Origin of the sequence: Janthinobacterium svalbardense (genome assembly GCF_002327145.1) — a bacterium.
Classification (GTDB): Bacteria; Pseudomonadota; Gammaproteobacteria; order Burkholderiales; family Burkholderiaceae_D; genus Janthinobacterium; species Janthinobacterium tructae.
The window spans coordinates 2,517,513-2,742,586 of record NZ_CP023422.1; the positions used below are offsets into that span (position 1 = coordinate 2,517,513).

The 225,074-nt window shown below is 63.2% G+C and carries 209 protein-coding genes, 5 tRNA genes and 2 pseudogenes (2 of these 216 cut by a window edge); 116 read left to right on the forward strand and 100 right to left on the reverse strand.

The genetic code is table 11. The features are described from left to right. Positions 1-1,545: the 5' portion of a TonB-dependent receptor domain-containing protein gene (locus tag CNX70_RS11300; protein ID WP_096234756.1), read on the reverse strand. 600 nt of this gene lie to the left of the window's left edge; only the first 1,545 of its 2,145 coding nucleotides appear in the window; its start codon is at positions 1,543-1,545; its stop codon lies off the left edge, out of view. Between the two features lie 200 nt (positions 1,546-1,745). On the opposite strand from CNX70_RS11300, the gene CNX70_RS11305 reads away from it, so the two are divergent. From CNX70_RS11305 to CNX70_RS11340, 8 genes are all read left to right on the forward strand, one after another. Next, complete coding sequence (locus tag CNX70_RS11305; protein ID WP_096234757.1) at positions 1,746-3,029, forward strand: winged helix-turn-helix domain-containing protein; 1,284 nt, start codon at positions 1,746-1,748, stop codon at positions 3,027-3,029. Next, positions 3,026-4,018, forward strand: a complete 993-nt coding sequence (locus CNX70_RS11310; protein WP_096234758.1) for a DUF2804 domain-containing protein — start codon at positions 3,026-3,028, stop codon at positions 4,016-4,018. Before CNX70_RS11305 ends, CNX70_RS11310 begins: the two co-directional genes overlap by 4 nt. 116 nt (positions 4,019-4,134) lie before the next feature. Next, positions 4,135-6,801, forward strand: coding sequence for a bifunctional acetate--CoA ligase family protein/GNAT family N-acetyltransferase (locus CNX70_RS11315; RefSeq protein ID WP_167389644.1), 2,667 nt, complete (start codon positions 4,135-4,137; stop codon positions 6,799-6,801). 116 nt (positions 6,802-6,917) lie between these two features. Then, positions 6,918-7,592 carry a hemerythrin domain-containing protein gene (locus tag CNX70_RS11320; RefSeq protein ID WP_157750986.1) on the forward strand — a complete coding sequence of 225 codons (675 nt, stop codon included), beginning with the start codon at positions 6,918-6,920 and terminating at the stop codon, positions 7,590-7,592. Positions 7,593-7,770: 178 nt separating this feature from the next. Beyond that, a complete protein-coding gene (locus tag CNX70_RS11325; RefSeq protein WP_096238399.1) occupies positions 7,771-10,362 on the forward strand; it encodes a DUF349 domain-containing protein in 2,592 nt (863 codons plus the stop codon). Continuing rightward, positions 10,359-10,832, forward strand: coding sequence for a molybdopterin synthase catalytic subunit MoaE (moaE, locus tag CNX70_RS11330; protein WP_096234760.1), 474 nt, complete (start codon positions 10,359-10,361; stop codon positions 10,830-10,832). Before CNX70_RS11325 ends, moaE begins: the two co-directional genes overlap by 4 nt. A gap of 121 nt (positions 10,833-10,953) precedes the next feature. After that, positions 10,954-13,560 carry an ATP-dependent chaperone ClpB gene (clpB, locus tag CNX70_RS11335; RefSeq protein WP_096234761.1) on the forward strand — a complete coding sequence of 869 codons (2,607 nt, stop codon included), beginning with the start codon at positions 10,954-10,956 and terminating at the stop codon, positions 13,558-13,560. A gap of 169 nt (positions 13,561-13,729) precedes the next feature. After that, positions 13,730-14,845 (forward strand): polyamine ABC transporter substrate-binding protein, encoded by a 1,116-nt coding sequence (locus CNX70_RS11340; RefSeq protein WP_096234762.1) that lies wholly within the window; start codon positions 13,730-13,732, stop codon positions 14,843-14,845. A 70-nt stretch (positions 14,846-14,915) separates the two neighbouring features. Here CNX70_RS11340 and CNX70_RS29115 read toward each other — a convergent pair whose 3' ends face one another. The 3 genes from CNX70_RS29115 to ppk1 all read right to left on the reverse strand — a co-directional run bounded on the left by CNX70_RS29115 (position 14,916) and on the right by ppk1 (position 17,794). Further along, positions 14,916-15,044, reverse strand: coding sequence for a hypothetical protein (locus CNX70_RS29115; protein ID WP_257224845.1), 129 nt, complete (start codon positions 15,042-15,044; stop codon positions 14,916-14,918). A gap of 172 nt (positions 15,045-15,216) precedes the next feature. Then, complete coding sequence (gene sixA, locus CNX70_RS11345) at positions 15,217-15,675, reverse strand: phosphohistidine phosphatase SixA (RefSeq protein ID WP_096234763.1); 459 nt, start codon at positions 15,673-15,675, stop codon at positions 15,217-15,219. Positions 15,676-15,700: 25 nt separating this feature from the next. Then, positions 15,701-17,794 (reverse strand): polyphosphate kinase 1, encoded by a 2,094-nt coding sequence (gene ppk1, locus CNX70_RS11350; protein WP_096234764.1) that lies wholly within the window; start codon positions 17,792-17,794, stop codon positions 15,701-15,703. A 297-nt stretch (positions 17,795-18,091) separates the two neighbouring features. Between ppk1 and pstS the strand changes: the two genes are divergently transcribed. The 16 genes from pstS to CNX70_RS11430 all read left to right on the forward strand — a co-directional run bounded on the left by pstS (position 18,092) and on the right by CNX70_RS11430 (position 33,501). Then, complete coding sequence (gene pstS / locus CNX70_RS11355; protein WP_425269235.1) at positions 18,092-19,126, forward strand: phosphate ABC transporter substrate-binding protein PstS; 1,035 nt, start codon at positions 18,092-18,094, stop codon at positions 19,124-19,126. Between the two features lie 207 nt (positions 19,127-19,333). After that, positions 19,334-20,305 (forward strand): phosphate ABC transporter permease subunit PstC, encoded by a 972-nt coding sequence (gene pstC, locus CNX70_RS11360; protein WP_225240714.1) that lies wholly within the window; start codon positions 19,334-19,336, stop codon positions 20,303-20,305. Beyond that, positions 20,302-21,198, forward strand: coding sequence for a phosphate ABC transporter permease PstA (gene pstA, locus CNX70_RS11365; RefSeq protein ID WP_096234765.1), 897 nt, complete (start codon positions 20,302-20,304; stop codon positions 21,196-21,198). Before pstC ends, pstA begins: the two co-directional genes overlap by 4 nt. Positions 21,199-21,236: 38 nt before the next feature. Then, positions 21,237-22,019 carry a phosphate ABC transporter ATP-binding protein PstB gene (gene pstB, locus CNX70_RS11370; RefSeq protein WP_373629715.1) on the forward strand — a complete coding sequence of 261 codons (783 nt, stop codon included), beginning with the start codon at positions 21,237-21,239 and terminating at the stop codon, positions 22,017-22,019. Positions 22,020-22,067: 48 nt separating this feature from the next. Then, positions 22,068-22,778 (forward strand): phosphate signaling complex protein PhoU, encoded by a 711-nt coding sequence (phoU, locus tag CNX70_RS11375; RefSeq protein WP_071078202.1) that lies wholly within the window; start codon positions 22,068-22,070, stop codon positions 22,776-22,778. Positions 22,779-22,783: 5 nt separating this feature from the next. Beyond that, positions 22,784-23,473, forward strand: coding sequence for a response regulator (locus tag CNX70_RS11380; protein ID WP_034755074.1), 690 nt, complete (start codon positions 22,784-22,786; stop codon positions 23,471-23,473). An 11-nt stretch (positions 23,474-23,484) separates the two neighbouring features. Further along, positions 23,485-24,801, forward strand: coding sequence for a phosphate regulon sensor histidine kinase PhoR (gene phoR / locus CNX70_RS11385; RefSeq protein WP_071078201.1), 1,317 nt, complete (start codon positions 23,485-23,487; stop codon positions 24,799-24,801). Positions 24,802-24,876: 75 nt separating this feature from the next. After that, on the forward strand, positions 24,877-26,073 hold the full coding sequence (senA, locus tag CNX70_RS11390) for a selenoneine synthase SenA (protein ID WP_244199117.1): 1,197 nt from the start codon (positions 24,877-24,879) through the stop codon (positions 26,071-26,073). A gap of 33 nt (positions 26,074-26,106) precedes the next feature. Then, positions 26,107-28,053, forward strand: a complete 1,947-nt coding sequence (locus tag CNX70_RS11395; RefSeq protein WP_096234766.1) for a UvrD-helicase domain-containing protein — start codon at positions 26,107-26,109, stop codon at positions 28,051-28,053. A gap of 228 nt (positions 28,054-28,281) precedes the next feature. After that, the gene (locus CNX70_RS11400; RefSeq protein WP_096234767.1) at positions 28,282-29,196 is read left to right on the forward strand and encodes an NAD-dependent epimerase/dehydratase family protein; all 915 of its coding nucleotides are present in this window, start codon (positions 28,282-28,284) and stop codon (positions 29,194-29,196) included. A gap of 383 nt (positions 29,197-29,579) precedes the next feature. Beyond that, on the forward strand, positions 29,580-29,963 hold the full coding sequence (locus tag CNX70_RS11405; protein ID WP_243420173.1) for a LiaF transmembrane domain-containing protein: 384 nt from the start codon (positions 29,580-29,582) through the stop codon (positions 29,961-29,963). After that, entirely contained in the window at positions 29,953-30,768 is an 816-nt protein-coding gene (locus CNX70_RS11410) for a LiaI-LiaF-like domain-containing protein (RefSeq protein WP_096234769.1), read from the forward strand. The genes CNX70_RS11405 and CNX70_RS11410 overlap by 11 nt, the downstream gene beginning before the upstream one ends. Positions 30,769-30,774: 6 nt before the next feature. After that, entirely contained in the window at positions 30,775-31,851 is a 1,077-nt protein-coding gene (locus tag CNX70_RS11415) for a sensor histidine kinase (RefSeq protein WP_096234770.1), read from the forward strand. A gap of 11 nt (positions 31,852-31,862) precedes the next feature. Next, on the forward strand, positions 31,863-32,591 hold the full coding sequence (locus CNX70_RS11420; protein ID WP_096234771.1) for a LytR/AlgR family response regulator transcription factor: 729 nt from the start codon (positions 31,863-31,865) through the stop codon (positions 32,589-32,591). Between the two features lie 58 nt (positions 32,592-32,649). After that, positions 32,650-33,051 (forward strand): type II toxin-antitoxin system RelE/ParE family toxin, encoded by a 402-nt coding sequence (locus CNX70_RS11425; RefSeq protein ID WP_096234772.1) that lies wholly within the window; start codon positions 32,650-32,652, stop codon positions 33,049-33,051. Positions 33,052-33,072: 21 nt separating this feature from the next. Further along, positions 33,073-33,501 (forward strand): XRE family transcriptional regulator, encoded by a 429-nt coding sequence (locus CNX70_RS11430; protein WP_096234773.1) that lies wholly within the window; start codon positions 33,073-33,075, stop codon positions 33,499-33,501. Positions 33,502-33,517: 16 nt separating this feature from the next. Here the strand turns inward: CNX70_RS11430 and CNX70_RS11435 are convergent, their stop codons facing one another. The 3 genes from CNX70_RS11435 to CNX70_RS11445 form a co-directional block, all read right to left on the reverse strand. Then, a complete protein-coding gene (locus tag CNX70_RS11435) occupies positions 33,518-35,782 on the reverse strand; it encodes an ATP-dependent DNA helicase (RefSeq protein WP_096234774.1) in 2,265 nt (754 codons plus the stop codon). Then, on the reverse strand, positions 35,779-37,431 hold the full coding sequence (locus CNX70_RS11440; RefSeq protein WP_096234775.1) for a VRR-NUC domain-containing protein: 1,653 nt from the start codon (positions 37,429-37,431) through the stop codon (positions 35,779-35,781). The genes CNX70_RS11435 and CNX70_RS11440 overlap by 4 nt, the downstream gene beginning before the upstream one ends. A 95-nt stretch (positions 37,432-37,526) precedes the next feature. Then, on the reverse strand, positions 37,527-38,231 hold the full coding sequence (locus CNX70_RS11445) for an SMI1/KNR4 family protein (protein ID WP_096234776.1): 705 nt from the start codon (positions 38,229-38,231) through the stop codon (positions 37,527-37,529). A 147-nt stretch (positions 38,232-38,378) separates the two neighbouring features. Here CNX70_RS11445 and CNX70_RS11450 point away from each other — a divergent pair, with 147 nt between their 5' ends. Continuing rightward, on the forward strand, positions 38,379-39,608 hold the full coding sequence (locus tag CNX70_RS11450) for an MFS transporter (RefSeq protein WP_096234777.1): 1,230 nt from the start codon (positions 38,379-38,381) through the stop codon (positions 39,606-39,608). 155 nt (positions 39,609-39,763) lie between these two features. Here CNX70_RS11450 and phaP read toward each other — a convergent pair whose 3' ends face one another. The 4 genes from phaP to CNX70_RS11470 form a co-directional block, all read right to left on the reverse strand. After that, positions 39,764-40,363, reverse strand: coding sequence for a TIGR01841 family phasin (gene phaP / locus CNX70_RS11455; RefSeq protein WP_096234778.1), 600 nt, complete (start codon positions 40,361-40,363; stop codon positions 39,764-39,766). 107 nt (positions 40,364-40,470) lie between these two features. Next, complete coding sequence (locus tag CNX70_RS11460; RefSeq protein ID WP_071078190.1) at positions 40,471-40,665, reverse strand: hypothetical protein; 195 nt, start codon at positions 40,663-40,665, stop codon at positions 40,471-40,473. A gap of 47 nt (positions 40,666-40,712) precedes the next feature. Beyond that, positions 40,713-42,965 carry an ATP-binding protein gene (locus tag CNX70_RS11465; RefSeq protein ID WP_096234779.1) on the reverse strand — a complete coding sequence of 751 codons (2,253 nt, stop codon included), beginning with the start codon at positions 42,963-42,965 and terminating at the stop codon, positions 40,713-40,715. Between the two features lie 103 nt (positions 42,966-43,068). Next, positions 43,069-43,494 (reverse strand): winged helix-turn-helix transcriptional regulator, encoded by a 426-nt coding sequence (locus CNX70_RS11470; RefSeq protein WP_096234780.1) that lies wholly within the window; start codon positions 43,492-43,494, stop codon positions 43,069-43,071. Positions 43,495-43,610: 116 nt separating this feature from the next. Here CNX70_RS11470 and CNX70_RS11475 point away from each other — a divergent pair, with 116 nt between their 5' ends. Then, complete coding sequence (locus tag CNX70_RS11475) at positions 43,611-44,462, forward strand: NAD(P)H-binding protein (RefSeq protein WP_096234781.1); 852 nt, start codon at positions 43,611-43,613, stop codon at positions 44,460-44,462. A 101-nt stretch (positions 44,463-44,563) separates the two neighbouring features. Here the strand turns inward: CNX70_RS11475 and CNX70_RS11480 are convergent. The 4 genes from CNX70_RS11480 to CNX70_RS11495 all read right to left on the reverse strand — a co-directional run bounded on the left by CNX70_RS11480 (position 44,564) and on the right by CNX70_RS11495 (position 45,347). Further along, positions 44,564-44,648 (reverse strand) — tRNA-Leu (locus tag CNX70_RS11480). Between the two features lie 73 nt (positions 44,649-44,721). Then, a tRNA-Leu gene (locus CNX70_RS11485) sits at positions 44,722-44,806 on the reverse strand. Positions 44,807-44,875: 69 nt separating this feature from the next. Beyond that, positions 44,876-44,960 (reverse strand) — tRNA-Leu (locus CNX70_RS11490). A gap of 302 nt (positions 44,961-45,262) precedes the next feature. Then, a tRNA-Leu gene (locus tag CNX70_RS11495) sits at positions 45,263-45,347 on the reverse strand. A 386-nt stretch (positions 45,348-45,733) separates the two neighbouring features. Between CNX70_RS11495 and rnr the strand changes: the two genes are divergently transcribed. The 6 genes from rnr (at position 45,734) to udk (ending at position 51,878) form a co-directional block, all read left to right on the forward strand. Further along, positions 45,734-48,316 carry a ribonuclease R gene (gene rnr, locus CNX70_RS11500; protein WP_096234782.1) on the forward strand — a complete coding sequence of 861 codons (2,583 nt, stop codon included), beginning with the start codon at positions 45,734-45,736 and terminating at the stop codon, positions 48,314-48,316. Beyond that, the gene (gene rlmB, locus CNX70_RS11505; RefSeq protein ID WP_071078185.1) at positions 48,313-49,056 is read left to right on the forward strand and encodes a 23S rRNA (guanosine(2251)-2'-O)-methyltransferase RlmB; all 744 of its coding nucleotides are present in this window, start codon (positions 48,313-48,315) and stop codon (positions 49,054-49,056) included. The genes rnr and rlmB overlap by 4 nt, the downstream gene beginning before the upstream one ends. 132 nt (positions 49,057-49,188) lie before the next feature. After that, on the forward strand, positions 49,189-49,938 hold the full coding sequence (gene cysE / locus CNX70_RS11510) for a serine O-acetyltransferase (protein WP_096234783.1): 750 nt from the start codon (positions 49,189-49,191) through the stop codon (positions 49,936-49,938). A 10-nt stretch (positions 49,939-49,948) separates the two neighbouring features. Then, on the forward strand, positions 49,949-50,659 hold the full coding sequence (locus CNX70_RS11515) for a YceH family protein (RefSeq protein WP_096234784.1): 711 nt from the start codon (positions 49,949-49,951) through the stop codon (positions 50,657-50,659). Between the two features lie 14 nt (positions 50,660-50,673). Further along, positions 50,674-51,177 carry a DUF2199 domain-containing protein gene (locus CNX70_RS11520; protein WP_096234785.1) on the forward strand — a complete coding sequence of 168 codons (504 nt, stop codon included), beginning with the start codon at positions 50,674-50,676 and terminating at the stop codon, positions 51,175-51,177. 59 nt (positions 51,178-51,236) lie between these two features. Further along, complete coding sequence (gene udk, locus CNX70_RS11525) at positions 51,237-51,878, forward strand: uridine kinase (RefSeq protein WP_071078180.1); 642 nt, start codon at positions 51,237-51,239, stop codon at positions 51,876-51,878. A 58-nt stretch (positions 51,879-51,936) separates the two neighbouring features. On the opposite strand, the gene CNX70_RS11530 is transcribed toward udk, so the two are convergent. The 3 genes from CNX70_RS11530 to CNX70_RS11540 are packed head-to-tail and all read right to left on the reverse strand — an operon-like array spanning position 51,937 to position 54,181. Next, a complete protein-coding gene (locus tag CNX70_RS11530; RefSeq protein WP_096234786.1) occupies positions 51,937-52,935 on the reverse strand; it encodes a hypothetical protein in 999 nt (332 codons plus the stop codon). Beyond that, the gene (locus tag CNX70_RS11535) at positions 52,932-53,804 is read right to left on the reverse strand and encodes an ABC transporter ATP-binding protein (protein ID WP_096234787.1); all 873 of its coding nucleotides are present in this window, start codon (positions 53,802-53,804) and stop codon (positions 52,932-52,934) included. Before CNX70_RS11535 ends, CNX70_RS11530 begins: the two co-directional genes overlap by 4 nt. Next, the gene (locus CNX70_RS11540) at positions 53,801-54,181 is read right to left on the reverse strand and encodes a GntR family transcriptional regulator (protein WP_096234788.1); all 381 of its coding nucleotides are present in this window, start codon (positions 54,179-54,181) and stop codon (positions 53,801-53,803) included. Before CNX70_RS11540 ends, CNX70_RS11535 begins: the two co-directional genes overlap by 4 nt. A 226-nt stretch (positions 54,182-54,407) precedes the next feature. On the opposite strand from CNX70_RS11540, the gene CNX70_RS11545 reads away from it, so the two are divergent. Then, a complete protein-coding gene (locus CNX70_RS11545) occupies positions 54,408-56,660 on the forward strand; it encodes an NHL repeat-containing protein (RefSeq protein ID WP_157750987.1) in 2,253 nt (750 codons plus the stop codon). On the opposite strand, the gene CNX70_RS11550 is transcribed toward CNX70_RS11545, so the two are convergent. The 4 genes from CNX70_RS11550 to CNX70_RS11565 form a co-directional block, all read right to left on the reverse strand. Continuing rightward, entirely contained in the window at positions 56,657-57,403 is a 747-nt protein-coding gene (locus CNX70_RS11550; protein WP_096234790.1) for a DUF72 domain-containing protein, read from the reverse strand. The genes CNX70_RS11545 and CNX70_RS11550 overlap by 4 nt on opposite strands. Before the next feature lie 69 nt (positions 57,404-57,472). After that, positions 57,473-58,219 carry a UDP-2,3-diacylglucosamine diphosphatase gene (locus CNX70_RS11555; protein ID WP_096234791.1) on the reverse strand — a complete coding sequence of 249 codons (747 nt, stop codon included), beginning with the start codon at positions 58,217-58,219 and terminating at the stop codon, positions 57,473-57,475. An 86-nt stretch (positions 58,220-58,305) separates the two neighbouring features. Beyond that, positions 58,306-58,797: a peptidylprolyl isomerase gene (locus CNX70_RS11560; protein WP_070346992.1), complete on the reverse strand. Its 492-nt coding sequence runs from the start codon at positions 58,795-58,797 to the stop codon at positions 58,306-58,308. Between the two features lie 71 nt (positions 58,798-58,868). Further along, on the reverse strand, positions 58,869-59,507 hold the full coding sequence (locus CNX70_RS11565; protein ID WP_096234792.1) for a peptidylprolyl isomerase: 639 nt from the start codon (positions 59,505-59,507) through the stop codon (positions 58,869-58,871). Between the two features lie 278 nt (positions 59,508-59,785). On the opposite strand from CNX70_RS11565, the gene cysS reads away from it, so the two are divergent. The 6 genes from cysS to CNX70_RS11595 all read left to right on the forward strand — a co-directional run bounded on the left by cysS (position 59,786) and on the right by CNX70_RS11595 (position 66,149). Beyond that, positions 59,786-61,183: a cysteine--tRNA ligase gene (gene cysS, locus CNX70_RS11570; RefSeq protein ID WP_096234793.1), complete on the forward strand. Its 1,398-nt coding sequence runs from the start codon at positions 59,786-59,788 to the stop codon at positions 61,181-61,183. After that, a complete protein-coding gene (locus CNX70_RS11575; RefSeq protein ID WP_423245179.1) occupies positions 61,180-61,902 on the forward strand; it encodes a DNA-3-methyladenine glycosylase family protein in 723 nt (240 codons plus the stop codon). Before cysS ends, CNX70_RS11575 begins: the two co-directional genes overlap by 4 nt. A gap of 54 nt (positions 61,903-61,956) precedes the next feature. Further along, complete coding sequence (locus CNX70_RS11580) at positions 61,957-62,931, forward strand: acetyl-CoA carboxylase carboxyltransferase subunit alpha (protein ID WP_096234794.1); 975 nt, start codon at positions 61,957-61,959, stop codon at positions 62,929-62,931. Positions 62,932-63,083: 152 nt separating this feature from the next. Continuing rightward, on the forward strand, positions 63,084-64,502 hold the full coding sequence (gene tilS / locus CNX70_RS11585; RefSeq protein ID WP_096234795.1) for a tRNA lysidine(34) synthetase TilS: 1,419 nt from the start codon (positions 63,084-63,086) through the stop codon (positions 64,500-64,502). A 196-nt stretch (positions 64,503-64,698) separates the two neighbouring features. After that, a complete protein-coding gene (locus CNX70_RS11590; protein ID WP_096234796.1) occupies positions 64,699-65,946 on the forward strand; it encodes an aspartate kinase in 1,248 nt (415 codons plus the stop codon). Between the two features lie 110 nt (positions 65,947-66,056). After that, a tRNA-Ser gene (locus CNX70_RS11595) sits at positions 66,057-66,149 on the forward strand. Between the two features lie 251 nt (positions 66,150-66,400). Here CNX70_RS11595 and CNX70_RS11600 read toward each other — a convergent pair. Both CNX70_RS11600 and CNX70_RS11605 read right to left on the reverse strand, forming a co-directional pair. Beyond that, positions 66,401-67,528 carry a hypothetical protein gene (locus CNX70_RS11600; protein ID WP_096234797.1) on the reverse strand — a complete coding sequence of 376 codons (1,128 nt, stop codon included), beginning with the start codon at positions 67,526-67,528 and terminating at the stop codon, positions 66,401-66,403. Further along, a complete protein-coding gene (locus CNX70_RS11605) occupies positions 67,525-68,187 on the reverse strand; it encodes a PoNe immunity protein domain-containing protein (RefSeq protein ID WP_167389645.1) in 663 nt (220 codons plus the stop codon). The genes CNX70_RS11600 and CNX70_RS11605 overlap by 4 nt, the downstream gene beginning before the upstream one ends. A gap of 18 nt (positions 68,188-68,205) precedes the next feature. Here CNX70_RS11605 and CNX70_RS28530 point away from each other — a divergent pair, with 18 nt between their 5' ends. The 8 genes from CNX70_RS28530 (at position 68,206) to CNX70_RS11640 (ending at position 73,950) form a co-directional block, all read left to right on the forward strand. After that, entirely contained in the window at positions 68,206-68,538 is a 333-nt protein-coding gene (locus tag CNX70_RS28530) for a hypothetical protein (protein ID WP_167389646.1), read from the forward strand. Between the two features lie 258 nt (positions 68,539-68,796). Further along, on the forward strand, positions 68,797-69,408 hold the full coding sequence (locus CNX70_RS11610; protein WP_096234799.1) for a hypothetical protein: 612 nt from the start codon (positions 68,797-68,799) through the stop codon (positions 69,406-69,408). A 273-nt stretch (positions 69,409-69,681) separates the two neighbouring features. Continuing rightward, on the forward strand, positions 69,682-70,221 hold the full coding sequence (locus CNX70_RS11615; RefSeq protein WP_244199177.1) for a DUF2325 domain-containing protein: 540 nt from the start codon (positions 69,682-69,684) through the stop codon (positions 70,219-70,221). Positions 70,222-70,291: 70 nt separating this feature from the next. Then, entirely contained in the window at positions 70,292-71,122 is an 831-nt protein-coding gene (locus tag CNX70_RS11620; RefSeq protein WP_096234800.1) for a TlpA disulfide reductase family protein, read from the forward strand. Between the two features lie 37 nt (positions 71,123-71,159). Further along, positions 71,160-71,435, forward strand: a complete 276-nt coding sequence (locus tag CNX70_RS11625; protein ID WP_096234801.1) for a metal/formaldehyde-sensitive transcriptional repressor — start codon at positions 71,160-71,162, stop codon at positions 71,433-71,435. 18 nt (positions 71,436-71,453) lie between these two features. Then, positions 71,454-72,422, forward strand: coding sequence for a CDF family Co(II)/Ni(II) efflux transporter DmeF (dmeF, locus tag CNX70_RS11630; protein WP_096234802.1), 969 nt, complete (start codon positions 71,454-71,456; stop codon positions 72,420-72,422). Positions 72,423-72,512: 90 nt separating this feature from the next. Next, a complete protein-coding gene (locus tag CNX70_RS11635) occupies positions 72,513-72,854 on the forward strand; it encodes a zinc ribbon domain-containing protein YjdM (protein WP_096234803.1) in 342 nt (113 codons plus the stop codon). Between the two features lie 64 nt (positions 72,855-72,918). After that, the gene (locus CNX70_RS11640) at positions 72,919-73,950 is read left to right on the forward strand and encodes an RNA methyltransferase (protein WP_096234804.1); all 1,032 of its coding nucleotides are present in this window, start codon (positions 72,919-72,921) and stop codon (positions 73,948-73,950) included. Here CNX70_RS11640 and CNX70_RS11645 read toward each other — a convergent pair. Together CNX70_RS11645 and CNX70_RS11650 are read right to left on the reverse strand one after the other, a co-directional pair. Continuing rightward, positions 73,947-74,351 (reverse strand): hypothetical protein, encoded by a 405-nt coding sequence (locus CNX70_RS11645; protein WP_096234805.1) that lies wholly within the window; start codon positions 74,349-74,351, stop codon positions 73,947-73,949. The two genes, CNX70_RS11640 and CNX70_RS11645, sit on opposite strands and share 4 nt — an antisense overlap. A 73-nt stretch (positions 74,352-74,424) precedes the next feature. Continuing rightward, positions 74,425-74,652 (reverse strand): hypothetical protein, encoded by a 228-nt coding sequence (locus tag CNX70_RS11650; RefSeq protein ID WP_070218305.1) that lies wholly within the window; start codon positions 74,650-74,652, stop codon positions 74,425-74,427. Positions 74,653-74,779: 127 nt separating this feature from the next. Between CNX70_RS11650 and CNX70_RS11655 the strand changes: the two genes are divergently transcribed. Further along, positions 74,780-75,457, forward strand: a complete 678-nt coding sequence (locus CNX70_RS11655; protein WP_096234806.1) for a phosphoribosylanthranilate isomerase — start codon at positions 74,780-74,782, stop codon at positions 75,455-75,457. On the opposite strand, the gene CNX70_RS11660 is transcribed toward CNX70_RS11655, so the two are convergent. The 7 genes from CNX70_RS11660 to CNX70_RS11690 form a co-directional block, all read right to left on the reverse strand. Beyond that, entirely contained in the window at positions 75,454-76,362 is a 909-nt protein-coding gene (locus CNX70_RS11660) for a LysR family transcriptional regulator (RefSeq protein WP_096234807.1), read from the reverse strand. The genes CNX70_RS11655 and CNX70_RS11660 overlap by 4 nt on opposite strands. Before the next feature lie 257 nt (positions 76,363-76,619). Then, positions 76,620-77,162 (reverse strand): 4'-phosphopantetheinyl transferase family protein, encoded by a 543-nt coding sequence (locus CNX70_RS11665; protein WP_157750988.1) that lies wholly within the window; start codon positions 77,160-77,162, stop codon positions 76,620-76,622. A 21-nt stretch (positions 77,163-77,183) separates the two neighbouring features. After that, positions 77,184-81,239: a Pls/PosA family non-ribosomal peptide synthetase gene (locus CNX70_RS11670; protein WP_096234809.1), complete on the reverse strand. Its 4,056-nt coding sequence runs from the start codon at positions 81,237-81,239 to the stop codon at positions 77,184-77,186. 148 nt (positions 81,240-81,387) lie between these two features. Then, complete coding sequence (locus CNX70_RS11675; protein ID WP_244199118.1) at positions 81,388-82,092, reverse strand: anaerobic ribonucleoside-triphosphate reductase activating protein; 705 nt, start codon at positions 82,090-82,092, stop codon at positions 81,388-81,390. Next, positions 82,085-82,282, reverse strand: a complete 198-nt coding sequence (gene nrdD / locus CNX70_RS29120; protein WP_096234810.1) for an anaerobic ribonucleoside-triphosphate reductase — start codon at positions 82,280-82,282, stop codon at positions 82,085-82,087. The genes CNX70_RS11675 and nrdD overlap by 8 nt, the downstream gene beginning before the upstream one ends. After that, a complete protein-coding gene (locus tag CNX70_RS11685) occupies positions 82,279-84,027 on the reverse strand; it encodes a ribonucleoside triphosphate reductase (protein ID WP_096234811.1) in 1,749 nt (582 codons plus the stop codon). The genes nrdD and CNX70_RS11685 overlap by 4 nt, the downstream gene beginning before the upstream one ends. A gap of 118 nt (positions 84,028-84,145) precedes the next feature. Then, positions 84,146-84,562, reverse strand: a complete 417-nt coding sequence (locus CNX70_RS11690) for a hypothetical protein (RefSeq protein ID WP_096234812.1) — start codon at positions 84,560-84,562, stop codon at positions 84,146-84,148. A 161-nt stretch (positions 84,563-84,723) separates the two neighbouring features. On the opposite strand from CNX70_RS11690, the gene ubiU reads away from it, so the two are divergent. The 3 genes from ubiU to ubiT all read left to right on the forward strand — a co-directional run bounded on the left by ubiU (position 84,724) and on the right by ubiT (position 87,332). Beyond that, positions 84,724-85,761 carry a ubiquinone anaerobic biosynthesis protein UbiU gene (gene ubiU, locus CNX70_RS11695; RefSeq protein ID WP_425269236.1) on the forward strand — a complete coding sequence of 346 codons (1,038 nt, stop codon included), beginning with the start codon at positions 84,724-84,726 and terminating at the stop codon, positions 85,759-85,761. A 126-nt stretch (positions 85,762-85,887) separates the two neighbouring features. Continuing rightward, the gene (ubiV, locus tag CNX70_RS11700; protein ID WP_096234813.1) at positions 85,888-86,784 is read left to right on the forward strand and encodes a ubiquinone anaerobic biosynthesis protein UbiV; all 897 of its coding nucleotides are present in this window, start codon (positions 85,888-85,890) and stop codon (positions 86,782-86,784) included. A 20-nt stretch (positions 86,785-86,804) separates the two neighbouring features. After that, complete coding sequence (gene ubiT / locus CNX70_RS11705) at positions 86,805-87,332, forward strand: ubiquinone anaerobic biosynthesis accessory factor UbiT (protein ID WP_096234814.1); 528 nt, start codon at positions 86,805-86,807, stop codon at positions 87,330-87,332. A gap of 38 nt (positions 87,333-87,370) precedes the next feature. Here ubiT and CNX70_RS11710 read toward each other — a convergent pair whose 3' ends face one another. Next, positions 87,371-87,634, reverse strand: a complete 264-nt coding sequence (locus tag CNX70_RS11710) for a heavy-metal-associated domain-containing protein (protein ID WP_071078113.1) — start codon at positions 87,632-87,634, stop codon at positions 87,371-87,373. Between the two features lie 496 nt (positions 87,635-88,130). Between CNX70_RS11710 and aspT (CNX70_RS11715) the strand changes: the two genes are divergently transcribed. The 14 genes from aspT (CNX70_RS11715) (at position 88,131) to CNX70_RS11780 (ending at position 106,062) form a co-directional block, all read left to right on the forward strand. Beyond that, positions 88,131-89,813 (forward strand): aspartate-alanine antiporter, encoded by a 1,683-nt coding sequence (gene aspT / locus CNX70_RS11715; protein WP_096234815.1) that lies wholly within the window; start codon positions 88,131-88,133, stop codon positions 89,811-89,813. A gap of 54 nt (positions 89,814-89,867) precedes the next feature. Continuing rightward, positions 89,868-91,556, forward strand: coding sequence for an aspartate-alanine antiporter (gene aspT, locus CNX70_RS11720; protein ID WP_096234816.1), 1,689 nt, complete (start codon positions 89,868-89,870; stop codon positions 91,554-91,556). 69 nt (positions 91,557-91,625) lie between these two features. Continuing rightward, complete coding sequence (locus tag CNX70_RS11725; protein WP_096234817.1) at positions 91,626-93,230, forward strand: bifunctional aspartate transaminase/aspartate 4-decarboxylase; 1,605 nt, start codon at positions 91,626-91,628, stop codon at positions 93,228-93,230. Between the two features lie 177 nt (positions 93,231-93,407). Continuing rightward, a complete protein-coding gene (locus tag CNX70_RS11730; protein ID WP_244199119.1) occupies positions 93,408-94,817 on the forward strand; it encodes a TolC family protein in 1,410 nt (469 codons plus the stop codon). 2 nt (positions 94,818-94,819) lie between these two features. Continuing rightward, positions 94,820-95,794 carry an HlyD family secretion protein gene (locus tag CNX70_RS11735; protein WP_096234819.1) on the forward strand — a complete coding sequence of 325 codons (975 nt, stop codon included), beginning with the start codon at positions 94,820-94,822 and terminating at the stop codon, positions 95,792-95,794. Positions 95,795-95,800: 6 nt separating this feature from the next. Beyond that, a complete protein-coding gene (locus CNX70_RS11740) occupies positions 95,801-96,982 on the forward strand; it encodes an ABC transporter permease (protein ID WP_096234820.1) in 1,182 nt (393 codons plus the stop codon). Then, the gene (locus CNX70_RS11745) at positions 96,979-98,130 is read left to right on the forward strand and encodes an ABC transporter permease (protein WP_096238405.1); all 1,152 of its coding nucleotides are present in this window, start codon (positions 96,979-96,981) and stop codon (positions 98,128-98,130) included. The genes CNX70_RS11740 and CNX70_RS11745 overlap by 4 nt, the downstream gene beginning before the upstream one ends. 120 nt (positions 98,131-98,250) lie before the next feature. Then, positions 98,251-99,831 carry an AAA family ATPase gene (locus CNX70_RS11750; RefSeq protein ID WP_096234821.1) on the forward strand — a complete coding sequence of 527 codons (1,581 nt, stop codon included), beginning with the start codon at positions 98,251-98,253 and terminating at the stop codon, positions 99,829-99,831. Then, positions 99,828-100,301: a hypothetical protein gene (locus tag CNX70_RS11755; RefSeq protein ID WP_096234822.1), complete on the forward strand. Its 474-nt coding sequence runs from the start codon at positions 99,828-99,830 to the stop codon at positions 100,299-100,301. Before CNX70_RS11750 ends, CNX70_RS11755 begins: the two co-directional genes overlap by 4 nt. 9 nt (positions 100,302-100,310) lie before the next feature. After that, the gene (locus tag CNX70_RS11760) at positions 100,311-101,282 is read left to right on the forward strand and encodes a hypothetical protein (RefSeq protein ID WP_096234823.1); all 972 of its coding nucleotides are present in this window, start codon (positions 100,311-100,313) and stop codon (positions 101,280-101,282) included. Continuing rightward, complete coding sequence (locus tag CNX70_RS11765) at positions 101,279-103,054, forward strand: vWA domain-containing protein (protein WP_096234824.1); 1,776 nt, start codon at positions 101,279-101,281, stop codon at positions 103,052-103,054. The genes CNX70_RS11760 and CNX70_RS11765 overlap by 4 nt, the downstream gene beginning before the upstream one ends. Before the next feature lies 1 nt (position 103,055). Beyond that, on the forward strand, positions 103,056-103,649 hold the full coding sequence (locus CNX70_RS11770) for a hypothetical protein (protein WP_096234825.1): 594 nt from the start codon (positions 103,056-103,058) through the stop codon (positions 103,647-103,649). Next, positions 103,646-105,025 (forward strand): phenylacetate--CoA ligase family protein, encoded by a 1,380-nt coding sequence (locus CNX70_RS11775; protein WP_096234826.1) that lies wholly within the window; start codon positions 103,646-103,648, stop codon positions 105,023-105,025. The genes CNX70_RS11770 and CNX70_RS11775 overlap by 4 nt, the downstream gene beginning before the upstream one ends. Continuing rightward, positions 105,022-106,062 carry an AAA family ATPase gene (locus CNX70_RS11780; protein WP_096234827.1) on the forward strand — a complete coding sequence of 347 codons (1,041 nt, stop codon included), beginning with the start codon at positions 105,022-105,024 and terminating at the stop codon, positions 106,060-106,062. The genes CNX70_RS11775 and CNX70_RS11780 overlap by 4 nt, the downstream gene beginning before the upstream one ends. A 78-nt stretch (positions 106,063-106,140) precedes the next feature. Here the strand turns inward: CNX70_RS11780 and CNX70_RS11785 are convergent, their stop codons facing one another. Next, positions 106,141-106,698 carry a TetR/AcrR family transcriptional regulator gene (locus tag CNX70_RS11785; RefSeq protein WP_096234828.1) on the reverse strand — a complete coding sequence of 186 codons (558 nt, stop codon included), beginning with the start codon at positions 106,696-106,698 and terminating at the stop codon, positions 106,141-106,143. Between the two features lie 164 nt (positions 106,699-106,862). On the opposite strand from CNX70_RS11785, the gene CNX70_RS11790 reads away from it, so the two are divergent. After that, positions 106,863-107,666 (forward strand): SDR family NAD(P)-dependent oxidoreductase, encoded by an 804-nt coding sequence (locus CNX70_RS11790; RefSeq protein ID WP_096234829.1) that lies wholly within the window; start codon positions 106,863-106,865, stop codon positions 107,664-107,666. 30 nt (positions 107,667-107,696) lie between these two features. Here CNX70_RS11790 and CNX70_RS11795 read toward each other — a convergent pair whose 3' ends face one another. The 15 genes from CNX70_RS11795 to CNX70_RS11865 all read right to left on the reverse strand — a co-directional run bounded on the left by CNX70_RS11795 (position 107,697) and on the right by CNX70_RS11865 (position 128,843). Next, positions 107,697-108,701: an AraC family transcriptional regulator gene (locus CNX70_RS11795; RefSeq protein WP_208624525.1), complete on the reverse strand. Its 1,005-nt coding sequence runs from the start codon at positions 108,699-108,701 to the stop codon at positions 107,697-107,699. A gap of 293 nt (positions 108,702-108,994) precedes the next feature. Beyond that, positions 108,995-109,702, reverse strand: a complete 708-nt coding sequence (locus CNX70_RS11800; protein ID WP_096234831.1) for an MIP/aquaporin family protein — start codon at positions 109,700-109,702, stop codon at positions 108,995-108,997. 42 nt (positions 109,703-109,744) lie between these two features. Further along, positions 109,745-111,244 carry a glycerol kinase GlpK gene (gene glpK / locus CNX70_RS11805; protein WP_096238406.1) on the reverse strand — a complete coding sequence of 500 codons (1,500 nt, stop codon included), beginning with the start codon at positions 111,242-111,244 and terminating at the stop codon, positions 109,745-109,747. Positions 111,245-111,391: 147 nt separating this feature from the next. After that, the gene (glpD, locus tag CNX70_RS11810; protein WP_244199120.1) at positions 111,392-112,945 is read right to left on the reverse strand and encodes a glycerol-3-phosphate dehydrogenase; all 1,554 of its coding nucleotides are present in this window, start codon (positions 112,943-112,945) and stop codon (positions 111,392-111,394) included. 591 nt (positions 112,946-113,536) lie between these two features. Then, on the reverse strand, positions 113,537-114,823 hold the full coding sequence (locus CNX70_RS11815) for an O-acetylhomoserine aminocarboxypropyltransferase/cysteine synthase family protein (RefSeq protein ID WP_096234833.1): 1,287 nt from the start codon (positions 114,821-114,823) through the stop codon (positions 113,537-113,539). Between the two features lie 94 nt (positions 114,824-114,917). Further along, positions 114,918-115,829, reverse strand: a complete 912-nt coding sequence (locus CNX70_RS11820) for a carbohydrate kinase family protein (protein WP_096234834.1) — start codon at positions 115,827-115,829, stop codon at positions 114,918-114,920. Next, on the reverse strand, positions 115,826-117,508 hold the full coding sequence (locus CNX70_RS11825; protein ID WP_244199121.1) for an alpha-amylase family glycosyl hydrolase: 1,683 nt from the start codon (positions 117,506-117,508) through the stop codon (positions 115,826-115,828). Before CNX70_RS11825 ends, CNX70_RS11820 begins: the two co-directional genes overlap by 4 nt. Then, positions 117,466-118,356, reverse strand: a complete 891-nt coding sequence (malG, locus tag CNX70_RS11830; RefSeq protein ID WP_096234836.1) for a maltose ABC transporter permease MalG — start codon at positions 118,354-118,356, stop codon at positions 117,466-117,468. Before malG ends, CNX70_RS11825 begins: the two co-directional genes overlap by 43 nt. Before the next feature lie 9 nt (positions 118,357-118,365). Then, the gene (gene malF, locus CNX70_RS11835; RefSeq protein WP_096234837.1) at positions 118,366-119,877 is read right to left on the reverse strand and encodes a maltose ABC transporter permease MalF; all 1,512 of its coding nucleotides are present in this window, start codon (positions 119,875-119,877) and stop codon (positions 118,366-118,368) included. A gap of 181 nt (positions 119,878-120,058) precedes the next feature. Further along, positions 120,059-121,279, reverse strand: coding sequence for a maltose/maltodextrin ABC transporter substrate-binding protein MalE (malE, locus tag CNX70_RS11840; RefSeq protein ID WP_208624526.1), 1,221 nt, complete (start codon positions 121,277-121,279; stop codon positions 120,059-120,061). A gap of 109 nt (positions 121,280-121,388) precedes the next feature. Next, the gene (locus tag CNX70_RS11845) at positions 121,389-122,474 is read right to left on the reverse strand and encodes an ABC transporter ATP-binding protein (RefSeq protein ID WP_096234838.1); all 1,086 of its coding nucleotides are present in this window, start codon (positions 122,472-122,474) and stop codon (positions 121,389-121,391) included. Positions 122,475-122,562: 88 nt separating this feature from the next. Then, entirely contained in the window at positions 122,563-124,200 is a 1,638-nt protein-coding gene (locus CNX70_RS11850; protein WP_096234839.1) for an alpha-amylase family glycosyl hydrolase, read from the reverse strand. A 322-nt stretch (positions 124,201-124,522) separates the two neighbouring features. Further along, positions 124,523-125,536 (reverse strand): substrate-binding domain-containing protein, encoded by a 1,014-nt coding sequence (locus CNX70_RS11855; protein ID WP_096234840.1) that lies wholly within the window; start codon positions 125,534-125,536, stop codon positions 124,523-124,525. A 291-nt stretch (positions 125,537-125,827) separates the two neighbouring features. Next, positions 125,828-127,045 carry a maltoporin gene (locus CNX70_RS11860; RefSeq protein ID WP_096234841.1) on the reverse strand — a complete coding sequence of 406 codons (1,218 nt, stop codon included), beginning with the start codon at positions 127,043-127,045 and terminating at the stop codon, positions 125,828-125,830. A gap of 232 nt (positions 127,046-127,277) precedes the next feature. After that, positions 127,278-128,843, reverse strand: a complete 1,566-nt coding sequence (locus CNX70_RS11865; RefSeq protein WP_096234842.1) for an MFS transporter — start codon at positions 128,841-128,843, stop codon at positions 127,278-127,280. Positions 128,844-128,949: 106 nt separating this feature from the next. Between CNX70_RS11865 and CNX70_RS11870 the strand changes: the two genes are divergently transcribed. The 3 genes from CNX70_RS11870 to CNX70_RS11880 all read left to right on the forward strand — a co-directional run bounded on the left by CNX70_RS11870 (position 128,950) and on the right by CNX70_RS11880 (position 133,025). After that, on the forward strand, positions 128,950-129,864 hold the full coding sequence (locus tag CNX70_RS11870; protein ID WP_096234843.1) for a LysR family transcriptional regulator: 915 nt from the start codon (positions 128,950-128,952) through the stop codon (positions 129,862-129,864). A gap of 310 nt (positions 129,865-130,174) precedes the next feature. Beyond that, entirely contained in the window at positions 130,175-131,290 is a 1,116-nt protein-coding gene (locus tag CNX70_RS11875; protein WP_096234844.1) for a patatin-like phospholipase family protein, read from the forward strand. Positions 131,291-131,378: 88 nt separating this feature from the next. Further along, positions 131,379-133,025, forward strand: coding sequence for a methyl-accepting chemotaxis protein (locus tag CNX70_RS11880; protein ID WP_096234845.1), 1,647 nt, complete (start codon positions 131,379-131,381; stop codon positions 133,023-133,025). Positions 133,026-133,276: 251 nt separating this feature from the next. Here the strand turns inward: CNX70_RS11880 and CNX70_RS28160 are convergent, their stop codons facing one another. The 5 genes from CNX70_RS28160 to CNX70_RS11910 all read right to left on the reverse strand — a co-directional run bounded on the left by CNX70_RS28160 (position 133,277) and on the right by CNX70_RS11910 (position 137,855). Then, complete coding sequence (locus CNX70_RS28160) at positions 133,277-133,513, reverse strand: hypothetical protein (protein WP_157750989.1); 237 nt, start codon at positions 133,511-133,513, stop codon at positions 133,277-133,279. A 160-nt stretch (positions 133,514-133,673) separates the two neighbouring features. Beyond that, positions 133,674-134,012: a hypothetical protein gene (locus CNX70_RS11890; protein ID WP_096234847.1), complete on the reverse strand. Its 339-nt coding sequence runs from the start codon at positions 134,010-134,012 to the stop codon at positions 133,674-133,676. Positions 134,013-134,578: 566 nt separating this feature from the next. Next, on the reverse strand, positions 134,579-135,535 hold the full coding sequence (locus CNX70_RS11900) for a sensor domain-containing diguanylate cyclase (protein ID WP_096238408.1): 957 nt from the start codon (positions 135,533-135,535) through the stop codon (positions 134,579-134,581). Positions 135,536-136,050: 515 nt separating this feature from the next. Continuing rightward, positions 136,051-136,467: a hypothetical protein gene (locus CNX70_RS11905; protein WP_096234849.1), complete on the reverse strand. Its 417-nt coding sequence runs from the start codon at positions 136,465-136,467 to the stop codon at positions 136,051-136,053. A gap of 135 nt (positions 136,468-136,602) precedes the next feature. After that, a protein-coding gene (locus tag CNX70_RS11910) for an IS3 family transposase (protein WP_244198854.1) occupies positions 136,603-137,855 on the reverse strand; the annotation gives its coding sequence in 2 pieces (ribosomal slippage) (positions 136,603-137,576 and positions 137,576-137,855; 1,254 coding nt in all). A gap of 313 nt (positions 137,856-138,168) precedes the next feature. On the opposite strand from CNX70_RS11910, the gene CNX70_RS11915 reads away from it, so the two are divergent. The 7 genes from CNX70_RS11915 (at position 138,169) to CNX70_RS11945 (ending at position 143,414) form a co-directional block, all read left to right on the forward strand. Then, positions 138,169-138,690 carry an SRPBCC family protein gene (locus tag CNX70_RS11915; protein ID WP_096234850.1) on the forward strand — a complete coding sequence of 174 codons (522 nt, stop codon included), beginning with the start codon at positions 138,169-138,171 and terminating at the stop codon, positions 138,688-138,690. 153 nt (positions 138,691-138,843) lie between these two features. After that, positions 138,844-139,737 carry a creatininase family protein gene (locus CNX70_RS11920; RefSeq protein WP_096234851.1) on the forward strand — a complete coding sequence of 298 codons (894 nt, stop codon included), beginning with the start codon at positions 138,844-138,846 and terminating at the stop codon, positions 139,735-139,737. 57 nt (positions 139,738-139,794) lie between these two features. After that, positions 139,795-141,066, forward strand: coding sequence for a YncE family protein (locus CNX70_RS11925; protein ID WP_096234852.1), 1,272 nt, complete (start codon positions 139,795-139,797; stop codon positions 141,064-141,066). A 13-nt stretch (positions 141,067-141,079) separates the two neighbouring features. Then, on the forward strand, positions 141,080-141,685 hold the full coding sequence (locus CNX70_RS11930; RefSeq protein WP_096234853.1) for a pyridoxamine 5'-phosphate oxidase family protein: 606 nt from the start codon (positions 141,080-141,082) through the stop codon (positions 141,683-141,685). A gap of 83 nt (positions 141,686-141,768) precedes the next feature. Then, entirely contained in the window at positions 141,769-142,140 is a 372-nt protein-coding gene (locus CNX70_RS11935; RefSeq protein WP_208624527.1) for a VOC family protein, read from the forward strand. A 27-nt stretch (positions 142,141-142,167) separates the two neighbouring features. Continuing rightward, positions 142,168-142,503 carry a hypothetical protein gene (locus CNX70_RS11940; RefSeq protein WP_096234854.1) on the forward strand — a complete coding sequence of 112 codons (336 nt, stop codon included), beginning with the start codon at positions 142,168-142,170 and terminating at the stop codon, positions 142,501-142,503. A 272-nt stretch (positions 142,504-142,775) separates the two neighbouring features. After that, entirely contained in the window at positions 142,776-143,414 is a 639-nt protein-coding gene (locus tag CNX70_RS11945; protein WP_096234855.1) for a phasin family protein, read from the forward strand. 116 nt (positions 143,415-143,530) lie between these two features. Here the strand turns inward: CNX70_RS11945 and CNX70_RS11950 are convergent, their stop codons facing one another. Together CNX70_RS11950 and CNX70_RS11955 are read right to left on the reverse strand one after the other, a co-directional pair. Then, positions 143,531-144,490, reverse strand: a complete 960-nt coding sequence (locus CNX70_RS11950) for an alpha/beta hydrolase (RefSeq protein WP_096234856.1) — start codon at positions 144,488-144,490, stop codon at positions 143,531-143,533. An 85-nt stretch (positions 144,491-144,575) separates the two neighbouring features. Next, positions 144,576-145,481, reverse strand: a complete 906-nt coding sequence (locus CNX70_RS11955) for a LysR family transcriptional regulator ArgP (RefSeq protein WP_096234857.1) — start codon at positions 145,479-145,481, stop codon at positions 144,576-144,578. Between the two features lie 204 nt (positions 145,482-145,685). On the opposite strand from CNX70_RS11955, the gene CNX70_RS11960 reads away from it, so the two are divergent. After that, positions 145,686-146,291, forward strand: coding sequence for a LysE/ArgO family amino acid transporter (locus CNX70_RS11960; protein WP_096234858.1), 606 nt, complete (start codon positions 145,686-145,688; stop codon positions 146,289-146,291). Here CNX70_RS11960 and CNX70_RS11965 read toward each other — a convergent pair whose 3' ends face one another. Then, positions 146,292-147,722: a coniferyl aldehyde dehydrogenase gene (locus tag CNX70_RS11965; RefSeq protein WP_096234859.1), complete on the reverse strand. Its 1,431-nt coding sequence runs from the start codon at positions 147,720-147,722 to the stop codon at positions 146,292-146,294. 130 nt (positions 147,723-147,852) lie between these two features. On the opposite strand from CNX70_RS11965, the gene trxC reads away from it, so the two are divergent. The 5 genes from trxC (at position 147,853) to CNX70_RS11990 (ending at position 150,641) form a co-directional block, all read left to right on the forward strand. Next, positions 147,853-148,305, forward strand: a complete 453-nt coding sequence (gene trxC / locus CNX70_RS11970; RefSeq protein WP_096234860.1) for a thioredoxin TrxC — start codon at positions 147,853-147,855, stop codon at positions 148,303-148,305. A gap of 70 nt (positions 148,306-148,375) precedes the next feature. Further along, entirely contained in the window at positions 148,376-148,885 is a 510-nt protein-coding gene (locus tag CNX70_RS11975) for a MarR family winged helix-turn-helix transcriptional regulator (RefSeq protein WP_208624560.1), read from the forward strand. Beyond that, entirely contained in the window at positions 148,882-149,628 is a 747-nt protein-coding gene (locus CNX70_RS11980; protein WP_096234862.1) for a HEAT repeat domain-containing protein, read from the forward strand. Before CNX70_RS11975 ends, CNX70_RS11980 begins: the two co-directional genes overlap by 4 nt. 24 nt (positions 149,629-149,652) lie before the next feature. Beyond that, positions 149,653-149,988, forward strand: coding sequence for a DUF6616 family protein (locus tag CNX70_RS11985; protein WP_096234863.1), 336 nt, complete (start codon positions 149,653-149,655; stop codon positions 149,986-149,988). Between the two features lie 62 nt (positions 149,989-150,050). Next, on the forward strand, positions 150,051-150,641 hold the full coding sequence (locus tag CNX70_RS11990; protein WP_208624528.1) for a DUF1287 domain-containing protein: 591 nt from the start codon (positions 150,051-150,053) through the stop codon (positions 150,639-150,641). Here CNX70_RS11990 and pdxR (CNX70_RS11995) read toward each other — a convergent pair. Continuing rightward, positions 150,610-152,082, reverse strand: coding sequence for a MocR-like pyridoxine biosynthesis transcription factor PdxR (pdxR, locus tag CNX70_RS11995; RefSeq protein ID WP_096234864.1), 1,473 nt, complete (start codon positions 152,080-152,082; stop codon positions 150,610-150,612). The genes CNX70_RS11990 and pdxR (CNX70_RS11995) overlap by 32 nt on opposite strands. Positions 152,083-152,186: 104 nt before the next feature. Between pdxR (CNX70_RS11995) and CNX70_RS12000 the strand changes: the two genes are divergently transcribed. Both CNX70_RS12000 and CNX70_RS12005 read left to right on the forward strand, forming a co-directional pair. Next, entirely contained in the window at positions 152,187-152,627 is a 441-nt protein-coding gene (locus tag CNX70_RS12000) for a carboxymuconolactone decarboxylase family protein (RefSeq protein ID WP_096238411.1), read from the forward strand. Positions 152,628-152,707: 80 nt separating this feature from the next. Then, positions 152,708-153,004 carry a hypothetical protein gene (locus CNX70_RS12005; protein ID WP_096234865.1) on the forward strand — a complete coding sequence of 99 codons (297 nt, stop codon included), beginning with the start codon at positions 152,708-152,710 and terminating at the stop codon, positions 153,002-153,004. Between the two features lie 80 nt (positions 153,005-153,084). Here CNX70_RS12005 and CNX70_RS12010 read toward each other — a convergent pair whose 3' ends face one another. Continuing rightward, positions 153,085-154,266, reverse strand: a complete 1,182-nt coding sequence (locus CNX70_RS12010) for a multidrug effflux MFS transporter (protein WP_096234866.1) — start codon at positions 154,264-154,266, stop codon at positions 153,085-153,087. Positions 154,267-154,455: 189 nt separating this feature from the next. Between CNX70_RS12010 and epsC the strand changes: the two genes are divergently transcribed. Further along, positions 154,456-155,406: a serine O-acetyltransferase EpsC gene (epsC, locus tag CNX70_RS12015; RefSeq protein WP_096234867.1), complete on the forward strand. Its 951-nt coding sequence runs from the start codon at positions 154,456-154,458 to the stop codon at positions 155,404-155,406. Positions 155,407-155,488: 82 nt separating this feature from the next. On the opposite strand, the gene CNX70_RS12020 is transcribed toward epsC, so the two are convergent. The 5 genes from CNX70_RS12020 to CNX70_RS12040 form a co-directional block, all read right to left on the reverse strand. Then, positions 155,489-155,968, reverse strand: coding sequence for an META domain-containing protein (locus tag CNX70_RS12020; RefSeq protein WP_096234868.1), 480 nt, complete (start codon positions 155,966-155,968; stop codon positions 155,489-155,491). A 73-nt stretch (positions 155,969-156,041) separates the two neighbouring features. Further along, complete coding sequence (bla, locus tag CNX70_RS12025; protein WP_096234869.1) at positions 156,042-156,941, reverse strand: subclass B3 metallo-beta-lactamase; 900 nt, start codon at positions 156,939-156,941, stop codon at positions 156,042-156,044. Between the two features lie 100 nt (positions 156,942-157,041). After that, the gene (locus tag CNX70_RS12030; RefSeq protein WP_096234870.1) at positions 157,042-158,433 is read right to left on the reverse strand and encodes an LLM class flavin-dependent oxidoreductase; all 1,392 of its coding nucleotides are present in this window, start codon (positions 158,431-158,433) and stop codon (positions 157,042-157,044) included. A 3-nt stretch (positions 158,434-158,436) separates the two neighbouring features. After that, the gene (locus tag CNX70_RS12035; RefSeq protein ID WP_096234871.1) at positions 158,437-159,276 is read right to left on the reverse strand and encodes a MetQ/NlpA family ABC transporter substrate-binding protein; all 840 of its coding nucleotides are present in this window, start codon (positions 159,274-159,276) and stop codon (positions 158,437-158,439) included. A gap of 21 nt (positions 159,277-159,297) precedes the next feature. Beyond that, positions 159,298-160,512: an acyl-CoA dehydrogenase family protein gene (locus CNX70_RS12040; protein ID WP_096234872.1), complete on the reverse strand. Its 1,215-nt coding sequence runs from the start codon at positions 160,510-160,512 to the stop codon at positions 159,298-159,300. Between the two features lie 254 nt (positions 160,513-160,766). Between CNX70_RS12040 and ssuE the strand changes: the two genes are divergently transcribed. Genes ssuE through CNX70_RS12065 form a run of 5 tightly spaced genes read left to right on the forward strand, consistent with a single transcriptional unit; the run spans position 160,767 to position 165,265 of the window. Continuing rightward, on the forward strand, positions 160,767-161,387 hold the full coding sequence (gene ssuE / locus CNX70_RS12045) for an NADPH-dependent FMN reductase (protein WP_096234873.1): 621 nt from the start codon (positions 160,767-160,769) through the stop codon (positions 161,385-161,387). A gap of 24 nt (positions 161,388-161,411) precedes the next feature. Continuing rightward, positions 161,412-162,422 (forward strand): sulfonate ABC transporter substrate-binding protein, encoded by a 1,011-nt coding sequence (locus CNX70_RS12050; RefSeq protein WP_167389647.1) that lies wholly within the window; start codon positions 161,412-161,414, stop codon positions 162,420-162,422. Between the two features lie 12 nt (positions 162,423-162,434). Beyond that, positions 162,435-163,595, forward strand: coding sequence for an FMNH2-dependent alkanesulfonate monooxygenase (ssuD, locus tag CNX70_RS12055; RefSeq protein ID WP_096234874.1), 1,161 nt, complete (start codon positions 162,435-162,437; stop codon positions 163,593-163,595). A 1-nt stretch (position 163,596) separates the two neighbouring features. After that, the gene (gene ssuC / locus CNX70_RS12060; RefSeq protein ID WP_096234875.1) at positions 163,597-164,397 is read left to right on the forward strand and encodes an aliphatic sulfonate ABC transporter permease SsuC; all 801 of its coding nucleotides are present in this window, start codon (positions 163,597-163,599) and stop codon (positions 164,395-164,397) included. 25 nt (positions 164,398-164,422) lie between these two features. Further along, a complete protein-coding gene (locus tag CNX70_RS12065; RefSeq protein ID WP_096238413.1) occupies positions 164,423-165,265 on the forward strand; it encodes an ATP-binding cassette domain-containing protein in 843 nt (280 codons plus the stop codon). Here CNX70_RS12065 and CNX70_RS12070 read toward each other — a convergent pair. After that, complete coding sequence (locus CNX70_RS12070; protein WP_096234876.1) at positions 165,210-165,947, reverse strand: HAD-IA family hydrolase; 738 nt, start codon at positions 165,945-165,947, stop codon at positions 165,210-165,212. The genes CNX70_RS12065 and CNX70_RS12070 overlap by 56 nt on opposite strands. A gap of 55 nt (positions 165,948-166,002) precedes the next feature. Then, complete coding sequence (locus tag CNX70_RS12075) at positions 166,003-166,458, reverse strand: META domain-containing protein (protein ID WP_096234877.1); 456 nt, start codon at positions 166,456-166,458, stop codon at positions 166,003-166,005. A gap of 150 nt (positions 166,459-166,608) precedes the next feature. On the opposite strand from CNX70_RS12075, the gene CNX70_RS12080 reads away from it, so the two are divergent. The 4 genes from CNX70_RS12080 (at position 166,609) to CNX70_RS12095 (ending at position 170,969) form a co-directional block, all read left to right on the forward strand. Continuing rightward, on the forward strand, positions 166,609-167,553 hold the full coding sequence (locus tag CNX70_RS12080; protein ID WP_096234878.1) for a hypothetical protein: 945 nt from the start codon (positions 166,609-166,611) through the stop codon (positions 167,551-167,553). Next, positions 167,550-169,025 carry a MocR-like pyridoxine biosynthesis transcription factor PdxR gene (gene pdxR, locus CNX70_RS12085; protein WP_096234879.1) on the forward strand — a complete coding sequence of 492 codons (1,476 nt, stop codon included), beginning with the start codon at positions 167,550-167,552 and terminating at the stop codon, positions 169,023-169,025. Before CNX70_RS12080 ends, pdxR (CNX70_RS12085) begins: the two co-directional genes overlap by 4 nt. A 97-nt stretch (positions 169,026-169,122) precedes the next feature. Next, positions 169,123-170,328, forward strand: coding sequence for a benzoate/H(+) symporter BenE family transporter (locus CNX70_RS12090; protein WP_208624529.1), 1,206 nt, complete (start codon positions 169,123-169,125; stop codon positions 170,326-170,328). A 98-nt stretch (positions 170,329-170,426) separates the two neighbouring features. Then, positions 170,427-170,969 (forward strand): gamma carbonic anhydrase family protein, encoded by a 543-nt coding sequence (locus CNX70_RS12095; protein WP_096234881.1) that lies wholly within the window; start codon positions 170,427-170,429, stop codon positions 170,967-170,969. Here the strand turns inward: CNX70_RS12095 and CNX70_RS12100 are convergent. The 7 genes from CNX70_RS12100 to CNX70_RS12130 form a co-directional block, all read right to left on the reverse strand. Then, positions 170,942-171,883, reverse strand: a complete 942-nt coding sequence (locus CNX70_RS12100; protein ID WP_096234882.1) for an acyl-CoA desaturase — start codon at positions 171,881-171,883, stop codon at positions 170,942-170,944. The two genes, CNX70_RS12095 and CNX70_RS12100, sit on opposite strands and share 28 nt — an antisense overlap. Further along, a complete protein-coding gene (locus CNX70_RS12105) occupies positions 171,883-172,200 on the reverse strand; it encodes a DUF3144 domain-containing protein (protein WP_096234883.1) in 318 nt (105 codons plus the stop codon). Before CNX70_RS12105 ends, CNX70_RS12100 begins: the two co-directional genes overlap by 1 nt. 70 nt (positions 172,201-172,270) lie before the next feature. Next, positions 172,271-172,741 (reverse strand): gluconokinase, encoded by a 471-nt coding sequence (locus tag CNX70_RS12110; RefSeq protein WP_096238414.1) that lies wholly within the window; start codon positions 172,739-172,741, stop codon positions 172,271-172,273. A gap of 32 nt (positions 172,742-172,773) precedes the next feature. Further along, the gene (gene yfiB, locus CNX70_RS12115) at positions 172,774-173,277 is read right to left on the reverse strand and encodes an outer membrane lipoprotein YfiB (RefSeq protein WP_096234884.1); all 504 of its coding nucleotides are present in this window, start codon (positions 173,275-173,277) and stop codon (positions 172,774-172,776) included. A 16-nt stretch (positions 173,278-173,293) separates the two neighbouring features. Beyond that, complete coding sequence (dgcN, locus tag CNX70_RS12120) at positions 173,294-174,577, reverse strand: diguanylate cyclase DgcN/YfiN (protein WP_096234885.1); 1,284 nt, start codon at positions 174,575-174,577, stop codon at positions 173,294-173,296. After that, entirely contained in the window at positions 174,574-175,164 is a 591-nt protein-coding gene (gene yfiR / locus CNX70_RS12125; protein WP_244199123.1) for a regulatory sequestration protein YfiR, read from the reverse strand. Before yfiR ends, dgcN begins: the two co-directional genes overlap by 4 nt. Before the next feature lie 195 nt (positions 175,165-175,359). Beyond that, the gene (locus CNX70_RS12130; RefSeq protein ID WP_096238416.1) at positions 175,360-177,012 is read right to left on the reverse strand and encodes a Na+/H+ antiporter; all 1,653 of its coding nucleotides are present in this window, start codon (positions 177,010-177,012) and stop codon (positions 175,360-175,362) included. A 201-nt stretch (positions 177,013-177,213) separates the two neighbouring features. On the opposite strand from CNX70_RS12130, the gene CNX70_RS12135 reads away from it, so the two are divergent. The 4 genes from CNX70_RS12135 (at position 177,214) to CNX70_RS12150 (ending at position 182,115) form a co-directional block, all read left to right on the forward strand. Then, a complete protein-coding gene (locus CNX70_RS12135; RefSeq protein WP_096234886.1) occupies positions 177,214-178,512 on the forward strand; it encodes a cytochrome c in 1,299 nt (432 codons plus the stop codon). 29 nt (positions 178,513-178,541) lie between these two features. Next, positions 178,542-179,009, forward strand: coding sequence for a (2Fe-2S)-binding protein (locus CNX70_RS12140; RefSeq protein ID WP_096234887.1), 468 nt, complete (start codon positions 178,542-178,544; stop codon positions 179,007-179,009). Then, entirely contained in the window at positions 179,002-181,320 is a 2,319-nt protein-coding gene (locus tag CNX70_RS12145; protein ID WP_096234888.1) for a xanthine dehydrogenase family protein molybdopterin-binding subunit, read from the forward strand. Before CNX70_RS12140 ends, CNX70_RS12145 begins: the two co-directional genes overlap by 8 nt. A 129-nt stretch (positions 181,321-181,449) precedes the next feature. After that, the gene (locus tag CNX70_RS12150) at positions 181,450-182,115 is read left to right on the forward strand and encodes a dienelactone hydrolase family protein (protein ID WP_096234889.1); all 666 of its coding nucleotides are present in this window, start codon (positions 181,450-181,452) and stop codon (positions 182,113-182,115) included. Between the two features lie 9 nt (positions 182,116-182,124). On the opposite strand, the pseudogene CNX70_RS12155 reads toward CNX70_RS12150, so the two are convergent. The 7 genes and pseudogenes from CNX70_RS12155 to CNX70_RS28165 form a co-directional block, all read right to left on the reverse strand. Next, a pseudogene (locus CNX70_RS12155) lies at positions 182,125-182,397 on the reverse strand (alpha/beta hydrolase-fold protein); the annotation flags it as partial. A 457-nt stretch (positions 182,398-182,854) separates the two neighbouring features. Then, complete coding sequence (locus CNX70_RS12165) at positions 182,855-183,478, reverse strand: hypothetical protein (RefSeq protein WP_096234891.1); 624 nt, start codon at positions 183,476-183,478, stop codon at positions 182,855-182,857. Between the two features lie 266 nt (positions 183,479-183,744). Continuing rightward, a complete protein-coding gene (gene fghA / locus CNX70_RS12170; protein WP_096234892.1) occupies positions 183,745-184,617 on the reverse strand; it encodes an S-formylglutathione hydrolase in 873 nt (290 codons plus the stop codon). A gap of 56 nt (positions 184,618-184,673) precedes the next feature. Continuing rightward, the gene (locus CNX70_RS12175) at positions 184,674-185,537 is read right to left on the reverse strand and encodes an NAD-dependent protein deacetylase (RefSeq protein ID WP_096234893.1); all 864 of its coding nucleotides are present in this window, start codon (positions 185,535-185,537) and stop codon (positions 184,674-184,676) included. A 47-nt stretch (positions 185,538-185,584) separates the two neighbouring features. After that, positions 185,585-186,256, reverse strand: coding sequence for a signal peptidase I (gene lepB, locus CNX70_RS12180; protein WP_096234894.1), 672 nt, complete (start codon positions 186,254-186,256; stop codon positions 185,585-185,587). 160 nt (positions 186,257-186,416) lie between these two features. Continuing rightward, entirely contained in the window at positions 186,417-187,991 is a 1,575-nt protein-coding gene (locus CNX70_RS12185) for an oleate hydratase (RefSeq protein ID WP_096234895.1), read from the reverse strand. A 161-nt stretch (positions 187,992-188,152) separates the two neighbouring features. Further along, positions 188,153-188,302 carry a hypothetical protein gene (locus CNX70_RS28165; protein ID WP_157750990.1) on the reverse strand — a complete coding sequence of 50 codons (150 nt, stop codon included), beginning with the start codon at positions 188,300-188,302 and terminating at the stop codon, positions 188,153-188,155. On the opposite strand from CNX70_RS28165, the gene CNX70_RS12190 reads away from it, so the two are divergent. After that, positions 188,301-188,693, forward strand: a complete 393-nt coding sequence (locus tag CNX70_RS12190; RefSeq protein ID WP_096234896.1) for a VOC family protein — start codon at positions 188,301-188,303, stop codon at positions 188,691-188,693. The genes CNX70_RS28165 and CNX70_RS12190 overlap by 2 nt on opposite strands. 1 nt (position 188,694) lies before the next feature. On the opposite strand, the gene CNX70_RS12195 is transcribed toward CNX70_RS12190, so the two are convergent. After that, positions 188,695-189,279 carry a DinB family protein gene (locus CNX70_RS12195; protein WP_096234897.1) on the reverse strand — a complete coding sequence of 195 codons (585 nt, stop codon included), beginning with the start codon at positions 189,277-189,279 and terminating at the stop codon, positions 188,695-188,697. 164 nt (positions 189,280-189,443) lie between these two features. Here CNX70_RS12195 and CNX70_RS12200 point away from each other — a divergent pair, with 164 nt between their 5' ends. Next, complete coding sequence (locus tag CNX70_RS12200; RefSeq protein WP_096234898.1) at positions 189,444-190,430, forward strand: HDOD domain-containing protein; 987 nt, start codon at positions 189,444-189,446, stop codon at positions 190,428-190,430. A 26-nt stretch (positions 190,431-190,456) separates the two neighbouring features. Here CNX70_RS12200 and CNX70_RS12205 read toward each other — a convergent pair whose 3' ends face one another. The 8 genes from CNX70_RS12205 to CNX70_RS12240 form a co-directional block, all read right to left on the reverse strand. After that, positions 190,457-191,158, reverse strand: coding sequence for an ABC transporter ATP-binding protein (locus tag CNX70_RS12205; protein ID WP_096234899.1), 702 nt, complete (start codon positions 191,156-191,158; stop codon positions 190,457-190,459). A 4-nt stretch (positions 191,159-191,162) separates the two neighbouring features. Next, positions 191,163-191,876 (reverse strand): ABC transporter ATP-binding protein, encoded by a 714-nt coding sequence (locus tag CNX70_RS12210; RefSeq protein ID WP_096234900.1) that lies wholly within the window; start codon positions 191,874-191,876, stop codon positions 191,163-191,165. Next, entirely contained in the window at positions 191,869-192,840 is a 972-nt protein-coding gene (locus CNX70_RS12215) for a branched-chain amino acid ABC transporter permease (protein WP_096234901.1), read from the reverse strand. Before CNX70_RS12215 ends, CNX70_RS12210 begins: the two co-directional genes overlap by 8 nt. Continuing rightward, positions 192,837-193,709, reverse strand: a complete 873-nt coding sequence (locus tag CNX70_RS12220; RefSeq protein ID WP_071077978.1) for a branched-chain amino acid ABC transporter permease — start codon at positions 193,707-193,709, stop codon at positions 192,837-192,839. Before CNX70_RS12220 ends, CNX70_RS12215 begins: the two co-directional genes overlap by 4 nt. A gap of 104 nt (positions 193,710-193,813) precedes the next feature. Continuing rightward, positions 193,814-194,980, reverse strand: coding sequence for an ABC transporter substrate-binding protein (locus tag CNX70_RS12225; RefSeq protein ID WP_096234902.1), 1,167 nt, complete (start codon positions 194,978-194,980; stop codon positions 193,814-193,816). 60 nt (positions 194,981-195,040) lie between these two features. After that, positions 195,041-196,579 (reverse strand): class I adenylate-forming enzyme family protein, encoded by a 1,539-nt coding sequence (locus tag CNX70_RS12230; protein ID WP_096234903.1) that lies wholly within the window; start codon positions 196,577-196,579, stop codon positions 195,041-195,043. A gap of 11 nt (positions 196,580-196,590) precedes the next feature. Beyond that, on the reverse strand, positions 196,591-197,745 hold the full coding sequence (locus CNX70_RS12235) for an acyl-CoA dehydrogenase family protein (protein ID WP_096234904.1): 1,155 nt from the start codon (positions 197,743-197,745) through the stop codon (positions 196,591-196,593). Positions 197,746-197,796: 51 nt separating this feature from the next. Continuing rightward, a complete protein-coding gene (locus CNX70_RS12240) occupies positions 197,797-198,621 on the reverse strand; it encodes an IclR family transcriptional regulator (protein ID WP_096238417.1) in 825 nt (274 codons plus the stop codon). Positions 198,622-198,902: 281 nt separating this feature from the next. On the opposite strand from CNX70_RS12240, the gene CNX70_RS12245 reads away from it, so the two are divergent. Both CNX70_RS12245 and CNX70_RS12250 read left to right on the forward strand, forming a co-directional pair. Further along, on the forward strand, positions 198,903-200,903 hold the full coding sequence (locus tag CNX70_RS12245; RefSeq protein WP_208624530.1) for a TonB-dependent receptor plug domain-containing protein: 2,001 nt from the start codon (positions 198,903-198,905) through the stop codon (positions 200,901-200,903). A gap of 27 nt (positions 200,904-200,930) precedes the next feature. Further along, positions 200,931-201,467 carry a molybdopterin-dependent oxidoreductase gene (locus tag CNX70_RS12250; RefSeq protein ID WP_157750991.1) on the forward strand — a complete coding sequence of 179 codons (537 nt, stop codon included), beginning with the start codon at positions 200,931-200,933 and terminating at the stop codon, positions 201,465-201,467. Between the two features lie 49 nt (positions 201,468-201,516). Here CNX70_RS12250 and CNX70_RS29260 read toward each other — a convergent pair. The 3 genes and pseudogenes from CNX70_RS29260 to CNX70_RS12265 form a co-directional block, all read right to left on the reverse strand. Further along, a pseudogene (locus CNX70_RS29260) lies at positions 201,517-202,523 on the reverse strand (alpha/beta hydrolase). Then, positions 202,442-203,296 (reverse strand): alpha/beta fold hydrolase, encoded by an 855-nt coding sequence (locus CNX70_RS12260; protein ID WP_096234906.1) that lies wholly within the window; start codon positions 203,294-203,296, stop codon positions 202,442-202,444. The pseudogene CNX70_RS29260 and the gene CNX70_RS12260 overlap by 82 nt, the downstream one beginning before the upstream one ends. A 13-nt stretch (positions 203,297-203,309) precedes the next feature. Next, entirely contained in the window at positions 203,310-204,371 is a 1,062-nt protein-coding gene (locus CNX70_RS12265) for a sugar phosphate isomerase/epimerase family protein (RefSeq protein WP_096234907.1), read from the reverse strand. Positions 204,372-204,511: 140 nt separating this feature from the next. Between CNX70_RS12265 and CNX70_RS12270 the strand changes: the two genes are divergently transcribed. Next, positions 204,512-205,108 carry a TetR/AcrR family transcriptional regulator gene (locus CNX70_RS12270; RefSeq protein ID WP_096238419.1) on the forward strand — a complete coding sequence of 199 codons (597 nt, stop codon included), beginning with the start codon at positions 204,512-204,514 and terminating at the stop codon, positions 205,106-205,108. 14 nt (positions 205,109-205,122) lie between these two features. Here the strand turns inward: CNX70_RS12270 and CNX70_RS12275 are convergent, their stop codons facing one another. Next, positions 205,123-205,494: a flagellar basal body protein gene (locus tag CNX70_RS12275; RefSeq protein WP_096234908.1), complete on the reverse strand. Its 372-nt coding sequence runs from the start codon at positions 205,492-205,494 to the stop codon at positions 205,123-205,125. Between the two features lie 217 nt (positions 205,495-205,711). Here CNX70_RS12275 and CNX70_RS12280 point away from each other — a divergent pair, with 217 nt between their 5' ends. The 4 genes from CNX70_RS12280 to CNX70_RS12295 all read left to right on the forward strand — a co-directional run bounded on the left by CNX70_RS12280 (position 205,712) and on the right by CNX70_RS12295 (position 210,102). Next, positions 205,712-206,839, forward strand: a complete 1,128-nt coding sequence (locus tag CNX70_RS12280; RefSeq protein WP_244199125.1) for a dienelactone hydrolase family protein — start codon at positions 205,712-205,714, stop codon at positions 206,837-206,839. 113 nt (positions 206,840-206,952) lie between these two features. After that, a complete protein-coding gene (locus tag CNX70_RS12285; RefSeq protein WP_096234909.1) occupies positions 206,953-208,437 on the forward strand; it encodes an NYN domain-containing protein in 1,485 nt (494 codons plus the stop codon). An 85-nt stretch (positions 208,438-208,522) separates the two neighbouring features. Beyond that, positions 208,523-209,140 carry a PAQR family membrane homeostasis protein TrhA gene (gene trhA, locus CNX70_RS12290; protein WP_096234910.1) on the forward strand — a complete coding sequence of 206 codons (618 nt, stop codon included), beginning with the start codon at positions 208,523-208,525 and terminating at the stop codon, positions 209,138-209,140. 80 nt (positions 209,141-209,220) lie between these two features. Next, positions 209,221-210,102: a LysR family transcriptional regulator gene (locus CNX70_RS12295; protein WP_096234911.1), complete on the forward strand. Its 882-nt coding sequence runs from the start codon at positions 209,221-209,223 to the stop codon at positions 210,100-210,102. Between the two features lie 16 nt (positions 210,103-210,118). Here CNX70_RS12295 and CNX70_RS12300 read toward each other — a convergent pair whose 3' ends face one another. Together CNX70_RS12300 and CNX70_RS12305 are read right to left on the reverse strand one after the other, a co-directional pair. Beyond that, positions 210,119-213,004 (reverse strand): bifunctional diguanylate cyclase/phosphodiesterase, encoded by a 2,886-nt coding sequence (locus tag CNX70_RS12300; RefSeq protein WP_096234912.1) that lies wholly within the window; start codon positions 213,002-213,004, stop codon positions 210,119-210,121. 154 nt (positions 213,005-213,158) lie between these two features. Further along, positions 213,159-213,929: a spermine/spermidine synthase domain-containing protein gene (locus tag CNX70_RS12305; RefSeq protein ID WP_096234913.1), complete on the reverse strand. Its 771-nt coding sequence runs from the start codon at positions 213,927-213,929 to the stop codon at positions 213,159-213,161. Positions 213,930-214,088: 159 nt separating this feature from the next. Between CNX70_RS12305 and CNX70_RS12310 the strand changes: the two genes are divergently transcribed. Together CNX70_RS12310 and CNX70_RS12315 are read left to right on the forward strand one after the other, a co-directional pair. Further along, complete coding sequence (locus CNX70_RS12310) at positions 214,089-214,364, forward strand: hypothetical protein (RefSeq protein WP_096238421.1); 276 nt, start codon at positions 214,089-214,091, stop codon at positions 214,362-214,364. A 37-nt stretch (positions 214,365-214,401) separates the two neighbouring features. Further along, on the forward strand, positions 214,402-215,553 hold the full coding sequence (locus CNX70_RS12315; RefSeq protein ID WP_096234914.1) for a GGDEF domain-containing protein: 1,152 nt from the start codon (positions 214,402-214,404) through the stop codon (positions 215,551-215,553). 6 nt (positions 215,554-215,559) lie between these two features. On the opposite strand, the gene CNX70_RS12320 is transcribed toward CNX70_RS12315, so the two are convergent. After that, complete coding sequence (locus tag CNX70_RS12320; RefSeq protein WP_096234915.1) at positions 215,560-215,889, reverse strand: hypothetical protein; 330 nt, start codon at positions 215,887-215,889, stop codon at positions 215,560-215,562. A gap of 238 nt (positions 215,890-216,127) precedes the next feature. Between CNX70_RS12320 and CNX70_RS12325 the strand changes: the two genes are divergently transcribed. The 5 genes from CNX70_RS12325 (at position 216,128) to CNX70_RS12345 (ending at position 221,424) form a co-directional block, all read left to right on the forward strand. Further along, positions 216,128-217,210 (forward strand): calcium:cation antiporter, encoded by a 1,083-nt coding sequence (locus CNX70_RS12325; RefSeq protein ID WP_096234916.1) that lies wholly within the window; start codon positions 216,128-216,130, stop codon positions 217,208-217,210. A gap of 164 nt (positions 217,211-217,374) precedes the next feature. After that, positions 217,375-218,832 carry a Ppx/GppA phosphatase family protein gene (locus tag CNX70_RS12330; RefSeq protein ID WP_096234917.1) on the forward strand — a complete coding sequence of 486 codons (1,458 nt, stop codon included), beginning with the start codon at positions 217,375-217,377 and terminating at the stop codon, positions 218,830-218,832. A gap of 93 nt (positions 218,833-218,925) precedes the next feature. After that, a complete protein-coding gene (locus tag CNX70_RS12335) occupies positions 218,926-219,612 on the forward strand; it encodes a hypothetical protein (protein WP_096234918.1) in 687 nt (228 codons plus the stop codon). A 69-nt stretch (positions 219,613-219,681) separates the two neighbouring features. Beyond that, a complete protein-coding gene (fdhD, locus tag CNX70_RS12340) occupies positions 219,682-220,509 on the forward strand; it encodes a formate dehydrogenase accessory sulfurtransferase FdhD (protein ID WP_096234919.1) in 828 nt (275 codons plus the stop codon). 153 nt (positions 220,510-220,662) lie between these two features. Continuing rightward, positions 220,663-221,424 carry a GNAT family N-acetyltransferase gene (locus tag CNX70_RS12345; protein ID WP_071077956.1) on the forward strand — a complete coding sequence of 254 codons (762 nt, stop codon included), beginning with the start codon at positions 220,663-220,665 and terminating at the stop codon, positions 221,422-221,424. Here CNX70_RS12345 and CNX70_RS12350 read toward each other — a convergent pair. The 3 genes from CNX70_RS12350 to CNX70_RS12360 form a co-directional block, all read right to left on the reverse strand. Continuing rightward, positions 221,357-221,956 (reverse strand): hypothetical protein, encoded by a 600-nt coding sequence (locus CNX70_RS12350; protein ID WP_096234920.1) that lies wholly within the window; start codon positions 221,954-221,956, stop codon positions 221,357-221,359. The genes CNX70_RS12345 and CNX70_RS12350 overlap by 68 nt on opposite strands. A 287-nt stretch (positions 221,957-222,243) precedes the next feature. Then, positions 222,244-222,531 carry a hypothetical protein gene (locus tag CNX70_RS12355; RefSeq protein WP_034786045.1) on the reverse strand — a complete coding sequence of 96 codons (288 nt, stop codon included), beginning with the start codon at positions 222,529-222,531 and terminating at the stop codon, positions 222,244-222,246. Between the two features lie 179 nt (positions 222,532-222,710). After that, on the reverse strand, positions 222,711-223,403 hold the full coding sequence (locus CNX70_RS12360; RefSeq protein WP_096234921.1) for an ABC transporter ATP-binding protein: 693 nt from the start codon (positions 223,401-223,403) through the stop codon (positions 222,711-222,713). A gap of 322 nt (positions 223,404-223,725) precedes the next feature. On the opposite strand from CNX70_RS12360, the gene egtD reads away from it, so the two are divergent. Next, a complete protein-coding gene (gene egtD / locus CNX70_RS12365) occupies positions 223,726-224,718 on the forward strand; it encodes an L-histidine N(alpha)-methyltransferase (protein ID WP_096234922.1) in 993 nt (330 codons plus the stop codon). Between the two features lie 9 nt (positions 224,719-224,727). Further along, positions 224,728-225,074 carry the 5' end (the start) of an ergothioneine biosynthesis protein EgtB gene (egtB, locus tag CNX70_RS12370; RefSeq protein ID WP_096234923.1) on the forward strand. It continues 901 nt past the right edge of the window, so the window shows 347 of its 1,248 coding nt (coding positions 1-347); its start codon is at positions 224,728-224,730; its stop codon lies beyond the right edge, outside the window.

The window sequence follows — 225,074 nt, forward strand, 5'->3', positions numbered from 1 at the left end:
GATCTTGTCCTTGAATGCATTGTTGAACAGGGAGCCGCTGGCGGTCCAGCCGGCCAGGTTGTCGAAATACGCGCCGATTTCCGTTGTCGTGCTCGTTTCCGGCTTCAGGTCCGGGCTGCCGACGAGCGGTATCGTGCCCTGGCCGCCGAAACCGTTGATGCCCGGCGACAGTTGTTCCACGCGCGGCGTCTTGTAACCCTTGCTGACGCCGCCCTTGACGGTCCAGCTCGGTGTCGCGTTCCACACGGCATACGCGCGGGGGCTGGTCTGGCCGCCAAAGATGCTGTGATCGTCATAACGGGCGCCGAAGGTCAGCGCGAGATGCTCGAGCACCTGCCATTCGTCTTCCACGAACAGGGCTTTTTGCGTGAATTCGAATGTCTTTGGCGCCACGCCATCCGTCATTTCCGCTTTCCACCATTGCGCGCCGACGGTCGCCATGTGTTTGCCCAAAGGCATGACCAATTTGGTGTCGACCACCTGGCTTTCCACTTCCAGCGTGCGCGCGCTGCCTGCCACGGCGCCCGGCGTGCCCGGCGGAATCGTGCGGCCCAGGGTTTCCGTTTTGTTCACCATGTAGCTGCTGTCGAGCGTGCCGAAGCCGAAGCGGCCCGTGTGCGACAGGGTCCACTGGTCGCGCTTGTATTTCTGTTCCGGGCCGTAGCCGCCCTGCACCGATTGGGTGCCCAGCTGGCCGTTCGAATTGTCGTAGGTCTGGCGGCCCGCGTCGGCGTCGAGGATGACGGTGTGGTAGCGGTTCGGCGTGTAGGCCAGGCGCGCGCCAACGTTTTCAATGTCCGCACGCACGGGGTTGGCGCCCATGTTCGGCGCGGTTCCCGGACCGCCCGCGCCGTTGTAGCGGATGTCGGCCGCATCGCGGCGCTGCTTGCTGCCGCGCAGGGACAGGCCCAGCAGGTCGGTGGCGATGGGGCCGCTCAGGTAGAAGCGGCCGTTTTTCACGTCGCCAAAGTCCGATTCCTGCTGCAAGGTGTAGTCGGCCGAGACGGAGCCCATCCATTGCTTGCCCACCTTGCGCGTGATGATGTTGATCACGCCGCCCATGGCGTCCGAGCCGTACAGGGTCGACATGGGGCCGCGGATGATCTCGATGCGCTCGATGGCGGCCAGCGGCGGCATGAAGCTCGTCTGCGTGCCGCCGAAGCCGTTCGGCGTGACGTTGCCGGCCGCATTCTGGCGCCGTCCGTCGATCAGCACCAGCGTGTAGTCGCTGGGCATGCCGCGGATGCTGATGTTCATGCCGCCCGTCTTGTCGCCCGCCGCGCCCACGTCGATGCCTTCCACGCTTTCCAGCGCCTGCGTCAGGTTGCCGAAGCGCTCCTTCGACAGTTCTTCACGCGTCAGCACGGTAATAGAAGCCGGCGCCTGCTTGATATCCTGCTCGAAACCGGAGGCGGAGACCACCACCTCGGGCATGCTGGCAGGCGTGCCCGTCTGGGCGTAGGCCGGCAGGCAGGACAGGGCGGCCATGGCCAGGGCCAGGGTGGTGGGACGCGGCAGGTGCGCGCGGCGGGTGCGGTTGGACATGCAAACTCCTGGAGGATGGATTAATGATTGGTCTGGTTTGTTTGGGTAATGCGAATCATGAAAGTAATAAGAATCATTAACAATTACGGACGTGGCTTCCCAAAAAATATGTCGTTCCGGATCATGGGCAGAAGTTCTTAAGAGATTCTTAATAGCGATAAAACGTGCAAGTGGCACGCGGAATGCGGTATCTTTCAGCTATGCACAGCCCAGACAAACACCAAGCTCCCGACCTCCCTCCTTTATCGCTGGCTGCCGCGCGCGCCTTGCACCTGGCCGCGCAGGGTTTGCTGCAAGCACGCCGCAAGAAGGCCGTGAAGGCCGACGTGCTGGCCGCCGTGCGGCAGATGGGCGTGCTGCAGATCGACACCATCCACGTGGTGGCGCGCAGCCCGTATCTGGTGCTGTGGAGCCGGCTGGGCGACTATCCGCAACCGTGGCTGGAGCAATTGCTGGCCGAGGGCGCGCTGTTCGAATACTGGGCGCATGAAGCGTGCTTCGTGCCCATCGAAGACTATGGCTTGTACCGCCACCGCATGCTGGACCCGGCCGCCATGGGCTGGAAATATTCTGTTAAGTGGATGGCCGAGCAGGGCGACGCCGTGGCGTCGGTGCTCGAACATATCCGCGCCAACGGCGCCGCGCGCTCGGCGGACTTCGAACGCACGGACGGCAAGGCGGGCGGCTGGTGGAGCTGGAAGCCTGAAAAGCGCTCGCTGGAAGTACTGTTTACGTCGGGCGTGCTGATGATCGCCAAACGCCATCAGTTCCAGCGCTATTACGACCTCGCCGAGCGCGTGCTGCCCGGCTGGCACGATGGCTTGCTGCCGCCTGAAGAGCAGGTGCGCCGGCGCCTGCTGCTGGCCAGCGTGAAGGCGCTGGGCCTGGCGCGGGCCAGCTGGATCAGCGACTACTTCCGCACGAAGCAAGCGCGTGCCAGCCTGGCGCACGATCTGCAGGCGCTGGTGGACGAGGGCGCGCTGCTGCGCTGCGCGGTGGCCGGCTGGATGGACTCCGTCTACGTGCATGCGGATCACGCGGAACTGGCGCGCAATGCCGCCGCCGGCAAGCTGGCTCCCACCCTGACGACGATTTTATCGCCGTTCGATCCCGTCGTGTGGGACCGGCGCCGTGCGCTGGAACTGTTCGACTTCGACTACCGGCTCGAATGCTACACGCCGGCCGAGAAGCGCCGCTATGGCTATTTTACGTTACCGATTTTGCGGCGCGGCGCGCTGGTGGGGCGCCTGGACGCCAAGGCGCACCGCGCGCAGGGGCGCTTCGAGATCAAGTTGCTGGTGCTGGAAGACGGCGTGCGCCTCAGCGCCCGCCTGGTGCAGGACGTGGCCGGCGCCGTGCAGCGCCTGGCGCTCTGGCATGCCTGCCCGGATATCGATATCGTCCAGGCGCAGCCGGCAGCCTTCGGCGCGCTGCTGGCCGAGGCGCTGCACGACGGCGGCGCTGCCACAAGGCAGGCCGCATGATGCTGCCGCCGGCTCCTGCCCACCTGCTCGACGCTGACGGCGTGCCATGTTTTGGCCGCTACACGGGGCAATTGAATGCCTTCGACTGGGCCGCGCTGGCGCCGCCGTACGCGCGCGGCGCCCTCTGGCGCCTGTTTCACCACAAGCGCTGGCATTACGTGGCCCTGTCCACGCCCACCCTGTTCTGCGGCGTGGCCATCGTCGACCTGGGCTGGACCAGCACGGCTTTCGCGTATGCCTTCGACCGTCACAAGGGCAAGATCGTGGCCAGCTTTTCGCAGGATGGCATCCCCGGCCTGTGCGCATCGGTGGCGCCGCACGCGGGGGGCAGCAGCCGTTTCCGCTTCCTCTCGCACCTGATCTCCATCGAGGCGCAGCCGCAGCAGCGCTACCGTTTGCAGCTCGATTGCGGCCATTTCGGCATCGATGCGGAATTCGGCCCGCCCGTGGCGCCGACCCTGCTGGCGATCGGCCCGGTGGCCGAAGGCGGCAGCGTGCATGCGACGCAAAAGTCGGGCGGCCTGCCCTTGTGGGGCAGCGTGCGCTGCGGCGCCATGGGCTACAGCTTGGACGACGGCGTGGCCAGTTTCGACTATTCGAACGGCTTGCTGGCGCGCGAGACGGAATGGCGCTGGGCCTCGGCGCATAGCCTGGACCTGGGTTTCAATCTGCAGGCCGGTTATTTCGGTGCGCATGAAAACGCGCTGTGGCTCGATGGCCAGCTGTATGCGCTGGGCCGCGCGCATTTCGACTTCAATCCCGACAATCCGCTGGCGCCATGGCACGTGTGGACGGAGGACGATCTGCTGGACCTGCATTTCAAGCCGGAAGGGGCGCGGCGCGAAGACAAAAACCTGTGGCTCGCCGCCAGCCGCTACATCCAGCCCATCGGCACTTTCAGCGGCTGGGTACGCACCAGCGCGCAATCTCCCAAGCGCATCGTGGCGCAGCTGGCGGGCGTGACGGAAAGCCACCGCTCGCGCTGGTAGGCGCGCGCGGTTTTTTTGCGAAACGCGCCACAAGGTCAAGTTTTTTTGACAGCGCATCCTATACACTGGCGCAGCCACTCCGGCAATCCCGCTCCGGCAATCCATGAGGCCAGAACATGAGTATCCGTAATCTCGACAAGTTGTTCAAGCCGGCCTCGGTGGCCCTGATCGGCGCCACGGCGCGCGACCACAAGCTGGGCGCCATCGCCCTGGCCAACCTGCTGGGGGGCGGCTATCAAGGAGACATTTGGCCCGTCAATCCCAAGTACGACGAGCTGATGGGCCTGAAATGCTACCGCAAGCTGGCGCACTTGCCCAAGGCGCCGGACCTGGCCATCATCTGCACGCCGCCCGCCACCATCACGGCGCTGATCCGCGACCTGGGCGCGCTGGGCACGCGCGCCGCCATCGTCATGACGTCCGGCCTCGACCCCGTGCGCGAGCAGTCGCTGCGCCTGGCCATGCTGAAAGCGGCCAAGCCGCATCTGCTGCGCATCCTCGGCCCCAACAGCATGGGGCTGCTGGTGCCGAAACTGGGCTTGAACGCCAGCTTCGCCCATCTGGGCGCGACGAGCGGCAAGATCGCCTTCGTGTCGCAATCGGGCGCGCTGGTGTCGGGCGTGCTCGATTGGGCCAACGCGCACGGCGTGGGTTTTTCCAAGTTCATTTCGCTCGGTGGCAGCTATGACATCGATTTCGGCGACCTGCTCGATTACCTGGCCGGCGACATCGACACGGCCGCCATCCTGCTGTACATGGAAGACATCCAGGCGGCGCGCAAATTCATGTCGGCGGCGCGCGCCGCCGCGCGCAGCAAGCCCGTCATCGTCCTGAAGGCGGGACGCGAGGCCGAAGGCGCCGCCGTGGCGGCCTGGCACACGGGCGCGCTGGCAGGCTCCGACGCCGTGTATGACGCGGCCATCCGCCGCGCCGGCATGCTGCGCGTGTATTCGGCCGAGGAACTGTTCGACGCGGTGGAAACGCTCACGCATATCCGTTCGCAGCGCGGTGAGCGCCTGGCGATTTTGTGCAACGGCGGCGGCCTGGGCGTGATGGCTACCGATGCGCTGGTGGGCAGCGGCGGCAAGTTGGCCGAGCTGTCGCCCGATACCGTGATCGCGCTGGAAAAGGCGCTGCCACGCGGCTGGTCGCACGACAACCCCGTCGGCTTGCCCGGCGACGCGCCCGTGCAGCGCTATGTCGACGCCATCAAGCCGCTGCTCGACGAGCCGCAGGCGGACGCCTTGCTGCTGCTGCACGCGCCCACGGCCATGGTCTCGTCGATCGACATCGCCGAAGCCGTCACGCCGCTGATCAAGGCCACCTCGCGCACAGTGCTGTCGTGCCTGCTTGGCGGCACCACCGTGGCGCCCGCGCGCCAGGTCTTCAACCGCGCCGGCATTCCCACCTACGATACGCCGGAAAAGGCCGTGCATGGCTTCATGCAGATCGTGCAGTACCGGCGCAACCAGGAAACCCTGATGCAGGTGCCGGCGCAGCTGCCCATGTCGGCCACGCCGCGCCGCGCGCGCGTGCGCGAAATCGTCGCCGCCGCGCTGGCGGCCGGCCAGACGGTGTTGGGCGAGTGCCGCTCGAAGGAAATCCTGGCCGCCTACGGCATTCCCGTGGCGATTACGCGCATGGCGGCCGACGTGGAAGAGGCGCTGGCCGTGGCGGTGGACATCGGCTACCCGGTGGCGCTGAAAATCCATTCGCCCGACATCGCTCACAAATCCGACGTGGGCGGCGTGGCGCTCGACCTCGACACGCCCGACATCCTGCGCGCGGCCGCTGCCGCCATGCTCAAGCGCGTGCGCCGCATGCGCCCCGACGCGCTGATCGACGGCTTTACGGTGCAGCAGATGGCGCGCCGGCCGCAATCGCATGAACTGATCGTCGGTGTCACCACGGACGCCGCCTTCGGCCCCGTCATCCTGGTGGGGCAGGGCGGCATCGCCGTGGAAGTGACGGCCGACCATTCCATCGGCTTGCCGCCGCTGAACATGGTGCTGGCGCGCGACATGCTGGCGCGCACGCGCGTGTCGAAACTGCTGGCGGGCTACCGCAACCAGCCGCCGGCCGACATCGACGCCATCTGCTACACCCTGATCCAGGTGGCCGAGCTGGTGGCCGATATCGGCGAGCTGGCCGAACTCGACATCAACCCGCTGGTGGCCGACGCGGACGGCGTGATCGCCCTCGACGCGCGCATCCGTTTGCAACCGGGCCAGAAGAGCGACCGTCTCGCCATCCGCCCGTACCCGCAGGAGCTGGAGGAGCAGGTGACGTGGATGGGGCAATCCATTTTGCTGCGCCCCATCCGCCCCGAGGACGCGCCGCAGCACATGGACCTGTTCAATGCACTGGACCCGGACGACGTGCGCCTGCGCTTCTTTACTTCCATGCGCGAGCTGCCCGTGTCGCAACTGGCGCGCCTGACGCAGATCGATTATGACCGCGCCATGGCCTTCATCGCCACGCACACGGGCCCGGACGGCAAGCCGGAAACCCTGGGCGTGGTGCGCGCCGTGGCCGACCCGGACAATATCCACGCCGATTTCGCCATCGCCGTGCGCTCGGCCCTGAAAGCCAAGGGCCTGGGCCATATCCTGTTTGAAAAGCTGGTCGACTACTTCCGCAGCCGTGGCACGGAAGCGCTGGTGGGCGAGGCGATGGCACGCAACAAGGGCATGCAGCGGCTGGTGAAAAGTTTTGGCGGCGAAGTCACGCCATCGGAAGAGCCGGGCGTGGTCAACCTGCATATCGGCTTGCGCGCGCCGTAAAAGAAAGCGCGGCTGGCCCGCCGCGGGTTTGTGCAGGATCAAATCCACCGCTGTCGGTAGTCTTTACACTTTCACTTCCAGGATCAGACATCCAGCGCATTTTCGGGAGTGAGTGCATGCTTACTGCAACATATATATTGGTTTCCCTGTCGGTGGAACAGGCAAGTATCCGCATGAGTTTGTTGGCATTTCAAAAATACATGCAGGTGCAGTTGCGCCAGCAGAGCTGGCTGAGCCTGGCGCAACTGCAGTACACGGGCGACTGGCTGAACCGGCTCTACCAGGGAGGCTACTGGCGCAAGGTGGAGATGTATCTGATCCCCGCCATCCGCCAGGCCACGCCGCAGGCGGATGGCTTGCTTGACGGTTTGCTCAATGAGCTCAATGGCTTGAACCATGCGGCGCTGGAAAGCATCAATGTGGTGCAGCAGCGCGCGGGCGCCGCCATCGACCATTCCGCATTGCAGGCCGAGCAGCTGCGCGCGGCCATCGACACCTTTTGCGCGGCCTTGCTGCAGCGCCTGGAAAAAGAAGAGCGCGAACTGTTCGCGCTGGCGCGCAAGGTCATCGTGGGCGAAGCGTGGTTTGCCATCGCCTATCAGTTCCTCGCCCACGATGCGCGCGCGCAGGAAGCGCGCCGTGGCAAGGCGCAAGTGCTGCCCTTTGTGTTGCCCGTGCCTTTGTCAGCGCCGGGCACGCCTGCTGGCGCCGCTGAAACCGCGGGAAGCGACGGCACCTCGGCGGACGATGCCTTGCCTGCCATCCCGCAGCCCCTGCGCGCGCAGGCTTGAGCGGGTAGCGAGCGCCCACCCCGTCCGCCCGTTTGCACCGGCTGCGCGTCCCTGATTTTGCGCTGGCGCCAGCCAGGAAGAAATCATGTGTTAGTCATTTGGTAACTTGTACAGACCTGTCCGATGCAATACCCCGGGCTTTGTTATGATGGTGGTTTTGATCCACGCGAAACCCGTCATGTTCGAATTTCTTTTCAAGCGTTCTGCCAGCAAGCCTTCCGCACCAGACCCTGTCGTGGCAGAACAGGCCGCCGCCTCGGCGCAGAGCGCATCGCGCCGCGCCGAACAGGTTGCGCGTGCCCACGCCGTGGCGGGCGACGAAGCCGCCGCCTTTGAATTCATTGTGTCCAGCGAATTTGCCGATGCCCGTCTGATCGCGGCCGAACACGTCCATGCCTTGCCGCTGTTGGAAAAAGTTCATCTGGCCATGCGCAACACGGACCGCCGCGTCGCCAAGCTGATGCAGGGCCGCATCGACCTGATCCGCCACCAGGCGGCGGAAACCCAGCGCGCCCAGGCCAGCATCGATACGGCCCAGCGCCTGCTGAACGATGACAAGCTCAGTCCCAACCAGGTCGCCGAGCTGGACCGCCAATGGCAAGTCATCAAGGCCACGCCCGAACTGGCGAGCGCCTTTAGCGCTGCGCGTGCCGCGCTGGCCGCCCGCCTGGAAGCGCAAGTGGTGTTGCAGCGCGCCGTGATCGACGCCGTCGCCGCCGCGCGCGCGCTGGCCAGCAGTGGCCAGTGCGCCGGGGAACTGGCGCAGGCGCTGGCCCGCCTGGATGCGGAACATGCGCAGCATGCACAATCGCCCGAGCGCGCCTCCTTGCCGAAACACCTGGAAAGCGATTTCGTCCAGGCGCGCGAGCAGGCGCAGTCCGCCTTGCAAGCGCTGCAGCAGCACCAGGCCGTGTTCGACGCGCGCCAGGCCGCGCTGACCGAATGGCAGGCGCAGGACGCCGCCAGCCTCGACGTGGATACCCTGAAACGCGCGTGGCAAGCCTTGCCGCGCCTGCCTGAATCCAGTTTGTCCGACAGCCTGCAGCAGCAATTTGCGGCCCTGCTGGCCAGCGCGCCGGCACCTGTGCAGACGGCGGAAACAGAGGCCGCACCGGCCCATACTGCACCTGCACCTGTACCTGCGCCGCGCAAGCCGCGCCAGGAGCTCGCGCCCGTCTCGAAAGAAGCGACGGAGCAGTTTTTCAAGGTGCTCGACGCCATGGAAGCGGCCTTGCAGGACGGGCTGTTGCATGTGGCTTCCGAGCATGACAAGACTTTGCGCGATAGCAAGCATGGCCGTTTGACGCCGGCGCAAGCGGACCGCCTGGCCCACGTGCGTGGGGAATTCAAACGCCTGGCCGACTGGGCGCGCTGGGGCGGCAACGTGTCGCGCGAGGAGCTGGTCAAGGCGGGCGAGGAATTGCCGGCACAGGAACTGCCGATGGCCGAGCTGGCCAAGAAAGTGGGCAGCCTGCGCGAGCGCTGGAAGTCGCTTGATACCTTGTCCGGCCCGGCACCGAAATCCCTGTGGGAACGTTTCGACGCCGCCTGCAGCCTGGCGTACGCGCCGGCGGCCCAGCATTTCAAGCAACTGGCCGAAGAGCGCCACGGCAATGCGGCCAAGGCCCAGGAACTGATCGCGGAAACGGCGGCCCTGGCGGCCGAAGAAAGTACCGACTGGAAACACGTCGCCTCCGCCTCGCAGCGTTTGCGCCAGGCGTGGACGCGCCTGGGCACCATCGACCGCAAGGAAAAGAAACGCCTGGATACGGAGTTCGGCGCCGCGCTGGACGCCCTGTCGAAGCCGCTGGACACGCAGCGCCAGATCGAGACGGCGCGGCGCGAACAATTGATCGTCGAAGTGGGCTTGCTCAAACCATCCGAGCGCAACACGGTCGACATGCTGAAAGCCTTGCAGGACAAATGGCAGGAACTGGCGAAAGCCCTGCCGCTGGAGCGCCGCGCGGAACAGGCGCTGTGGCAGCGCTTCCGCGCCGCCTGCGATGATATCTTCTCCAGGCGCAAGGAAACGGCCCACGCGGCCGACCACGAGCGCCGCGAACACCTGCATGCGCGCGAAGCGCTGTGCGCCAGCCTGGAAACGGCCGTCGTGCCCGAGGGCGACGACAAGGCCCGCAGCGCCTTCATCCAGCACTTGCTGCGCGATACGCGTGCCGGCTGGAACGCCACCGGTCCCGTGCCGCGCGCCAGCGAAGCGAAGATCGAGCAGCGCTACCAGGCCGCTGTGGCTGGCGTGCAAGCGCAAGCGGATGCCATCGCCGAGCGCGCCGGTGCGGCCCAGGCCAACGCCCTGCGCGACAAGCTGCGCCTGGTGCAATCGCTGGAAACCGCACTGGCTGATGGCGACGCCGGCGCCGACGCGCAAGCGTGGAGCGAGCGCTGGAGCGCCTTGCCAGCGCTGGACACGCAATATGAACGCAGCCTGCAGCAGCGCTTTGCCGCCGCCCAGGCGGCACTGGGCGAGGGCAACGCCGCCTACGTGCAGCAATTGCAGGCCAACCAGGAGCGCTTGCGCGATGAAGTATTGCGCCTGGAAATCGTCGCCGGCGTCGACAGCGGTGCCGAATTTGCCCGCGACCGCCTGAAAATGCAGGTGGAGGTGTTGCAATCGTCGCTCAAATCGGGCCAGAAGCCGCTCACGCAAGCGTTGCAGCTGATGCAACTGTGCGCGATTGCCGCCGCCACCGATGCGCGTACGGCCAGCCGTATCGAAACCCTGCTGCGCCGTATCGGAGGCCATGCCAAATGAGTACTTCCGTCCGTGTCCAGCAAGCCGATTTTGACCTCAGTCAAGAAATCGCACAATTGCGTGCAGGCAACCCCAAGGTGGGCGCCGTCGTCGGCTTTGTCGGCACGGTGCGCGACATGAACGAAGGGCTGGACGTGGCCGCGATGGAACTCGAGCACTATCCGGGCATGACGGAAAAGTCCATCGAAGCGATCGTCGAGCAGGCGCGGGGCCGCTGGCCCCTGTCCGGCGCACTGGTGATCCACCGCGTAGGACCCCTGCTGCCGCAGGAGCAGATCGTGCTGGTGGCCGTCTCGTCCGCCCACCGTGGCGAGGCTTTCGCCGCCTGCGAATTCATCATCGATTACCTGAAGACGCAAGCGCCGTTCTGGAAGAAGGAAGACACGCCGGAAGGCGCGCGCTGGGTCGATGCGCGCGACAGCGACGAGACGGCGCTGGACAAATGGACGGCCAAAGCCAGCGCTATGTGAGGCGTTTCTGCCGCGCACACCAGCATTTGCAAGAATGCATCAGTTTTCTGTTTTGTGTATGCTTGAAAAGTACTGCCTCACCCCAATTTGGTTAACAACTAATTAACCGGGAGCGCTTTTCATGCGACAAGACAAACTCACTACCAAATTACAGGAAGCCCTGGCCGATGCGCAAAGCTTGGCCGTGGGTAACGATAACCCCTATATCGAACCAGTCCACCTGCTGACGGCCCTGTTGAACCAGGACGACGGCGGCGCCCGTTCGCTGTTGCAGCGGGCCGGCGTCAACGTGGGCGGCCTGTCCAAGGCCCTGGGCGCCTCGATCGAACGCTTGCCGAAGGTGTCGGGCACGGGTGGCGACGTGCAGGTCAGCCGTGAATTCGTGGCCTTGCTGAACCTGGCCGACAAGGAATCGCAAAAGGCGGGCGACCAGTTCGTGTCCAGCGAAATGGTCTTGCTGGCCATGACGGAGGACAAGTCCGACTGCGGCAAGCTGGCGCGCGAAAACGGCCTGACCCGCAAGGCCCTGGAAGCGGCCATCGACGCCGTGCGCGGCGGTAACAAGGTCGACTCGCAAGAGGCCGAAGGCCAGCGCGAAGCCTTGAAAAAATACACCTTGGACCTGACGGAGCGGGCACGCAAGGGCAAGCTCGACCCTGTCATCGGCCGCGACGACGAAATCCGCCGCACCATCCAGATCCTGCAGCGCCGCAGCAAGAACAATCCCGTGCTGATCGGCGAGCCGGGCGTGGGCAAGACGGCCATCGTCGAAGGCCTGGCGCAGCGCATCGTCAACGGCGAAGTGCCCGAGTCCCTGAAAGGCAAGCGCGTGCTGGCGCTGGACATGGCCGCCCTGGTTGCCGGTGCCAAGTTCCGCGGCGAATTCGAAGAGCGCCTGAAGTCCGTGCTGAAGGAACTGGCCATGGACGAGGGGCAAACCATCGTCTTCATCGACGAGATGCACACCATGGTGGGCGCGGGCAAGGCCGACGGCGCGATGGACGCCGGCAATATGCTGAAACCGGCGCTGGCGCGCGGCGAACTCCATTGCGTGGGCGCCACCACGCTCGACGAGTACCGCAAGTACATCGAGAAGGATGCCGCGCTGGAACGCCGCTTCCAGAAAGTGCTGGTCGACGAGCCGACCGTGGAGGCGACGATCGCCATCCTGCGCGGCTTGCAGGATAAATACGCGCTGCACCACAAGGTGGAAATCACGGACGCGGCCATCATCGCTGCCGCCGAGCTGTCGCACCGCTACATCACTGACCGTTTCCTGCCCGACAAGGCGATCGACCTGATCGATGAAGCGGCGGCGAAGATCAAGATCGAGATCGATTCCAAGCCGGAAGTGATGGACAAGCTGGAACGCCGCTTGATCCAGCTGAAGATCGAGCGCGAAGCCGTCAAGAAGGAAAAAGACGAGGCGTCGTTGCGCCGCCTGGCCCTGATCGACGAGGAAATCGTCAAGCTGCAGCGCGAGTACAACGACTTCGAGGAAATCCTGAAGGCGGAAAAAGCCGTGGTGCAAGGCAGCACGCACATCAAGGAAGAGATCGAGCAAGTCAAGCTGCAGATGGAGCAGGCCACGCGCGAAAGCAACTGGCAGAAAGTGTCGGAGCTGCAGTATGGCAAGCTGCCGCAGCTGGAAGCCCAGCTCAAGCAGGCTGACAGCGGCATCCCGAAACGCGATCCCGACCAGCCGAAATTGCTGCGCACGGAAGTGGGCGCCGAGGAAATCGCCGAAGTGGTGTCGCGCGCGACGGGCATCCCCGTGTCGCGCATGATGCAGGGCGAGCGCGACAAGCTGCTGCATATCGAAGAAAAGCTGCATGAGCGCGTCGTGGGCCAGGATGAAGCGATCACGGCCGTGGCTGACGCCATCCGCCGCTCGCGCGCCGGCCTCTCCGACCCGAACCGTCCATATGGTTCCTTCATGTTCCTGGGACCGACGGGCGTGGGTAAAACCGAGCTGAGCAAGGCGCTGGCGACCTTCCTGTTCGATACGGAAGAATCGATGATCCGCATCGACATGAGCGAGTTCATGGAGAAGCATTCCGTGGCCCGTCTGATCGGCGCGCCACCCGGCTATGTCGGTTACGACGAGGGCGGTTACCTGACGGAAGCCGTGCGCCGCAAGCCGTACAGCGTGATTTTGCTCGACGAAGTGGAAAAGGCGCATGCCGACGTCTTCAACGTGCTGCTGCAAGTGCTCGACGACGGACGCATGACGGATGGCCAGGGCCGCACGGTGGACTTCAAGAATACCGTCATCATCATGACCTCGAACCTGGGTTCGCATAAAATCCAGGCCATGGAAAGCGATGATCCCGGTGTCGTGAAGCTGGCCGTGATGGCCGAGGTGCGCTCGCACTTCCGTCCCGAATTCGTCAACCGCATCGACGAAATCGTCGTGTTCCACGGCCTCGACGAGAAAAACATCGGCGCGATCGCGAAGATCCAGCTGAAGATTCTCGAAGAACGCCTGGCGCGCATGGACATGCAGCTGAGCTTGACGGACGCGGCACTGCAGCAAATCGCCGAAGCGGGCTACGACCCGGTGTATGGCGCCCGTCCGCTGAAGCGGGCGATCCAGCAGCAGATCGAAAATCCGCTGTCGAAGCTGATCCTCGAAGGCCGCTTTGGCCCGAAAGACGAGATCCGCATCGACGCCCAGAACGGCAACCTGGTGTTTTCGGGTGCGCAAGTGGGGCTGGACAAGGTGTAATTTTTACCCCAACGGCGAAAGGCTGGGGTCGGACCCTGAGGGTCCGACCCCGGTGTTTGCGGTGGGGGTTGATTTGGCAGTAATAAGCAAGGGCGCGATCGGGCTAGACCTGATCGCGCCCTTCTTGCTATCATCGTCACTATTTTCTGATTCTTCTGGAGGCGGTACGATGGCACACACATGGCAAGCAGGGCGGCGCATTGGAGTGGGACTGACCTTGGCGGCGGCCGTGCTGGCATTGCCTGCCCACGCTCAGGAAGAGAAGGTCCTGAACATCTATAACTGGTCGGACTATATCGGTGACGATACGATCAAGAATTTTGAAAAGGAAACGGGCATCAAGGTACGCTACGACGTTTTCGACAATAACGAAATCCTCAATGCGAAACTGGTGGCGGGCAAGTCTGGCTACGATATCGTCGTGCCGACGGCCCAGTGGGCGCGCCTGCAGATCGATGCGGGCCTGCTGCGCAAGCTCGACAAGAGCAAGCTGACTAACCTGGGCAACCTGGACCAGAACTTGCAGGCCAAGCTGTCGAAGATCGACCCGAACAACGATTACCTGGTCGACTGGCTGTGGGGTTACACGACGGTGGGCATCAACGTCAACAAGGTCAAGGCCGCGCTGGGCGGCATGCCCATGCCCGACAACGCCTGGGACCTGATCTTTGACCCGAAATACGCGGCCAAGCTGAAATCGTGCGGCGTCTCCTTCCTTGACTCGCCGTCCGAAGTGCTGCCGGCTGCCCTGCAATACCTGGGCAAGCCTGCGTACTCGAAAACGGCTGGCGACTATCAGGAAGCGGGCAAGGTGCTGCAAGCGATCCGCCCCTACGTAACCCTGTTCAGTTCGTCAGGCTACATCAACGACATGGCCAACGGTTCCGTCTGCGTCGCGCTGGGCTGGTCGGGCGACATCAATATCGCGCGCCAGCGCGCCATCGATGCGAAAAACGGCAATGTGATCCAAGTGCTGGTGCCGAAGACGGCCGCCCTGATGTTCGATACCATGGCCATCCCCGCCGACGCGCCGCATCCGAACAATGCGCACCTGTTCATCAACTACATTTTGCGTCCGCAAGTGCATGCCAGCCTGAGCAACAAGGTGTTTTACGCGAATCCGAATCCGGCCAGCATCAAATATGTACGCAAGGATATCGGTGAGAACAAGGCCATCTTCCTGTCGGATGCCGACAAGCAGCGCATGGCGGCGCCAGAAGCGACCACGGCCGATATTCGCCGCTTGATGACGCGCATCTATACGAAGTTCAAGACGGGAGTGTAAAAACAAGGATGGCGCGAGGGACGGGCCGGTAGGCCGTCACTGGCGCCATGCGATAGTGCCGAGGTGAGCACTACTCGTGGTAGCGGTCCATCAGCTTGTGGTGACTGCCGCGCATTTCTTCGATCAGTTCAAAGGCGACGAAGCCGATGATGGCGGCGAAGATGGCGATGAAGAGAAAAACGAGGAAGGTGATTAACATGGTCTTTCAGCCGCCGTTGGACGGCCGTCCGCTGGGTTGCTCAAGGTGCCGGAGCAGGGCTCTTGCACGTAGTTGATGCAATTAAACTCTAGCAGATCGGCAGCGCTTTACAAGGCTGCCGAGTTGCAATTCCTGCCAGTATTTGTCCCACCGCACTTTTTGTGCATTTACCTTATTTCACCACCAGATCATGCGCCATCACGGCCTTCAAATAGGCGCTGATGGGGTCGCCCGGCTCGCGCTGCGAAAACCACCACGCGCTGGCTTTGCGCATCTCCCATTCCTGCTCCTCGCCCGTCAGCAGCAGGGCGGCCGCCTGGCCCAGGGTGGGCTGGTGGCCGACGATGAGCACGCTTTCCTTGCCGGCTGGCCAGTTGGCCGCCTTGAGGATGTCTTCCGCCTCGGCGCCCGGTGCCAGTTCCGGCATCAGCTTGAACTTGCGTCCCAGCGCTTCCGCCGTTTGCAAGGTGCGCAAGGCGGGGCTGACGAGGATGCGGCAATTTTCCGGTAGTTGCGAGGCCAGCCATTCGCCCATGCGGCGCGCCTGTTTCTGACCTTTGATGGTCAGGGCGCGTTCGAGGTCGGGCAGGCCCGGCTCGGCTTCTGCGTGTCGCCACAAGATGAGATCCATGCTGTGCTCCTGTGTGTAGAGTTGCCTATTCGCCGACCTCCGCGCCCGGCGTACCCAGTGTGTGCATCAAATACTGCTGGGCGCTGAATGGCGTTTGCTTGCCGCGCGGCTTGCGGCGCGCGTAGTGGCCCGTCGGCTCCAGTTCCCATGCATTCGTATTATCCTTCAAATACGGATTGAGGCCCTCGGCGATCACGCGCCGCTTCAGCGCACGGTCCAGCACGGGGAAGGCTACTTCCACGCGGCGGAACAGGTTGCGGCTCATCCAGTCGGCACTGGCCAGGTAAACATCGTGCGCCAGGTCGTTGCGGAAGTAGTAAATGCGGCTGTGTTCAAGGAACCGGCCGATCACGGAGCGCACCTTGATGTTTTCCGACAGGCCAGGCACGCCCGGCTTCAGGGTGCAGGCGCCGCGCACGATCAGGTCGATCTTCACGCCATCGGTCGAGGCCGCATACAGGGCGCGGATCACGGATTCATCGACCAGCGCATTGACTTTGACGATGATGCGCCCGCGCCGGCCGGAGCGGGCGATCTTCGCCTCGTTGCGGATGGCCTTGATGATCTCGCTTTGCAAGCCGAACGGCGCCAGCCACAAATGGTTCAGGTTGTGCGGCTTGGTCAGGCTGGTCAGGTGGATGAACACTTCGTTCACTTCCACGGCCAGGTCCTGGTTGGCCGTCAGTAAACCAAAATCCGTGTACAGCTTGGTGGTGGTAGGGTGGTAATTGCCGGTGCCCAAGTGGGCGTAGAAGCGCAGCGCGCCGTCCTCGCGGCGGATGACGAGCGCCACCTTGGCGTGGGTTTTCAGGCCCACCACGCCGTACACGACTTGCGCGCCCGCCTGTTCCAGCTTGTCGGCCCAGTTGATATTGGCTTCTTCGTCGAAACGCGCCATCAATTCCACGATGACGGTCACTTCCTTGCCCATCTTCGCTGCCGTGATCAACGATTCCATCAGGTCCGAATTCATGCCCGTGCGGTAGATCGTCTGCTTGATGGCGACGACGGACGGATCGTAGGCGGCGCTGCGGATGAAGTCGATTACCGTCTGGAACGACTGATAGGGATGGTGCAGCAGGATGTCATGCTTGTTCAGCGCGGCGAAGATGTCGTTGCCGATGGCTTTATGCGCGAGGCCGGGGAAGAAGGGCGGAAAGCGCAACTCGGGCTGCTTGACGTGGTCGATCATTTCCGACAGGCGCACCAGATTGACGGGGCCGTTGACCCGGTACAAACGGCTTTGGTCCAGACTGAACTGGTCGAGCAGGAATTGCGACAATTCTGGCGGACAATTGCGTGCCACTTCCAGGCGCACGGAGGTGCCGAACTGGCGCCCGACCAGTTCGCCCTTCAGGGCCTGGCGCAGGTTCTTGACTTCGTCTTCATCGACCCACAGGTCGCTGTCGCGCGTGACGCGAAATTGTGAATAGGCAATCACCTCGCGCCCGGCGAACAGGTCCGAAATGTGCGCATGGATGACGGAGGACAATAAACAGAAGGACACGCCGTCGCCAGAAATGTCGTCCGGCAGCTTGATGACACGTGGCAAGACGCGGGGTGCCTTGACGATGGCGATCGCCGTGCCGCGTCCGAACGCATCCTTGCCGCTCAGCGAAACGATGAAATTGAGACTTTTATTCACCACTTGCGGGAACGGGTGGGCCGGGTCCAGGCCGATCGGTGTCAGCAGGGGGCGCACTTCGCGGTCGAAATATTGCTTCACCCACGCGCGCTGCGCCTCGTTGCGGTCGCTGTCGCGCAGCAAATGCACGCCCGCTTCGCGCAGGGCCGGCAAGACGTCGTTATTTAATATCTCGTACTGGCGTTCCACCAGCGCATGGCATTCCTTGCCGATGCGCTCCAGATTGGCCGCCAGGGCAGGGTGGCCCGCCAGCGTACCACCGATGCTGCCGGCCGCCAGCAGGCTGGCCACGCGCACTTCGAAGAACTCATCCATGTTGCTGCTGACGATGCACAGGTAGCGCAGGCGCTCGAGCAGCGGAATGTTCGGGTCTTCCGCCTGGGCCATCACGCGCCGGTTGAAAGTCAGTTGCGACAGTTCGCGGTCAAGCAGGATGCCCGATTTGGTCACTTCCATGTGCAGTTCAGGTTTCATATTCTTTTGTCTTTGCAGATAGTTAATTCTAGCCGTATTTCATCCGTATTTCATCACGCATGACGCGTTGTGAGTGTAATCATGAAATATGACACAAGCGTGACATACACTGTCATAAAGCGCCGCCCGTCCTGTCATTTTTCATGACGAAAAGGGCACTCCTCGGGGCGTAGCCAATTATTTCAGGATTTTTTACCCATGTCATAAAGCTGTCATATTCGCTTGCTAGACTGCGCAGCATTCAACCGGGACTTTGAGCCCTAACAACCCTGAGGACTTGATATGCAAATGAAGCAAATGTTCAAATTTATCGTCGTGGGTGCTTCGGCAGCGATGGCATTTTCTTCCGCTTCCGTCATGGCGGCAGATATGACAGGTGCTGGTGCAACCTTCCCGTACCCGATCTACGCCAAATGGGCTGAAACCTACAAAGCCAACACCGGCAACGGCCTGAACTACCAGTCCGTCGGTTCCGGCGCTGGCATCAAGCAAATCAAGGCCAAGACTGTTGAATTCGGCGCCTCGGACATGCCTTTGAAGGCAGAAGAGCTGGAAGAAGCTGGCCTGATGCAGTTCCCAGCCATCATGGGCGGCGTGGTCACCATCGTCAACCTGGACGGCGTAACCCCAGGCCAGTTGAAAATGACGGGTAAAGTCGTTGGCGACATCTACCTGGGCAAGATCACCAAGTGGAGCGCGCCTGAAATCGCCGCGCTGAACAGTGGCGTCAAGCTGCCGGATACGGAAATCACCGTGGTGCACCGCGCCGACGGTTCGGGTACGTCCTTCCTGTTCACCGACTTCCTGTCGAAAACCAACCCGGAATTCAAATCGAAAATCGGCGCCGGCTCGGCTGTGAAATGGGCCGTGGGCGTGGGTGGCAAGGGTAACGAAGGCGTCGCCGCCAACGTGCAGCGTATCAAGGGTTCGATCGGCTACGTCGAATGGGCTTACGCCAAGAAAAACAAGATGTCGCACACCCAGTTGCAAAACAAGGACGGCAACTTCCTGCAGCCTGACGACGAAAACTTCAAGGCAGCAGCCGCTTCGGCACCTTGGACGCAAACCCCAGGCTTCGGCGTGGTCCTGACCGACCAGGCTGGCAAGAACAGCTGGCCTATCACGGGCGTGTCGTTCATCCTGATGCACAAAGTCCAGGCTGACGCAGCCAAGGCTAAAGAAGTCCTGAAATTCTTCGACTGGGCCTACAAGAACGGCGGCGCCGCTGCCGTTGAACTGGATTACGTGCCGATGCCAGCATCGGTCGTGAAACTGGTGCAGGAATCGTGGAAAGCCAATTTGAAAGATGCATCGGGCAAAGCGATCTATTAATTCGATAGCTTGACCAGATAAGTACCCATCCTTGTCCCCGCCAGCAGCACGGCGGGGCAGGGAGTTAGCCAGGACCGCCCGCAAGCCCTTGCAGGCGGTCCTGGCTAAAAGAGCACGATAAAAATAGCAGTACCTGCAGTACCACCCACATGGCACATTATGAGCGCACAATCTACCTCTTCCACGATCCCCATGCCAGGCGGCACCATGACCGATTCCATCAGTCACGCGCAAATGCTTTCCACCATGCGCAAGCAGCGCTTCCAGGATTTCATGTTCCACAAGGTGACGATGCTGTTCGCCCTGTCGGTGCTGATCGTCCTGGTCGGCATTATCATCTCGCTGATCATGGAATCGATACCGGCCTTCAAGACCTTCGGCCTGCATTTCATCGTGTCGGCAGAATGGGACCCCGTCAATGACCAGTACGGCGCCCTGATCCCCATCATCGGCACCCTGGTAACCTCGGTGATTGCCCTGCTGATCGCCTTTCCCGTCAGCTTCGGCATCGCCCTGTTCCTCACGGAAATCTGCCCGGCCTGGCTGCGCCGCCCGCTGGGCACGGCTGTCGAGCTGCTGGCCGGCGTGCCATCGATCATCTACGGCATCTGGGGCCTGTTCGTGTTTGCGCCCCTGTTTGCCGACCACGTCCAGCCCATCCTGAAAGCCACGCTGGGCAACGTGCCCGTCATCGGCCAGCTGTTCAGCGGACCCATGATGGGTATCGGCTTGCTGACGGCCGGCCTGGTGCTGGCCATCATGATCATCCCTTTCATCGCTTCCGTGATGCGCGACGTGTTTGAAATCGTGCCTGCCGTGCTGAAAGAATCCGCATACGGCCTGGGCTGCACGCGCTGGGAAGTGGTGCGCAAGATCGTCTTGCCTTACACCAAGACCGGCGTCGTCGGTGGCGTCATGCTGGGCCTGGGCCGCGCGCTGGGCGAAACCATGGCCGTCACCTTCGTCATCGGCAATGCGAACAAGCTGTCCTGGTCGCTGTTTGCTGCCGGTAACAGCATCACCTCGCTGCTGGCGAATGAATTCGGCGAAGCGCAGTCCGAGCTGCACGTCGCTTCGCTGTTCTCGCTGGCGCTGATCCTGTTTGTCATCACCTTTATCGTCTTATCCGCCGCCAAGCTGATGCTGGCAGGCATGTCCCGCAAGGAAGGCACGAAATGAGCCAGCTCAGCCAAGTTAGCACCCACGACGTTCCGGCCAAGCCGGCCATGAACCCTGTCTACCGCAAGCGTTTGCTGATGCACCGCATCGGCATCGCCCTGTCGGTGGCGGCCATGGCCCTGGGCCTGGCCGTGCTGGTGTGGATTTTGTTCACGCTGGTGATCAAGGGTTTCGGCGCGCTGTCCATCGACATGTTCACGCAAACCACGCCGGCCCCCGGCAGCGAAGGCGGCGGCTTGATCAATGCCATCGTCGGCAGTGCCCTGATGGTGGGCCTGGCGACTGTCGTCAGCACCCCGATCGGTATCCTGGCCGGCATCTACCTGGCCGAATACGGCGAAGAAAACAAGTTTGCGCAAGTGACGCGCTTTGTGACGGACATCATGCTGTCGGCCCCATCGATCGTCATCGGCCTGTTCGTGTATGCGCTGTACGTGGCGCACGTGAAACACTTCTCCGGTTACGCGGGCGCCATCGCGCTGTCGCTGATCGCCGTGCCGGTGGTGGTGCGCACGACGGACAATATGCTGCGTTTGGTGCCGAACAGCCTGCTGGAAGCCGCGTTTGCCCTCGGCGCGCCGCGCTGGAAAGTCGCCACCCTGGTGCGCTTGCGCGCCGTCAAGGCCGGTGTCATCACCGGTGTGCTGCTGGCCCTGGCCCGCATCGCCGGCGAAACGGCACCGCTGCTGTTCACGGCCCTGAATAACCAGTTCCAAAGCTTCAACATGAATGCGCCGATGGCCAACTTGCCGTCCGTCATCGCCTCGTTCGCGATGAGCCCGTACGACAATTGGCGCTCGCTGGCCTGGGGCGGCGCACTGCTGATCACCTTCAGCGTGCTGGCCTTGAATATCCTGTCGCGCACCGTGTTCAGCCAAAAAGTCCCTAATTAAACAGATACCGAGCGAAGCGAACCCATATGAATACGCAAATGAATCCAGCACAAGACCTGGCACCAAAGAAAAAAACCATCGAGATTTCGGGCCTGAACTTTTTTTACGGCAAAACGCAAAGCTTGCATAACGTCAACCTGGACATCCACGAAAAGAAAGTCACGGCTTTCATCGGCCCGTCCGGTTGCGGCAAGTCGACCCTGCTGCGCACCCTGAACCGCATGTACGACCTGTATCCGGGCCAGCGCGCGGAAGGTTCCATCCTGTACCGCGGCCGCAACGTGCTCGACGCCGACCAGGACGTCAACATGCTGCGTGCCAAGGTCGGCATGGTGTTCCAGAAGCCGACACCGTTCCCCATGTCCGTGTACGACAACATCGCCTTCGGCGTGCGCCTGTATGAAGACCTGTCGAAGGGCGAGATGGATGAGCGCGTCGAGTGGGCCCTGAAAAAGGCCGCGCTGTGGGGCGAAGTCAAGGATAAGCTGAACAAGAGCGGCCTGTCGCTGTCGGGCGGCCAGCAGCAGCGTTTGTGCATCGCGCGCGGCGTGGCCGTGAAGCCGGACGTCTTGCTGCTCGATGAGCCGACCTCGGCGCTGGACCCGATCTCGACGTCGAAGGTGGAAGAGCTGATCAGCGAACTGAAACAGGATTACACGATCGCCATCGTGACGCACAATATGCAGCAGGCGGCGCGCTGCTCCGACTACACTGCCTATATGTACCTGGGCGAGCTGGTGGAATTCGGCGAAACGGACCAGATTTTCATGAATCCGGCCCGCAAGGAAACGCAGGATTACATCACGGGCCGCTTCGGCTGATCCACCCAGAATAACGACATACAAGACAACTGAATACGGAGAGACAGCATGTTAGGCGAACATTCATCCAAGCAATACGACAACGAACTCGAAGCGATCCGCTCGAAAGTGCTCCTGATGGGCGGCATCGTTGAAACCCAGTTCCTCGACGCGATGACGTGCTTTCGCATCGGCAACCCGGAACGCGCCGACCGCGTGATGCGCGAAGACGACGTCGTCAACCAGCTGGAAGTGTCGCTGGACGACGCGTGCAGCCATTTGATCGTGCGCCGCCAGCCGGCCGCCAACGATTTGCGCACCATCATGGCCACCATCAAGGTGATTACCGACCTCGAACGCGTAGGCGACGAGGCGACCAAAATCGCCCGCGTGGCGAAGAATCTGCACAAGCGGGGCAACGGCGTCGTCAACCACTACGAGATGGTGCGCGGCATTGCCAACACGGCCACCGACATGCTGCACGATGCGCTGGACGCGTTTGCCCGCAACGATGGCAAGCAGGCCTTACAATTAATTGCACAAGATGCCATCATCGACCATGAGTTTCGGTCTATCATGCGCAACTTGATCACCTTTATGATGGAAGACCCGCGCACGATTTCGGCGGCGCTCGATACCCTGTGGGTGGCCAAGGCCATCGAACGGATCGGCGACCATGCGAAAAACATCGCCGAATACGTGATTTACGTGGTTGAAGGCAAGGACATCCGCCACACCAAGGTGGCTGCTCCCGCCATTTCCGAGGAGCTCCCTGAGTAAGCTTTATGGCATCTGATAAAACCACGGTATTGATTGTTGAAGATGAGCCGGCCATCGTTGAACTGGTGACCTATTCGCTGCGCGAATCCGGCTGGAATTGCTGTTCTGTACAAAACGTTGCCGATGCCTGGGAATTCATCCAGCACCGCACGCCGCACCTGATCCTGCTGGACTGGATGCTGCCGGACCAGACGGGCTTGCGCCTGCTGTCGCGCATCCGCGCCGACCGCAATTTCGCCGCCATCCCCGTCATCATGCTCACCGCCAAGAGCATGGAAGAAGACAAGCTGGCCGGCCTGAACAGCGGGGCCGACGATTACGTCACCAAGCCGTTCTCGCCGCGCGAGCTGCTGGCGCGCGCCAAAGCGCTGTTGCGACGCAAGAGTCCGGAACACGCGCAGGCGCCCATGCGCGCCGGCAACGTGGCGCTGGACCCCGTCAGCTGCACCGTGATGATGGATGAACAGAAGATCGATATCGGCCATGCCGAATACAAGCTGCTGAAATTCCTGCTGGCCCATCCGGAGCGCGTGTTTTCGCGCAGCCAGCTGCTCGACAAGGTGTGGGGCGATCATGTGGTGATCGAGGAACGCACGGTCGATGTCCACGTATTGCGCTTGCGCAAAGCCTTGAAAGAGGCGGAAAGCCTGATCAAGACGGTGCGCAGCGTCGGCTACATGTTGTCTGAAAAGTAAAGCTGGCCTCTATGAATCCGAAATTACTGTTCTGGGTACCGGCCGCCTTGCGCATGGTGCTGGCGCTGCTGGGCGTGGCCGTCGTCTGGTATCTGTTTGGCGCCACGTATGCGCTGGGCATCGCCTTCGTGCTGATGGCCATGATGGTGTTCGTGCAGCTATCGTATCTGTTCCAGCTGAGTAACTGGCTGGACAATCCGCAAAGCGCCAAGCTGCCCGACGGCTGGGGCGCCTGGACCAGCATCTTCGCGCGCCTGTACCGCATGCGCCGTGACGACGAGAAAAACCAGGCCGAGCTGACGGAATGGCTGGCGCGCTTCCGCCAGGCCATGCACCTGCTGCCGGACGGCGTCGTCATCATGGACGATGTGCTGTTCCTCGAATGGTGCAACCCGGCCGCCGAGAAGCACCTGGGCCTGACGCACGAACGCGACAAGGGCATGCGCGTCACCAACCTGATCCGCAGCCCCGAGTTCATGGATTACATCATCCTGGGCCGCTACGACCAGCCGCTGACGATCACTTTCCGCAACCGCAAGCTGATCGTGCAAATCATTCCGTTTGAAAACCGCCGCCAGATCCTCGTCACGCACGATGTGACGGAGACGGAACGCATCGAAATGATGCGCCGCGACTTCATCGCCAACGCCTCGCACGAACTGCGCACGCCGCTGACGGTCATCGTCGGCTTCCTGGAAATCGCTTCCGCCGAGCTGGACCTCGATGCCGCCACGCGCGCCGCCCACCTCAAGCTGATGACGGAGCAGGGCCACCGCATGCAGCATCTGATCGAGGACATGCTGACGCTGTCGCGCCTGGAATCGGTCGATTATCCGCTGCGCCCCGAACCCGTGGATATCAAAAAGCTCATGCAGCAGGTCTTGCGCGACGCCAAAGGCTTGTCGGCCGGCAAGCACGAGATCAAGATGGAATGCAACGGTCCCGACGTGCTGGGCAGCTACGACGAGCTGTACAGCGCGTTTGGCAACCTGGCCTCGAACGCCGTGCGCTACACGCCAGCCGGCGGCAGCATCACCCTGCGCTGGCAGGATGGTCCGGCCGGACCGCAATTTATCGCGCAAGACACGGGCATCGGCATCAGCCAGGAACACATTTCGCGCCTGACCGAGCGTTTCTACCGCGTCGACAAGAGCCGCTCGCGCGAAACCCAGGGCACGGGCCTGGGCCTGGCCATCGTCAAGCACGTGCTGCTGCGCCACGGCGGCACGTTGGCCATCCAGTCCGTGGCCGACAAGGGCAGCAGTTTCATCGTCAGCATGCCGAAGTCCGTCGTCACGCCGCTGCAGGGCGAGTTGCTGGTCAAGTAGGCAGGGGCAGGGGAGTTCCCTCCTTGTTTCTGCGGCGACTGGTGCAATGTTGGCATAAGTCGTTACAATCGTGCCATGACTTTAATTCACACTTCTTTTCGCCACGCCGGCGCGCAGCAACTGGCCCAATCGCTGCAGGCTGCGCGCCAGAATACGCTTTCCCTGTTCGACTGTTATGTCAGTGCCGGGCTGGACGTGGTGGCGGGCCTGCCCCGCCATCCGCGCCTCAATCCACCGTTATGGCAGCTCGCGCATATCGCCTGGTTCGCCGAGTGGTTCATCCTGCGCGAAGCCGCTTCCAGCCATCCGGCCGACGCCATCTACAATTCCCTGCTGACGCGCGGCGACGATATGTTCGACGCCAATATGCTGGAGCAGCGTGCGCGCTGGAAGCTGGAACTGCCCAGTCCGGGCGCCGTGAAAACGTATTGCCGCGAAGTGCTCGACCGGGTGCTCGATAAACTCTCGCGCGAACCCAACGTCGACAGCGCCTTGGCGCCGTACCGGCTGGCGCTGGCGCAGGAAGACTTGTGCGGCGAGGAAATGCTGGCCGGCTTGCAATGGCTGGGCCTGGAAGCCCCCGAATCCCTGGCTGCCAGCCCGGCTTTGCCACCAGGTGCGGGCGAGATCGCCTTTCCAGGCGGCTCCATCGTACTGGGCTCGCCGCGCGGGGCCGGTTTTGCCTTCGACAATGAATCGCCGCCCCATGCCTGCTATGTGGCGCCGTTTTCCATCGATGCTTGCGCCGTATCCAACGCCCAGTTTGCCGATTTTGTCGCCGATGGCGGTTACCAGAACCGCCAGTTCTGGAGCGCGGCCGGCAGCGCCTGGCTGATGCGGCAGGAGCGCTCGTCGCCCATGTACTGGCTGCGCGAAGCGACGCAGTGGCGCACCATGCGTTTCGGCCAGCGCACCACCTTGCCGCCGAATGAAGCCGTGCGCCACATCAATCTGTATGAAGCGCAAGCGTACTGCGCCTGGGCGGAGCGCCGCCTGGCGACGGAGGCGGAATGGGAGTATGCTGCGCTGTCCGGCCACCCGCGCTTTCACTGGGGCCAGGTATGGGAGTGGACGGCGACGCCGTTCGAGCCGTATCCGGGCTTTGCGCCCGATGCCTGGCGCGAGTATTCGGCGCCGTATTTCATGCAGCACCAGGTGCTGCGCGGCGCCGCCTTCGCCACGCCGCCGCGCCTGCATTCGGCCCGCATGCGCGCCTTCCACGCGCCCGAACGGGGCGACATCTTTGCCGGCCTGCGCACCTGCGCCTGGTAGCGCGCCGAGAACAGACATCATTTCAGGATACCCTTGAGTACAGATAACGCCCCGCAGTTCATTCCAAAACGCATCACGCCCACGCCGGAGCAGGTCGCCATCCAGACGGCGCAAAAGAAAGTGGTCTTGATCGACGCCAATGCCGGCGCGGCCAAGACGACGACCCTGGCCCTGCGCCTGGCCGAGGCCTTGCACCGGGGCCGCGCGCCCGAACGCATGCTGGCCCTCGTCTTCACGGAAGCGGCGCGCGTGGCCCTGCGCCAGCGCCTGCTGGAAGTGGGCGTGCCGCTCGGTGTCGTCAAGCGCCTCGTCATCGACACCTTCGACGCCTTTGCCGCCAAGGTGCTGCTGCAGCTGGAAAACATGCAAGTGGCATTCATGCGCAGCGATGAAGAGCTGCGCCCCGTGGCGTGGGAAGCACTGGAAGTCGTGTCCGAGAAGTATGCTCACCGCTATCCGCTGGAAATCAATACGACCAACGGGGCGATCGCCGAATTCTTGAAGTTGCAGTTGCGCACCAAGGCGCGCCTGGATTTTCAAAATCCTGACTTCGAGAGCAATTCCCTCGATGACAACCTGGAGCTGCTGGGCATGTCGCGCACGCATTATCTGTGGCTGCGCGAATACGAAGCCTTGCGCGGCGCCGACACGGGCGATATCCAGTTCCGCGCGCCGTTCGACGCCACCTACGACCTGGTGCGCATGCTCGATGGCGACGAACCCCTGCGCCAGCAATTGCCGGCCTTTCAGATCATCGTGGCCGATGAATTGCACGATTTGAACGAAGCGTCGTTCCGCCTGCTGACCATGCTGATACGCCGTGGCAACGCGTTTTTCTGCGGCGCCGGCGACAAGGATCAAGTCATCTATACCTGGTCGGGCGCCGATCACCGTTTCTTGCGCCAGCGCTTCGAACAGGAATTTCCCGCCTTGCAGCGCCTGCCGCTGACGGCCTCCTACCGCTACGGTCCGCAACTGGCGCAGGCCGTGGGCGTGCTGAAAAACAAGGTCAGCGTCTCGGCCCTGTCGCGCGCCACCCACATCGACGTGCTCGAGTATGACCATGCGCAGCCGCAGGCTTGCAGCGCGCAGCTGATCGCCGCGCTCGAACATGCGCATGCGGGCACCACGGCCATCTTGCTGCGCGACCGCGACCAGGCCATCCGCGTGGAAACGGCGCTGTTCCAGAGCGGCATCGCGTATGGGCTGGTGGACATGAACAGCTATCTGCTGAGCCTGGAAGTGCTGATGCTGCGCGGCATGGTCGCCATCGCCCGCAAGGATTTACATGCAATCAAGAGCGGCCCGCGCCGTGGCGAGATCCTCGAAGCGCTGGTGGCCTTCGCGGAAATACCTTTTACGCGCACGGAGTTGCAGCAAGCCAAGGCCGACGTGGCCAATTACCCGGACTTGCTGGAAGGTTTCTTGACCAACCAGCTGGCCAAGTCGCACAACCAGGACAAGGCGGCGCTGACCCTGGCCGCCGTCGATTACCTGCGCGCCTTGCCAGCGGACGCTTTGGCGGGCGACGCCCTGCAGCACATTTTTGGCCTGATGCAGCTGGAACAGACGGCGCGCCGCATTTATGTCGACCCGGCCCAGGCGCGGGTCGTGGCCCGTTCCTTGCACGGTTTCATTGCCGTGTGCCGCGAAGCGGGCGTGGCGCTGGGTGGCTTTGCTGGCTGGCTGGGCGAGATGGAAGAGGCCGTGACGGTATCGACCGGCAAGGCCAAACTGGTGATCGCCTGCATCGACCAGATCAAGGGCCTCGAATACAACCATGTCATCCTGCCTTACCTGGCCGTCGATGAATTCCCACGCAGCAAGACCGACCCGCTGGAAGAGGAAAACCGTTTCTATGTGGCCGCCACGCGCGCGCGCGACAGGCTCACCTTGCTGACGCCGCAAGACCCCGCCTGGCGAAGCCGCTACATCGCCGCCCTGCAGCTGAAAAACAAGATTGTTGCGCCAAGAGCATAAATCTTTTGCCGTGCGGCCGCTTTTTGTGAAAGACGAAAGCGGGCATACTTTGTTCATGTGATCGCTTTTGATCTGAATTAACAAAGCTAACCAAGGAGGAACGACGCCTAACAAAACCGTAGCGAGCGGCGATGATTTGTGGCTAAGAAGCGCAACCGTGCTACAGCACGGTGAGCATCGCAGGCCGCAAAGCGCGACGCGCAGTAGGTTTTGTTTGGCGTCCACGGTATGAAAGTATTTCTGACAGGCGCAGCAGGTTTCATCGGCAGTTCCATCGCGGCGGGCCTCGTGCGCGCCGGCCATCAGGTCACGGGCCTTGTGCGCAAGCCGGAACAGGTGGCCGAGCTGGCTACCATCGGCGTACAAGGCATCGTCGGCACGCTCAATGATCGCGAACTGCTCATCGAGCAGGCGAAGGCGGCCGATGCCGTCATCAATGCGGCCAGCAGCGACCACCGGGCCGCCGTCGAAGCCATCATTGAAGCGCTGGCTGGCAGCAACAAGCCTTTCCTCCACACCAGCGGCTCGTCCATCGTGGGCGATGCCTCGGGCGGCGAGGGCACGCAGCAGATTTACTTTGAAGACAAGCTGCCGGCGCCCACGGCCGACAAGGCGGCACGGGTCGCCATCGATGAGCTGGTGCTGGCCAGTGCAAACAAGGGCATACGCGCCAGCGTGCTGTGCAATACCCTGATCTACGGCCATGGCGCCTTGCCGCGCGATAGCGTCCAGCTGCCCCGTTTGCTGAAGCAGGCGCGCAAGAGCGGTATCGTGCGCCACGTGGGGCCGGGCCGCAACATCTGGTCGAACGTGCATATCGACGACGTCGTCAGCCTGTATTTGCTGGCGTTGGAAAAGTCTCCGGCCGGCACGTTTTACTTTGTCGAGTCGGGCGAAGCGGCTTTCCGCGACATGACGGCCGCCATCGCCAAGGCACTGGACCTGGGTCCCGCGCAGGATTGGTCGCTGCCCGAGGCGATCGCCGAATGGGGCTATGAGATGGCATCGTACGGCCTCGGTTCCAACAGCCGCGTGCGCGGCGAGCGGGCGCGCACCCTGCTGGGCTGGCAGCCGCAGGGGCCATCCGTGCTGGAGTGGATCCAGCACGACATGCTCCAGCCAGCGCACGCCATCGCCGTTTGATGCAGCTCAGCAAAGCGACATCTGTGTGCGCTAGCGAACGGTGCAATGTCGCGATCAGGAGTATGATGGCTTTGCTTGGTTGAGACGCACTGCCGTGAAGTTGGCGGCATGTTCGATCTTCCAGCAGGTCAGCCGGTCGCCTCAAGGATCGGCACCAGATTTCTGTTCGCGTTTGCGCCTTGCGCCACGCGGCTGTGCACTGCAACTCCAGGTCGTGGTGTGTACTGCGAACCCCTTCAAGGCCGGCCCTAGCCGGTCTTTTTTTGCCTGTCGTTCCGGCCCCTGCGCCATTCACCGCCACCTGTCCGCCATTCGCCGAAACGCAGTTCTCGCGCGGCCGAAATCCGCGTATCTTTACGATCAACCAACTTCAAGGGGCGACCGTGAAACCTGAACCAGCTTATTGCCGCCGTACCCAGCTGCTGTGGGGCGTGCTGCTGATCGCCATCGGCGCCGTCATCCTGCTGGACCGGCTCGATGTGATCTATCTCCACGATTACTATGCTCTATGGCATTATTGGCCGCTGATACTGGTGGTCTTCGGCCTCAATAAGCTGCTCACGCCCGTGTCCGCCAAGCAGGTACTGAGCGGCCTGTGGCTGATCTTTTTTGCTGCCTGGTGGTATGTGTCGTACGAAGAACTGTGGAATTTGAATTTCTACAATAGCTGGCCAGCCTTGCTGATCGCCTGGGGCGTGGGCCTGGTGCTGGAACCGCTGCTGAACAAACATTTTATTGCCTACCGGGAGTCCGAGCATGAAAAATAAACCGCCGCTGCACTCGCCATCGCAGATCGTGCTGGGCGTCATCGTCATCGGCCTGGGGCTGTTGTTCCTGCTCGATAACCTCGGTTTTATCAATGTGCGCTACACCTTTCGCTTCTGGCCCACGGCGCTGATCGTGTTTGGCCTGCTGAAACTGTCGCAAAGCCGCAGTGCGAACGGCTATTTGTTGGGCGGCATGCTGGTGCTGCTGGGCGTGGTCTGGACCCTCAAGCACATGGGCATCTTTTACATGAACTGGGACTTGCTGTGGCCCTTGCTGATCATCGGCCTGGGCGTGGCCGTGGTGTCGAAGTCCTTGCCCGGCGCACAGCAGCGGCAGCGCCGCCGGCGCTTTGCCGCGCAGCAAGACAGCACGGCAGCGCCTGACTCTTTCGGCCAGGCCAGGAATGGCGCCGTGTCGCTGGACAAGGATGCCGCCGATACCAGTGCAGCGCCAGGCGCCAGCGGCCAGGCGGACGACGACAGCATCATCGAAGTGACGGCCATCCTGGGTGGCTATGTGCGGCGCGTGTCGTCGCAGCGCTTCAGGGGCGGCGATATCAATGTCATCATGGCCGGCTGCGAAATTGACTTGCGCCAGGCATCGATCGAAGGCGAAGCCGTGCTTAACGTGTTCGCCTTGTGTGGCGGCGTCACCATCAAGATTCCGCCCGACTGGAGCGTGGTGTTGCAGGGCACGCCCATCCTCGGCGGCTTCGAAGAAAAGACCATCGTGCCGCCGAACCAGAACAAGCGTCTGTACGTGACGGGCTACGCCATCATGGGCGGCCTGGAAATCCGCAACTAGGCGCGCATGTCCGGGCCCTTGTCGAAGCGGCGCGGTGCCGTGGTGGTGTTCCTGGTGTGCATCGCGCTGGGCCTGGCGCTGGCGTTCATCCTGGCCAGGGTGGCCCATGCGCCCTGGCTTAACGCCGTGCTGCTGGTGGTGCCCGCCACGCTCGTGTATGCGATCGGTTCGGGTTTTTCTGCGTTTTACCTGTGCCGCGCCTATCCCTTGCACGCGCGCCATCCACTCGCCATTGCCGGCGTGATGGGCGTGGCAGCTCTGTTTGCGGGCTTGCTGTGGGCCACCTTGCTGCAATTTCTGAACAGCGTCAGCCTGTTGCTGGAGCTGCGCTGGCTGGGCGTGGACCTGACGCAGTCGCTGCTGGCCCTGTTCTTCGGCCTGGGCGCGCTGCTGTATTGCCTGGCCGCCGCCGTGCACTATCTGTTGCTGGAATTCGTGCGCGCCAGGATGGCCGAACAGCGGGGCCTGGAAGCGCAGCTGATGGCGCAGGAAGCGCAACTGCGCATGCTGCGCACGCAGATCGATCCGCATTTCCTGTTCAACAGCCTGAACTCCATCAGCGCCCTGACGTCCATCGATGCGGCGGGCGCGCGCCAGATGACGGTGCAGCTGGCCAGTTTCTTCCGCCAGAGCCTGAGCCTGGAAGCGCACAAGCACATCACCGTGACGCAGGAACTGGTGCTGATCCGCCACTTTCTCGCCATCGAGCAAGTGCGTTTCGGTGAGCGCCTGCAAGTGGCGGAAAGCGTCGACACCGGCGCGCTGGCGTGCCTGCTGCCGCCCATGCTGATACAGCCGCTGGTGGAAAATGCTGTCAAGCATGGTATCTGCGGCTTGACGGAGGGCGGCTTGATCGCCATCGAGGTGCGGCGCGCGGGCAGCCTGTTGCAGATTGCCGTGCGCAATCCGGTGGATGCGGATCAAGGGCCAGGGCGCGGCAATGGCGTGGGTCTGGAGAACGTGCGCCAGCGCCTGGCCGGCGCGTATGGCCACGAGGCCAGCGTGCACTGGGGCCGGCGCGATGGCCATTTTGAAGTGATGATTTCCATGCCGGCGCAGACCGGCGACACGGAGGAAGCATGATGCAGGCAAGAATGCGGGTCGCCATCGTCGATGACGAATTGCTGGCACGCAGCGTGTTGCGCGAATACCTGGCGCGCCATGACGATATCGACATCGTGGCCGAGTGCGCCAACGGTTTTGACGCCGTCAAGGCCATCGCGGAACTGGAGCCGGAACTGGTGTTTCTCGACATCCAGATGCCGCGCCTGGACGGCTTTGAAGTGGCCGAGCTGATCGGCGCGAAGACAAAGCTGATCTTTGTCACGGCCTACGACCAGTATGCGCTGAAGGCGTTCGAATGCCATGCCCTGGACTACCTGTTGAAACCGTTCAGCGAACAGCGCTTCGAGCAGGCGCTGGCCCATGCGCGCGCCCACCGCAGCACGCCCGAGGCTGTGCAAACGCTGGCGCGCGAGGCGGCCATGCGCGCCGCGCCTTTGGCCCGCGTGCTGATACGCGACGGCGCCAAGGTCCACGTGATCGCCAGCGCTCGCATCGACTATATCGAGGCGCAGGACGATTACGTCAGCATCCGTTCCGAGGGCAAGTCTTACCTGAAAAGCCAGACCTTGGCGGAACTGGAAGCCCAGCTCGATCCCGCCAAGTTTCTGCGCGTGCACAGGTCGTATCTGCTCAATATCGACGGCATCCGCCGCATCGAGGCGGCCACCAAAGACAGCCACGTGGCCATCTTGCGCGATGATACGCGGATACCCGTGAGCAAGGCGGGCTACCAGAAGCTGAGATTATTGGTGGGTTAGCATTTTCTGTGGCATAGATGCATAATCATCTATGCATGATATCATCCGGAGGTGATAATTGAATGCGCCGAGGACATGGCCGGTTACGTTTCAAGATGACTTCGATGCGGAATTCGATGCTCTGCCGATAGATGTCCAGGATGAATTGCTGGCGAGTGCCGATGCGCTGTCGAAGCTGGGCCCGGCTGCTGGGCGTCCTCATGTTGGGACTTTGAAAAATCCTAAACACCCGAACATGAAAGAGCTGCGTTTCAAGGCCAATAACGGGGCAGAGGTGTGGCGCGCGGTCTTTGCTTTCGATACCCGGCGAGAGGCGGTGATTCTGGTTGCGGCAGCCAAGCAGGGTGTCGACGAGGACAAGTTTTACAGGGATTTGTTGTTCAAGGCAAATGCACGTTACGAGCAACACCTCAAAAACCTGACCACGGCGAAAGCAAGGCAGGGCAAAGGCATGGGATGATTTTAGGAACAGGAGTTTGCGATGGGAAGAAATCTGAACGACGTGATCCACAGTTTGCCAGCCAAGCGGCAGGCAAAAATTGCGGTTCTGTCACAGGAAAAAATGCAGGAAATGATAGCGCACGCTGCCACGCTGACGGATTTCCGCAAAGCAGTGGGCAAGACCCAGGCGGAGGTCGCCAAGGAACTCGGGATTCAACAGCATGCTGTTTCCCAGCTGGAAAAGCGTACTGATACCTATGTCTCGACCTTGCGCCGTTTCCTGCAATCGCTGGATATGACATTGGAATTGTCAGTCGTTGCGCAAAACGGCGTTCGTATCGAGCTTCAGAATTTTCTGCGTAGCCAAGAAGTTGATGCCGATGTCCATGACAGTGCGCTTGCTGCCCCTGCAACGCCCCCAGGAAAGCGGAAAACCGGCGTGTCGCGCAAGCGGGCTGGCAACACCTGAAGAGATTACCTGCGTGCTATCCGCCAGCCAGCTGCACATCCCACCAGGTGGGCAAGAGCTGGCGGATTTCCGGGCGCGAAAAACGGTCGTCGATCAGGTACACGACGCCCTTGTCCGACTGGGTGCGGATGACCCTGCCGGCCGCCTGCACCACTTTTTGCATGCCCGGATACAGATAGGTGTAGTCGTAGCCTGCGCCGAAGAGGTCGCCCATGCGCTGGCGGATCTGCTCGTTGACGGGGTTGATCTGCGGCAAACCCAGGGTGGCAATGAAGGCGCCGATCAGGCGCGCGCCGGGCAAGTCGATGCCTTCGCCAAACGCGCCGCCCAGCACGGCAAAGCCGATGCCGCGCGTCTCCAGGCCGAAGCGGCCCAAAAATTGCGCGCGGGCAGCGTCATCCATGCGGCGCGGCTGCTGCCAGATGGGCACGTCGGGATAGTGCTGGGCGAACAGGGTGGCCGTCTTTTCCATATAGTCGAAGCTGCTGAAGAAGGCCAGGTAGTTGCCCGGCGTTTCTGCGTACTGGCGCGCCATCAGCTGGGCGATGGGCAGCAAGGACGCGGCGCGGTGCTGGTAGCGCGTGGAAATGCTGTCGGCCACGCGCACGGACAATTGCTGCGCCTGGAACGGCGATTCCACGTCGACCCAGGCCGTGTCGGCCGGCATGCCCAGGGTGTCGCTGTAGTAATTCCACGGACTCAGGGTGGCGGAAAACAGGGCCGTGCAGTGGCTGGCCGCGAAGCGTTCCTTCAGGAACGGGGCAGGGACGATGTTGCGGATGCAGACGGTGGTACCCGTGTCAGTCTTGCTGACATCGAACAGCGAATGCGCGCCAAAGCTCTCTGCCAGGCGGTTGATCAGCAGCACATCGAAATAAAAGCGCTGCAAGTCTTCATCCAGCGCTGCCGCATGCTCGGCCAGGTAGTCGCCGATGGCCGTGGCCACGCCTTGCAGGGCGCCAAAGAATTTATCGGGCAAGGCGGGATGCACGTGATAGTCGCCATCCTGTTCCTTCAGCAAGGCCGTCCACTGGCGCGCGAGGCGGTCCAGCGGCTTTTTCAGGACTTCGGGCGCGAACTTGCGCAGCATCTTCAGGTCGATTTGCGCCAGTTCGGCCGAATACATGCTGCGCGCGCGCGACACCATATTGTGCGCTTCGTCGACCAGCACGTTGACTTTCCAGTCGTGGGCCAGGGTCATGCCGTACAGCATGGCGCTGAGGTCGAAGTAATAATTGTAGTCGCCGATGACGACATCGCTCCAGCGCGCCAATTCCATGCCCAGATAGTAGGGGCAGATACCCTGCTGCAAGGCGATGGCGCGCACGGCTTCCTTGTCCAGAATTAAACCGCTGGCCAGTGCCACTTCGCGCGCCAGCGGCAAGCGGTCATAAAAACCCTTGGCCAGCGGACACGATTCGCCGTGACAGGCTTTGTCCGGATGTTCGCAGGCGCTGCTCTTGGCGCTCAGTTCCAGCACGCGCAGGGGCAGCAGCGGCGCGCTATCCTTGAGGATGGCGCAGGCGTCGAGCGCCATTTGCCGGCCCGGCACCTTGGCGGCCAGGAAAAACAGTTTATCGAGGCCATGCGCGGCCGTCGCTTTCAACATGGGAAACAGGCTGCCCACCGTCTTGCCGATGCCCGTGGGCGCCTGCGCCAGCAAGCCGCAGCCACGGCTGCTGGCCTTGTACATGGCTTCTGCCAGCTGGCGCTGGCCCGGACGAAAGTCCGCATGGGGAAAGGCCATGCTGGTGAGCTGCGCGTCGCGGCTGGCGCGGTGCGCCATTTCCTGCTCGGCCCAATCGAGGAACAGCGCGCAATGCTGCTCGAAGAACAGACGCAGCGCCTCGGCCGTGCATTCCTCGTGCATGACGGTTTCTTTCTGGCTGACGATGTCGAAATACACGAGCGCCACGCGCAGCATGGGCAAGTTCACCTGCCGGCACAGCAAATGGCCATAGATGCGCGCCTGCGCCCAGTGCAGCTGGCGGTGGTTGGCAGGCATGGCGCCGAGCTCGCCGCGGTAGGTCTTGATTTCTTCCAGCTGGCGCCGCGCCGGGTCGTAGCCATCGGCGCGCCCCCGTACATGCAGGGGACCGAAGTCGCCGGAAAGACTGATTTCGCGCTGGTAATCGTCGTCGCGCCGGCTCGTGACGGTGGTGTGGCCGGCCATGCCTTCCTGCGCCGTGGGCGAGGGGGTGAAGCGCAAGTCCAGGTCGCCCACCTTGGCCGTGAATTCGCACAGGGCGCGCACGGCGATCGTGTACCTGCTGGCGTTCATGTGGCCACCTGCCATTGCAGGTAGCACACGCTGACGGGCATGGCGTGCTCGGCGCAATACGCGATCCAGCGCAGCTGGTTGTCTTGCAGGCGGTCGCCCGGACCCTTGACTTCGATCATGCGATAGCGCTGCTCGGCCGGCCAGAACTGGATCAGGTCGGGAAAGCCGCTGCGATTGCTTTTGATGTCGAGCAAGATGCGCTCGAACGCCTTCTTCAGATGCTTGGCCGGGATGCAGGCCAGCGCCAGGTCCAGCAAGCCATCCTTGAGCACGTCCCAGCTGACGAAGGGCGAGACGATGCCGTGCTTGGCGGCAAGCGTGGCGCGTATCGTCGCTGGATAGGTGCCGTCGTCCAGCTGCGCCAGGCAGGCGGCGAAGTCCAGGCTGCGGCGCTGGTAAAAATCGGCGCTGTGCAAGTCGGCCGGGCCACGGTGGAACGGGTGGAAAAAGGCGCCCGGCATGGCCTTGAAGATGGCGGGCCAGCACAGCAGTCCGAACAGCGAGTTGATCAGGGTGTTTTCCACGTAATACACGGGTGCGTCGTCCTGCATCAGGTGCTGCTGCACCACCCCTTCCACGTAGCACGCTTGTTCAGGATACGGCAGCAGCAGGTCGATGCGCTCCACGCTGGCCGCCGCGTTGGCCGCCTGTTTCGCATGGCCCAGCTTGCGCCGCAAACGGGGTGCCATGCGCAGCAGCAATTGCTGTTCCGCTTCGCTTTCCGGCGCGGCCAGCGCGATCATCAGGCGTTCGTAGGCCGCTTGCGGCTGCTCATCTTTTTCCAGCACGCGGATGGCGCGGCCGCGCGCGCCCGGATAGCGGCAATCGGCGTAGGCGCGATAGGCGGCGGGCCAGTCCTGGCATTTCTCCAGGTGCTGGGCGATCTGGAAGCGCAGCTTGTCGCGCCGGCTGGCCAGCCAGGTATTGTCCTCGGGCAAGGGGAGCGCGGCCAGCTCCTGCAGCACCTGGTCTGCCGGCGCGCTGTCGTTGTAGCGTTCGCGGCACTGGTGCAGCACTTCGTAGTGCTCGATATCCTGGCGCGTGCGAAAGCCGCGCGATTGCGGCGAGAATTCCACCTTTTCGTATTGGTACACGCCGAGGTCGGACAGCACGAATTCCGACCAGTCTTGGTGATAGTTGCCAAAGTAAATCAGGCGCAGGCGGTCGCACAGCGCTTGCAGGCCGATGCGGTACAGCACGTCGCCGGAGGCCGGATGCCACGCGGAAAACGCTTTATTCTCCGCATGCTGCTCGCGCAAGGCTTCCAGTTGCTCGGCCTTGCGCGCCGCCTTCAGGGGCGCGGCGAGGCCGAAGGCCTGGGCGATTTCCCCTTTCAGCAGTTGCTCGAACAGCTCATCGAGCGAGATGGCTGGATCGGCCTCGACCCAGCCCGTGTCCAGCAAGGGCAGAGCGGCAGCGCGCGTGTCGCCGATTTCCGGGTAATTGAGCTTACTGGCGCGAAACAGGCAGCCCTTGCGCATGACCAGGCGCACGAACAGCGCGCGCGACGGCTGCGGGAGGGCGCCGAATACGCCGATGAACTGCATTTCTTCAGCGCTCAGCAGGTCGGCGTAACGCGCGCCTATCCAGTTCAGCACGTCCTGGAAATTGTCCAGATAGTACAGGGGATTTTCCAGGACTCTCAGCATGGGGATGGTAATAGGGCAAGTGGCAAGGCGATGGCTTTTTACTGTGTTTATATACAGTTTAAACCTTCCGCCGCCGCTTGCCCAGCGAATTATGTTCAGCCAGCCGTGCTGTAGGCAAAACAGCTGTCGAACTTTTCGTAAGGAATGAATTCCTCGCGCAGACTGGCCAGTTCTATATCGGTCAGCAAGCCCCGGTGCGCCTCTTTTCTTCCTTTTGGCAGCACGACCTCGTAATCAATGATGTCCCTGGCCAGCAGTGCGGACAGGACCTGCGCCTGTTCCGGCTTCAGGTAGCGCGCATGCGTGCCCAGGGTTTTTGCCAGTTGCTCCCTGAATGCCTCATCGCTGACCTCGTTGTGCATATCCTGGTCGGCCATGCTGTTCAACAACATGTGAAACAGGAAGTCTTGCAGGTTTTTCGCCAGGTATTGGGCTTCATTCTGGTCATGCCACAGCAGCACGATGGGCAGCTCACCATCGTGCTGGCCTGACGCGAAAAAGCAGTAGTGGTCGCCCGCGCCCGTTTGCGCGAAGGGGATGAAGCGGAAGGCGGGGTCGATCTGCCGGTAATCGTCCGCGTCGCGCAAGGTGTCGGCTGCTTCGGCAACGGCCTCGATACTGAGCAATTCGAAATCATCGGCATGCAGCAGCAGGGTGGGTTTATCCTTTAATGTGGGATAGACCAGCTTGTACCAGTCGGGGCCATATTCGCCCACGGCCAGCATGCCGTCGCGCTCCAACTGGCGGTACAGCGAAGGGTAAGTAAAGCCGTGTTGCTGTTCCATTTCTGACAGTGTCATGTTTGTCCTGTTCAACGTGATTCATGCAGCAATGATAGCCGAGGCGACGGCGTGCACGGCAGTCATGCGGGATGTAATTAATAGACATTTAGTTTACTAATGTGGCATGGGCACGTAGTCTTGCCAGACACTATCCATCGAGCCTGCATGAAAAACATCATCCTGATTTCCGCCGCCTGTCTGCTGGCGCTGCTGTCGACCATCGGCGCCTCGCTGCCATACCCCATCCTGCCACCGCTGTTCGCGGCCGAGGCGCCGAATGCCTTCAATAACTTTCTCGGCTTGCCGTCCAAATTGCTGTTCGGCCTGGCGCTGACCATCAACCCGCTGGGCTTGCTGATCGGCTCGGCCTTGCTGGGCCCCTTGTCCGACCGCTATGGCCGCCGCCCCTTGCTGATGCGCACGGCCGTGGGCGCCGCCATCGGCCACGCGATTACGGCCTGGGCGCTGGTGATCCAGTCCTACCCGCTGTTTATTGTCGCCCGTTTCATCACGGGTTTGCTGGAGGGAAACGGTGCGGTGGCGCGTGCCATGCTGGCCGACCAGTTGACGGGGCCGTTACGCCTGCGCGCCATGTCGTGGCTGAACGGCGCCTTTTACCTGGGCTGGCTGGTGGGCCCGATCCTGGCGGGCGCGACCCTGCATTGGGGCGTGACGGTACCGTTCTGGATCGCCGCCGCCGCCCTGATGCTCGTCGCCGTGCTGGTGGCGGCCGGCTTGCCGCGCGAAACGCCGTCGCTATTGACGACGTCGTGGTGGCAAGTGGCGCGCGACCGTCATTCGCTGAACCTGCTGCGCCATGACGAGCTGCGCACCCTGTTCATCGTGCAACTGGCGTTCACCTGCGGCGTGGCCAGTTTTTATGAGTTCTATCCGCTGTGGCTGGTCGAGACGGCCGCTTACCATGCGCAGGAGATTGCCTGGGTGAATGTGGGCCTGTGCGGCACGATGACCATCACCTCCTTGCTGGCGGGCGGGCCCAGCCGCCACGCGCCGCTGCTGCGCGCCAGCTGGTATGCGTGCGGCGTGGCGCTGGCCGTAGGGATCCTGGCGCTGGGCAACATCTGGGTGGGCATCGCCGCCATCGTGCTGTTCGGCATACCGAATGCGCTGTACAACACGGTGATCCAGGGCTGGTGCGCCGAGCGCTTCAGCGCGCACGGGCAGGGCGCCGTGATGGGTTTACTGGCCACCACCTTTTGTATCGCCAACATCGTCGTCGCCCTGAGCGGCTCCGTGCTGACCCTGATCGACACGCGGCTGATCCTCGTCGCGGGCGCCGTGTCCGCCGCCTGGGCCGCGTGGCGCATGGTAGCCTGGCGCCGGCAGCTGGACGGCGCCGTGGGCGCCAAGGCATGCGAGGATTTATTCGGCTAGGCGCCGGACATCTTTCAGCGGGTATTGGAGGGGGAAGAATATCTGCTGGAGGGCGGGGCGGTGCGTGTACCGGATCAAGCCGGTGAGGTGAACCCTGCAAAAAGCCGGGGTCGTACCCTGCAGGGTACGACCCCGGTATCTGCTCCTGGGTTTTGTTACTTTTTAGCCGCCTTCGGCTTGGCCGCTGGCGCCGCCTTTTCAGCCGCAGCTTGTACGCCCGCCGTGGCCTGAGCCACTTGCGCGCTGGCCTTGGCAATTTGATCTTCCACGGTTTTCACGGCTTGCTTGGTGGCCTTGGTGACTTGTTCGTAGCCGAGGAAGGCATTGTCGATGGCGGCCTTGACGATGGCCACGGCGTTTTCCGAGCCTGGCGGCACGTTTTTCGTGACGTCATAGATCAGGGCGCTCAAGTTGCTTTTCGCTTCGGCCACGTGGGCTTCGGCGGCCGTGGTGAATTCCGTGTGGATTTCCTTGATGATGTCGTCGAGTTGCTGTTTATACGCTTTCGCGCCGGCCACGCCCGGTTGCAGCTGGGCAGCGGCGGCGGCCATGGCAGCCTTCGGATCCTTGGCCTGGCTGATTTCCTTGCCTGCGGCAAGGCCATCCTCGATGCCGGACTTGGCGGTGGCCATGTTCAGCGCCAGCACCTGTTCCACGCCTTGCACGGCCTTGGAGGTGAGGGTGTTGAAGGTCATCAGCTGGAATTCAAACAGGGCCTTGGTGGCCGATGCGAATTGTTCGGGATTCGTAAACATGTGGTCTCCTCGGTTTGAATAGATACGTTCTTATCGTTCCATACTCTTTCGACGCCGCAATGCCATCGCTTGATCTCAAGCCGGTGCCCCGTGTGGTCATGCCCCCATTATTTAACAAGCGCCGGTTTTTCGCAACGGCTATCTTTGTAGGGGCCAGAGGCCAGTTCCCAGCCAAATCCCAAGGTCGATTGGGCGCACGACAGGGTGCCGTCGACCTTGCTGCGCCACTGGTACCAGGGCGCCGGTCCGGCCATTGCGCAGGCGCAAGCGGCCAGCAGGGCCGTGGCGATCAGGTATTTCATGGGTGCTCCGAAAGAAAAGCCTGCGGGCATTGTAGCGTGCCTGCCATTCAGGGGGCGGGCGATTGCGGCGCGGCGGCGGGCAGTTGCAGGGTGAAGGTGGTGCCGCTGTCGGCGCCGGTGCTGCTGATGGCGTCGATATGGCCGCCCAGCACACCCGTGACGATGTTGTGCGCCACATGCAGGCCCAGGCCCGAACCACCGGAACCGAGCTTGGTCGTGAAGAAGGGGTCGTAGACATGTGCCAGGTCGTCGGCGGCGATACCCACGCCCGTGTCGCTGATGGACAGGGTGATCGTCTGCCCGTCGTCGCTGCCGCGTGCGGTGATGGCGATATTGCCGCCGCTGCGGCCCTCGAACGCATGCCGCAGGCAGTTTTCCAGCAGGTTGCTCAGCACCTGGCCCAGCGGACCGGGATAGCTGTCCATGGCCAGGCCGTCCGGCACGTCTTGCGTCAGGCTCAGGCCGGCGGCCTTGAGGGGCGTGTACATGGGCAGCATCAGTTCGGCGACGAACTGGCGCAGCAGGAAGTGGCGGCGCTGCGAGCTGGCGCGGTCGACGGCGATCTGCTTGAAGCTCGAGACCAGGTCGGCAGCGCGCTGCAGGTTGCGCAGCATGATGGCGTCGGCCTCGCTGGCCTGGGTCAGGTAGGCGCCCAGTTCGGAGCGGCGCAAGCCATCGAGGAAGCTGGCCTGGATTTCGCGCGTGCGCTCGGCCATGGTGGTGGCCACCACCAGGCCGTTGCCGATCGGCGTATTGAGTTCATGCGCGATGCCGGCCACCAGCGCACCGAGCGCGGCCAGCTTGTCGCGGCGTACCAGTTCTGCTTGCGTGATGGACAGGTTTTCCAGTGCCGCGGCCAATTCCAGGTTGGTTTGCTCCGATTGTTCCTTGGCCTGCGTCAGGGCCGCCGTGCGTACGGCCACCAGCTCTTCCAGGTGGGCGCGGTGGCGCTGCAGCTCGCGTTCATGGCGCATGCGGCTGATGGCGATGCCGGCCAGGTCGCTTGCCGTGTCGATCAGGTCCAGGTCGCGCGCATCGGGCTGGCGCACTTCGCGGTAATACATGGCGAAAGAGCCGAGCACGCTGCCATCCTGGCCGAAGATGGGGCGCGACCAGCAGGCGCGCAAGCCGAACGGTGCGGCCAGCTCGCGGTAGGGCGCCCACAGCGGATCGCGCATGATGTCGCTGACCACCACCGGTTCGCGCAGGAACATGGCCGTGCCGCAAGATCCCACGCCGGGGCCGATGGCCACGCCTTCGAGCAGGGCCATGTATTCGGGCGGCAGGCTGGGGCCGGCCGCGCTGTGCATGTGGATGCCGTCGTCGTCGAGCAGCATGATGGAGCACAGCACGCCGCGCGACTGGCCTTCGATCAGCAGCAGCAACTGGTTCAGGGTGGGGATCAGGGGCGCGCCCTTGGCGACCATTTCCAGCAAGGCGCTCTGGCCCGCGCGCATCGCTTCGGCGAGGTTGCGTTCGGTCAAGTCGATGATGCGCGCATGCACCAGCTGGCGGCCCGGCACGGACAGGCGCATCAGCCGGATTTCGCAGGCGATCGGGTGGCTGTCGCGGTGGCAGCAGCTGGCTCGGAAGACGACGATCTTGCCTTGCAAGGTATCGCGGATCTTTTCTTCCAGCAGTTGCGGCGAGGCGTGGCCATCCTCCTGATGCTTGGGGAACAGCGGTTCCATACCGCCTTGCAGCAGCTCGGCCAGCGGCATGCCGAACAATTCTTCGGCCAGGTGGTTGGCGTCGATCAGCAGGCGGTTGTCGATGTCGAACAGCAGCACGGCGTCGGGCGAGCCGGCCAGGATGGAGTGGTAATTGACTTCCAGCGTTTGCGGATGCAGGGGCCGCAGCGGCGTGGCAAGGGCGGCCGAAGGGCGGGCGGCGGACGCCTCGGCCTTGTGCAGCGCCAGTTCCATGAGGATTTTTTCCGCCACGTCGCGCGCATTGAAGGGCATCTTGATGTAGTCGGAAGCACCGGCGCCCACGCTGCGGCCCTGTTCTTCGGCGCTGGGGGTGGCCGACATCAGCAGCAGGGGCACGCCATGGCGTCCGCCCGCATTGCGCAGGCGCATGCAGGTGGCGCCGATATTCGTGCCGGCCAAGGCCGCGTCGAGCAGGATCAGGTCCGTGCCGCCGGCCGCCAGTTCCACGCCTTCGTCGATATCGCCCGCCAGTCCCGTGCCCAGGTTATGCCGGTCCAGCACATACAGCAGTTCGCGCACATCGTTCGGCGAATTGCTCACCAGTAGCACCTTGGCCCGGTCGGCGATGGAAGAAATCAACTGATTCATGGTGTCGCGTCCTTACGCGTAGTGTGAGGCTAGTATTACATCAAGGCAAGGAGGAGTAAACGATAATTCTTGATGGCCAAAAGCAATGCGTTTGTGCGCCCTGTTACGCTGCGTTTTGTGCGTACGGCAGCGCGAGTTCGGCGCGCGCCTGTTCGATGCGCGGGAAATTATCTTCGATCCAGTCGACCAGCACGGCCAGGCGTTCGGCCGCTTCGCGTCCCAGCGGCGTGAGGCTGTATTCCACCTTGGGCGGTATCACCAGATAGGCCTGGCGCAGCACGAAGCCGTCGCCTGCCAGCGCTTCCAGGGTTTGCGCCAGCATTTTTTCGCTGACCCCGCCCACTTCGCGGCGCAGTTCGCTGAAGCGCCGCGTGCCGCTCAGCAGCAATACCAGTACCAGCACGGCCCAGCGGCTGGTCAGGTGGCTGAGCACGGCGCGCGACGGGCAGGTGGCCGCCAGCAGTTGCGCTCCCTGGTTTTGCCGGGAGAGGGCGGCGCGCAGGCTGGCGCCGGGGGTGTCTGTGGACATGATAGTTGGCCTTAACATTGTCGTTTTAATTCATACTTACCAAAAGGTACGTACTTACAATAAGTAAGTAATGCTCCTATTATAGGGTTTTACCACCCACGTACCAAGGAGAAATCATGATTGTCATCACCGGCGCCACAGGCAAGCTGGGCCAGCACGTCATCGCCAGCCTGCTCACATCCGTCCCCGCAGCCAGCATCATCGCCGCCGTGCGCAATCCGGCCAAGGCCGCCAACCTGGTGGCACTAGGCGTGCAAGTGCGCCAGGCTGACTACAACGATGGCGCCAGCCTCGATGCGGCGTTCAAAGGTGCAACGAAGATTTTGCTGATCTCGTCGAGCGAAGTGGGCCAGCGCGCGCAGCAGCACCAGAACGTCATCGATGCGGCCAAGCGGGCCAGCGTGGCCCTGCTGGCCTACACCAGCGTGTTGCGCGCCGATACATCGCCGCTGGGCCTGGCTGCCGAGCACGTGATCACGGAAGCGGCCATCCGCGCGTCCGGCCTGCCGTACACTTTTCTGCGCAACGGCTGGTACCTGGAAAACCATACGGAACACCTGGCGCCCGTGCTCGAGCATGGTGTGCTGCTGGGCGCGGCGCAAAACGGGCGTTTTTCGTCCGCCGCGCGCGCTGATTACGCTGCCGCCGCTGCCGCCGTGCTGACGGCCGACAAACCGCAAGCCATCTATGAACTCGCTGGCGACCAGGGCTTTACCCTGGCCGAGTATGCGGCCGAAGTGGCGCGCCAGTCGGGCAAGGCGATTGTGTATAACGATTTGCCGCAGGCGGTCTTCCAGGCGGCGCTGGTGAGCGTGGGCGTGCCGGAAGGCTTTGCCGGCCTGCTGGCCGATTCCGATGCGGGCGCGGCCAGGGGTGGCCTGGAAGACAATGGCAAGCAATTGAGCGCGCTGATTGGCCGTCCGACGACGCGCCTGGATGATGCCGTGCAGGCGGCGCTGGCCAAATAAAGGGGGCGAGGGTGCCGCAGGTCGGGAAGACTGCGCGGCATTCCGGAATGAAAAAAGCCGCAAACTCGTGAAAGTTTGCGGCTTTTTTGCGAATTAGGTAATGGTGCCCACGAAGGGACTCGAACCCCTACACCCGAAGGCACATGGACCTGAACCATGCGCGTCTACCAATTCCGCCACGTGGGCACTGATGCTGCTACTACTATTACTATATCTCACTACTGTACTGCGGACTACAACGAAAACAGCTCGTTGCTGGTGGTGCCCACGAAGGGACTCGAACCCCTACACCCGAAGGCACATGGACCTGAACCATGCGCGTCTACCAATTCCGCCACGTGGGCATTGTGCTGCTTGTTACTACTAACTTGCTACTGTACTGCGGATCACAACAATCAACAACTTGTTGCTGGTGGTGCCCACGAAGGGACTCGAACCCCTACACCCGAAGGCACATGGACCTGAACCATGCGCGTCTACCAATTCCGCCACGTGGGCATTGTTACTGCTTGCTGCTTGTCGCTGCGTGTTCTGCAGCGAGGACAAAATCATAAGGGCTGGCGCGCATTCGGTCAATCAACATTTTGCACTTTTCTTCAAGAAACATGTTTTTTCGCCTGAAAACGGCTGCTCCCTATGGAAAAAGGCTGAATCTGCCTATTTTTTCAGCGTTTTCTTGCAGGTTTCTGTCTGCGGCCATGTCTGGCGACTTGCTTGCCGGGAGGGGAGGGCTTTTCGCTGCGGAAATGAAAAAGGCCGCAAACTCGTGAAAGTTTGCGGCCTTTTTGCGAATTAGGTAATGGTGCCCACGAAGGGACTCGAACCCCTACACCCGAAGGCACATGGACCTGAACCATGCGCGTCTACCAATTCCGCCACGTGGGCACTGATGCTGCTGTATTACTTGTTGCAAAATAACTTTACAGCAATTCTGCTATTATAGCGACTTGAAGAGTTTTGCGCCAGATGAGCTTTCGCTCCATACTGCACATCAACCCTGTACCGCTTTCCTGCAAGGCATTCCTGTGAAGGTTTGTCGCTGCAAGAGACAAGGATTATAGAGCAATATTTGCCGAAGTCAAATGCATTGCGCAGCTTTTCTCCTTTTTTTCACCGGAGGTCGTCTTGTACTGTTTCCGACACGCTGTCCGTTAGGCAAACCAAGGCGTCCTCCGGTACACTACCGCACATCACCGTGTCAATATTGACGGTGATGTCATCGGTCTTTGTCTTCCGTTTGATCACTGTCAATAACAACTATAGAAATACTTTTGAGCCAAAATACCCACACCATCCCCAGCCGGGAGGACATTCTCGGCATATTCCGCAGCGTCAACGCGCCTCTCGACCCGCAGTCTCTGGGGAAAACGCTGCAAGTGCATGCCGATTCCATGGATGTCCTGGTCCGTCGCCTGAAGGCGATGGAGCGCGACGGCCAGCTCAAGTCTGACGCCAGCGGTGTTTTCAGCCTGGCCGACCAGAGCGCGCTTGTCGCCGGTCGCGTCACCAGCCACCGCGATGGCTTCGGCTTCGTCATTCCCGACGACGCCAGCGCCGACCTGTTCCTGCCTGAGAAAGAAATGCAGAAAGTACTGCATGGCGACAAGGTCATGGCCCGCATCGTCGGCACGGACCGCCGCGGCCGCCCGGAAGGCACGATCGTCGAAGTCACTTACCGCGCCAATAGCCACGTCATCGGCCGTCTGATCCAGGAAAACGGCACCTGGGTCGTGGCGCCGGAAGACCAGCGCATCGGCCAGGACATTTTAGTCACCGGTTCGGTGGGCAAGGCGAAAGCTGGCCAGATCGTCAGCGTCGAGCTGACCGAGCAACCGATGCGCTTCAAGCAGCCGGTCGGCAAGATCGTCGAAGTGCTGGGCGCCCTGGATGACCCCGGCATGGAAATCGAGATCGCCGTACGTAAATTCAACGTGCCGCACATCTTCTCCGCCGCCGCCCTGAAACAGGCGGAAAAACTGCCGTTCGAAGTGCGCGACGCCGACCTGAAAGAGCGTGTCGACCTGCGCGACGTGCCATTGGTGACCATCGATGGCGAGGACGCGCGCGATTTCGACGATGCCGTATATTGCGAACCCGTCAAAATCGGCCGCGCCAACTGCTTCCGCCTGATCGTGGCGATTGCCGACGTCAGCCATTACGTGAAGCCGAACGACGCGCTCGATATCGACGCGCTGGAGCGCAGCACGTCCGTCTACTTCCCGCGCCGCGTGATCCCGATGCTGCCGGAAAAACTCTCGAATGGCCTGTGTTCGCTGAACCCGGCCGTCGACCGTCTGACCCTCGTCTGCGACGCCGTCGTCAGCGACAAGGGCGAGTTGAAGGCGTACCAGTTCTACCCGGCCGTGATCCATTCGGCCGCGCGCCTTACGTATGACGAAGTCGCTGCCGTGCTGGGCAACACCAAGGGACCCGAAGCGGCACGCCGCGCGGACATCCTGCCGCACCTGCAGAATCTGGAAGCCGTCTACCGCGCCTTGCTGAAAGCACGCACGGAGCGGGGCGCCATCGATTTCGAGACGACGGAAACGTATATCGTCTGCAATAGCGCGGGCAAGATCGAAAAGATCATTCCCCGCACGCGCAACGAAGCGCACAAGATCATCGAAGAGTGCATGCTGGCGGCCAACGTCTGCGCGGCCGATTTGTTGCTGCGCAATAAGCATCCGGGCACTTACCGCATCCACGCCAGTCCGACCAAGGAAAAGCTCACGCAAGTGCGCACCTTCCTCAAGCAGGTGGGCCTGAACCTGACGGGCGGCGACACGCCATCGGCATCCGATTACCAGACCTTGATGCAGCAGATCAAACTGCGTCCCGACGCGGCCCTGCTGCAAACGATGCTGCTGCGCTCGATGCAGCAAGCCGTCTACAGCCCGGACAATATCGGTCACTTCGGCCTGGCGTACCAGGCATATGCCCACTTCACCAGCCCGATCCGCCGCTATCCCGACCTGCTGACGCACCGCGCCATCAAGGCTATTTTGCAAGGCAAGAAATACGAGCCGAAGCTGTCCGATAAAGTCGTGTTGAACACCAACGTGTCGAACGCCACGCGCAAGCAGCAAGCCAAGGACAAGGCCGACGGCAAGCCGAAGAAGACGGACCTGACGATTTGGGACGCGCTGGGCGTGCATTGCTCGGCCAACGAGCGCCGCGCCGACGAAGCGTCGCGCGACGTGGAAGCCTGGCTGAAGTGCTACTTCATGCAGGACAAATTGGGCGAGGAATTCACCGGCACCATCACCGGCGTGACTACCTTCGGCGTGTTCGTGCAACTCGACACCCTGTTTGTCGAAGGCCTGGTGCATGTCACCGAGCTGGGCACCGACTACTTCCAGTACGACGATGCGCGCCATGAATTGCGCGGCGAACGTACGGGCAAGCGCTACCAGCTGACCGACCGTCTGACGGTGCAAGTGGCAAGAGTCGACCTGGAAACACGCAAGATCGACCTGCGCCTGGTGACCGATGCGGAACTGGCGGGCGAAGAAGCGCCGGCCAAGCCGAACGGCGGCGGCAAGCGCAAGGGCGAAAAGAAATCCATGCTCAAGCCCGGTCCAGCGACCGAGCAGCGCCATGAGATCAAAGCCAGCGTCAACAACGGTGGCAAACCCGGCAATGGTTCCGGCGGCCGTTCCAACGGCGCCAAGGCGCAAGCCAAGCCTGCAGCCAAGGCCGTCCAGAAGGAAGCCCCAAGGTGGCAGCCCCCAAGGCCGCCGTGCCCAAGCGCAGCAAGAAACCTGCTGCGGCCCCTGCCGCAGCGGCACCACGTGCAGCAAAAACTGTATCAAAAACAAGCAAAAGCAAGCGTTAAAAGAAGCGATAACACATGAAGAATAAAATGATTTTCGGCTTCCACGCCGTCACCTCGCGCCTGCGTCACGAAGCGTCGTCCGTGGAAGAAATTTTCGTCGATGCCAGCCGCGTCGATGGCCGCATGAAAGACATGATCGCCGCCGCCAAGGCTGCCAACGTGCGCGTCATGCCCGTCGATTCGTCGCGTCTCGATAAAATCGTCGGCACGCGCCGCCACCAGGGCGTGATCGCCTTTGCCTCGCAGCTGTCGCTGGCGCGCAATCTCGATGAGCTGCTGGACGCCATCGATGGCCCGCCACTGCTGTTGATCCTCGACGGCATCACCGACCCGCACAACTTGGGCGCCTGTCTGCGCGTAGCCGACGGCGTCGGCGCACATGCCGTCATCGTGCCGAAGGACCGCGCTGTGGGCCTCAATACCACGGCCGCCAAGGTCGCCAGCGGCGCCGCCGAAACCGTCCCGTACATTACCGTGACGAATCTGGCGCGCACCATGCGTGAATTGAAAGAGCGTGGCATCTGGCTGATCGGCACCACCGACGATGGCGAAAAAGGCTTGTACGAAGCCGATTTCACGGGCCCGACGGCCCTGGTCATGGGTTCCGAAGGCGAAGGCATGCGCCGTTTGACGCGCGACACCTGCGACATCCTCGTCAGCATCCCGATGTTCGGCTCCGTCGAGAGTCTGAACGTGTCGGTCGCCTCCGGCGTGTGTCTCTACGAAGCCCGCCGCCAGCGCATCGCGCTGGAAGCATAAAAACGTCCTGACCGTTTTGTAGCGCTTCCAAAAATCAGCCGCCGCCCTTGAGGCGGCGGTTGTTTATCTGCCTCTCCGGCAGCACGCCGCCGAATACGCTACCATTTGCGTTCCAACTCATTCATTTTTATTATGTTCCACCACCTGCGCGAAGATATCAACAGCATCATTGAACGTGACCCCGCCGCCCGCAATGGATGGGAGGTGCTGACCTGTTATCCTGGCTTGCACGCCATCGTCATGCACGGTTGGGCGCACTGGTGCTGGACGCGGCACATGAAGTGGGTGGGGCGCTTCATTTCCTATATCGCGCGCATCATCACGGGCATCGAGATCCATCCGGGCGCCGTCATCGGCCGGCGCGTCTTCATCGACCATGGCTTTGGCGTGGTGATCGGCGAGACGGCCGTCGTCGGCGACGACTGCACCATCTACCAGGGCGTGACCTTGGGCGGCACCTCGCTGCACAGCGGCGCCAAGCGCCATCCGACCCTGGAGCGCGGCGTCATCGTCGGCGCCGGCGCCCAGGTGCTGGGCAGTTTTACCGTGGGCGAGTACGCCAAGGTGGGCTCGAACGCGGTGCTGCTCAAACCCGTGCCGTCCGGCGCCACGGCCGTGGGCAACCCCGCGCACATCGTGCAGAAGGATGTCAGCGCCTTGCGCGAGGGCAGCACGGCGCACCTGTTCGCCGCGTATGGCGTGACGCCGAACGGCGACGATCCGCTGTCGAAAGCCCTGCAGGGCTTGATCACGCATGCCGTGGCGCAGGAACAGCGCATCGAAACCATCCTCGTCACCCTGAAGGCGGCGGGCATCTGCTGCCAGGCTGTGCCTGAGTGTGATAAATTTGATTCTGAGCAAATGAACAAGCTGGTTGATTAAGGATACAGGCATGACTACAGACGTAAACATAGCTGAAAACGCAGCAGAAAAGGGCAGTGACAATCCGAATCTGCTCGACCCCTTCGAGATCCGCGTGCTGGCCGTGCTGGCCGAAAAGGAAGCGCTGACGCCGGACAGCTATCCGCTCTCGCTCAACGCGCTGACGAACGGCTGCAACCAGCTCTCGAGCCGCGACCCCGTCATGGCCCTGTCCGAGGAAACCGTGTACGACGTGCTGCAGCGCCTGATGCAGCGCAAATTCGTCAACGGCATCACGCAGGCCGGTGCCAGGGTCGCCAAGTATGAACACCGCATGCGCATCAAGTGGTCGCTGGAGCAAGATAAACTGGCCATCCTGACGATCTTGATGCTGCGCGGCTTGCAGACGGCGGGCGAGATCCGCAGCCGCAGTGGCCGCGTGCATGAATTCAAGTCCGTGGCGGAAGTGGAAGCTGGCTTGCAGTTCCTGATCGACAAATACCCGCCGCTGGTGGCCAAGCTGGCGGTCGCTCCCGGCGCCAAGGAGCCGCGCTACGGCCACTTGCTGGGCGGCGAAGAAGCACTGGCGCAGATCGAGACGGCGGCCGGTTTCGCCGGCGCCGTCAGCGCGCCGCAGCAGGGCAGCAGGGTGGCCCAGCTGGAACAGGAAGTGCTGCAATTGCGCAGCGACTTCGATGGCCTGGCGGCGCAGTTCGAAGCGTTCCGCAAGCAGTTCGAATAAGGCGCCCTTCACGCGTGACTTTTTCCTTCCTGTGCCGCTCCTGCGGCGAGACCCACACGGGCATGCCCAGCTTCGGCGCCGATGCGCCGTGGCTGTACGAACAGATGGCGCCCGCCGAGCGCGAAGCGCGCTGCCAGCTCGACAGCGACGCCTGCATCGTCGACGAAGCGCACTGCTTCGTGCGCGCCACCATCGACATCCCCGTGCATGGCTCGGACGAGCCATTCAGCTGGGGCGTGTGGGTGTCGCTCAGCGGCGAGAGCTTCGACGCCTGGGACGCGTGCTTCAACGACGCGCAGCGCGCGCACATCGGCCCCTTCTTCGGCTGGCTCAGCACGCAGCTGCCCGTGTATCCGGCCACGTTGAACCTGAAAACCCGCGTCCACCTGCGCGACGATGGCATACGTCCGGCCATCGAGCTGGAGCCGACCGATCACCCGCTGGCGGTGGAGCAGCGCGACGGCATCACGGCCGAGCGGGTGGCCGAGCTGTATGCGCAGCTGATGCATGGCGCGTGACAGGCCCGGCTTTGCAGCCGCTCCCTGTCAGTCCGCTCATGTTTCCGGTATCATTCGGCATGAATAATATTTCCTTCCAACCGTTTGTTATTGGTGTCGCTGGCGGCAGCGGCAGCGGCAAATCCACCGTATCACAGCAGGTTCTGGCGTCGTTTGGCGCCGACATGGTCTCCGTCGTGATGCAGGACGATTACTACCGCGACCAGACCCATCTCTCCCCTGAAGTGCGGCGCCAGCAGAATTACGACCATCCGCAGGCGTTCGAATGGTCTTTGCTGGTGCAGCACATCCAGGCCTTGCGCAATGGCGAAGCGATCGAGATGCCCGAGTACGACTTCACGCTGCACAACCGCTCCAGCAGGACCATTCCCGTCAAGCCTGCGCCGGTGATAGTCATCGAAGGCCTGTTTGCCTTGTATGACGAAGACTTGCGCGACATGATGTCGCTGAAGATCTTTGTCGATACCGCCTCCGACGTGCGCTTCATCCGCCGCATGCAACGCGATATCACGGAACGCGGCCGCTCGGTGGAAAGCGTCATCGAGCAGTATCTGGAAACCGTGCGCCCCATGCACAAGCAATTCATCGAACCCACCAAGCGCAACGCCGATGTCATTTTGCCGCATGGCGCGAATGGCCCCGCCGTCGACATGATCACCGCCAAGGTGGCCAGCGTGATCGGCCAGTTGACGCGGGCCTGATTCCAGCCGGCCAGTTGCGCGTATGCCGGGCTGGCCTACGCGCAGGGCGCCACCCAGCTCAGCCTTCTTCGCGCCAGCCGCGCAGGCGGATGGCGGCGTAGAGCATGGCGGCGCCGGCCGCCGCTCCCAGCCAGGCGGCTGGCATGGCCACGCTGGACCAGGAGTTGGCGAAGATGTCGATGCGCGTCATCTGCGAGCCTGCTGCCATGGTGTTGATGTGTGGCAGCAGTCCCGGCTCGAAGAGGTACCAGCTGCCTGGAATCGTGCCCAGCAGGGCGCGCGCGATCACGTTCATTTGTATCCAGCCGATATCGGCTTCCGTCATGCTCAGCTTGCCGACCCAGACGGCCAGGACCAGCAGCAGCAGTGGCACGCCGAGGGCCCAGAACAAGACCTTCGAGCGTGCCCAGCTCGATACCATCAGCAACCAGCCCACGGTGGGCAAGGCCCACAGGGCATAGACGGGAATCAGGCCGAACAGGCGCAGCGGGCCCAGATACAAGCCCGGCGCGGCCAGCAGTTGCGTCAAGACGTAGATGCCGTTGAGCGCCAGCACGCCACTCAGTATCAGGATCAGCGCCAGCGAGGTAAGGCAGGCTGCTGCGACCACGATCAGCGGCGTGACGACGATGGCGATGGCCAGCTTCGACAGCACCGTTTGGGCGTCGGAGACGGGCAGCGATTTCCAGAACAGCAGGCTGCGGTCGCGGCGGTCGTCATACAGGGCGCTCAGGCAATAGAAAAATACCAGGAAGCCCAGGGCCAGGAACAGCGGCGCGGCCACGTAGGTATAGTTGTTGGCGATGGTGTCGATGATTTCTGTCCGGCGCGGGCTCAAGGTCCGGGTGTTGAAGACGGCGCTCCAGGACATCTCTTCGCCGTTGATGATCAGCGCCGTGCGCATCTTGAGCTTGGCGACGGCGCCTGCCGTCATCAGGGCGGCCAGCGCCGTCATGACGATGCCGATGATGGCGGGCGTCCACAGCAGCATGCCCTTGTGCTCCCACAATTCGCGCCGGATCAGCCATTTCATTTTGTTCACAGGGGTGATGCTCATGGGTACGATCCTTTCATGGTCGCGACAAACAGGTCCGCCAGGCTCGGCGTGTGCAATTCTCCCAGGGTGGCCAGCTGGCTGCGGGCGACGCCATCGAACAGCATCACGGACTTGCCAAATACGCTGCGTTCGCTGATCGGCTGCAGCGCGCGCGCCGGATTCACGTGCTGCGGTCCCACCATCACTTCAATGTAGCGTTCGCCCACTTCTTCCATCGACGAGGCCAGTACGATCTTGCCGTCGCGAATGAACATCAGGTCGCTGAGGATGTGCTCGACTTCTTCGATCTGGTGCGTGGTGATGATGATGGTCTTGTTTTCGTCGAAATAGTCTTCCAGCAGGTTCTGGTAAAACTGTTTGCGGTACAGGATGTCCAGGCCCAGGGTGGGTTCATTGAGGACCAGCAGCCTGGCGTCGATGGCCATCACCAGCGCCAGGTGCAATTGCACGATCATGCCTTTTGACATGCTCTTGACCCGCATCTTCGGCGCCAGCTTGGTGTGGGCCAGGTAGCGCTCGGCCTTGCTGCGGTCGAAGCGCGGATGCACGCCGGCGACAAAATCGATCGCGTCGCGCACGCGCAGCCAGCCCGGCAGGATGGCCACATCGGCGATGAAACACACGTCCTCCATCAGCGCGTCGCGCTGCACGCGCGGGTCGCGTCCCAGCACGGACAACTCACCCTCGAAGCCCGTCAGGCCCAGGATGGCTTTCAGGGTGGTGGTCTTGCCGGAGCCGTTAGGCCCGATCAAGCCGACGATGCGCCCTGGCGCGATATCAAAGCTGATGCCATCGATGGCCACCTGCTTGCCATATTGCTTGCGCAAGCCGCGTGCGCTGATGACGCTATCGTTGTTCAATGCATTCATGCGCTCTCTCCCTGTGCGCCACTGTCGCGGCTCGCTTGCAGTAGTTGATCGAGGTTCAGGCCCAGTTGCGTGATGCGTTCCAGCATCGCCGGCCATTCTTCGCGCATGAAGCGCTCGCGTTCACTTGCCAGCAATTTATCGCGGGCGCCATCCAAGACATACATACCGAGTCCTCTGCGTTTTTCCACCAGGGCTTCGTCGACCAGTTCCTGATAGGCGCGCGAAACCGTGATGGGATTCAATTGATAATCGGCCGCCACCTGGCGCACCGACGGCAGGGCGTCGCCGGACTGCAGCACGCCATCGAGCATCATGCCCACCACCCTGGCCTTGAGCTGGCGGTAGATGGGGCTATTGTCGTTCCATGCCGCGCTCATGGGATGCGCTCCGACAAGGGCGGGGCGGGGCGGCGCGTGAAAAATGCTGTAGGCATCCGGGCTCCATGGTGTATTGAGTTGGTGTTGTAGTTAACTATAACACTAAAAAATCACATGTCAACAAACGATGTATTTATATCCATCAGGCAACTATAATATTGTTGATTTGAGAATTTTACTTGATAACTTATGGCGAAACTCGTCGCCAGTCACCATGAAAGCGGAAATGATAAATCGATATGGCGAGTTGCAAATGTTGTTCCGGCGCGCCGCTTGCGGCGGCGCCTTGCTGACGGCGCTGAGCGCCTGTGGCGGCGGTTCCGGCGATGGTGGCACGCCTGGCGCGCCCACCGTGCCGACGGCCGAGGCGCCGCGCTACCTGGTGGGCGGCACGGTCAGCGGCCTGGTGCCGGGTGCTCAGGTGGTGCTGGCCAACGGTGCCGAAAAATTGACCGTCACGGCGAATGGCGCCTTCCATTTCGCTGGCAAGCTGGCGGCGGGCGCCAGCTATGAAGGCAGAATCGAGAGTACCTCCGAAGGCCTCGGCTGCAGCATCGTCAAGGGCGCGGCGACGGTGGGCAATGCGGATGTCAACACGCTCGCCGTGCGCTGCCTGCCTGTTGTGCTGGCCGGCGTGCAGGAAAAAATCCAGAGTATTTCCGGAATGGTGCAGGATACGGCCGGCAATTATTACATTGCCGACGCCGTTCTGCAGGTCATCCATAAAGTCACGCCGGCCGGCAACGTGAGCGTGTATGCGGGCATCCCTGGCAAGCCGGGCGCCGACGATGGCGCCGCTGCCAGCGCCACTTTCCACATGGCGGGCGGCGTTGCCGTCATGGTGATCGATCGCGCGGCAAACCTGTACCTCGCCGACAGTTGCAATGCGCAGCTGCGCAAGATCACCCCGGCTGGCGTGGTCAGCACGGTGGCGGGACAGCACCGCGCGGCGTGCGACTGGTCCAACACGGCGCCGAGCTTTGCCGATGGGCAAGGGACGCAGGCGCAACTCGGGCGCATCGACAGCGTCGCCATGGACATCAATGGGGATGTCCTGCTGACCGATCCGGACCAGCAGATGATCCGTCGGGTAACGCCGGGAGGATTGGTCAGTTCTGAAAAAGTGCTGGATGTGAACGGGTTTTCGATACGGGCCGGCGACGTGGTTGTCGATGCTGGCGGCACGATCTACTTGGGGGAGTTGTTTGGCGGCAGGCTCTTTCGGTGGCAGCAGGGCGTGGCCGTCCTGGTGGCAGGAGGATTCGGCCGGACGGGCAATGATGGCAAGGGCACGGCCGCCAACTTCCTTTCCATCCGTGGCATGGCGCTCGGCCGCGATGGCAATCTGCTGCTGTCCGACCGCGATGCCATTCGCCGCGTGACCCCGGGTGGCGATGTGAGCACGGTAATCGGCCGGACAGTGACGGATGCCGCCGGTGCCGCCGCCGGCTTCTCCTACCTGGGCACCTTGCTGCAAGACAGTTCGGGCGCCATTATCGTCAACGATGCCAACATGCATCGCTTGATCAGCGTCAGCGCGGCAAAGGTATTGTCCCCCCTGTCCTTTCTGCCGGGCAGTATCGGGCCCAAGGACGGTGTGGGTGCTGCGGCTCGCCTGGGTTACGTGAGCGCCGCGCGCATGTGCAGCGATCCGGCGGGTAACGTCTACATGCTCGACCGTGCGAACAAGGTGCTGCGCCGTCTTACGCCAGACGGTAGTTACAGCATCTACGCCGGTATTGCCGGCCGCGCGGGCAGCGATGACGGACCACGCGCCAGCGCGACCTTGCTTGCGCCTGTCGCGATCGCCTGCGACCAGGAGGGTGGGGTCTATCTTGCCGACCGGGCCCCTGCTGGCGCTGCGTATAATCTGCGCAAGATCGGCAAGGACGGGGTGGTTTCCACCGACGGAGCGTTGCCCAGCATTCCAGGCATTACCACAGCGGAATACCTGCTGGGCGTCGACAAGGATGGCTATGTCTTCTGGCAGGGCTGGGGGCTCGATTGCATTCACCGGCGCTCTCCTGGCGGCGCGTTCACCTCGCTGGTCTCATTTGAAGCCTTGGCACGCTCGCTGGGCGATACGGAGTATGAATGGCAGGACATGCTTCCGGCCAGCATGGTTTTTGACAGCAAGGGCAATCTGTACTTTGATGATGTCGTGCATCAAGTTGTCTTCAAGGTGGACCGTGCCGGCAAGGCCAGCGTTTTTGCCGGCACCCTGAAGAAGGGCAGCGGCGGCGATGGGCCGCCCGGGGTGGGGGGCTTGCCGTTTTCAGGTGCCACCAGCCTGGCCATTGATGCCAGCGACAATCTGTACATGAGCGGTCAGGGCCGGCTGCGCAAGATCGATGCCGCCGGCGTCATTTCCACGCCAGTGTTGCCGTGGGGTTATCCGAACGTCGGCATCCTTGCTTACGGTAATGGTACCTTGTTTGGCTTCACGACGCAGGCAATGCTGCAGACACCGTTACCCTAAGTCGTGGCATTCATGCGCGGCTGACGCAGTTGCAGCCGTGCCTGCAGGTCCAGCGCATTGAACAGGGCGGCGCCGGCTGCCGTATTGTCGAAGATGCACCAGCTGCCGGGCTGCACTTGCGCGCGCAGGGCGGTAGCCAGGCTTGCCAGATAGTCGGGCGGGTAGTCAGAGTAATAGATTCTCGGGCTGCCATGCAGGCGCAGGTAGGCGATATCCGTGGTCGGCACATGCGGGCCTGGCTGGCCGGCTGGCGGATCGGCGCGCACGCGCGTGATCGCATGTTCCTGCAACATGGCGGTGGCGTCCGCCGCGAACCAGCTGGCATGGCGCGCTTCGCAAGCGAGCATGCCGTCGAAGCGCTGGCGCAGCGCATGGAAAAATGCGGCGGCCACGTGCGCCTCGAAATGCAGGCTGGGCGGCAACTGCACCAGCACGCAGCCCAGTTTTATTCCCAGTTCCGATACTTCCCCCGCAAAGCGATCCAGTTCGGCCCCGCCATCGCGCAAACGCCGTTCGTGCGTGATGCTGCGCGGCAATTTCACGCTGAAGCGGAAGTGCTCGGGCACGCTGGCGGCCCAGCGCGCGTAGGTGGCGGGTTGGTGCGGGCGGTAGAAGGAGCTGTTGATTTCCACGCAGGGCAAGACACTGGCATAGCGCTGCAGATGGCTGCCATCGAGGGGGAAGTGGTTGGCGGCGGCGCTGGAAAGACTCCAGCCAGCCGTGCCGATGTAAATAGTGTGCATGGCGCCATTACAGCAAGGCCAGGCGGGCGCGGCTATCGGACAAACACCCGTGCGGCGGTCGGCGCAATCCTAGTCGATGATGTTGCCAGCGAGATCGTGGCGCGTGATGTTGCCGCGCGCATCGATGGCGATCCAGCCGCCGCGCGGCGGCTTCACGTCGCATTCCCAGTCGGGCAGCACATAGCGCAAGGTATCGTCGACCTGGTGCAGGGCGGGGCGATGCGTGTGGCCGTGAATCATGATGGTGCTCGCATGTTCGGCAAATACCTGGGCGACGGCGTCGGGCGTGACATCCATGATATCCATGGATTTTTCGCCATTGTGCGCGCGGCTGCTCTGGCGCAAACCATCGATGATGGCCTTGCGCTGCGCCAGCGGCATGGACAGGAACTGTTGTTGCCAGGCAGGTTGGCGCACCATGGCGCGAAACTCCATGTATTGCACGTCTTTCGTGCATTCGGCGTCGCCATGCAGCAAGACGATGCGCCGGCCGGCAATCGTGGCCACATGCGGTTCGCTCAGCAGGGTGGCGCCGGCGGCGGCGGCAAAGCCGGAGCCGACAAGAAAGTCGCGGTTGCCGGCGATCCAGTAGACGTGCACGCCGGCATCGCTGACGGCGCGGATGGCGGCCGTCATGCGCGCATTGAACGGGTCTTCCAGGTCATCGTCGCCGGCCCAGTATTCGAACAGGTCGCCTAATAGATACAGCGCTTGCGCGTATTGCGCATGGTGTTCCAGGAAAGAAAGAAACGCCGCGCTGGTGCGCGGGTGCGAGCTCTGCAGATGCAGGTCGGAAATAAAGAGTGCGGCAGGCATTGTCATCGTTCAACGCTCCCAAAAAGTGATGTGCATGGAGAGGCGCAAACGCTGCAATGCCTGTTATTCATGATGCCAGAGCCGAATTAGGCGGCTTCTACCTTTTCGATGATGACGTCCGTCACTGGCACATCGGCGAACATGCCGGTGCGCGAGGTTTTCACGGCGCGGATGGCGTCGACGACTTCCTTGCCGTCCGTGACTTTACCGAACACGGCGTAGCCCCAGCCGTCCTGGCCTGGATAGTCGAGGAAGCTGTTGTTCTTGATGTTGATGAAGAACTGGGCCGATGCCGAGTGCGGATCCGACGTGCGGGCCATGGCCAGGGTGTAGGTATCGTTTTTCAAGCCGTTCTTGGCTTCGTTTTCCACGGTGGTGTCGGCAGGCTTTTGTTTCATGCCTGGCTCGAAACCGCCGCCCTGGATCATGAAGCCGTCGATGACGCGGTGGAAAATCGTGTTGTCGTAGTGGCCGGCTTGCATGTAGGCCAGGAAGTTGGCAACCGTTTTCGGTGCTTTCTCGGCGTCCAGTTCAGCGGTGATCTTGCCCAGATTGGTGGTGATGATGACGGAGGTCATGATGATCCTTAATAAATTAGATGAAGAATGATTCGACGGCCCCCGTGGTTCAGGGCCGCAAAAACGCTATTTTACAGTTTTGCGGGCGCTGATTTGAGTAAAGTCACCGATTCGATCACCACGGGGGTGACGGGCACGTTCTGGTGCGGTCCCTTGTCGGCCACGGGCACGGCCTTGATCTTGTCGACCACGTCCATGCCTTTGATAACTTTGCCGAACACCGTGTAGCCGAAGCCGTCGCGGCCAGGGTAGTCGAGCGCGCCGTTATTGTTCACGTTGATGAAGAACTGCGCGGTGGCCGAATGCGGGTCGCCCGTGCGCGCCATGGCGATGCTGTAGCTGACGTTCTGCAAGCCGTTTTGCGCTTCATTTTTGACCGGCGCCTTGGTGGCTTTCTGCTTCATGTTCTTGTCGAAGCCGCCGCCCTGTATCATGAAGCCGTCGATGACGCGGTGAAATACGGTGCCCTTGTAGTAACCGCTTTTGACATACTGCAAGAAGTTGGCCACGCTTTGCGGCGCTTTTTCCTGGTCCAGTTCCAGCACGATCTCGCCCATGCTGGTTTTCAGGGCCACGTGCGGCGTGGGGTCGAGGGTAGCCGAAGGGGTTGCGGGGGCGGCTGCCACGACGGCGCTGCCCAGGGTGAGGCCGGCAAACAGGGTGCAAAAACGCGCCAGGAAAGACAGGCGTTTCGATTTGATTTCTTGCATGAAGGTGTCCTTGATCGTTATTTTTCTCTAAACTTGCTTTAATTGTAAAGAAATGAAAATTTGCTTGAGCAGCGTAAAAACCTGATCCATATCGGGCCAGTATGGTTTTTATCAATGTTATACTTGACCGCTAACGCCCTAATTCTAACAAACAAGAACAACACTATAGCGGCTCGACCAGTCTTGGCGCACACGGCAGTTCAGTGGCGCGGCACCCCCGGTGTCCGCGCCTGTCTGTCGTTTTGCCAGGCTGGTGGTCGCTCCACTTGCAAAGTACGATGAGCAATCTAAAGATTTACAACACCCTGGCTCGCGAGAAGCAGGTATTCGTCCCGATGGAAGCTGGCAAGGTACGCATGTACGTCTGCGGCATGACCATCTACGATTATTGCCATATCGGCCATGCGCGCATGATGATGGCGTTCGACGTCATCTACCGCTGGCTGAAAGCCTCCGGTTTCGACGTCACCTACGTGCGCAACATTACGGACATCGACGACAAGATCATCCGCCGCGCCGTGGAAAACGGCGAGACGATTTCTCAGCTGACGACGCGTTTCACCCAGTACATGGATGAAGACACGGCCGCGCTGGGTATTTTGACGCCTGACCACACGCCGCGCGCCACCGACTACGTGCCGCAGATGCTGCGCCTGATCGAACAGCTCGAAGCGAAGGATCTGGCGTACCAGGGGCTTGACGGCGACGTCAATTACGCTGTGCGCAACTTCCCCCACTACGGCAAGCTGTCGGGCAAGTCGCTCGACGACCTGCGCGCGGGCGAAAGAGTCGACGTGAATACGGGCAAGCGCGATCCGCTCGACTTCGTGCTGTGGAAGTCGTCGAAAGAGTCCGAGCCGGAAGAAGTCAAATGGGACTCGAAATGGGGCAAGGGTCGCCCGGGCTGGCATATCGAGTGCTCGGCCATGTCCTGCGCCTTGCTGGGCGAACAGTTCGACATCCATGGCGGCGGCGCGGACTTGCAATTCCCGCACCACGAAAACGAGATCGCCCAATCCGAAGGCGCGTTCGGCCATACCAGCGTGAATTACTGGATACATAATGGTTTCGTGCGTCTGGACAATGAAAAAATGTCCAAGTCGCTCGGGAACTTCTTCACCATCCGCGAAGTGCTGCAAAAATTCGATGCCGAAGTGATCCGCTTCTTCATCCTGCGCGCACACTACCGCAGCCCGCTGAATTACTCGGACGTGCACCTCGATGATGCGCGCCTGTCCCTGACGCGCCTGTACACGGCGCTGGCCGACGTGGCGGTGGAAGAGGGCGCCATCGACTGGAGCGAAGCGCATGCCGTGCGCGTGGCCGAGGCCATGGATGACGATTTCAACACGCCGCTGGCCGTGGCCGCCCTGTTCGATCTGGCGACGGAAGTCAACAAGAGCAAGTCGCCGGCCCTGGCGCGTCAATTGAAGGGCCTGGCGGGCGTATTCGGCTTGCTGGAGCGTACGCCGCAGCAATTCTTGCAAGCGACCGTCGGCGCTGCCGCCGGTGGGCAGGACGAGGCTGCCGGCATCGAGGCGGCCATCGCGGCGCGCAGCGCGGCGAAAAAGGCGCGCGATTTTGCCGCATCGGACAAGATCCGCGCCGAACTATTGGCGGCGGGCATTATTCTTGAAGACAAGCCTGACGGCTCGACCAACTGGCGCCGCGCATGATGCCAACGTCCAGGGAAAACGGGGAAGCCCCCAAGGTGGCGGACTTGGCGCAAGTGATCCAGGTGCCGCACTACTGGGAAGAGGCGAAGATCGAGCTGATGAAGCGCGACCGCATCATGAAAAAGCTTATCCCGCAATTTGGCGACCTGCACCTGGTCGGCCATAGCGACCCGTTTACTACCCTGGCCCGTTCGCTGGTGGGGCAGCAGATCACGCCCAAGGCGGCGGATGCCGCCTGGAAAAAGCTGTTGGCTGCTTGCCCGAAATGCACGCCTTCGCAAGTGCTGAAGGCGGGCGCCGAGCAACTGTCCGCCTGCGGCTTGTCCAAACGCAAGACCGAATACATCCTCGACTTGGCCGACCATTTCAAGGCCAAGCGCGTGCACGCGAGCCAGTGGGACCAGATGGATGACGAAGCCGTCATCGCCGAACTGGTGCAGATCCGCGGCATCGGCCGCTGGACAGCCGAGATGTTTTTGATATTTAATCTGTTACGGCCGAATGTCTTGCCGCTCGACGACCCCGGTTTGATCCAGGGCATCAGCGTCAATTATTTCTCCGGTGAACCAGTTTCCCGCAGCGATGCGCGCGAAGTTTCCGCCAATTGGGAGCCGTGGCGCACCGTGGCGACGTGGTATTTGTGGCGCAGTCTCGACCCTGCAGCCGCCCCTGCCGCACCCGATGCAGCCCCCGGCGCAGCAGCCGGTACGGTAAAATAAACATAGATGACGCCGCGCGCCCTGGCGCCGTGGCCGGTAAAACCTGGAGGTACAATGACTAAAACGACTTTCCTCAATTTTGAACAGCCGATCGCGGAACTCGATTCCAAGATCGAAGAGTTGCGCTTCGTGCAAGACGATTCGGCCGTCGACATCTCGGAAGAGATCGACCGCCTGGCCAAGAAGAGCCAGCAGCTGACCAAAGATATCTACGCCAAGCTGACGCCGTGGCAAGTGGCGCAGATCGCGCGCCACCCGCAGCGCCCCTACACCATGGATTACGTGAATGAAATCTTTACCGATTTCCACGAATTGCATGGCGACCGCAGCTACGCGGACGATCTGTCCGTCGTGGGCGGCCTGGCCCGCTTCAACGGCCAGCCGTGCATGGTCATCGGCCACCAGAAGGGCCGTGACACGAAAGAGCGCGCCCTGCGCAATTTCGGCATGCCGAAGCCGGAAGGCTATCGCAAGGCCATGCGCCTGATGAAAGTGGCTGAAAAATTCAACTTGCCCATCTTCACCTTCGTCGACACGCCAGGCGCCTTCCCCGGCATCGACGCGGAAGAGCGCGGCCAGTCGGAAGCGATCGGCCACAACCTGTACGTGATGGCCGAACTGAAAGTGCCGCTGATCGCCACCATCATCGGTGAAGGCGGTTCCGGCGGCGCGCTGGCCATCGCCGTGGGCGACGCCACCCTGATGCTGCAGTACTCGACGTATGCCGTGATTTCGCCGGAAGGCTGCGCCTCGATCCTGTGGAAGAGCGCCGAGCGCGCCTCCGACGCGGCCGAAGCGCTGGGCCTGACTGCCCACCGCCTGAAAGCCATGGGCCTGATCGACAAGATCATCAACGAACCGCTGGGCGGCGCCCACCGCGATCCGAAACAGATGGCCACCTTGCTGAAACGCGCACTGGCCGATACCCTGCGCCAGTTCCACGGCATGAAAACCAAGGACCTGCTGGCCGCGCGCCATGAAAAACTGCTGAGCTACGGCAAGTTCAAGGAAACCACGCCGAGCGAGTAATTTATTTAAACCCAACGGCAGAGTCTGGGGTCAGACCTTAAGGTCTGACCCCGGCTTTTCAAGGTCTTGGGTTAAGACAACACCAGGGACAGTCCGCTAAACGAACCCATCCGTTTAGCAGCCTGTCCCTCTTTGCATTCCCGGAGTCCACATTGAAAAAGCAACAAACCTCCACCGTCGCCGACATCTTCGCCCGCGCACTGGACGCCTGCGTGCCGCCAGCCGACAGCACGGTCGGCATCGCCTTGAGCGGCGGCCTCGATTCCGCAGCCCTGCTGCACCTGGCGCATGCCTGGGCGCAGGAGCACGGCGTGACCCTGCATGCGTTTCACGTACACCACGGCCTGAGCCCGAATGCGGATGCCTGGCTGGCCCACTGCGAGCACTTGTGCGCCGGCATGGGCATGGCCTTCGAGGCACGCCGTGTCACCTTGGAAAAGAATGCGAAGACGGGCACGGAAGAGGCTGCCCGCAAGCGCCGCTATGCGGCCTTGGGCGAGCTGTGCGCGGCGCACGGCGTGCGCCTGCTGCTCACCGCCCACCACCAGGACGACCAGGCCGAGACGGTGCTGCTGCAATTGCTGCGCGGCTCCGGCACAGCCGGGTTGTCCGGCATGGATGGCGCCAACAGCGCGCCCGAGCTGCTGGGCAACCCGGATCTGGTGATGGCCCGCCCGCTGCTATCGGTGTCGCGCAGGCAACTCGAAGCGTATGTGGCGCAACATGCGATCGCACACATCCACGACGAGTCGAACGATGATCCCCGCTTTGCCCGCAATGCGCTGCGGCATCAGGTGATGCCCGTGCTGGCGCAGGCCTTTCCCGGTTTTCAGGAGCGCTTCGCCCGCAGCGCCCAGCATGCCCAGTCGGCGCAGCGCCTGTTGACGGAACTGGCGACGCAGGATTTGCTAAATTGCCTCGATGGCGACTGCATCGAACTGGCGAAGTTGCGCGAGCTGAGCGCGGACCGCTGCTACAACCTGCTGCGCCACTGGTTTGGCACGCGCGGCTTGCGCATGCCGTCGACGGCGTGGCTGGCAGAAATGCTGGCGCAGTTACTGGAGGCGCGGCCCGATGCGCAATTGCTGGTGACGCATCCCGAATGCCATGTGCGGCGCCACCGCGACCGGCTGTACCTGACACCGAAGCTCGATGATCTGGCCGGCATGCGCGAGCGTGACGACGCGGGCATTCCCGGGCTGGAAAAGGCTGGCCAGCAATTTGTCTGGCAGGGCGAAGCCAGCCTGGCGTTTCCCGCGTATGGCGGCGTGCTGCATTTCGATGCGGTAGAAGCGGGGGGGCAGGGTATCGATATTGCCTGGTTGCAATCACAGACACTGACCATCGATTTCCGCCAGGGGGGCGAGCGCCTGAAGCTGGCCCTGAACCGTCCCACCAAGAGCTTGAAATACCATTACCAGGCGTTTGACGTGCCCGCCTGGGAGCGCGAACGCCTGCCACTTGTGTGTGCGGCGCAACAATTGCTGTATGCGGCGGGTATTGGCCTCGATTGTCATTGCCTGAGCCTGCTGGAGCGTCCCCGCGTGACCCTGCGCTGGCTCTCCTGCTGAGCGTAAGGACAGCCGCCACGGCCACTCTCGGGGTGGCTGGCAAGTGGCTGCCCATGCGCTCCCGACTGCATGGATTGGTTATTTCCATATGCGCAATCGGTATGAGCTAATGCGCTTTTTAGCTTGTTATTTTGCATTGCGGCATGTAGAGTAAAGCCCTCCTTTTTTATTCTTCTTGAGCGGAAACTTCACTCTTATGGCTTTAATCGTCCACAAATATGGCGGTACGTCGATGGGCTCGACTGACCGTATCAAGAATGTCGCCAAGCGCGTTGCCAAGTGGCACGACGCTGGGCATCAAATCGTGGTGGTGCCATCGGCCATGTCGGGCGAAACCAACCGCCTGATTGGACTGGCCAAGGAAATCATGGATCAACCCGATCCCCGTGAACTTGACATGATCGCCTCGACAGGCGAACAGGTGTCCGTCGGCCTATTGTCGATGGCACTGCTGGCGATCGGCAAACAAGCCGTATCCTATGCTGGCTGGCAAGTCGCGATCAAGACCGATTCCGCCTTTACCAAGGCACGCATCCAGTCGATCGATGACGAAAAAGTCAAACGCGACCTCGATGCGGGCAAGATTGTCATCATTACCGGTTTCCAGGGCGTCGACGAGAACGACAATATCGCGACTCTGGGCCGCGGCGGTTCCGACACGTCGGCCGTGGCGATCGCCGCCGCCATGAAGGCGGCCGAGTGCCTGATCTTCACGGACGTCGACGGCGTCTACACGACCGACCCGCGCGTGGTCTCCGAGGCGCGCCGCCTGAAGACCATCACCTTTGAAGAAATGCTGGAACTGGCTTCGCTGGGTTCCAAAGTGCTGCAAACGCGTTCGGTGGAATTTGCCGGCAACTACCGCGTTCCCACGCGCGTGCTGTCGTCGCTGACCGACCCGATGTTGCCGCTGGAAATAGAAGCCAATTCAGGCACCCTGATTTCGTTTGAGGAAGATACAAACATGGAACAAGCAGTCATCTCCGGCATCGCCTTCAACCGCGATGAAGCCAAAATCACCGTGCTCGGCGTGCCCGACCGCCCAGGCGTGGCGTACCACATCCTGGGGCCGGTGGCGGATGCGAACATCGAAGTCGACATGATCATACAGAATCAGTCGGTCGACGGTAAAACGGACTTCACCTTCACCGTCTCGCGCGGCGAATACACGCGCGCGCTGGCCGTGCTGGAAGCGAACCGCGAATCGCTGGGCGCGGCCAGCATCACGGGCGACGCGAAAGTGTCGAAACTGTCCGTCGTCGGCGTGGGCATGCGCAGCCATGTTGGCGTGGCGTCGCAAATGTTCCGTACCCTGTCGGAAGAGGGCATCAACATCATGATGATCTCCACTTCCGAAATCAAGATCTCCGTGCTGATCGATGAAAAGTACATGGAACTGGCCGTGCGCGCGCTGCATAAAGCGTTCGAGCTGGAAAAAGCTTAAATATCTAAAAATATTGCTCCACGCCCTTGACCAAAGGGGGGGCAGTCGATATTATGACGTTCGTCGCTGCAGCGCAGTTAGCTACAGAGACATAGTTGAGTAATCAGCTAGGAGACGTGGCCGAGTGGCCGAAGGCACATCCCTGCTAAGGATGCATACGGCTTATACCTGTATCGTGGGTTCGAATCCCACCGTCTCCGCCAGAATCAAATAAAAAAGCCTCCCCTGCGGGAGGTTTTTTTATTTGTCTGGACGGAACGGTGTGATTCGAAGGGCTGGGCCGTGCTGGCCCAGCCCTCTCCGAATCGCCCAATCACCGCGCTACGCGCGGCACGTTGGCCGCGCAGCGGCCAACGCCGTCCCCTCATCTCAGGCAGTAGCGGCCAGCGCAACCTGCGCATTCACTCACGCCACTACCCCCATCCCTACCCACATCGACCTTCAAACCGACATGCTACAACTGACTTGGCGCGCGGGCCGCTGCCGTGGCTTGCTTGTCGCACGTTGCCAGGCTGCCTGTGCATGCGGAAAACGCTTCCAGATAGGTGATGGTTTTCTCATACTCGTCGATCAGGTAGCGCAGCTGATAGGCCACGTCGCCAGATTCCCCGGCGGCCTTGTCCCGCAGCCTGGAAATATCGTTCAAAAAGCGTTTTCTTCGCAGCAGTTCCGCCGCCAGGCGCGTCTTGCGCTCGGCGGCCGGTGGCAGCGGATATGGCTTGCCATTGATGGATTTGACGCCTTCAGGCGTCAGATCCAGGTCCTTGCCGGGGGTGCGAAATTCCACGCTCATTGTGCCATCCGCCTGCACCAGTATCAGCAGTTCGTCGGCGTCGCTGTTGGTTGGCAAGGTCACGGCCAGCACTTCAGGCTTGCCCTTGGGCAGCCAGCGATATTCGAGCTTGACCTCTAGCGGCGCCGCGGCCTGCGCCGGCAGGTAGAAGCAGCAGCTGGCGGCGCTGCTCATGTACGGATGCAGGGGATCGGTATCGACAGCGTTGTGGGGATTGCCGGCGGTACTGATGCCCACCTGAATCATGCGCGGGCTGTAGTTCAAGGTGCTGACCACTACCTTGCGCTCAGCGGTGCCTGGCGTGTACGCGTGCAGGCCCCGCTCCCCGCGCTCGTCGTGGCCCGCCAGCAGCGGCCGGTGGAACAGCGGGGTGATGCCGAAGCTCGCGATATTGCTGATATAGCCGGTATCGGACGGGCCGACGCGCGAGTCGCTGTTGCCCGGCGTGTGGTAGAGGTAGCCCATGTCTCCCAGCGATAGCGCGCTGACCATGCGGTCTTGCTGAAACAGCGGTGGCGACGCATAGCTGTCGCTGTCGCCCATGACTTTTGCGTAGATGGGGCCCGTCCATGGTCCGTGGCCGGTAAAACGCGCGAGCACCACGTACTCGCCCAGCAGCGGTTTGACTTTCAGGACATCTTTGGTCTCGCCGGTGACGGGGTCGATGATGGAGTAAATGCCCGGAAAGGGATTGGTGGCGACACGCGACAGCGTGGGCAGGGCAAAATAGAGTCCGGCAAGCACGGTGACGGCGCTGGCGATGGCGGTGGTGGTGGTGGTAGCTTTCATGCGCCGGGGCCGCTTCCTTGCCTTCGGCACAACGCCACCAAGTCGGCCGGATAGAAGGGCGCGCCGCGATAGCTGCTGTCGTCGATGTCGAGCACGCAGGTGATGGCGGCCGCTTCCCAGGACCAGTAGCCCCAGAACGAGGTGTCGCGCTGGTGGCTGTCGTAATAGGGCTCGTGGCGGCTGGCCTCATACCATTGCTGCAGATAAGCCTGCATCAGCGCAGGACGGGCTTCTTTGTCTGCCGCGAATATCTTGAGTGTATTGACGTATGGCAACTGGCGCGTGCACGTTGGCCAGGCGGCATCCCTGCCGGCAACGAAGTATGCCAGCAGCCGCTCCAGCAAGCCATCCTTATCATGGTTGTTGAAATCGATGACGGGCGCCAGCCGGGGCAGCAAACTGCCCCAGCCCAGCAAAATGCCGAGGCAGACCATGCGGTTGACCTGCTCGTAGCCGTCGCCGGGCAGGGCGAAATGGGGAAATCCCTGCTCGGCCTCGCCGGCCTGAGCGTCAAATGCCATGTCATGCCGGGCAAACGCCAGCCAGTAGCCGAGTATCGTGGGATACGCGGCGCGCAACTCGTCGAGCGCGTGGCCGGCGCTGTAGGCGAGGGCGAGCTGGTCGACGCCATCCCAGGCCCGCTCACGCGTGGCCGTCATGAAATTTTCTGGTGGAATATGTTGCAGCACGTGCGCCGGCTGTTGCAAGCCGGTTGCCACCATGTCGTAGCACTCGTCCTGGCTTTCCTTGCTTTCAAGGTAGATGGCGTAGGACAGCCGCGCTTCCCTGCGCCGGGCCAGAAAGTCCTGTTCGTTCAGCGTCCGCATCCTTGTCCCTTGCTGATTATGGTTGCGGCCATGCAACTTCACTGGTGTAGCGGTTTTTTTGCCATAATCGTCGCGCATAAATTAATTTTCCCGCGTGTTGGCATTCAGTTCTTCATCCAGAAATTGCTGGCGGCGCCGCTCGGTGAATGGGCGATTGTTCATCTTGTCTGGCTGCCGTCGTGATCGACGCGTAAGGAAGATGCAATTGCATGGAGAAATGCGGACATTGCCTGGAACTCCGTGTGGTGAGGTAAACGTATCGGCAGTCGATGTCATAACTTGTTTGCAAGATTACACACTAGAAATAGTGATCGAACAAGCGCGATTCAATTGAATCGTGTGCCAGAAAGAAATATACAAAATAGCTAATATGAGCGACCCGATGGCGTGCCGCAGGTGTTTTTCGGCCGTCATCGCCTTTTTACGTGAACCGGAGCAAGCATGAGCAAGATGAAATACGCCGCCGCCGTGGCCCTGTGTGCCAGCCTGTCGCCCGCCATGGCTGCACCCACCCCGGCCGCGCCGCCGTTCCCGTTCCTCGATGTGCTCGTCTATCAGTACGCCAATTGCGTCAAGCCTGCCTATCATCAGGCCGACATCCTGTTGCAGGACGGGGCGGGGCGCTACCAGATCGACGTCAAGGGCGAGGCCTACACGGTCGAATTGCAGGAACGCATGGGCTTTTCGCTGCAGGCGGGCATTGATGGTCCCGTGGCGGCCGTCGTCAAGCTGGACCGGCCACCCAAGGGGCAGTTTGAGGAGCAGGCGCGCTGGCGCGAGCGCTGGCTGCGCGACGTGGCCGAGCGCAGCGGCGTGGCGCTGGACGAGCGGGCGCTTGCGGGCGGCGCGCGCCTGCTGACCGTGAACAAGGGCGAGATCAAGGGCAACTATGTGGGGCAGTCCCTGCTGGTCGATCCGGCACGGCAGTTGTTCATCGATATGGCGTGGCCGAATACGCTGGGCATCTATCGCGGTGCCGACGGCTTGCGGCAGGTGCGTGAAGTGCAGGATGACGTCTGGCAGCGCCTGCTGTCTTGCCCGCCGACTACGTGACGCTGTTGGCCACCGCATACCCCTGCTGCGCGCATGTGCACACACAAATAATAATGATTCTCATTTATAATGCGAGCAATGGGGGTAGCATGGGCTGGCGCCATGGCGCCACGGGTGGTGAAGGAGGGCATGATGGGCAGTGTGTATGGCAACGAGGACATGATCGCGCATGAGCATCGCGTGCTGATGGGCGAATATGGGCGGGCGCAGGCGCGTTGCAGTGCGCAGCTGGCCGCGCAGGCGGCGCGCATCGCGCAGCTGGAGTCGGAATTGATGCGCGCGCGGGCGCAGGTCGTGATCCGCGATACGCAGCTGGCACTGGCGCGCGACGCACTGGCCGATCTGGCGGCCAGCGTGCCGGGCTTGCCGACGCGCGCCCGGCTGGCGCGCAAGGTCGAGTGGCTCGGCGAGCGCGTGCAGGACTTGATGCGCGAGTTGCTGCGCCTGCAGTGGTTGCCCGCACCCGCCTTGCAGGCCGATGTGCGTGAAAAAGCCGTGCTGTATGTGGGCAGCTATCTGACTCAGGATGCGGGCCAGGCTGCGGACGGCGCGCTGATGGCGCAGCAGGCCGTCGAGCAGGCTGGCGGGCGCTTCCTGCACCACGCGGGTGGCGACGATGGCGCCGATGATGCGGCGGCGCTGGAAGCGGGTCTGGTGGCGGCCGACCTGGTGATTTGCCAGACGGGTTGCGTCAGCCACGATGCCTACTGGCGCGTGCATGACCATTGCAAGCGCACGGGCAAGCAGTGCGTGCTGGTGGACCAGCCGCAAGCCATGCATTTCGTGCGCAAGGAAGCGCTGGCCGCTTTTTGACGCCGGATTAATGCCTGTTTAATCTGCATGGGCCACAATGGCCGTCCATTCGACGTGATAGAGAGCGCCCATGCTGTCCCTGCAAATCGGCCCCCTGGCTTTGCCCACGGGCCTGGTCCTGCTGTTCGTTTCCCTGTGCGTCGCCTACGGCGTGGCGTGGTGGCTGCGGCGCTACCGCCAGCTGCCCGATGCCGGCCCCCTCGTTTCCGACCTGCTGATCGCCGGCCTGCTGGCGGCGCGCCTGGCGTTCGTGCTGCGCTGGCACGAACAATACTTCGCGGCTCCCTGGTCCATTTTGAATATCCGCGATGGCGGCTTGCTGGCGCCGGCCGGCATCGCCGCTGCGCTGGCCATCGCCGCGTGGCGCTGCCGGCGTCCCGCCATGGCGGCCATGCGCCGGCCCCTGGCCATCAGCGTGGCGTCCGGCGCGCTGGCCTGGGGCGTGTTGAGCGCAGGGATGGGGCTGGCGTATGACCAGCCGACGGCCTTGCCATCCGTGGCCCTGCAGGCGCTCGACGGCGCGCCGACGACCCTGGCGGCGCTGGCCGGCGGCAAGCCGATGGTGGTCAACCTGTGGGCCAGCTGGTGCCCGCCATGCCGGCGCGAGATGCCCGTGCTGGCCGCCGCGCAGCAGGCGCGTGCCGATATCGTTTTCGTGTATGCAAACCAGCGCGAGGATGCGGCGGCCGCCAGCGCTTTCCTGGACAGCAGCGGCGTGACCCTGCGCAACGTAGTGCTCGATAGCGCGGCGGCGCTGGGCAAGGCGGCCGGTTCCTCGGCCCTGCCCACCACCTTGTTTTATGACGCGCAGGGGCGATTGGTCGATACCCACCTGGGCGAATTGTCCGATGCCTCGCTGGCCAGCAAGCTGCAAAAAATCGCGCCGCCCGATTCTCTCTGATAGTATACCCCCCTATAGTATTTATCGAGGTGAAATCATGGGACACACGGCGCATAACAAGACCAAGCTGCTGAACAGGATCAAACGCATCAGGGGACAGGTGGAAGGCCTGGAACGGGGCCTGGAAGAGGGCCGCGACTGCGGCGAAGTGCTGCAGCTGATCGCCGCCGTGCGCGGCGCCGTGAATGGTCTGATGGCCGAAGTGATCGAAGAACACTTGCGCGAGCACGTGGCCAGTCCCGATATCTCCGGCGACGAGCGGGCCAGGGGTGCCGACGACATCGCGGGCATTCTGCGTACCTACCTCAAATAATCCGCCGGAGAGCTCAGCATGCAACTGCAACATATCGAGGAAGACCTGTCCGCCTGGCAGCACGAACACGTCTTCGGCGGCGCCAGCGACAAGGCGGAACGCCGCGCGCGCATCGTCATGTGGATCACCCTGGCCACCATGGTGCTGGAGATCGTCGCCGGCTGGTGGTACAACTCCATGGCCCTGCTGGCCGATGGCTGGCATATGAGTTCGCACGCGCTTGCCATCGGCCTGGCCGCGTTTGCGTATGCGGCCGCGCGCCGCTATGCGCGCGACCCCCGCTTTGCCTTCGGCACGTGGAAGATCGAGGTGCTGGCCGGCTATACCAGCGCCATCCTGCTGCTGGGCGTGGCCGTGCTGATGGTGGCCGCTTCCGTCGAGCGCCTGTTCTCGCCGCAGCCTATCGACTATCCGCAGGCGATGGCGGTGGCAGCCTTCGGCTTGGCTGTCAACCTGGTGTGCGCGCTGATCCTCGGCGGCCACCACGACCACGAGCATCAGCATGGTCACGATCACCACGGCCATGATCACCACGATCGGCATGGCCACGGCGAAGACCTGAACATGAAAGCCGCCTACCTCCACGTGCTGGCCGACGCCGCCACGTCCGTGCTGGCCATCGTTGCGCTGGGCGGCGCGTGGGCTTACGGCTGGCGCTGGCTCGATCCCGTGATGGGTATCGCGGGCGCCGTGCTGGTAGCCCTGTGGGCGAAAAAGCTGATGCAGGAGACGGGCAAGGTCTTGCTGGACCGCGAGATGGACCATCCCGTGGTGCAGGAAATCCGCGAGGCGGTGGAAGTGGAAAGCGCCGGCGACACGCCGCGCGTCGTCGACTTGCACGTGTGGAGAGTCGGCAAGCAGCTGTATTCGTGCGCCTTGTCCGTCGTCAGCCGCGACCCCACGCTGACAGGCGCCGAGCTGCGCGCGCGCATCGGCATCCACGAGGAAATTGTCCACAGCACCATCGAGATTGTGCGCCGACCTTGATAATGATGGCGGAAAAGCACGCTGATGCGGGGCGTAGGCAGTATAATGTCGGCTTTTACAGCACGCGCTGTTCACCAGACAGAGAAGAAAATGAGCACATTACCACCATGCCCGCAATGCAAATCCGAATTCACGTACGAAGACGGCAGCCAGTTGATCTGCCCTGAATGCGCGCATGAATGGTCGGCCACGGCTGGCGAAGCAGCGGAAGAGGGCGCCAAGGTGTACCGCGATTCGGCCGGCAATATCCTGCAGGATGGCGACACGGTCAGCGTCATCAAGGACTTGAAATTGAAGGGCGGCGGCGGCGTCGTCAAGATGGGCACCAAGGTCAAGAACATCCGCCTGGTCGACAGCGACCATGATATCGACTGCAAGATCGACGGCTTCGGTTCCATGAGCCTGAAGACGGAGTTCGTCAAGAAGGTGTAACGCTTTTACCTGTAACACGGCGCGCTGGCTTCATTCCTGCGCGCCGTTTTTTTATTCAGAATCCATGCAAATCGATCATCTCCGCCAGCGCCTGCGCGCCCTCGGTGCCAAGCCCCTGCACGAACAGCGCGTGCTGCGCGACTGGATACAGGGGCAACCGCACGACCAGGGCCGGCGCCGCGCCGAAGATTTTTTGCCGCTGCCCGTGCGCGAGGCGCTGCCTGCGCTCGACCTTGAATTGCAGGGCATGCTGAAACTGCTCAGCAGCCATCCGGGCGCGGACGGTTCCGCGCGCCTGCTGGTGGGACTGCACGATGGCCAGACGGTGGAAAGCGTGCTGCTGCCGCGCGACGGCCTGTGCGTGTCGAGCCAGGTCGGCTGCGCCGTCGGCTGCCAGTTCTGCATGACGGGCCGCGACGGCTTGATCCGGCAAGTCACCAGCGGCGAGATCGTGGCGCAGGTGGTACTGGCGCGCACCATGCGCCCCGTGAAAAAAGTCGTCTTCATGGGCATGGGCGAACCGGCGCATAACCTGAACAATGTGATGGAAGCGATCGAGCTGCTGGGCACCGAGGGCAATATCGGCCACAAGAACCTGGTGTTTTCCACGGTGGGCGACCCGCGCGCGTTCGAGCGCCTGCCGCTGGGAAGGGTCAAGCCGGCGCTGGCGCTGTCCCTGCACACGACCAAGCCGGACTTGCGCGAACAGCTGCTGCCGCGCGCGCCCAGGCTGTCGCCGCGCGAGCTGGTGGACTTTGGCGAAGCGTATGCGCGCCTGACCGGCTACCCGGTACAGTACCAGTGGACCCTGATGGAGGGCATCAACGATGGTGACGATGAAATGGACGGCATCGTCGCGCTCCTGCAAGGCAAGTACGCGGTGCTGAACATGATCCCGTATAACACCATCGATGACTTGCCGTTCAAGCGCCCCAGCTGGGAAAAGGCGCGCACCATTGCCGCCGCCTTGCACGCGCGCGGCGTGCTGACCAAATTGCGCGATTCGGCCGGGCAGGATGTGGAGGGCGGCTGCGGGCAGTTGCGCGCGCGTGAAGCCAAGGGGAAAGTCATTCCCATCCGCGCCAGCGCCGCTTAAACCCCACCCAGCAAATCGTTTTCATTCAAGATCGCAAACGCGATCTCGGGATGCGCGGCCAGGCAGCGCCGCACGGCGGCCGGAATGGCGGCGCGCGTCTTGCGGCACAGGCCCGGTTGCTCTTGCAGGCGGATCTGGAAGCCGCGCACGGTGCGCACTTCGCCGCCGCCCGGCGCGATCTGCAATTGCACGCCCAGGTTGCTCTTCAACAGCAGCTGCAGCTTCTGCAATTGCGCATAGGTGGCGATGCCCTCGATGTGCGCCAGCAAACGCTTTTCTTCCCTCAGGTTCAGGCGCAGGATGGACAGGTCCGCCTGCGCATCGTCGAGCAGGCGCTCGCGTTCGCAGTCGCACAGCTGCGGCGGACATTCCTTGCGGACTTCAAAGTCGACGATGCGCATGCTGGTATTCCAGTGACGTTCCAATGGCGATGCCGGATGAATCCAGTATCGTCCGCCACCTGGCGCCTGTCAATCAGCGCGGACTGACGATCAGGCGCCAGCGGATGGCACCTTGCTCGCTGCTGTGCTGATGGTGGTTTTGCGGCGGCATGACGTGGCCCTCCGTCGACACGATCTCGTGCGCGCAGCCGTCGCAGCGGTAGATGCCCGAGTAGGGCACGGCTTCGCCGGGCGAGGTCAGTTCATCGAAACGCGGGTGCATGGAGCGGGCCACGTAGCTGGGGTTTTTGTAGTCGGCCATGGAATCGTCTGTAAGTGGGAAATGTCCCCATTCTGGCACACAATCGTGTGCGGCCTTGACCGCGTGTCTTGGTGCGCGCGCGGCCCTGTGTTGTAATGTTGCTCATCCCATTTGAACACGCAAGGCCATGAGAACCCGCATCAAGATCTGCTGCATCGCTTCCATCGACGAAGCGCAACTGGCGATTGCCGCCGGCGCCGACGCGCTGGGCCTGGTGGCGGCCATGCCGTCCGGCCCGGGGCCGATTCCCGACGCGTGCATCGCGCAGATCGCCGCCTGGACGCCACCACCCGTGGCCACGTTCCTGCTGACGTCCGAGACGACGGCGCAAGCCATCGCCGAACACGTGCGCGCCACGCAGCCGTCGACCGTGCAGATCGTCGGGCATATCGACCCGCGTGAAGTCGAGGAGCTGGCGCGCCTGCTGCCGCATGTGCGGCGCGTACAGGTGATCCATGTGGAAGGGCCCGAGGCTTTGGAACTGATTCCCGCCTACGCGCCCCATGTGCATGCCTTCCTGCTTGACTCCGGCCGCCCTGGCGCGCCGGTCCCGGAACTGGGCGGCACGGGCCGCACGCACGACTGGTCCGTCAGTGCGCGCTTCGTGCGCGCCAGTCCCCGTCCCGTCTTCCTCGCTGGCGGCCTGGATGCCAACAACGTGATGGAGGCGCTGCGCCAGGTGCGGCCCTACGGCATCGACCTGTGCTCGCGCGTGCGCACCGATGGCAAGCTCGATGTCATGAAGCTGGCCCTGCTGATGGCGGCCGTGCGCGACGTGGATGCGGCGCTGTATGCGGAAGGTTAAGCCGTCGTTGCCAATGCGTTCATTTCGCGCACGAACGCTGCCGTAAACGCGGCCACCATGCCGCCCGCCGCGCGCGGCGAGATCAGGCCGACGACGGAATGCGACTCCTCGTCCGGCAGCGCAATAAAACGCACGCCGGGCGGCGCCACCAGGCGCATGCTGTCGGGTACGATGGCGATGCCCATGTTGGCCTCGATCAGGTTCAGCTGCGAAGTCTTGCGCGACAGGGCGCGCGCCGCCTTCGGAAAGAATCCCTGCGCCAGGCACAGGCCCGCAACCAGGTAACTGAGGCCGCCGCGGTCCTTGTGCGGGATCGAGACGAACGCCTCGTCGCGCAGGGCGGCGATCGTCGTGCGCTGCAGCGCGGCCAGCGGCGACATCGCTGACACGGCCACCACCAGCTTTTCCGCAAACAGTTCGCGCACGACGATATTGGCGTGCTTGCGCAAGGTGGGCAGGCGCACCAGGCCCAGGTCGGCACGGCCTTCTTCGATGTCAAACGCCTGGTTTTCCGACGAGCCTTTCGACACGTCCAGCGTAACACCGGGAAACTGCGCCAGCAGGCGGTTCAGCACGGCGCCGATGGCGGGCGTGAGGGTGACGGAGCTCGAATGCAGCAGGCGGATGATGCCTTGCGCGCCTTGTCCCACGTGGCGCGTCTGGCGCACGGTTTCGTCGATGTCTTCGAGGATGCGCTTGGCGCGTTCATAAAAGACCTGTCCCGCCGGCGTGAGTTCGATATGGCGAGAGTCGCGCGTCAGCAGCAAGGCTTGTACTTCGGTTTCCAGCTCCTTGATTTGCCGGCTCAGGGCCGACTGCGCGATGTACAGCTTTTCCGCCGCGCGCGAGTAGCTGCCTGCATCGACGACTTCGACAAAATAGCGGAACTGTCTGATGGAAATCAATCGTATGCCTTTTCGAGATCGGTGACTGCCTGATTTGATATTGGCCTTGCCCCGGCGTTCAGGCTACAGTGGCCTGGTGTGCTGTCACTGCAAAGGAAAGACCATGCTGGAATTGATCGGGGTGCTGGGACTGCTCGTCAGTATTATCGCAAAACTGATTTTCGTCCAGATCGGTGGCGGTCGATCAGGAGCGGACAGTGAGGATTGATGTACGTTTCGCGTGGAAACCCAACGGCAGAAAGGCCGGGGTCGGACCCTCAGGGTCCGACCCCAGTTTCCGTCTTTGGGGTTGCGAGCATTGCGACAAATCCGTCCTGCAAGGCGATGTGCTGTACCTTGTAATTCAATGCCACCCCATCCCACTCCATCAACGGCAATCCCGCGTACTTGAGCGCTGCCTCACGCGCCGTCCACGCCTGCGCCAACCGCAGCGGGCGCTGTGCATCGGGGCAGGCGGCCAGTTCCTCGGCCACCTGCGGCCCCAGGTAATCGCGCGCCAGATTCGCCCAGTCGGCAATGTCCTGCACCCGCATCACGTCGATGCCGACGGCGCCATGCAGATGCACGGCGGCCAGCGAGATACCCTCATCATGGGTCAATGACAAACCTGCCGCGCGGCCGGCCAGCAGCAAGCGGGGAGGATCGCCCGGCGTCGACTCCACCGAAATCGACTCGATATCCATCTTCAGCCACTGCGCCGCCGCTGCCCGCACGGCGGCGCGGATGCGCAAGCGGGCCTCCCAGCGCGGCAGCACAAAGGCGATGCCGATCACCAGCACGCCGTCGTCCGACCAGAGCACGGTGGCATCCATCAGCTGCGATCAGCTACGCAAAGGTGCCGCCGGGCAGCCGGCCCAGTTGCTGCCGGCGGGGATGTGTTCGCCCTTCATCACCAGGGTCAATGGCCCCAGACGCGCATTGTCGCCCACCTTGGCGCTGTACAGCACGGAGCTGCGCGGGCCCATGTAGACGCGCTGGCCGATGTCCACGTGGTCGATCTTCATCACGCGGTCTTCGAACAAATGCGTCTGCGGGCAGGTCAGCGCATTCAATTCGCTGTAGTCGCCGATATGCACGCAGTCGAATTCCGTGATGTCGGTGGTGTCCATGTAGACGCCGCGGCCGATCTTGCAGCCGAACAGGCGGAAGGCCAGTGGCAGCCACGGCGTGCCGCGCAGGTAGCGCATGAAGTTGGGCACGGCGATGCCTTCGTACAGGTTGGTGACACCTTCCGAAATCCACACGAACGGCGTCCACATGGGTGCCGCGTGCTTGCGGTAGCGTCCCAGCAGCAGCCACTTGAACAGCACCACCACCAGAAAATTGCCGATGCCGTAGGCGATGCCGGCAATCGCCAGGTCGCCCACCACTTCGCCCCAGCGTCCGGCGCCCGCGATCGGCATCACGTCCAGCACCAGGGTGTAGCCGACGGCGATCACCACCGCGTGCGGCGCGACGATGCGGAAGGCTTCGATCAGACTGCGGCCCAGGCGGCGCAACAGCGATGGCTTGAAGGTCAGGTGCTCGGCAAAACCGCTGACCTGTTCGCGCGCGGGCAGGTGCATCGGGGGAGAGCCGAGCCAGGTATCGCCGCTGTGCATCTGCTCGTTGCGCGGCGCATGCGTGTGCACGCCGATCAGCACGTGCTCGGGCAGGGTGGTGCCGTCCGGGATATAGCTGCCGTTGCCGACAAAGCTGCGGTGCGAGATGACGGTGGGTCGCATGGTCATCCAGCCGCCGTCGATCTGCTCGTCGCCCAGCATGACGGCGTCGGCGATGAAGGTGTCGTCGCCCAGGGTCAGCATGTCGGGCACCACGCCCAGCGCCGTGGAAATCTCGGCGCCCTTGCCCACCTTGGCACCCAGCAGGCGGTACCAGTATGGCGCATACACGGTGGCGTAGATGCCGTGCAGGACGTTCAGGCTCGATTCCTGGATATGGCTGACCAGCCACTTGGCGCAATAGATATTGCTGTGCACGGGCGAGCTGCCCGGCTTCAAGCGCGGCAGTGCGCCCCAGCGGATGGCGGCCGACAGCAGGGCGGTCAGCACGATCAGCACGGCGCTGGCGGGGAAGGCCAGCAAAAAATAGCGGGCCAGTTGGGTCGTCACATCGCGGCCCTGCAGCCACGGCATCATTTCACGTTCGTCGAACCAGTCGATCAGCACGAAGCTGGGGAAGACCGGCATGAAGAACAGCACGGCGATGAGCACCATGCCGAAGCAGAAGAACAGGGTTTCGCCCGTCAGGCGCAGGCGCGACACGGCGGGGCGGGGCGGCTGGCTGGCCCGGTCGTAGGGGCCAATGTCGCGCGCGGGCGAACCGGTCCAGACCCTGCCCGCCGGCACGCTCACGCCATCGGCCAGCGCGGATTGTCCCTCCAGGTGGCCGAAGGCGCCTACGCTGGTATTGCCTTCCAAAATCGCGTAAGAGCTGATGCAGGCATCGTCGCCGATGCTGATCTGGCCCAGCAGCAAACGGCCCCGTTCCACGCGGGCGTTTTCAAAGTTGACGGCATTGCCGACGCTGACGTTGTCGCCGATGGACAGCAGGTCGGGCGCGCGCAGGGTCATCGAGCCGATGACGACTTCCTTGCCCACTTTCGCGCCCAGCGCGCGCAGCCACCAGCTGTTCAGCGACGAGCCGCTGAGCAAATAAGCTGGCGCCGATTCGACCAGGCGGTCGGCCAGCCACCAGCGGTAATAGGTCACGCCCCAGAGCGGATAGCTGCCCGGCTTCAAACGCCCGGCAATCAGCCACTTGCCGGCAATCGCGATGGCAAATTCGGCCAGGGTGGCGAGCAGGAACACGCCGATCGAGGCGGCGATGGCGCGCGGCACGGTATCGCCCGTGTCGCCCGTGAAGAAGTGGTAGGTGAAAAATGGCGCCATCCACTGCGCCATGCGCAAGGTGACGAGGCCCGGCACGGCCGCCGCCTGCGCCGCGCCGCACAGCCAGCGCTTCATGGCCGATGGCGGCGTCCACTCCGCTTCCGGCGTGGCCAGCGCGGGCGCTTCGTTCAGCACGGCGGCGATCTTGCCGATCTGGCGATTGTGATAAATGTCGCGCACCGTCATGTGGGCGTAAGCCGGATTGGCGCGCAGGGCGGACGCCAGGCGGGCGGCCAGGAAGGAGTGGCCACCGAGGTCGCTGAAGAAGTCAAACTGGCGCCGTATCGGCTGGCCCGGGAACAGTGTCGCCAGCGCCGCGAACAGGGCCGCCTCGGCCGGCGTTTCCGGCACGTCCGACTCGCCCGCCTCGCCGGCCGGCGGCGTCGAGAGCGGCATGGCCTTCAGCGCTTTTCTGTCGATCTTGCCGGAGGTGAGGCGCGGCATCAGGGGCAGCAATTCGAAGCGGCCCGGCACCATGTAGGGCGGCAGATGCAGGTTCAGGGCCGCGCGCAGGGTTTTTGTGGACAGGGCATCGTCGGGGGCATCGTCGCTGCCGACGATGTAGGCCACCAGCTGGTCGATGCCATCATCCTTGCGCAGCAAGACGGCCACCGTGCCCACGCCAGGTTGCTGCGCCAGCACGGCTTCGATCTCGCCCAGTTCCACGCGGAAGCCGCGAATTTTCACCTGGTCGTCGGCGCGGCCCAGGCACAGCACCTGGCCATCAAGATCGATGCGCGCCAGGTCGCCCGTGCGGTACAGGCGCGCGTCATCGGGCCCCATGCTCCAGGGATTGGGCAGGAATTTTTCCAGCGTCAGGTCGGGGCGGCCCAGGTAACCCTCGGCCAGGCCGGGGCCGATGATGCACAGCTCACCCGTTTCGCCGCGCGGCAGCAAAGTCAAGGGACGTTTTTCTCCCGGCTCGGCCACCTGCAGCACCAGCAAGCCATAGTTGGGCAGCGGCGTGCCGATGGTGACGGGTTCACCGGGCTGCAGGCGCGCCAGGCTGCACGAGACGGTCGCCTCTGTCGGGCCATAGGTGTTGAACATGGCGCGACCCGGGCGCGACCAGCGCTCGACCAGGGACTCCGGGCACATCTCGCCGCCCAGGTTGATCAGGCGCAGACTGGGCACTTCTTCCGCGAACAGGGCCAGCAGGGTCGGCACGGCATGCAGTACGGTGACGTGGTTGGCCGCCAAGGCGCGCGGCAAGGCTTCCGGGTCGCCCGAAATTTCCTTCGGTCCCAGCCAGAGGGTGGCGCCCACCAGGTAGGCGATCCAGATTTCTTCGAACGACATGTCGAAGGCGACGGAAAAGCCCTGGTAGACGGTGTCGTCTTGCGTCACTTCCAGCACGGCGTTTTCGCTGCGCAGGAAGTGGCAGATGCTGCGTTGATTGATCAATATGCCCTTGGGTTTGCCCGTCGAGCCGGAGGTGTAGATCACATACGCGGGGTGTTCGGGCAGCACGGTTGCGCGCGCGGGCAGCAGTTCGCCCGGTGCGGCGGGGGCCAGCAGGCTTTCCGCCGTCCATACGGGACGGTCAAGTCCTGCTTCTTCCAGGCGCCGCGCAAACTGCGCGCAGCTGATGACGCCAAAGCCGTTGGCGTCATCGAGGCACACCTGCAGGCGTTCCACGGGCGTGTCTTCATCGACGGGCAGCCAGGCAGCGCCCGCCTTGGCAATCGCCGCCTGCATCAGCAGCAGAGGGGCGCCGCGTGGCAGCCACAGGCCTACGATGTCGCCGGGCTTGACGCCAGCGGCCACCAGGCGCGACGCGGCCAGGCCAGCTTGCGCATCGAGCTGCGCATACGTGATGCGGCGCTCGCCATCGATCAGGGCGATTTGCTGCGGGCAGCGGCGGGCCGTTGCCTCCAGCAGGTCGGCCAGCACTTCCTCGCGCAGCAGATCCGGTCGCGGCGGGCCGTACAGGATGTCGGCGTGGGTGGGAGGGATGCCTGGGCTGACTGCGGTGAAATCGTTCATGGATGACGCTTATCTGTAATGCGGTGTGAGGAATCTGACGGGCTGCGCATGGTGCGCGGCACAGTTGATACATTACAGCACGCAAGACATTTCAGCGTTGCAGAACGGGGAATTTTGCTGCACTTTCGGCAATTATGTGGCTGCAGGCTCAACTGCCATGATTACGGAATGTAAAACGGGGAAACATGGCGCCGATTTGTGCCACAGTGCTCGCCGCCGGATAGCCGTGCAGGGGGCGGCCGGCCAGCGCCGCATCCTGGCAGCCGTCGGCGCGGAACTGCTGCAGCACGTAGTTGTCGACGCCTTTCGCGGCCAGGGTGGTGGCCAGGGCCAGCAGCTGTTCGTCCGGCAGCAAGTCCGGGTGGGTGGTGGTGCGGCATTCGTAGGTCACGCCGCTGGCGAGGATGGCGTCCAGGCAGGCGCGCGCCGGGTCGCCGCTGCCGGCCACGCGGGTCACATGACGATAGTCGGCAAACGGCGCCTTGATGTCGAAGCCCACCCAATCGACCAGGGGCAGCACTTCCTGCAGGCGCTGCGGATAGATGCAGGCCGTATGCAGGCCGATGCCGAATCCCAGCTCCCTGACGTCGAGCATGGCACGCGCCAGCGCCGGGTCCATGCACGCTTCGCCGCCGCTGAAGACGACGGCGTCGACCAGGCCCACGCGGCGGCGCATCCAGGTCAGTACGTCTTGCCAGGGCATGGCGCCCTGCGGTGTGCGCGCCTGCAGATGGGGATTGTGGCAATAGCCGCAGCGCCAGGGGCAGCCCTGCACGAAGACTACGGCGGCCAGCTTGCCCGGATAGTCGGTGGCGGAAAAGGGCGTCAGGCCGCCCACTTTCAACTCAGCCACGGCAGGCGGGCTGGCCAACCTGGGCGCTCGCTTGCGTAAAGTATTGGCGCTCGTGGAATTCGCCCTGCTTTCCGATGTTGAACGAGGCAACGGGGCGGTGGTAGCCCATCACGCGCGTCCAGATTTCGCAGCGCTGGCGTTCGCTGTCGAGCAGGGTGATGGCGGGAGTGAAGTCGGGACGTGCGTTCATGGTGTTTCCTCAAGTGATGGAACAGGGTGGGCTTGCTTGCGGGCGATCAGTTCCGCGTCGCAGGTGGGGCAGAATTCATGTTTGCCGGCCAGGTAGCCGTGGCGCGGGCAGATGGAAAACGTGGGCGTGACCGTGATGTAGGGCAGCGAGAAGCGGCTCAGCGCGCGTTTTACCAGTTCGCGGCAGGCATTCGCATCCGACAGCGCTTCGGTCATGTACAGGTGCAGCACCGTGCCGCCCGTGTACTTGCGCTGCAGTGCGTCCTGCAATTCCAGCGCCTCGAACGGGTCGTCCGTATGGCCCACGGGCAGTTGCGACGAGTTCGTGTAATACGGGTTGTCGACGGTGCCCGCCTGCAGGATGGCGGGATAGCGCTTGCGGTCTTCGCGGGCGAAGCGGTAGGTGGTGCCCTCGGCCGGTGTCGCTTCCAGGTTGTACATGTGGCCCGTCTCTTCCTGGAATGCCACCATGCGGGCGCGCACGTGGTCGAGCAGGCGGATCGCCAGCGCATGGCCCTCGGCGGACGTGATGTCGTAAGCGTCGCCGCTGAAATTGCGGATCATCTCGTTGATGCCGTTCACGCCCAGCGTGGAAAAGTGATTGCGCAGGGTGCCCAGGTAGCGCTTCGTGTAGGGGAACAAGCCTTGCTGCATCAGTTCTTCGATGGTGCGGCGCTTGATTTCCAGGCTGACTTTGCCCAGCTCCAGCAGGCGGTCCAGGTCGGCCATCAGTGCCGCTTCGTCGCCGCGCCACAGGTGGCCCAGGCGCGCGCAGTTGATGGTGACCACGCCCAGGGAGCCCGTCTGCTCGGCGGAACCGAACAGGCCATTGCCCCGTTTCAGCAGTTCGCGCAAGTCCAGCTGCAAGCGGCAGCACATGGAGCGGATCATGTTCGGCTTGAGTTCCGAATTGATGAAATTCTGGAAGTAGGGCAGGCCGTAGCGGGCCGTCATCTCGAACAGGCGTTCCGCGTTCTCGCTATGCCAGTCGAAGTCCTCGGTGATGTTATAGGTCGGGATGGGAAAGGTGAAGACTCTGCCCTTGGCGTCACCCGCCATCATGATCTCGATATACGCGCGGTTGATCATGTCCATCTCCGCCTGCAGCTCGCCATAGCTGAAGTCCATCTCCTGGCCGGCGATGACGGGAATCTGCTCGCGCAGGTCGTCCGGGCAGACCCAGTCGAAGGTGAGGTTGGTAAACGGCGTTTGCGTACCCCAGCGCGATGGCACGTTGAGGTTGAAGATCAGCTCCTGCATGTACTGGCGCACGTCTTCGTAGCGCAGGCTGTCCTTGCGGATGTAGGGCGCCATGTAGGTGTCGAAGGAGCTGAACGCCTGCGCGCCGGCCCATTCGTTTTGCAGGGTGCCGAGAAAATTGACGATCTGGCCGATGGCGCTCGACATGTGTTTCGGCGGGCCCGATTCGATCTTGCCCGGCACGCCATTCAAGCCTTCATGCAGCAGGGTTCGCAGCGACCAGCCGGCGCAGTAGCCGGCCAGCATGTCGAGGTCGTGGATGTGCAGTGCCGCTTCGCGGTGCGCCGCGCCCACTTCCGGCGGATACACCTGGTCCAGCCAGTAGTTGGCGATGACCTTGCCCGAGACATTCAGGATCAAGCCACCCAAGGAATACCCCTGGTTGGCGTTGGCGTTGACGCGCCAGTCGCGCCGTTCCAGGTATTCATTGATGGACGCGGCGACATCGACCTGGCCGCGTGTGGGGGAAACTGCATTCGTCGTCATGAAACCTCCAGTAAACACAACATGCGGTGTTTTTATGAAGGTTATCTACTAAATGTAGTGCCGTCAAAGGTGGCGTGCAAGCGATTCGCGTATCCTTGATCCAGGTGAAAAAACCACCTCAGCCGGTTTTGTTCCAGCGCGTTTCGCGCAGGATCAGCCAGCTCGCGCAAAAGAATGCGGCGCCGCAGGCGGCGATGCTGGCGACGGAGGCGGGCAGTACGTGGGCCCAGATTTCCAGTGGCGTATAGGTGCTCCAGCTGGCCACGCGCGCATCGAACGTGACGTAGTTCGCCAGCAGCCAGTAGATGGCCAGCAGGCCCGTGCAGATGGCGGCCTGACGCAGCAGCGGCAGTTGGCGGCGCGCGAACACGGCCAGCAGGAACAGCAGCAGCACGCCCGGATAGGCGCCCAGCACTTCCGGCGACAGCACGGAGATGGTCCCCGCGTCATAGCCATCGGCCGGACCGGCCCACTGCACTTGCAGCGCGGTGAGGAACAGGGTCAGAAGGAAAATCAGCAGCGGTTTGCGGGTCATGGTGGGCAATCGAAGAGGGGGGAAGTGGGGCATTTTACAGCCAGGTCAAGCAAGTTGAAGGTGTGCCAGCCATGCATGCATTCCTTCACCTGCGTCAAGGACTGGGCAGCATGGGCGGGGCTATAGTCTGCACCCTGAGCCGATACAGGACTGTGAACATCATGATGCTTGAATCAACTACCGCCACCCGCGTGGCCGGACCGCTGGAACTGGTCTGCCCCGCCGGCAGCCTGCCTGCCCTGAAAGCGGCCGTCGACAATGGCGCCGATACCGTTTACCTGGGCTTTCGCGATGCCACCAATGCGCGCAATTTCGCCGGCCTCAATTTCGACGAGAAAGCCATCGCCGAAGGCGTGCGCTACGCCCACCAGTACGGACGCAAGGTGCTGCTGGCGCTGAACACTTATCCGCAGCCGCACAACTGGGCCGTGTGGCGCAGCGCCATTGATCGCGCGGCTGCGGCCGGCATCGACGCCATGATCGTTGCCGATCCGGGTCTGATGGCCTACGCGGCGCAGCACCAGCCGCAGCTGCGCCTGCACCTGTCCGTGCAGGGCTCGGCCACCAACTACGAAGCCATCAATTTTTACCATGAACACTTCGGCATCGCCCGCGCCGTGCTGCCGCGCGTGCTGTCGATGGCGCAGGTGGAACAATTGATCAGCAAGACGGAAGTCGAGATCGAAGTGTTCGGTTTCGGCAGCCTGTGCGTGATGGTCGAAGGGCGCTGTGCGTTGTCGTCGTATGCAACGGGCGAGGCGCCGAACACCCACGGCGTGTGCTCGCCGGCCAAGGCCGTGCGCTGGCTGGAAACGCCGAATGGCCTGGAGTCGCGCCTGAACGGCGTGCTGATCGACCGCTATGCGCCCGGTGAAAACGCCAGCTATCCGACCCTGTGCAAGGGCCGCTTCGAAGTCAATGACGAAGAGTATTACGCGATCGAGGAGCCGGCCAGCTTGAATACCCTGGCGCTGCTGCCGCAACTGATCGCCATGGGCGTGCGCGCCGTGAAGATCGAAGGGCGCCAGCGCAGTCCCGCCTACGTGGCGCAGGTCACGCGCGTGTGGCGCGAAGCGATCGACGCCTGCCGCGAAGGCAATCCGCGCTACGCCGTCAAGCCGGGCTGGATGGCGGCCATGGACAAGCTGGCCGAAGGTCAGCAGCACACTTTAGGCGCCTACCATCGCTCCTGGAAATAGCAAAACCTACTGCGCGTCCCGGGGCGCGGCCTGCGATGCTCACCGTGCTCGAGCACGGCTGCGCTTCTCGGCCTCGCCGCGAGCCGCTCGCTACGGTTTTGTAACTTGAAAAATACTGGAAAAGGCATGCTAAAACTATCGTTGGGTCCTTTGCTGTACTACTGGCCGCGCGCCACCGTCTTCGAGTTTTACCAGCAGATCGCCGGTAGCGCCGTCGAGATCGTGTACCTGGGTGAAACCGTGTGTTCGCGCCGGCATGAGCTGCGCCTGGCCGACTGGCTCGATATCGCCGACATGCTGGCCGCTGCCGGCAAGGAAGTGGTGCTGTCGACGCAGGCGCTGATCGAGGCGGGCGCCGAACTGGCGACCCTGCGCCGCATCACGGGCAATGGCCGCTATACGGTCGAAGCGAACGACATGGGCGCCGTGCACTGCATGGAAAAGGGTGCGCCCTTTGTCGCCGGTCCCCATTTGAACCTGTTCAATGGCCCCAGCCTGCAACTGCTGGCGCGCCTGGGCGCGCGGCGCTGGGTGATGCCGCTGGAAATGGGGCAGACGGCGCTGGCCGAGATGCAGCGCCAGAAACCGGAAGGACTGGAGACGGAAGTGTTCGCCTATGGCCGCATGCCGCTGGCGTTTTCCGCGCGCTGCTTCACGGCGCGCAACCGCAACCTGCCGAAGGACGACTGCGGCTACAGCTGCCTGGAAGAACCGGACGGCCTGCTGCTGCGCACGCGCGACGAAGTGCCGTTTCTCGTACTGAATGGCACGCAGACGCAGTCTGCCCTCGTCTACAACCTGGTGCGCGAACTCGACGCCATGCGCGACATGGGCGTGGCGGTGGCACGCATCAGCCCGCAGGCCATGCATACGGAACAAGTCATCGCCATTTTCGACCGCGCCCGCCGCGGCCAGGTCAGCGGCGTGGGCGCCCAGGCCCAGCTGGCGGCCTGCCAGCCGGCCGGCGCCTGCGACGGCTACTGGCACGGCCAGCCCGGCATGGAACAGCACGCCGCTCATTGAACGCATCGAAAGGAAGCACCATGCAAGATCAACTGGAAAGATTGCCCATCCCGGCCAAGCCCGCCATGGGCAAGCCCGCCATGTCGTACCGGCTGCCCGAACCGCTGGCCGAATTGCTGTCCAAGCTGCCGCCGTATCCCGCCTCCTGGCTGTTCGTGCAAGGCCTGAACCGCCTGCTGGCGCCGCAATTGCCCGACGATGTGCGGCGCAGCCTGGAGGGGCGCAGCCTGCGCCTGCGCCTGGTCGACGCTGGCATCGCCTTCGATTTCGAGTGGCAGGGCACGGTGTTCGTGGCCGAGCGCTATGTGGACGTGCCGGACCTGTGCATCGCCGCCAGCGTGCATGACCTGATGCTGCTGGCGCGGCGCCAGGAAGATCCTGACACGCTGTTCTTCAGCCGTCGATTGAGCCTGGAAGGCGATACGGAACTGGGCTTGCTGTTCAAGAATACGCTCGACGCCATCGAGCTGCCGCCGTTCGATTTACAGGCGCTGGGACCGCGCCGCGTGCTGGCGCATCTGCGCGACCGGGGTGCGCGGGAGGGCTGAGCGGAGCAGGGGGAGCGAAGAATTGCCGGAGCCGGCGTTCAGTGGCGGCAGTGGCCGCAGGCGCCGCTGCACGATGGCAGTTGTTCCTCGTCGGAGGCCTCGCCCATGAAGCCGGCGTCGTTGACGGCCGCCAGCAGGCGCTCCTGCGTGGCCAGCCGTTCGTCAAATTGCACCGTGGCGCCGTGGCGCGCCAGCGAGACGCACACGGTGGCCACGCCCGTGACGGCCTCGAGCGCGCCCGTCAGCCTGTCGGCGCAGCCTTCGTGATCCATCCCGATAATATTCAAGCGTGCTGTCTGCATGGGTTCCTCTTGTTTTTCAGATAAAAAAACAGCGTAGGCGAGGGGTGCGCATGCCGTCCAGAGCCGCACGCAAGATTTATTTTCTATTTGTGGTTTTATTGATCTGGATTAATTCCAGCCCCTGCTGGCGCACCTGGAAGTGCGTTTATTCCATACATAGTTGCCCTATTTCAGTTTGCCGGAGGCGACGCCGCTGGTGTGCAAGGCACTTTGGTATCGTCAAAAATATTACTAATGGTTTTGTTGATCGGTGTCAAACAGGTGCTTCAATCGTGCGCGGGATGTTTGATAAAGCGCAAGGCAAGTTCAACGGAACAGCTGTTGACACTTGTAAAATTTTCACCGAACATGATTCCTCGTAACAACATTTCTCAGGCACAAGCGCTTACCGCAGGTGTCGTGCGGGACTCGTGCGCCCGTTCAACAGCCAGCCGCCGCCAACCGCCGAGCGCTCTGTTCCATTGTAACCATCCGTTATCTTTTCGAAGGTTCGTCCATGCTCGATTCGATCGCGTCGGTATTGCACCAGGTGCCGGAATTGGCCTTGTTCCTGGCCCTGGCCCTGGGCTACGCGGTAGGACAGATACGCTTCGGTCCGATCCAACTGGGCGGCGTGTGCGGCACCCTGATCGCCGCGCTGCTGATCGGCCAGCTGGGCATTACCTTGGACGCCAGCGTCAAGAATGTTTTCTTCATGCTGTTCATCTTTGCCCTCGGCTATGCGGGCGGTCCCCAGTTCTTTGCCAACCTGAATGCCAAGGGCTTGCGCTTGGGAATACTCTGCCTGATCGAAGTGGTGGTGGTACTGGCGCTGGTGCTGCTGGCCACGCGCTTCCTGGGCCTGGACCAGGGCACGGCTGCCGGCATGATGGCGGGCGCGGCGACGGAGTCGGCCGTCGTCGGCACGGCCACGGACGCCATCTCGAAGCTGGCGTTGCCGGCCGCGCGCATCGCCGAGCTGCAGGCCAACGTGGTCACCGCGTATTCCATCACGTATATTTTCGGCCTGATCGCCATCGTCATCGTCACCAGCCAGATTTTCCCACTGTTGTTGCGCGTCAATCTGCGCGAGGAAGCGGACAAGCTGTGGGAAAAGATGGGCGGCGCGCAAACCGATGGCGACGGGGTGCAGGCCACGCCGGAAATGGTGGGCCGCGCCTACCGCATCAGCCGTGGCGCTGGACGCCGTCTCGATGCCTTGCAGCATATTTTCGCGGGCCGCGCCAGCATCACGCGCGTGCGCCGGCACGGCAAGGTGCTGGACCTGGAACCGGCATTGCGCCTGCGCGCCAACGATGAAGTGCTGGTGATCGGCCACCGTCCCGCGCTGGTGGCGGCCGAAGCCATCCTGGGCGAAGAATTTGCCGACACGACAGGCTTGAACATGGCCGTTTCCGCCGTCGAAGTGGTGCTGCAGCAAGCCGCGCTGGTGGGCCAGCCCCTGCGCCAGCTGGCCTTGCCTTCCGGCGTGCATGTGGCGGCCGTCGTGCGTGGCGAGCACAGCATGCCGCCCCTGCCGGACCTGGCCCTGCAGCGCGACGATGTGCTGCGCCTGTACGGCACGAAGGACGGGCGCGAACTGAACACGGCGCTGGCCGCCATCGGCAAGCGCGTGCCCACCGGGGACCGCAGCAATATCGTCTACGCCAGCATCGGCATCGTGCTCGGTGTGTATATCGGCGGCTTTACCGCCAGGCTGGGCGGCATTCCGTTTTCGCTGGGCACGGGCGGCGGGGCCTTGCTGACGGGCCTGGTATTCGGCTGGTACCAGGCACGCAAGCCGGGCATGCCGGGCATCCACCCCAGCGCGCTCGACATGATGAAGGATATCGGTCTGGCCACCTTCATCGCCTGCGTGGGCCTGGCGTCGGGACCGCAGGCGATCGAGCTGATCCGCCAATACGGGCTGTCGCTGCCGCTGATGGGCGTGCTGATCGCCGTCGTTCCCGCTTCGCTCTCCTTGCTGGTGGGCCACTTTTTCCTCAAGCTGGAAGCGCCCGTGCTGCTGGGCGCCATCGCCGGCCAGCAGTGCAGCACGCCGGCCCTGTCGGCCGTGCAGAACGCGGCCGGCAACTCCACGCCCTTGCTGGGCTACACGATCACGTATGCGATCTCGAACGTGGTGCTGCCCCTGCTGGGGCCGCTCATCGTGGCCCTGGCCGGCTCGGTCCACGCGTGAAGCACGCAAGAGCACACGCAGTAAAGAATTCCTTCAACACGAAAGGCGGTCCGTATGGAATGGTTGCATGAGTTATTCAAGAAGTCGCCCGAAATTGCCTTGTTTCTCTCCCTGGCAGTGGGTTACTACATCGGCAAGATCAAGTTCGGCTCGTTTCAGCTGGGCGGGGTCGCCGGTTCACTGCTGGTGGCGGTCCTCGTCAGCCAGGTAGGCGTGGCCATCGATCCCGGCGTCAAGTCGGTGCTGTTCGCGCTGTTCATTTACGCGGTCGGCTATGAAAGCGGGCCGCAGTTCTTCAACTCCCTGGGGCGCCAGTCGGTGCGCGAAATCATCCTGGCCGTCGTGCTGGCCGTGACGGCGCTGCTGACGGTGGTCATCATGGCCAAGGTCTTTGGCCTCGACAAGGGCCTGGCGGCCGGCGTGGCGGCGGGCGGCTTGACGCAGTCGGCCATCATCGGCACGGCCGGTGACGCGATTACCAAGCTGGGCCTGGCGGCCGACGAGGTGGCGCGCCTGCAGGGCAACGTGGCCGTCGGCTATGCCGTGACGTATGTGTTCGGCTCGTTTGGCGCCATCATCGTTTGCGTCAACATCTTGCCGAAACTCATGGGGCGCACCATCCGCGAAGATGCGATCAAGGCGGAAACGGCGCTGCAGGCGGGCGTGCAGGTGCTGGGACCTGGCCAGACGCCGGCCGCGCCCGACCTGATCGGCCGCATCTATGATGTGGGCCCGGGCGCCGGGCGCTCCGTGGAGGAGATCGAAAGTGCCCATCCGAATACGGCCATCACCATTGAGCGCGTGAAACGCAATGGCCAGATCATCGACGTCAGCCCGGACCTGGTGCTGGCGGCCGACGATATCGTGCTGCTGGTGGGCCGGCGCGAAGCCATGCTCAGCGTCTCTTCCCAGCTGGGCAAGGAATTGCTTGCCGTCGAAGGCATGGAACTGGTGATGCAGCGCCGCGACATGGTGCTGACCAACAAGGCTTACCACAACAAGACGGTGGGCGAAATCCGCAGCGCGACGGCGCCCGGCGTGCGTCACGGCATCTTTGTCGTGCAGCTGAGCCGCATGGGCAAGATCTTGCCCATGCAAGCGGAAACCATCGTACAGACGGGCGACGTGGTGACCATTTATGGCGCCGAGCAAGACGTCAAGCGCGTGGCGGCTGAAGTGGGTTACATGATCGTGCCGAGCGCCAAGACGGACTTCGTCTACATGGGCGCCGGCCTCGTCGTTGGCCTGCTGGTGGGCTTGCTGGTGGCGCGCATCGGTTCGATTCCGCTGACCCTGGGCAGCGGCGGCGGCGTGCTGCTGTCGGGCCTGGTGTTCGGCTGGTTCCGCGCCAAGCGCCAGACCTTCGGCTACATGCCCAGCGGCGCCGTGCAAATCCTGAAAGACCTGGGCCTGGCCGGTTTTGTTGCCGTCGTCGGCCTCACCTCCGGCCTGCAAGCCGTGCAAACCGTGCGCGAACATGGCCTGACCCTGTTTGGTGTGGGCGTGGTGGTGACCATCCTGCCGATGATTTTGACCATGCTGATCGGCCGTTACATCTTGCGCTATGACAACGTGGCCGTGTTTGCGGGCGCCTTGTCCGGCTCGCGCAGCGCCAATCCCGCGTTCGGCGAAGTGCTGAACGCGGCGCAAAACTCGATTCCCACCGTACCGTTTGCCATTACCTATGCCTTGGCTAACGTTTTCCTGACCTTGCTGGGGCCGCTGATTGTGGCCTTCGTCTGAGTCTGCATGTATGTGCAAGAACCTTTGCAAGAACCCTCAAAATTATCAGTCTGATAAGGAGTAGCAAAAATGGATTTCAGTAACCCCGCCAAACTCGCCCTGTTGAGCCCCTTCGAACTGAAGGATGCGCTGATCCAGACGGCCAAGCAAAGCAACCGCCTGATGCTGAACGCGGGCCGCGGCAACCCGAATTTCCTGGCGACCACGCCACGCCATGGCTTCTTCCAGTTCGGCCAGTTCGCCATGACGGAAGCGGAGCGCTCGTATGTCTACATGGACGACGTGGGCGGCTTTCCCACGCGCGATGGCATCGAGGCGCGCTTTGAAATCTTCGTGCGCAAGCACGAAGGCAACCCGGGCGCGCATTTCATCGAGGCGGCCGTGTCGTATGTGCGCGACCAGCTGGGCCTGAGCGCGGGCGATTTCATCTATGAAATGTGCGAAGCGATTCTGGGCTGCAACTATCCCGTGCCGGACCGCATGCTGCGCCTGTCCGAGAAAATCGTCGGCCAGTATATCCACCGCGAAATGATCGGCGACCATCCCTTCATCGGCAACTTCGACATGTACGCCGTCGAAGGCGGCACGGCGGCCATGACGTATCTGTTCTCCAGTCTGAAATCGAACCACATCATCCAGGAAGGCGACACCATCGCGCTGGGCATGCCGATCTTCACGCCGTACATCGAGATTCCCCAGCTGAATGATTACAAGCTGAACACCGTGCACATCGATGCGCCGCAATCGAACAATTGGCAATTCACCAAGAAGGAGCTGGACAAGCTGCTGGACCCGAAAGTAAAAGCTTTCTTCCTCGTCAACCCCAGCAATCCGCCTTCCGTCAAGATCGACGACGAGACACTGGAATACATCGCCAAGATCATCAAGAAGCGTCCGGACCTGATCATCCTGACCGATGACGTGTATGGCACCTTTGCCGACAATTTCGTCTCGCTGTTCGCCATTTGCCCGTTCAACACCATCCTTGTGTACTCGTTCTCGAAATACTTCGGCGCGACGGGCTGGCGCATGGGCGTGGTGGCCACGCATGAAAACAATGTGCTCGACGACAAGATTGCCAAGTTGCCGGAAACCATCAAGAAGCAGCTCGATGCGCGCTATCACTCGATCACCACGGAGCCGCGCCAGCTGAAATTCATCGACCGCCTGGTGGCCGACAGCCGCACGGTGGCGCTGAATCACACGGCCGGCCTGTCCACGCCCGTGCAGGCGCAGATGACCTTGTTCTCGCTGTTCTCGCTGATGGATGAAGAGCAAAAGTACAAGCAGTCGATGAAGCGCATCGTGCTGCGCCGCAAGGAAGCGCTGTACCGCGAACTGGGCTTGCCGATGGTGCACGACGCCAATTCCGTGCGTTACTACCACCTGCTGGACATGGAGTCCCTGGCCGCGCAGATGCATGGCGTGGAGTTTTCGCAGTGGCTGCTGAAAAAACTCAAACCGAACGAAGCGCTGTTCCGCCTGGCCGAGGAAACGGGCGTCATCCTGTTGCCGGGCCGCGGTTTCGGTACCACGCATCCGTCCGGCCGCGTGTCGCTGGCCAACCTGAACGAATACGACTACGCCAACATCGGCCGCGCCATCCGCAACATGGCATCCGAGTTCTTTGCCGTGTTTGAAAAGGAAAAGGGCGGCAAGAAGGCGAAGAAATAATTAGTTTGGTAAAGGCTTGACCGCAACGGGCGCCCCGCAAGAGGCGCCCGTTTTTGCATGCCAGCGCCAGTAACCAATAGTGCAGCCTGGAATGGACATCCGTGGATATAATTGCTATTGTGAAAGTATAAACATGGCAACCCCGTGCTTTCCCCTCATTCATTGACTGGACGCTACATGGGCAGATTGCAAGGACACTTATCATTATTGCTGGCGGGCGCGCTGGGCGCGGCCATGCCCGCCCTGGCGGAACCGCTGACATTCAGCGAGGCGCTGCAGCAAGCGGCCAAGGCCTCGGGCGCCGTGCAGGGCGCCGCGCTCGACGTGCGCGCAAAAACACTGAAGGCGGAAGCCTTGTCGAATATCGATGGCCCTTCCGTGGACTTGACGGCGTTTCGCGGCCGCTTGTCGACGGACTTGAGTATCGATACCAGCGGCTTGGCCGGCGTGGTGGGCGGCATCGAATCGGTGCTGCCGCCGATTCCCGGCTTGCCCACGCCGCACATTCCCAATTCCCTGAACCGTGAAGTGGTAACGGACCTGACCTCGTTCGGCTTGCTGGGCATGTGGCCCATCTACACGGGCGGGCGCCTCGATGCCGTCAAGGGCCTCGCTTCCAGCCTGACCCTGGCCGCGCAGGCGGAGCACACGGAAGCGGAAGAACAGCTGGCCACCCTGGTGGCGCAGCGCTATTTCCAGTTGTTGCTGGCCAAGCGGGTGGTGGCGGTGCGGGCCGAAGTGACGGCCGGCGTGACGCAGCACCAGCGCGACGCGGCCAAGCTGGAAAAGGGTGGCCTGATTTCGCGCGCGGAACGCCTGCGCGCCGACGTGGCCCTGGACAGCGCCCGCAGCGAGGAAGCGCAGGCGCGCAGCGATGAGGAAATCGCGCAGGTGGCGCTTGACCGTTTGCTTGCCGTCAATACGCAAGTGCGGCCCAGCACGCCGCTGTTCGTCAACAGCTTGCCGGTCGGCACCTTGCAATCGTTCATCAGCACGGGCATGCGTGAAAATGCGAACTGGAAAAAGATCGACAGCAAGCGGGTGCAGGCCGAGCAAGCCTTGAAGCTGCATGGCAAGGAATACGCGCCCACCGTCTTTGCCATCGGTAACTACAACTTGAATCGCGGCAGCGAAAAGCTCGTGCGCTCGAACTGGGCCATCGGCCTGGTCGTGTCCGTGCCCCTCGTGCACCGCATCAATACGGGCAAGATGATCGCCGCCGCCAAGCTCGACCAGGAGCGCGTGGAAGTGGTGGCGCGCCAGGCCGAGCGCGACATTCCCACCTTGATCGAAAAGAACTGGCGCGCGCTGGAAAACGCCCGCATCCAGTATCTGTCCACGGCCTCGTCGGTGGAGCTGGCACGCGAAAATATCCGCCTGCAAACGGTGGCCTTCCAGCAAGGGCAAGTGACGTCGCTGGAAGTGGTCGACGCGCGCCTGAACCTGGCCAAGGTCGAGACCCAGCGCGCGCAGACGGCCTATAACTATGTGATGGGGCTGGCGCAATTGCTGGAAGCGACGGGCGAGACGCAGCGCCTGGGCAGCCTGGCGGCAGCGGCCGATATCCAATTACCTGTGGACAAATAATAATGAGTACTTCCAAAAAACCATTGGCCATAGTCGCCGCTGTCATCGTCCTGGGCTTCGTCGGCTGGGGCCTGTACCAGGCATTCCAGCCGCAGCGCCTGCCGTTGCAGGGACAGATGGATGCGCAGGAAGTCAATGTCTCGTCGAAAGTGCCGGGCAGGGTGGGCGAGCTGTACGTCAAGCTGGGCCAGACGGTGCCGAAAGGAGAGCTGCTGTTCCAGCTGACGAGCCCGGAAGTGGACGCGAAGATCGCGCAAGCGACGGCCGCCACGCAGGCAGCCGATGCCGTGGCGCAAAAGGCGCAAGCGGGAGCACGTCCGGAAGAAGTCGCGGCGGCGAAAGCCAATTGGGAACGGGCGCAAACGGGGGCGACCATCGCCAAGACCACGTACACCCGCGTCAACAATATGTACGAGCAAGGCGTGATCGCCCAGCAGAAACGCGACGAGGCGCAAGCGCAATGGCGCGCCGCCGACCAGCTGGCGCAAGCTGCCCGCGCGCAATATGACATGGCGCAAAAAGGCGCCCGTCCGGAAGACAAGACGGCCGCCGCCGCGCAGGCGCGCCAGGTGGGTGCCGTGCTGACGGAAGCGCAGATCGCCCTGGCCGAGACGAAGATCGCCGCGCCGGTGGCGGGCCAGGTCAGCAAGATCCAGATACAGCCCGGTGAACTGGCGCCGCAAGGCTTTCCTGTGATTACTCTGGTGAATCTGGACGATGCCTGGGCCGTGCTGCAGGTGCGCGAAGATGAAATGGCCGCGTTTGCCATGGGCAGCACGCATACGGCCAACGTGCCGGCGCTGAAACAGCAAGTGAGCTTCAAGGTCAGCTCCGTGGCCGTGCTGCCGGATTTTGCCACGTGGCGCGCGGCCCGTCCGGGCGGCACGGACTTGCGCACGTTTGAAATCCGGCTGCGCCCGGCCATCAAGGTCGATGGCTTGCGTCCGGGCATGTCGGTCGTGTTTCCACCGCTCTGATACGCGATGAGCGAAGCGGATAAAGGGCCGGTTTCTACGCTGGCGCGCGAGTGGGCGCGGCTGCGCGGCGATTTTTGGGATCTGGGCATGCTCAGCTGGATTCCCGTCGCGCTGTGCGGCATGTTGTGGCTGGTGTTTTCCGCCGGCATCGCGCGCGACTTGCCCATCGTCGTCATCGATAACGATAACTCCACCCTGTCGCGCCAGCTGACGCGCTGGCTCGACGCTTCGCCCGGCATCGCCGTGGCGGCGAAAGTGGCGTCCAGCGACGAAGCCCTGCACAGGTTGCGCGAACGCACGGCGTTTGGTTATCTGGTCATTCCCGGCGATTTCGAGCAGAAACTGCTGGGTGGCCGTCAAGCTACCGTGCAATGGCTGTACAACGCGCAGTTTTCATCGCACGCGGGCGCCTTGCTGCGCGACGTGCGCACGGTCAGCACGACCTTGTCGGCCGGCATCGAGATGACGGCGCGGGTGAAAAAGGGCATGTCGGGCGTGCAGGCGGCGGCCCAGTTCGAACCGATCCGCACGACACTGAACAGTTTATACAATGAAAACACCAGCTATGAAGCGTTTCTGACCCTGGCCCTGATGCCGGCCATGCTGCAGATTTTCATCGTCGTCGCCGTCGTCACGAGCATCGGGCGCGAGTTGCGCGACGGCACGGTGCCGCAATGGCTGGCCTCGGCCAACGGCAGCTGGCTGCGCGCCGTCGGCGCCAAGCTGCTGTTCCCCCTCATCGCCTACAGTGCGCTGGCGCTGCTGTATTTGCTGTTCTTCAGCCTGGCGCGGGACTGGGCCGTGGCGGGCAGCTTGCCAGCCTTGCTGCTGAGCATGTTGCTGCTGGTGCTCGCGTATTGCGGCCTGGCCACCTTGCTGATCGCCGCCACCCTGTCGCTGCGCCTGGCCCTGTCGGGCGCGGCCTTCATCACGGCGCCGGCCTTCGCGTTTGCGGGCCAGGCCTTTCCCTTGATGGCCATGCCGGCGCCGGCGCGCGCCTGGGCGGAAGCCTTGCCGCTCACGCATTATCTGCAGCTGCAAACGAAATACTGGCTGGCCGGCGCGCCATGGCGCTATGGCGTGCAGGAAATGCTCATTTTGGCTGGCTTTGCCGTCGGCTGCGGCGCCGTGGGCGTCTTCCTGCTGGCGCGCCGCGCGAATGCGCCTGCGGCATGGGGGCGCGCATGATGTGGCAATCCTTCCTCGCCACCTGGCGCGCCATGCTGACGGACAAGGGCGCGCTGACCTTGCTGTTCATCGGCGGCATCATCTATTCCTTCTTCTATCCGCTGCCGTACTCGACGGAAATCGTCCAGCGCGTGCCCGTGGCGGTCGTCGACCAGGACCGCAGCGCCATGTCGCGCCAGCTGACGCGCTTCGCCATGGCCCATCCATCCTTGCAAGTCGTGGCCGTCACACCGGACTTGCCCGTCGCGCAGGATTTATTGTGGCGCGACCAGGTCATGGGCGTCTTGATCCTGCCAGACGGCTTGCAGACGGACGTGCTGGCCGGCCGCGCCGCCCATGCGCAAGTGGCGGGCAATGGCTTGTATCTGATGCTCAACAAGGTGGCCTTGAACGGCCTGGCCGAAGTGGTGGGCACAGTGTCGGCCGGTATCGAGCTCAAGCGTCTGGGCGCGGGCACGCCGTCCAGCGTGCAGGCCAGCCAGCAGCGCTCGCCCATTGCGTTCGACGCCGTGCCCTTGTTTAACGTCAAGGAAGGCTATGGCGCGTATGTCGTGCCGGGCGTGGCGACACTGATCGTGCAGCAAACCTTGCTGATCGGCATGACCATGCTGTTCGGCACCTGGTACCAGCGCAAGAGCTTTCCGATAGCGGGTCAGCGCACGGCGGGCGGCTATGCGGGCATGCTGCTGGCGTTTGCTTGCGTCGCGTTTCTCAACTGCTGCTATTTCTTCGGCTTTGTTTTCTGGTTCCAGGATTACCCCCGTGGCGGCAACTTCGGCGGCATGCTCTTGCTGCTGGTGCTGTTCTCGCTGGCGGAAGCGGCTTTCGGCATGCTGCTGGGCATGCTGTTCCGCACGCGTGAACGGGGCACGCAGCTGATGATCGCCACCTCGATGCCGATTCTGTTCCTGGCCGGTCTGACGTGGCCCGTGTCGTCCATGCCCGTCGTGCTGCAATGGCTGCGCTGGTTGCTGCCATCCACGGCCGGCATCCAGGGCTTTGTCGCGCTCAATCAAATGGGCGCTTCGCTGTATGAAATCCGCCATGAAGTGGCGGGCTTGCTGGCCTTGCTGGTAGCGTGCGTGGCGCTGGGCTGGTGGCGCTGGCGCAAGATGGGTGAGGTCGTTGTTGATTTGAACAAGGCGTAGTGGGAACGATATGCAATAATTTCGTTTCCGTAACCCCGGCGAAATGCCGGGGTCGGACCCTCAGGGTCCGACCCCAGTCCTTGGCTTAGGGTTTGACTCGCTGCCTTTCTGAGAATCACCATGTCCGCCTTTAACTTGTTCCAGCGCCTGTCCCAAGCCCCCACCAAACCGAAGGCGGCGCCTGCCGCACGGCAGTTCGATGTGGCGGACCTGTACCAGGGCCCCATCGCGCTGGGAGCAGAGGGCGAGGCGCAAGCACGGCCTTTCGATGAAAAGCTGCGCCAGGCCTATTTCTGGATCGTCAACCACGCCATCATCAGCCCCCATTACGACATCGAGTACAACGATGGCCCGTCGCAGACATACTCCGTGGGCGACAGCCGCCGCACCCTGAATCTGCCGTCGGCGCAAAGCTATTCGAGTTTTATCTTGCTGCCGTTGCTGACGTTCGCCACGCGCCGCAAATGCCTGTTTGTCGGCGGGCCGGGGCGGGGCAAGACGGCCAGCGCCTTGCTGATGGGCGTGCTGGCCGGCTCCACCGTCAAGGAGGTGAAACGCGCCATGCAGCACGGCCACCCGCAAATGACGGTGGCCGATTTGCTCGGCAACCCGCTGCCGGCGGACCTGGTCAACGCGCAAAGCATGGACGATATCCGCATCGCCTGGCGCGCCTGGCTGGGCATGCGCGTGAAGATTGTCGATGAATACAACCGCATCCCCACGCGCACGCAAAGCGCGCTGCTGACCGTCATGGGCGACAATTACGCGGAAGTGCTGAACCATGTTTATGAGTGCCCGGAGGCGGCCTGGTATCTGACGGCCAACGACGACCAGGGCGGCGGCACCTACCAGGTGATCGAGGCGCTGCGCGACCGGGTCGACGTGACGGTGCAGGCGCTGGCCTTCAATCCACGCTTTTTGAATGAACTGCTGCTGCGCGTGGAAGAAAACCTGCGCCCCGAAGAGCTGGTGCCGCCCGATATCATCTTCACGGAAGGCGAGGTGGATCAAATAGGCGTAGCGATCCGCCAGGTAGGCATACCGGACGCCGTGCGCCGGCGCCTGGAATTTTTCGCCAGCCAGTTCGAGCTGTTCGAGACGGCCGGTGGCCAGTTCGAATACATGACCAAGGATACGGCCCGCCTGGCCGGCGCCGACCGTGGCGCCGCGCAGGCGGCCGACAATGGGCGCGACCGCCTGAAGGACCTCGGTTGCCAGACCTTGAACGGCATCTCCGTGCGCACCCTGATGGCGCTCATGATCTATGCCAAGGCCATGGCGTATTTTCGCGGTAACGGTGAAGTGGAGCTGGAAGACTTGCGCCAGGTGCTGCCGTTCGTCCTGCACAACAAGCTGCAGCCGGACCCGGACGCACCATTCTTCGCGTTGCCGGAAAACGCCGCCTACCGCAGCGACAGACTGGGCTGGCTGCGCCGTTTGTTCGATTTGTCCAACGATGAATTCAACCGCCTGGACCTGGACCGCGATGATCCGGTGGGCGTGCTGTCGGCCGAATTCGACCTGGGCCTCGATGGCGTCAGCGAGCGCGAGACCCTGGCGCGCCTGAACCGCATCGAAAAGCTGATCGGCGAACGCACGAAGGGGAGAAAACTGTATGGCCCTCTGTACGACGATTTGCTGAAGCTCAAATACCTGCACCAGCGCTATACGAATTACCGCAGCTGGCTGCGTTCGCAATGAGTGTCCAGCATTGTCAAGGCTTCCTGGACGCGCTGGCGCTACTCAATAGTGAAGCGAGCGACCTGTGTACGAGCTACGAGTTGCAGCGCCTGCCCGATGCGTCGGATCTCGCCACGGCGCTGGGCTTGCGCGTCGAAGATTATGCCCTGAACGTCATCGAACCCGCACGCGACTTGCCGGCAGCCCTGTGGCACGTTAATGCGGTGCCGTGCGGGCGTGCGCACCTGGAACAAGTATGCCAGCGCTGGTTTTTTTCGTCGCGGCACATGCAGGCGGCCCCGCCCGGGCGCTTTCGCGCGCAGCTGGTGGCCGCGTTCCTGGAGGCGCTGGACGACGCGCTGGGCGGATTTTCCCTGCACGCCGTGACGATGACGCCGCCCTCCGGTTTCTGGTATGCGATTCATTGGGACGAGATCGCGTTCGAACTGGGGGATGAACGTTATCTGCTGCACTTTTCGCACAGCGATTGAGGCGTGGCGATGATTTCTCCTGCCTTTGCCTCGATACTCGCCAGCGGCCGCGCCCAGTTCAATGCGCGTGCCGTGGAAGCGCGCCGGCGCTTTCCCTCGCTCGACATGGCCGCCTTCGGCGCCTTTTTGCACGATGGCGTCGATCCGCTGGTGGTGGCCGTGGCCGCCGCTGCGCCCGAGCGCGTGGGCGGCGCGACCCTGGCCGCCTACGACATGGCCCTGGAACTGGTGGGCCATGGCCTGGCCGGTCCGGCCGCGAAAAATCCCTTCCTCAATAGCGTCTGGCGCGAACTCGCGCCGCAGTTTTCTTCGCTGCTGGCGACGGCACCCGTCGAGGTGCTGGGCATGCTCAGCAACGCCGCCACCCACCTTTGCGCTGTGGCGGGAGCGCGTCCCGCGCAGTGGCAGACCGGGATGGCTGCCGTGGCGCCGCAAGTCGGCAGCGTCGCGCAGCTGCGCGCCGTGGGCCAGGTGTTGGCCTGGCGCGCAGGCGTCGCGCATTTCCGTCAGGGTGCGCTGGCCGCTGCCGACACCTTGCCGCCCGCGCTGGCGCTGGCGGCGTTTGACGAACCGGGTGCGCAATGGCCGCAGGTGCATGCACAGCTAATGGCCAATCCCTGGCGCGGCAATGCCGAGGGCAGGGAGTTTGGCAGCTTCAGCGGCCTCGGTGGCGCATTCGGCACGCCGCCGCAAGTGCGCGCGACAAAGGACGGCTTTGTCGTGCGCAGCGCCGAACGTCATTATCTGCTGGTGGCCGATGCCTACGGCGCCGTGCTGCACAGCGCCACGGCGCAGGAGTTTGCACAGGCGCAAACGGGCACGCCATCGGCCGTGCGTCTCGATGGGGCGACCGTGCATATAGGCGCGCGCAGCATCGTGCTCGATGTGCCGGCAGGCGACGTCGCCATCGCTGCCAATGCGCACACGCTGGCCATCACGTCGCCGTGGACGCATGCGATCCGCTTGCTGCCACTTGCATGAAGAACGATGCCGACACCACCCTGATCGACGCCTGGCAGGCTGCCTGGCCCGAGGCCCTGGCCGTGTGGAGCAAATTTACGCGCCTGCGCGACCCGAGCCTGTGCGCCAGCCGCGTCGAGGCCAGCAAGCAGGGTTTGTCCGGCAGCTTCGCCATGATCCGCTTGCTGGACCAGAGCGTCGTGGTGGATTTGCCGCTGGTGACGGAACTGGGGCTGGACGACTATGCGCTGGAAATCCTCGCGCATGAAATCGGCCACCACATCCTCGCGCCGGGCAGCGCCAGCGACCAGTTCCGCCTGCTGGCGCGCATGCGCCGCGCCTTGCCCACCCTGGAACAGCACGCGCCCATGGTGGCCAACCTGTACACGGACCTGTTCATCAACGACCGCTTGCAGCGCCAGGCGAATTTGCGCATGGCCGACATCTACCGCAAGCTGCAGCAGGGGCGCACGGCGCAAGCTGACGCAAAGGACATGGCCAGCGGTGGCGTGTGGACCCTGTACATGCGCATCTATGAAAACCTCTGGCAGCTAGAGAAGGGCGAGCTGGGTGGCGGCCAGGCCGACGAGCGCCTGGACACGGATGCCTGGCTGGGTGCGCGCCTGATACGCGTGTATGCGAACGACTGGATGCTGGCGGCGGGCCGCTTCGCCACCTTGCTGCTGCCTTACCTGGTCGAGGATACGGATGCCTTGAGCCCGAGTCGCTACCTTCTCGACACGCGCGACGCGGCCCGTGGCTGCCAGACCTACGGCGCGCAGCAGATCGAGGATGACGAGGAGGGCGGCGCCATCCATCCCGTGCACGACAAACGCATTTCCGGCCTCGATTGCGAGGAGCCGCCGGCCGAGGCGCCTGCCAGATCGGGTGGCGGGCAACTGCGCGAACCGTTCGAGCTGGGCGATATTTTAAAGGCCGCGGGCGTGGACCTGAGCGACCATGACATCGCCATCCGCTATTACCGCGAGCGGGCCTTGCCGCACCTGGTGGCGTTTCCCAGCCGTCCCGCGCCCGAGTCGCAGGAGCCGCAGATGGAAGGGCTGGAAGCGTGGGAAATCGGCGACCCGCTGGAAGACATCGACTGGCTTCAATCGGTGATGCAGTCGCCGCGCCCCGTGCCGGGCGTGACCACCGTGCGCCGCGTATATGGCCGCGAACCGGCGCGCGCCATCGACGCCGTGCCCGTCGACCTGGACATGTATGTGGACAGTTCCGGCTCCATGCCGAACCCGCAGGCGCACACCTCGTTCCTGACCCTGGCCGGCGCCGTCATCGCCCTGTCCGCCCTGCGCGCCGGCGCGAAAGTACAAGTGACCCTGTGGAGCGGCAAGAACGAGGTGATGCAAACGCCGGGTTTCGTGCGCGATGAAGACATGATCCTGGGCGTGCTGACGGAATTTTTTGGCGGCGGCACCTGTTTTCCCATCCACCGCCTGCGCCAGACCTATGCGGGCAAGCGCGAACGGCCCGCGCACATTTTGATGATTTCCGACGATGGCATCACCACGATGTTCGACAACGATGAACTGGGCAACAGTGGCTGGGATATCTCGGCGAAAGCGCTGGCCCAGGGCGGCGCGGGCGGCACCATGGCCCTGAACCTGGAGCGCGACTGGGATGGCGCGGCGGCCAACAAGTGGCTGCAGCAAACCTATGACGATTTAAAGCGCGCACGCCGCGAGCAGGGCTGGGATATCCACGCCGTCGAGCGCTACGAGGACTTGCTGGACTTTGCGCGGGCATTCAGCCGGCGCCACTATATACAACCATGACATGCACACTCCCGGACCCCACCTCGAAACCCTGACCCACCGCCTGGCCGACACCCCCGTCGAATTCCTCGCCGAGCCGCGCATCGCCGGCGTTGCCAACGCGCAGGCGGTGGCCGTGGCCGCGCTGGTCAACGACATCTTGCTGCTGCATGGCGCGCGCGCGCCGGCCGCGTCCTTGCAGGGTTTCATCGGCGCGCAGGTGAAGGCGGACCGCAACCGGCTGGCGCTGGCCATGATCCTGTGCTGGCTGCTGGCCGACGACTGGTTCATCGGCCAGCAGCTGCCGCAGCCAGCCCTGCTGCAGGTGCTGGGCGAGGCGGCGCGCGAACTGGCCGCCAGTACGCCTGCCCACCAGTTTACGCAAGACCCCGAGCGGCGCGAGGAACTGGCGCGCATCGTGCTGGCGCGCCTGGGTTTTCGGCCCCGCGACGAAAGCGTGGCGCAGGCCACGGACAGGTTGTCCGCCATCAGCGGCACGGAGCGCCGCCGCCTGCTCGAAGCGAGCCGCCTGGCCGAACAGCGCGCGCGGGAAATCCGCGAGGCGCTGGCGAAGAAGGCGGCCGAGGAATCGGCCGACAAGTGGTCGCGCGAATGACGCTCGCTGGCAAAGCTGACGTCAATCTGCCGGGCGGCGCCTGGGAATCGGACCGCGACTACTGTCCCACCCTGACCTTGGGGGGCGCGCGCATGCTGGCAAAACTGCGCAGCCATCCTTGCGCGCCCGTCTACCGCAACCGCAGCGGCAACAAGCTGTTGGCTGCGGAGGTTGAAGCGCTGCGCGCCTATGAGCGGGAAGTCATGCAGGCGGTAGTCGCCTGGAGTGCGGCCGCGCCGCCATCCTGGCTGCCCGATTTTCTCAAGGTGACTTACGCCACGGTGCCGTACTACCGCGCCTGCGGTTCGCCGCCTTCTCGCCTGGCGGACGTGGCACCCATCAGCCGCGCCGAGCTGGCGCACGATATCGCCGCCTTCGTGCCCGACGAGGCGGATCTGGCGCGCATGATCAACTTCCAGACCACGGGCACCACGGGCCACCCGCTGCTGATCGCCTCGCACCCGCTGGTGGCGGGGCGCTACCTGGCTTTCCACAAGCGCGCGCTGCGGCGCTTCGGCGTGACCTTGCGCCATGGCGCGGGCCAGGTGGGCGTCATGCTGCTGGGGCACCAGCGCCGCTGCTTCACCTATGTCTCCGTCACGCCCACGATGGACGAATCGGGCCTGGCGAAGATCAACCTGCATCCGGACGACTGGCGTCAACCTGAAGACCGCGCGCGCTATCTGGATGCCATGGCGCCCGAGCTGATCGCGGGTGATCCCATCTCGTTTGCCGAGCTGCTGACCCTGCCCATGACGCACAAGCCGGCCGCGCTGCTGTCCGTCTCGATGATGCTGTTGCCCGGCATGCGCGCACGCCTGGAGGCGGTGTTCGGCTGCCCCGTGCTCGACATCTATTCGCTCAATGAAGTGGGGCCGGTCGCCGTCTACGACGAGCAGGCGGGCGGCCACGTGCTGCTGCAGCACCGGCTGTATGTAGAAATCCTCGATGCTGAAGGCAAGGCCGTGGCAGATGGGGAGCGCGGCGAAATTACCGTGACGGGCGGCTTTAACTTTTGCCTGCCCCTGGTGCGCTACCGCACGGGCGATTACGCCTCGCTGGCGCATGGCCCGCACGGTCCCGTGCTGGTGGGCCTGGCCGGCCGCAGCCCCTTGCGCTACAGGACGATCAAGGGTGAATGGATCAACAATATCGACATCACGCACGCCTTGAAACCGCTGGCCATCGCCCTGTTCGGCGTGCACCAGCATGGCGATGGCGGCATCGCGCTGCGCCTGGCGCCGGGCGCCATGCCGCAGGCTGACCGGGCGCGCACCTTGCTCGCGCCTTTTTTCGGCGCCATCACGGTCGAGACTTTGCTGGCGGAAGACAAGATCATTCAATACACCTCGGATTTGCGGGAAGCAGTGGCATGAACTTTTATAAACGCGGCCTCGTGGTGGGTAAATTCTGTCCGCTGCACCTGGGCCATGAATTATTGATACAGCGCGCCACGGACGGGTGCGAAGAGCTGCTGGTGGTCAGCTACACCAAGCCTGAATTTCCCGGCCTGGAACCGGCGCGCCGGGAAACCTGGCTGCGCGCGCAGTTCCCGCAGGCGCAAATCGTCGTGCTGGACGATGCGCGCCTGGCCGCCCTGTGCGCGGCGCGCGGTCTGCCTGCGCGTCCGCTGCCGCACAACGACGACGAGGGCGACGCGCATCGCCATTTCATGGGCTGGCTGTGCTGGACGGTGCTGGCGCTGCCCGTCGATGCGGTGTTCAGCAGCGAAGATTACGGCCCCGGCTTTGCGCAGGTGCTGGAACGGCATTACGCGATGGGAGCGGTGGCGCATGTCAGCGTGGACCAGGCGAGAACGCTGGTGCCCGTGTCCGGAACGCGGGTAAGGCAAGACCCGCAGGCCCACAGCGCCTTCCTGTCGCCCGTCGTGCGCGCCGACTTCGTCACGCGGGTGTGCGTGCTGGGGGGCGAATCGAGCGGCAAGACCACCCTGGCCGCCGCGCTGGCAGCGCATTTCGATACCGGCTGGGTGGCCGAGTATGGCCGCGAGCTGTGGGAAAGCCAGGATGGCATTTTGCACTACGACGATCTGCTGAGAATCGGCCGGGAACAGTTCAAGCGTGAAGCTGCCGCTGCCGCACAGGCGCGTCGCTGGCTGTTTTGCGACACCTCGCCCCTGACCACCTATTTTTACTGTGTCGAGATGTTCGGCAGGGCCGAGCAGGAACTGGCGCAGCTGGCCGAGCATCGTTACGACCTGGTGCTGCTGTGCGCGCCCGACTTTCCCTTTATCCAGGATGGCACGCGCCGCGACGGCGATTTCCGCGCGCGCCAGCATGCGTGGTACCAGGTCGAGCTGGCGCGGCGGGGGATCGCGTATGTCGATGTGTCCGGCACGGTCGCAGACAGGGTCGGGCAAGTCGCACAATTGCTCGCGCGTAGGTCGGATTAGGCCCGAAGGGCCGTAATCCGACATCACCACATACGTCAACAATGTTGTCGGATTACGCGGCTGCGCCGCTAATCCGACCTACGTCGTAAAAGCAGCGTTCACTGCTTTCAGGATCTCATCGGAAAACGCTTCATCGTTGACGGCGCGCGCCAGCGCCACGGCGCCCACCATGGCCGACAGCATGACGATGGCGTCCTGCCGTGGGTTGCGCTTTTTCTGCCACGGAAAATGCGTCGCCAGCTTGCCGATGATGGATTTCAGGTGGAAGGTAAAGGCGGGGCGCACGGCCGGCTGCTTGCGCGCGTCGCCGGCCAGGGCCGCCAGCAGGCAGCCATTGCCCGGCGCATCACGGTGGGCCGCGCTTACATAGTCGCGCACATACTGGCGCATGGTTTCCGGGCTGATGGATGCCGCATCGAGCGCCGCGCGCGAGTGTTCCGAGCCGTGCAGGGTGCTTTCGGCCATCAGCGCTTCCTTCGAGGCGAAGTGGTTGTAGAAGGGGCCATGCGTCAGCCCCGTCGCCTGCATGATCTGTCCCACGCTGACGCCGTCAAAGCCTTGCTCACGGAATAGCCGTGCCGCTTCCCGCAGGATGCGCTGGTGTTTTTCTGCCGTCTCGGCCGCTGGGTATCGCATGGTGGTCTCCGCTCATTGCACTTTTCTGTTGACATCATACATGACGTACGTCATGCTTGCGACATTAAACATTATGACCATCATGTTTAATGTCGCATCGAAGCATGATAAGCATCATGCTTGCGGTCCCTGCATTTCAATTTGAAAATCCTAAAGGAATCATCATGAGTACAAGCACTATCCAAGGCACGGCCCTCGTCACTGGCGCATCGTCTGGCCTGGGCGCCGTGTATGCGGACCGCCTTGCCAGCCGTGGCTTTGATCTGATCCTGGTGGCGCGCCGCGTCGAGCGCCTGGGCGTGCTGGCCAAGTCGCTGGCGGAAAAGTATGGCGTGGCCGTGCGCGCCATGGCGGCCGACCTGTCTGCACCGGCCGACCTGCAGCGCGTGGCTGAAGAACTGGCCGGCAACCCGGCCATCACCATGCTGGTCAATAACGCGGGCGCGTCGACCCTGGCGCCCGTCGTCGATACGCCCAGGGCGGGCATCGCCAGCATGGACAAGGTGAATGTGACGGCGCTGGCCCAGCTGACCTACGCCGTGCTGCCGCAATTCAAGCAGCGCAACAGCGGCACCATCATCAATATCGGTTCCGTGCTGTCCTTCCACATCCTGCCGGTCAGCACGATCTACAGCGCCACCAAGGGCTATGTGATGAATTTCACGCGGGGCTTGCAGCAGGAACTGGCCGGTACGGACATCACGGTGCAACTGGTGCTGCCCGCATCGACGGCGACGGAAATCTGGGAATTGAGCGGCGTGCCGCTGGCGCAGCTGGACCAGGCCACCATCATGCGCGCGGAAGACTGCGTCGATGCGGCCCTGGCGGGCCTGGACCAGGGCGAGCTGGTGACCTTGCCTTCCGTCGAAGACCAGGAGCTGTGGGAGCGCTTCGACGCGGCCCGCCTTGCGCTGTTCGCGGGCGCGATGCACGGCAAGCCGGCATCGCGCTATGGTGTCAATGGCTGACAGACGGGCTGACAGCACCACGCGCCGAAGCTACAGCGGCCGCACGGGAATGCAGATCTCGCACGAGAATTCGCCGGTGGCCGGGTCCATGGCCGTGGCGGCGGAAAAGCGCTCGAAGCAGGGGCGCTCGTCCCACTGCAGGCCGCTGGCCGGCAGCCATTCGCGCGTCATGCGCGTCCACGTCTCGGCGATGGCGCTGGACGGCCCCTTGAACTGCGCTACCGCATAGCGCCCGCCGGGCAGGGTGGTGATGCTGGCCCGGCCGGCTGCCTGGAAGCCATCTGGCAAGGCGACGCAGGCGTCATAGCGGCATTTGTCCGGTGGCGTGATGCTGGGATCGTCATGGCCGATGCCGTAGCAGGTGGCGTCGCCCAGGCCGTGCGACTGCATCCACGGTGCGACGGTGTCGCGCCAGAAGGCGCTGATGGCTGGGCCGTAGGGGCCGATATGGCGCTGGCACGCCACGCTGGCGGGTGGCAGGTCGATGATGGTAACTTGCATGGGACGCTCTCTATGAAATGGATTGGAGTGCCCATGGTGCTGGAAGTTCGGCGCGTTTTCCTGATCCGCATTGCGCATGGCCTGATCCGGATTGCTATCTTGCCGGCGCTGGCGCATGGCCGTGAGCATGGCGGCGTTTTTCGCGGCAACGCCGGCGCGCCAGGCCGTCGGGGTACAGCCGAATTTCAGTTTGAAGGCGCGCGCAAACGCTTCGCCGGAACCGAAGCCCGTCGCCAGGGCAATGTCCAGTATCGCTTCGTCGGCGCGGCAGGCCAGCCGCAAGGCGGCCGTTTCCAGGCGCCGGCGGCGCGCATAGTCGCCCAGCGTTTCGCCCATCCAGGCGGCGAAAACGCGGTGAAAGTGGAAGCGCGAAAAATGCGCGACGTCGGCCAGCTGCGCCAGGTCCAGCGGCGTGTCGAGGTGGCGGTCGATATGATCGAGCACGGCATTCATGCGCCGCGCATATTCGGCGCGGAACTGGCCACGGAACTGGCAAGATACCGGCTGCTCAGGAGGAGTGGGAGGAGAAGACATGCCGCTGATTATGGCATGAAGTCCCCTGCGTGCGGTTTGCAACAGGGCCTCCGGCCGCGTTCAAGGCCGGTTCCAGCACTTCGCGCAAGTTGTCGATTTATGCCGGCAGGGATACCTGGCCCGCTGGTCGGCTGCACAGTTCCAATAGCCAGGCGAGCGCGGCATGCCGGCGGCGCCATGGCCCAGCCGCAATCCCAGCCGCGCTAGCAGTGCTCGCACTGCGTCGCAGAGGGCGCCTTGCAGAGCATCCGGTTCTGTTCTTCATAATTTCACAATAATTTCCTGAGGATTACTTAGATTTTATAGTTGTACAGCAGTGCCGCCAGGACGGCGCCCAGCAGCGGCCCGACGACCGGTACCCAGGCATAGCGCCAATCGCTGTCGCGCTTGCCCGGGATGGGCAGGATCGCGTGCATGATGCGCGGACCGAAGTCGCGCGCCGGGCTCATCGCGTAACCCGTGGTGCCGCCGAGCGACACGCCGATGCCCAGCACCAGCAGGGCGACCGGCAGGGCACTCATGGCGCCCAGTCCGAAGCTCGGCGCCGCCATGTTCAACACGGCAAACACGAGAACGAAGGTGGCGATCATTTCGGAAGCCAGGCTGCCGAAGGTGCCACGGATCGCCGGGCCGGTGCAAAACACCGCCAGTTTGGTGTCGCCATCGGGGGTGGCCTCGAAGTGCTTGTAGTAGATGACCCATACCAGAAACGCCCCCATCATGCCACCGAGCATCTGCATGGCGACATAGGCGGGGACATTTGCCCAGGGAAATTTCCCGACCACCGCCAGCGCCACGGTCACCACCGGATTGAGGTGGCCGCCGCTGGCGGTGGCGGTGCACAGCACGGCGACAAAGACCGCCATCGCCCAGCCGATGGCGATCACGACCAGGCCGCTGTTGTGGCCCTTGGTTTTTTGCAAGATGACGTTGGCGACCACGCCATTGCCGAGCAGGACGAGCAAGGTGGTGCCGATGAATTCGGCGAATAAAGGATGCATGTGAAACTTCCAGTGAGGTGGCAGGGATGGGCGCTTGGTCGATCAGACCGCATCGGCCCAGGCTTTGCTGGCGTTGACAGCACGCTGCCATCCCTGTATGTGGCTCTTCACTGTGTTCGCGTCGAGCGCCGGCGTGAAACGGCGGTCCAGTTTCCATTGGTCCTGTATGTCGCTGACATCCTTCCAGTAGCCGACCGCCAGGCCGGCCAGATACGCCGCGCCCAGAGCCGTCGTTTCGGTGATTTGCGGGCGCACCACGTCCACGCCGAGCAGGTCCGATTGGAATTGCATCAACAAATCGTTGGCCACCGCGCCGCCGTCGACGCGCAATTCGGTGATCTTGCCGCCCAAATCGGCTTCCATGGCCTTCAATACGTCCAGCGACTGGTAGGCGATGCTGTCGAGTGCAGCGCGCGCGATGTGGGCCGAGGTGGTGCCGCGCGTCACGCCGAACAGCGTGCCGCGGGCGCGCGGATTCCAATGCGGTGCGCCGAGTCCGGCGAAGGCCGGCACCAGATAGACGCCGTCGCCATGCGGCACCGAGCGTGCCAGCGCCTCGATTTCAGCGGCGCTCTTGATGATGCCGAGCCCGTCGCGCAGCCATTGCACGACCGCGCCGCCGATGAAAATGCTGCCTTCGAGCGCGTAGTTGACTTGCTCGCCGATCTGCCACGCGATCGTGGTGACGAGATTGTTCTTCGACTCAATCGGTTTGTCGCCCGTGTTCATCACCAGGAAGCAACCTGTGCCGTATGTGTTCTTGACCATGCCTGGCTTGGTGCACATCTGGCCGAACAGCGCCGCGTGCTGGTCGCCGGCGATACCGGCCAGCGGCACGGAGGAGGCGAACAAGGTGGTTTTGGTGGTGCCGTAGACAGCCGAAGAAGGATGCACTTCCGGCAGCATGCTGCGCGGGATATCCATCATGGCCAGCAACTCGTCGTCCCATTTCAGCGTGTGGATATTGAACAGCATGGTGCGCGAGGCGTTGGTGACATCGGTGACGTGCAGTCCTTGCTGCGAGAGATTCCAGACCAGCCAGCTGTCGACAGTGCCGAAGGCGAGCTTGCCCTGGTTGGCGCGTTCGCGCGCCCCTGGAACATTGTCGAGTATCCAGCGGATCTTGGTTGCGGAAAAATACGAATCGATCGGCAAACCGGTTTTTTCCCGCACGATGGCTTCGAGGCCGCGGCCTTTCAGTTCATCGCAGAAATCGGCCGTGCGGCGGTCTTGCCAGACGATGGCGTTGTACACCGGGCGGCCCGTCTCGCGGTCCCAGACGATGGTCGTTTCGCGCTGGTTGGTGATGCCGATGGCGGCGATCGATGCGCCATTCAGTCCCGCGTGCGTGACGGCTTCGGCGGCGACGCCGGCCTGCGTCGACCAGATATCCTGCGGGTCATGTTCGACCCAACCCGGCTGCGGATATATTTGCGGGAATTCCTTTTGTGCCACCGAGACGATGTTGCCGGCCCGATCAAACAATACTGCGCGTGAGCTTGTCGTTCCCTGATCGAGCGCAAGAATGTATTGGTCCTGCATCGCCATTTTTTGCATGTCTTCTTCTCCGTCTATAGTTGATTTTTTTTGCCGGTCTTTGCCGCGCCGGTCACTCGGTAAAACTGTCATCCCGTGTCCAAGGAGATGGCCCAGGCAAGGCAATGCCGCCTGGCTCTCAGGCTTGTTTTTTCAAGTGCTCATCTCAGGTATCGACATCTGTTTGATCCATTCCTCCAGACGCGCCACATGCCGCGGCTGGCAGTACAAGCCGCATTTGGTTCTGCGCCAAAGGATGTCTTCGGCACAGCGCGCCCATTCCACCTCAAACAGATAGCGCGCTTCCTGTTCGTACACGCCGGGCGTCAGTTCCTCGCCCAGATCCGTCATATTCTTTGCCGTGCCGAGCATGCGCCTGGCGCGGGTGCCGTAACAGCGCGCATAACGTTGCGCCAGCTTGCCCGGTAGCCATGGGTACTGGGCGTGCAGTTGTTGTGCGAAGCGCTCGAAGTCGATGTTTTCAACCAGCGCACCCGCTTGCTGCAAGTCGCCGCCCGGCAAGGGTGCCGAGGCGGTCCAGTCCGGCGCATCGCCGCCCAGGCGCGGCTGCAGCATGGCCAGCGCTTCTTCCGACAGTTTCCGGTAAGTGGTGATCTTGCCGCCCCAGATATTGAGGAAGGGGGCGGTGTTCGGGTCGCATTCGAGCAGGTAGTCGCGCGTCACCGCCGAGGCGTTTTGCGCGCTGTCGTCGAGCAGTGGCCGCACTCCGGAATAGGTCCAGACCACGTCGCCCGGTGCAATCTGTTTGGTGAAGTAACGGTTGGCCACCTCGCACAGGTAGCTCACTTCGCCGTCGCTGATCGTCACCTTGCCGGGCGCGCCGGTGTATTCCAGGTCGGTGGTGCCAATCAGGGTGAACTCGTCCTGATAGGGAATGGCGAAGATGATGCGTTTGTCCTGGTTCTGGAAAATATAGGCGTAAGGATGGTCGAACAGGCGCGGCACGATGATGTGGCTGCCCTTGATCAGCCGCAGGCCGTGCGTATTGCTCACGCCCGAGGCGGCGTTGGCGAATTGCGCGGTCCAGGGGCCGGCGGCGTTGACGATGGCGCGCGCCTTCACCTCGATGCGGCCATGCTGCTCGCTCTCCAGCGTGGCGTGCCAGCCCTGGCCTTCCTGGCGCACCGCCGCGCAGCGGGTGCGGGTCAGGATGTTGGCGCCGCGTTCGCTGGCGTCCAGCGCATTGAGCACCACCAGGCGCGCATCGTCCACCCAGCCGTCGGAGTAGACGAAGCCCTTGCCGAAATCGCCCTTCAGCGGGCCGCCCGCCACGTGCTGGCGCAGTGACACGCCTTGCGAGGCCGGCAGGAAAGCGCGTCGCGCCAGATGGTCATACAGGAACAGTCCGGCACGGATCATCCAGGCCGGCCGTTGTCCGGCGTCGTGCGGCATGACGAAGCGCAGCGGCCACATGATGTGCGGTGCCGTGCGCAACAGCAATTCGCGTTCCTGCAAGGCCTTGCGCACCAGCTTGAATTCGTAATATTCAAGATAACGCAGGCCGCCGTGTATCAGTTTGGTGCTGGCCGAGGACGTGTGCTGGGCCAGATCGTGCTGCTCGCACAGGATGACGCGCAAACCGCGGCCGGCCGCATCGCGCGCGATACCGACGCCGTTGATGCCGCCGCCGACGATTAAAAGATCACAGTCCTGTTGCGCTAGCTGCTTGATTGTCGATTGCATCATGATCCTGAAGGTGTTGATAGGCCGCTATGGGCTATAAAAAGTGCATGCTTTCAGGTGTTTCTCATCGCGCCACGCAGTCGCTGCCATGCGCCTGCCTGCCACTGCCGTGGGCACATCCGGGCTTCATGCGAACAGGAAGAGAACTGCGCTGAAGTGAAAAATAACGCGCTTTTTTTTGTTTATTCTACGCACGTTCGAAAATTTAACAACATTTAATTCTTCTTTTTTGTTCGTTTATATTCGTTTTCGCAACGCGAGCATATCAAGCATGAGCGGCGGCGCATAGGCCAACTGTCCGCCACATGCCTGCAGCACGGCCGTTCGCCGATCATCAAACCGGGCAGGAACAGCGCAGCAGTCGCCATGGCATAGGCGTGATACCAGGGGATGCGGGGAGGGTGGTAAGGAGGTTGCGGGCTGGACCGGTGGGCGATCCAGTGCAAGCATGGGGACGATGACAGAAGCGTCGCAGGCGCTCTGCGTGAACGCCGGCTTGGCTTTGCGGCATGCAGCAACCTATCCCGGCGCGGTCTGCATGCCTATGCCGGGACAGGCTTTCAGCCTGATTTCAGCTTGAATTCACAACCGGATTCAGGCGGCGTTCAAGGCCTGCTCCAGGTCTTCGCGCAAGTCGTCGATATGCTCGATGCCGACCGACAGGCGCAGCATGTCTTCGGACACGCCGGCCTTGGCCAGTTCCGCCGGATTGAGCTGGCGGTGCGTGGTGGACGCAGGGTGGGTGGCCAGCGACTTGGCGTCGCCGATATTGACCAGACGCGTGAACAGCTGCAGGGCGTCGAGCACGCGGGCGCCGGCTGCGCGCGGATCTTCGCCATCGGCCAGTTTCAGGCCGAACGACAAAATGCCCGAGGCGCGGCCGTTCATGTATTTCTGCACCAGCGCGTGGTCCGGGTGGTCTTCCAGGCCCGCGTAATTGACCCACGCGACTTTCGGATGGTTTTTCAGGTGTTTGGCCAGGGCCAGCGTGTTGTCGCAGATGCGGTCCATGCGCAAGGCCAGTGTCTCGATGCCCTGGATCAGCTGGAAGGCGGAGAGTGGCGAAATCGCCGCGCCCATGTTGCGCAGCGGGACCACGCGCGCGCGCCCGATGAAGGCGGCCGGGCCGAACGCTTCCGTGTAAACGACGCCGTGATACGACACGTCCGGCTCGTTCAGGCGCTTGAAGCGCTCCTTGTGTTCGGCCCATGGAAATTTGCCGCTGTCGACGATGGCGCCGCCCACGGTGGTGCCGTGGCCGCCAAGGTATTTGGTCAGCGAATGGACGACGATGTCGGCGCCGTGCTCGATGGGGCGGAACAGATAGGGGCTCGGCACCGTGTTATCGACGATCAGCGGGATGCCGTGCGCATGCGCGATTTCGGCCAGTTTGGCTACATCGGTGACATTGCCCAGCGGGTTGCCGATCGATTCGCAGAAGATGGCCTTGGTGCGCGCATCGATCAGCGCGGCGAAGGTCTCGGGCTGGCGCGCGTCGGCGAAGCGTACTTCGATGCCGATCTGCGGCAGGGTGTGGGCAAACAGGTTGTAGGTGCCGCCATACAGCTGGCTGGCGGAGATGAAATTGTCGCCCGCTTCGGCGATGGTCTGGATCGCGTAGGTGATGGCCGCCATGCCTGACGCCACGGCCAGCGCCGCCACGCCGCCTTCCAGCGCCGCGACTCTTTTTTCCAGCACGTCCTGCGTGGGGTTCATGATGCGCGTGTAGATGTTGCCGGCGACTTTCAGGTCGAACAGGTCGGCGCCATGCTGGGCATTGTCGAAGGCGTAGGCCACCGTCTGGTAGATGGGGACGGCGGCGGCCTTGGTGGTCGGGTCGGGTGTGTAGCCGGCGTGCACGGCCAGGGTTTCGATTCTCATGTGGTCTCCGGTGTCGATGGTATGCGGTGGTCAAATCCGCAGCCATTGTGCCATGCGTCCGTTAGCCCGTTGCTACGCTTGATAGAATATTAAGTCATAAGCTAGTGCTGTCTTGATCTAAGTCATGCAGCTCTGCCAGCGCGATAAACCGTTCATGCGTGCCATGCTGGGCGCAGGCAAACGCGCCCGCGATGGCGCCGCGGCGCATGGCGGCGTCGATGCCCGCGCCATCCAGCCATGCCTGAAGGAAGGCGGCCACGAAGGAGTCGCCGGCGCCATTCGTGTCCACCACGGGCAAGTCCAGCTGCGCGCACGGATAGTGGCGTACGGACGCGCTGCCCCGTTCCAGCAGGTAGGCGCCGTGCGCGCCGGCCATGGCCACGACAAGCTGCGCGCGGCCTTGCGCGATAATCGCGCGCATGACCGATTCCGTGCGCTCTTTCAATGCCGCCGTACTGAGGAAGACCAGGTCGGCGCGCAGCGCAAAGACCTTGTGGTGCGGGTTGACGCCATCCCAGTCGTGCAAATCGGTCGATACCGTGGTGCCGCACGCTTGCGCGTCGTCAAACAGTTCGGCCACCCAGCCCATGATGGAAAAGTGCGCGTGGCGCGCGGGCCCCAGGTAGGGAAGATAAAAGGCGGCCGGCATGCGCAGGTCTTGCGGATGGCGGCCGTCGTACAGCGACAGCCGGCGTCCCTGCGGGTCGACCAGGTTGACGCTGCGCCGCGTGCCCGAAGGTTCGACGAGATGCGAAAAATCGAGCCTGGCATCTTTGTAGCGCTGCAGGATGGCCGCGCCTTGCGCATCGTCGCCGATGAAGTCGATGAATTTGCAGCGCAAGCCCAGCGCGTGGCAACCCAGCGCCACGCCATTGCCCGTGTGCGCCACATAGTCGCGGATGGGCGGCACGTGCAGCGAATCGGCGACGGGCAATTGCAGGTCCGGGACGCGCACGATGGTGTCGATGCCGGCGCCGCCGACCACTAAGATGTCATAGGTGCTCATGGTGCTGCCTTTTCTAACAGGACGCTGCCGGCCGCGTTCACGGCGACGGCGCCATTGCTGACGGTGTAGGTTTGATTCGTGTAGGCGTCGCGCAGCAGGGCGCCATCGGCGAACACGCCGTGTACCTTCAGGTCGAGCGCGCCTTGCGCTTCGGGCACGGCGATGACGGCGTCGTCCTGATCACCATTCATCACGCGGGCGAACGCATACGGCTTGTCGTTGATGAACCTGTGTTCGCCGCGCGCCAGGGCAGGGTGGCGCAGCCGGAACTGGCCCAGCTTGCGCGCGTGCGCCAGGGGGGCCGCATCGAGCGAGTCCCAGTTCATGTCGGAGCGGGTGGCCTGCTGTTCGTCGCCGGCGGGCGCCACACCCGGCTGGCGCGCGCTTTCATCGCCATAGAACAGCTGCACCCCGCCAGGCGCCAGCAGCAGGGCGGACAAGCCATGTTTCAATTGATCGCGCGGGAACAGGCTGGTGTCGTGCGAGGAGATATACGACAGGATGTCGTAGCGGGGACTCTTATTCAGCAAGCCCGCGTACTGGCGGTACACGCCGTCGATGCTTTTCCAGTCGCCGCCAGCGCGGCCTTGAAAATCGAAATTGATCATCGAGTCGAAACCGGCGTCATGCCAGCTGCTGCGTTCGGGGCCGTGGCCCCACGCTTCACCCGTCATCCAGAATGGCGCATCGTCGATTTTTTGCTGCGGATGGCGCGTTTTCCAATCCTTGAGGGCATCGGTGGCGGCCGCGCGCAGGGCCAGCCAGCTGTTTGGTTCCACGTGCTTGACGGTGTCGGCCCTGAAACCGTCGACGCCGAATTCGCGCACCCAGTCGGCCAGCCAGTGGACCAGGTAGCCGCGCACGGTGGTGCCGGGCAGGGCCACGGCGCGTGTGTCGGCCTTGCGCTGCAGAATAGGCGGCAAGCCCACGGCCTTGCCGCTCTCCGTGCGGAAGTCGGGCAGATACGCCAGCTGCATCGTGTAGTCGTCCTGGCCGCCGTCGGGATAGCCGGGCAAGCCGGCGCGCACCCAGTCCGGGCCCCACCACTGCGCGAATGCGAAGTTGTTGTAGTCGATGAAGCTGTGATAGTCGCGCAAGCCGGCTTTTTCGTGGCCGGGCCACAGCACGGGCACCTTGTATTCGGCCAGGGTGCGCAAGTCCGCGTAGCCGGGATGGTTCAGCACCACGTCGAACAGTACGCGGATGCCTTGCGCGTGCGCCGTGTTGATCATCTCGCGCAATTCTTCGCGCGTGCCCATGTTGGCATCCATGGTGGTGTAGTCGAGTGCCCAGTAGCCGTGGTAGGCGTAGTGCTGGAATTGCTGCTTGCCGCCCACCACCCAGCCGTGGATCTGCTCGTACGGCGCCGTGATCCACAGGGCGTTGACGCCGAGTTCCTTGAAATAGCCGGCTTGTAGTTTTTGCGTGATGCCGGCGATGTCGCCGCCATGGAAGCTGCCGACATCGCCGCCTTGCGGGTCGGCCGCGCGGCCATAACTATGGTCGTTGCCGGGATTGCCGTTGGCGTAGCGATCTGTCACGGCGAAGTAGACGATGGGATTGTCTGCAAAACCCCCTGCCTGCGCCGAAACGCACAGGAGCAGGGCGGCCAGCGTAGTCAGGGTGCGTCGCATGGTCAGCCCTTCACGCCGCCAGCCGTCAGGCCGGAGATCATCCATTTTTGCGCCAGCAGGAATACAGCTGTGATAGGCAGGCCGGACAAAATGGCTGCCGCGGCGAAGTCGCCCCACAGGTATTTTTGCTCGTACAGGAACAGTTTCGAACCGACGGCCAGGGTCAGGTTGCTCTGTTCATGCAGCAGCACGGAGGCGATCGGATATTCGATGATGGCGCCGATGAAGGACAGCAGGAAGACCACCATCAGGATGGGTACCGTCATCGGCAGCAGCACGTAAATGAAGGCTTGCCACTGCGTGGCGCCGTCGACTTTGGCCGCTTCCTCGATTTCGATGGGAATGGTTTGATAGTAGCCCTTGATGGTCCAGATATGCAGGGCGATGCCGCCCGTGTAAGCGAGCACCAGGCTGCCGTGGTGGTCGATGCCCAGCCATGGCACGTAGCTGCCCAGCACATCGAAGATGGCGTAGATGGCCACCAGGGCCAGCACGGCGGGGAACATCTGCAGCAGCATCAGCGCGGACAGGGTTTGCGACTTGAAGCGGAACTGCATGCGCGCGAACGCATACGCGCAGGTGGTCGACAGCAGCACGGTGACGGTGGCGCTCATGCTGGCCACCTTGATGGAGTTCCATAGCCACAGCAGCACGGGGAAGTCCGGCTCGACCAGGGTGCCGTTGGGCGCCTGGTAAGACATGCCCAGCGCCAATCGCCAGTGCTCGAAGCTGATCTCGGGCGGGATCAAACTGCCCGAGGCGAAGTTGCCGGGACGCAGCGAGATCGACAAAATCATCAGGAAAGGGAACATCACCAGCGCGATCAGCGCGATCACGGCGACGTGGGCCGCCAGGATGCGCCAGCGGTTGGAACGGTCGACAACGATAGCCATATGCTCTCCTTATGCTTTGTTCATGCGCGTCAGGCGCATGTTGACCAGCGAAATCGCGGCCACGAGGAAGAAGATCAGGGTCGAGATGGCGGCGGCCAGGCCAAAGTTCTGGCCGGAATCCTCGAACGCGATGCGGTAGGTGTAGGACACGAGCAAGTCCGTCGTGCCGGCCGGTAAGGTCGTGTCGAGGAAATCGGGACGCCCGCCCGTCAGCAAGCTGATCAGCACAAAATTATTGAAATTGAAACCCAGGCTGGCCACCATCAGCGGCGTCAGTGGCTTGATGATCAGGGGTAAGGTGATCTTGAAGAAATTCGTCAGCGGTCCCGCACCGGCCAGGGCCGACGCTTCGTACAGGTCCGACGGAATCGCCTTGATCAAGCCCATGCACACCACCATCATGTAGGGGTAACCGAGCCAGGTATTGACGATCAAAATCATGGCCTTGGCCAGGGTGGTATCCGAGAACCAGGCGGGCTTGATGCCGAACAGGGCGTCGAGCACCAGGTTGATTTCGCCAAAGTTGTTGTTGAACAAGCCCTTGAAGACCAGAATGGAAATGAAGCCCGGTACGGCGTAGGGCAGGAACAGCAGGGTGCGGTACAGGCCGCGGAAGCGCAGCGCATCCCAGTTCAAGAGCACGGCCAGCACCATGCCCAGGCCCGTCGTGGTGGCCACGCTGATCAGCGCGAAAACGATGGTCCAGACGAAAATGCGCAGGAAGGGGCCACGGAACGCTTCATCGGAGAAAATCTTCACGAAGTTGGCGAAGCCGACATTGACCTTGAAGCCCGGTTCCAGTTTCGTGCCATCGGGCATTTCATAAAAGCCCGTCTTGAAGTTCGGTTTGACCAGTTCGCCCGTGGCGATCTTCTTCAGGGTTTTGTCGGGCAGCTGCTTGTAGACATGCGCGACGGGGCCGAATTCGCGCAAGCCCACCATGCGCAGCTCGATTTTGTTCGGCATGACCAAGGTGAGCTGTTTCAAATCCTTTTGCAGCGCGATGATGTCCTTGATGGGCAGCGGCGGGGCCAGCACGGGCGCCTGCACGGGGTCAGGCGGCGCCACTTCCACGGTCAAAGGCACGGCGCGCTTCAGGGCCAGCGGCGGCGTCAGCAGCACTTCGCCCGTGTCCGGGCTTTCCAGGCGCAAGCGGTATTCCTTGTTGTCCGGGTGCACTGTCAGCGCGTAGCCCGTGCTTTCCACGCGCTGCGTCTCGTCCAGCAAATATTGCGTGGCCCGCTCATAGGTGAGCAGGTTGCGCGAACTGAAATTGGTAAAGCCGATCGACACCGTGTACACCATCGGCAGCAGCACGAAGACGATGACCGCCGTGATGCCGGGAAACAGATAACGGTAGGCATAGGCGCGCGGCGACGTGAAGACAAACGTCGTCAGGGTCAGCAAGCCGAGGAAAACGGCGGCCAGCATGGTCTGGCCGGAAATGTACAACATGAAGAGCAGATACAGACCCAGCGCCATGCTGATGGTCAATACCGTAGGGCCGATAAACTTGCGCACGATGGATACCTGTGAAAATGAAGCGCTGTAAGGATGGTGCGGGAACGATGTTGGCGTGTTGATGGCAGAACCCGTTGAACGGCCGGGGTCGGACCCTGACGGGGCAACACATCCCAATGGGATGCGTTGCGATTCCGAAGGAACCGACCCCAGGTGTTGCTTGGGGTTCAGTGCTTATTGATCAATTCGCCGTCGTAATCCGCTTCGCCGCCGCGTCCAGGCCATCCTTGGTGCTCTGGCGGCCTTGCGTGATGTTTTCCAGCGCCGATTGCATCGACGACCAGAAGCGGCCCATTTCCGGGTTGTTCGGCATCGGGCGGCCCGCTTGCGCGCTTTCCATCGTCGCCTGGATGTTCGGGTTGGCTTTCAATTCCGCGAACAGCACCTTGTTAGCTGGCGTGCCCAGCGGGACGTCGGCGTTGATGGTTTTCAGGCCATTGAGCTGCAGCATCTGGTTTTCCAGGAATTCCGTCGCCAGGTCCTTGTTCGGGCTGGCTTTCGAAATCATCGCGCCCAGCACGCCCACGAATGGGGTGGCCGTCTTGCCTGCCACGGTAGGAATCGTTGCCACACCGTAATTGATCTTCGATTTGCGCGCGTTGTCCCACGACCATGGGCCGTTGATCATCATGGCGATCTTGCCCTGGTTAAAGCCCGCTTCCATCTCGGCATAGCCGGCGCCCTTCGGCATGGCGCCGCTGTTGATCAGGGTCATCAGCGCATTCACGCCCGCCTGCGAGCCGGCATTGTTGACACCCGTCTTGGCCGCATCGTAGCGGCCGTCGGACTTGACTTCAAACGGGAAGCCGCCGCCCGCGCCCAGCAAAGGCCAGGTGAAATAGGTATTCGTGTAATCCCACAGGATGGCTTTCTTGCCTTGTGCGGAGAGTTTCTTGTCCAGCGCGGCGATTTCCTCGAACGTCTTGGGCGGATTCGGCACCAGGTCCTTGTTGTAGACGAGTGCGACGGCTTCGATGGAGATCGGGTAGCCCCAGGTCTTGCCGCCCACCGTGAAGGCGTTCCACGCCAGCGGCAGGATGGCGGCGCGCGCTTCCTTGCTTGGCGTTACTGGTTGCAGCAAGCCCGCGTCGATCCAGCCGCCGATGCGGTCATGCGGCCAGATCCAGATGTCCGGGCCCTTGCCGGCGGCCGCTGCCTGCTGGAATTTGTTTGGTGCATCTTCCGGGTGTTCGACGACGACCTTGATGCCCGTCTTCTTGGTGAATTCCTCGCCGACCTTGGCCAGGCCCTTGTAGCCTTTGTCGCCATTGATCCAGATCAGGAGGGTACCTGCTTCGGCCGCGTGCGCCATGCTGACGGCGGCCAGGTTGCCGATGCCGGCCAGGGCGGCGGCGATCAGGGTGGTTTTGATGAAGCTGCGTTTCGGGTGCGTGAAGGACATGTCAATCTCCAGTATCTTTTTTTATGCTAAGTTTATGTTGAGTATCAAGGCTGAAATGATGCAACCGGGCCAGGCGGCGCCTGTAGCGCCTGGCCCCTTAATTCGGGTGTCAGGTCCGGGTCTGGCCGTGCTCGTCGAACACGTGGACACGGGCGGGCGCCACCTGCAGCGCCACGGATTGGCCAATCGCCCAGTCCGTATCGGCATCGGCGCGCACCACCAGCGGCTCGTCGCCGCCCGGTACCTGCACATACAGATAGCTGATATCGCCCAGTTTTTCCACCGCCTGCACGCTGGCAGTGATGGCGGCAGTGGCGCCGGGCGCGCATGCCTGCACGTGTTCGGGGCGCGCGCCGATGGTGACGGGGGTGCCGCTGGCCAGCGGCTGCGTCAGGACTGCCTGCAGCATGCCGCCAGCGTTGGTGGCGATGGTGGCCACGCCGTCGGCATAGCTGTGGATCTTGCCTTTGAGGAAGTTCATGCGGGGCGAACCGAGGAAGCCGGCCACGAACAGGTTGGCAGGATGGTGGTACAGCTCCAGCGGTGCGCCTACCTGTTCGATGCGGCCCGCGTTGAGCACGACGATGCGGTCGGCCAGGGTCATCGCTTCGACCTGGTCATGCGTGACGTAAATCATGGTCGAGCGCAATTCGCGGTGCAGATTCGCCAGTTCGATGCGCATCTGCACGCGCAGCGAGGCGTCCAGGTTGGACAGCGGTTCGTCGAACAGGAAGACGTCGGGTTTGCGCACGATGGCGCGGCCGATGGCCACGCGCTGGCGCTGGCCGCCCGACAAGTCTTTTGGTTTGCGTTCGAGCAAAGGTTCGATGCGCAGGATTTGCGCGGCGCGCTGCACGGCGTCGGCGATTTGCACCTTGCTCATGCCAGCCAGTTTCAGGCCAAACGCCATGTTTTGCGCCACGCTCATGTGCGGGTACAGGGCATAGCTCTGGAATACCATGGCGATGCCGCGTTTGGCGGGCGGCACGTCGTTCATGCGCGTCTTGCCGATGAACAAGTCGCCGCCGCTGATTTCTTCCAGGCCGCAGATACTGCGCAGCAAGGTGGATTTGCCGCAACCCGACGGCCCCACGAAGACCATGAATTCGCCATCGGCGATCTCCAGGTCGATGCCGTGCAGGGTTTGCACGTCGCCATATGCCTTCTTCAGGCCTGTTAACTTCAGTCCAGCCATGTCTGTCGTCCTCGTTCTGTCAATTCGTCCCCGCTGATGCGCGGGGCTCGTTATTGTAATTGGCGGCACGGCCGCCAAAGCCTGCGATTTACGCCAGGGTGCCGAACCAGCCGCCATGCGGTGGCAGGCTGATCTGCTGGCCATCTTTGCTACCCGGCAAGCCGTGACCGGCCAGGTCGGCCGCTGCTGCAGCGGCCGGCAAGTCAAACGTGACCGTTTCGGTGCCCAGGTTGAAGGCGGCCAGCACGGACGGGTGTCCCGGCAAGTCGCGGCGCAGGGCCAGCACGGGTTCCGGCGCATCGAAGAAGACGATATCGCCGCGCAGCAATTGCGGCAGGGTGCGGCGCCATGCGAGGATGTTTTGCGCAAACGTCAAGGGCGAGGCGCTATCGCGCTCTTCGACGTCGACGGCGCGCGCCAGATGCTCGGGCGGCACGGGCAACCAGGGTTTTGCCGAACTGAAGCCGCCATGCGGCGCGTCAGCCACCCACGGCATCGGCGTGCGGCAACCGTCGCGGCCCTTGAACTGGGGCCAGAACGGGATGCCGTACGGGTCTTGCAGCGCCTCGAAAGGAATGTCCGCTTCCGTCAGGGCCAGCTCGTCGCCCTGGTACAGGCACGGCGTGCCTTTCAGCGCCGCTTGCACGGCCAGCACCACCTTGGCCAGCGATGGCGACGGGTTTTGGCCGCCCCAGCGCGTCATGACGCGCACGCTGTCGTGGTTGCCCACGGACCAGGAAGCCCAGCCGTCGGCCACTTGCGCTTCGAATTCTTCCACTTGCGTGCGGATGTGCGCGGCCGAAAACTCCGCCGTCAGCAAGTTGAAACTGTAAGCCATGTGCAGCTTGTCGGCACCCGTGTACGCAGCCATGGTGGCCAGCGCATTGTCGTCGCCCACTTCACCGATGGAAATGGCCTGGTATTCATCGAGCACGGCGCGCACGCGCTGCAAATACGCGATGTTTTCCGGCTGCGTCTTGTCGTACACGTGCGCCTGCATGCCGTACGGGTTGATGGCCGACACGCTGCTGGCGTCGCGCTGGGCGGCTGGCGGATTGTCGCGCAGCAACTGGTCGTGATACGGAAAGTTGCAGGAATCGAAGCGGAAGCCATCGACACCGCGTTCCAGCCAGAAACGCAGGTTGTCCAGCTGCGCTTGCTGCACGGCCGGGTTATGGAAATTCAGGTCGGGCTGGCTGGCGAGGAAATCGTGCAGGAAGTACTGGCCGCGGCGCGGCTCCCATTGCCAGGCGGAACCGCCGAACACGGACAGCCAGTTGTTGGGCGCCGTGCCATCGGGTTTCTGGTCGGCCCATACATACCAGTCGGCCTTGGCATTGTCGCGGCTGGAGCGGCTTTCCACGAACCACGGGTGGACGTCGGACGAGTGCGACAGCACCTGGTCGATCATCACTTTCAGGCCAAGTTCATGGGCGCGCGCCACCAGGCGGTCGAAATCGGCCAGGCTGCCGAACATGGGATCGACGTCGCAGAAATCGGCCACGTCGTAGCCGAAGTCTTTCATCGGCGACGTGAAGAAGGGCGAAATCCAGACGATGTCGGCGCCCAGAGCGGCGATGTAATCGAGCTTGGAGGTAATGCCGGGCAAGTCGCCGATGCCATCGCCATTGCTGTCGAGGAAGCTGCGTGGATAGACCTGATAGATGACGGCGCTGCGCCACCAGTCGGCGGGCAGGTGGGCGAGATTGTTCTGGATGGTCGGCATGAATGATTTCTTAAAAGTTGCCTGTAGCCTTGGCTATCAGGGCAGCGCTGCTGGTTGGTAGGCGAACGTCTTATTTTAAAATTCAAAGCGCTTTGGGTATGAAATGAGTATAGTTCAAAGCGCTTTGAAAAGTAAAGCGATACACGCGCCAGACATACGATTTTTTTATAAGGGTGATTCAGGACGGCAAAACAGAGCGGAAGAGGGAGTTCTACAAAACCCCAAGCGGAGGCTGGGGGCGGACCCGCCGGGGGAATGCGTCCCAGTGGGACGCATTCCGATCACGCAGTGACCGACCCCAGTAGTTTGCTCTAGGGGTAAATCAGGCGTGTATTGCGGGCCCGGCCGACTCGCCCGGCAACAGTTCGCACGGCCACAGTTCCTGCAAGTCGGCGACGGGCGTGCCATCCATCAGGGCCAGCAGCATGTGAATCATCTTCGCGCCGGCGCCGCGCGGGTCGGGCTGGACCACGGTGGTGACGTTGTGGCCGGCCAGGGAATCTTCCATTACGCCCCAGACGATCAGCGACATCTCGCTGCCGATGGCGATGCCCGCGTCGAGCAGGGCGCGCACGGCGCCCACGCCCGACATGTGATTGTCGACGATGACGGCGGTGGGACGGGGCGAGCGGGCCAGCAGGCGCTGCATGGCCTGGTAGCCGGCACGGCGGTCGTGCGCATTGTCGACCAGGTTGTCCGGGTCGACGGCCAGGCCGCCCGCCTGCATGGCGTGCTGGAAACTCTCGACGCGCTGGCGCACGAAGTTCAGGTCCGGCGTGGCGCTGATCAGGCCGATGCGCTGGTGGCCCAGCTGCGCCAGACGCTCGACGGCCAGGCGCATGCCCGCCTCGTTGTCGTAGTCGAACCAGGCGTGCGGCTGGTTCAGCTGCGTGCGGCCATGCGCGACAAACGGCATGCCTTGCTGCGCCAGGTAGGCGATGCGCTCGTCGTACGGTTTCGTGCGTCCGACGATCAGGCCGTCGATGCGGCGGCCCTTGACCATGCGTTGATAGGTGTGGAATTCATTCGTGGCCGAGGCGGGCGCGATCATCATGTCCATCTGCTGCGCTTCCAGCGCTTCCGACATGCCGCCGACGATGTCGATGAACATGGGGTCGGCCAGGTCGTTCGGCATCAGCGGGTAGATGATGCCGACGATATTCGTGCGTCCCACGGCCAGGCTGCGCGCCATGGGATTGGGACGGTAGCCGGCGGCCTGCGCGGCGGCCAGCACCCGCTCGCGCGTGCGTTCGCTCACTTCCGGATAGCCATTCAAGGCGCGGCTGACGGTGGTTTCGGATATTCCTAGCGTTTTGGCGAGATTTTTGAGGTTCATGGATGCTGCGTCTGGGGTGGATCGGGAGCGATGCAGGGTAGTTTATCTGATAAATGCCGGAATGATCAGGGGTATGACCAGCGGCGGCAGCGCCCAAAAAAATACGCGGGCAAACCCAGGGGCGCCCGCGCTAAAAGAGGATACTGCTGAATCACTACATTGAAGCTGCCGGCCATCGCGTGCAGCGGCGAAATGGTGGGTCCGGATATTCCTTGCCCCTGAAAAAGCGGGCGGTGTTGCTGCCTGTGGCAGGCGTCCAGGGACGCTTGCCAAAGTTCTAGAGTTCCGCGCTTACCACCAGGATTCCACTTGGAAACCGACCGAGCTGCCGTTTGTCTTGCCACCGAACACGCCCGTCGACGACAGCGCGGTTTCCGCTGCGGCGGCCGACTGGGCTGCCTTGTTCCATTTGGCATAGGTGTAGAAGGCGCGCAGCACGGGGCGCGACCAGAAGCTGTTGCCGGCCGACAGTTGCGGCGCGAAGGTCAGCTTGGTCAGGTTGCGGCTCTCGCCGCCTTCCGGTTTGACGATGTCGTGGCCCAGTTCCACAGCCAGGCTGTAGTTGTCCGTGAAATGGTAGACGGGACGCGCGCCGATCGAGGTCCACTTGCTGCTGACGCCCGCCGTTTCCTTGTCTTCGTAGACGAAGGTGCCCATGCCCGACCAGGCGCCTTTGGGCTGGATCATGATCTGTTCCGTCAGGCGCACGACCTTGTCATCCTTGCTGGCGCCCAGGCTGAAGCCACCCGTGTTGGCGGCGCTGCCTTTGCCATACTGCAATGCCACCTTGTTGAAGCCGCCCAGCAGGTTGCCCTGCGTATGCATGATGGTCAGCAAGTGGCCGCTGGCGATGGGGGCCGCGCCTTGCGCGTTGCGTTTCTGATTGAATTGCAGGCCCAGCGTCAGTTCACCGTCCGGGTTGACCTTGATGCCGGAAAAGCGCAGGTCGTGGGACAGGCCCATGCGCTTGCTGTCGCCGTCATCGGCCGTGCGCACGACGGCGTAGGCCAGCTTGGCGGCGCCCAGATCGATGTTTTCCAGGCCGGCGCCAGGGCCGCTGTTATTCCAGAAGTAGTAATCGGTGATGTGCACGTCCTGGCGGTCGTAGTAGCGCTTGCCGACCCAGGCGCGCGCTTCGGCGAAGGCGCCCGTGCCGATCTTGTCGGCTACCACGTTCATTTCGCGCCACGACGGGTCCGACTGTTCCCAGTCCTGATTCTGGTTGACGGAAAACGCCACCAGGGTGTTGATGCGGAAGGTGGTGCCGTTGGCTGCCTTGAAGGCTTCGCCGCCGAATTTCAGCTCGCCGTAGGTTTCGCACTCATTGCCCAGACGATACTTGGACGAGGCGCCGGCCAGCCCGAAACAGGCTTCCTTGCCGCCTTCGCTGCTGGTGCCGAAGCCCGAGCGGATGTAGCCGCCGAAGTCGATCGGCAGGGCAGCCTGGGCCGACGCGCTCAAGGCCATGAGCACTGCCGCTGGCAACGCCTTCAAGAAAAATTTGTTCATTGTGTCTCCAGTGTTTTTATAGGTGTGGGATCGGTGCACGTCACTTTGCACAACCAAAGCGCTTTAACTATGTTTCAAAGCGCTTTGAGTATAGTTCAAAGCGCTTTGATCAGTAAACTAGTTTTGTTCTTTGAATTCTTCTTAAACTTTTGAGGTGTTGCGGAGAAACATCAAAGGCGGGCGGCGGCGCGGGGGCGCCGCCGGGTACGGCAAGAGAAACTACGATGGCGAATTATTGCTGTGCCTTGCAGGCGGGCAGGGCGGCCGTGTCCGTTGCGGCAGGGGCAGGATGACGCAGGAATGCCAGGATCAGCAGGGCTGAGGTGGTGGTGATGCTGGCCAGCACATACAGCAAGTGGCGGAAGGCCGTGCCGTACGCTTGCGCCAGTTCGGCCGCGCCCGCCTGCGGCAGCAGGGTAGCCGCATGGCGCAGCCCGCCCAGCGCCAGGAAGGGGCCCGCATGCGCCGCCTGTTGCGCGCCGATGCCGGCAAGGCCGGCGCGGCCCAGCGCCGCCACGGCAAAGGTGCCCAGCAGAGCGCTGACGATGGCCAGCGCCAGGCCTTCGCCCGCCACGCGCGTCGTATTGAAGATGCCGGCCGCCATGCCGGCCCGTTCGACGGGCACGACGCTGATGGCCAGGCCATCCATCAAGCCCCAGGGCAGGCTGATGCCGCAGCCGATCAGCAGCAGCGGCCCGATCAGAGTCGCGGGCGCCTGGCCCGGCGCGCAGGTCGACAGCCACAGCAGGCCGCCCGCCGCCAGCAACAAGCCGCAGGCGCAAATGTGCGCGGCGGCAATGCGCTGCGCCGCCATGCCGGCCAGGATCGGCAGCACCAGCATGGGCGCCGACAGGGCGATCATCATGCGTCCCGCCTCCAGCGCGCTGTAGCCTTCGATGCCGATGAAGCGGGCCGGCAGCAGCACCAGCAGCACGACGAAGGAAAACGCGGGTGCGGCGGCCAGCAGTTGCACGCCGGCAAAGGCGGGCAGGCGGAACAGGGTCAAGTCCAGCATGGGCCGCGCGGCGCGCCGCTCCACGCGGATGAACGCGGCCAGCAGCAGGGCCGCGCCACCGAACAGCCCCACGCTGGCCGCGCTGTCCCAGCCACTGTCGGGCGCCTGCAGCAAGCCATACGTAAACAAGGAGAGGGCGCCGGTAAACGCCAGCGCGCCAGGCCAATCGACGCCCTGCGCCTGCGGGTCGCGCGATTCGCGCATGGCGCGTGCGGCGGCCAGCAGGGCGGCCAGGCCGGCCACGGCCGTGGCGATGAAGATGGCGCGCCAGCCCGTGTGCGTGATCAAGGTGCCGGCCAGGAAGGGGCCGAAAGCCAGGCCCACGCCGAAGGCCGTGCCGATCAGGCTGAAGGCGCGCGCGCGGGCCGGGCCGTCGAATTCCTGCGCCAGGGCCGCCAACCCGCTCGACAGGGCCATGGCGCAGCCCAGGCCCTGGAGGGCGCGCAGCACATCGAGCCACAGGATGCCGGGTGCGGCTGACAGTGCCAGCGCGGCGGCGGAAAATACGCTCATGCCCAGCAAGAACACGCGCTTGCGGCCGTAGCGGTCGGCCAGCGCGCCGGCCACCATCAGGCAGCCGCCAAAGCTGAGCATGAAGGCATTCGTGATCCACGCCAGCGCCAGCGGCGTGCCGTGCAAGTCGGCGGCGATGGCAGGGATGGCGATGGCCGGCCCCGTAAAACTGAGCGGCATGCACAGGGCGGCCAGGCAGACAGCGGCCAGCACCAGCATACGCCGTGCAGTCGCTTGGTCCGGGGCATGCGCGGGAAGATTCGTATCCATGGGAATGATTCCAGAAAGAGGGAATCTGATGATAATATGGACGCAATCCATGAAAAAGTGGCTGAAAATCCTTTCATAACGGACAAATATTCCCTAATGAGGTGAGATGGATAATCTGAACGGCATTGCCGCCTTTGTGCGCGCGGCGGAAACTTCCAGCTATGTGGCGGCCGGGCGCTTGCTCGGTGTGTCGGCCTCTGCCGTTGGCAAGAGCGTGGCGCGGCTGGAGGAAAAGCTGGGCGTGCGCCTGCTCAACCGCAGCACGCGGCGCATCAGCCTGAGCAACGAGGGTGCGCTGTTCTATGAGCGCTGCCAGCGCATCCTGGCCGACCTCGGCGATGCAGAGGCGGAACTGTCGCACCTGGCCGAGGCGCCGCGCGGCAAATTGCGCGTCAGCCTGCCCGTGATCGGCTACCGCATCATCCTGCCCTTGCTGGCGGACTTTACGCGCAAGTACCCGGAGATCGAGCTCGACCTCGATTTCAATGACCGCCTGGTCGACGTGGTGGCCGAAGGCATCGACGTGGCCGTGCGCAGCGGCACCTTGACGGATTCGCGGCTGATGGCGCGCGAACTGGGGCCGTTCGCGTTTGCCATCGTGGGTTCTCCCGCGTACTTCGCCCGCCATGGCGTGCCGGCCACGCCGCGCGCGCTGGAAGGGCACGCCTGCGTGCGCTATAAGTTTCCCACCACGGGCAAGTTGCAGGAATGGACGCTGCAGCGTGCCGAGGGCGACAGCGGCGGCGAACTGCGCTTGCCGACGGCCTTGACCTGCAACAATATCGAAGCCTTGATCGGCGCCGCCACGCAGGGCGTGGGCCTCGCGTATTTGCCCGACTTTATCGTGCGCGACGCCATCGCGCGCGGCGAACTGCAAGCCGTGCTGGCCGGCTATTTGCTGCACGCGAGCAAGTTCTGGGTGCTGTGGCCATCGAGCCGGCATTTGTCACCGAAAATCCGCGTCTTTGTTGACCATTTGTGTACCCACCTGCATTTTTCCACGCCCCCTCCCGCCCCCTGAACAGCCTGGCGGCCGCCATGGCGGCCGGTTGCGGAATATTCCTACCCCAAAGAGATTTTTCCTAACATTGCAGAATATTTATTTGCTGCGATGCACCACGCTACGCCGCGTGCCGTCAACTTATACCCTTTCTGAATACCCATCATGCGTTAATTAAATTGCCATAAGGAATTTAATTATGTTAATTTCATATCTGTTTCGGCAATATTGCAATAGTTTCCTGTTGCTGGAACATGGGCATGCATCAGCGTAGTAAGCGTGTAGTAACCAACAATTAGGGCGTGAGCCCGGTTCCATTCAGGGAGTGTGCATGAAGACAGCAAGCACGACGCCGCCACATCCGGCGCCAGCCGCGACACCTGCCCGCAAGACGGGCTTGCTGCTGGGTGGCGGTGCACCAAATTCCACCTTGATCGCCGGTGCGCTGGCTGCTTTCCTCGACGAGGGCATTGAATTCGACGTCATTTCCGCCTCCGGCGCCGGTGTGCTGATGGGCTTGCTTTACACGACGCCGCACGAAGCCACGCCGCGCCAGGCCTTGCAAAGCTGGGCCGACACGGGCGTGGCCGACAGCATCTACAAAATGATCCCGATCAACTACAAGGTGTTCCAGAAGCCGGGCATGCAGGCGAGCACTTTCCGCGACGCCTTCCAGCCGCCGGCCAACAATCCTTTTTTTCAGGCGTTCCAGCAAACGTTTGCGGGCGTGCCCACAGCCTGGTCGGACTGGGGGAAATTGATGGTGTCATCGCTGTCGCCATCGGACCTGTCGGCGAAAAGCCTGGGCCTGTGCGCGCACTTGCCCTTTCTGGAAAAAGCCGTGGATTTCTCGGGCGTGGCGCGCATGCGCCCCGATTTCTACATCAATGCCTACAACCTCAGCGAGCACCGCATGCAAATCTGGGGCAAGCACGAGATCGCACCTATCCACGTGCGCGCGGCCCTGTCGTTTCCTTTCCTGTATGCGCCCACCACCATCGATGGCGACGACTACATCGAAGGCGCGGCGCTCGACACGCTCAATTTCGAGCCGTTTATCGAAGGCAAGGGCGAACACGCTGACGCCGATACCCTGGTCATCCTCGACATCCTCGGCGACGAGCGCCTGCTGCGCAAGCCGCGCAACCTGTACGACGCCTGGGTGCGCTCCATCATCACGCCACTGGTGAAAATTTCCAAAAGCGAACTGCGCCTGTTCGAGCTTGAGCACAACACGGATGCGCGCACGGGCCAGCCCAAGCGGCGTCTGTTGAAACTCGATCTGATGGGCGGCATCCCGGAGCAGCACTGGCCCGACACCCTGGACTGGTCCAGTTCGAACATGCAGCTGCTGTTCGACGTGGGCCACAAGGCGGGCCTGGCGTTTTGCCGCCAGCATGGCGACTTGCTGCGCCGCACGCCTGACGTTTCCACGCTGGCGGCCTAGTACTACCGGCAACCGGTCCCGGCCACCTGATCGGCAGCTACTCATCCCGCCTGGCCCTGCCAGGCTGCTTTTTTGACTGTGAAACACCATGAACATCACCAAGCAATTAATTCTGACCCTCACCATCGCCTTGCTGGCCCTGCTATTGCTGGGCGCCGGCGGCGCCATCCAGCTGCAGCGCGCCCAGGAACGTTTTGACACCGTGCAAAACCGCATCATCCCCAGTATCCAGGGCTTGAATGCGGCCAAGGGTTTCCTGGCCGATTCGCGTCTGGCCGGCTACCGCCTGTCCGTGTTCTCTAACCTGGCCGACAAGACGGCGCTGGACAAGGCCGTGGCCAGCGCCAACACGAATTTCGACAAGGTCATCGCCACCTACCGCGCCGAGCGCCTGTACGACGCGACGGACAGCAAGATGCTCGACGCCGACCAGGCCGCCATGGAAGCGTACCGCCGTGCGCTGGTGCCATTCTTTGCCGCCGCCTATGCGGGCGACATGGATGGCGTGCGCGCCACCTTGCTGGCCGGCACGCCGCTGGCCATCACGGCCGCCGCCGCGAAAAAGAGCATGGATGACCATATCGCCTACAACAACAAGCTGGTCGATGACGTGAAGGCCGAAAGCCTGGCCGCCTACGACACGGCATTCAATACCATGCTGGCCGTGCTGGGTGTGGCCGTGCTGCTGACGGGCGCGCTGGCCTGGCATATCTACCGCACCATCAGCGGCGGTCTGGGCAATATCGAACATACGCTGGAGAGGGTCAGCGCCTCGCTGGACCTGTCCGCCGCCATGCCCGTCGAGCGCATGGATGAAGTGGGCCGCACGGCCACCGCCTTCAATAAATTCCTCGAACGCATCGTCGACGTGATCGCCACCGTGCGCACCTCGGCCGATACGGTCAGCGTGGCGGCCGCGCAGATTTCCGCCGGCAATGCGGACTTGTCCGTGCGCACGGAGCAGCAGGCGTCGTCGCTGGAAGAAACCGCCTCCAGCCTGGAAGAGCTGACCTCGGCCGTGCGCCAGAATACGGACAATGCGCGCCAGGCAAATACCCTGGCCGTGTCCGCCTCGGACGTGGCCCGCAAGGGCGGCGCCGTGGTGGCGCAAGTGGTGGGCACGATGGGTTCCATCAATGAGTCGGCGAAGAAGATCGCCGACATTATCGGCGTGATCGACGGCATTGCCTTCCAAACCAATATTCTGGCGCTGAATGCGGCAGTGGAAGCGGCGCGCGCGGGCGAGCAGGGCCGTGGCTTCGCCGTGGTCGCCACCGAGGTGCGCAACCTGGCGCAGCGCTCGGCGGCGGCCGCCAAGGAAATCAAGGGCTTGATCGAGGATTCCGTGGATAAAGTCAACACGGGCAGCGCGCTGGTCGACCAGGCCGGCGCGACCATGGAAGAAATCGTCGCCAGCATTCGCCGCGTGACGGACATCATGGGCGACATCGCCAACGCCAGCCACGAGCAGAGTGCCGGCATCGAGCAGGTGAACCAGGCCATTTCGCAGATGGACCAGGTGACCCAGCAAAACGCGGCCCTGGTGGAAGAGGCGGCCGCCGCAGCGTCTTCGTTGCAAGAACGCGCCGTGGAACTGGTCGACGTGGTGGCCGTGTTTCGCCTGCGTGGCGATGCCCAGGCCAAATCGTTGAAAGTGGCGGGCGGCTTGCCGGCCCCGGCTACACCTGCCGCCAGCCGCCGCCTGGCGCTGCCCGGCCGCAGCGCCCGCGCTTGAACCTTGTGACTGCCCCGGTACGCCGGGGTTTTGGTGGTGGCGTCGTCGGATGGAGGCCTTGAGTTCTGCAACTGTGGCGAGTGGCAGTAAAGTTGTTCGGGCTGGCAGGGCGGAAGGGAAGTTGGGCGGCGCCGTCCGGTTCGGTCGCAGTCAGGGTGTCAGCCTGACTTTCGGGCGCGTGAGTCCGCTTGGGCCCCATTGCAGACGTTGCAGTAGCTGAGCCGTAGCTTCGATAGCTTGCCTTAGAGTGCTTAAGGGGTATCGGACTTGAGCGCCGGATGTGCAGCGAACTCTTCTGGATACCATTTCTCAAGCAACGCAAGCGTAAGCTCCCCAATCGACTGCGCAGCCTTCTCGCGACCTTTGCCTGCCAGTTCTGTAAGTGGCAATTCCATTTCAAGCGGATGCTGTCGATTTGCGTCTCGCTGATGAGTTATGACAAGTTCGCCAGCTTGGTTAATGCAAAACGCTAGGTATGGATGATGCATGTTATTGCTTCCGTGGCAGGCTAATCTTAACCCGTGGTTGTCTTGAAACTGCGCCCTGAGTCTGGACGTCCGCTCTTGGCCGGTTGCCATCGCTGGCAGGTTACGGCACAATGCGGACTGCCATTCCCTGGCTGTAAATTGATGCGGCCTAGGAGCGCGATTAGAAGACCACAAGCGTCCCATCAGGCAACAGACCACATGGCCAATTGCCTTCGTGATAAATCATCAAAGCGTCAAGCCAAAAATTAGGTTGGGCATTCAAGACTTCCAAGGTAGCCATCCGCACACAATAGATTGCCGAATCTTTGGCGGCTTGTGTGAAGTCGTTCGCCCCGGAGAAAATCGTCCTGTCGGGCACCACCCTCAATGATTTCAAGGCCAACTTGTAGGACGCCATGACTTCTTGCTGGTACGCAGTTCCATTGTCCTTCAAGATGGTCCTGAGGTGCTCTCCATGGATCGGGTCGGGTTGATCGCGGGAGCTGGGCAGCCAGTCCATATCTGAAGCAATTTTTGCTAAGCCAGTGTCTAACTCCGCTGGAAAGCGTGGCCTGTCCCAGGCACTCAAATTCGGGAGCGCTATTTGGCCTTCGCTAGGTTGATAGCTACCTAGTGCGCTGAACCACTGGGCGTTAACGACTGCATGTCTTATTCTGTCCATTAATCAACCAGCCTCTTAAGTCCAAGCATTTTCTACAAGGCCTGCTCCCGCAGCGATAGAGTCATGCTCTGCGCTTACGTGACAGGCCGATTTTGGCCGGTTGCCGCCGTAGGCGGGGGCCGCCACTTGGCGGACGTAGCAGTCGAAGCGCGTTAAAACGGGACTAAAAGCCACCAAGCCTCGCCCCGTGTCATAGCTTGCCCGAAGCAGGAGTGCGTTTACGTTCTGGTAAGCTGTATCCTTTTCCCGCTCCATAAAACTCATCATGGACAACCGGCTTAAAACGGCATTTTCCACGAGCACTCGCTCCTTCTTAATATGGAGGTCCGCTTCTGGCCGATTGCCATCATCGGCAGCTTCCGCCCCAAAGAGGAGGTTCGGTTTGTGAGCACTGTCGTGGAAGCTTACGACTCGACGTCGCATATACGGTCGCGCCCCCCGGACTTGGCCTGATAAAGACGGCGGTCTATTCTATCGAGAAAAACATGGGGGTCAACCAGGGCGCTGGGCAGGATAGTGCCGACGCCCATGCTGACAGTGACTAAGCGACCAACGCCGGAGCGTGCATGCTCGATTTCCTTGCGCGCCAGCAGCTTGCGACAGCGCTCGGCCACGTTGCGGGCTGCTCCCTCGTCCGTGGCTGGCAGCAGCAGCACAAACTCCTCGCCGCCCAGGCGGGCGCATAGGTCGCGCGAACGTGAAGCGCCCTCATCCATTGCCTGGGCCACACGACGCAAACAGTCATCACCTTGCATGTGGCCATAATGATCGTTGTACTGTTTAAAATAATCTATGTCGATCACGATCAGCGACAGCGGTTCGCCAGTGGCGCGCGCCTTGGCCCATTCGATCGCGTACAGCGTGTCGAACATGCGGCGGTTTGCAACGCCTGTCAGGCTGTCGCGGTAGGTGAGCACTTCCAGCTCGCGCTGCAACTGGAGGATCTTGTCCTCGGCCTGCTTACGCTCGGTAATGTCGAACATGAAGCCAACCAGCGATTCGACGCTGCCGTCCTGGCGACGCACCACGTGCACGACGTCTCGGATCCAAAGCTGTTCTCCGTCGGCCGTTAGCGCCCGATAGTCAGCTTCGTGATCGAGGCCCATCTGCGACTGTGCGACACAAAAATCGACCGTCTTCTTGCGATCCTCCTCCAGGATGCGTTCGGCCCAGTCGTTTACGGACAGCCAACTTGACTGTTTCCAACCGAGCAACTCCTCAATTTGAGGGCCAATGTAAGTGAAGCGCATAGTGGCCCAGTCGATTCGCCACGGAATTGCGCGGGTCGACTCCAGCAATGTTCGATAGACATCTGAATCGTCGCAGGCGACGGTGGAAGAATCGAGAGTAGGGGTAGTCATCATGAATGAATGTGAGAAGGAAGGTATTGTGTACTGGATGTCCTGTATGGCCGGTTGCCGTCGTTGGCAGGCCCGCCCCATGACAGGCGACTGTTTGCAACAGTCATCCAGCCAAAGCTTATGAGCAGCTCAGCAGTGTCTAGTGAATTCGTGGCAATGTACACATCCAGCAGCATCGTCACTGTCGACAATACCAGCAACTGAAGCAAAGCGGGAAACAAAGCTCGTGGTATCGGCTGCATGAACTTCCATTACAAGCTCTTCGCCGGTAGGGCCAACGCAGATTTACTGCTCCCTACGCAAGAAAATAGTAGCGATAACGCCAAGGAAAAAAATCCTTGCATGAACCGGTACAACTTCAGGCGCAAAGGTGCAAGCAAAGAAAATTAACGAGAAAGAGAAATGCGGGAAATTTTCTGTCCCAGCTGAAGCTGTATTTCATATTCCATCATTTCATTATTGATTTTAGTTACTCAGGTTTCGCTTCAACGGCTGCTCCTGGCCGAACGCTGCCTTTAATCATAGGCCATTCGCTGCCCCACCTCGTATGCCTTTTCATGGCAATAAAACAGGATAAGCGGCGTGTCGTTCGAATAGACCATCGCGTCGTCACGTGAAGGGACAAAAATATCCGACCAATTTTCGACCAGGAACACACTGCTGCATAAAAAACAGTCGTCTTCTCCAAACACAACTACGACCTGCTGAATTCCCGGCACACGCGCACGTAGCCAGCTGGTCGCGATGGCCACATCATTGCCGAATGCGAAGCGCTCGATAGAGCCAACGGTGTTAACGTCCAGGCCGAGATGCGTCTTCGAGTCATGAAGGCCCACTAAACGATATGCACGGCCGGCACCCTCGGCATTCAGCCAAACGATATCGGCTGAGTGGTGATTTAGCTCCTGAACCCTCCAATGTGTTGCGTTCATAGTCTCTCAAAATCCAAGGCGTTCATGGCCGGCATTTTTAGGGCAGCATCGTGCCCAGGTGTGACATACATGCCTGCTCACTTGCATACCGATTACTAAAGTGGATCCATCAGTCAAGACACTTTGCCGACTAATTTAAGCTGTGCCCGTTTCCACTGCTTCAGCTGCCCGGCGCTGACCCGTATTGCTCTTTTCCTGTGACTTTTTATCGTCGTCACCGAACCGGTCGACGATCAGCGCACCGCCGCCGACGCCGTCGCGGTAGACTTGGTCGGGCGTCTGGTAGCTGAGCGACTGGTGCGGTCGCTCGGCGTTATAGAACGCGAAATACTGCGCCAGGCCCACCATCAATTCCGCCATATTGGCGTACCCCTTCAGGTACACATCCTCGTACTTCACGTTGCGCCACAGCCGCTCGACGAAGATGTTGTCCAGCGCTCGTCCACGCCCGTCCATGCTGATGGCGACGCCTTCGCGCTTGAGCACATCGGTGAAAGCCGTGCTGGTGAACTGCGAACCTTGATCGCTGTTGAACACCTCAGGCCTTCCATGGCGGCGCACGGCATCGTCCAGGCAGTCCACGCAGAACGACGCGTCCATGCTGTTGCTGATGCGCCAAGACAGCACCTTGCGGCTGTACCAGTCGATGATTGCCACCAGATACGCGAAGCCCCGCGCCAATCGAATGTAAGTGATATCTGTCGACCACACCTGGTTCGGCCGCGTCACCGGCACGCCGCGCAACAGGTACGGATAAACCTTGTGCAGAGGATGCGCACGGCTCGTGTTAGGCCCCGGCGCCATACCCGCCAAGCCCATGCCGCGCATCAGGCGCTGCACGCGCTTGCGGTTGACCACGTAGCCGGCCACACGCAAGGACACAACCATCCGCCTGCTGCCATAAAAAGGCCGGCTGGTGTATTCCTCGTCGATCAGCGTGCGCAGCTGCAGGTCGCTCTCGTCTTCACATGCCTGCCTGGATGCAGCGTCGATCTGCCGGTACACCGTCGCGCGCGGCACGCTTGCCAGCTCGCATTGGCGCGTCACGGGCAGCTTCTCGTGCCCGGTTTCGATCCAGCCCAAGCGCTCCTCCCGGCTCACGGCCCCAGCTTTTTTTTAAGCCAATCCACTTCCATCTTCAGCCGACCGATCTCACCGTACAGCTTATCCTCGGGGCTGCTTTCATCGATCGGCTTGGGGCCGCGCTTGGTGTCGAACAGCACCCCCGCGTTCTCCAGGATTTCCTTTTTCCACTGTCCCACCAGCACCGGATGCACGCCGAACTCTTGCGCGATCTCCGTCACCGTCTTGACACCGCGAACGGCCTCCAGACCGACCTTGGCCTTGAACTCAGCCGTGTGTACCCGACGTTTTTTTCCTTCACTCATTTGCTGTCATCCCTTTCGCGGACCACAGCTTAAACCATCGTCTCAGATTCGGGATCCACTATATACACCTGGCTTAAAACAAGGCTGTCGTCATGACCAGATTCTGTCTGCGACAAGCATAAGCAGAATCTAATTACATTTATATGACAAAAAAACAGTGTATCCTACGATCCCGGCAGCTATGTTTTTGTCGATGCAAAGGAAAAGCTGCGGTGTTTGCTCCTGCTAGCGGAGTATCTTTTGATTGGCGCACTATCATGGATATTCTGCATGATAAATGCCATGCCGCTGACTAATACCCAGGCACTGCGCGATGCCGGATAGCCAGCGCAGTTACTTTTATCACAATGATAGGGAGATCCCCAAATTGGCGCATATCGAAGAAAGCATCCACATTGCTGTCCCGCCCACGCTCATCGATCAAATCTGGAGTGAAGTTGACCGATGGCACCTGTGGGATCCGGATACAAAGCAAGCCCGGCTCAATGGGCCATTCGCAGCGGGAACACAGGGCAGGATAGTGCCGAACAAGGGGATGGGTATTGCGATGCTGGTTACCGAGCGCACCGCAGGCCGCTCGTTCACCGTCGAGGGCTACATCCCGCTGTTCCGCATCCACTTCGAGCACACGGTTGCCGCAGTAGATGGCGGAGCGGAAGTCGTTCACCGCGTGTGGTTCACTGGAGCGCTTGCTTTTCTGTTCGGGCCAGGCGTTGCCAAACAAGTCCGGCAAGGGCTACCCAAAACGATGCGTTCGCTCAAGGCCTATGCCGAGAAACGCCACGCGACTCGCCATGATGGCGAGGTGGATGGGGTCAAGGCGACAACAGCCTGACAGATAGTTTCCCCTCGTCAATTCCTTGCAAAGCACCGCGTCAAATTAACGTGCCCTTCCCGTCATGATGGAATACAATTCTTGCGTGGCAGCCAGCTTGCCTGGCAAGGCCGGGCACGGCGTCACGCTTTGACCTCGGAAAGATGTTTGCTTATGACGCTGCAGTTCCCCCTGCCGAATGTACCCCTTGCGCCGCGCGCGCCTTCCATTCTGTCCAAGCCATTCGGCTCCCTGTTTTCCTTGACCCTGTTCTGCCTGATTCCTGCCGCGTCCGCTCTGGCAGCCGCGCCTGCCAGCAGCAGCGTCATGCTGGAAGAGCTGACCAGCACGGAGTTGCGCAGCCGTATCGACCACGGCGCCACCACCGTGCTGGTGCCGATCGGCGGCGTCGAGCAGAGCGGGCCGTATATTGCGCTGGGCAAGCACAATGTGCGCGCCGGTCTGCTGGCGCGCCAGATTGCGCAAAAGCTGGGCAACACCATCGTCGCGCCCGTCGTTTCCTACGTGCCGGAAGGCGCGATTTCTCCGCCGGCCGGCCACATGCGCTTTGCCGGCACGATTTCGATACCGCCAGCCGCCTTCGAGGCCATGCTGGAAGGGGCGGCCGCCAGCCTGCGCCAGCATGGTTTCCGTGACATCATCTTCCTCGGTGATCACGGCGGTTACCAGAAGAACGAGCAGAATGTGGCGAATAAGCTGAATCGGGCCTGGGGCAAAGCTTCCACGGCGAAAGATGCGCGTGCGTATGCCTTGCTCGATTACTATGACATCACGCAATCACAATATATTGCCGAGCTGCAAAAGCGCGGCCACAGCAGCGCCGAGATCGGCCTGCACGCGGGCTTGGCGGACGCGGCGCTGATGCTGGCGACGGACCCGTCGCTGGTGCGCAGCGAGGCCATGGCGCACGGACCCAAGCCCGGCGTGGCGGACGGCGTGCGCGGCGACGCCACGCGTGCCACGGCCGAGCTGGGCCAGATCGGCATCAAGCTGCAGGTGGACACGTCGGTGGCCGCCATCAAGCAATTGCTGCAACGTAACAAGTAAATTCTCCGCCGGCAGTACTGAACTCCCGGCTTTTGCAACGAAACGACGCGAAATCACATGAAAAAATCTCAACGACGCACCATCGTCACCTTGTCCGCCCTGGCTGCCGCACTGGCCGGCCTGGGCGTGGCCAGCCAGGTCATCGGCGCCAGCACGCCGGCTCCTGCCGCTGCCGCGCCGGCTGCCGCCTATTCGCCGCTGCCGGGCATGCCGCCGCTGGTGGACCCGAAAAACGTGTATGGCAGCATCGCCAGCAGCAATATGAGCCCCGTCGTCAAGGATCACTTGCGCAGAGTCTACGTGCCGAACCTGCGCTCGAACGACGTCTACGTGATCGACCAGGACAGCCTGAAAGTGGTCGACAAGTTCAAGGTCGGCAGCGGCCCGCAGCACGTGGTGCCGTCGTGGGACTTGCGCACGCTGTGGGTGGCGAACAATGCCGAGCGCACGGACAAGGGCAGTCTGACGCCGGTCGATCCCTTGACGGGCAAGCCGGGCAAGGAAGTGCCCGTCGACGATCCCTACAATATGTACTTCACGCCGGACGGCAAGTCCGCCATCGTCGTGGCTGAAGCGCGCCACCGCCTCGATTTCCGCGATCCGAAGACCATGGCCGTGCAGTATTCGATCGACACGCCCCAGTGCGGCGGCATCAACCATGCGGATTTCTCGAATGACGGCCGCTACGCCATGTTCACCTGCGAGTTCGACGGCACCATCGCCAAGATCGATCTGGTGGGGCGCAAGGTCGATGGCTACCTGAAATTGCAGATGCCGGCCAAGCGTTTTGCCGAGTCCGGTCCCGTGGGCGGCCCCGCGAATGAAATCTGCAGCGTCAAGAAGGGCATGCCGCAAGACATACGCATCTCGCCGGACGGCAAGAAATTCTTTATCGCCGACATGGATGCCGACGGCGTGCACATCGTCGATGGCGCCACCCTGAAGGAAATCGGCTTCATCCAGACGGGCGTGGGCGCGCATGGCTTGTACCCGAGCCGTGACGGCAAGAAACTGTACGTGGCCAACCGCGGCACGCACCGCATCCACGGCAAGCGCAATGGCAAGGGCAGCGTCAGCGTGATCGATTTCGCCACCGAAAAAGTGGTGGCGAACTGGCCGATTCCCGGCGGCGGCAGCCCCGACATGGGCAATGTGAGTGCCGATGGCAAGTATCTGTGGCTGTCAGGCCGTTTCGACGATGTGGTGTATCGCATCGATACGAACAGCGGCGACGTGTCCAAGGTAAAAGTCGGCCAGGAACCGCACGGCCTGACCGTGTGGCCGCAGCCGGGCCGCTATTCGCTCGGTCATACAGGCAACCTGCGCTAGGCAGGGGAAGCGCATGGAAATCGATTCGCTGGAGCAACTTCGCGCGCATTATCCGCCCGCGCAGGGGCGGTCGCTGAGCAAGCAGCTCGACCGTCTCGACCCGCATTGCATCGCCTTCATCGGGCTGTCGCCGTTCGCCGTGCTGGCCACGGGCGGGGCCGGCGGCCAGCTCGATGCCTCGCCGCGCGGCGGCGCGCCCGGTTTCGTGCACGTGCTCGATGCCCATACCTTGCTGCTGCCCGATGCCAAGGGCAATAACCGCCTCGACAGTTTCAGCAATATTGCCGAGACGGGCAGGGCGGGGTTGCTGTTCATGATCCCCGGCGTCGATGAAACTTTGCGCGTAAATGGCGAGGCCAGTCTCAGCGACGATCCGGCGCTGCTGGCGCACTTTGCCGCCGAGCGCAACCCGCCACGCCTGGTCATGCGCCTGCGCGTGGCCGAGGCTTACTTGCACTGTGCCAAGGCCCTCATGCGTGCGCGCCTGTGGGACAGCACGGCGCAAGTCGAACGCGGCGTCTTGCCGACGATGGGCCAGATGATCGCGGAGCAGACGGGCGGCAGCGGGCCGCAGGAAACGCAGGCGCAGATGGTCGCCCGCTACGCGCCGGATCTGTAGTTTTGATTGCCTAAAATGCAATATTGGCGCATACTGCATTACCTGTCCCCTTAGCTGTCCCCTTACCTGCGAGGAGTACCATCATGATTCTTGATCACATCGGTTTGAATGTCAGCGATGCCGAGGCCAGCAAGGCCTTCTTTTCGGCCGCCCTGGCGCCCCTGGGGGTGTCGGTGGTGATGGAAGAGCAGGGCTGGGTTGGCTTGGGCAAGGATGGCAAGCCCGATTTCTGGTTTGGCGTGGGCGGCACGCCGCATGCCGGCATGCATCTCGCCTTCACGGCGGACAACCGTGCCCAGGTGGACGCGTTTTACCAGGCTGCACTGGCAGCGGGCGGCAAGGATAACGGCGCCCCCGGCATCCGCGCCATGTATCACCCGAATTACTACGGCGCCTTCGTGCTGGGGCCGGACGGTCACAATGTCGAAGCCGTCTGCCACCATCCCGAACCCTGACACCGTTCATTACCAGAAGAGAGCAGCATGAAGCAAAGCGCCACCCTGTTTGCCGACGATGCGGGCCGCTATGCCTACGTGAAAGCGGGATTTTCCTGGCCGGCCCTGTTGCTGGGCTCGTTCTGGGCCGTGGCCAAGCGCCGCTGGTGGCTGTTGCTGCTCATGCTGGCGATGGATGTCTGCCTGTGGTTTGGCAGCCATCTGGCCACCGAACTGCACATCGGTCCGATGATGCTGCTGATGGCCGCCGCGGAGCTCAGTTACCTGCTGGCACGTGGCTGGTATGGCAACCGCTGGCTGGAAGCTTCGCTGCGCAGCCATGGCTACAAGCCCGTCGTGCCGGACACCGGCGCCGCGCGTTGAGCGTGCCTGGCACAGATTTTCCTTCCTGTTACTGACGTTTGCCAAGAGCAAGCTGTCCAGCCAAAACTTTCTGCGCAGCTTAGCGCACCTTTGATCCAGATCATGCCTCACCTGCGGTGCTCACGTAGCCTTGGGACTCGCGTTGCAAAGCATCTTCCCACCAATCGGATATGTTTTTTCGCGTTTCGTGGCGTAGCCCGGTCGTCTGCTTCACCGTTCGACAACCGGTGGTGTCGCCTTGTATTTACCCAACCGCTCTAATGAGGAACTCCATGTATCCATATTCCCGTAGTGTTACCCCAGCCGTCAAAAACCACCTGGAAGCCCAACTGGCTTTTTTCAATGGTCTGTCGAAGTCCTTGTTCCAGTCGGTGCAGCACTTCAGTGACCTGAACATGCAGCTGGCGCAAGGCTTGCTGGAAGAAACCACCGTCACCAGCCAGAACCTGCTGACGCTCGAGCGCGCTGAAGATGTGTTCCAGGTGGCTGCCGCAGCGGGCCAGCCAGCCGCCGAGCAATTGCGCAAGTATCAGCAACAGCTGTCGCGTCTGGCCGCCGATACGCAGGTCGAACTGGCCAATGTGGCCGAGCAGCATGTGAATGAAACGAGCCGTACTGCCAAGGCCCTAGCCGAAGAAGTGGCCCGCACAGCCTCGGAAGAAACGCAGAAAAACGTGCGCAAGCAGCAGGAAGCCATGCAGCGCGTCGCCGAACCATTCCAGGCCAACCACCAAAATGGTAGCAACCGCGACCAGCAGCGCGGTGCGCACAGCCGTGACGGCCAAAGCCTGCAAAGCGCCAGCCAGCAGGGTAGCCAGCAGTCGGCCGGCAGCGAAAGCTCCGCCAGCGGCAGCGCATCGCAAGCGGGCTCCGCACAAAACAAAACCAGCAGCGCCAGCCGTAAAGAGTAAGCGGGCTGCTGCCGGTAGCTGAATGCCAGCTAAATTCGTATCGCAAGGGCCGAGCCTTGGGATGTTCTTAGCTGGCGCAGCATCGTGCGTAGTGGTCCGGGCAGAGCGCCCGTCCTTCAGGGGGCGGGCGCTTTGTCGTGGGTGTGCGCGACGGCAGTCTGCGTGCCCGCGCCCATCTTACGTGTCAGCATGGTATCCACCTTGCTGTTGGCGTCGATAAAGGCGCTCACGGCGTCCAGCGTGGGGGCCAGCATGCGCAGGGGGCTGGCCAGCGAGGCGACCAGGGTGGTATGGCTGACCTTGTCGAAATACACTTCCGTCACGGGCCGGTGCAGTGCCCGCAAGGCGGTGGCCAGGCCACCTGTATTGCGCTGCGGATTGACCAGCTTGTCCTGTCCGGGCAAGGGGGCGATCAGCAGGGCGGGCGGGGCCTCGGCAGTCACGTGATGGATGGGCTGCGAAGCGGCGGGCGTGTCCGGGTAAAAGAAGACGGGCCGGGTGGTGTTGTTTTCGATCGGCAGGAAATCATACGGACCGGCCAAGCCTATCCAGCCGCGCAAGTCGTGCGGGTGCATGCCGTGGCGCGCCAGCAGGCTGGCGTCGAGCGCCACCATCGCCGCATTGTAGGCACCGGCGCTATGGCCCATGACGAACAGGCGGGCGGGGTCGCCGCCATGGCGGCTCGATTCCATCGCGGCCCAGGCCACGGCGCGGGCGGCATCCTGCAAAATCTCCGGGTAGTGCACCTCCGGATACAGCCGGTAGTCGGCGATCACGGCCAGGTAGCCGCGCGCAGCGAGCGCGTGGCCGACGAAGGCATAGTCGGCGCGCTCGCCCTCCGTCCAGTTGCCGCCATAAAAGAACACCACCACGGGTACAGGCCCCGTGCGGATTTTTGGGGCGTACACATCGAGTTTTTGCCGTGGCAGGGGGCCGTAGGCCAAGCCCCGCGTCACTTGCGAGGCGCTGCCGGACGACAGGGCATTGATGGCGCTCAAGGGTGAGCAAGCGGCCAGGCTGGCGGCGAGCGGGATGGTCGCCAGCAAACCGAGCAAGGTGGTGCGCAGGGTCGTCATGCTGGCTCCTGATTGTCATGAAGGATGTTTGCAGTGTAGGCCAAGCGGCGCGCGGCAGGCACAAGTTGTTGCGGTAGCATAGAAATTATTCGGAAAGTATGTTGTCTTGTAGCAGCCATTTGCGCGCCGTGGCGATGACGGCGTCCGACAGGGTGCGCGTGAGCGGCGTCTGGATGTCCCAGGCATGCCAGGTCAGGGGCACGTCGAGCGCCTGCCCGGCCGCCACGTCGACCAGCCTGCCAGTGGCCAGTGCCGTTTCCGCCTGCAGCAAAGGCACCATGCCGTAGGCATAGCCCGCTTCGATGAAGCGCACGAAGTCGCGCGCCGAACCGAGCACATGGTGCGGATAGCGGCCCGTGTAGCCGAGGCGGTGCTGCAGATAGCGCTCGTGCAGGGCATCCTTGCTGCCAAACGTGATGGCCGGTGCCTGGCTGACGGCTTGCACCGTAAAACCATGGGGAAACCATTGCTGCGCGAACGCGGGCGACGCCACGCACAGGTAGCGCATGCCGCCCAACGGCGTGGCCGTGGTGCCGGCCACCAGGTCGTTGGCGCTGGTGACGCAGGCAAACACGCGGCCTTCGCGCAGCTGGCTCAGGGTGTGGTCCTGGTCGTCGAGGCGGATATCGAGCAGGCAGGACGGCGGCGAAAGTAGCGGCCCCAGCGCTTCCGGGATCCAGGTGGCGGCGCTGTCGGCGTTGACGGCGATGGCCAGCTCCGGCAATTGCGTGGTGGGGCCGGGCTGGGCGTCGAGTGCCGCCTCGAGCAGCTTGACTTGGCGGTAATGGGCGATCAGGCGCTGGCCCGCTTCCGTAGGCAGGGGTGGGTGGCTGCGGATGATCAACAAAGTGCCTTCCAGGTTTTCCAAGGTGCGGATGCGCTGCGACACGGCCGGCTGGCTGATCGCCAGCGCCTGCGCGGCCTTTTCAAAGCTGCCCAGACCGATCACGGCGTCGAGGGCGGCCAATCCACGATAATCGACGACGCGCATAAGATTCTCTTATATATGGTTAGAATCATTCATTATACTTATATTTACTTTTTCTTTACACTGTTGAAATAGGGTAACAACTCCACTCTCCCGCGCGGTCCTCCTGGTTCCGCACCACCCTCCACCTACCTCTGATGACTTTGCCGTTGCCGGCAGAGCGTGGGCGGCCGTGCGCGTGATGGAAAGCAATACAAAGGAATCGATATGGACAGCGCAATTTTCTTGAAAGGCATGGGGCTCGGAGCGAGCCTGATCGTGGCCATTGGCACGCAAAACGCATTCTTGCTCAAGCAGGGGCTGAAGCGCCATTACGTGCTCACCTGCATACTCGTGTGTTTGCTGTGCGACGCCATCCTGATCACGGCCGGCGTGGCCGGCATGGGCACGTTCATTGCCGACAATCCCAACTTTCTGCTGTGGGCCAAGGCTGGTGGCGCCACGTTCCTGATCGCCTACGGCTTGCGCGCGGCCAAGTCGGCCTGGCGTCCAACGGCCATGGCGGTGTCGGCGGCCAAGTCGCCTGAAGGCTACTGGGCCGTGATCGGCGCGGCATTGGCGTTCAGCCTGCTGAACCCGCACGCTTTCCTCGACACGGTGATTTTGCTCGGTTCGATCGGCGGCCAGCATGAAGGCGTGGGGCGCTTCTACTTCGCCGGTGGCGCCATCATGGCTTCGGCCCTGTGGTTCTTCCTGCTGGGCTTTGGCGCCCGCTACCTGGCGCCCGTGTTTGCCAAGCCCATGGCCTGGCGCGTGCTCGACGGCATCATCGCCCTCGTCATGTGGGCCATCGCCGCCTCGCTGTTCCTGTAATCAGCGGGTCAGGAAGTTCAATACGCGGCTGGCCAGCTTGCCATACGGCGGCCACAGCAGTTTCAACGCGCTGTAGCGCGCCTGATAGAACACGGGGCGCAGCTTGCTGAAGGTGTGAAAGCCTTCCACGCCGTGGTAGTGGCCCATGCCGGACTCGCCCACGCCGCCGAAGGGCAGATCGTGCTGGCCCACATGGTACAGGGCGTCGTTGACGGACACGCCGCCCGACATCACCGTATCGATCAGCAGCTGTACGGTAGCTGCCTGGTTGCTGAACGGATAGATGGCCAGCGGGCGCGGCCCCGCGTTGATGCTGTCGATCACCGTGTTCAGATCTGTATAGCCGCGCAGCGGCAGGATGGGGCCAAAGATTTCCCGCGTCAGCAGCAGGCTGTCTGCGGGGGCATCGAGCACGATGTGCGGCGCGATCTTGCGCGTGGCCCGGTCGTATGCAGGCCCCGGTAGTAGGGGAATGACTTGTGCGCCCCGTTGCCGCGCTTCGTCGAGCGCCTGCAGCAGGCGCTCAAAGGCGGCCTCGTCAATGATGGACGTATAGTCGGGCGTGTCCAGCCGCGGGTAGCGCATGGGCACGATCTGGCGCGCGTGTTCGACGAAGGCGGCGATGCTGGCCTCGGGTAGCCAGGCGTGGTCGACGCTGGTGCAGATTTGCCCCGCGTTGAGGTATTTGACAAACAAAATGCGTTCGGCTGCCGTACGCACATCGAAATCGGCGCAGACGATGGCCGGCGCCTTGCCGCCCAGCTCCAGGGTGACGGGGCACAGATTGCGCGCGGCCGCCGCCATGACGGCGCGGCCCGTCTGGCCGGAACCCGTAAACAGCAGGTGGTCGAACGGCAGTTGTGAAAAAGCGATGCCCACGCCGCCCGTCTCGTCGAAAAACTGTAATTTTTCCGGCGGGAAGTAGGCGGGCATCTTCTCGATCAAGAGTTGCGCCAGGTGGCGCGAATTCTCGCCCATCTTGACCATGGCGCGGTTGCCGGCGGCGAAGATGTAGGTCAAAGGCACCAGGCTCAGGTTGACGGGGAAATTCCACGGCACGATGACGCCCACCACGCCCAGCGGCTGGGGCAGTACGCGGTTGCGGGCGCCAAGGAAGGTGCGCCAGTCCACGCTGCGGCGCTGCGGCTTCATCCATTTTTTCAACTGTTTCAGTACGTGATCGATCCCGTCGATGGCGGGGAATATCTCCGCCAGCAAGGTTTCGTGCCGGGAGCGGTTGCCATAATCGGCGCTGATCGCCTCGCATAGCGCGTCTTTATGCTCGCGGATGAAGCGCTGCAAGGTTTGCAGGTCGCGTTTGCGCTCGGCGAACGTGGGTACGGGGTGGACCAGGCAGGCGGCACGCTGCACGGCCAGGGCTGCAGCCAGCTCGGCGTTCTTCAGCTCCATGTTGTTTGCGACATCAGGCATGTTTCTCCTTGGCTGGCCGGGCAATACGCGCGCCGTTCCAGCGCACTATAGCGGACTATGCAGACAAGCGCCGCCGCACGATACGCCGTAAAATGTCCGGCAACTGTACGCTACCCTTTCCAGGAATGCCATGACCCCGACCACGCCAGACTCCCTGCACATCGTGTGCCCCCATTGCGACGCCGTCAACCGCCTGCCGGCCGCCCGCTTGATTGAACAGCCCACTTGCGGCAAGTGCCAGAAAGATTTGTTTACGGGCCAGCCCGTGGACCTGGCCAGCGCCCGTTTCCTCAAGCATATCGAACGCAGCGACATTCCCGTGCTGGTGGATTTCTGGGCACCCTGGTGCGGTCCGTGCCGCAGCATGGCGCCATTCTATGTGCAAGCCGCCAGGACACTGGAGCCGGCATTTCGTGTCGTCAAGGTCAATACGGAAGCGTCGCCAGACCTGGGCAGCCGTTTCAATATCCGCAGCATTCCCACCCTGGCCCTGTTTTTGCGCGGCGTGGAAGTGGCGCGCCAGCCGGGCGCCATCGATGCGCAGGCCATCGTCGCCTGGGCCAGGGACAAAGCCCGCCTGTGAGCCGCTAGGCAAACCATCACTGGTTTTCATTTGACATTTAATATGGTGCCATATTATATTGTGCCATATGATAAAGCTCGAACAGAAATACACGGCCCTGCTGGGTGAGGTGCAGCGCCGCGCCAGCGGTCTCGACATGACACAGTCCACGGCGCGCTTGCGCCTGTGCTTTGAAGTGCTGGGCCTGGCGTCCGCCATCGATGGCGATTGCGCCACGCGCCTGGGCAGGCATGGCTTGTCGGAAGGCAAGTTCGTCTTGCTGTCCTTGCTGCGCGACGTGCCCGACGGACTCTCGCCGCACGCGCTGGCCGAGCGGGCAGGCGTGACGCGCGGCACCATCACGGGCTTGCTCGACGGCCTGGAGCGCGATGGTTTCCTGGCGCGCCACGCGGACCAGGTCGACCGGCGCAAGCTGCTGGTGCGCCTGAGCGCCAAGGGAGAAGCTGCCGCTGCCACCCTGGTCGACGAACATGCGCAATGGATCGCCAGCCTGTTTGCCGATTTCACGCCGGACGAGATGCAATTATTGAGTGGACTGCTGGAAAAAGCCTGGCGCAAGACGGACCGAGGTTCTGCATGAGCCGTGGCGTCGCCGATATCGCTCCCGCACGGCTGGCCCTGCTGAATGGGGGCAGCGCGGCCAGCGCCACCCTGACGGAAGGGCTGGCCATCGATTTTGCCCAGCTGCTGGCTGCAGCCGTACCCGACATCGGTGCCGCCCGGCTGGAGCGGATGCGCGCGCAGGCCGCAGCGGGCATCACCAAACGCATGGCATTGGCGGCGCAATTGCTGCTGGAAGCCGATGCCGACCCGGCTGTGCTGCAAGCGCATCCATCCGACACGGTACGTGGCTGGGCTTGCTTTGTCGTCGCCGCCCAGGCTGGCTGGTCCTTGCCGCAACAGCTGGACGCCATGCGGCCGCTGGCCAACGATGGCCACTTTGGCGTGCGCGAATGGGCCTGGCTGGCGCTGCGGCCGCATCTGGCGGCGAGTCTTGACGAGGCCATTCGCTTGCTGGCGCCGTGGACGGCGGACCCGTCGGAAAGAGTGCGCCGCTTTGCCTGCGAAGCGCTGCGCCCGCGCGGCGTGTGGTGCGCGCATATCGCCCGGTTAAAAGAACAGCCGCAGCTGGCCTTGCCCCTGTTGCAGCCCCTGCGCGCCGACCCGGCCATCTACGTGCAGGATTCCGTGGCCAACTGGCTCAACGATGCTGCGAAGAGCCAGCCAGACTGGGTACGCAGCCTGTGCGCGCAATGGCTGCTGGAAAGCCCCGTTGCCGCCACGGCACGCATCTGCAAGCGGGCCCAGCGCTCGCTGGCCTGATCATTCATCACCGAAGGAGAAACCATGCATTACCTGTTAGAACTGTACAGCCCGAAACCCGCCTGGCTGGCCCTCGATGGCGCCGCGCGCCAAGCGTATTTCGCCACGGTGGGCGCCGGCATGGCGGCCTTGTCCGGCAGCGGCGCCGAAGCGCTGGCCATGGGCGCCATCGACGGCGGCAAGCTGCATGCGGCTTGCCAGCGATTTTATGCCGTCTGGCGCTTCCCGGACGAGGCTGCACTGGATGCCTTGCTGGCCGGTATCGCCGCCACGGGCTGGCACGATTATTTCGACACCGTCAATGCGGCCGGTCCGGCCGTAGATTTCCCCGCGCACCTGGCGCAGCTGGCCGCAGTCTAAGCGTCCGACGTTTTCCCTGCCGCTGCGGTACAGTGGGCATTTTCATCCAACCACCGACGTTGATGCCCATCAAACCGTTTTTCACCCTGATGCTTGCCCTGGCGCCCATGCTGGCGTCGGCAGTCCCTGCCAGCCCGCAAGCCCTCGTTGTCGCCGCCCGCAAGCAGGTGGGCGTGACCGTGCAGTACGATCCGCGCTACGAACGCCTGGCCTATCCGGGTGGCGACGTGCCGCTGGAGCGGGGTGTGTGCACGGACGTGGTCGTTCGGGCTTACCGCCAGCTGGGGCAGGATTTGCAGGTGCTGGTGCACGAAGACATGCGCAAGGCATGGCAGGTGTACCAGCAGCAGGGACGCTGGCAGATGAAGGGGCCGGACCGCAATATCGACCACCGCCGCGTACCGAACCTGGGCACCTACTTTGCCCGCCACGGCACCAGCCTGCCGCCAAGCAAGAAAGCGAACGCTTACCGCGCGGGCGACATCGTCACCTGGCGCCTGCCGCGCAACCTCACGCATATCGGCATCGTCAGCGACAAGCAGTCGTGGAGCGGCGTGCCGCTGATCATCCACAACATCGGCGAGGGCGCTCGTGAGGAAAATATCTTATTCAGCTATCCGATTACGGGGCACTATCGCTGGCAACCGCGCTGAGTGGCAGGGGCGCCATGTCTTGCAGGATCGCCAGCACGATGGCCAGCGCCGTGTCGATATCGAGCTTGTCGATGGCGCCATAGCCGAGGAACAAGCCTTCATGGCGGGCGGGGCCATGGTAAAAGCTGGCCAGCGCATACAGGCTGATGTCGGCCAGGCGCGCGCGGCGCAGCAATTCGGCGATATCGAGCGGCGCCTGCGCCAGCGCCGCCACGTGGAAGCCGGCGCTGGCCGGCACCAGGCGGAACCACGGCGACAACGGGCCGTTGAACCAGTGCTGCAGCCGTTCGCGCCGCCCCGCATAGATGTCGTGGCAGCGGCGTATGTGGCGCAGCAAATGGCCGTCGCCGATGAACTTGGCCAGCGCATGCTGGCCCAAGCTGGCCGTATGGCAATCGCTCAGGTATTTCACCGTCTGCATGGCGGCCACGAGGGCTTGCGGCAGCACCACATAGCCGAGCCGCAACTCCGGCAGCATGATCTTGGAAAAGCTGCCCACGTGCGCCACGACGCCATAGCGGTCCATGCTTTGCAGCGCATCCTCGGGCCGGCCTTCATAGCGGAAGGCGCTGTCGTAATCGTCCTCGATGATGATGGCCCCCAACTGCCGGGCACGCTCCAGCAAGGCGTGGCGGCGCGCCATGCTCATCGGCATACCGAGCGGAAATTGATGTGCGGGCGTGACATAGATCAAGCGCGTGCCGTCAGGAATTTGCGCGACGACAAGGCCATCCTCGTCCACTTCCACGCCCACCACGCGCGCGCCCTGGCTGGCGAATATGGCGCGCGCCACGGGGTAGCCGGGTTCTTCCACGGCAACCGTGTCGCCCGGCTCCAGCAGGGTCAGCGCCAGCAAGTGCAAGGCTTGCTGCGCGCCGCTGGTGACGAGCACTTGTTCCTCGGTGCAATGGATGCCGCGGCTGAAGGCGGCATGGCCGGCAATCGCCGCGCGCAAGGCGGACAAGCCTTCCACGGGGCCATAGCGGCCGCGCGCCTGCCCATCCTGGCGCAGCGCGTGCAGCATGCAGGCGCGCCATTCACTTTGCGGGAAGTGTGCGGGCGTGGCGCGTCCGCCGATGAAGGCGTAGCGCGCGGGCGTTTCCTGGCTGGCGCTGCGCAAAGGCGTGGGCGTCGCTTCCCAGCGGGCGATGCGCTGCGCGCTGGCCAACGGCGTGCTGGCATGGCGGCGCTGCGGCGAGGCGTGCGGCGTCTGCACGAAGCTGCCCACGCCGACCTTGCCGACCAGCAGCTTTTCATAGCCGAGCTTGTCATACACGTCGGACACCGTCTTGCGCGACAAGCCCAGCTGGCTGGCCAGCAGGCGCGAAGGCGGCAATTGCTGCCCGTCCGTCAGGCGGCCCGAGCGGATGGCTGCGCTGAGCTGGCGGTACAGCTGGCCGCCCAGGTCGCGCTTGCCGTCGATCAGGATATGTAATTCCATGGGGTATCTGTTGGTGGTCTGCCGTTTTTCGGCAGGATTGGCCTGCCGCGCGAACTTCTTGCGCTTTTACAATGATGCATCTTTACTCCATCAAGGAATGCATCATGACACAGCAACGACTCGATTTTACACAAGCTTCGCCCGACGCCGTCAAGGCCATGTACGCGCTGGAAGCGGCGATTGCCAAGCTGGGCGTGGAACACTCGCTGCTCGAGCTGATCCGCCTGCGCGCCTCGCAAATCAATGGCTGCGCCTTTTGCGTGGACATGCACACGAGCGATGCGCGCAAGGCGGGCGAAACGGAACGCCGCCTGTATGCCGTGTCCGTCTGGCGCGAAACGCCATTTTTTACGGTGCGCGAGCGGGCCGTGCTGGCCTGGACGGAAGCGCTGACCCTGCTGCCGCAAAGCCAGGCGCCCGATGACGTGTATGCGGCGCTGGCGCAGCAATTGACGCCGGCGGAGATGGTCAACGTCACCCTGGCCATCGGCTCCATCAATACCTGGAACCGCCTGGCCGTGGGCTTCCGCAAGATGCCCGAATAAACCCAGTGTTCGTTCGCGAACAGACGCATGACTGGTTCCTGCGTAGGCTGATCATACAATTGATATCCTAGGGAGCAGCCATGCAAGTACATACCGGGGAAGGCGCCGAAAAGACGCCGCAGCATGAGGAAGAGGCGCGCCGCGAATTCATCGCCGAACTGTGGCGGCGCTTTGAAACCTTGCAGGAATGGGCCGTCAGCCACTGGCCCGACCAGCAACATCCCTTGAGTTCTGCCGACTTCGTCGAGACGCGCAAGGAGATTTTGAGTTTGCGTTCGCCGGCGGGGTCGTTGAACCAGCCGTCGCAGAACAATGAAGCGGAACCGGAGCAGGGCGGGGCGCAGTATGTCGATGTGACGCCAGCGCCTTGGCCGTAATCTTGGCCGTAGGTCGGATTAGCGCTTGCGCGTAATCCGACTTGAACCGCCAACAATGGTGTCGGATTACGCGCCCTGCGCTAATCCGACGCTTCAGCTTTACCCTGCGCAAACACCCAGCAAACCAAACTCACCAGCAGTCCCGCCATCACGCCATACGCCAGGTTCAGCGCGCTGTCGAACAGCAGCGGCGCCACCAGGCCCGAGACCAGCGCGAACAGCAGCATCTGAATGAACGATTGCATCGACGAGGCCAGGCCGCTGTTGTTGGGGAAGTGGTTCAGCGCCATCAGGGTCATTGGTGGCATGGCGATCGACAGGGCGAACGAGTAGAAGAACAGGGGCAGCACGGCCCACGGCACTTCGGCGGCAAAGAAGTAGTTATAGCCGATGTTGGCTGCAGCGGCGACCAGCATCAGGATGAAGCCGGCCCAGATCATCTGGCGCTGGCTGGCGCGGTGGGCGATTTTCGCCGACAGGGCCGAACCGAACACCATGCCGCTAATTAAGGGAATGAACAGCCAGGCGAACGCCGTCTCCGGCAAATGCAGGATGTTGATGATGAAGTAGGCGGCCGAGCCGATGTACAGGGCGAAGCCGCCGAAGGCGGCGCCGATGGCCGTCGACAGCAGCAGGAACTGGCGGTGGCACAGCACTTTCCAGTAATTGACGGCGATGCCGCCCAGGTGGAAGGCGTGGCGCTGCTCCTTCGGCAGGCTTTCCGGCAGCGCGCGCCAGACGACGATGAACATCAGCACGCCGAAGGCCGTGAGGAACCAGAATATCGACCGCCAGCCCAGGCCCACCTGCAGCCAGCCGCCCAGTACGGGCGCGATGGCCGGCGCCAGCGCGAACACCATCATGATGTGCGAAAGGATTTTTTGCGCGGCAGCGCCCGAATAGCGGTCTTGCACGATGGCGCGGCCGATGACAGAACCGGCGCCAGCCGCCAGTCCCTGCAGCACGCGCCAGGCCAGCAGCCAGCCCATCGACGGCGCCAGCGCGGCGCCCACGGAAGCGATCACATACAGGACCAGCGAGACGAGAATCACGGGACGGCGGCCGAACGAATCGGACAGGGTGCCGTAAAACAGCATCATGAAGGCGAACGTGAACAGGAAAAAGCTCAGGGTCTGCTGCACCAGCAGGGGGCTGGCATTGAAATCTTGCACGATGGCGGGGAAAGACGGCAGATATGTGTCAATTGCCAGCGGTCCGACCATCGCCAGGCCCGCCAAAATCCAGGTTAATAATTTAGTCATGTTAAAGAGTGTTTTTGTTAGTCCGTCATTTTACGCTAGTGACTGGAAACGGGTTTGGCGCGGGCTTTGTTGGTCATCGATATGCGTTTTTCGCATATCAAAGCTCGCAATTCTTCGTTGGCTTTGCCTGTCTGCGCCGTTAAGCTGGGGCGACCCGGCCTGTTTGCCTTTTTCTGGAAGTGATACGCCATGCACAGCATTTATCCCGCAGCGCCCGCCGACGACACGGCCCAGTGGAACCTGGGGCCCGTGATCCAGGCCTTGCGCACCTCGCGTGAAGACAAGCACAAGATTCGCCATAACGGCAGGGTGCGCGAACTGCCGTCGCGCGAAGCGCTGACCACCATCGTCAACGGCCTGTCGGCAGCGCTGTTTCCCACGCATTACGGGCGGCCCAACCTGACGGATGAAAGCATCGACTATTTTGTCGGCGACACGCTCAACACCACCCTGAACCGGCTCAGCGAGCAGGTGCGGCGCGGCCTGCTGTTCTCCGCTCCGGCTCACGCCGTACCGGCCGGTGATGAGGGCGGCGCCAGCGACGATGCGGCCCTGGCGCAGCAGGCGCGCGACATCACGCGCGCGTTTGCCGCCAGCCTGCCCGATATCCGCGCCTTGCTGGTATCGGACGTGCAGGCCGCCTATGCGGGCGACCCGGCCGCCACCTCGGTGGCCGAGATCATGCTGTGCTATCCAGGCACCATCGCCATTTTGTACCACCGCCTCGCGCACCGCCTGCATGCGCTGGGTGCGCCGTTCCTGGCGCGTCTGATCGCCGACATCGCGCACACGCTGACGGGTATCGACATCCACCCGGGCGCGCACATCGGCGCGTCCTTCTTCATCGACCACGGCACGGGCGTGGTGATCGGCGAGACGGCCATCATCGGCCAGCGGGTGCGCCTGTACCAGGCCGTCACCCTGGGCGCCAAGCGGTTTCCGGCTGACGCAAGCGGCGCGCTGATCAAGGGCACGCCGCGCCATCCCATCGTCGAGGACGACGTGGTCATCTACGCGGGCGCGACGGTGCTGGGGCGCATCACCATCGGCGCGGGATCGACCATCGGGGGAAATGTGTGGCTGACGCAGAGCGTGCCGGCGAACAGCAATGTATCGCAAGCGCAGATGCGCAACGATTGAGAAGTATGGAAGGGACAACGAACCCCAGCGCAGAAACTGGGGTCGTACCCTCAGGGTACGACCCCGGTATTTGCGCTTGGGCTTACTTCACCGTCAGCGCTTCATAGCGCGCCACGGGCACGCCATCTTTCAGCAGCAGCAATTCCTGGTCGGCGTAGCGGTAGCCATTGACTTCGCCCAGCGTGGTCAGCAGCAGGCGTTCGAGGTCCATGTCCTGCGGCTGGCACATCATCATGGTGCCGGCCAGCTGCCCAAAGTTCAAGGTGCTGACGCCATCGCTGGTGTAGCCGCCCATCATCTGGTTGCAGCCGCTGTGGCCACTGGCGCGGCCTTCGGCCAGCAGCAGGGTCACATCGCGCTGTTCAGGCGCCTTGCGCACCACTTGCTTGCCCTTCAATTCCTTCAGCTTCCACGGCGTGCCCGTCAGCTTGGGCGCCGGCTTGGCGGGCGAGGTGGCGCCTGGCGCGGCGGCGGCAGCGTCGCTGCGCACGGGCGTTTGCGCACAGCCGGCGGTGATGGCGACGATGGCGGCGAAGGGGATCAGTCTGGCGAGTGTGAACATGGCATTTCCTTCTTCAAATGAATGGCGCCAGCGTAGCAGATTGGCGCCACGCCAGCGTGCACGGTTGACAAGCCTACCGCTCCTGTTCCAGGCGCGCGTCGAGCAAGGTGCGCGCCGCCGCAACATAGGCGTGGCAGGCCTGCGGATCGACGAAGGCATCGCTGCCGGCCGTGGCGCTCGCTTCCAGCCGCTCCCACAATTGTGACGCTTCCGGATGCGCCGAAACGAGCACGTCGCAGGGCAGCTTTTCCAGGGTCTCGAAGCTGTGGCGCAAATCCGCCACCGCGTGCGGATACTCGCTGCTGGCGCTGAACTTGAAGCCGGGCCGCGAGACGGCGTTGAGGCTGTCCGCGTAGACCATGTTCAGGCAGCGGGGACCGTCGCACGATTGCCACGTCCAGCTCAGGCCTCCGGGCGTGTGGCCCGGCGTGGCATGCGCCGTCAGCTTGACGGGGCCGACGTCGAAATGGCCGCCGTCGCGCGCCAGGCGCATGTCCTTCACGGGCGGGTACTTGGGCAGCGCGTGGTATTGCGGATCGTCCGGACCCACTTCGCCCGAGGCCAGGTCCAGCGCCGCCGACGGGCTGGCGGCTACCAGCGCATTGCTGCGCCGCTGCAGTTCGGCCAGGCCGCCCGCATGGTCGATGTGGCCGTGCGAATTGAGTATCAGCTTGACGTCCTCGATGCGAAAACCCAGGGTGGCGATACTGGCGATGATCTTGGGTGCCGATTCCGGCAAGCCGCCATCGATCAGCACGTGGCCCTGCGGCGACGTCACCAGCACGGAACTGAGGCCTTTCACACCCACATAATAGGTATTGCCGAAGATGCGGAACGGCGCCTGGTCCGCATTCCAGGTGGCGCAGACATCGCAGCCCGGCGTCGGCGGCGTGGCTGGCGCCTGCGAGAATGCCAGGGAGCCATGGCCTGCCAGCAGCGCCAGTGCCAGCGCGCGTGTAAGAGTGAGGGGCATTGCAATCCTTATCCGTGTTGCCAAGGTGGCGTATGCTGACACGGAACGGAGCTGGACGCAAACGCATCCTTGCATGCATCGCTGCTGGCGAAGCGGGTGTTCAGGCCGCAGCCAGGGTGGCGCTGCCGGACGCGATGCTGACCTGCCGGCCCGCGTGGCCGGCGGGCAGGCGCGGGCCCTGGCCGAAGACCTTGTGGCGCAAGCTGCCTTCCTCGTAATGGGTGCGATAGCGGCCGCGCCGCTGCAGTTCCGGCACGATGTGGGTCACCACGTCGGCCATGCTGTCGTGGGCCACGGCGAAGGCCAGATTGAAGCCGTCGATGCCCGTTTCGTCCAGCCAGCTTTCCAGCTGGTCGGCCACCTGGCGCGCATCGCCCACCAGCACCGGGCCGCGCCCGCCCAGGCCGATGTATTCGGCCGCCTCGCGCACCGTCCACGTGCGGTCCGGGTCGGCCTGGCTGAACGACGCCAGCGCCGAGCGCCCGGCCGGGGAATCGATGTAGTCGATGGTGGCGTCGAGCGGGTAGCGGCTGAAATCGACGCCCGTCCATCCCGACAGCAGCACCAGCGCCGCCTCGATATTCACGTGGCGCAGGTAGTCGGCGTGCTTGGCGCGCGCCTCTTCTTGCGTGGCGCCCGTGATGACCAGCGCCTGCGCGTAGATCAGTAGCGCATCGCCATCGCGCCCGCTTTGCCGCACGGCGGCGCGCAAGTCGTCCGCATAGCGTTTCACTACCGTCTTGCTGGGGCCACTGACAAACGTCGCTTCCGCATGGCGCGCCGCGAAGCGCGTGCCGCGTGGCGAGGTGCCCGCCTGGTACAGCAGGGGCGTGCGCTGCGGCGACGGCTCGCACAAATGGATGCCGGGCACCTGGTAGTGGCGCCCGGCATGGTTGATCGGATGTACCTTGGCCGGATCGGCGTAGATGCCGCGCGCCTTGTCGTTGACGACGGCGTCGTCGTCCCAGCTTTTTTCCCACAGCTTGTAGACGACGTCGAGATATTCGTCGGCCAGGTCGTAGCGCTCGTCGTGACCCAGTTGCTGCTGCAAACCCAGGTTGCGCGCCGCGCTGTCTAAATAGCCGGTGACGATATTCCAGCCGATGCGTCCCCCCGTCAGGTGGTCGAGGGTGGAAATGCGCCGCGCGAACGTGTACGGATGCTCGTAGGTGAGGGCGCAGGTGACGCCGAAACCCAGGTGGGTGGTGGCTTGCGCCATGATGGGCACGAGGGCCAGCGGGTCGTTCAGCGGCACCTGCACGCCGTGTTCCAGGGCCGCATCCAGGCTGCCCCGGTACACGTCATACACGCCCAGCACGTCGGCCAGGAACACCGCGTCGAACAGGCCCGCTTCCAGCAGCTGCGCCAGTTCCGTCCAGTGCGCAGGATCGGTGTAGCGGTGGCTGCTGTCGCGCGCATGCGTCCACAGTCCCGGCGACTGGTGGCCGACGGTATTCATCTGGAAGGCGTTGAAGCGTATCGTCTTTGCCATGGTTTATTTGGTCACCGAGTTTGCCGCCGTCTGCAAGGCTTGCTGGTAGTCGGGTTTCGAATAGCCGGCAAAGTGTTTATTCGTGATGTCGAGGAATTCGCGCGAGCGGTAGGCGGCCGCCAGGTCTTTCGCGAACTGCTTGTCCTTGTCCGCCGTGCGGATGGCTACCAGGTTGATGTAGTTGGGCGAGATTTTCTCGGCCACCAGCGCCTCCGTCAGTTTCAGCCCCGACGCCAGCGCGTAATTGCCGTTGATGAAGGAGTAGTCGGTGTCGCCCAGGGAGCGTGGCAGCTGCGCTGCTTCCAGCGGCAGCAGCTTGATTTTCTTCGTGTTGACGGCGATATCCTTTTCCGATGCGCGCACGGGGTCGAAGCTGGCGCGCAGCTTGATCCAGCCCAGCTGGTCGAGCAGCACCAGCGCGCGTGCCTGGTTGGTCGGATCGTTCGGCAAGCCCACCGTCGTGCCTTCCTTCACATCGTCCAGGGTCTTGTGCTTCTTGCTGTAGATGGCGATCGGCGCCGTGGGTATCGTGATCAGGTCCGTCAGCGCCAGCTTGTGTTCCAGCGCGAATTTCTTCAGGTAGACGATATGCTGGAAGACGTTGGCGTCCAGCGAACCTTCGGCCAGCGCGAAGTTCGGCTGGATGTAGTCATTCAATTCCACCAGCTTGACCTTGTAGCCCTGTTTTTCCAGGATAGGCTTGATGCCCAGCTTGATCTGGTCCGCGTACGGCCCGGCGCTGGTGCCGATGGTGATCTCTTTCGGGTCCTTGGCGTGGACAAAGCTGCTGGCCAGGGCCAGGCTCAGGGCGGTGAGGAGGATGCTGCGGCGGGCGATGGTCATGTTGGCTCCTTGGTGGGTGAATTATGAATACGCCGTCGGCTCGGGCACGGTGCCGTTCAAGGCAAAGCGTCCCAGGTCGCGCAGCTTGTAGTCGATGGGGTCGTGCAGGGTATGCACGCGCACGTTGCGCCAGTAGCGGTCGAAGCCGTACTGGGCCGAGGTGGAGCGGGCGCCCGTCAGTTCGAACATCTGGCTGCTGATTTCCAGTCCCGCCTTGTGCGCCAGGCACTTGGCTTCGGCGACAAACACGGCCAGCAAGCCCCGCTCGCGCGCCGTCACCAGCGCGCCCTTGCGGAACACCTTTTCCAGTTCCTGCGCCGCGCCATCAGCCAGCACTTGCGCGGGGCGCAGCAAGAGCCACAGCTGGCCGTAGCGGTGCTGGATCAAGGGATCCTCCGTTGCCTTGGCTACGCCCGAGGCAAACCAGGCTTTCGCCTGCTCGTCCGTGTAGCGGCGCGCCGCCTCGAACGCGCCTTCGGCGATGCCCAGATACAGGTTGCTCATGATCAGCTGCGCGATCTGCGAGCGCACGGTCGCTTGCGGCGTGGCGGCCTGCGCGGGCGCCTGCAGCACCAGCTCGTGGGGCAGTGCGACCGCCTGGAAATGCACATTGCCGCTGTCCGTCTGGCGCTGGCCGAAGGCGTCCCAGTCCGCCTGCACGCTCACGCCATCCTGGCGCGTGGGCAGGGCAGCGATCAGCGCCGTCTGCGTGGGCGCGTGCCAGGCCGAGACGGTCAGCCAGTCGGAACCGACCGAGCCGGAAGAAAAGCTCTTGATGCCATCGAGGATAAAGCCACTGTTGGTGTCACTGGCCGTGACGCGCTTGTCGAGGGGATTCAGGGCATTGCCCCAGAACAGGCGCTCGTCGACGGTCAGGGTGAGCAGGCGGCGCTGCTGTTGCGCGCTGCCATACAGCTGCAGGCCGGCCAGCTGCAAATGGTGGAAGCCGAAGACATGCGCCAGCGCGCTGTCGGCGCGCGCCAGGATGCGGATCACCTGGTACACGAGGGGCCACGACGCGCCCTGGCCGCCGAATTCCACGGGGATCGACAAGGTGAGCAGACCGGACTCGCGCAGCCATTCACGCTCCTGCGCCGCGTGGCCGCCGGCCTGGTCGCGGGCATTCGCCGTTTCGGCCAGGCGCGCGGCCAACTTTGTTGCGATGCGGATGGCGTCCTGCAGCGGTTCCTGTGCGGGGACCTGGGAGCGGGCGGAGTGGAGAAAAGCGCTAGACATGAGTGACATTCCAGAAAGACGATGAGGCCGATATTGCACCGCCAGGCGCGTGCCGTACACGAAGAAAACCGCGCATGGATATGCGAAAAAAGCCGCGCGGGAACCGGCGCCTTCGCTTGCGGGGCGTCAGGCCCGGATAGTCAAAAAACGCATATCGAAGCGCGAAAGCATTCGTTTTACCCGGCTGATGATGGCGATAGGCTGCAAGCATCCGAGCAGATCCACTTTCGACAACCTACAGGGACGGGCATCACATGAGCATCTTGTTATTGGGCGGTAGCCCCCAGCTACCATCGAGTTCCAGCCGCCTGCTGCTGCATATCGGCGAACAGCTGGCGCTGCAGGGTCACAGCTACGCCAAGCTGCATGTGCGCGACCTGCCGGCGCGTGCCCTGCTGCTGGCCGACTACGACGACGCGGCGATTGCCCGCGCCGTGCGCGCCGTGGCCGACGCCGACGCCATCGTGATCGCCACGCCTATCTACAAGGCCGCGTATACAGGGTTGCTGAAAGCCTTCCTCGACCTGCTGCCGCAAGATGGCCTGGCCGGCAAGCTGGTGCTGCCACTGGCCACGGGCGGCGGCCACGCCCACACCCTGGCGCTCGACTATGCGCTGCGTCCCGTGCTGCATGCGCTGAGCGCCAAGCAGGTGTTCACCAGCATCTACGCCAATGCGCAGCAGCTGGACTGGCACGAAGAGCGGGGCTTGAGCCTGGATGCGCCGATTGCCGCACGCGTGCAGGCTGGCATCGAGGAGCTGTCTGCCGGCCTGTTCGTGCTGCAGGGCCGGCGTCCACCTGCGCCAGCAGAGGTCCCGCATCCCGTGCGTTCGCTGCAAGACCAGCCTTACGCCCCGCAATTTCAAGCCGCCTGATTATTTACCGACCAAGGAACCCTCATGACACACCGCCACGCACAACGACTCTCGCGCCGTACCACTCTGGGCTTGCTGTTTGCCGCTGCCGCCGGCGTGATGGCGGCCGGCATGCCGGCTGCGGCGCTCGCGCAGGCCAAGGGGGAGGTCCAGGTGCAGGTCCGCATCGGTTATCAGAAATACGGCACCCTGACGTTGTTGAAGGGGCGCGGCACGCTGGAAAAACGCCTGGCCGAGCAGGGTGTGGGCGTGAAATGGACGGAGTTCCCGGCCGGCCCCGTGCTGCTGGAAGGCTTGAACGTGGGCAGTATCGATTTCGGTACCGTGGGCGAGGCGCCACCGATCTTTGCGCAGGCAGCCGGCGCCAACCTGGTGTATGTCGGCAATGAACCGGCGTCGCCGGCCAGCGAAGCCATCGTCGTGCCCAAGGGGTCCGGCCTGCGCACCCTGGCCGATTTGAAGGGCAAGAAAATCGCCCTGAACAAGGGCTCGAACGTGCATTACCTGCTGTTGAAAGCACTGGAAAAGGCGGGCGTCGCGTATGCCGACATCCAGCCCGTGTTCCTGCCGCCGGCCGATGCACGTGCCGCCTTCGAGCGGGGCAGCGTGGATGCCTGGGCCATCTGGGACCCCTTCCTGGCGGCCGCCGAAAAGCAGCTGGGCGCGCGCGTGCTGGCCGATGGCAAGGGGCTGGTGGCGAACTACCAGTTTTATCTCGCCTCGCGCACGTATGCGGAAAAGCATCCCGAGATCCTGCGCATCGTGCTCGACGAAGTGGCCAAGGTCGATGGCTGGGGCCGCAACAACCCGGACGAAGTGGCGACGATTTTGTCGGCGCAGACGGGTCTGAGCAAGGAGGTCGTGGCGCTGGCCGCCTCGCGCTATGCGTATGGCGTCAAACCCGTGTCAGTCGACGTCATCGCTTCGCAGCAAAGGGTGGCGGACGCGTTTTCCAGCCTGAAGCTGATTCCCAAACCGATCATTGTCAAGGACGCGCTGCTGCCGGCGCGCCAGCTGGCCACCAGCACAAAATAAGGAACAAATATCATGTCATTGAATGTCTTCTGGTTCATCCCCACCCACGGCGACAGCCGCTACCTGGGCACGTCGCAGGGCGCGCGCCCCGTCGATGCCGACTATCTGCGCCAGGTGGCCGTAGCCGCCGATACGCTGGGCTACGACGGCGTGCTGCTGCCCACGGGCCGCTCCTGCGAAGACGCGTGGGTGGTGGCGTCGTCGCTGATCAGCGTGACGCAAAAGCTGAAATTTCTGGTCGCCGTGCGGCCCGGCCTTTCCACGCCGGGCCTGGCCGTGCGCATGGCGTCCACGTTTGACCGCCTGTCGAACGGGCGCCTCCTGATCAACGTCGTCACGGGCGGCGACCAGGGCGAGCTGGAAGCGGACGGCCTGTTTGCCGACCATGCCAAGCGCTACGAGATCTCCGATGAATTCATCAAGGTCTGGCGCGCCACCCTGGCCGGCGAGGGCGGCGCGGCCGGCTATGATTTCGAGGGCAAGCATATCCAGGTGAAGGGCGCGAAAACCCTGTACCCGCCCGTGCAGAAACCGTATCCGCCGCTGTATTTCGGCGGCTCGTCGGAGCCCGCGCATGAACTGGCGGCCGAGCAGATGGACGTGTACCTGACGTGGGGCGAGCCACCTGCCGCCGTGGCGGAAAAGATCGCCGACATCCGCGCCCGCGCGGCAAAAAAAGGTCGCACAGTCCGGTTTGGCATCCGCTTGCACGTGATCGTGCGCGAAACGAACGAGGCGGCCTGGCGCGCGGCCGATGAACTGATCAGCCATCTGGACGACGACATCATCGCCAAGGCGCAGGCGGCCTTCGGCAAGATGGATTCCGTGGGCCAGCAACGCATGGCGGCCCTGCACGGCGGGCGGCGCGACAAGCTCGAAGTGTCGCCGAATCTGTGGGCCGGCGTGGGCCTGGTGCGCGGCGGCGCGGGCACGGCTCTGGTGGGCGACGGCCCGACGGTAGTGGCGCGCATGCAGGAATATGCGGACCTGGGCATCGACACCTTCATTTTCTCGGGTTACCCGCACCTGGAAGAAGCGTACCGCTTCGCCGAACTGGTGTTCCCGCTGCTGGGCAAGGGCAAGGCCGTGGGTGAGCAGTCACTGACGGGGCCTTTCGGCGAAGTCATGGCCAGCAATATCGTGCCGGCAGCGCCGCAGAAAAAGGCGGCCTGAGATGGGCGCCGGCCCCACTTTCACCACCAAGCATCCGCCCGGCACGCCATGGCGCAATGCATTGGCACCGTGGGCCTTGCCCGTGGCGCTGCTGCTGGCCTGGCAGCTGGCCGCGCAGTGGGGCTGGCTGTCGAGCCGCATCCTCCCCGAGCCGTGGGCCGTGGCGAAGGCTTTCTGGCACCTGGCCGCATCGGGCGAATTGTGGCTGCACCTGAAAACGAGCTTGTGGCGCGCCACGCTCGGTTTCGTCATCGGCGCGGGACTGGGCTTGCTGCTGGGATTATTCACGGGCAGCTTCCGCCATGCGGAAACCCTGCTCGACACGACGCTGCAAATGGTGCGCAACATCCCGGCGCTGGCCCTGATCCCGCTGGTGATCCTGTGGTTCGGCATCGACGAGACGGCGAAACTCTTTCTGCTGGCCGTCGGCGTGTTCTTTCCCGTCTACCTGAATACCTTCCACGGCATCCGCTCGGCCGATCAGGGCTTGATCGAAATGGCGAAAAGCTATGGCCTCTCGGGCTGGCCCCTGTACCGCGACGTGATCCTGCCGGCCGCCATGCCCTCCATTTTAGTTGGCGTGCGCTTTTCGCTGGGCCTCGTGTGGGTGCTGCTGATCGTCGCCGAAACCATCTCGGCGCAGGCCGGCATCGGCTACATGACCATGAATGCGCGCGAATTTTTGCAAACGGACGTGGTGCTGGTGGGGATTTTGCTGTACGCCTTGCTGGGCAAGCTGGCCGATTTGTTCTCGCGGGGGCTGGAACGCCACTGCCTGCGCTGGAATCCCGCCTACCGATAGTGACGAAATGACGAAAGAAGACACCATGCTGCTCGCCCCCATCCAGATCGAAACGGATTTTTTGTCGCACTTCGTGCAATACGATCCCGCCAGCGCGCCGCCGCAGGCCAAGGTCGCCCCGCAAGCTCCTTTGGCGCGCCGCGGCGTGCCTTTGGAACTGACGCAATTGAGCAAGGCGTATGGCGACCGCCCCGTGCTGAACAACGTCGACCTGCAACTGGAGGCGGGCGAGTTCGTCGCCATCGTGGGGCGCAGCGGCTGTGGCAAGAGCACCTTGCTGCGCTCCATCGCGGGCCTGGAAAGCATCGATGAGGGCAAGGTCGCCATCGGCAGCGGCGTGGGCGCGCCCGATATCCGCATCATGTTCCAGGAGTCGCGGCTGCTGCCGTGGAAGACGGTGCTCGACAACGTGGCCCTGGGCTTGCCCCGCTGCGTCGGCGCGGCGGCCGCCTCGCTGTGGACGGTGGGCCTGGCCGAACGCGCCGACGACTGGCCGGCGGCCTTGTCGGGCGGGCAGAAGCAGCGCGTGGCGCTGGCGCGCGCCCTGGTGCACGAGCCGCAACTGCTGCTGCTCGACGAGCCATTGGGTGCGCTCGACGCCCTGACGCGCATCGAGATGCAGCAGCTGATCGAGTCGCTGTGGCTGGCGCGCGGTTTTACGGCCGTGTTGGTGACGCACGATGTGGCCGAAGCGGTGGCCCTGGCCGACCGGGTGCTGCTGATCGAGGAGGGGCGCATTACCCTGGACGTGCGGGTGGACTTGCCGCGTCCCCGTCAGCGCGGCCATGCGGCTTTCGCCGCGCTGGAGCAGGCTATTTTGTCGCGGGTACTGCAGCCGCAGGGTCGGACAACTGCGCCAGCACAATGAACCCATCCGCATCGACGGTCGCCACGATGCTCTCATAGCTATCGATGGCCGGGTGGCGCGTGACCAGCGGGTGCGCATGCGTGGCCGTGACGACGATGACCTTCGCGCCGGCCGCTTCGCCTGCCTCAATGCCGACGGACGCGTCTTCGAACACCAGGCAGTCAAAGGGCGCCACGCCGAGTTTTTCCGCCGCCAGCAAATAGCAATCGGGTTTTGGTTTACCCGCCTTGACGTCTTCCGCCGTCACCATGATGGCGGGAATCGGCATGCCGGCCGCCTTCAGGCGCGCCGTCGCCAGCGCGCGCGGCGCCGACGTGACGATGGCCCATTGCGCGGGCGGCAGCGACTGCAAAAAGCGCAGCGCGCCCGCGATTTCAATAATCCCATCCACATCGATGATTTCGGCATCCGTGATGCCCTGCGATTCGCGCTGTGCGTCGACGCCGGGCAAGCGCAGTTTGGCGATGGTGTCGACCGAGCGCGCGCCGTGGATGGTGGGCAAAAAGGCTGCCACGTCGAGGCCCTGGCGCTGCGCCCAGGTGCCCCAGATGCGTTCAGCGGCGGCGATGGAATTGATGACGGTGCCGTCCATGTCGAATAGCAGGGCGCGGTAGCGGCCTGCGGCCCGGGGTGGCGTCGACGATAACGGTGGCTGCTGCTGCGGCGAGGGCAGTGCGGACATGGCTTCCTTCCGGATGATGGGCTGGAAGCCATTGTAACGGCAGTCGATTTTTATTTCACAGGTAGACCGATTCAAAGCGGGCCACGGGCGCGCCATCCTTGAGCAGGATCAGCTTCTCGCCTTCAAGCTGGTAGCCCGTCACGCTGTTCAAGTTGGCCAGCACCGCGCTTTCCAGTTGCATCAACGGCGGCGGGCAGGCCATGCGCGTGCCGGCCAGTTGCGTGAAGCGCAGGGCATTGCCGGCCAGCGTGTAGCCGCCCATCACGCGGTTGCAGCCCGTAAAACCTTGGACCTTGCCATCGTCGGTGAGGGTGATGCGCACTTCGCGCTCCTGTTCCGGCGCCATCGTCACGGGGGCGCCATCGAGTTCTGTCAGCTTCCAGTAGGTATTCGTCAGGCTGTAGCTTGGCGTCAGGCCCGTGTCCGGCTTGGCGCTGTCGGACGTGGTGGCGCAGCCGCCGGCCATGGCGATGGCGGCGGCGACGGACAGGTATTTCAGGTGATGCAGCATGGGAGGCTCCTGTTCATGGGTGAATAGTCGCCAGACTAGCAGTTTTTCAGTGCCTGCCCGCGTACGGCAGCGGCGATTGTTTTCATTTTGCCAGCCTTGGCATTACACTCATGCTTTCTGCTGTTTTAACTTTATCGGGGAGCCGGGCCGATGCTGCAAGCGCAAGCGCTGGATAATCGACTGGTCGCCACTACTGGCGACGACGTGCTGGTCGACCGCATCGTGCCCGGCGCGCCGCTGGTGATCGCCTTCGGCTTCGTCTCGTGGACCTCGCGTCCCGCCTTCGATTTTTATGGACGCCTGAGAAAACTGGAGCAGGTCAGCGGGCAGCCGCTGAACAAAATCCTCGTGCGCGATTCGGGCAATGCCTGGTATCACCGCCAGATCGCGGGCCTGGGTAGTCACGTGGATGAAACGGCGCAAGCCCTGCGCGAGCTGGTGCGCCGCATTGCGCCAAGCCAGCTCACTACCCTCGGCCAGTCCATGGGCGCGTATGCGGCCGTCATGTTTGGCTTGCTGCTCGATGCGCAGCAGATCGTCGCCTTCGGCCCCTTGTCTTTCCTCGACGTGCAGCAGGCGCGTTTGTACCATGAGCTGCGCTGGCTGCCCGTGATGGAGTCGCTGGCGCAAGACCCGCCGCTCACGGGTTACTATGACCTGGCGGCCCTGTGCCGCGCCAGGGCGACCGAGCATACGCAGCTGCACCTGCTGTTCGGCACGCGGCCCGACGCGGCCAACTCTGGCACCAGCGCCAGCGAATCGGTGAATCTCGACGCCATGCACGCGCAGCGCCTGGCCGCCTTCGGCCGCTGCACCCTGCATCCGTTTCCCCATTCTGGCCACGCGGTGGTGCAGCACCTGATCGACACAAAACGCATCAACGGCTTGCTGGCCAGCTGCATACTCGGTCTCACGCTGGAAGATGAACCGATGCCGGAGATCGGCGCCGCCTGGCAGGACTGGGTGGCGGAAAACCTGCGTTTGGGCTGCGCTCGCGAACAGTTGGTGACGGTGCTGCAGCAGCACGGCTTTTCGCACGCCAGCAGCATGGCGGCCGTGGCTGCCGTTGCTGCCGCCCGCGCCAAGGTCATATGACGGCGCAGTTCGAACTCGACACCCTGAAAATCCGCCTCGCCGCACCTGAATTGGCGGCGCTCGACTTGCGCGTGCGGGTGCAGCGCGCGCTGCGCCAGTTGATACTCGATGGCGTGCTGGCGCCCGGCCTGCGCCTGCCGGCCACGCGCGCGCTGGCGCAATCGCTGGGCGTGTCGTGCGACACGGTGGAAATGGCATATGCACAGCTGCGCCTGGACGGGTATATCCAGCGGCAGACGGGATCGGGCAGTTTTGTCTCGCCGACGATAGGCGCCAGCTTGCTGGGCAAGCCTGCGGCTGCGCTGCCGCCCTTGTCCGCGCAGCCGGTGGCCCTCAGCGCGCGCGGTGCGCACATCCTTGCCAGCGGCGGTGTGGCCGACCAGCAGAGCGTCAGAGCTTTCGCCACGGGCTTGCCGGAAACGCGCGCCTTCCCCCTCGATGTGTGGGAACGCTTGCGGCGCCAGGCGGCCGGCGAACACCGTGCCGGCATACTGCTGCACGGCGACCCGCAAGGTGCCACGCCGCTGCGGCAAGCCATCGCCGACTATGTGAACCTAGAGCGGGGCGCGCGGGCCACGGCGGATCAGGTGTTGGTCTTGAGCAGCACGCGCCAGGCGCTGTACCTGTGCGCGCAAGTGCTGGCCGATGCGCACGGCCCGATATTGATGGAAGATCCCGGCTATTTTGGCGCCCGCAAGGCGTTCGAGATGGCGCAATTGCAGGTCGTACCCGTGCCGGTCGACGCGCAGGGCTTGTCCATCGACCACCTGCGGGCGGACCGCAGCGGCGCCAACACGATTTATGTCACGCCGTCGCATCAATACCCGACGGGCGCCACGCTGGCACTGGAGCGCCGCCTGGCCCTGACGGCCTGGGCTGTGGAACGCCAGGGCTGGATCATCGAGGACGACTACGACAGCCAGTTTCACTATGCGGGCTTGCCGACGGCTTGCGTGCAGGGGCTGGACACGCAGCAGCGCACGATTTACCTGGGCACCTTCGCCAAGTCGCTGTACCCGGGCCTGCGCATCGGCTACATGGTGCTGCCGCCCGCGCTGGTGAAACCGATGACGTATGCGCGCAGCATCCTCGATGGCCATACGCCGCAACTCGATCAGCTGACACTGGCCCGTTTCATCGCCGATGGCCATTTCGCGGCCCATGTGCGCGCCATGCGCAAGATCTACGCAGTGCGCCGCGACGCGATGGCGCAGGCCGTGCAGCGGCACTTGCCGCACGTGGTCACGGCGCAGCTGCCGCCGGGCGGCTTGCAACTGCCTTGCTTGCTGCATGAAGGCAGGGACGAGCTGGACACGATACGGCTGGCGGCGCAGGCGGGCATCGTGCTGCCGGGCCTGAGCCGGCTGTATGCCGTGCCGCCGGCGCGCGGTGGCTGGCTGCTGGGCTTTGCTGCGCTCACGCCGCACGAGATCGACAGCGGCATCGTCCGCCTGGCGCGCGCGTTGGACTGATACCGTCAAAGTGGTCTGTTATATGCGCCTGAATTGGACTGCTTGAGCAGTCCGTCTGGCCATTAAGATGCTCCCTTTCAATGGCAGGGGCATCTATATGACAACAAACACAACAATGGCCGCCATGGCCAACCGGCTGCGTTGGCGCGATCTTGCTGCCCCCACGCTGGCCGCCTGCATCTCCGTCCTCGTCAACTATGGCGGCACCTTCGTGCTGGTGTTCCAGGCGGCCCAGCTGGCCCAGCTGAACGCGGCGCAGACGGCGTCGTGGGTCTGGTCGCTGAGCATCGGCGTGGGCGTGACGGGCATCTGGCTCAGCTATCGCTACCGCGCGCCCATCATCACGGCCTGGTCCACGCCCGGCGTGGCCTTCCTGGCCACCGTCATGCCGCACACGCCGTATGCCGAGGTGATCGGCGCCTACATGGTGTCCGCCATCGCCTTCATTCTGCTGGGCATGTCTGGCGCCTTCGAGCGCCTGGTGCGCTGGATTCCTGGCGGCATCGCGGCGGGTTTGCTGGCCGGCATCTTGCTGCAGTTTGGCGTGAATGCGTTTGGCGGCGCCAGTGCCGATCCGCTGCTGGTGGCGGTGCTGCTGCTGTCGTACGCCGTGCTGCGCCGTTTCACGGCACGCTTTGCCGTGGTGGGCATCATGCTGATCGGTCTGGTACTGTTGCTGGCGCAGGGACGCATCGATGCGCAAGGCATCGAACTGGCCCTGGCCGCGCCCGTGTTCGAGATGCCGCGCTTTTCCGTGGCGTCGCTGCTGGGCGTGGCGCTGCCCCTGTTCCTGATCACGCTGACGGGCCAATACATGCCCGGCATGCTGGTGCTGCGCAACGATGGTTACCCCGTCAGCGCCAATCCGATTTTGACGGTGACGGGACTCGGTTCTCTGCTCATGGCCCCATTTGGCGCGCACGCCTTCAACGTGGCCGCCATCACGGCCGCCATCTGCACCGGCAAGGATGCGCATGCGGACCCGTCGAAACGCTATGTCGCGGGGCTGGCGTGCGGCGTGCTGTACATCCTGGTGGGCGTCTTCGGCGTCACCCTGGCCAGCCTGTTCATGGTCTTGCCGCGCAGCTTCATCACGGCGCTGGCGGGCCTGGCCCTGCTGGGCGCCATCGGCAACAGCCTGGCGCAGGCGATGGCGGACGTGCGCATGCGCGAAACGGCCTTGATTACCTTCCTGGCGACGGCCGCGAACGTGACCCTGCTGGGCGTGGGCGGCGCCCTGTGGGGGCTGGCAGCGGGACTGGCGGCGCATGGGCTGATGCATGGCTGGCGCAAGGCGGCATAGCAAGACAGGTTGCCCGTTTTGCCAGCCGCGCATACAATTGCTCGCCGCCGGCTGGGTGTGAATGTTTACTTTTACTATTAATGAAAAGCGAGAAAGCGATGCCTGTCAGCTCCTACCTGAATACCCGTCCTGTGCTGGGCGAAAGAGTCTACCTGCATGACACGGCGCAAGTGATTGGCGATGTGCAGATCGGCGACGACTGTTCCATCTGGTGCAACAGCGTGCTGCGTGGTGACGTCAACCGCATCGTCATCGGCGAAGGCAGCAATATCCAGGACTTTTCCATGGGCCATGTATCGCACAAGAATGCGGCCAAGCCCGACGGTTCTCCCTTGATCATCGGCAAATACGTGACCATCGGCCACTCCGTGATCTTGCACGGCTGCAGCATCGGCGACGAATGCCTGATCGGCATGGGCAGCATCGTCATGGATGACGTGGTGGTGGAAAAGCACGTGATGCTGGGCGCGGGCAGCCTGGTATCGCCGGGCAAGGTGCTGGAAAGCGGCCATCTGTACGTGGGCCGTCCCGCCGCCAAGGTGCGCGCGCTAACCGAAGCGGAGATCGCCTACCTGCGCTATTCGGCCGAGCATTACGTGCGCGTCAAAAACAATTACCTGGCGGGTGGCGACGACGCCTGATTGTCGGCATGATCGAGGCGGCGCAGTTCCGGCCGCGGCGCCAGGTCTTGCGGCAGGCGCAGGCCGGACACCAGGCCCATGCGTTGCCACAGCAGCAAGACCCACCAGCCCGGGTCCCATTCGCCCGGCAGCAGGCCCAGCCGAGCCGAGCCGGGATAGGCGTGGTGGTTGTTGTGCCAGCATTCACCCATGGTCAGTAGCGAAGCCAGGCGGATATTTCTCCCTTGTACGGCGGCACCATCGACATGAAAGTGCATTTGCCCATGGTTGTGGGCAAAGTAGCCGATCAGCCAGTGACCGAGCACGCCGGCGCTGACCCTGGCGCAGACACCCCAGCAGACGAAACCCCAGCCGCCCCAGGCGTAGAACAGCAGGGCCCACGGCAGTTGCTGCAGCATCCAGGTGGCTTCCAGAAAATGGTAAAAGCGGTCGTGCGCGATGCGCGGCTCGATGGCGATGTGCGGCGGATGGTCGAGGTCCAGGCGGCAGAACAACTGCCACCAAGCATCGCGCCAGAAACCGGCGCCGTGGCGCAAATAGGGGTGGCAGTCGGGCAGGCGCTGGGCATAGTCGCGCAGTTCGTGCTGGCGCAGCAGGCCTAGCGGGCCGCTGAGGCCCACCAGCACGCCCAGGTAGACGAGTACATATTCCAGCCATGTTGGGCAATGAAAACTGTCGTGTATCAGTTTGCGGTGGCTGCCCAGCGAGTGGCCGAACAGCAGCACGATGGCCGTGCTGATGATAAACAGCAGCAGGCCCGTCCAGCTGAAGAAGAACAGGGCGCCAGTCACGGCGCCGGCCAGCATGGCCGTCAGCCACAGCGATGGCAAAGGCGCATGGCGCACCGCGCCGTCAATGATGCTGTCGGCGTGCGTGGCGCGGGCGCGGTGGCTGTCCAGGCTGGCAGCCGTCATCAACCCTCGGGGGCCGACGACGGTTGCGTATACTTGTCGAAGTTGGTGATGTAGTCGTTGAAGTTGTCGGTCAGCATGCGCTTGTACTGTTCCGTGAAGAACGCCACGGCGCCTTCCTTCTCTTCCTGCATCTTCGCCACGTCGTTGCTCTTGCTGGCGACCAGGAATGCGTTGAAGCGGGCGGCCGCGTACAGCAGCGAGGTGGCCACTTCGTTGCCGCGGCTATGTTCGCACTGCTCGTTGGCCAGGGCGATGATCTGGTCGGCGCGTTCCCAGAATTCCGGGCCCGGTGCTGGTTTTGTCGTTGGTGTGTTCATGAAAATCCCTATGAAAGTGCGCGCCAGTCTACACAGGGGGCCGCAGGCTGTCCAGCAGCACGGCTGCCTGTCAGGGCGCCTGCAGGATCTGTTCCAGCAAAACGGGCAGCGGCTGGCGGATGTCGAGCACGATGCCGGCCTCGTCCGGCTGCAAGGGCTGCAGGGTGGCCAGCTGGCTGTCGAGCAGGCTGGACGGCATGAAATGGCCGGGGCGCTGCATGCGGCGTTCCAGCACGGCGCGCGGACCGTCCAGGTGGACAAAGCGCAGGGACGGGTCTCCCTCGCGCAGTACGTCGCGGTAGGCGCGTTTCAGGGCCGAACAGGAGACGACCAGGCCGCTGCCTTGCGCACGGGCCGTGGCGATGCGCTCGCGCAGGGTGGCCAGCCAGCCGGCCCGGTCGGCATCGTCGAGCGCAATGCCGGCGGCCATCTTGGCCACGTTTTGCGGCGGATGCACGTCGTCGCCCTCCACGTAGGGCACGCTCAAGGCGTCGGCCAGCAGGCTGCCGACGGCGCTCTTGCCGCAGCCGGACACGCCCATCACGACCCAGCGCACGGCGGGCACACCCAAGCTCAAGGCGCCGAAACGATGACGGTGACGCGGCGGTTTTCTGCCTGGCCAGCCTTGCTGGCGTTCGAGGCGACGGGCTTGCTCATGCCCAGGCCCTTGACGACGATATTGCCGCGTGGAATGCCGACCACGCCCATCGCATCGGCCACCACGTTGGCGCGCGCCAGCGACAGCTTGTTGTTGAGTACTTCGGCACCTTCATTATCCGTATGGCCTTCCACGCGCATGTGGCTAATGCCCACTTTCAGCAGGGCGGCGCTGATTTTCTGGATGGCGGCCCGGCTCGGCGCCGTCAGGCTGGAAGCGCCGAAATCGAACAGCAGCTTGTCGGTAAAGCTCAGTTCCCAGCCTTCGTCCGTCTGCTTGAAGCCCTGTTCCGTCAAGGTGGCGACTTGCTCGGCGTTGAACAGCGGTTTGGTCTCTGGCGTGCTCTGGCAGGCGGCCAGCAGGCCCAGCATGAACAGGCCGAGGAAGCCGCGGCGTAATTGTGTGTAGATGAATTGCATGGTGTTGCTCCTTGGTTCAGGGGTGAGTGTGGGGGTGAGTGTGGGATTGCGGCAGGCGCGCCACCTGGCGCGTGCCGCGCTGCGCCTGCTTGGCGCGGTACATGGCTTCGTCCGCCGCACCGACCAGCGAGACGGCGTCGATGGCGTGATCGGGGAAGACGGCCACGCCGATGGTCAGCGAGGTGACGATGCTGTTGCCGGTGGGCAGTTCAATGGCTTGCGCCATGGCGGCGATGATGTTGTCGGCGATGTGCATGGCGTCGCTGCTGTTGCGCAGCGGCTTGAGCAGGATGGCGAATTCGTCGCCGCCCAGGCGCGCCACCAGGTCGCCCTCGCGCAATTGCTGCTTGATGCGCGCGGCGATCGTCACCAGCACGCGGTCGCCCGAGGCATGGCCGAAGGTGTCGTTGATGTACTTGAAGCGGTCGCTGTCGAGGAACAGCATGGCCACCTTGCCATTGCCGATGCGCGCTTCGAGGATGGCGCGTTCCAGCTCCGCCTCCATGAAGGCGCGGTTCGACAGGCCCGTCAGGCTGTCGTGGTTGGCGCGGTGCGACAGCGAGGCGTGTTCCTTTTGCAGATGGCTTTGCCACGCCTCCAGTTCGTCGAGCAGGGCGTTGAAGTCGTCACTGATCTGGTTCAGTTCGGCGATGTTGGCGGGCGGCACGCGCAATTCGAACGAGCGGTCGCGCCGCACGCGGTGGGCCGTTTCCGCCAGGTGGCGCAGCGGCGAGGTGATTTCTGTTTCCATGCGGCGCGACAGGCGCACGGCAACGACCAGGCTCAGCACCAGGCAAGCCAGCAGGCAGGACAGGCCGCTCAGCAGGAAGGGCAGCAGGCTGCGGCTGTGCGGCACCAGGGTGATGCTGCCGATGGCCTGGTCATTGCGCATGACGGGGAAGGTCAGCGAATCGGGCAGCATCCAGCCCGTCAGCGCACGTTCGATGTAGTAGCGCGTGCCGTGTTCGCCCCGTTCCCAGCGGGCCAGCACCTTGCCGGCCTTGTCGCTCACTTGCGCCTGGTCGATATCTTCATTCACGCCGATCAAGGCCAGCGCTTCTTTGGCTACCAAGGCGTCGCCAAAGACGACGGCCCCTTCCACCGTGTAGCTCATCGAGCGGGCCACCAGGCGCAGATTCTGGTCCGAATAGACGCGCAGGGCCAGCAGCGCCACGGCCGTCAGGGTCAGGCCGGCCGCCAGCACGGCAATCAGCGACACGCTCAGGTGGGCGCGCCGCAGCACGCTGTCGAGCGTGCGGCGGGGCTTGCGCGCCGACCGGGGAGGCATGCTGGCGCTCATGGCTGCGCTGCCTTGCGACGTGCAATTTGCAAGGCGTTCGGATGCACGCGCAGGCCGCTGCGGGCGATGGCATCGAGGTTGACGTCAAAACCGATCTGCGTGTCGTTCAGGCGCAGGCAGAACATCGTGCCCACGCTGCAGGCCGTGCCGGGTTCGGCGATCGATAAAATCGGCTTGCCGATGATCTGCGCCAGCAGTTGGTCGCGTTCGCCCTCGGGCAGGCTGCCCAGGTAGATGACGTCGCATTCGCCAGCTGTGGCTGACGCCGCCGGGATTTTCACGCGGATGCGCTGGCCCAGGCTGGAGGCGGGCTTGTCGACGATGGCCGCCCCGTAGCGGGGCACACCGAGCATGCAGACGCGCACTTCCGGGCGTGCAACGGGCCAGCGCACATAACTGATGATGCCAAACAGCACCTGGGCCACCTCGGCCGGTCGCCTGGCCTCGGCCGCCGCGCCCGTCTGCGCCCACGCCGCGCATGTCGTCAGCGCGCCGCAGGCGAACAGCGAGGCCAGCAGCGAGGTCAGCAGCACTGCGAGCAGGGCGGGCGGCGTGGGGCGCTGCCGGTGGCGGTGGAAGGAGGGCACGGCGTCGGGTATCTTTATGCAGGTCGGGCGGCGATTCACATCCCTACTCAACAACACAGACTGTACGGAAGTCCATGCTGAAAGTAATGATGGCGCTACGCCATAAAGCTTGCATTATAAACACGAATGCTGAAACTTGCATTCTTTACCATGATAATTAACTGATAGACATTATTGTCGTGCTACAGAGTGTTGCTATTCTTCCAGTGTCGCTTCCAGCAAGTCGATTTCGCGCAGCAGGCGCAAATGGATGGTGTCGTCGAGTTCGCCCGAGATGCGGCGGCGGTACAGTTCATCGCGTTCCGCATTCAGCGCTTCCAGGCGCAGCGCCCGTTCGGCCTTGGCCAGTTCCTGCAGCCGCGTCGCCTCGTCGTTGCTGCTTTCGCCGTACGCGAGGCGGCGCCGGTAGGCTTCGATCAGGCGGTTGGCCGCCTCGGTGACGACTTGCTGCTTGTCATTTTTGTCGATGCCTTCGCAGACTTTCTCCAGCCGCGCGATGGCCGCTTCGGCGGCAGCGGCGCGGGCATCGCGCTCTTCCGTCGAGCGGCGCGCGGGCGGCGCGAACACCAGGCCCTTGGTCAGCAGGGGCAGGGTGACGCTGGCCAGTATCAGCGACAGCAAGATCACGCCCATGGCCAGGAAGATGACCAGGTCGCGCGCGGGGAAACGATTTCCGTCAGGCAAGAACAACGGCAGGGTCAGGATGCCGGCCAGGGTCAGCGCGCCGCGCACCCCCGCAAACGAGGCCACCAGCAGCAGGCGCAAGCTCGGGCGGGCCAGCAGCGCCGCATCCTTCGGTTCGCCGGCCATTTTCTTGTGGTGTTTGAACAGGGTCAGTTTCATGGAAATGAAGACCCAGATGAAGCGCATGAAGGTCAGCCCCACCGTGATGGCGATGACGAATAGCGGCAATTTCCAGGCGCTGCCGGCGCCCACTTCCATGGAGGCGGCGGGCAAGCCGGCCACGGTGGTGGGCAGCTGTGCGCCCAGCATGACGAAGATCACGCCATTCAAGACCAGTTGCACGGTATCCCACACGGCCTTGCGCTGGGTGCGCGTGGCGGCCAGCGGGCGGCCGATCAGGTCGGCGTAATGCATGGACACGCCCGCCGTGGCGGCGGCCAGGATGCCCGAGCCGTGGATTTGCTCGGCGCCCAGGTAGGCGGCAAACGGGATCAGGATGCTGATCAGGATCTGCAAGCCTGGCTCTTCGCCAACCTTGCTCACCAGCCATTTATTCGCCAGGCCCACGCCCCACGAGATGGCCAGGCCGATGACGATGCCGCCACCTGCTTCTTGCAGGAAACTCAGCGAGGCGGCGCCGATGGAAAAGCCGCCCGTCATCATGGCGCCCACGGCAAACGTGAAGCAGACCAGGCCCGAGGCGTCGTTCAGCAGGGATTCGCCTTCGAGGATGTGCATCAGGCGCGGCGGGATCGGGTTGCCGGCCGCAATCGCCGAGACGGCCACGGGGTCCGTCGGCGAGAGGATGGCGCCCAGCGCGAAGGCGACGGCCAGCGGCACGCTGGGGATCAGCCAGTCGATGAAGAAACCCATGCCCAGCACGGTAAACAGCACCAGGCCGATGGCCAGCATCAGGATCGAGCGCGCATCGGAAAAGAAGGCGCCCTTGGGAATGCGCCAGCCATCGAGAAACAGCAGCGGCGGAATGAAGAGCAGGAAGAAAATATCGGGATCGAGCGGCACTTGCACGCCAAACAGGGCCAATCCCGTGCCGCCGGCGATCTGGATCAGGGGTAGCGGCAGCTTGACCCAGCGCGAACGGGCGATGAAGCCGCACAGGACGACGCTCAAGACGAGGATGAGGATGATGGTAACGGTATGCATGAAGGAGCGGCGGCGTGCTGAAACGCTGATTATAAGGCGCAGCCCGCGCATGGCGTTACCTGCGTGTCATTGCGTACATACAACAAGTCACAATCGCGGTAAGATTCTCCCATTCATTGCCACAATCTGCCCTGCTGCTGCCGTCCGTGCGCGGCAGGCGCGTGCTTAGCCTTGTGCTTGGCCTTTTACCGGACTCCTGTTTTGCTCAAAAAGATTTTCTCCGGCCTGCTGCTGTCGCTGGCATTGCTCATCGTGGCGGCCCTGGCTGCCTACTTGTATTACTGGCGCCCTGCGCTGGCGCCCATCGATCCGCCCGTCGCCACGGCATTTTCCCCGCAAGTGGTGGAGCAGGGCCGCCTCCTGGCCGGCATGGGCAATTGCGCTGCCTGCCATACGGCCCAGGGCGGCGCCGACTACGCGGGCGGCCATGGCTTAGCCACGCCGTTCGGTACGATCTATGCGACGAATATCACGCCCGACAGACAAACGGGCATCGGCCGCTGGTCGCTGGCCGCTTTCCAGCGGGCCATGCGCGAAGGCGTGGGCCGCGATGGCGCCCATTTGTATCCCGTCTTTCCGTACACCCACTTCAACCGCGTTTCGGACGCCGACCTGACGGCCTTGTACGCGTATGTCATGACGCGCCCGCCCGTGTATGCGGTGGCGCCCGTCAATAGCGTGCCTTTCCCTTTGAACCTGCGCCCCTTGCAGGCGGGCTGGAAGTTGCTGTTTTTCAAGCCGGCCAGCTTTCAGCTAGATCCTGCGCAAGGGCTGGACTGGAACCGGGGCCGCTACCTGGCCGAAGGCCTGGCGCATTGCGCCGCCTGCCACACGCCGCGCAATGCGCTGGGCGCCGAGCTTGCCGGCTCGTCCTATCTGGGCGCTTCCATCGATCACTGGTATGCGCCGGCCTTGACCAGTGCCAACACGGCACCGCTGCCGTGGACGCAGGACGAGCTGTACGCCTTCCTGCGCACGGGAGCGACGGCCCTGCACGGCGTGGCGGCCGGCCCCATGTCGGCCGTCGTGCACGAAGGCATGGGGGCGTCGCCCGATGGCGATATCCGCGCGCTGGCAACGTATTTTGCCGGCGTGGCCGGAGTCGAGCAACGCCAGGTCGATACCGACACCGTGGTCAAGGCGGGCATCGCCCGCTCGCAGCGCGTCAGCCTGGTCGACAATGACCGTGGCGCCAGCCTGTACGTGGCCGCCTGCGCGTCGTGCCACTCGAACAGCGACGGCCGGCCCGTGGCCCTGCGTCCGGAACTGAGCCTGAACAGCGCCGTCAGCGCGCCCGATCCCGCCAACCTGATCCAGGTGATATTGCACGGTATCAGCAAGGACGACGCCATGCCCGGCGTGCTGATGCCCGGCTTTGCCGCCTCGCTGACGGACAACGACGTGGCCCAGCTGGCCGCCTATCTGCGCCGCAGCCGCAGCCCCCAGCCCGCTTGGACGAACCTGGAAGCGGCCGTGGCACGCGCGCGGGCCGGCAAGTAATTCTTGAAAGTATCTTATGTACAACACTCATGTATAACATTATTGTGAATGGCCAGCCCTTCGGCACCGAAGCCGACGCCGAGACGCCCCTGCTGTGGGTGCTGCGCGACGAGGCCCATTTGAAAGGCACGAAGTTTGGCTGCGGCATCGGCATGTGCGGCGCCTGCACCGTGCACGTGGATGGCCGCGCCATGCGCGCGTGCATCACGCCGATTGCCGCCGTGGCCGGTTGCGCCATCACCACCATCGAAGGCCTCTCGCCCGATGGCACGCATCCGCTGCAGCGGGCGTGGTTGGCCACGCAGGCGCCCCAGTGCGGCTATTGCCAGTCGGGCCAGATCATGCAGGCGGCCACCTTGTTGAAAGACTATCCGCAGCCGACGGATGCGAATATCGATGCCGTCATGAGCGGCAACCTGTGCCGCTGCATGGCGTACGTGCGCATCCGCAAGGCGATCAAGCTGGCGGCTGGCATGCAGGAGGCACCCGGTGTTTAAGTTGCCGAAAGAAAATTCTGCTGCCCGTCCCAGCTCGCTGGGCCGGCGCGGTTTCCTGATCGCCGCCGCCGGCACGGGGTTTACCCTGGCCTTTTTGCGCGCCGACAGCTCCTTGGCCGCTGGCAAGACGGCGTCCGCGCCGCCCGTCAAGCCTGCGGCGCTCGTCTTCGACCCGAGCATCTGGTTCCAGATCGAGCGTGACGGCATGATCACCGTGAATATCGCCAAGGCGGAAATGGGCCAGCATATCGGCACGGCCTTGGCGCGCATCGTCGCCGAGGAGCTGGAGGCGGACTGGAGCAAGGTGCGCCTGCATTACGTGGACACGGACCCGAAATGGGGCTTGATGGTGACGGGCGGCAGCTGGTCCGTCTGGCAGAATTTCGACCCGCTCAGCCGTGCCGGCGCGGCCGGCCGCATCGCGCTGGTGGAAGAGGGCGCGCGGCTGCTGCGCGTACCCGTCTCCGCCTGCCATGCCCGGCTCGGCGTCGTGCATGGCCGGGGACGGTCGATCAGCTATGGCGACATCGTGCGCCGTGGCAAGCTGGCGCGCCAGTACACGCCCGGACAATTGCAAGCCATCGTGCTGAAAACGCCGCAGCAGCGCAGGCTGATTGGCCAGCAGGTGCAGGCGCTCGACATTCCGGCGAAAATCAACGGCACGGCCGTGTACGGCATCGATGCGCAGGCCGAGGGCATGCTGTATGCGCGCCCGAAGATCCCGCCCACGCGCTACGGTTCAAAAGTCGTGTCCATCGATGATACGGCCGCGAAAAAGGTCAAGGGCTACTTGCGCTCGTTCGCCTTGCAAGACCCCAGCGGCACGGTGCCCGGCTGGGTCATGGTGGTGGCCGACACGTATGCGGCCGCCCTGCGCGCCGCCGACCTGGTGCAGGTAAAGTGGCGGGCCGGCGCGGCGGCCCACGTGGCGGAGCAGGATATCGTCAACTATGCGGGCAAGCAGCTGGCCGATGCCAGCCTGGGCGCCCGCGTAGTCGATGATGATGGCGTGGAACAAGCGTTCAAGGATGCCAGCCTGCAACTGGAACGCCACTACACGACCAGCACCGTGCTGCATTTCCAGCTGGAACCGGTGAATGCGCTGGTGCAGGAAATCGACGGCGTCTGGCATATCCATGCGGGCAACCAGTGGCAATCGCTGATCCTGCCCGTGCTGGCGCAGGCGCTCAAGGTGCCGGAGAGCAAGGTCATGCTGCACACGTATCTGCTCGGTGGCGGCTTCGGCCGGCGTTTGAATGGCGATTATTGCGTGCCGGCCGCGCTGGCGGCGCAAGCCGTGGGGCGGCCCGTCAAGATGATTTGCACGCGCTCCGACGATGCGCGTTTCGATTCGCCCCGTTCGCCATCCGTGCAGCATGTGCGCATGGCGTTCGACGACGCGGGCAAGGTCTCGGCGATGGTGCACGAAGCGAGCGCAGGCTGGCCCACGCAAGCGATGATCCCCGCCTTCCTGGCCAAGGATAAGCAGGGCCATCCGTATGACCCGTTTGCCATCGCCGGCGCCGACCACTGGTACACGGTGGGCGCGCAGCGCGTGCGGGCCGTGTCGAACGACCTAGCTAACAGCAGTTTCCGCCCCGGCTGGCTGCGCTCCGTGGGCCCGGGCTGGACGAATTGGGCTGTGGAAAGTTTCATGGACGAGGCGGCGCAGGCGGCCAAGGTCGATCCGCTGGCCTTCCGTCTGTCGCTGCTGCAGGCGACGGGGCGCAATGCGGGCAGCGCGCCGAATGCCGTCGGCGGCGCCGCGCGCCTGGCCCACGTACTGCAGCGGGTGGCGGACAAGGCGGGCTGGGGCACTGCCATGCCGCCCGACACGGGCCTGGGCATCGCCGCCACGTTCGGCCAGGAGCGCGACATGCCGACCTGGACGGCTTGCGTTGCTCGGGTGAAAGTAGACCGCAGCACTTGTATGGTGAAAGTCGAAAAACTGTTCATGGTCATCGACGCGGGTAGCATCGTCGATCCCGATGGCGCGCTGGCGCAGGCGGAAGGAGGCGCGCTGTGGGGCGTCAGCATGGCCTTGCACGAAGGCACGGCTTTCCTCAACGGCGAAGTGAAGGATACCAACCTGAATACCTACACGCCGCTGCGCATGGCCGACGTGCCCGAGCTCGACATCGAATTCGTGGCCAGTACGGCAACTTCGACGGGCATGGGCGAGCCGCCCACGACGGCCGTGGCGCCCGCCATCGGCAATGCCATCTTCGCTGCCGTGGCCTCGCGCGTGCGGCATTTGCCGATCCGCCCGGAAGCCGTGCTGAAGGGGCTGGACCGGCACGGCGCCGTCTGATGCGGGCGCATGGCAAATTTGACGAGCGCCGCGCGTGAACGGGCGCAGGCTGCTACACTGAGGTTAGCCGCCTTGGGCATGCAGGCTGTGCCCGGCCCGGCAAGATCCCAGTCGATTGCGGAGGCAGCCATGCAAGAACAATTTGTCAGCATCACGGCCGATGAACTTCAAATGGACGGCGTGCTTGAAATGCCCGAGCGGCCCGTGGGCATCGTCCTGTTTGCCCATGGCGCGGGCGCCGATAGCGACTACCTGGGCGCGTCCAGCCACGCCACTTCCCAGGATTTTTTGCGCGCGGGCATCGCCACCCTGCGCTTCGACCAGGCCGGTGTCGGGCCTGGTGGCGGCAGCAATGGGCACGCGTATTTCGTGCGCAGCGATATCGTGCTGCTGGCGCGCCAACTGGAAAAAGCCCTGGGCTGGCTGCAGGTGGACCCGTCCACGCGGCGTTTGCCCTGCGGTCTGTATGGCTATGGCACCAGCGCCGCCGTGGTGATGCAGCTGGCGGCCTGGCGCAGCGCGGAAATCGCCGCGCTGGCCGTCTGCGATGGCCAGGTGGAAATGGCGGGCAAGGCGGCGCTGGAAAACGTGCGCGTGCCATCGCTGCTGATCGTGGGCGGGCGCGACCCCGACGTGGCCGGCCTGAACCGCATGGCGTTTGCCACCTTGCGCTGCGACAAACAGCTGGAACAGATCGCCGCACCTGGCGGCCCCGACACGCGCCACCAGGCGGCCTTGCTGGCTACCGACTGGTATACGCGCCATTTCAACGGGCATACCAGTACGGCGCAGTAGGGCAGCAGATCAGGCGGCGCGCAAGGTCCTCGCATGGAAGCGTACATGCTCTTCCATGAAGCTGGCGATGAAGTAATAGCCGTGGTCATAGCCGGCATGGCGGCGCAGCCGTAATGGCTGGCCGGCGTCGCGGCACGCCGCTTCGAAGACCTCGGGGTACAGTTGCTCGGGCAAGAACTTGTCGGCCAGGCCCTGGTCGATCAAGATGCCTTCCGGGAACAGCGGCGGCTGGCCTTGCTGGCCGCGCATCAGCGCGCTGGCGTCGTATTGCTGCCAGTTGGCTGTTCTGCCAATCGTATTTAATTTTCTATGTTGCGTATCCCTTTACAAATTGGATAGTTGCTGCATCCAAAAAAATACCTGCCTGCGCGGGATCCTCGTTGAGCGAGTCGTTTTTTCATGGTATTTCCGCATATTGGGCAAAATATTTTTTTAATTACGGAGCTATCTAACTTCGGATTCGTTGGTTCCGTTGGATTCGTTTGCTTGGCTGTCTTTTGTGAGTTGTCGTGACCCCGAAACGCAAAGAAATTTACTAAGACTGCCACTACGAAAGTATGAGGAAGCGCCGCAGCTAAGCAATACGGCATGAAGCAGGCTCCAAAAATAAAAACTTGATTTGCAAGGATTATGATGCCCCATACTGCCAAAAACCTTCTCAAGTTATCAACTATTGAACGTATGAATTTTTTTAACATAAAGTACTCGGCTGTTGTTAATACGTTGAATTCTACGCGACTTAAAGCCGAGTGCACTTTGATTGTTTAAACCAATATTCTTTTCCGCGAAATTCGTACTTGAAAATCACAAACTCTCCTGCATGAACCATTTTTTTAAGAAATGATGAGTATTCGTTGTCTTGTGATAGTCTTCCTGTACCAACTCCAACCTTACCGGATGAGTTTGAGCATTTATAGGCCTGTCGAGTTGTTGTCTGCATTTCAGGCGCGCTGCTCGGCTGAGGAGAAATTGATGCGCGATGCTTCGCGCTTTGGCGTGCTTTCGCTTTTGCGAGAGTTTCACGCTGTTCGATATCGTTGATGTCAAACTCATCGTCCTCCTCATAATCGGCGTAGTAACTTGCCCCTTGACCGCTTTTAGAAGGTTGATATTTTCCAGAATAGTTCTGAAAATTGGTCCTGGTACCCGGGCTACCTGTGTATGGATTTACGTTGCCTAGCGTACTCCAGTTGTTGGTTAAATTTCCATCAGGTCTTGAGCGTATATGCGGTGACACGTAGGTTCCGTCTTTTCGTGTGTACCCGTGGACCGATACATTACCATCTGATTTCCTGTCCGCACCTGCCGCCACGTCAGGTGTTAGAAACTGTAAAATAAAAAGGAAGGAAAATAGGATACGCATGGGTTGGCCTGATAAATATTTTTAGGGTAGATATGAATATTTTCGACGTACAGGGCTCGAATTTTCAATAGAGCTATTAGTGAAATGGCGGTTTCAAAGAGCAAGCGCAACACTGGGTTAATTAACAGTGGTTGTTGATGCTTGTAGCAACGTGATGTGCTGAGTATAAACGACGAGTGGCGATTCGTAATTGAGGCGGGCACGCGGTCTGCTAAGAAATCAATGTGGTTATGGCAATAATGACATCAAAAAGGTGCCTCGGTAACTTATGTATCAATGGCGCGCAAGTTCCTCGCATGGAAGCGCACATGCTCTTCCATGAAGCTGGCGATGAAGTAATAGCCGTGGTCGTAGCCGGCATGGCGGCGCAGCCGTAATGGCTGGCCGGCGTCGCGGCACGCCGCTTCGAAGACCTCGGGGTACAGTTGCTCGGGCAGGAATTTGTCGGCCAGGCCCTGGTCGATCAGGATGCCGTTAGGAAATAGTGCCGCCTGGCCTTGCAGGCCGCGCATCAGCGCGCTGGCGTCATACTGCTGCCAGCTGGCTGCGTCGCTGCCCAGGTAGCCCGTGAAGGCCTTCTTGCCCCACGGACATTGGCTTGGTGCGGCGATGGGGGCGAAGGCGGAGACGGAGCGGAACAGGTCAGGGTTGCGCAAGGCCAGCACCAGCGCGCCATGGCCGCCCATTGAGTGGCCGAAAATGCCCATGCGCTGCGCGTCGATCGCCAGTTCCTGTTCCAGCAGCGTGCGCAGTTCCAGCAGGTAGCTATACATCCGATAGTGGCTGCTCCACGGCGCCTCGGTGGCATCGACGTAAAAGCCGGCGCCCGCGCCGAAATCCCAGGCATCCGTCTCGCCTGCGATATTCGCGCCACGGGGGCTGGTGTCGGGTGCGATCAGGATCAGGCCTTCCTCGGCCGCCACGCGCTGCGCGCCACCCTTGATCATGAACGTTTCTTCCGTGCACGTCAGGCCCGCCAGGTAAAACAGGGCAGGGCGCTTGGTGCTGACCGTGGCGCCTGGCGGCGTGTCGGGAATGAAGGCCGAGAAACGCATGGGCAAGCCGATGGCTTGCGCGTCGTGGCGATAAAAGCGTTGTACACCGCCAAAACAGGCGTGTTCACTCAACAGTTCCAGCATGAATTCTCCTCGTCAATCGCACAGTATAGCCAGAGTGGCGCGCCGCTGGCATGGCATCAGCCCAGCATGGCCGCTAATGCAGGCAAGATGTCCTGTGCCGGCGCTTCGGTCTTGAAGGCCAGCAAATGGTCGGCGCGCGTCTTGCCCAGGTTGATGGCGGCCACGGGCTTGCCCGTTTCGGCCGCCATGCGGCACAGGCGAAAGCTGGAATACACCATCACGGACGAGCCGACCACCAGCAGGGCGCTGGCCGCCTGCATCTTGCTTTCGGCCTCGGCCGCGCAGGCGGCGGGTACGCCGTCGCCAAAAAACACCACGTCGGGCTGCAGGGTGCCGCCGCAGCGGGGACAGGCGGGCAGGTGGAAGGTGGCCAGCTGGGACGGCTCCAGCAAGGCGTCGCCATCGGGCGCCGGCGTGGCCGTGGCGCCCAGCATCTGCGGATTGTCGCGTTCGAGCTGATCCTGGATCAGACGGCGCGTGTGGCGGGCCTGACAATCGAGGCATACCACGCCATGTATGCTGCCGTGCAACTCCGTGACGGCGGCGCTGCCTGCCTGCTGATGCAAGCCATCGACGTTTTGCGTGACCAGGCCGCCGATGTGCTGGCGCTGTGCCAATTGCGCGATGGCCAGGTGGCCGGGATTGGGCGTGGCGCGCGCCAGGGTGGGCCAGCCCACCATGCTGCGCGCCCAGTAGCGGCGGCGCACGGCTTCCTGGCGGCGAAAGTCAGGTCCTTGCACGGGGGCGTTGCCGCGCCGCACGCCGTCCGTGTCGCGGTAAGCGGGAATGCCGGACGCCGTGCTGATGCCGGCGCCCGTCAGCAGCAGCACGTCGGAATGGCGCTGCAGGAACTGCGCCAGCTGCTCCAGGGCGGGATCGTCGCTGGCGCGCTGCTGGCTGGCTGAGGGAAAGTTTTGCATGATGCACCATGCTAACCGAAAAGCACGGCGCCGTTGCAAGCGGATGTTTACTCCAGCTTCATGCCGAAACGCTGCAGCCGCGGCTGCCAATGCTCCTGAATATTGGCCGAGACGAGGATGCGCTCGGCCTTGCCAATCAACAACTCACGGGGCACGAAGCCGAAATAGCGCGAGTCGGCACTGTTGTCGCGGTTATCGCCCAGCATCATGAAGTGGTCGGCCGGCACCGTCACGGGGGCAAAGCTGCGCGCCGCGCCCGCGATTTGCGGCAAGACCTGGATGCGGTGATGCTCGGTCGCGTTGCGCTCGCTGATGCGCTGCGCCGTCAGCTGGCCCAGGTGGGCGATGCTTTCGGGCGCCGTGTCGAGCGCCGTGTAGCGGGCGGGCTGGCCGTTGATGACCAGCCGTTCATTGCGCATTTCCACCGTGTCGCCGGGCAGGGCGATGATGCGCTTGATCAATCGCGTGCCGTCTTTCGGCGAGGAAAAGGTGACGATATCGCCCCGCTGCGGTTCACCCAGGCGCTGCAGCACGATGTCGGTGAGCGGTACTTTCAGGTTGAAAGCGAGGCGGTTGACGAAGACCACGTCGCCTTCGAGCAGGTTGGGGCGCATCGACGCCGACGGTATGGGATTCCAGTCCGCCACGGCCGTGCGGAACACGCCGAACAGCAGGATAAACATCAAAAAACCTTTGTTGGCGCGCATCCATGTTTTCATCTTGGCTCTTTCGCTGGGCAATGCCCGTGAGTGTGAGGGAAGGCGCCATTGCTGCTGGCGCCCTATCCACGATGCACGGCGAGGCTGAAGCCAGTCTTAAATCAAGCGCCTGCGCGGCCGATGGCGCGGCCGTTGTTGCGTGCAAGCGTCAGCAACGAGGCTATTTGAACGCCTTGATGACGGCATCGAGCTTGACCTTGAGCGACTTGTCGTGCGCCTGGATGGCCGGCACTGCGCGCTGCACGCCGAGCAGCTGGTAGACGGCCGTCTGCGCAGCGCGCACCGAGTATTCCACGGTGAAGACGACATCGTCGGCGAGCTCCACGAACTGGCTGACGAAGGCCAGGTTGGCGGAGTTGGCGGGCACGGGCAGGGGGCGGTCGCTCTTTGCGCGGGGCATGAACATGCTGGTGATGTAGGGCATGCGGCAGGGAATGCAATTGGCCGTGGCCATGATGTCGAGGTCGAAGTTCAGGTGGCCGCACAGCTCGCGCAGGATGTCTTCGCCGCTGCATTCGGACATGGGCTTGGCGACGAAGTTGCCGATGCGGTCAGGGTGCAGCGCATAGCCCCAGAATACTTGCACGCCCTGGGGCTGGCCGGCGAAATGGGGCTGGTGCGCCAGTACGATGGACATGAACCAGTTGCTGTCCTTGAAGGTGACGAGGCCGCCCGTGCCCGCGCTGTTGCCCGTGAATTGCTCCATCCGGTCAAAGAAGGCGCTGTCCTTCAGGGTGACCGTGTACGAGGCCCAGTACGATTCGGGGATGCTGCTGTTGAAGGTGGCTGGACGGCCCAGCTCCGGGCGGCCTTCGGCCAGCTTTTCCCACAGGAGCCAACCCTGGCTGTCGTTTTTCGTGCGCTTGGCCGGTGCGCTGTGCATGCTGCCATAGCTGGAAGCATCCGTCATCGAGGCGTTCTGGAAAAACACCAGGTCGCCGGCGGCGACGGGAATCACGTCGGCCAGGCCGCGCCGCTGGCAGTGCAGGGCGGTGGCAGTCAGGCGGCCATCGGCTTCCTGTACCTCGATATCGGTCACCGTGCAATCCATGATGATGTTGACGCCTTGTTCCTGCAGCCACGCGACCAGCGGGCGCACCAGCGAGTCGTACTGGTTGTAGACGGTACGCTTGACGCCAGCCAGGGTTTCGATGCGCGAAAACTCCATCATGAAGCGGTGCAGGTAGCGCTTGAACTCGACGGCGCTATGCCAGGGCTGGAAGGCAAACGTGGTGGCCCACATGAACCAGAACTTGGTGTCGAAAAATTCCGGCGAGAGCCAATCCGTGATGGCGCTGCTGCCCAGCGTGTCTTCATCGGCTTCCGTCAGCTTCAGCAGTTCCAGCCTGTCCTGCATGGAAAAGCCCATGCTGCTGACATCGACCTTGAAGCGGTTGCGGTCGATCAAGCGCGCGCGCGAGTGGGGAATGTGCTGTTCGTTGAAGGCGATGGTTTCATCGTAGACGCTCTGGCCCGCATGTTCGAGCGAAGGGATGCTCTTGAACAAGTCCCAGGTGCACTCGTAATTATCGGTGGTCAGCATGCGCCCGCCGCGCAAGGTATAGCCATCCTCGGCATTGCCGCCGCCATCGAGGCTGCCGCCCGTCACGGGCGATGTTTCGAAGATGGTGATGTTGCTACCTTGCATGCCGCCGTCGCGGATCATGAAGGCGGCTGCGGCCAGCGAGCCGATGCCGCCGCCGACCAGGTAGGCTTTTTTGTCTGTATGACTCATGGTTTTTCCCTGAATGTGAGCGCATCCGCATGCGCGAAAGGCTTGCAAGCGGCACGGCTGATGCCATGCCATATTTGCCTATTTTACAACAACAGGGGGAGGCTCGGCGGATAAATAGAGCGTTCGTTCGGTTTTTTCAGGTGCGCCATCGCTTCCAGGCGTCACCGTTCCAGTGCGCCGAACGCGACTTCCAGCAGCAATGCGCCCACAGAACTGTTGGCCGAGATGGCAGGCAGTCGGCAACGATACGCCATTATAATCAGCAGGCGCATGTCGCCGCACACCCGTTTGAATTCATGAAGGAGCAGCATGCTGTCCCATCTCTGCCTCGGCACCAACGACTTTCCCCGCGCCTACGCTTTCTACACGGCCTTGCTGGGAGAACTCGATTTGATCGAAAAATTTCATGATCCGACCCACCCCTGGGCCGGCTGGATGGCGCGGGAGGCGCCGCGCCCCCTGTTCGTGCTGACGGCGCCGCACGACGGCTTGCCGGCGACGCCCGGCAATGGCCAGATGACGGCCTGGCTGGCGGCCAGCCGCGCCCAGGTGGACCGCAGCTACCAGGCCGCGCTGGCGCTGGGCGCCGTGTGCGAGGGGCCACCCGGCTTGCGGCCCCATTATCACGCCAATTATTATGGCGCCTACTTCCGCGACCTCGACGGCAACAAGCTGTGCGTCTGCTGCCACGCCGAAGAATGATTCAGCGCGGGCCCCAGACGTCGTCTTCCGTCCAGCCCAGTTCCAGGAAATCTTGCACCCGCTCGTCCGCTTCGCCGGCGCAATAGAATTCATCGAGCTGGGGCGCTTCGATGCGCGTGCCGGCCAGCATGGCATGCACTTGTCCCCGGTGGTGGATCTGGTGCTGGAACAGATGCGCCAGCAGGCGCTGGCGGGTGTCGATTTGCGGATTATCGCGCAGGATCGTCACGGGCCGCGCCAGGTCCGCGTCGCACAGGCTGCGGCAATGGGCAATCAGGCGCAGGTCCGAGGCGCGCTGCGCCGCGTGCAGGGCCGCGCAGTCGGTAAATGGCTCGTCCTTTTCAAAGAAGACATAGCAGTCGGCGTGCGGCGCTGCGCCGCGCAGCTCGCGTTCGAGCGCGTCGAGATAAAACCAGTCGCACGTCAAAATGTGGTTCAGGGTGAACTGGATGGTGGGGAAAAAGCTGACGCGCGTGGCCTCGAACTCGGCGGCGGTCAGCTGCCCGCAAGCCTTCAGCAGGCGGTGGTTGGCCCAGGCGTTGTTATACGCCTGGCTGGTGATGTAGTGCGCAAGTGGATTGTTCATGATGGATCGCTTGTCAAGCAGGGCAGGGTGTATGTCGTGCCACTTTAGCATGTTGCAGCAGGTGGACAAAGCGCTCACGCCAGCCGCACCAGCGCTGCTGTCATCAAGTAAAATCACGGAGCGAACTTCGCGATAATGATGCATACAGGGCTTGGGATAGCAAAATGGGCTGGATAGGAAAATTACTCAACGGCGGCGACGAAAAAGACAAGCCCGCGCCAGTCACGGCAGCGGCGGCGCCCGAGGCGACACGGCAGCCGGCCACCATCACCGACATCGATGCCATGTACTACCGCTGGCTGGCGGCTGCGGGTTCGGCGCAGGCTCCGGCGGAGACGGAACAGCAGATTCTGGACGAATTGGCGCGCCTGGCCCGTGAACCGATCGCTGGCGCCGCGCTGGTGCCGCGCATTCCAGCCATCATTCCGCAGTTGATGCGTACCTTGCAAGATGAAAACATGAGCGCGGCCAAGCTGTCGGCCCAGCTGGCCCAGGACGTGCTGCTGGTCGCCGAGGTCTACCGCGAAGCGAACCGGCCCTGCTACCAGTCGCGCTACAACGCCAGCCCGTCGATCAACAACATGGAAGGCGCCATCATGCTGCTCGGGCAAAACGGCATGCGCATGCTGCTCGCCCGCGTCGCCTTCCGTCCCATCGTCAGCATGCAAAGCGGCGGGCTGACCGTGCGCACGGCGCCGCTGATCTGGCGCCAGTCCGAAAAATGTGCGCTGGCGGCCAGCCTGGTCGCGCCGACGATGCATGCCAACGCCTTCGATGCCTATCTCGCGGGGCTGATGGCCAATGTCGGCCTGGTGGTGGCGTTCCGGCTGATCGATCAGATGCATGGGCCCGATGCCTTCCCGCAATCGGACGCCTTCATTGCGCAAGTGTTTGCGCAAGCGCGCATCTTGTCGGTACGGATCGCCGAATTGTGGGAGTTTCCCCAGTCCGTGACCCGCGCGATCGGGCAGGCGGGCGTCGATGCCGATGCCGATCCGCAGGCGCAGGCGCTGGCGCTGGGCGAGCGCTTGAGCAAGCTGCGCATGCTGGCCGATAGCGGCCACTTTCCTGCCGACGATCCCTTCGTGACGACCGGACTCGGCAAGAGTGAGCTGCTGGCGTTCGGCAAACTGGCCGACGACGAGGAGTGATGCCAGCCGCGTGCGGCTGATATTACTCAGCGCGCAAAATAGAGTGCGTGCAGGTGCTCCAGGTCGACGTCAAGCGCAGCCTGCGACAGCGCCACTTTGCCGCTTTGCATCAGGTACACGTGATCTGCCACGCCCACGGCGCGCGCCGTGTTCTGCTCGACGAGGATGATGGTGCGCCGGCCGTCGTTCAGGCGCGCGAGGATCTCGAACAGCTCGTTGACCACCAGCGGCGCCAGTCCCAGCGAAGGCTCGTCGATGATGAGCAGCGACGGGTCCGACATCAAACCCCGCGCCATCGCCAGCATCTGCGCCTCGCCGCCAGACAGTGATCCGGCCAGTTGGCGGCGCCGCTCGTGCAGGCGCGGGAACATGGCATAGGCTTCGGCCAGGCGCGCCGGCATGTGGCTGCGGTGCTCCTTCGGAAAGGCGCCCATGATCAGGTTTTCTTCCACGCTCATGTCGCGGAACGTCATGCGGCCCTCGGGTATCATCGTCACGCGCGCGTCGCTCATCTTCCAGGTGGGCGTGCCGTTGATGGCCACGCCGTCAAGCGCGATGCTGCCCGCTTCCACGGGCAGCAGCCCCATGATAGCGCGCAGCAGGGTGGTCTTGCCGGCCCCGTTCGGGCCGATGATGGTGGTCAGCTTGCCCTTCTGGATGGACAGCGAGACATCCCACAGCACGTTGATGGCGCCATAGCCGGCGCGCAGTTGACTTATTTCAAGCATCGATTCAAGCATGAACGGCTCCCGTATAACTTTCGATGACGGCCGGATCGCGGAAGACGCAATCGGGCGTGCCGTCGGCGATCAGCTGGCCAAAATTGAGCACGGCCACGCGCTGGCACAGATTGCTGATGGTTTCGATATCGTGCTCGATCATGACGATGCCCACGCCAAAGGCCGCGTGCAAGTCCTTCAGCATGCCCATGAAGCGGCGCTTGCCGTTCGTTTCCAGGCCGGCCAGCACTTCATCGAGCAGCAGCAGTTTCGGGTTCGTCGCCAGCGCCTTGGCCACTTCCAGCGCTTTGAGTTCCGTCAGCGCCAGTTCGCTGGCCGCGTCGCGCCCGGCCTTGCCCGCCAGGCTCGTGAAATCGAGGATTTCATCGATCTTGCGCATGTCGACCTTGCCGGTGCCGAAGCGCTGCGCCACGATCAGGTTTTCGCGCACCGTCAATTCATGCATGGGCTGCGGAATCTGGAAGGTGCGGCCCAGTCCCAGGCGCGCGCGCTGGTACATGGGCGTGGCCATGATGTCGCGCCCCTCGAAGCGGATGCTGCCGCTGGTGGGACGCACCAGGCCGGAAATCGCATTGAACAGCGTGGTCTTGCCGGCGCCATTCGCGCCCACCAGGCCGATCACGTCGTGGCTGCCCACCTTTAACGTGACGGAATCGACGGCCGTCAGGCCGCCGAAGCGCACGGACACATTATCGAGTTCAAGCATGTGCGTTCTCCTTCGCTTTCTCCTTGACCAGCGCTTTTTTCAGCAGCGGCAGCAGGCCGTTCGGACTGAAGACGATCATCGCCACCAGCAGCACGCCCAGTACCAACTGGTGCCCGGTGGGGATCAGCGACTTGAAGATCAGCTGGTCGACCAGGTAGACCACCACGGCGCCCAGCACGGGGCCGAGTATCGTGCGGTAGCCGCCGAAGATGGCCGCCACGATCGGTAACGTCACCCACAGGCTGTTGAAGGCGTAGTCCGGCTCCAGGAAGTTGATGTAATGGGCATTGAAGGCGCCGAACAGGCCCGCCATGAAGGCCGACACCAGCAGCATGGCGCCTTTCAGCAAGGTGCTGTTGACGCCGACGACGCGCGTGGCGTCTTCGCTGTCGTGCATGGCGCGCAGGGCGATGCCGTAATGGCTGGCGCGGATGCGGCTGTAGGCAAACGCGCAGCACACCACCAGGGTCAGCACCACCAGGTAGGCGCCCGTCTTGCTGGCCAGATCAAAGCCGAAGACGGTGGGCAAGGTGGGGATATTGTTCACGCCACCGGCGCCGCCCGTCACCGAGCTCCATTCCGTGGCCAGGATGCGGAAGATGTGGGCGTAGGCGAGGATGGCCAGCGCAAAGTACGGCCCGCGCAGCCGCAGCACGGGCAACATGATGACGGCGGCGATGGCCGCGCCCGCGCCACCGAGCAGCATGGCGGCAAATACGGGCACGCCCAGTTTCACGGTCGTGAGGGCGGAGACATACGCGCCCACGCCAAAGAACGCCGCATGGCCGAAGCTGACCATGCCGCCCAAATTGCCGAGCAAGGCCCAGGACATGGCCACGCCGCCGATGATCAGGGCCGCCACCACCATGCTCATCACATATTGGTTGCCGCCCAGGGCCAGTGGCACGGCGACATACGCGGCCAGCAGCAAACCGGCCGTTGAAAGGAAAGTTGAGCGCTTCATCCGCGCCTCCGTTGTGCGCCGAACAAGCCGTTCGGCATGATGAACAACACCAGCAGGAACAGCACCATGCCGGACAATTCCTGCAGCGCGGAGCTGGCCAGGGTGACGGTCAGCGCTTCGGCCACGCCCAGCAGCACGGCGGCCAGCAGCACGCCGGGAATGGAACCGATGCCGGCCAATACCGTGATGATGAAGGCTTTCACCGTCAACGCGCCGCCGTAGGCAGGCTGGATCACGCCATAGCTGAACAGGGCGACACCGGCGAAGGCGGCCAGGATGCCGGCAACTAAAAAGGAGACCAGTTCAGTGCGGCCCGGGTCGATGCCCATCAGCTTGGCCGCATCGCGGTTGCTGGAGACGGCGCGCACGGCGCGGCCATACCAGCTGGTGGCCAGCCAGCGCCACAGGGCCGCCATCAGCACCAGGCTGACGCCGAAGAAAATCACTTCGCTGCGCATGCTGAAAAACGGGCCGATCTCGATGCCTTCCTGCAGCCAGCTCGATGAGGTCGAGCGGATGTCCGCTTTCCACACCAGCAAAATGACATTGGTGAGTATCACGCCAATGCCGTAGGTGAGGATCAGCGAATTGATTTCGCGGTCCTTCTTGATGCGGCTGACGATCAGGTACACGCCCACGGACGTCAGGCTGACGATCACCAGCGCGATGGGAATGGCGAACATGGGCCCCAGGCCCAGCCCCGACTCCACGCTGTAGGCGATGTAGGCGGCCAGCAGCACCAGTTCGCCGTGCGCCAGGTTGATCACTTTCATGGTGCCGAAGACCAGCGCCAGTCCCAGTGCGATCAGGGCGTAGGAGCCGCCCTGTAGCAAGCCTGAATACAGGGCTTGCAAGATTAATTCTGTCATGTCGTCATCCCGTCAGGCAGCCCTGGCGCCGCGTGTACACTGCGCAGAACTGCCGTTCATCGGTGCGCGCCCGGCAGGCGCGCGCGTGTGCAGCGGGAGGCTGCCTACCAGGGCAAGGCTGGATAGGCCAGCTTGCCCGTCGCGTGTTCCTTCGGCCAGACGATCACCACTTTCTTGTCCTGGTGCTGCGCCATGCGGTGCACGAAATTCTGGTTGTCGCCGTTGGCGGCGAACTGCACCCGGCCGATCAGGGTTTCGCGGTCCGTCTTGCGCATCTCGTCGGCTACGCCGCCCTTCTTGAGCGTGCCCTTGTCGGCCGCGCGCGCGATGGCTTCGAACAGCAGCATCGATTGCACATAGCCGAACTGGCCCAGGTAGTCCGGCTCCTTTTTGTACAGCTGCTTGTAGGCTTCGCTGAAGGCCTTGCCGTCGGCCGTCTTGAATTCGGTCGGAAAGGGCAGCAGGGCCGTGCCGAAGACGTTCGGCATCAGGTCGGGGAAGTCGGATGCCATCTTCGGCGTGGCCAGCGACCACACGCCCACCATGGCCTTGATCTTCGGTTTCAGGACGCGGGCGGCGCGGATGATGCCCACGTAATCGTTTTCGTAGCCGACCATGGCCACCACCTCCGATTTATCCTGCAGCTTGATCTTGTTGATGATGGGCTTGAAGTCGGTAATGGCCGGGTCGAACGAGTGCGTCGTCACCTTCACGCCCTTGGCCGTCAGGGCTTTTTCCACGTCTTTCGCCAGGCCCGTGGTGGCGTCCTTGGTCGAATACACGATGGAGACGGATTTGGCGCCCACGTCGGCAAGCAGTCCCAGCATGGCTTTTTCGTAGCCGGCCGTGTTATTGATGCGGAAAAAATTCTTGCGCCCGCTCGCTACCAGGCTGTCGTCCACGCCGCCCGAGGTGATGTAGACGAGGCCCAGTTTGTTTGCCGTGTCGGAGGCGGGCGAGATATTGTTCGAGCCATAGCCGCCCGTGATGGCCACCACGCCCTGGCTGGCCAGCTTTTCCACGGCGGCGATGGCCTTGGCGGGCGCCGATTCGTCGTCGACGGTGATGATCTTGATGGTGTGCTTGCCGTTGGTCTTGTTGAAGACCTCCGCCGCCACCATGATCCCTTCCTGCATGCCGGCGCCGACCCGCGCTAGGTTGCCCGTCAGCGGGATTTCCGCGCCGACCAGGAATTCGTCGGCGCTGGCCTGCGTCATCCAGGCGCTGGCAACCAGCGCTGCCATGGCGATGCGTGTGTAGGTGCGTTTCATCGTGTCTCCTCCGGTGATGTGGCTTGGTTTTATTCTCGGGTCTGGTACTACATGGTCAACTTATCGTGCATTCTGCGCCATTTGCCGCAGCTGCCCCTTTAAAATCTTGCCCGTGGCGGCCGCCGGCAGCGCTTCCATGACGATGATGGCGGACGGGCACTTGTACGGCGACAGCGTTTGCGCCAGCCATGCCTGCAATTGTGCCACGCTGGCTGGCTGGCGCGGGTCCAGCTCCACGTAGGCGATGACGTCCTCGTTGCCATCGTCCAGGGTGCGCCCGACCACGGCCGACTGCACCACGGATGGGTGGGCGTTGAGCGCCGTTTCCACTTCCAGCGGATACACATTGAAGCCGGAGCGGATGATCAGTTCCTTGGTGCGCCCGACGATGAACAGCGCGCCGTCCGGCTCCTGGCGCGCCATGTCGCCCGTATTGAGCCAGCCGCCGTCGCGCATGGTGGCCGCCGTCATGGCCGGTTCGCGGTAGTAGCCGGCCATGATGTTCGGCCCGCGTATCCACAATTCACCCGGCTCGCCAGGCGTCACGTTCGTGCCTGCCACGTCCACCACGCGCACTTCCACGCCGGGGATCGGCATGCCCACCGAATCGTCGCGGCGCGGCGCTTCCAGGCGCGTCTGGCTGATGGTGGGCGCGCTTTCCGTCATGCCATACCCGTTGTGCAAGGCTGTCCCCAGCAGCTTTTCCACCTCGCGCTTGAGCGACGGCGCCAGCGGCGAGCCGCCCGCATACGCAAAGCGCAGCCGCGTGGGCAGCGGCGTATCGGCGCCGCCCAGGGTTTGCAGCAGCTTGGCATACATGGCTGGCACGCCCTGGACGATGGTCAAACCGTCATTCTTCAGGGCCGAGAGCAGGCCATCGACGGAAAAGCGCGGCACCAGGTACAGCGCGGCGCCCGCATACAGGGTACCCAGGGCCACCGAGGCCATGCCGTACACGTGCGAAATCGGCAGCACGCCGTAGGCGCGGTCGCTGCGCGTCAGGCCCCGCAAGGTGCTGGAGACGGCGGCGATGAACAGCAGGTTGCGGTGCGTCAGCATCACGCCCTTCGACTGCCCCGTGGTGCCCGTCGTGTAGATCAGCGCGGCCACCTGTTCGTTGCCGGGCACGCAGGCTTCGGCGATGCTGGCGTCATTCAGTTCCCCCGCCAGCAGCTCGCCCATGCCGTCGACCGTGGCGCTGGCCGCGCCCAGACGTGCAGCATGTGCGGCCGCTTCCGGCGAGGCACCGGCCAGGAACAGCACGCGCCGCGCCGAACTGTGCGTGGCGATGGTGTCGATCTCGCGCGCCGACAGCCGTGCATTGACGTTGACGATCCACGCATCGATGCTGGCGCAAGCGAAGATCAGCGCCACTTGCAGCGCGCAGTTCTCGCCCACCACCATCAGGCGGTCGCCGGCACGCACGTTCAGCTGGCGCAGCAGCAGCGCGGCGCTTTCCACACTGTGCTGCAACTGCGCGTAGGTCCAGCTGCGGCCCCCTTCATGCAGCGCTGGCGCATCGGGCGCGCGCGCTGCCCAGTGGGCGGGGATGGCCGACAGGCGCGCCGGCAAGCCGGCCAGCAGGGCGGGAATGTCCATCGCGGCCTCCTTCACTTTTGCGCTGCCTTGATCATGTTACGGGCGATGACGATCTGCTGGATCTGCGTCGTGCCTTCGTAGATGCGGAACAGGCGCACGTCGCGGTAGAAGCGTTCGGCCGCGTATTCGCTGATATAGCCGGCGCCGCCGTGGATCTGCACGGAGCGGTCGGCCACTCTGCCGCACATTTCGGAGGCGAACAGCTTGCAGCACGACGCTTCCGTCGAAATGTCTTCCTTGTTGTCGCGCCGGCGCGCGGCGTCGAGCACCATGCTGCGCGCCGCGTAAATCTCGGCCTTGCTGTCGGCCAGCATGGCCTGGATCAGCTGGAATTCGGCGATGGGCTGGCCGAACTGCTGGCGTTCCATGGCATACGCCAGGGCGTCGCCCAGCATGCGTTCGGCCGCACCCACGCAAACGGCGGCGATGTGCAAACGGCCCTTGTCGAGCACCTTCATGGCCGTTTTAAAGCCCACGCCTTCCTTGCCGCCGATGATGTTCGCGGCCGGGACGCGGCAGTTTTCGAAGATGACGTCGCAGGTATGCGCGCCTTGCTGGCCCATCTTTTTATCGATTTTTCCCAGCGAGAGGCCCGGCGTATCCTTTTCCACGATGAAGGCGGAAATGGCCGAGGCGCCGCGCTTGACGGGGTCCGTGCGTGCCATCACCGTGAAGATGCTCGCTTCGGGCGCGTTGGTGATATAGCGCTTGCTGCCGTTGAGGATATAGAAGTCGCCATCGCGCACGGCGCTCGTGCGCAGCGATGCCGCGTCGGAGCCGGACCCCGCTTCCGTCAGGGCGAACGAGCCGATGATCTCGCCGGCCGCCAGCTTGGGCAGGTAGTATTGTTTTTGCGCTTCCGTGCCGTCGATCACGATGCCCTGCGAGCCAATGCCGTTGTTCGTGCCGATCAGCGAGCGGAAGGCGGGCGAGGTGCGGGCGATTTCGAAAGCGACCCTGACTTCCTCTTCCATGCTCAGTTCCAGGCCGCCGTAGGCTTCCGGGATGGACAGGCCGAACAGGCCCAGTTCGCGCATCTGCGCCACGATGGCGGGCGGGATCGTATCCGTTTCGGCCACCAGCGCCTCGTTCGGCACCAGCACTTCGCGCACGAAACGGGCGATGCTGTCGAGCAGGATGTTCAGGGTTTCTTCGTCGCGTATCATCGGTTTCCTCGGCGCTTTGATTTGAGCTGTCGTTGAGAGGGGGCGCGCAGTCTAACCGCGGCCCAGGTTTTTTTCCACTGTCTTGACCAGGGCGACCAGGCGCGGTCCCAGGTCCGCTTCGAGTTGTTCACGCGAGAGCAAAAAGGCGGGGCCGCCGCAATTGAAGGCCATCACCTGTTCGCCATCGGCACCCAGCATGGGCACGCCCACCGCATGCACGTCGTTCTGCCATTCGCCGGCCGAGATGCAAAAGCCCCGGTCCTGGTAATCCTTGAAGCCTTGCTCGATGCCGGCCTTGATGCGCGGCCAGCGCTCCGTTTCGTGCTCGCGCGCATGGTCCATCAGGTAGTCGCGCTCGGCCTGCGGCAGGATGCACAGCAGGGCCTTGCCCATGGCCGTCGTCATCAGGGGAATGCGCGAACCAACGTCGAGGCGCAGGGTGACGTTGGCGCTGCTGCGGCAGGTTTCCACGTAGACCATGCTGAGGCGGTCACGCGTGCCCAGCGACACGGAAGCCTGCGCATGTTCGGCCAGTTCCTCCATCAGCGGGCGCGCCATCTTGCGCACGTCGAGGTTCGACAGCATGCGGTAGCCGAGGGCCAGTACGCCGGCGCCCAGCTGGTACTTGCCCAGGCTGTCCGAGTAATTCAGGTAGCCCAGTTTGGTGAGGGTATAGGTCAGGCGCGAAATGGTCGGTTTCGGGATGCCCGTGCGCTTGGCCATGTCCGCGTTCGACAGAAACACTTCGCCGGGGCGGAAGCACCGCAGCACTTCCAGTCCGCGCGCCAGCGCGTTGACGAACTGGCGGTCCTTGCCTTCTTCGTCATCGCTGAAGACGATGAGTTCCGGATCGGCTGCGGTTTGAATATTGCTCATGTTTGCCTTCATTTTTCTGACTCCCTGGAAATGAGTTTGCCTAGCCAGATCCTGCATGTCAACCGTTTTGTGAAACATTCGTTCGCACAGCGAAATGCTGCGGTGCATGAAATTTTCCTGGAAAATTGACCTGCATAGCTGTTACTGGCCTACTCGCTTGAGCATCGCTGTATACGTCTGTATATTGCGCCATGGGATGACGGCCACCGCACGAGTGGCCGCTTTTTTTGTATTTTTTTGTATATCGCTGTATAAGACGATATATAACGGAAGAGAACAACATGACGATGGTGAAACAGGTAATGGCAGGCGCCGTGATGCTGGCGCTGGCACAGCAGGCCGCTGGCAAGGAAGACGCGGATGCGGCGGCGCCGTTCGTGCTGGGCACGGTGACGGTGATCGGCCAGCGCGATCAGCTGGGGCAAGTAGCGCAGTTGGATGAGCAGCAGGTGGGCTCGCAAGTGAGCCGCGCCGAGATGCGCCGCTTTAACCGCGACAACGTGGGCGACGCCCTCAATTTGCTGTCGGGTGTGTCGCTGTCGACCAATTCGCGCAACGAAAAAACCGTCGCCATCCGCGGTTTCGATGCGCGCCAGGTGCCGCTGTACATCGACGGCATTCCCGTCTACGTGCCGTATGACGGCTACGTCGATTTCAACCGCTTCACGACTGGCGACCTGGCCGCCATCCAGGTGGCCAAGGGTTTCAGCTCCGTGGCCTACGGCGCCAATACCCTGGGCGGCGCCATCAACCTGATCTCGCGCAAACCCGTGGCGCGCCTTGAGGGCGATACCTCCATCGGTTTTGGCTCGGGCAGCGAGCGCCAGGTATCGGCCAACGTGGGCACCAAGCAGGGCCTGTGGTATCTGCAGGCCGGTGTGTCATACATCGACAGCGACGGTTTCCCCCTGTCGTCGGACTTCCACCCCACGGCCACGGAAGACGGCGGCATGCGCAACAATGCATATCGCAAGGATCATAAACTGTCGTTCAAGGTGGGCTACACGCCTGATGGCGCGCAGGCGGGCGACGAATATGCACTCAGCTACTACAAGCAGCATGGCGAAAAGGGCCAGCCGCCATCGACCAACCCCGTCGGCGCGCGCTACTGGCAATGGCCGTACTGGAACAAGGAAAGCGTGTATTTCGTCTCGCAGACGCGCCTGGGCCAGCAGGAACGCCTGAAATTGCGGCTGTACCACGATAGCTATGACAATGAAATCACCTCGTTTACCAATGGCAGCTACACGACCCTGAAAACCAGCGGCCAGGGCAGCGTCAGCGGCGGGCGCAGCATCTATAACGACCGCACGAACGGCGGCGCGGTGGAACTCGAATCGTTCCGCCTGGCCGCGCACAGCCTGCGCGTCGTTGCCAGCGTCAAGGCCGACGAGCATCAGGAACTGGACGCCAAGGGCGTGCGCAATACCTGGTACAAGGATGCCCTGTGGACCCTGGGCGCGGAAGACAGCATCGCCCTCAATGCGGCGACGGAACTGTCGCTGGGTACCTCGCGCAATGCACTGCGCCCGGACACCGTCTACAGCGCCGGCAATGCGTATACCTTGCCGGAGAATCAATCGGCCACCGACCTGCAGGCGGGCCTGTTCCACAAGACCGGTCTTGATGCGCGCGTGTATGCCAGCGTGGCGCGCAAATCGCGCCTGCCGACCCTGAAGGACCGCTACTCGCAGCGCCTGGGCACGTATATCGAAAACCCGGCCTTGCGCGCGGAGCAGGCGATGAACTATGAGCTGGGCTATCAAGGCAATGCGCAAGGCCTGGCGCTGGAGGCGGCGCTGTTCTACAGCGACGTGAAGGACAAGATCCAGAGCGTGGCGAACGTCTCGGGCGTGCGCGCCCAGATGCAGAACGCGGGCCGGGCGCACGTCAAAGGCGTGGAACTGGGCTTGCGTGGCCGCGCCGGCGCCTGGCTCGATTTCGGCGGCAACTACACGTATACGGACATGAAAAATGTCAGCGACCGCGCCATCCGCCTGACGGACGTGCCGCGCCACAAGCTGACGGCGCACGCCGTGCTGCACGCGGCGCGCCAGGTCGACGTGGTGGCCGTCGCTGAATCGAACAGCGGGCGCTGGGTCTCGAACACGCTGGAACTTGGCGGTTTTACGACGCTGAACCTGAAGGCCGTGGTCCGCCCCTTGCCGGCATTGACGCTGGAAGCGGGCGTGGCGAACCTGGGTGACCGCAATGTCGCGCTGTCCGACGGCTTCCCCAGCGCCGGGCGCACCTGGCTGGCAAATGCGCAATACCAGTTCTGATTTATCACTGTCATGAAAGGACACAGCATGTTGAAGACAATACTGGCTGGCTTTACCTCCGCGCTGCTGCTGGTTGCGGTGCCCGCATGGGCAGACCCGGCTCCGGCGCGCGACAACATGAGCCACGCGCTCAGCGTGACGGGCATGGTGGAAACGCCGCTGACCCTGAAGGTGGCCGACCTGCGTCAGCTGCCGCCCGCGAATGGCGGAGAGATTGCCGTCACGCGCCATAACGGCGACAAGGCCGAGACCATCACCAGCTACAAGGGCGTGCGCCTGCGCGACATCCTCGACAAGGCGGTGCTCGACGCACCTGGCCACAACGACGTCAAGAAGCTCGCCATCATCGCCAGGGCCACCGATAGCTACGCGGTGGTGTTTTCCTGGGGCGAGCTGTACAACGCGCCGGCCGGCGAGGGCGTGATCGTCTACTACGAAAAAAACGGCAAGGCGCTTGACGACAACGATGGCGAAATCGCCCTCATCTCGGCGAAGGATATCCGCACGGGACCGCGCCATGTGAAATGGTTGAACGGCATCGAGGTGCGCAAGCTGGTGGAGTAATGCAGTGACAAGGTCCGCCGCCGTGGAGCCATCCCCGGCGGCGGACTTTTTACATTGCCAGTGCTTTCCTCATCGCCAGTCCCGCCATGTCGAACAATCCCCGCGCCTTTGGTGCCAAGCCCAGCATGTGCATGGACGCATGGATCATGCCGTCGAGCTGCACGCATTGTGCCGCCACGCCGTCATCGTGCAAGCGCTGCGCATACGCCACGCCTTCGTCATGCAGCGGATCGAATTCGCACACCAGCACCGTCGCCGGCGGCAAGTCCTTCAGCGAGGCGGCCCGCAGGGGCGCAGCATAAGGCTGCGCGCCGTCGGCCGGCTCGTTCAGGTACGCCGACCAGCAAAACGCATGGCTTCCCGCGTCAGTGAATGGCCCTGCGCATAGCGCTGGTAGGATGGCGTGTCGAAGGCAAAATCGAGCGCCGGATACAGCAGCAACTGGTGCGCCAGCGCGGGGCCGGCCTGGTCGCGCGCCATCAGTGCCGCTGCCGCCGCCAGGTTGCCGCCCGCACTGTCGCCGCCCACGGCCAGGCGCTTCACGTCGATGCCCAGCGCCGCCGCATGCTCGGCGACCCAGCACAGCGCCGTGTAAAAGTCGTCCAGCGGCACGGGGAATTTGTGCTCCGGCGCCAGCCGGTAGTCGACGGAAAAAATCACGCAGCCGGTGGCGTTGGCCAGCGCGCGGCACGGATTGTCGTACAGGTCCAGTGAACACAGGCACCAGCCACCGCCATGCGCGAAGACGATGGCGGGCAGGGGCTTGCCCGTATCCGCGCCAGCCGGCACGTAGGCGCGCACGGTCAGCGCATGTTCGCCCGGCAGCACGTAATCCTTGATCGAGGCGACGTCTTCCAATGGCCCGTGCAGCTGGCGCAGCCCCGTTTCCGTGGCGGCGCGCAGGTCTGCCAGCGAGGCGGGCGGCGGCGCATTTTTGCTCTCTTCCAGCCAGGCGGCGATCAGCGGATCGAGGCTCATGCAGTGTCTCCCGCCAGGAAGGGCAGCAGGTAGGCGATGAACGCTTCCGGCTGTTCTTCCATGATGAAGTGGCCGCATTCGGCGACGATGGCGCCTTGTAAATGATCCGCCTTGCCCTGCATGATCAGCAGGGGCGCGTCATTTGTCGCGTGGTCGGCGCCGATGGCCAGCACGGGCATGGCCAGGCTGCGCTTGGCCCGCTCCAGGTTTTGCCGGATGGTCTCGGGAATGGCGCGGTAGTAGGCGAAGCCCGCGCGCAGGGCGCCCGGCGTGGCGTAGGCGTCCGCATACACGTCGACGGCCACCTTGTCGCGGCGGTACGACCAGCGGTCGAAAATGAAGCGGATGTACTCGCGCTCCTTGCCCGCCGTGAGCATTTCCGGCAAATCGAGCACCTGGTTGAACATGAAGTGCCACAGGAAGATATTGTCGGACGGCGCCACGAAGATGGGCGGAGCGGGTGCCAGGCCGGGAATCACGGCTTCCGTCAGCGCCAGTTTCGTCACGGCCTGCGGGAAATCGCTGGCCAGCGCATAGCCGACCCACATGCCGATGTCGTGGCCGACCACGTCGTACTGCGCGTGGCCCAGGGCCAGCATGGCGCGGTGCAGGGTGGCGGCCACGGCGCCCGTGTCGTAGCCATCGGCGGGGCGGCTGGAGTGGCCGCTGCCGGGCGGGTCGATGGCGATGGCCTGGTAGCCATTGGCGGCCAGCGCCGTCATTACGTGGCGCCAGGCATACCAGGTTTGCGGCCAGCCGGGAATCAAGAGCACGGGTTTGCCTGCGCCGGCAATCACGCAATGCAGGCGCTGGCCGTCGATGCGGACGTAGTCGTGTGTAAAATCGTTCATATGGTTTCCTTGATTAGTTGTGCTGGATGCCCAGCAGGGTATTGATCTGTTGCGCGCTGACGGGGGCGCCGGCGAAGTCGTCGAAAATTTTGTCGGTCACGGGAATGATGTGGGCGTTGATGAAGGCCACGCCTTCGCGCGCGCCCACTTCCTGGTCCTTCAGGCAGCATTCCCATTCCAGCGTGGCCCAGCCCGCGTAATCGTTCTGCGCCATCTTCGAAAAGATCGCCTTGAAATCGACCTGGCCATCGCCCAGCGAACGGAAACGCCCGGCGCGGTTTTCCCACGACTGGTAGCCGCCGTAGATGCCTTGCCGTCCCGTCGGATTGAATTCCGCATCCTTCACATGGAACATGCGGATGTGCTCCTTGTAGATATCGATGAATTCCAGGTAATTGAGCTGCTGCAGCACGAAGTGGCTGGGGTCGAACAGCATCTTGCAGCGCGGATGGCGGCCCACTCGTTCATAAAACATCTCGAAGCTGATGCCGTCATGCAGGTCTTCGCTGGGGTGAATTTCGTAGCACAGGTTGACGCCCTGTTCCTCGCACACGTCGAGGATGGGCAGCCAGCGGCGCGCCAGTTCGTCGAAGGCCGTTTCGATCAGGCCGGGCGGGCGCTGCGGGAACGGGAACAGATATGGCCAGGCGAACGAGCCGGAGAACGTGCCCATGTCGGTCAGACCCAGGCGCTTCGAGGCCATCGCCGCCAGTTTCACCTGCTCGATGGCCCATGCCGTGCGTGCTGCCGGCTGGCTATGCAGGTGTGCCGGTGCGAAGCTGTCGCACAGCGCGTCGTAGGCCGGGTGCACGGCCACCAGCTGGCCGAGGATGTGCGTCGTCAGTTCGCTGATGACCAGGCCATGGCCGGCCAGCATGGCCACCAGTTCATCGCAGTATTGCTGGCTGTGTGCGGCCTGCGGCAGGTCGAACAGGCGCGCATCCCAGGCGGGAATCTGCAGGGCCTTGAAGCCCATGCCGGCCGCCCACTCGGCGATGGCGGGCAGGGTGTTGAAGGGCGCCGTATCGGCGGCGAATTGGGCCAGGTGCAGGCTTGGTCCTTGGATGGTTTTCATATCGGCTCCTATTGTTTGTCGATCGACAAAGAATAGGTGAAATTGTTGGCGCGGTCAAGGCGTAGCTGCAAAATAAATCGCGAAGGCGGCTTGCGTGCCAGGCGTTATACTGGCCGCCAGTTTGCAAGCAGAGGATGAAAATGGCAGGAAGACCGAGGGAATTTGACCGCGCGCTGGCGCTGGCAAAAGCGCGCGACGCGTTCTGGACGCGCGGCTATGAAGGCGTGTCGATGGCCGACCTGGTGGCGGCGCTGGGCATCGCCTCGGCGCGCATCTATGCGGCGTTCGGCTCAAAAGAGCAGCTGTTCCGCGAAGCCGTGGAGCTGTATGAAACGGGAGAAGGCGCGTTTGCCGTGCACGCGCTGGCCGCCAGCCTGAATGTGCGCGAGGCGGTGGCGCGCATGCTGGAAGAAGCCGTGCTGCTGTACACGCGCAGCGGCCAGCCGCAAGGCTGCATGGTGGTCACGGCCGCCACGAATACGAGCGCGGAAAACGCCGGCATCGCCGACTGGCTGGCGCAGCACCGCCGCGCGCGCACGCAAGCCGTCATCGAGCGCTTGCGCGCGGCGCAGCTGGCAGGAGAGTTAAAAGGGGACGCCGACGTGCAGGCGTTGGGCGATTATTATGCGGCGCTGCTGCATGGCCTGTCGGTGCAGGCGCGCGACGGCATTCCGGCCGAACGGCTGCTGGCGCTGATCCAGCCGGCCATGGCGCCGCTGGCGCTGGCTATGGTGTAGAGAGTCTCAGGGCTTCAAGTCTTGACGTCGATCAGGCTGCCCAAGGCCTGGTCGGCCGCCTTGACGACATTCGCCGACAGGTTGAAACCGGCCTTGTAGACCAGGTTATCCGTCAGTTCGGATGCCAGGCCCACGCCGTTCGGCCGGCTTTCGGCCGCCTTGAGCGCATTCGCATTGGCGCCGCTGACGCTTTCGCTGGCGGCCAGCTTGCGTCCTTCGACGGACAGGGTGACGCCCGTGCCGGCCGGGCTGGCTTCCTGGAAGTTGGCCGATTGCGCCTGGAAGCCCGGCGTATTCGCATTGGCGATATTGTTGGCGGCCACATCCAGCGCGCGCTGGTTGGCGGTCAGCCCCGAGGTACCGCTGGTGAGGGCGGAGATGGACATGGCGACTCCTTCAGAATACGCCTAGTTTACTCCCGCCAGCGGGAAAAGTGTGGTGGTGCAAGGCAACAATTTTTCCGGCCAGTGATTGCCGTAAAAAATAGGTGCATCACATAATATTTTCATATTGCTCTGTGGCATTTCACTGCCTAGACTGGCAGGGAAGTCGTCCACGGAGTCCGCCATTTTCCATCTGCGTCGCCCCATTTTCCTGGCTTTGTTGCTCAGTCTGCCTTGCCTGCCCCTGAAAGCCCAGCTTATTCCCTCGCAGTTGCCGCTCGATGCGCGCCTGAACGAGCAGGTGATCATGGTGCCGGCCGGCGACGGCTTGCGCGAGTTGCTGGAAACGACGGTGTTCCGCCCCGCCGGCCCCGGTCCGTTTCCCCTGCTACTGATGAATCACGGCAAGCAGGCCGGCCCGGCCCGGCTGCAGGCGCGCGAGCGCTTCATTTATATGGCTACCGAATTCGTGCGCCGCGGCTATGCGGTGATGCTGCCCATGCGCGCCGGCTTTGCCCGCTCCACGGGCGCCTATCGCGATTTTGGCTGCGACATGCTGGGCAACGCCCAGGGCCAGGCGCGCGACATGCTCGCCGCACTGGCGTATGCGCGCCGCCAGAGCTGGGTCGACCCGCAACGTATCGTCGTCGCGGGCCAGTCGTATGGCGGCATGGCGGCGCTGGCGCTGGCCACCCGGGTGCTGCCCGGCGTGCGCGGCGTGCTCAATTTTGCCGGCGGCCTGCGCGTCGACATGCCCGGCTGCGACTGGCAAGGGGCGCTGGCCAAGACTTTCGCCACCTTCGGCGCCTACAATCACATTCCCAGCCTGTGGCTGTATGGCGCGAACGACGCGTATTTTTCGCCGGCGCTGGCGCAGCGCCTGTTTCGCTCGTTCACGGGTTCCGGCGGGCAGGCGCAATTGCTGGCTTATGGCCCGTTCAAGCGCGATGCCCACCTGACCCTGGGCAGCCGCGACGGGGTGGCCGTGTGGCTGCCCGCCACGGAGCGCTTCCTGCAGAAAATCGGCATGCCGGTGCGGCAGGTTTATCGCGTGGCCGATGCGCCGTCGCCGCCCGCCACGCATTTCGCGCAGCAGGACGATATCGCCGCCGTGCCGTATCTGGAAGAGCAGGGCCGCGCCGCCTACCGCGTCTTCCTGGAGAAAACCGCGCCGCGCGCCTTTGCCCTGTCGGCCAGCGGCGCCTGGGGCTGGGCCGAGGAGGGCGAAAGTCCCGATGTGCGCGCACTCGCTTCGTGCCAGCGGCGCAGCAGCCTGCCGTGCCAGTTGTATTCGGTCGATGAAAGCGTGGTTTGGCCGGGCGCCAGCGCCGTCGGCGGTGCGCAATAGGTGCACCGCGCACGATAGTTGTCGCCGAAACGGGCGATGGGCGAATATACTAGGCGAAAAGGGAGGCGTTGCGCTTCCCGTCCGCCCTTATTATCCAGCGAGAATTCACCCTTATGGCGTCATCCCCAGAAAACCTCAGCATGGCCGTGTTTTGCGACTTCGAGAACGTCGCGCTCGGCGTGCGAGATGCAAATTACGAAAAATTCGATATCAAGCCCATCCTCGAACGCTTGCTGCTCAAGGGCAGCATCGTTGTCAAGAAGGCATATTGCGACTGGGACCGTTATAAAAGTTTCAAGGGCACCATGCACGAGGCGAACTTCGAGCTGATCGAAATTCCCCACGTGCGCCAGTCCGGCAAGAATTCGGCCGACATCCGCCTGGTGGTCGATGCCCTGGACCTGTGCTACACCAAGGCCCACGTGAACACCTTCGTCATCATCAGTGGCGATTCCGATTTTTCGCCGCTGGTGTCGAAACTGCGCGAAAACGCCAAGCAGGTGATCGGCGTGGGCGTCAAGCAGTCGACCTCCGACCTGCTGGTGGCCAACTGCGATGAATTCATTTTCTACGATGATCTGGTGCGCGAGAGCCGCCGCACGGCCGCCAAGCGCGACGCGCGCGAAAGCCCGGCTGCCGCTGTCAAGCGCTCGCCCGACGAAGAAGTGCGCCGCAAGGAAAAATACGAGTCGCGCAAGACGGAAGCGATCGAAATGGCCGTCGAGACGTTCGACGCGCTGGTGTCCGAACGTGGCGACAGCGGCAAGATCTGGGCGTCGATGCTGAAAGAAGCGATCAAGCGCCGCAAACCGGACTTCAGTGAATCGTATTACGGTTTCCGCACCTTCGGCAACCTGCTGGAAGAAGCGCAGACGCGCGGTTTGCTGGAATTTGGCCGCGACGAGAAATCGGGCGCGTATGTCTACCGCAGCAGCGGCCTGGTGGCCGTGCCCGCTGCCGTGAACGCCGATGCCGCCAGCGAGACCATCGCCAGTGGCGAGACCGGCGCGACGGCGGAAGAGGGCAACAGCCGCGAAGGCGGCAGCCGCCGCGATTCGCGCCGCAATGGCCGTGGCGGCCGCAAGCAGAACGAGCAGCGCCGTAGTGAAGCGCCACAGGCCTTCGTGCCGGTGGCCGAGGCCGAATCGGACGTCATCGAGCAGTATGCGCCAGCGCCGCAGCCGGAAGTGCTGCACGAGGTGGCCGAAGCCGTGGAAGCGGTGGCCGAGGTGGTGGCAGAGGGCAACGCCAAGCGCGGTTCGCGCCGCAATGGCCGTGGCGGCCGCAAGAATGGCGATGGCGCCCGTGAAGCGCGCGCCGAAGTTATCGAAGTCGCTGCGGTGGAAGCCATGCCTGAACCTGTACCTGAGCCGATAGTGGAAGCGGTCGAGGAAGCCAAGCCGAAGGCCAAGCCGCGCACGCCGGCCCGCAAGGCGGCAGCATCGAAAAAGCCGGCCAAGAAGGCGGTTGAGGCGGTAGTCGAAGTCATCGAGCCTGCGCCGGTGGAAGTCGCTTCGGTCGTGGAAGACAAGCCGGCCAAGGCGCCGCGCAAGACGCCGGCGCGCCGTCCAGCGCGCAAGAAGGCGGAAGCGGCTTGATTGAAACCCCAAAGCAAGAACTGGGGTCAGACCTTGAAGGTCTGACCCCGGAGTTTTGCTGCGTCTCCATGCGCAGGGCTTAGCCATGTACCACGGTGAACGCTTCAACAGCATTTCCCATACGGTGGGCGCCGCGCTGGCGGCCATCGGCGGCGTCATCCTGATCGTCGCGGCAGCCCGCACGGGCGACCCCTGGAAAATCGTCAGCTGCAGCGTGTATGCGGCCATGCTGCTGACCTTGTACCTCACTTCCACCCTGTACCACAGCGTGCGCGGCAAGGCCAAGGCCGTGCTGCAGCGGCTCGACCACTGCGCCATCTATCTGCTCATCGCGGGAACCTATACGCCCTTCATGCTGGTGACCCTGCGCGGGCCGTGGGGCTGGTCGCTGTTCGGCGTCGTCTGGGGCCTGGCGCTGTTTGGCATCGTGCAGGAATATGTGTACGCGAAAGGCGCGCGCATCCTGTCGCTGGTGATTTACGTGGCCATGGGCTGGCTGGTCGTCATCGGCATCAAGCCGCTGCTGGCGGCGCTCGAGTGGAACGGCTTCCTGTGGCTGGTGGCAGGCGGGCTGTGCTACACGGGCGGCATCGCTTTCTACGCCACCGACCACAAGCTGCGCCATGGCCACGGCATCTGGCACCTGTTCGTGCTGGCCGGCAGTAGCTGTCATTTTATCGCCATTTTATTCTACGTTGCCTGACGTAGCCTGCAGTCTTCACTGTTGCCGCGATTCCATTATAATGGCGCGATATGTGAAACGCAGGCAACAATAAGGCAGCAATGGATATCAATTCGGACGACCTGAAAATCTTCGTCACCGTCATCGACAGCGGCACCCTGAGCGCGGCCGCCGTGCACCTGGGGCAAACCACCTCGGGCGTTAGCCGCGCCCTGTCGCGCCTTGAAGACAAGCTGGCCACCTCGCTGCTGACGCGCACCACGCGACGCATGGAACTGACGGAAGAGGGGCAGCTTTTGCTGGACAAGGCGCGCGCCATCCTCGCCTCGATGGAAGACGTGGAGGAATCGATCCGCATCCGCCGCCAGAAGCCGGCCGGGCGCCTGTGCGTGGATGCCGCCTCGCCCTTCATGCTGCATTGCGTGGTGCCCCACGTGGCCGAGTTTCGCGCCATGTACCCGGACATCCGCCTGGAGCTGACCAGCAACGACCAGATCGCCGACCTGCTCGAGCACCGTACCGACATCGCCATCCGCATCGGCGCCCTGGTCGATTCGACCCTGCATGCGCGCGCCTTGACTGCCAGCCCGCTGCACGTGCTGGCCACGCCCGCCTACCTGGCGCGCCACGGCGTACCCGACACGCCGGAAGCGCTGTCCGGCCATGCGCTGCTGGGTTTTGCGCAATATGAACTGGGCAATCACTGGCCGCTGCGCCACGCTGCCGGCAACAGCCTGCAGATCGTGCCCGCGCTCGCTGCATCCAGCGGCGAAACCCTGCGCCAGCTGGCGCTGCATGACCAGGGCATCGTCTGCCTGTCCGACTTCATGACGAAGGACGACATCGCGGCCGGCCGCCTGGTGCAGGTGCTGCAGCCGTTCTACACGGGCTACCGCCAGCAGATCCACGCCGTGTATTACCGCAATACGCAGCTGGCGCAGCGCATCAGCTGCTTTCTCGAATTCCTGCAGCAGAAGCTGTAAGGCCCGCGCCGTACGCTCAGGCCAGGGCGCCGGTATCGTGGATGGCCGACCGCAGCAAGACTTCCACCTCGTGCGCCGGCAGCGGGTGGCTGAAGTAATAGCCTTGCGCTTCGTCGCAGCCGTGCTGGCGCAGGTAGTCCAGCTGTTCCGCCGTTTCCACGCCTTCGGCCACCACGCGCAGCTTCAAATTGTGCGCCAGGGCGATGATGGAGACGACGATGGCCGCGTCGTCCGCGTCGCGCGCCACGTCGCCGACGAAACTGCGGTCGATCTTCAGCACGTCGATGGGGAAGGTGCGCAGGTAGGCGAAACTGGAATAGCCGGTGCCGAAGTCGTCGATCGACAGTTGCACCCCCAGCGCCTTCATGTCGTGCAGCTGGCTGACGGCCAGCGCCACGTCGTGCATGAACAGGCTTTCCGTCAGTTCCAGTTCCAGACAGGCAGGTGGCAGGCCCGTTTCCTGCAGCACTTCGGCGATCAAGGCGACCAGGTTCGGCTCGTTGAACTGGCGTGCCGACAGGTTCACGGCCAGGCGCAGCGTGTCCAGTCCCGCCGCATGCCAGCGTTGCACCTGCGTGCACGCTTCGCGCATGACCCAGGCGCCGATCGGCACGATCAGGCCCGTATCTTCTGCCAGCGCGATGAAGCGCTGCGGCGCTACCATGCCCAGTTCCGGGTGCTGCCAGCGCAGCAGCGCTTCCACGCCGACGATGCGTCCGCTGGCCAGGTCCACCTGCGGCTGGTAATGCAGCACGAACTGCTCGCGTTCCAGCGCGTTGCGCAGCGCAGTCTCGATGCGCAGGCGCTCCAGCGTGGCCTGGTTCATGGCCGTCGTGTAGAACTTGATGTTGTTGCGGCCCTGTTTCTTGGCGCAGTACATGGCGATGTCGGCCTGCTCGATCAGGTTCTGCGTCTCGCCATGCAAGGTCACGTCGCCGGGGGCGTCGTAGCGCGACATGTCGTAGACGGCCACGCCGATGCTGCAGGTGACGAAAAATTCCTTGCCGTCGAGTAGTACCGGCTGCGCCACGGCATCCATCACCCGCTGCACGATGGCGCCGCTGAGCACTTCGTCGGCCTGTTCGCACAGGATGGCGACGAATTCGTCGCCCGACAGGCGCGCCACCGTATCGCTTTCGCGCAGGCTGGCCTGCAGGCGCGTGGCGATGGTTTTCAGCAGCACGTCGCCGGCCTTGTGGCCCAGGCTGTCGTTGACGAACTTGAAACGGTCGAGGTCGATCAACAGCACCCACAGGGCCCGATTCTTGCGGCGCGACAGGGCCATGGCCTGCGCCAGGCGGTCGCGCAGCAGGGCGCGGTTGGGCAAGCCCGTCAGCACGTCGTGGTGGGCGATGTGCTGGATTTGCTGCTCGGCCAGCTTGCGTTCCGTGATTTCGGACCCTGTGCCCCGGTAGCCGTGAAATTCGCCCAGCTCGTTGAACAGCGGTTCGCCATTGATGCTGAACCAGCGCAGCTGGCCATCGCGGTCTTTCATCGCATATTCGAGGTTGGAAAAGGGCAGGTGCGCTTCCAGGTTGGCGATATGCTGTTTGCCCCAGCGCGAATTGCGCATCTCCGGGTTGTTGTCCCAGCGCGTCATGCCAATGAAGCGTTCCAGCGGCATGTTCGACTTGTCCGTAAAGCCGCCGGTGATGTGGGTGAAGCAGAAGTTGACATCCTGTTCCCAGTACCAGTCCGAGGACAGGGCCAGCAGGCGGCGGAAGCGTTTTTCGCTTTCCTGCAGGGCGCGTTCCGTGCGCTGGCGCGCCCGCACATCGGCGCTGAGCAGTTCATTGCTGCGCTTGAGGTCGGCCGTGCGCTGTTCCACCAGCAGCTGCACGCGGCGCGAGCGCTGCGTCAGCGATTGCACGAAGGCGGCCGTCAGCACGCTGAACAGCAAACCCGTGATCAGGGTGAACAATGAGCCCAGATGGTCGGCCAGGAAGGGGCGCGGATGGGCCACCACGCGCACATGCCAGGGCCGGCCAGCGGAGGCAAAGCCCCGGTCATAACGGCTGTGATAGGCAAATTGCAGCCAGCGTGGCAGCGACTCCCAGGCGTCGCCCGCTGCGGCGGCAGGCGCCTGGCCATGCCGGAAGATCAATTGGCGCGGGTCGGCGTCAGCGTCGGCGTAGACGCTCAGTTCAAGCTGCGGGTCGCCCAGCAGGTCGGCGCCGGCGAGGATTTTCTGCACCAGTTCGCCTGCGCGGACGATGGCCGCCGTATCGCCGATCAGCGCCGCGCGCCGCTGCTGCACCGTCTGCAAGGGCATGCCGTGGCGGTACACGGGGCGCAGGATGACGAAACCCTGCTGCGGACTCTGCGCCAGGGCCAGCAGGCCCGTGGCGGTGGTCTGGCCGCTGAGGATGGCCTGTTCCAGCGCGCTGGCCAGCAAGCCGTCAGGGCGCACGTTCAGGCCGAAGGCGGGGCGGTTGCCCTGCAGCGGTTCGAGATAATCCACCACCAGGTAGCTGGCGCGCGTTGTCGCGGGCAAGACGACGCCATCGCGCATTTCCGTCATGGCGTAATCGGGCACGATGCGCCGCAGCTCGGCCTCGAATGCCGCGCGTTGCGCATGCGGCACGATGCGGTGGAAATTGAAGGCCTGGATGAACGGGTGGCGCTGCAGCAGCGGCGTGGTGAAGTCGTGGAACTGCTCGCGCGTGACCGGTACGACGGCGGCAAACAGCTGGTTGGTCGTGGTCAGCACCTCGACCGCGTCGTCGAGTCCCTGCTCGATGGCGGCCACGCGCGCGCCGGCGCGCTGCTGCAGACTCAGGCTCATTTTGTCGTATTCGAGCTGGCTGATGGCGGCGAACAGCACGCCGGTGATGCCGATGCCGCAGGCAAGGGTCAGCGCGGCCGCGGCAGAAATCGACAATGGCAGGCGGCCACGCAGCATGTGTTTTCCTATCTCACTTCATGGATACTTGAATTCGGCGGCGCCTGCCGGCCCCGCGCAGGCCATAGTGTGTCATAAACCACATCCATCATGCTGATTTTGCACCAAATTACTGCTATTAAGCAACAACATCCATGGCCGGGGAAGGCGACGTTCAGTCGCTGTCCGCGCCTGAGCGCCGGCGCACGCGCCACAACTGCCATGCGGGCAGCCAGCGGTTCAGGAAACCCAGGCCGCACACCCGCCGCCAGCGCACCAGGCGCACGACGCGCAGGGCCCGGCCCGTCCCGAGCTTGTCTGGCCTGGCGGCAAAGACGATGCGGTTGTTGCCGGCGATGCCGTCGAAGTGGCACACGGCGCCGCGGAAGGTGAGCATCAGGCGCGCCAGCATGGCAGGGTAGTGCGCGTCATAACTGAACAGGTTGGCTACCAGCACGCCGCCGGGCAGCAGGGTGCGCAGGCAGTCCGCATAGAAGCGCGCGCTGCCCAGTGCGGGCGGCAGGCCCGTTTCGTCGTAGCCGTCGAGCAGCAGCACGTCGGCGCAGCCCGGATGCTGGCGGATATAGCTGACGGCGTCCGTTTCGATGATGCGCAGGCGCGCGTCGTCGGGCGGCAGCATGAACTGCTCGCGCAGGGCGATCACGTCGGCGCGCAGTTCCAGCACCGTGATGCGCGCGTCGGGCAGGTGGCGGTGGCAGAATTTCAGCAGCGAGCCGCCGCCCAGTCCCACCATCAGGATGTGCCGGGGACGCGGCACGAACAGGGTGAAGCACATCATGGCGCGCGCATAGCGCAGCAGCAGATGGTCGGGGCGCGACAGCAGCATTTCGCTCTGGATCATGCCTGGCTGGAATTCCAGGCGGCGCCGGTCGCCGCAGGTATGCACCTGGGGGGCGCGCACGGCAGGTAATTTGCTATCCGGCATAGGACGACTTCGCTGAGTGGACTGGGGAAGATGCTTTGTTGCATTCAGAGAAATCTGATAAGCTCCCGTGAGCATACCCGATTAATCCGCGCCGAGCATGCGTATATGCATATGGCGCGCGGCGGCACGGCCACGCAGTCGGGCACCATGGAGACAAGCATGTTTTTGGATCACCCCATCATTACCGCGACGAACAGTTTTACCGAGCCTGACCGCATCGAGCGGCTGACGCGCGTTTATGGTTATGCGGCGGCGCTGGCCGACGTGACCGCCAACTTCGGATTCATTGAAAAAGTGGCGCAGATCCATGACCACAAGGGCACCCTCATCGTGTTCTGGCATGAGGCGCCCAGTGAAGTGGAAAAACAGTATTTCGTGCAGGCGTGGGCCAGTAAGGTCGGCGACGGCAGCACGAATGTCGAACACGAAATCTGACCTGGCGCGCCGCGCCTGCGCATCGATAGCGTAGCCCATGGATATCAAGACTCTGGTACTGGCCCTGGCGCTCGGCAACCTGAGCCTGTGCGCTGCCCTGTTCTTCTTCGAGTACGAGCGCAAGAAGTCGCTCAGCCTGTCCACCTGGGCGGTAGCCAAGCAGTGCCAGGCCGTGGCCTGGTGTTTGCTGTATTTCCGCGGCGTCTTGCCCGATATGCTGTCCATCTTGCTGGGCAACAGTCTGCTGTTTGCCGGCATGGCGCTGGACGCGGGCGCGCTGTGGCAGGCGGCCGGGCGCAGTGGCTGGCGCCGCTATGTATTGCCGGCGCTGGGGTTGTCGGTGGCGCTGTTTGCCGCCTGCTACCTGTTTGACGTGGCGCCGCTGCTGCGCAGTGCCGGCGGCTCGCTGATCGTGGCCGGCTTTTTCCTCGCGGGCGTGGCCGCGCTGTGCCTCAAATGGCGCGAGGCGAGCATGCTGCGCCGCTTCCTCGTCGTCAGCATGGGCATCCTGTCGCTGCTGATCGCCGCGCGCGGCGTGCTCGCTGCCGCCATCCCCGCTTTTGACGCCGAGCTGCTGCAGCTGGCCGGTTTTGGTGCCCTGTACCTGATGATGCTGACGAACGCCTTCGGCTACCTGCTGCTGTCGCGTGAAAAACTGGGCGGCGAACTGGCGCGCCTGGAGGTGCTCGACGCTGCCACGGGCGTGCCGAACCGGCGCGGCTTTTACCAGGCGCTGGCGCCGTGGATGGCGCTGGCGCGCCGGCCCGGCTTGCCGACGGCGCTGGTGGTGCTCAATATCGACCATTTCAAGCGCGTCAACGACAGCTATGGCCATCCGGTGGGCGACGCAGTGCTGAAAACCATCGTCGACACCTGCCGCCAGCAACTGCGCGACAGCGACCTGATGGGGCGCCTGGGCGGCGCCGAATTTGCCATCCAGCTGCCGCGCACGACCCTGGCCGATGCGCTGATGGTGGCCGAGCGTATCCGCGCCGCCGTCGAAGTGCTTCCGGTCAAGACGGAACGCGCCGTGCTGCAGCTGACGGCCAGCCTGGGCGTGACCACCATCCGCGCCGAGGACAGCACCGTCAGCCTGTTCAAGCGGGCCGACGAGGCGCTGCAGGCGGCCAAGCAGGCGGGCCGCAACAGGGTGGTGGAAGCGCAGGGCGCCAGCACCCTGGATATGTAAATCGGCTTACTTTTTGCGCGAGCCCAGCCAGCTGGGCTCCTTGCCGCATTCCTTGCTCAGGAACAGGGCGTCGAGGCCGGGATCGCAGCGCCGGTCAGGCGCCTTCATCGGCTCGACGGTGAGCCATTCGCTTTTGGGCAGGATCTTTTCTTCGCGCGGCGCCACCGGTGGCGCGGGCGGCAGGCTGTCTTGCCACTTTGACTCAGCGGCAGGCGCAGGCGGGGTGGCCCAGTTCGCGTCAACCTGCGCTGGCGGCGTGTCCGCGTGTGCGGCGGCGCACAGCAGGCTGCCGGCGAAGAAGAAGGTGCGCATGGCCGTGTTGTTTATTGAAATCATGGTTTGTCCTGGGTCGTTGCCGGTAAGGCGTACCCTGCAGTATGACGGCGGCAGCAAGCAAAAAGACAAGAAAATTGCAACGGCATGTTACCAGACAGGCCATGCTGGCCGCCGGCACCCGAACATGTGCATACTCTAACTTTCATTTAAGCTAGGCAAGTTATGCTGTGGGGTGCACGCTCGGCCCCTCTTGTCGTCCGCACCGCAGTTCCCCTTTTTTACTCTTGCCAGGCCCACAATGAAAATGCTCAAATCTCTGCCTGTATGGCCGCTTGCCGCCCCCCTTGCCGGCTGGCTGTTCCTGTTCGGTTCCACCTTCAACGTCGGCGGCTACTATCAGATCCTGCTGGTGGCTGGCCTGATCGGCAGCGTGCTGGCCGCCGTGTACCACGCGGAAGTGGTGGCGCACCGCATCGGCGAACCGTATGGCACCCTGGTGCTGGCGCTGGCCGTGACCCTGATCGAGGTGGCGCTGATCGTCTCGCTGATGCTGGCCGGCGGGCCGGAAACGACGGGACTGGCGCGCGACACCGTGTTTGCCGCCATCATGATCATTTTGAACGGCATCGTCGGCATCTGCCTGCTGCTGGGCGCCGGGCGCCACCGCGAGCAGACCTTCGGCCTGCTGGGCGTGAGCGCGTCGCTGGCTACCCTGGCGGCGATTGCCGTTCTGACGCTGGTGCTGCCGAATTACACCTCCAGCGCCGCCGGCCCGTACTACAACTCCAGCCAGCTCATTTTCATCGCCGTCATCTCGCTGGTCCTGTACGGCACTTTCGTGCTGGTGCAGACGGTGCGCCACCGCGACTACTTCCTGCCCAAGGAAGCCGTCGGAGATGAAGAAGTGCATGCAGCACCACCGACGCCCACCGTCGCCTGGGTCAGCGCCGGCGCGCTGCTGGTGTGCCTGGGCGCCGTGGTGCTGCTGGCGAAGTCGCTGGCGCCCGCGCTGGAGACGGCGATTGCCGCCATGGGTGCGCCAAAGACCCTGGTCGGTATCGTCATCGCCGCCATCGTGCTGCTGCCCGAAGGCCTGGCCGCCGTGCGCGCCGCGCGCGCCAACCGCCTGCAAACGAGCTTGAACCTGGCCCTCGGCTCCGCCCTGGCCAGCATCGGCCTGACGATTCCCGCCGTGGTGGTGGTGTCGCTGGCCACGGGCCTGACGATCACCCTGGGCCTCGATATCAAATCCACCGTGCTGCTGCTGCTGTCGCTGATGGTGGCTACCCTGTCGCTGGGCACGGGCCGCACCACGGTCATGCAGGGCACCGTGCACCTGGTGATTTTCGCCGTGTATTTGTTTACCACCATCGTGCCCTAAACGTCGCAGCTGCGCGACTTCTTGTCACAATCCTGTCACGCCGCTGTCATACGATGGGGGTAGTGTGGTAGGATTTTTAAATCGTTTAAATGATTTATATAGTTTAGCAACTGAATTTGCCAACTTTTTCAGTTGGCACAGCAATGACAAGACAAGAGGCCAGTATGTATGCAGCGGTGGACCTGGGGTCCAACAGTTTTCGTTTACACGTCGGCAAGCATGATGGCGACACCATACGCGTGGTCAAGAGCGTGCGCGACCCGATACGCCTGGCCGCCGGCCTGGACGCCAATGGCGACCTGACCGAGGCGGCCATGCAGGGGGCGCTGGCTTGCCTGCAGCGCTTTCGCGCCATCCTCGCCGGCTTCGAACTCGATGCCGTGCGCGTGGTGGCCACTTCGGCCATGCGCGTGGCGCGCAACGGCGCCGTCTTCCTGCCGCTGGCCGAGCAAGCCATCGGCTACCCCATCGAGATCATCTCGGGCGAGGAAGAGGGGCGCTTGATCTATATGGGCGTGGCCAATGCGCTGGCCATTCCCGGCGAACGCCGGCTGGTGATGGATATCGGCGGCGGCTCGACCGAACTGATACTGGGGCGCGGCAACGATATCGAGCGCGTCGAGTCCTTCAGCCTGGGCACCGTCAAGCAAAGCCTGTCGTTCTTCATCGGCGGGCGCATCGATGCGCCGTCGTTCGAGGCGGCCATCCTGTCGGCGCGCAGCCATTTCGAGGATGCCGCACCGCCGTACCGCCCGCAGCACTGGAAGACGGCCTACGGCTCTTCCGGCACCATCCGCACCATCGCCGACATCATCGTCCGCAACAAGCTCGGTGATGGCTTGCTGTCTGGTGTCAGCCTCGATGCGCTGGCACGGCGCTTCATCGAACTCGGTCACACCAGCCGCATCGACATGCCTGGCTTGCGCCCCGATCGCGCCAGCACCATCGTCGGCGGCCTGGCCATCTTGATCGGCCTGTTCCGCGAACTGGCCATTCCCGTCATGACGCCAATCGAGGCTGGCCTGCGCATGGGCGTGATGTGGGATTTGTACCTGCGTTCGACCAAGCGCGACCGCCGTGAACAGTCGGTGCAGGGCTGCATGGAGAAATTCCATATTGACCAGCAGCGCGCCGGCCGGGTGGCCGAGCAGGCGCTGGCCATGTATGCGCAACTCAAGCCCACCTCCGACGCTTTGGTGAAATGCCTGCGCTGGAGCAGCCTGCTGCACGAAGTGGGTTTGGCCGTGTCGCAGACTGGCTACCACAAGCACGCATCCTACATCGTGGAAAACGCGGACTTGCCCGGTTTTACCACGCGCGAACAGAAGACCATGAGCCGCTTGATCCTGGCGCAGAAGGGCAACTTGCGCAAGATCGGCGAAGTGCTGTCCGATCCCGATTTTGCCAAGGCCGTGCTGGCGCTGCGCCTGTCGATTCTGCTCATGCATGCGCGTATCGAAGTCGATTTCAGCGAACTGCGCCTGCGCATGAAGAGCCGAATCGAGCTCGACATCAAGCGCGGCTGGGTGGCGCACCATCCCACCGTGTCGTTCTGGATCGAAAAAGAGCAGGAATTCTGGGATGAGGTCGGCGTCGATTTCACCATCCGCGCCAGCGCCTAGGAGGTCATGCCGTGTGCATGGCTTGATGTGCAGCAAGCAAGATTTCAAAAAAGAGTATATATTGTTTATATTATTTATTAGATTGGATAATCCATGACCAAAACCGTCCCCGTGAAAAAAGCCGACAGCGCGCCCGTATCGATGTTCCCCACCAGCGCTTCGATCAATGCGGCAGCAGCCAAGGCCGCACCGGCCGCCAAGCCTGCCGCGAAATCGGTAGCCAAACCGGCAGCCAAGCCGGTGGCCAAGGCCGCCGCCAAGCCAGTGGCCGCCAAAGCCGCCGCTGCGAAGCCGGCAGCAGTCAAGCCCGTTGCCGCCAAGCCTGCGGTAGCCAAGGCACCAGTCGCCAAACCGGCGGCCAAGGCCGTCGTGGCCAAACCGGCTGTGGCCAAGCCAGTCGCCAAAGCCGCTGCCAAGCCGGTCGCCAAGGTTGCTGCGAAACCAGCCGCGAAGGCCGTCGCCAAGCCGGCAGCGAAAGCCGCCGTAAAACCGGTAGCCAAGCCAGCCGCCGCGAAAAAAGCGCCTGTCGCCAAGGTCGCTGCCGTCAAGGAAAAAGCCCGCAAGCCGAAACTGGTGCGCGACAGCTTCACCATGCCGGAAGCGGAATATGAAGTCTTGGGCCAAGTCAAGAAAGCTTGCCTGAAGGCCGGTTTCGAGATCAAGAAAAGCGAATTGCTGCGCATCGGCGTGGCGCTGATCAGCCAGATCGACCTGGCCACCCTGCAAAACGTGCTGGCCGGCTTGCCGCAGCTGAAAACGGGCCGTCCGAAGAAGGATTGATGGCGCCAGCGGAGGGGCTGCCCCCGCTTGCCCGTTCTGGTTTACCATGGGGCCTGTGATAGTTCCCCCATGGTTGCCATGTCAGAAGAAATCAGTATTGAACGCGCCGGCTTCGTCGAGCGCGCCATCGTCCGCCACCGCGCGGGCCAGTCCACCGATGCCATCGACCATGTCGCCGAGGAAATCCCCGTGGCGCTGGTCTTCAATGGCATTTCCCACGTCGTCATGATGGCCACCCCGCGCGACCTGGAAGCGTTTGCCTACGGCTTCGCGCTGACGGAAGGCGTGGTCGCTTCGGCCGGCGCCATCTTCGACTGTGAAGTGTTCCTGCGTCCTGACTCCGCCGAAGTGTCCTTGAGCATCGCGCAGGAAGATTTCGTGCGCCTGAAGGACCGGCGCCGCCAGCTGACGGGCCGCACGGGCTGCGGCGTGTGCGGCATCGACAGCATCGAGATGCTCGACTTGCAGCCGCAAGCGCTGCCGCCATCCCTGATCCAGGTCGACCTGCCGGCCGCGCTGGCGCGCGCGTCGAGCAGCTTGCGCGAACACCAGGCGCTGATGCAGGCAACGGGCGGCGTGCATGCGGCCGCCTGGTGCACGCCCGACGGCGCTATCGTGCACGTGTTCGAGGATGTCGGCCGGCACAATGGTCTCGACAAGCTGATTGGCCACCTCGCGCTGCACGATGTCGACATGCGGCGCGGCTTCGTGTTCCTGTCCAGCCGCGGCAGCTACGAACTGGCGCGCAAGGCGGCGCGCATGCAGATTCCCCTGCTGGCGACCATTTCCGCCCCCAGTTCGCTGGCCATTTCCATCGCCACGCAGGCGCGCATGAAACTGGTGGGCTTTTGCCGCCAGGATGCTTTCGTCGACTACACGCCCGGCATCACGCTGTAAGCGGCGTTTTCGCTGACGGCGCCGGCGAGTGTGGTAAATGCGCACGCTCTTCCCCTGGCATTGACTTGCGTCATGGAAATGACATTCGGCTGTCATTTTCCTGACATATTAGACAAGTACGCTGGAGTCGTCTTGATCACAGGGGATGAAACCATGCAGAACATAGTCGCATCAAACGAAGCCAAGGCCCGGCCGGTCCAACTGGTGCTGAGCCAGGCCACTACCGCGGCGGAATTGCGCGAAGTCCAGCGTTTGCGTTACAAGGTGTTTATCGAGACCATGGGATTGAGCTCGCTGGCGAATGCCGATGGCCTCGACAGCGATGAGTTCGACGCGCATTGCGATCATCTGATCGTGCGCGATGCCGATACCCTGAAAGTGGTGGGCACTTACCGCGTGCTGAGCGCGGCCAAGGCGGCCAAGATCGGCCGGCTGTATGCGGAAAACGAGTTCGACCTGAGTCGCCTGAAGAACTTGCGCGGCCGCATGGTCGAAGCTGGCCGTGCCTGCATCCACCCGAAATACCGGGGTGGCAGCGTGATCATGCTGCTGTGGTCGGGCCTGGCCGAGTACATGCGCCGCGAGCGCTGCGACTATCTGGTCGGCTGCGCCAGCATCAGCCTGGCCGATGGCGGGCATAACGCCGTCGCCGTGTACCAGGCGCTGGCCGAAAAGCACATGGCCCCAAGCGAATACCGCGTCACGCCGCACCTGCCTTTCCCCATCCACCAGGTGGAAGCGGCGCACAAGCCGCAAGTGCCGCCGCTGATCAAGGGCTATCTGCGTTCGGGCGCCTGGATTTGCGGCGAACCGGCGTGGGATCCTGATTTCGAAAGCGCCGACATGTTCATGATGATGCCGCTGGCGAATCTGGACGAGCGCTATGCGCGCCATTACGGAGTGGTGCCCGGCTGATAGCGGGAAGTGAGGACTGCAGCTGGCTGGCCAGCGCCTGCACGGCGCTGCGCAAGCCGGTCTGCGCGCTGTCGGGCGGCAGCAGTTCAAGCAGGAAGTGCAGCGGCAGCATGATCGCTTCGGGTTCGCCGATGCTGCCGTGGCGCCGCACGGCGTCGTGGTACAGGGCCAGGAAGGCGGCGCGCGCGGGCTGGCCGATGGCGCCGCCGGGCCGGCGCGCGGCATCGGGCTGCAGCACCACCAGGGCAGAGTCGGGACGCTGCGGGAAGCGCCCCAGTGCGTGGATTTCCTGCAGCTTGCCGGCCAGCAGACGGTCGAGAAAACTCATGCTGCCGCGCAGCGACTCGTAGGCGTAGCAGCCGCTCATGACGGGTGCGTCGGCCGAGGCCATGCTGCCGTGGATGACGGATAGGCTCAGCTGCGGCGCGTGGCTCTCGACAGCGCTGGCGGCGGGGCAGTCGCCGGCGTCGGCGAGGGGATCGCGCGTGAGCGTCAGGCGCAGCACGGGCGGCGCAAGAGGGTCGCTGGACATGCGGTTGGGAGCACTGGTTAAAAGCTGACCTTGATGCCTGCGGAGACTATGCGTGTTGTGTCAGATCAAGTTTGAGTGGAAATGCTGGCTGGCAGGGGGAATGCGCAGTGAAAGCGGGGAGGGGCGCTGGAGCGGATGGGCAGAGAAACGGTCAGCATGGTTTGGGCTGGGTCTCTTCGCTATCGTGCTCGGATGTGGTGCGGTGAGCGAACTACGCGAATTGTATGGCAAAAGTTCATGGCGCCGGGAACCTGGGTGCCTGGCATGGCATTACAACAGCGGGTCATTCAATGGACTGGCGTGGCGGACAGTTCCTTCAGTTCGCGGATGGTGATGTCCGATTTTTCATGCATGCGCAATAAAATCGTTGCACCGACCGACAGTTTGCCGTGACGAATCTTGCTGATGATGGGAGGCTGGACTTCCAGAACACGGCACAGTTCCGCATCATTTTTCAGGTTCATCTTCTCGATCAGGGTATCGAGCAGCTTGTTGGGCACAAAACTCGATGGTTCGAGCGCACGCGCCCGGTTCATCGCTTCAATCATTTCCAGCTTCTTTTGCCGAACGTTCATTTACTCCTCCTTCAGGTTATGCAAGGGACGAGACCACTGTATGTGGTCCCAGCTATAGTTCGTCATCGCAGTACGGCTGTCCGGGTGACGTGATACCATTCGCGTTACAACATTGATAACCAGGCAAGTGTTTTCAATAATACTACGATAACAAAACTTGTGAAAGATGGTCAGTTAAATTAACTGATTGTTTGACCAATTTGGTCGACGGTTGTTGTATTTTGTAAGCCGTTTTTCGTCAGGATCATGGTTCTGTCCGCCATTTCGGCGGCGGCCAGCGAATGTGTGACCATGATCGCGCAACTGCCGTTGGCCTTGATTTCGGCGCGCAGCAATTGCAGGATGCTGTGTGCCGTATCGGGATCGAGGTTGCCGGTCGGCTCATCGGCCAGCACCAGCGCCGGCTTGTGCACGAGCGCGCGGGCAATGGCCACGCGCTGCATTTCGCCGCCGGACAATTGCTGCGGAAAGTCGCCGCCGCGTCCGCCCAGGCCGACCGCTTCGAGCATGCTGGCGGCACGCTCCTGGGGTAGTCCGTTGAGCAGCAGCGGCAGGGCCACGTTTTGCAGCAGGGTCAGGTGCGGCAAGACGTGGAAGGCCTGGAAGATAAAGCCCATGCGGGCGCGACGCAGCCGGGTGGCGGCGGCGTCATCGAGGCTGGACATGGCGATGCCGTCCACCAGGATAGGGTGCGCTTCGGCACCCGCATCGGGCGTATCGAGGCCGGCGATCAGGTTCAGCAAGGTCGACTTGCCAACGCCCGAGTCACCCATGATGGCGATGAATTCCCCTGCCTTGAAGCGGCAGGAAATGTTGGCCAGCACGGGACGGGCATGGGCATAGGACTTCGACAGATGGCGCAATTCGAGCATGGTGATGTTGATTAATAAAACGGCTATGGTAAAGGGAGGCACGCGGGGGAGAGGGGGGCCTGGGAACTGCAAAGGGGCGCGGATTGATTGGCCGGCAATGTGTAGTATACGACAGGATTATCATTTTTGCTGGGCAATACCAATTTTGTGTGCACACTGCTAGTTTGAGCTTACGTTACCTGTCGCACGGCTGGCTTGTGCGGATTCCGCTATGATGGGAAAAAGTCATCGGAAAAGGCGCCCGCAAACCGCTGTGGCAGGGGCGGCGCCCGGTGGCTGACCGTGCAAGCCCTTCGTGAACCTTGATAGACGACGCCAGCCCATGACCATGCCACTCGCACAACAGCAGTCAGATTTGTCTCCCGCCAGCAACGTCCGAGTGGCCAGCGCCACTCCTGCCACGATAGTCGAGATCAGCAGCGGCCTGCTGGCGCGCGATGCCTGGACCTCGCCCAAGTACCTGTACGACGCGCTGGGCTCGACACTGTTCGAAGCCATTTGCGCCTTGCCCGAGTATTATCCGACGCGCACGGAGGCGGCCATCTTCGCCCGTCACGGCGCCGAGATCGCGCACGCCGTGGGACCGGGCAGCACCCTGATCGACCTGGGTGCGGGCAATTGCGCCAAGGCCGCCAGCCTGTTCCCCCTGCTGCACCCGGCCCAGTATGTGGCGGTGGATATTTCTTATGATTTCCTCAGTGAATCGCTGGGCCGGCTGCAGCAGCGCTTTCCGCACATCGAGATGACGGGCCTGGGCCTGGATTTCTCCCGCCGCCTGGACTTGCCCGACAGCGTGCGCGAGGCGCGGCGCTTGTTCTTCTACCCCGGCTCGTCGATTGGCAATTTTGCGCCTGAACAAGCGACCGCCTTCCTGCGCCGCCTGCGCGCGAATGCGGACGGCGATGGCGGCTTGCTGATCGGCGTCGACCTGATCAAGGACGATGCCATCCTCGACGCCGCCTATGATGATGCGCTGGGCGTCACGGCCGCCTTCAACCTGAACATGCTGCGCCACGTGAATGGGCTGATCGGCGCGGACTTCGACGTGCGCGCCTGGCAGCACCACGGCTTTTTCAACGCCGACGAGCGCCGCGTCGAAATGCACCTGGAAGCGCGCAGCGAACAAGTTGTCCATTGGAAAGGTGGCCAGCGGCGTTTCGCGAAAGGCGAACGCATCCATACAGAAGACAGCTATAAATACACGCGCGCGAACTTCGTCGGTTTGCTGGAGCAGGCAGGGTTTTCCACCGTGCAAGTCTGGACGGACCCGCAGCAGTGGTTTGCGGTTATCTATGCGCGCGTCATCAGAGACTAAAAGGCGACGATGCTAATCGACTATTACCATACAGTGCGCCAGCATTCTCTGCTGCTGGCCGAACCCTTGTCTGACGAGGATTGCGGGGCCCAGTCGATGCCGGACGCCAGTCCCGTAAAATGGCATTTGGCGCATACCACCTGGTTTTTCGAAACGTTTATTCTGGAAAGCATGGAAGCGGCGTTCACGCCGTTCCACCCCGCCTTCCGCGTGCTGTTCAATTCCTACTACAACGGCGTGGGCGAGAAGCATCCGCGTGCCCAGCGGGGCGTGCTGACGCGCCCCGGCATGGCGCAAGTGCGCGCCTACCGGATCGATGTCGATGCGCGCATCGCCCGCCTGCTTGCGGGCGAACT

What these genes read in the sequence shown, in the direction of transcription:
- CNX70_RS11305 (WP_096234757.1), top strand. Translation starts at nt 1,746, where the DNA reads ATGCACAGCCCAGACAAACACCAAGCTCCCGACCTCCCTCCTTTATCG.
- CNX70_RS11310 (WP_096234758.1), top strand. Translation starts at nt 3,026, where the DNA reads ATGATGCTGCCGCCGGCTCCTGCCCACCTGCTCGACGCTGACGGCGTG.
- CNX70_RS11315 (WP_167389644.1), top strand. Translation starts at nt 4,135, where the DNA reads ATGAGTATCCGTAATCTCGACAAGTTGTTCAAGCCGGCCTCGGTGGCC.
- CNX70_RS11320 (WP_157750986.1), top strand. Translation starts at nt 6,918, where the DNA reads ATGCTTACTGCAACATATATATTGGTTTCCCTGTCGGTGGAACAGGCA.
- CNX70_RS11325 (WP_096238399.1), top strand. Translation starts at nt 7,771, where the DNA reads ATGTTCGAATTTCTTTTCAAGCGTTCTGCCAGCAAGCCTTCCGCACCA.
- moaE (WP_096234760.1), top strand. Translation starts at nt 10,359, where the DNA reads ATGAGTACTTCCGTCCGTGTCCAGCAAGCCGATTTTGACCTCAGTCAA.
- clpB (WP_096234761.1), top strand. Translation starts at nt 10,954, where the DNA reads ATGCGACAAGACAAACTCACTACCAAATTACAGGAAGCCCTGGCCGAT.
- CNX70_RS11340 (WP_096234762.1), top strand. Translation starts at nt 13,730, where the DNA reads ATGGCACACACATGGCAAGCAGGGCGGCGCATTGGAGTGGGACTGACC.
- CNX70_RS29115 (WP_257224845.1), bottom strand. Translation starts at nt 15,044, where the DNA reads ATGTTAATCACCTTCCTCGTTTTTCTCTTCATCGCCATCTTCGCCGCC.
- sixA (WP_096234763.1), bottom strand. Translation starts at nt 15,675, where the DNA reads ATGGATCTCATCTTGTGGCGACACGCAGAAGCCGAGCCGGGCCTGCCC.
- ppk1 (WP_096234764.1), bottom strand. Translation starts at nt 17,794, where the DNA reads ATGAAACCTGAACTGCACATGGAAGTGACCAAATCGGGCATCCTGCTT.
- pstS (WP_425269235.1), top strand. Translation starts at nt 18,092, where the DNA reads ATGTTCAAATTTATCGTCGTGGGTGCTTCGGCAGCGATGGCATTTTCT.
- pstC (WP_225240714.1), top strand. Translation starts at nt 19,334, where the DNA reads ATGACCGATTCCATCAGTCACGCGCAAATGCTTTCCACCATGCGCAAG.
- pstA (WP_096234765.1), top strand. Translation starts at nt 20,302, where the DNA reads ATGAGCCAGCTCAGCCAAGTTAGCACCCACGACGTTCCGGCCAAGCCG.
- pstB (WP_373629715.1), top strand. Translation starts at nt 21,237, where the DNA reads ATGAATCCAGCACAAGACCTGGCACCAAAGAAAAAAACCATCGAGATT.
- phoU (WP_071078202.1), top strand. Translation starts at nt 22,068, where the DNA reads ATGTTAGGCGAACATTCATCCAAGCAATACGACAACGAACTCGAAGCG.
- CNX70_RS11380 (WP_034755074.1), top strand. Translation starts at nt 22,784, where the DNA reads ATGGCATCTGATAAAACCACGGTATTGATTGTTGAAGATGAGCCGGCC.
- phoR (WP_071078201.1), top strand. Translation starts at nt 23,485, where the DNA reads ATGAATCCGAAATTACTGTTCTGGGTACCGGCCGCCTTGCGCATGGTG.
- senA (WP_244199117.1), top strand. Translation starts at nt 24,877, where the DNA reads ATGACTTTAATTCACACTTCTTTTCGCCACGCCGGCGCGCAGCAACTG.
- CNX70_RS11400 (WP_096234767.1), top strand. Translation starts at nt 28,282, where the DNA reads ATGAAAGTATTTCTGACAGGCGCAGCAGGTTTCATCGGCAGTTCCATC.
- CNX70_RS11410 (WP_096234769.1), top strand. Translation starts at nt 29,953, where the DNA reads ATGAAAAATAAACCGCCGCTGCACTCGCCATCGCAGATCGTGCTGGGC.
- CNX70_RS11415 (WP_096234770.1), top strand. Translation starts at nt 30,775, where the DNA reads ATGTCCGGGCCCTTGTCGAAGCGGCGCGGTGCCGTGGTGGTGTTCCTG.
- CNX70_RS11420 (WP_096234771.1), top strand. Translation starts at nt 31,863, where the DNA reads ATGCGGGTCGCCATCGTCGATGACGAATTGCTGGCACGCAGCGTGTTG.
- CNX70_RS11430 (WP_096234773.1), top strand. Translation starts at nt 33,073, where the DNA reads ATGGGAAGAAATCTGAACGACGTGATCCACAGTTTGCCAGCCAAGCGG.
- CNX70_RS11435 (WP_096234774.1), bottom strand. Translation starts at nt 35,782, where the DNA reads ATGAACGCCAGCAGGTACACGATCGCCGTGCGCGCCCTGTGCGAATTC.
- CNX70_RS11440 (WP_096234775.1), bottom strand. Translation starts at nt 37,431, where the DNA reads ATGCTGAGAGTCCTGGAAAATCCCCTGTACTATCTGGACAATTTCCAG.
- CNX70_RS11445 (WP_096234776.1), bottom strand. Translation starts at nt 38,231, where the DNA reads ATGACACTGTCAGAAATGGAACAGCAACACGGCTTTACTTACCCTTCG.
- CNX70_RS11450 (WP_096234777.1), top strand. Translation starts at nt 38,379, where the DNA reads ATGAAAAACATCATCCTGATTTCCGCCGCCTGTCTGCTGGCGCTGCTG.
- phaP (WP_096234778.1), bottom strand. Translation starts at nt 40,363, where the DNA reads ATGTTTACGAATCCCGAACAATTCGCATCGGCCACCAAGGCCCTGTTT.
- CNX70_RS11460 (WP_071078190.1), bottom strand. Translation starts at nt 40,665, where the DNA reads ATGAAATACCTGATCGCCACGGCCCTGCTGGCCGCTTGCGCCTGCGCA.
- CNX70_RS11465 (WP_096234779.1), bottom strand. Translation starts at nt 42,965, where the DNA reads ATGAATCAGTTGATTTCTTCCATCGCCGACCGGGCCAAGGTGCTACTG.
- CNX70_RS11470 (WP_096234780.1), bottom strand. Translation starts at nt 43,494, where the DNA reads ATGTCCACAGACACCCCCGGCGCCAGCCTGCGCGCCGCCCTCTCCCGG.
- CNX70_RS11475 (WP_096234781.1), top strand. Translation starts at nt 43,611, where the DNA reads ATGATTGTCATCACCGGCGCCACAGGCAAGCTGGGCCAGCACGTCATC.
- rlmB (WP_071078185.1), top strand. Translation starts at nt 48,313, where the DNA reads ATGAAGAATAAAATGATTTTCGGCTTCCACGCCGTCACCTCGCGCCTG.
- cysE (WP_096234783.1), top strand. Translation starts at nt 49,189, where the DNA reads ATGTTCCACCACCTGCGCGAAGATATCAACAGCATCATTGAACGTGAC.
- CNX70_RS11515 (WP_096234784.1), top strand. Translation starts at nt 49,949, where the DNA reads ATGACTACAGACGTAAACATAGCTGAAAACGCAGCAGAAAAGGGCAGT.
- udk (WP_071078180.1), top strand. Translation starts at nt 51,237, where the DNA reads ATGAATAATATTTCCTTCCAACCGTTTGTTATTGGTGTCGCTGGCGGC.
- CNX70_RS11530 (WP_096234786.1), bottom strand. Translation starts at nt 52,935, where the DNA reads ATGAGCATCACCCCTGTGAACAAAATGAAATGGCTGATCCGGCGCGAA.
- CNX70_RS11535 (WP_096234787.1), bottom strand. Translation starts at nt 53,804, where the DNA reads ATGAATGCATTGAACAACGATAGCGTCATCAGCGCACGCGGCTTGCGC.
- CNX70_RS11540 (WP_096234788.1), bottom strand. Translation starts at nt 54,181, where the DNA reads ATGAGCGCGGCATGGAACGACAATAGCCCCATCTACCGCCAGCTCAAG.
- CNX70_RS11545 (WP_157750987.1), top strand. Translation starts at nt 54,408, where the DNA reads ATGATAAATCGATATGGCGAGTTGCAAATGTTGTTCCGGCGCGCCGCT.
- CNX70_RS11550 (WP_096234790.1), bottom strand. Translation starts at nt 57,403, where the DNA reads ATGCACACTATTTACATCGGCACGGCTGGCTGGAGTCTTTCCAGCGCC.
- CNX70_RS11555 (WP_096234791.1), bottom strand. Translation starts at nt 58,219, where the DNA reads ATGCCTGCCGCACTCTTTATTTCCGACCTGCATCTGCAGAGCTCGCAC.
- CNX70_RS11560 (WP_070346992.1), bottom strand. Translation starts at nt 58,797, where the DNA reads ATGACCTCCGTCATCATCACCACCAATCTGGGCAAGATCACCGCTGAA.
- CNX70_RS11565 (WP_096234792.1), bottom strand. Translation starts at nt 59,507, where the DNA reads ATGCAAGAAATCAAATCGAAACGCCTGTCTTTCCTGGCGCGTTTTTGC.
- cysS (WP_096234793.1), top strand. Translation starts at nt 59,786, where the DNA reads ATGAGCAATCTAAAGATTTACAACACCCTGGCTCGCGAGAAGCAGGTA.
- CNX70_RS11575 (WP_423245179.1), top strand. Translation starts at nt 61,180, where the DNA reads ATGATGCCAACGTCCAGGGAAAACGGGGAAGCCCCCAAGGTGGCGGAC.
- CNX70_RS11580 (WP_096234794.1), top strand. Translation starts at nt 61,957, where the DNA reads ATGACTAAAACGACTTTCCTCAATTTTGAACAGCCGATCGCGGAACTC.
- CNX70_RS11590 (WP_096234796.1), top strand. Translation starts at nt 64,699, where the DNA reads ATGGCTTTAATCGTCCACAAATATGGCGGTACGTCGATGGGCTCGACT.
- CNX70_RS11600 (WP_096234797.1), bottom strand. Translation starts at nt 67,528, where the DNA reads ATGAAAGCTACCACCACCACCACCGCCATCGCCAGCGCCGTCACCGTG.
- CNX70_RS11605 (WP_167389645.1), bottom strand. Translation starts at nt 68,187, where the DNA reads ATGACGGCCACGCGTGAGCGGGCCTGGGATGGCGTCGACCAGCTCGCC.
- CNX70_RS28530 (WP_167389646.1), top strand. Translation starts at nt 68,206, where the DNA reads ATGTTGCAGCACGTGCGCCGGCTGTTGCAAGCCGGTTGCCACCATGTC.
- CNX70_RS11610 (WP_096234799.1), top strand. Translation starts at nt 68,797, where the DNA reads ATGAGCAAGATGAAATACGCCGCCGCCGTGGCCCTGTGTGCCAGCCTG.
- CNX70_RS11615 (WP_244199177.1), top strand. Translation starts at nt 69,682, where the DNA reads ATGCGCGCGCGGGCGCAGGTCGTGATCCGCGATACGCAGCTGGCACTG.
- CNX70_RS11620 (WP_096234800.1), top strand. Translation starts at nt 70,292, where the DNA reads ATGCTGTCCCTGCAAATCGGCCCCCTGGCTTTGCCCACGGGCCTGGTC.
- CNX70_RS11625 (WP_096234801.1), top strand. Translation starts at nt 71,160, where the DNA reads ATGGGACACACGGCGCATAACAAGACCAAGCTGCTGAACAGGATCAAA.
- dmeF (WP_096234802.1), top strand. Translation starts at nt 71,454, where the DNA reads ATGCAACTGCAACATATCGAGGAAGACCTGTCCGCCTGGCAGCACGAA.
- CNX70_RS11635 (WP_096234803.1), top strand. Translation starts at nt 72,513, where the DNA reads ATGAGCACATTACCACCATGCCCGCAATGCAAATCCGAATTCACGTAC.
- CNX70_RS11640 (WP_096234804.1), top strand. Translation starts at nt 72,919, where the DNA reads ATGCAAATCGATCATCTCCGCCAGCGCCTGCGCGCCCTCGGTGCCAAG.
- CNX70_RS11645 (WP_096234805.1), bottom strand. Translation starts at nt 74,351, where the DNA reads ATGCGCATCGTCGACTTTGAAGTCCGCAAGGAATGTCCGCCGCAGCTG.
- CNX70_RS11650 (WP_070218305.1), bottom strand. Translation starts at nt 74,652, where the DNA reads ATGGCCGACTACAAAAACCCCAGCTACGTGGCCCGCTCCATGCACCCG.
- CNX70_RS11655 (WP_096234806.1), top strand. Translation starts at nt 74,780, where the DNA reads ATGAGAACCCGCATCAAGATCTGCTGCATCGCTTCCATCGACGAAGCG.
- CNX70_RS11670 (WP_096234809.1), bottom strand. Translation starts at nt 81,239, where the DNA reads ATGAACGATTTCACCGCAGTCAGCCCAGGCATCCCTCCCACCCACGCC.
- nrdD (WP_096234810.1), bottom strand. Translation starts at nt 82,282, where the DNA reads ATGAACGCACGTCCCGACTTCACTCCCGCCATCACCCTGCTCGACAGC.
- CNX70_RS11685 (WP_096234811.1), bottom strand. Translation starts at nt 84,027, where the DNA reads ATGACGACGAATGCAGTTTCCCCCACACGCGGCCAGGTCGATGTCGCC.
- CNX70_RS11690 (WP_096234812.1), bottom strand. Translation starts at nt 84,562, where the DNA reads ATGACCCGCAAACCGCTGCTGATTTTCCTTCTGACCCTGTTCCTCACC.
- ubiU (WP_425269236.1), top strand. Translation starts at nt 84,724, where the DNA reads ATGATGCTTGAATCAACTACCGCCACCCGCGTGGCCGGACCGCTGGAA.
- ubiV (WP_096234813.1), top strand. Translation starts at nt 85,888, where the DNA reads ATGCTAAAACTATCGTTGGGTCCTTTGCTGTACTACTGGCCGCGCGCC.
- ubiT (WP_096234814.1), top strand. Translation starts at nt 86,805, where the DNA reads ATGCAAGATCAACTGGAAAGATTGCCCATCCCGGCCAAGCCCGCCATG.
- CNX70_RS11710 (WP_071078113.1), bottom strand. Translation starts at nt 87,634, where the DNA reads ATGCAGACAGCACGCTTGAATATTATCGGGATGGATCACGAAGGCTGC.
- aspT (WP_096234815.1), top strand. Translation starts at nt 88,131, where the DNA reads ATGCTCGATTCGATCGCGTCGGTATTGCACCAGGTGCCGGAATTGGCC.
- aspT (WP_096234816.1), top strand. Translation starts at nt 89,868, where the DNA reads ATGGAATGGTTGCATGAGTTATTCAAGAAGTCGCCCGAAATTGCCTTG.
- CNX70_RS11725 (WP_096234817.1), top strand. Translation starts at nt 91,626, where the DNA reads ATGGATTTCAGTAACCCCGCCAAACTCGCCCTGTTGAGCCCCTTCGAA.
- CNX70_RS11730 (WP_244199119.1), top strand. Translation starts at nt 93,408, where the DNA reads ATGGGCAGATTGCAAGGACACTTATCATTATTGCTGGCGGGCGCGCTG.
- CNX70_RS11735 (WP_096234819.1), top strand. Translation starts at nt 94,820, where the DNA reads ATGAGTACTTCCAAAAAACCATTGGCCATAGTCGCCGCTGTCATCGTC.
- CNX70_RS11740 (WP_096234820.1), top strand. Translation starts at nt 95,801, where the DNA reads ATGAGCGAAGCGGATAAAGGGCCGGTTTCTACGCTGGCGCGCGAGTGG.
- CNX70_RS11745 (WP_096238405.1), top strand. Translation starts at nt 96,979, where the DNA reads ATGATGTGGCAATCCTTCCTCGCCACCTGGCGCGCCATGCTGACGGAC.
- CNX70_RS11750 (WP_096234821.1), top strand. Translation starts at nt 98,251, where the DNA reads ATGTCCGCCTTTAACTTGTTCCAGCGCCTGTCCCAAGCCCCCACCAAA.
- CNX70_RS11755 (WP_096234822.1), top strand. Translation starts at nt 99,828, where the DNA reads ATGAGTGTCCAGCATTGTCAAGGCTTCCTGGACGCGCTGGCGCTACTC.
- CNX70_RS11760 (WP_096234823.1), top strand. Translation starts at nt 100,311, where the DNA reads ATGATTTCTCCTGCCTTTGCCTCGATACTCGCCAGCGGCCGCGCCCAG.
- CNX70_RS11765 (WP_096234824.1), top strand. Translation starts at nt 101,279, where the DNA reads ATGAAGAACGATGCCGACACCACCCTGATCGACGCCTGGCAGGCTGCC.
- CNX70_RS11770 (WP_096234825.1), top strand. Translation starts at nt 103,056, where the DNA reads ATGCACACTCCCGGACCCCACCTCGAAACCCTGACCCACCGCCTGGCC.
- CNX70_RS11775 (WP_096234826.1), top strand. Translation starts at nt 103,646, where the DNA reads ATGACGCTCGCTGGCAAAGCTGACGTCAATCTGCCGGGCGGCGCCTGG.
- CNX70_RS11780 (WP_096234827.1), top strand. Translation starts at nt 105,022, where the DNA reads ATGAACTTTTATAAACGCGGCCTCGTGGTGGGTAAATTCTGTCCGCTG.
- CNX70_RS11785 (WP_096234828.1), bottom strand. Translation starts at nt 106,698, where the DNA reads ATGCGATACCCAGCGGCCGAGACGGCAGAAAAACACCAGCGCATCCTG.
- CNX70_RS11790 (WP_096234829.1), top strand. Translation starts at nt 106,863, where the DNA reads ATGAGTACAAGCACTATCCAAGGCACGGCCCTCGTCACTGGCGCATCG.
- CNX70_RS11795 (WP_208624525.1), bottom strand. Translation starts at nt 108,701, where the DNA reads ATGTCTTCTCCTCCCACTCCTCCTGAGCAGCCGGTATCTTGCCAGTTC.
- CNX70_RS11800 (WP_096234831.1), bottom strand. Translation starts at nt 109,702, where the DNA reads ATGCATCCTTTATTCGCCGAATTCATCGGCACCACCTTGCTCGTCCTG.
- glpK (WP_096238406.1), bottom strand. Translation starts at nt 111,244, where the DNA reads ATGCAGGACCAATACATTCTTGCGCTCGATCAGGGAACGACAAGCTCA.
- glpD (WP_244199120.1), bottom strand. Translation starts at nt 112,945, where the DNA reads ATGATGCAATCGACAATCAAGCAGCTAGCGCAACAGGACTGTGATCTT.
- CNX70_RS11815 (WP_096234833.1), bottom strand. Translation starts at nt 114,823, where the DNA reads ATGAGAATCGAAACCCTGGCCGTGCACGCCGGCTACACACCCGACCCG.
- CNX70_RS11820 (WP_096234834.1), bottom strand. Translation starts at nt 115,829, where the DNA reads ATGAGCACCTATGACATCTTAGTGGTCGGCGGCGCCGGCATCGACACC.
- CNX70_RS11825 (WP_244199121.1), bottom strand. Translation starts at nt 117,508, where the DNA reads ATGGATGATCTCCGGCCTGACGGCTGGCGGCGTGAAGGGCTGACCATG.
- malG (WP_096234836.1), bottom strand. Translation starts at nt 118,356, where the DNA reads ATGGCTATCGTTGTCGACCGTTCCAACCGCTGGCGCATCCTGGCGGCC.
- malE (WP_208624526.1), bottom strand. Translation starts at nt 121,279, where the DNA reads ATGTCCTTCACGCACCCGAAACGCAGCTTCATCAAAACCACCCTGATC.
- CNX70_RS11845 (WP_096234838.1), bottom strand. Translation starts at nt 122,474, where the DNA reads ATGGCTGGACTGAAGTTAACAGGCCTGAAGAAGGCATATGGCGACGTG.
- CNX70_RS11850 (WP_096234839.1), bottom strand. Translation starts at nt 124,200, where the DNA reads ATGCCGACCATCCAGAACAATCTCGCCCACCTGCCCGCCGACTGGTGG.
- CNX70_RS11855 (WP_096234840.1), bottom strand. Translation starts at nt 125,536, where the DNA reads ATGAACCTCAAAAATCTCGCCAAAACGCTAGGAATATCCGAAACCACC.
- CNX70_RS11860 (WP_096234841.1), bottom strand. Translation starts at nt 127,045, where the DNA reads ATGAACAAATTTTTCTTGAAGGCGTTGCCAGCGGCAGTGCTCATGGCC.
- CNX70_RS11865 (WP_096234842.1), bottom strand. Translation starts at nt 128,843, where the DNA reads ATGGATACGAATCTTCCCGCGCATGCCCCGGACCAAGCGACTGCACGG.
- CNX70_RS11870 (WP_096234843.1), top strand. Translation starts at nt 128,950, where the DNA reads ATGGATAATCTGAACGGCATTGCCGCCTTTGTGCGCGCGGCGGAAACT.
- CNX70_RS11875 (WP_096234844.1), top strand. Translation starts at nt 130,175, where the DNA reads ATGAAGACAGCAAGCACGACGCCGCCACATCCGGCGCCAGCCGCGACA.
- CNX70_RS11880 (WP_096234845.1), top strand. Translation starts at nt 131,379, where the DNA reads ATGAACATCACCAAGCAATTAATTCTGACCCTCACCATCGCCTTGCTG.
- CNX70_RS28160 (WP_157750989.1), bottom strand. Translation starts at nt 133,513, where the DNA reads ATGCATCATCCATACCTAGCGTTTTGCATTAACCAAGCTGGCGAACTT.
- CNX70_RS11890 (WP_096234847.1), bottom strand. Translation starts at nt 134,012, where the DNA reads ATGGACTGGCTGCCCAGCTCCCGCGATCAACCCGACCCGATCCATGGA.
- CNX70_RS11900 (WP_096238408.1), bottom strand. Translation starts at nt 135,535, where the DNA reads ATGACTACCCCTACTCTCGATTCTTCCACCGTCGCCTGCGACGATTCA.
- CNX70_RS11905 (WP_096234849.1), bottom strand. Translation starts at nt 136,467, where the DNA reads ATGAACGCAACACATTGGAGGGTTCAGGAGCTAAATCACCACTCAGCC.
- CNX70_RS11915 (WP_096234850.1), top strand. Translation starts at nt 138,169, where the DNA reads ATGCCGGATAGCCAGCGCAGTTACTTTTATCACAATGATAGGGAGATC.
- CNX70_RS11920 (WP_096234851.1), top strand. Translation starts at nt 138,844, where the DNA reads ATGACGCTGCAGTTCCCCCTGCCGAATGTACCCCTTGCGCCGCGCGCG.
- CNX70_RS11925 (WP_096234852.1), top strand. Translation starts at nt 139,795, where the DNA reads ATGAAAAAATCTCAACGACGCACCATCGTCACCTTGTCCGCCCTGGCT.
- CNX70_RS11930 (WP_096234853.1), top strand. Translation starts at nt 141,080, where the DNA reads ATGGAAATCGATTCGCTGGAGCAACTTCGCGCGCATTATCCGCCCGCG.
- CNX70_RS11935 (WP_208624527.1), top strand. Translation starts at nt 141,769, where the DNA reads ATGATTCTTGATCACATCGGTTTGAATGTCAGCGATGCCGAGGCCAGC.
- CNX70_RS11940 (WP_096234854.1), top strand. Translation starts at nt 142,168, where the DNA reads ATGAAGCAAAGCGCCACCCTGTTTGCCGACGATGCGGGCCGCTATGCC.
- CNX70_RS11945 (WP_096234855.1), top strand. Translation starts at nt 142,776, where the DNA reads ATGTATCCATATTCCCGTAGTGTTACCCCAGCCGTCAAAAACCACCTG.
- CNX70_RS11950 (WP_096234856.1), bottom strand. Translation starts at nt 144,490, where the DNA reads ATGACGACCCTGCGCACCACCTTGCTCGGTTTGCTGGCGACCATCCCG.
- CNX70_RS11955 (WP_096234857.1), bottom strand. Translation starts at nt 145,481, where the DNA reads ATGCGCGTCGTCGATTATCGTGGATTGGCCGCCCTCGACGCCGTGATC.
- CNX70_RS11960 (WP_096234858.1), top strand. Translation starts at nt 145,686, where the DNA reads ATGGACAGCGCAATTTTCTTGAAAGGCATGGGGCTCGGAGCGAGCCTG.
- CNX70_RS11965 (WP_096234859.1), bottom strand. Translation starts at nt 147,722, where the DNA reads ATGCCTGATGTCGCAAACAACATGGAGCTGAAGAACGCCGAGCTGGCT.
- trxC (WP_096234860.1), top strand. Translation starts at nt 147,853, where the DNA reads ATGACCCCGACCACGCCAGACTCCCTGCACATCGTGTGCCCCCATTGC.
- CNX70_RS11980 (WP_096234862.1), top strand. Translation starts at nt 148,882, where the DNA reads ATGAGCCGTGGCGTCGCCGATATCGCTCCCGCACGGCTGGCCCTGCTG.
- CNX70_RS11985 (WP_096234863.1), top strand. Translation starts at nt 149,653, where the DNA reads ATGCATTACCTGTTAGAACTGTACAGCCCGAAACCCGCCTGGCTGGCC.
- CNX70_RS11990 (WP_208624528.1), top strand. Translation starts at nt 150,051, where the DNA reads ATGCCCATCAAACCGTTTTTCACCCTGATGCTTGCCCTGGCGCCCATG.
- pdxR (WP_096234864.1), bottom strand. Translation starts at nt 152,082, where the DNA reads ATGGAATTACATATCCTGATCGACGGCAAGCGCGACCTGGGCGGCCAG.
- CNX70_RS12000 (WP_096238411.1), top strand. Translation starts at nt 152,187, where the DNA reads ATGACACAGCAACGACTCGATTTTACACAAGCTTCGCCCGACGCCGTC.
- CNX70_RS12005 (WP_096234865.1), top strand. Translation starts at nt 152,708, where the DNA reads ATGCAAGTACATACCGGGGAAGGCGCCGAAAAGACGCCGCAGCATGAG.
- CNX70_RS12010 (WP_096234866.1), bottom strand. Translation starts at nt 154,266, where the DNA reads ATGACTAAATTATTAACCTGGATTTTGGCGGGCCTGGCGATGGTCGGA.
- epsC (WP_096234867.1), top strand. Translation starts at nt 154,456, where the DNA reads ATGCACAGCATTTATCCCGCAGCGCCCGCCGACGACACGGCCCAGTGG.
- CNX70_RS12020 (WP_096234868.1), bottom strand. Translation starts at nt 155,968, where the DNA reads ATGTTCACACTCGCCAGACTGATCCCCTTCGCCGCCATCGTCGCCATC.
- bla (WP_096234869.1), bottom strand. Translation starts at nt 156,941, where the DNA reads ATGCCCCTCACTCTTACACGCGCGCTGGCACTGGCGCTGCTGGCAGGC.
- CNX70_RS12030 (WP_096234870.1), bottom strand. Translation starts at nt 158,433, where the DNA reads ATGGCAAAGACGATACGCTTCAACGCCTTCCAGATGAATACCGTCGGC.
- CNX70_RS12035 (WP_096234871.1), bottom strand. Translation starts at nt 159,276, where the DNA reads ATGACCATCGCCCGCCGCAGCATCCTCCTCACCGCCCTGAGCCTGGCC.
- CNX70_RS12040 (WP_096234872.1), bottom strand. Translation starts at nt 160,512, where the DNA reads ATGTCTAGCGCTTTTCTCCACTCCGCCCGCTCCCAGGTCCCCGCACAG.
- ssuE (WP_096234873.1), top strand. Translation starts at nt 160,767, where the DNA reads ATGAGCATCTTGTTATTGGGCGGTAGCCCCCAGCTACCATCGAGTTCC.
- CNX70_RS12050 (WP_167389647.1), top strand. Translation starts at nt 161,412, where the DNA reads ATGACACACCGCCACGCACAACGACTCTCGCGCCGTACCACTCTGGGC.
- ssuD (WP_096234874.1), top strand. Translation starts at nt 162,435, where the DNA reads ATGTCATTGAATGTCTTCTGGTTCATCCCCACCCACGGCGACAGCCGC.
- ssuC (WP_096234875.1), top strand. Translation starts at nt 163,597, where the DNA reads ATGGGCGCCGGCCCCACTTTCACCACCAAGCATCCGCCCGGCACGCCA.
- CNX70_RS12065 (WP_096238413.1), top strand. Translation starts at nt 164,423, where the DNA reads ATGCTGCTCGCCCCCATCCAGATCGAAACGGATTTTTTGTCGCACTTC.
- CNX70_RS12070 (WP_096234876.1), bottom strand. Translation starts at nt 165,947, where the DNA reads ATGTCCGCACTGCCCTCGCCGCAGCAGCAGCCACCGTTATCGTCGACG.
- CNX70_RS12075 (WP_096234877.1), bottom strand. Translation starts at nt 166,458, where the DNA reads ATGCTGCATCACCTGAAATACCTGTCCGTCGCCGCCGCCATCGCCATG.
- CNX70_RS12080 (WP_096234878.1), top strand. Translation starts at nt 166,609, where the DNA reads ATGCTGCAAGCGCAAGCGCTGGATAATCGACTGGTCGCCACTACTGGC.
- pdxR (WP_096234879.1), top strand. Translation starts at nt 167,550, where the DNA reads ATGACGGCGCAGTTCGAACTCGACACCCTGAAAATCCGCCTCGCCGCA.
- CNX70_RS12090 (WP_208624529.1), top strand. Translation starts at nt 169,123, where the DNA reads ATGACAACAAACACAACAATGGCCGCCATGGCCAACCGGCTGCGTTGG.
- CNX70_RS12095 (WP_096234881.1), top strand. Translation starts at nt 170,427, where the DNA reads ATGCCTGTCAGCTCCTACCTGAATACCCGTCCTGTGCTGGGCGAAAGA.
- CNX70_RS12100 (WP_096234882.1), bottom strand. Translation starts at nt 171,883, where the DNA reads ATGACGGCTGCCAGCCTGGACAGCCACCGCGCCCGCGCCACGCACGCC.
- CNX70_RS12105 (WP_096234883.1), bottom strand. Translation starts at nt 172,200, where the DNA reads ATGAACACACCAACGACAAAACCAGCACCGGGCCCGGAATTCTGGGAA.
- CNX70_RS12110 (WP_096238414.1), bottom strand. Translation starts at nt 172,741, where the DNA reads ATGGGCGTGTCCGGCTGCGGCAAGAGCGCCGTCGGCAGCCTGCTGGCC.
- yfiB (WP_096234884.1), bottom strand. Translation starts at nt 173,277, where the DNA reads ATGCAATTCATCTACACACAATTACGCCGCGGCTTCCTCGGCCTGTTC.
- dgcN (WP_096234885.1), bottom strand. Translation starts at nt 174,577, where the DNA reads ATGAGCGCCAGCATGCCTCCCCGGTCGGCGCGCAAGCCCCGCCGCACG.
- CNX70_RS12130 (WP_096238416.1), bottom strand. Translation starts at nt 177,012, where the DNA reads ATGCATACCGTTACCATCATCCTCATCCTCGTCTTGAGCGTCGTCCTG.
- CNX70_RS12140 (WP_096234887.1), top strand. Translation starts at nt 178,542, where the DNA reads ATGTATAACATTATTGTGAATGGCCAGCCCTTCGGCACCGAAGCCGAC.
- CNX70_RS12150 (WP_096234889.1), top strand. Translation starts at nt 181,450, where the DNA reads ATGCAAGAACAATTTGTCAGCATCACGGCCGATGAACTTCAAATGGAC.
- CNX70_RS12165 (WP_096234891.1), bottom strand. Translation starts at nt 183,478, where the DNA reads ATGCGTATCCTATTTTCCTTCCTTTTTATTTTACAGTTTCTAACACCT.
- fghA (WP_096234892.1), bottom strand. Translation starts at nt 184,617, where the DNA reads ATGCTGGAACTGTTGAGTGAACACGCCTGTTTTGGCGGTGTACAACGC.
- CNX70_RS12175 (WP_096234893.1), bottom strand. Translation starts at nt 185,537, where the DNA reads ATGCAAAACTTTCCCTCAGCCAGCCAGCAGCGCGCCAGCGACGATCCC.
- lepB (WP_096234894.1), bottom strand. Translation starts at nt 186,256, where the DNA reads ATGAAAACATGGATGCGCGCCAACAAAGGTTTTTTGATGTTTATCCTG.
- CNX70_RS12185 (WP_096234895.1), bottom strand. Translation starts at nt 187,991, where the DNA reads ATGAGTCATACAGACAAAAAAGCCTACCTGGTCGGCGGCGGCATCGGC.
- CNX70_RS12190 (WP_096234896.1), top strand. Translation starts at nt 188,301, where the DNA reads ATGCTGTCCCATCTCTGCCTCGGCACCAACGACTTTCCCCGCGCCTAC.
- CNX70_RS28165 (WP_157750990.1), bottom strand. Translation starts at nt 188,302, where the DNA reads ATGCTGCTCCTTCATGAATTCAAACGGGTGTGCGGCGACATGCGCCTG.
- CNX70_RS12195 (WP_096234897.1), bottom strand. Translation starts at nt 189,279, where the DNA reads ATGAACAATCCACTTGCGCACTACATCACCAGCCAGGCGTATAACAAC.
- CNX70_RS12200 (WP_096234898.1), top strand. Translation starts at nt 189,444, where the DNA reads ATGGGCTGGATAGGAAAATTACTCAACGGCGGCGACGAAAAAGACAAG.
- CNX70_RS12205 (WP_096234899.1), bottom strand. Translation starts at nt 191,158, where the DNA reads ATGCTTGAAATAAGTCAACTGCGCGCCGGCTATGGCGCCATCAACGTG.
- CNX70_RS12210 (WP_096234900.1), bottom strand. Translation starts at nt 191,876, where the DNA reads ATGCTTGAACTCGATAATGTGTCCGTGCGCTTCGGCGGCCTGACGGCC.
- CNX70_RS12215 (WP_096234901.1), bottom strand. Translation starts at nt 192,840, where the DNA reads ATGAAGCGCTCAACTTTCCTTTCAACGGCCGGTTTGCTGCTGGCCGCG.
- CNX70_RS12220 (WP_071077978.1), bottom strand. Translation starts at nt 193,709, where the DNA reads ATGACAGAATTAATCTTGCAAGCCCTGTATTCAGGCTTGCTACAGGGC.
- CNX70_RS12225 (WP_096234902.1), bottom strand. Translation starts at nt 194,980, where the DNA reads ATGAAACGCACCTACACACGCATCGCCATGGCAGCGCTGGTTGCCAGC.
- CNX70_RS12230 (WP_096234903.1), bottom strand. Translation starts at nt 196,579, where the DNA reads ATGGACATTCCCGCCCTGCTGGCCGGCTTGCCGGCGCGCCTGTCGGCC.
- CNX70_RS12235 (WP_096234904.1), bottom strand. Translation starts at nt 197,745, where the DNA reads ATGATACGCGACGAAGAAACCCTGAACATCCTGCTCGACAGCATCGCC.
- CNX70_RS12240 (WP_096238417.1), bottom strand. Translation starts at nt 198,621, where the DNA reads ATGAGCAATATTCAAACCGCAGCCGATCCGGAACTCATCGTCTTCAGC.
- CNX70_RS12245 (WP_208624530.1), top strand. Translation starts at nt 198,903, where the DNA reads ATGACGATGGTGAAACAGGTAATGGCAGGCGCCGTGATGCTGGCGCTG.
- CNX70_RS12250 (WP_157750991.1), top strand. Translation starts at nt 200,931, where the DNA reads ATGTTGAAGACAATACTGGCTGGCTTTACCTCCGCGCTGCTGCTGGTT.
- CNX70_RS12260 (WP_096234906.1), bottom strand. Translation starts at nt 203,296, where the DNA reads ATGAACGATTTTACACACGACTACGTCCGCATCGACGGCCAGCGCCTG.
- CNX70_RS12265 (WP_096234907.1), bottom strand. Translation starts at nt 204,371, where the DNA reads ATGAAAACCATCCAAGGACCAAGCCTGCACCTGGCCCAATTCGCCGCC.
- CNX70_RS12270 (WP_096238419.1), top strand. Translation starts at nt 204,512, where the DNA reads ATGGCAGGAAGACCGAGGGAATTTGACCGCGCGCTGGCGCTGGCAAAA.
- CNX70_RS12275 (WP_096234908.1), bottom strand. Translation starts at nt 205,494, where the DNA reads ATGTCCATCTCCGCCCTCACCAGCGGTACCTCGGGGCTGACCGCCAAC.
- CNX70_RS12285 (WP_096234909.1), top strand. Translation starts at nt 206,953, where the DNA reads ATGGCGTCATCCCCAGAAAACCTCAGCATGGCCGTGTTTTGCGACTTC.
- trhA (WP_096234910.1), top strand. Translation starts at nt 208,523, where the DNA reads ATGTACCACGGTGAACGCTTCAACAGCATTTCCCATACGGTGGGCGCC.
- CNX70_RS12295 (WP_096234911.1), top strand. Translation starts at nt 209,221, where the DNA reads ATGGATATCAATTCGGACGACCTGAAAATCTTCGTCACCGTCATCGAC.
- CNX70_RS12300 (WP_096234912.1), bottom strand. Translation starts at nt 213,004, where the DNA reads ATGCTGCGTGGCCGCCTGCCATTGTCGATTTCTGCCGCGGCCGCGCTG.
- CNX70_RS12305 (WP_096234913.1), bottom strand. Translation starts at nt 213,929, where the DNA reads ATGCCGGATAGCAAATTACCTGCCGTGCGCGCCCCCCAGGTGCATACC.
- CNX70_RS12310 (WP_096238421.1), top strand. Translation starts at nt 214,089, where the DNA reads ATGTTTTTGGATCACCCCATCATTACCGCGACGAACAGTTTTACCGAG.
- CNX70_RS12315 (WP_096234914.1), top strand. Translation starts at nt 214,402, where the DNA reads ATGGATATCAAGACTCTGGTACTGGCCCTGGCGCTCGGCAACCTGAGC.
- CNX70_RS12320 (WP_096234915.1), bottom strand. Translation starts at nt 215,889, where the DNA reads ATGATTTCAATAAACAACACGGCCATGCGCACCTTCTTCTTCGCCGGC.
- CNX70_RS12325 (WP_096234916.1), top strand. Translation starts at nt 216,128, where the DNA reads ATGAAAATGCTCAAATCTCTGCCTGTATGGCCGCTTGCCGCCCCCCTT.
- CNX70_RS12330 (WP_096234917.1), top strand. Translation starts at nt 217,375, where the DNA reads ATGTATGCAGCGGTGGACCTGGGGTCCAACAGTTTTCGTTTACACGTC.
- CNX70_RS12335 (WP_096234918.1), top strand. Translation starts at nt 218,926, where the DNA reads ATGACCAAAACCGTCCCCGTGAAAAAAGCCGACAGCGCGCCCGTATCG.
- fdhD (WP_096234919.1), top strand. Translation starts at nt 219,682, where the DNA reads ATGGTTGCCATGTCAGAAGAAATCAGTATTGAACGCGCCGGCTTCGTC.
- CNX70_RS12345 (WP_071077956.1), top strand. Translation starts at nt 220,663, where the DNA reads ATGCAGAACATAGTCGCATCAAACGAAGCCAAGGCCCGGCCGGTCCAA.
- CNX70_RS12350 (WP_096234920.1), bottom strand. Translation starts at nt 221,956, where the DNA reads ATGTCCAGCGACCCTCTTGCGCCGCCCGTGCTGCGCCTGACGCTCACG.
- CNX70_RS12355 (WP_034786045.1), bottom strand. Translation starts at nt 222,531, where the DNA reads ATGAACGTTCGGCAAAAGAAGCTGGAAATGATTGAAGCGATGAACCGG.
- CNX70_RS12360 (WP_096234921.1), bottom strand. Translation starts at nt 223,403, where the DNA reads ATGCTCGAATTGCGCCATCTGTCGAAGTCCTATGCCCATGCCCGTCCC.
- egtD (WP_096234922.1), top strand. Translation starts at nt 223,726, where the DNA reads ATGACCATGCCACTCGCACAACAGCAGTCAGATTTGTCTCCCGCCAGC.